Consider the following 176640-nt stretch of genomic DNA (forward strand, 5'->3'; position numbering starts at 1 on the left):
TTTTGAAGACCTTGATTTGACAGAAGGAGAAACACTAGACATTACCTTCACTATCGATGGTCACAAAGAAAGTACAAAAACAGCTCAAGAAGCAAAGGTTAGAAGTAAGAGTCCAACAGAAGAAGAGATGGACTTAAATGCTGACAGTAATCAATTAACGATTAAAGATGTCCCTGAGGGAACGATCATTATTGTATATGATGATCAAGGAGAAGAGGTTGCTAGAAAAACGAATACAAAAGATTCGGTATCGGATGTAACGATTACTTTCTATGATAAAAACATTAAAGAGGGACAAGAGCTAACTATTGTCTTTAAAGAAAAAGGAAAACTTGATAGCACAAAAACAAAAGTAGTCGCTAAAAACGATCTGGATGATTTGAAAGAAAGATATTTATCTTCTGATGGAGAAGAATCTGATACCGTTTATAAAGAAGTTGCAGAAGCGGAAGAAGATTTAAACGAGCTTATTAATAAAAAAGCATCTGAGGATGAAATTGAGAAGGCCATTGAGCGCTTAAAGGAGAAGAAGCAGAAATTAAGCGAAGAAACTGGAAAAAATGAGAAAAAACAAGCAATAGAAAAAGCAAAAGAAACCATTTTAGAGTCTGAAAAAGAACAAGAGCATTTTACAAATATAGGCGGTGAAAAAGAAACGCCAGAGTACCAAGAGTTAGGAGAAGCTAAAAAGCAGTTAAAGCAGCTTTTAGAAAAAGAAGATGCTACTGCTGAAGAACTTCTTGATGATACTTTTAAGTTAAAGGAAAAAATAGCTATTATAAAGGTGCTTATCGAAAATAAAGAATCAGAATTGGCCTTAAAAGACCTTCAAGAAGCAAAAGAAGCAGCAGAAAAGGCAGTAAAAGCAGCATTAGATAGCCAAAATGAATTCAAAGAAATAGGTGGAGATGTAAACGAGCCTATTCATCAAGATGTCGAAAAAGTGAAAGAAGAGCTAAAGCAGCTTTTAGAGAATGAAAATGTTACGGCAGATAAGATTAGAAAAAAGACGTTAGAACTAAAAGAAAAAACAGGTTTATTAGAAGTTGAAACGGAAAAGAGAAAAGCAGATTTAGCTCAGCAAGAGTTAGAGGAAGCTAAAAAAGCAGCCGAGGATTCAATAAAAAACGCTTTAGAGAAGCAGAATCGTTATCAACAATTAGGTGGAGATAAGAAGGATTCTTATCATTCTGAGGTTGAAAAAGCGAAACAGGCCTTAGAGGAAATACTTGAGGAAGATCCTTTGGATAAGGAAAAGCTTCAAGAAGCTACTTATGATTTAAAAGAGAAAACAAAGCTTTTAGAAGTAGCTATTAAGGATAAAGAGGAGCAAATTGAATCTGAAGTACTTAAAGCAATTGTTGAGGCAGCAGAGAAAGCAATAAAAGATGCTAATCAAACAAAGGATCGCTTTGTACAAATAGTAGGTGAAAAGGAAAATCCACTTTATTTAGAAACAGAAAGCTTAAGAAATAAGCTACAAAATTTATTAAAGAAACAGCCTTTAAATAAAGATGAAATTTTGAAAACAACTCTACAATTAGAGAAATCGACAGCGCTTCTTGAGATAGCCATCGAGAAAAAGCAGGCTCAACAAGAATTAGAAGAATTAAATAAAGCGAAGCAAGCTGCCGAAGAAGCGTTAACCAATGCAAAAAATACTCAAAAAAGCTATGAAAATGTAGGTGGCAGTAAACAAGAGGCTACTTACTCAAAAATAGAGGATTTAAAGAAAAAACTAGAAGCGTTATTAACAGAAGGTAATAAGACAGAAGAAATCCGTACAATAACAGAACAGCTAAAGAACCAAACAGCACAGCTAGAGAAAACAGTAAATTCTTTAAATAATGATAAGAAAACGGCTGAACTAAGTAATCAAATTGGAAAAGAAGACTCACCAGCTGCTCTGATTGAGATTAAAAAAGAAGTAGATGCCAGTCAATTTTCCGATAAGCAAAAAGAAACGCTTTACCAAAACATTAATACTCGCTTAAAAGAGATTTCATTTGTGGTGAATAATCCTGAATGGTTCGAGGAAATCATCGATGTCATTGGTAAAACCAATCAAAGTGCAGCAAATAAACAAAAAAATTATGTGAATTGGGTTGAAAAAGGTATAGATGACATGGCCCAAAGTGACAAACCAAGTGCTAATGATGTCAGGTTCACTAAAAAGGAAAATCAAGTTTTATGGGAGAGCATTCAGCTAATAACGAATAACAACGAAAAGCAGCGATTAGTTAATTCGTTAGATTTGACTATTGATTATCGAGCGTTAACGATGGCTACAGCATTTAAATTTGCCAAAGGTGATACTTGGGAAAGTATTACTTCAAACTTTTTAGTCTTAAACACAGGAGATTATGGAACAAAAGTATCATGGACTTCTAGTGACCAAAAAGTAATTAATATATCAGGCAATGAAGCTAGCATTGAACGCCAAGTAAGAGATCGTTCTATTCTTGTTACAGCTCTTTTGAAAAAAGGAGATATAGAGCTTGAAAAAACATTCTTACTAGTTGTAAAGAGTGAATTAATGGGCGATAAGGTTATTACGGATAGTAAACGACAAGTTGTAATTGAAGCTAATGGGTTTTCACAAAAACCTTTGGCTATACAAAGAATTCATTTACTCGACCGTGATAATAAAAAGGTTGTTAATAAAATTGATAAATTAATTATTGATAATGAAATGGTTCCAAATGATATTCTTGAGCCATTATCGATTTATTTACCAGATGATACAACAGATTTAGCTGATGAAATAGCGATTGAAATTCCTTTGTCTGTTTTGGAAAAAATTAAAAACTCTTTAACTATTAATACGGATCAAGGCTCTATCAAACTTTCGAAAGAAACGATTGAGCAAATGATTAAAGAAGGTAAAGATTTATTCCTTAGAATTGTTCCAATTCGAGAGGATCAAGAGAGACAAAATGTAAATGATCGATTAAAGAACCACCCACTAGTATTAGAGGAATTGAATGACAAGGAAACCGTTAAAATGATAGGAATTCCTAGGGAAATCGAAACGAACTATAAAGGGTTTGAAACAGAGGTTATTCTTCCTTTAGATGTTAGTGAAATTGATAACCTAGAGAATGTCCGAATTTTCATCGAGCATACTGATGGTGAAAGAAAAGTCATCAAAGGTGAATTCGTACGTGACGAAAATGGTCAAATTACAGGTATTAGTTTTGTTATTAATAAATTTAGTACCTTTACTATTTTTGAAATAACCGATGATACGTCGGAAAATGGTTCAGAACCAACACCAGAGCAGCCATCTGAAGAATCAGGGCAAGGAACTGACAATGAGGAGCAAAATAACGAAAACGAAAATAATCAAGATAATAAAGATCAAAAGACAGAGGATGATAAAGGTGGAGAATCATTACCTAGTACAGCAACATCTAATTATCAAACTCTCTTTATTGGTCTAAGCTTAACTTTATTAGCAGGGATGATTTTTATTCTCTCAAAAAGAAGAAAAGTACACCAACAGTAAATACTATAAAAAACAGCCCCTGACGGTAAAATGTCAGGGGCTGTTTCCTTAATACTTTTTTAACATATATGTTAAAGGAATAATGGATACGACCACGATCACTAGAGCGGCTGGGGCTGCCATATGATAAACAGCTTCACTAGCTTCTACCCATATACGAACAGCTAGTGTATCAAAGCCTGGTGGGCGCAAAAGTAAAGTGGCAGGCAATTCCTTAATACTGCTAACAAATACGAGCGCACCTCCTGCGAGTATGCCAGGGAATATAGATGGAATAATGACTTTAATCATAACCTTCCAAGGTGGGTGACCGAGACTACGTGCTGCTTCGTCAATTCGTGGTGAAAGTAAGCTAAGCGATGCATCTGTTGATTGCATGGCCTGTGGTAAAAAACGAATTACAAAAGCAAAAGCAATTAAATAGAACGTATTATAAAAGGACGGTAAATGATTATTAAATATAAAGATAACTCCTAGAGCCACAATGACACCTGGTAAAGCATAACCAGCATAGCTAATTTTTTCAATGAAATAAGAACTCTTTGAAGGGTATCTGGAGCGTAAATATACAACTGGTAATGCAATAATCATACAAATAATCGCAGCTAAACCTGAAACCTTTACACTATTCCAAGCATATTCAAAAAATCGACTATCTAAAGCTCCTGCCTGAACGCCTTGGATCGACCAATAGATGAGAACACTCAAGGGCAGTAAAACCGAGATAAAGAATATGATTAACACAAATAACATAGCCGGCCATTTCCACTTACCGAGTGATAAAATGTCGGGCTCTTTGTATGTATTACTTGATTGGACATAGGATTGTTTCCTTTTGGTTAATGATTCTAACCATAATATAATAAGAGTCAATCCAATCAAAACAACTGAAAGGACAGTCGCCCCTATATGATCATAGCTACCCATTTGGTAATAAATAGCTGCTGTGAAAGTTGTATAACGCATCATCGCAATTGCACCAAAGTCCGATAACACATATAAGGCGATTAATATAGCGCCAGCACCAATAGCAGGTCGTAGGAAAGGGAGGTTTACTTTCCAAAAGATTCCCGCTGTCGTTAACCCTTGTGAGCGAGCGACTTCTTCATAATTACGATTCATCTTTCGTAAAGAAGCGCTTGCTATTAGAAAAACATAAGGGTAGGTAAACAGTGTTAGGACGAATAAAACTCCAAAAAAAGAATAAATATCAAAGGAGAAATCTCCAAATAATCTCACTAACCAGTCATGCTTCTCCCATTCACGGGCTACCCAGCCACGAGGTCCTAATACGATAATGTAGGTGACCGCTCCAACATATGGTGGGATCACAAGTGGGAGAGCAAGTAACCACTGCCACAGCTTTCCCCCTGGTAGCTTCGTTCGGTTAACAATCCAAGCTAGTGCAACGCCTATGACAACAGCAGCAGCTGTGACAGCTACAGTCAGGCTAATAGTGTTCCAAAGCAACTGTGGGATGCGTGAATCGATTAAAGTCATCCACTTGTCGGATCCAGCAAACAATGACATCCAGACAACATAGAAGATAGGGACAGCCATCACCAAACCCGTCAAAGTAGCAAGAAGAAATAAAATCATTCCAGGCTGGCTCCCAACCTTTCGACCTTGTACAAAACGTCTAAAGAAACGACGAAAAGATGAAGACGGTTTGTCTTCATCTTGGCAAGGTGATGGATTGTTTTTTTGATTTTCTTGCTGTTCACTCATCGCTCACAACTCCTAATCGCCTCTTTAATCATTAAAGGTCTAAATCAAGCCCAGCTTCTTCAATCAAAGCTCGTGTATCTTCCCATACTTTACCTAAATCACGTAAAGGCATATCATGTGTTTTATAATCAGAAATAGTAGCTGCACCTTCAACCGCTTCAATATTTGGATTAATCGGAACTTCTAATGATTCAAATGAAAATTCACGCTGATTCTCTTCTTCTAAAATCCAATCTAAGAAAATATCGGCACTTGCACGGTTAGGACTGTCTTTGACTAAACCAACTCCAGCTGCATTGACGACAGCACCCATTTCATTTTCACCTTGGTCAGGGTAAATAACGCCAACATTATTATCCGTTGGTTCTTGCAACTGTTGGTGATAGTAATAGTTGTTGACTAAACCAAACTTAAACTCTCCTGATCCAACCGCACGACGAATATCACCATGACCCTGCATAATGGCTCCCGCGTTATCTTTAACGGATTCGATCCATTCTTTCGTTTGGTCATCGCCCCATTCATTACGGAGAGCAGAAACATGACCAATCATCGCCCCATTACCACCACGTGTAATCGCAAATTCACCTTCATATTCAGGGTTGATAAGCTCTTCAATCGTTTTAGGCATTTCTTCCTCTGTAATTAAGTCTTTATTATACATTAAAACACGCGTACGAGCAGATAATGCAAACCAAGAATTATCCTCTGCTCGATAGATTTCTTCAATAGATTCTATATTTTCAGGATCGGAACCTTCTAAAATGCCTTCTAAACGTAGGTTTTCGAGAGCACCAATATCATTTGAGATAAAAATATCAGCTTGTACATTATTAGCCTCTCCTTTTAGACGGCTAATGGCATTATCACCTGCATGTAAGGCTTGTACTTCAATGCCTGTTTCCTCAGTAAATTTGTCCAATAATGCATTGACGAAGTTCTCATTACGAGAAGAATATACAACAAGCTCTCCAGATTCATCAGTAGTGACCTCATCCGTTTCTTCTTCAGAGGGTTCGTTTTCTGCATCATCATTCGTATTGGTGTCAGCATCATTACTACCACACGCTGTTAGAACAAGAATAAAACTAAGTAACAAAATGATAAGAAAAGAAAGTTTATTTTTCATTTTTTATGTACCTCCAGTACGTCATAATTGATAATGATTATCATTATCACAAAGAGTTTGGTTATTGTCAATATTTTTCTGACTATTTTTCCACATGTAAAAGGAAGTTCCTGCTTTTATGAGAAACTTCCTAATGCCTTAAGCTTCAACTAATGCAACTGATTCAGGTTTTATATCAAAAGAAACTTTCGCTCCAACATGAACATCTTGCTCGACGGGGGCATAGACAAGCATCGTTTCACTTGTGCTATGATCATGACCAAGAATAACTTCGAGCTCTTGATATTCTCCACTATAGGTTACTTTCTGAACATGACCACTATAATGGCCATTGTCACCAATTAAGCACCCCTCAGGTCGAATAGAGAGTCGTACATTCTCAATTAATTCTGACGATTTAGATGATAAAGAAACCATTCCAATTCGAGTTTGAACATGAGCCATATCGGCACAGACTTTTCCTTCTAATAAATTAGTTTTGCCAACAAATTGTGCAACAAAGCAGTTTGCAGGACAGCGATACATTTCCTTAGGAGAAGCTATTTGTTGTATAATTCCATCCTTCATGACCACCACTTGATCGGATACGGCAAATGCATCCTTCTGATCGTGAGTGACAATGATAGCTGTTGTACCTGATTTTCTTAATATGGATGTAACGTCATGTCTCATTCGTTCACGTAATCCTGCATCAAGGTTACTAAAAGGCTCATCCATTAAAACAAGGTGAGGCTTGGGCGCTAAAGCACGAGCTAATGCGACTCGCTGCTGCTGACCTCCTGATAATTCACTAGGATAACGCTTTGAAAATTCAGATAATCCGACAAGTTCAAGTACTTCCTTTACTCGTTTTCTCTTATCAAGAAGTTTCCATCTATTTAAACCAAATGCTACATTTTTTTCTATTGTTAAATGAGGGAATAGGGCATAATCCTGGAAAACCATTCCAATACCACGTTTTTCAGGTGGTATGTTGACATGTTCTCCAAACACTTCCTTGCTGTCGATTCGCAAGCGACCACTTGTAGGCTGTTCAAACCCTGCAATCATTCGAAGGGTTGTTGTTTTTCCACACCCACTAGGACCTAAAAGTGTTATGATTTCACCTTGATTCACCTCAAGATTCACCGAATTTACAGCTGAATAATTAGACGGATTAAATTTTTTGCTAACATTTTCAAGGTGAATAAAGCTCATCATCTTATCCCCCCTTCTTATCGTTTAATAAGTGATAATGAAAATCATTCTAGGATATTGTAGCATGCATATGAAAAACAGGTCAATGACAACCACCATAAATAAAGGAACAGCCTAGATTTTTTTCTGAAAAGCGACGATTTTGCGTGCAAATAATTAGATGTGATGAAGAAAACAAATGAAAGTAAAATCCTGTCTAAAAAAGGAAAAGAAAATTAAGGAATCAACTTACTGAAAAAGGATTTAAAAGAGCTTTTATCTGATAAATAAAAGATGATTATTCCTGAGGAAAAGAAAATAGTAGGAATGATAAAATAAGTAAAATTAATAGGAGAAGCAACAACCTCACCGTTTCTAATAAAAGTAGTATCTGATAACACAGCAAAAAAGTGTAGTACTTGAATAACAAAAATTAATATCAGCCCTATTGCGAAACATTTAAACATTCTATCCATTACATATCCCACCTATAAATTCTAATTTAACCAATAGATTCATTTTATAGAATTCTAACAAAAATAGGAATCTTTAAATGGTAGAATCCATTTCATCTTTATCATTGCTTTATAAGTGAACGAAACCGAACATCTATGATAAAAATGTACTCATTGATTGAAACGGTAGGTAGTTGAATGTGCAATCGCTCTTTTTTCAAACCGTGGATGATGAAATAGCTTACATTACATTTGCTGGATAAATTAGATAGAAGCCCTAATAATCAAAAAAGGGATGGGACAGAAGTTGCTTCTAAAGAAAATCCTATTGCGAAACTTGAAATGATGTGTGTAATGTATGCAAACATCAAGAACGAACCATGAACCCTCTTCACTGTGAAAATGGAGGGTTTTTTTGAAAGAGTAGATGAAAGGCGCAAGCTAGCGGACACAAGACACGGAGACTCCAGTGGGAGGAAGTGGCCATGCCGAAATCCACTTTTAAAAAAAGTTAGTTCGGCGCCACCCACCGGACGCGAAGTGTCTTGGGGGAGCGAACAGGCGGGGACCTAAAATGGTCCAATCATTCATTCGTAGAGTTTAGTCCCGCCCTCTTTTCTATTAATATATATTCAAAAAATATGTTCCGTTGTGGCCCCTTACCTCAACGTTATACCTCACCTTATTTTTAAGAGAGTCAAATTGATAGCTTTCTCCTGGAATTATTGAAAAACTTTCTATTATTGTATCTGTTTGATATTCTCTGATTTGGACTTCTAAGGTTGAATGACTATTAGCTTCATTGATTATTTCTTTATCCCAAAACATCCCTTCGAACATTAAAAAATCATTTCCATTAAAATCAACAGTAATCCATTCACTTCCAGTAGACGGATTCTCCAAATGTATCGTTTCTTTTATATTTGGAGCAAGTGTGTTTTGAACAGTCGATACCTCCTGATAAAGTAAAAAAGCAGTCGTAAGAAGTGATAGAATAAAAAGTGGAATAATTATTTTTAATGCTAGCGATCTTTTTTTACTTTTCCTTTGGTCATAATGTATTTCATTTACCAATCCTGTATCCTCCTTTAATAAATCGTCTAAGGAGATTTCTAGAACATCGCTTAAGTGAATAACTGTTTGTAAGTCTGGATAATTCCGTTCATTTTCCCAATTAGAAATGGCTGATCTTGAAATATGTAATTGATTGGCTAATTCCTGTTGAGTTAACTTCTTTTCTTGTCTTGCTGATTTTATTTTTTCACCAATGGATGTCATAAGATTTCTCCCTTATTTATTAAGGTATAGGATAAAGTGCATTGCGTCTGTCACAGTCTATTACATTATCATTTTTTGCTGTGTTTTTGTCTCTATCATTAAAAGATTTGTTCTGACAGAAATGCTGACATGTTGATGCATTAACGTTTTTGTACTATTAAAAGTTTCTAATCCATTATCGATAGATTTATAAATCCGTATAAGTCACGCGCATTTAGGAGGGGATTATTTATGCATATAAAAACTAAGAGGTTAATGATAGGTCAATTTGAAAATAAGGATTGGAAAGCGGTTTATGAATATACTTCAGATAAGAATACGATGAAATATATTCCTGAGGGAGTTTTTACGGAAAGTGAATCTAAAGAATTTGTTGATAAAAATAGAGATGTTCATGCAGAAAAATTCCCCGTATTTTTAGTTGAAGAAAACCTTCTAATAGGACATATCGTTTTTTGTAAATATTTTGGTGACCATACATACGAAATCGGTTGGGTGTTTAACCGTAAATTTCAAAATAAAGGGTATGCTTCAGAGGCTGCAAAAGCTGTTATAGATTATGGTTTTAATCAAAAGGGGTTGCATAGAATTATAGCTACCTGTCAGCCCGAAAATACTCCATCCTATAAAGTAATGGAGAAGGTTGGTATGAGAAGAGAAGGATACTTTAAAAAATGTATTCCGAATGGTACTGAATGGTGGGATGAATATTATTATGCAATCTTACAGGAAGAGTGGAGAAGAAAAATCTAAAGACCCCTTGAGTTAACTCCTGTTTAAAAAATGACTAAGACTTACTTTCGAAAGGTGATTAATATGATACGGAATTATAGATTATCAGATAAAGATTACATCGTAAAATCTCATTATGAGCTTTATAATCAAGAGTTTGGATATGACTTATCTTTTCGAGACTTTGTAGAAAGCAAAGTAAACGGATTTATAAAAAGGTCAGACTCCAACGAAATGATATTTATTTTAGAGATAGACAAGAAAAATAGCGGATCTGTCAGTATAAATAAATTGAATGAAACAACGGCACAATTGGGCTTATTTCTTGTTGAACCTAATGCTAGAGGCACTGGATTCGGCCGGAAATTAATAGAAACCTCCATTAACTTTTGTAAGGAAAAAGGATATAAAAATATTTACCTCTGGACGAATAGTGAACTACAATCAGCACGGAGGATATATGAAAAATTTGGTTTTGTTTTAAAGGAATCAGAAACTAAAATTCTTTCAAATAAAGAAGTCACTGAAGAAAGATGGGAGTTAGACTTTAATGTCTAATGATTATGACGAGATTAAGAATCATTGTTAAATATTGAACTGTCTAAAGCCTTTAGTAAAAAATAAATGATTTTATAGGACTTTATAAGGGGAATTAAATCGTTATAAATAAAGTTGTCGTTTATTAACTCTATTGTTATGATTTAGTTAAAGGTTTTTTTTACCAATAGCATATCTGCTAATTAATAGAATGGAAGACTCAACATCAAGAAAAGGAGATGGGGAAATATGAAAATTAAGTTAGGAATTTTAATGGCATTATTTTTAATTCTTTCTGGTTGTCAGCTTCTCAGCAGCGATGTCGACCGCCAATTTCCAAGAGAAACCTATGACAAATGGTATGAAGAAGAACAATATGAAGTAGCTTTAGAAGATGTCAATGAGCGGTTAGAAAAATATCCAAATGATCCGATACTGCATAATGAGAAAGGACTTTTGCTATATTATGTCGGACAATATGAAGAATCCTTGCAATCGTTGGATAAAGGGATTGAATTAGATGATCAAATGGACGCGGCATACAATAACAAAGCCTTGACATTAAATGAATTAGGAGAGTATGAACAAGCCATTGTTGCTGCCCAAAAAGCGATTGATATGAGTGATCAGGAGCCAGAGCAATTTATTAATATGGGAAATGCTCATTACGGCCTTCAAAGATATGAAAATGCGCTTGAGTATTATAATCAAGCTTTAGAAATTGACGATAGTTCACCTTTTGCACTTTATGGAAAAGGAGTTTCCCTGTACTTTTTAATGGAGGATGAACAAGCTCTTCCCTATTTAGAGCAATACATACAAGTGTATCCTGAAGATACAGATGCCTTATTTTATCTGGTTAGCACACATGAGGAATTAGGTGAGTACAGTGAGGCGATACCTTATTTAGACAGAATTATTGAGCTCTCAACAGAGGATAAACTGTATGCTTTGGATTATAAAGGCTTACTGCTATTATATGAAGGAAATTATAATGAAGCAGTAGAAGCTTATGACGAGATGATAGTAGAATTTCCAAATGAAGCCATTGGATATTATGGAAAGGGTGTAGTACTTGTCCAACAAGGAGAGCTTGACCAAGGACTGGACCATTTAGCGCAATCAATAGAAATAGATGAATTCTTAAAGGATACCGCCTATAGTGACCCCATGCTCTCCTCTATCTATGATTATGAGCCATTTATTGAGTTAACAGAATATTAATGTGCAAAAAGTCGATTTCCGATAAAGGGAGGTCGGCTTTTTTAAGTACTCTTTTCACCATCACAACAAAAAGAGTTTCAGCCATAATGAATTTAAATAAATCGATTAATGTTATATTGAGAGAGTTGAACGAAGGATGTTTGATTATGGATTTTTTTACACTTGAGTGAATTTCATAATTGCTCTATAAGCGAATGAAACCGAACGTATCTTATAAAATATGTTTTAAATGTTTGTGAATTAACTTGTTGATTGTAACAATAGGTAGTGACTCCCAAAGGATGAGCTGAAGACAAGCCCTTGGGTAAGCATCTACCTAAAGTGAAAATCAAAAAATCGTCCGGTTTTCATTATAAGATATGAATGATGAAATGGATTCACTTATAAATTTTTATAAAAACTGTAGGGGAAACATAACATTACATCGTCTAATCATATAGACAGAGAGAAAGGGGGAGAGCTGCCTAAAATGGAGGATTTAATACAAAAGGCGAAGGAAGGCGATGAGCTTGCTTTTCGTCAGATTGTGCAAGAGCACAGAGCTTATGTTATAGCGGCCATTATGCCTATTATCAAAAATCCAAAGGACGCCGAAGAGTTGGCTCAAGATGTATTTGTCCGTGTGTTTTATGCTCTCCCCCAGTATGAAGCACGAGGATTTAAAACATGGATTACTAGGATAGCTGTAAATATGGCGATTGATGAAAGAAGAAAAAGAATGAGAAGAAAAGAAGAAGAGCTAGGTGATTGGGAAGGTTCCACCTCTTCTAGCGATATTGAAGAGCACTTAATGAAGAAAGAAACGAAACGCCTTGTCCATGAAAAAATAGGCACGGTTCCCATCAACTATCGAAAGGTACTTATTGCTTTTTACATAGAAGAAAAAAGCTATCAGGAAATTGCTAAAGAACAACAGGTAGAAGTGAAAACAATAGAAACCAAGCTTTATCGGGCAAGAAAATGGGTGAAGGAAAGATGGAAGGAGGAGGAGTTTCGATGAATAGCAACCATTATACAAAGGAAGATTGGACTCTTTATATAAACGGAACAGTTCAACAAAATCAGCAGCTGAAGATGGAGGAGCATTTATATACGTGTGATCAATGCTTGCAAGACTATATGGAATCATTAGCTCAGGTAAGCATAGAGCCTAGCAGAAACGAATCAGATGACTTTATTGATTCGGTTATGCAAAAAATTGAACCTGCTGCCAAAGCACGAAAGCCATTAAAGCAGGAAGATTCAATTAAGGTGTTAGATGGGAATGTCGGCTATGAAAATGGAAGGAATAAAGAAGGAGCACAAAAGAAAAAATCCTCTACTCAAAAAGGTAGGAAAAAACAAACCCTCCTCCATTACGTTATTGCAGCATCCTTAACTTTTATCCTCATGTCATCTGGTATTTTTGAGGAGATTGCTTTTGGGTCCAATGCAGAAGAAAATGACATGATGAATACTATTCATGAAAAAGAAGAAATATCGGTTTCAGAGCGTTTATTAGATAAAATTACGATAACGATTGAAGAGTGGACCAACTTAGAAAGGAGTGAGGGTGATGAACAGACCAAATAATATTATAGCTTTCTTTTTATCTCTAATACCAGGAGGAGGGTTCTTCTACCTGAGAAGGCCTATTGTGGCGTTTATGTATATTATTCCGATATTTTTCCTGATTGCCGCAGCTGTTTTTAGCTTGTTTGTACTTGCTCATTTGGAATTAGCTTTTATAGCTGTCGTAATCGGTATCTTTATTTGGTTCATTCAATTAATCCATTGTGTGATTAGCTTACTGCAAAATCCAACGATTTCTGTACAAAGTGGGGAAGAGCTGGAAGCATCACGACAGAAAAAGGAAGAAAGTGACCGATTATTTATTACCTTTATGTCACTAATACCAGGCTTAGGGCATATGCAATTAGGATTAATGAACCGTGGATTAACTTTAATGACTTTATTTTTTGGCTTAATTACAATGGTTATATTTACAGTCGCTGTTACAGGAAGAGGAATTTTTATTGCTTTTTTGGGACTTTTGCCTATCATATGGATATTTAATCTATTTGATGTGACTCAATTCTTAAACAAAAAAGGAAAGGGCGAAGAAATCATCGACCGTTCTATTTTAGATGATATTGAAGAAAATCGTATCGGCAGGAAGAGTAAGCCGATTGCTATGTTATTTGCCATTTTCCCTGGCGCTGGCCATCTTTACTTAGGTTTACAGCAAAGAGGGATTCAATTAATGGCTTTATTTTTAGTCGGATTATTTTTAATTGATTTATTACGTTTATCGATGTTTTTGTTCCTCATTCCGATTATTTGGTTTTTTAGCTTTTTTGATGCCTTACAAAAGGTCGGACAATACGACCAAAACCTCGAGGATGTTCCTGTTTTTACGGTCTTTCGTAACTATCAAAAGTGGCTAGGAATTGGAGCGATTCTTTTAGGAGTCTATTATTTGCTCGACCAAGTGTTAATTAATGCGTTTGGAGAAATGTTTTATCAGTACTTCCAGATGGATTTACATTATTGGTTTTATAACTATTTTCAGACATTTATTGTTTGCACATTATTAATTTGTGCTGGAATTTACTTATTAGCGGGGAAGAAAAAGTCAGCTTCCGCTAATAAAGGAGAGGTGTAAGTATGAGAACATGGAGAGTGGGTTCATTCTCAATGGGAATCACCTTAATTCTGTTAGGAATTGTTTTGGTGGCTTCTAATTGGTTCAATGTAAGCATGTATGATTTATTTATGTCATGGTGGCCATTTTTATTGATTATTGTGGGGGCAGAGATGCTCTTTTATTTAAAAAGAAAGGATGAAAAAGAAGCGAAAATCAAATATGATTTCTTGAGTATCTTTTTTGTGGGAATCATCGGAACCATTGCATTAAGCTTTATGTTTTTATCCGTATCAGGATTAATGGAGGAATTAAAATATACGATAGCCCATCAAACAGAGATTACCTATGATTTGCCAACCTATAGTGATGAATTAAACGAGGATTATGATCGTGTAGTTATAGAATTAAACGGACAGCACCTTAATGTTGAAGCCGTTGATGCTGAAGCAGTAGAGGTGTTCGGAACCTATCAAAATTTAGAAGAAGCACAGAAATTAACGAACGCTGAGGATTATTTACAAACACAAATAAAAGGAAATACCCTTTATATGTCTTTGAAATCACTTCCTTCAACAAAAGGGATTCGGTCCTATCAACCAATGGTTCAGTCTACCGTTCTCATCCCGCAGCAATTAGAATTAGAAGTAAGAAGCACAGATAACGGAGGCAGTATTTCCCTTCACCCACGAGATCTTACATCAGATTGGTATGTGAAGCATAATGGAAGTATAGAAGCGTATGTACAAGAAAGTGGTAACTTAAAATTAGAAGGCGATCAATTTATGATTAATCAGGAGGATGTAGCGGGTACGAGCTATCAAATAGGTGATGGCGATCACTCTATACACTTTTCTACTAATCATACGGTGATGGTCTACACCTCTCCTTAAGAAACAGCGCCTTTTAAAGGCATTAGGTTAGTAAAATAGCTAAAATTTGGAGTTTTCCCTTGTTATGATGTAGAATAGATGGTATCTAATAACTTTACAATATGTGGAATGGATCTGAAAAGCTTGGCCTCTGGTCAAGTCTTTTGTATGAGATGGTGGGACTTAACAAGTATAGTATCTACATAACGAAGTGTTTGAAATGTATTTGTATGGACCATTGCTTATCAGCTATTCTAAAAAACATAAAAATAAAGGTAATCCTAAAAATTTCAAACGGTAAAGGGAGTCATGCTTTCAGTAAGCCGTGGGGACTGTCAAAATAGGGGGATCTGTATGAAAAAAGCACGTCTGATTTATAATCCAACTTCAGGTCGTGAACAAATTCGGAAAAATTTAGCCTATGTATTAGAAAGGCTAGAAACAGCAGGATATGAAACATCCGCTCATGCAACAACAGGAGAAGGGTGTGCGAAAAGAGCGGCAGAGAAAGCGGCGAATAACGGTTATGATTTGGTCATTGCTGCTGGCGGTGATGGAACGATTTTTGAAGTCATTAATGGTCTTGCCGATCTTGAGAATCGACCGATGATCGGATTAATTCCTGCAGGGACAACCAATGATTTTGCTAGAGCTCTAGGTATTCCTAAGGATATTGAAAAAGCCTGTGACGTTTTATGTGGTGACCATGTTGAACCTATTGATATAGGAAAAGTGAATAACAAATACTTTATTAATATTGCAGCGGCTGGTACGTTAACGGAATTAACCTATGAGGTACCAAGTAAATTAAAAACAATGATTGGTCAATTAGCTTATTATATAAAAGGCTTTGAAAAGCTGCCTCAAATTAAACCAACCTCCGTCTCTATTGAGTATGATGGGAAGCTGTTCGAAGGCGATATTATGATGTTTTTAGTCTCGAACTCTAATTCGGTTGGTGGCTTTGAAAAGCTTGCACCTCATGCTTCCTTACAGGATGGACTTTTTGATTTGCTTATTGTACAAAAAGTAAGCTTTCCTGAATTTTTACACCTAGCAAGCTTAGCACTAAGAGGAGAGCACCTTAGCTCATCAAAGGTCATTTATGTTCAAGCGAATCGAATTAAGGTTCATGTTGAGGGTGAGGATATGCAATTAAATTTAGATGGTGAACACGGTGGTGCCCTACCATCAGAATTTGTGAATCTCTATCACCATTTTCAAATGCTCACACCAAAAGAACGCTCTGAAAAGAAAGAGAATCATTAAAAATTAAGAATCATACAAAAAGAGCTCTGTCATCTAACAAACGGTGACGAAGCTCTTTTTTTAGTCTTGAGACTATAGGGTCACATTCTATTATGCGACTCGCCAAAAAACTTCTTTGCGAGTGAGAGGTTCCAAATCTATTCAGAGCAAATGGAAATTTTCCATTTGTCCTTTGACGGAAGGGGAAGTTTCTTTTTACGTATTTTAGTGATGGCTTTCTTTTCGGGTGAAAAGAGTCAGTTTATTTACCTCTTAGCTGGTATTCTAGCTCTTTTAAGGTGAATAGAACCAGTTCTTTGACCTGTTACTCGGAGATTTAGCTCTAATGGGATGAATTGAGTTTATTCATTCCCACTTTTTTTCAGATGGATCAAGCTATTTTTTTATCAGCTACTTTTCCGCAGAAGGGCGTTGAACTAACCGGCAAGCCGAACCTGTCCTTTCCTCCTGAGGGAGTCGGCCTCCCATCACTATTAATTTTACCGACGAATTATATTCGTTATCAGCCACTTATGTCTTATGGAAATTCTTAAAAATGATAGTTAAATGAATAGAGTAGGACAAGAAATGTAAACGCTTTCTTAGTAAGATTAATAGAAGAAAGGAGGAACAAATCTTAAAAATAGTAAAATTCCTTTATTTAGTAGATTTTGTAAGCTTTCATCTTTTTAAAAGGATATTTTTACTAATATTTTTAGTCCGAACTTATTATTATCAGTCTAATTTTTTCCATATTCAATATTTCTTTTTTCTATATTCTGATCGTAACAGAAGTTAGAATCCACTTTAAATAAAGGATATCATCACTTATTTTAGGAGGTTTAAGATGGATAGAATTAGAAAGTATTTTGCTATATTTTTATCAATTATATTATTGACGACAACGATGAATAGTATTTCTATTGCAGAAGAAAGTTTGTCTGCAAATGAGACTGATCTCGATTATATAGTCAATGATGATTTTGAAGATATACCGTTACATACGGCTGTAGAAGAATTTCCATCAGATTATAACTACAGTGTAGTCGATCCTTGGAATAGAGAAGGCACAATTAAAAGTATTCCAAGAGTAGTAGAGGATCCGTTAAGTGAGAATGGGAATGTAGTGTTTATTGAAGATCTTGGAGATTCAGCTGTAGCGGTCGTAAAGGATATTCCAAGACAAGAAGAACCATTCACAGTGGAGCTTGATTTTATGGCAGAGACTTTTGGACATGCCACAAAGGTTTTACGGATTTTAGATGGTAGTACGGTTGCGGCTGAAATTGAATTAAGATCGATTGATGGGAAAAACATTCTCGGTTACTCCATACCAGGAGGGCATGAAATTCTAGTAGATGATTTTCAACTAGATACGTGGTATAACGTCAAAATGTTAGTTGATCCCGAAAATCAACAAGCAACACCGGTCATAAATGATGTTGTAAAGCCGACATATAATTGGCGATTTCTTAACGCCACGGGAGTGACTAGAGTCGTTACGATGGCCCCAGGTACTCCAGCTATATCAAGTTACATGGATAATTTAAAAGTATATGAAGGAATAGATGAGGAGCTAATTAATCCTGACAATCCACCAGAAAAAGTGGAAAATGTAGAAATAAGTACGGAGGATTTGTCTATATTTTTGAATTGGGAGCCTGTAAATTCTGCCCGCTCATATACCGTGAAAATGGCAACTGATCCGAATGGACCTTTTGAAGAAGTAGTAGGTGCAATAGATCTTGTAATCAATTACACAAAAATTGATGTTGTCAGAGATGGGACCTATTATTTTATTGTTGAAGCAAATAATGCAAAAGGTTCTACACCATCTGATGTATTCTCTATTCAAGTAGAAGAAATAGCAGGTAAAATGGCTGCTTTTCCAGGAGCAGAAGGCGGGGGGAAATATACAACGGGTGGAAGAGGACATGATGTCTATACGGTTACTACTTTAGAGGATTATAGTCCAGGAGAAACTCCAATAGAAGGCTCTTTGAGACATGCTTTAACTGAAAATAATAGAAATGTTGTTTTTGCTGTATCAGGGACGATTTATTTAAAAGACGATTTAAGTGTTCGATTAAAAAATGTCACAATTGCTGGACAGACTGCTCCAGGTGATGGAATTACATTAGCTAATTATGGACTATCTATAGGTGGTTCAGAAAATGTTATTATCAGGTATTTGAGAGTACGTCCTGGTGCTGCAAATGCTACATCTGAACCTGATGCAATTGATGGTGTGGATACAAAAGATATTATCATTGATCATGTATCAACAAGCTGGGCTACAGATGAAACCTTTTCAATCTATCGAAGTGAAAATATTACCGTTCAAAACAGCATCATTAGTGAAAGTTTAACAATGTCAGGACATGAAAAAGGAAAACATGGGTATGGGGGTATCTTTGGAGGGAAAAATGCAACCTATTTTAATAACATCATTGCAACGCATACGAATCGTAACCCTCGTATAGGCGGCTCTACACCTGGTCAAACAACGGTAGATTTGCAGAATAATCTTATTTATAACTGGTCGACGAACTCTATTTACGGTGGGAATTTCTCAGATGTAAATGTGGTTAATAACTATATGAAGCCAGGACCTGGTACAAGAGAAGATAAAAAACGTGTAATAGTGAATCCAGGAGTCTATGGTAGTCCTAGTTCATGGTATGTTTCCGGAAACTATATGGATGGCGAAGCGGATGTAACTGCCGATAATTCGAAGGGCATTTTTAATCCTGCTGATGATGCTACTATTCGAACAGAGCCCATACCGTTCCCGGAAAGCAGACTGAGAGAGCCTAAGCCTGCAACAGATATTTATAATGAAGTTTTATATAAAGCAGGTGCAACTCTCCCTAAAAGGGATGCTGTTGATGCGAGAATTGTACAAGACATCATCAATGGAACAGGTAGATTTATAAATACAGAAGAGGAAGTAGGGGGTTATCCAGAATTAAAAACCTTGCCTGCACTAATAGATAGTGATGGAGATGGTATTCCTGATGAATGGGAAATTGCCAATGGATTAGACCCACATAATCCTGAAGATGGAAAAATAATAACAGACAGTGGGTATTCGAATTTGGAGCTTTATTTAAATTCATTAGCCGATATGGAGCACTCGGCTGAAAATCCTGTTGCACAAATGACAAATCCTACTTTAAATTCTATCCATGAGGCTGGTAACAATATAGAGATTACAACGAATACTGAAAGTACTAATGAAATAGAAAAAGTTGAATTTTTTAATGGGTCAGAAAAGTTAGGAGAAGCAACCGCTGCTCCATTTAACTTTAATTGGGAGAATGCTTCTGATGGAACTCATTTTGTTAGTATTCGGGTTACCGATACTAAAGGAAACCAAACACAATCAACCTCAGCACCTATTCATGTTAATAGCCCTTTAAATAGTACTAGTTGGAGAGCAGTAGACATAGGGGATGTTGGAATTGAAGGCAATACGTCAATGGACGAGGAGGAAATGCTCACAGTAAAAGGCTCGGGAAGAATAACGGCGAGAAGTGATGCTTTCCATTTTGCCTATCAGGAACTTGAGGGTGATGGTGAATTTATAGCCCAAATTAATTCAATAACAGCTGTTGATAATAATGCAATTGCTGGGATTACGATTAGATCGAGTTTAGAAAGAGATGCAGCAACAGCGATTTTAAGCACATCTTATATTAAATCAGACCGAATTGAATCGAGAACACCATACACTATTAACCTCTCATCAAGGCTAGTAGATGGAGAAACAATTGATACGTTAAATAATCACAGCTACCCTGATCTTCATATACCAGGTTTATTATCTACCAACATTCCCTATTGGCTAAAGCTAGTTCGTAGCGGAAATGAAATAAGTGGATATGCTTCTCCTGACGGGGAAAACTGGACAGAGGTTGGAACAAAGAATATTGAATTAAATGATGTAGCTTATGTAGGATTTGCAGTAGAGTCCGCGAATGATTCAAGTGCAATAAATAATTACAACACTGCACAGTTTTCAAATATTAGTACGACGATGACTAGTCAAGAGGACACAGAAACTCCAGAAGAGCCAGGAGACACAGGAGATTCAGGAGACACAGGAGACACAGGAGACACAGGAGACACAGGAGACACAGGAGACACAGGAGATTCAGGAGACACAGGAGACTCGGGAGACACAGGAGACTCGGGAGACACAGGAGATTCGGGAGACACAGGAGACTCGGGAGACACAGGAGGTTCAGGAGGAGCAGGAAATTCAGGAGAGCGAGAAGGGCTAGCAGGAGTAGAGCTTCCTAATACGGCAACAAACGCATATCTTTGGGTTGTAATCGGTTTATTATCTATCGCTCTAGGTGGAACCGTCCTCATTGTCCGTTATTTAAGAAAAAAACAGATTATATTTAATTAGAAATTTATCATTTAAAACCTCTTTAAGCAGCTGAGAAAGTGCTTTAAGGGGTTATTTTATGTTTGATAATGTTGTCCATACTATGATTTTATCAGCATAGTAGGACGAAAAACTTGAAAGGTTTAGAAAATGAAATGAACCCCATATTTGTCACACCTGCCCTATATTCTTCTCAAAAAATGGATAATACTTCTTAATATCTAGTCTAAATAGACTCTTTTTTCATTAATTTAAAGGTTTTTTATAAATTTTATTTAAAGGTTTATATAAGGTATTCACTATTTTAGGGGGGATAAAGTGGAGCGTAAATTAAATGTATCTTTAAGGGAGAAATCTTTTTATATGAATTATAATAGTGAGAGTAGTCCAATGAATGAAATGAAACATTTTCATTTACATGATGATTATGAAATTTTTTACTTAATCGAGGGTGAGCGAACCTATTTAATAAATGATGATCACTATATTGTTCACGAAAACAGTCTCGTTTTTATTGATAAAAATACGGTACATAAAACACGTGTGAGCGATGCTCCAAATTTAAAACGGATTGTTTTAAACTTTCATGATTCCTTTTTAACAAAAAATGAAGAGATGTTATTAAAACTATTATTTTATAACGGTCCACATGTTCTCAGTATCCCTTCGAATAAAACGAATTCCTTTAGTTATATTTTTGGAAAACTTCTTGATGAATATCAGAGTAATCATGATGATTCGATCGCTTATATTCGACATTTATTGATCCAACTGCTTATTGAAAGTAATCGCCTATTAAAACAACATAATTCGCAACAAAACATCTATACAAAAGACCAATATTTTATTAAACATGAAGTCGCTGAAATGATTGGATATATTAATCAGTTCTATTATGAAGATATCTCACTCTCCCTGTTATCGGTGAGATTTAACCTAAATGAACAATATATAAGTCGAATATTTCGAAAAGTGATAGGGGTGACTTTCATTAATTATTTAAATACAGTTAGAGTTAATCAAGCTCAACGACTTCTATTAGAAACCGATATGAAAGTAGTAGATGTTTCAAAAAGAGTCGGGTATTCAAACAATGTTCATTTATGGAGAGTTTTTAAAAAACAGACTGGTTATTCTCCAAACGAATTTCGTGAATTAAATCAACTTATTTGAGGTAATTAGTAAAAAGGAGATTTTTACTATGGAGCAAACGATTTATATAAAAGACAATTTTTTCTCTACAGGAGTAACGGATATATATGACCAAAATCAAAATGTAGTCGGTTCACTTGATTTAAAATCAATTTTTTTGACAAAGGTTTCTGTTTTAAATGCAGAGGGAATTGAAATAATACAGGGAAGGTTTCAATCTGCTTTTTCGAATAAGTGGCTCGTTTTAAATGCTGAAGAAAAGCAGCTAGGACGACTGCAAACACCTTTTTTTACAATGAAGAAAAAGTACTCCTATCTTTCAGCAAATGGAAAAGAATATCGTATTCATTCTTTAGCCTTTTCAAAAGACTATCAAGTTACAGATATGGCGAGTGGGCAAGTAGTCGCTGATTTCAAAAGAGTAAGTTCTTACTTCTTAACAGCGGCATATGAATTACAAAACCATTCAAATAATATTTCTACAGAGGAATTGATTGGAGTGGTGATGGGTGTCAATGCCATTCAAAAAAGAAAGGCAGCTGCTTCGAATAGTGGTGGCGCCCATTAAAAATAGAGAGTGGAGGTGTAGATATGGAAGCTGAAGAGAAATCCTTTTACTTTCAAGTACCATCAGATCTGAAAAATGCTGTAGATATTATGGATGACCAAAATCAGCATTTCGCTACTTTAAGCTTTCACGGCTCCTCCTTACAAAAAGCAACGGTTATTGACAAGCAAGAAAAAAACGAGCTAAAGGGATATGTAAGAGGCTCAACCTCTAATTGGAATATAGCGGATTCAGAGGATAAGGAAATAGGCTTTCTCCAAAGAAAGGGAGTCATTGTTTCCAAAATCTTGTCTGAAACGTATCAATACAGTAAGCCACATAAAAGGATATACAAAATAGAAGCAAATGTGAGAGCCAAATCATATGAAATCATCACGCCAGATGGGAGTGTATTTGCTTTTTTTAATCGAGTTAAAAATGGAGGAGAAGGGGCTACGTTCCAATTAAGAATAAAGGAATTCCGGCTACCTTTATCAGAACTCATCTTAATAGTGGTTGGTGTACACAGCAATCGCCTGCGTAGTCAAAAATTTGAATAACGATGGGCGCTTTTCATCTTTTCGTAAAACTGTGCTACAATCATCTATAGCAAAAAGATAAAGGGCGGCTATAAAGATGAATCAAAAGAAATTACCAGTACAAAAAAATGATATCGTCACTGTGGAAATAGAGGATTTGACTCATGAGGGAGCAGGGGTAGCCAAAATTGAAGGCTACGCTTTATTCATCCCTAATACCATTCCTGGAGAAGTCATCGAGGCAAAGGTTTTAAAAACAAATAAAGGCTACGGCTTTGCTAAATTGCTAACGGTTAAAGAAGAGGTTCAAAGTAGAATTGAACCGCCTTGTCCGATTTTTCATGAGTGTGGAGGCTGTCAAATTCAGCATCTAAACTATGAGGCTCAATTGGATTTTAAACGAAATCAAGTCGTGAATGTTCTAGAGCGTTTAGGGGGAATTAAAGATGTTCCTGTCTATCCTACTTTAGGAATGGAAGAGCCGTGGAAATATCGTAACAAGTCACAGGTTCCATTCGGAGAAAGAGATGGTCAATTAATCGCAGGCTTTTATCAAAAAAGAAGTCATCGTATTATTGATATGGATCATTGTATCATCCAACAGGAAGAAAATGATATCGCTATCCAGGCGATTAAGGAAATTGCCGCTCGATATCAAATCAAGCCCTATGATGAGGAAAAGCATAGAGGAACACTGCGTCATGTGGTCGTTAGGTATGGAAAGAAAACAGGAGAGCTAATGGTGGTTCTTGTAACAAGAGGAAAGGAGCTTCCTCATAAACAAAATATCATTGATGATATTAAAGAGGCTCTACCTAAGGTGACCTCGATTGTGCAAAATATTAATGGAAACAAAACCAATGTCATTTTTGGAGAAAAAACGCTCCTTCTTTGGGGAGAGGAATATATTCACGATTATATTGGTGACATTCGTTTTGCGATTTCAGCACGCTCTTTCTATCAGGTCAATCCAGTACAAACGCAGGTACTATATGAAAAAGCATTAGAATATGCCGACTTAAAAGGACATGAAACCGTCATTGATGCCTACTGTGGAATAGGGACGATTTCCTTATTCCTCGCTCAAAAGGCTAAGAAAGTACTTGGTGTCGAAATCGTACCCGAAGCAATAAGTGATGCAAAGCATAACGCCAGAATCAATTCATTAGATAATGTTGATTTTGCCGTTGGCGAAGCTGAAAAGGTTATCCCTTGGTGGTACAGCCAAGGAGTTCGTCCCGAGGTGCTCGTTGTCGATCCACCGAGAAAAGGCTGTGACGAAAAGCTCTTAGAAACCATTATCCAAATGAAGGCAGAGAGAGTCGTCTATGTCTCCTGTAACCCCGCCACACTCGCCAGAGACCTAAAGGTACTAGAAGAAGGCGGCTACCAAACCAAGCAGGTCCAGCCAGTGGATATGTTTCCGCAGTCGACACATGTGGAGTCAGTAACGCAATTAACCTTGAAGCAATAGGGTTTTGCGTTACTGAATTTTGTTAATGCTCACATTTTGACCACACAATTAAAAATTTAAGATATTTTTTATGATATCTGCTGTTTTTTCTTGCATATCTAATGTGACATGAGAATAAACATCTAAGGTCATTTTAATTGAAGAGTGCCCTAAACGTTCCGATACGATTTTAGGGTTTACTCCTTCTCTTAAAAGCATGGTTGCGTGAGAGTGCCTTAAGTCGTGAATTCTTATTTTTTTTAAACCAGCTTTTTTGGCAACGTGATCAAAATGATGAGCTAATGAACGACCGTACATTGGACGACCATTTGTAGAACAACAAACTAAATTCCAACTATCATCATAGTCTGCCCCTAATAACATTTTCATTTCTAATTGGCGCTTCCTGTGCCTTTTCAATTCATTGGTTAAGTCATCATCTATAGATATTTGTCTATATGATGATTTTGTCTTGGGGGATACCATAATGAATTGTTTAGTTGGTTCATTAAACGTTAATGAATACTCTACTGTGATTTTTTTTCGTTCGAAATCAACCTTGTCCCACCTTAAACCAAGAACTTCCCCTCGTCTCATGCCTGTTCTAGCAGCAATCAATAAAGGAACCATATAATATGGGTTCTCTGTTTTAGAGAAAATCATGAATCTTTTAATTTCTTCGGCTGACCAAGTGGTTTTTTTAGTTTGTCTTGGTCTGGGTAACTCAAGATGTTCTAAAGGGTTTTTTTGTAGAATATCTGTTTTAACTGCAAAATTTAAAGAACCTCGAAATAAAGTGAATGTGTATTCGATATATCTTTCACTTTTTCCTTCTTCTAGAAATTCAGTTACTAGTTTTTGTCCATGATGTAATTTTAATTCAGTTAATTTTAATGTTCCGATATAAGGTCGTATACGTCTGTCCAAAGCTCTGGTATAATTTAGTAGTGTTCTTTCAGTTACTTTCCTTTTGGCAACGTGTTCAAGCCAATGATCAATAAATTGTCCGACAGTTACATTATGATTATCGAATGAATAACCTTTGTTTATTTTGTCGATGAGAGAAGCGCAAGCAGACTGTGCTTCTTTTTTTGTTTTAAACCCAGATTGAGTTTTCTGCTTCCTTTTACCTGTCTCAGGGTCTCGTCCAACATCAATCGTAAATGACCAACTGTTTCCTCGTTTTCGGAAGTAACCTTTCATTAATCATCCTCCTTTGTTCCAATGATTATCATATCATCAGTGATGATAAACCAGTCCTTCGGCATTTCGTCGATTTCAATTTTTACTCTACCTTTCATAGAATCCCCCCAAGATGTTTAGTAGAAAACAAGAACGCCTGTTCTCATTTTATCATATCATAGGTAGGAAAATGGTTGTATTGCACATTTCGGACAATTTCAGTCAAAATAGTGCATTAATCGACATCTCTTAGTTGTTTCGCTATTTGGACCCATTTTTCAACATCTTTAATGTCAATTCCTTGTTCCTTCATTTTCTGTCCAAATGAGAGATAGGCTTTTTCTTCATTGGATAAAAAAACAGCATCTTCCTCCGTTAGGAAATGCGTTAAGTCTACGTTGAAAATATCAGCTAATTGTTCTAGTAATTCAATACTAATTTTTCTTTTTCCCCTTTCTAAGTGGGAAACATAACTGACAGAAACACTTAATTGATCAGCTAACCAGTGTTGGTTTTTACCTCTTTTTTCTCGTGTTTCTTTTATCTTGTTACCTATTTTTTCATACGTGTCCAACGTAATCCCTCCTATATATATCAACAGACTAATAATAATCCTTTATATACCTATTTGTAAAATTATTTTTGCAATTGTATCCATAATCTAAAATTTAATGTTGACCTATTTGTATAATCATGTATAATAAAATTAAGAAAGGTAAACATAACGCAAACAAGTGAAAAGAGGTGATAACTTGAACAAGGTCAAGCACTATCGTCTTGAAAAAGGCTTGACGCAAGCAGACCTCGCTAAACTTGTCGGTGTTAGTGTTTACTACATTAGTCGCATCGAAAATAACAAGCGTACGCTGTCAACAACTTTGGCAGCTCGAATCGCTCCACATTTAGGGGTCTCTGCGAGTGACCTCCTATCTTATCGATACGATTATACAAATAGGTCAACAAGGAGGTGTAAATTATGGAATTTAAAAAGGTTGAAGATTATCCCATTTTTTTAAAGGCGAAACATATACAGGAAATATTAGGAGTTTCTCAACGTCACGCCTACGAGATTATGGAATTGAAAGACTTTCCTCTAATCAGAATGGGCAGAAATAAGCGAGTTAACAGAGATGAATTCTTCAGTTGGGTTAATAAGTACAAAGTTAGCTGATTTGTATTCAGAAGATTATGAATAAGGAGGGTATCAAATGACTGCAGTTACTCAAGAAAGACTTAAGAAAGAATACTACGTATATTATCAAGTCGAAAATAAGAAAGGTTATCGCGAGGAATATTACATGGTTTTTCATGCTCGTAGTAAATCACAGGCTCATACTGAGTGGTACTTATACACCGAGGAACATGAGATTAAACATTTAGTTCCACATAGTGCAAGGGCTGTTTTAATGCATGACCCAAATCAAATATAGAGGGGAGGTATTTTCTGGTGACTGAACAATTAGCTCGTATCATGGAAAAGGCTGAGATGTTACCACACGTTAAATTGGAACATTGCCAGATTAATAAATATGTAACCATCACATTTCTTTGTAACAAGAGCGGATTAACCCTTTTTGAGTACAAGGTAAGCTATGACGAACTGTTTAACTTAACGATGGGTTACGACATTCAACCTCAGTTAGATGCAATAGAGAGAGCGTTAGACCAATTGCAGGAGGGCGTGGCGTAATGACGATATCTAAAGTTATAAATGCACTTGCCAAACAGTTAGTTGCTGCTAATGGAATGAATGCACCTCATGACGAGACGGCGGCACAAGTTATATTCTCGTTAGCGGATGAATTAGGGATTTCTGAGGAAGTCGAGTCCTCTTATCTAAACTATGAAAGCTCGAATGTTGAATAACCAATAAAGGAGCCATAACCATGTTAAAAACACTAGCAACCCTATACACTGCCACATCTCTACTATCTCTTAATCTCAGCACATCCGATTGTACCATCGAATCATTTGATAAGTACGGATGGACTCAATCCTTTGAGAGTGAAGCCTTTTGTGAAGCGGAGGACGGCAACATTATCATGATTGACTTAGCTCACCACCAGTTAGGGGATGAAGTGACTATCGTATACCCCTCTCATTTAGATAGCGAGGATTTAATGTATAGCCATGACATCATAAAAATTTTAGGAAATAAGGAGCGATGACCATGAACGCTGTAGAGTTAGACCGCCATATAACAGGCTACTATCGTAATGAACCTGTCCCTATCGCTAAGTGTGGCGAATGCAACACCGACTTATACGCTTTAGATGAAGCCATTATAGACGAAGGAGCCGACGAGTACCTTTGTGATGAAGATTGTTGGAATGAACGTCTATCGAAGATTTACAAGCCGAAATACGTCAGATTAAGCGAGTCGATACTATGACAGTTATTGAGAATTTAGAATCTGAATTAAAAGAGTTGCGCAGCAAGAAAAACACCGCATACCGAACAATAAAAATGTGTGATGAAAGAATCGAAGCTTTAGAAGAAGCGATAGAGCATTTAAGGATTCTGCCACGTTATCAAAAGGAGGATGACAATGATTGAGGAACGGAAGTTGGTTAAGAAACTAGCTCGTGTAATGAAAGAAGTTAAGAGTATTCCTAAGAATGGGTTTAATAAATTCCATAAGTACAACTATGTTTTGGAATCGGACGTAGCTGAGAAAGTTCGTGAAATTTTAGCAGATGAAAATATCATGATGATACCTAATATGACTTATCAATCAGTTAGAGAACACAAGAATCATAAGGGTAACATCGAATATATCGCTACAGTTGTAATGGAATTTACTTTTTACGATGGCGATACAGGTGAGGAAATATGTTTTCAAGTACCAGGAGAAGGGCAAGACGCAGGAGATAAAGCGATATACAAAGCTATTACAGGTGCTCAAAAATACGCCATGATGAAAGCATTCATGATTCCTACCGGTGATGACCCCGAAACAGATACAGGCACAGATGAAAGAAACAATGGATATTCAAAAGGGAATTCGACTCCTGCTAGTGATAATCAACTAGATTTAGTAAAGAAGTTAACTGAAGAAGTGGCTAAAAAGACGAAAATAACCGTTGAAGAAGCTTATGCGACATTGAAGAAACGTTTAAACACGAACAATGAAATGGCTAATTTCACAAAAGATGAAGCAAGCAAAGCGATTAATTATTTGAATGGAGTTAAAAAAGGAGCCTAAGCATATACGAGTGCAGGCTCCCCATATAACCACTGGAGATGATTATATATGAGTAGTGTACCAAAAACGATTAAGCATGGCAATGAGGAACATGAGGTTATCGATATCAGCTGTGGAGAAATAAGTGTACGAATCCTTGCTATTTCTGAATATGCAATCTTAGTGATTGATTATTATAACTTTGAAATAACCGAAAGCTCAGAAGTGATTTTCGACCATGTGGCACTCTCCAATCGTGAATTGATATTGATATTAGAGGAGAGAGGTGACTCACGTGTTAAATATTAGGCACCAAGGCAAAGTGTATGAGGTAGTAGGATTTGAAACGGTCATTAGCGACCGTATTCGAGTAGAGACATGCTATGCCATTCACGGGAGTTCCATCTTACAAGAGGGATATGTCTACTACAAAAAGGATGATATCTTAATCCATCTAAGAGATGTAATAAACGCCACGAGTGACACGCTTAAGCTTATCTTATCTAAACGAGGGATAAAGGTATGACATTGAAGAGGATAGGCTTTTGTACCGTATGTGGCATATGGGTGATGTTAACGGTGTATGGCTTGTTTTTTATATAGGGTGCTCGGTGAGTGCCCTTTATCTATAAATAGTGAATAGTATGACCAAGTAAAGAACTACATCCAGAGAGATGATGAAACAAGGGAGTGAGATATTTGAAAGTTTGGATTACTTATTTTGTAGATAGTTATAGTGGAGAAACATTTATTGATAAGGTGTTCAATGATGAAGAAAAAGCAAAGAGACACATTGAATTTAAAGATGAGATGACAGGCCATATGTGGAGTTATTTTGATAAAGATGTTGAATAGTCTGACCAAATAATGTACTCGAAATGAATCATAGGCAATAAGCGCAAAATTGCGCTCATTAAGGAGGGGTTACATGGAGGTATATGTCGTATTATACGAACACTATTTACAAGACCATAGGATTGATGTTGTGGGTGTATTTGAAAATATATCAGATGCTGAGGAAGCTTGGAAAAAAGCAAGAGAAGATATGGATTTTCGTGATGAATGTTGGACAGTCACTAAAGATTTAAATCGAGATTACGGAAAGGAGCGATACTAATGAAAAGTGGATGGATTATTAATTTTAAAGACGGAGGACAACTGTTTTATTCGGAAGAAGGGTACCAAGATCACGTTAAAACTAGAAATGTAAACGACATAAAATCAGAAGAATATTGGTTTGATATAAATGATTTAATCAAAAAGCATCCTTGGGTAAGGAAAACACCATAAAACTATTAGAGGGGAGCCATCCCCTTTTTACATTAGGAGGTAAACAATGAGAGAGATTAAGTTCCGAGTGTATTCAAAATTAAAAAAACGTATGTTTCAGTGGGAAGAGATTCCGTCATTTGTAGGATTAAATGCTCTATCAGATAACGTTGAAAATGAAAAGTATAGTAGTTGGATGCAATATACAGGACTTAAAGATGATGTAAATGCGACAGAGATATTTGAAAGAGATATCGTAAATAGGCAGGTTTTTGATTATGGAGAAAAAAGAATCTTTGTAGGTGAAGTGAAAATGTTTGAGGGCGCTTGGTGGATAGATAATGGAAAAGCTGCCGTTCCGTTATGGAATGAAAATCATCTATTTGAAGTTATTGGTAACATATACGAGAACCCAGAACTACTTGAACAGGAGGTAAAGGGATGAGCGAAGACAATCAAAAATGGGGCGTATGCTATGAAACTGATGAGGGATGGAAGATTCAAGGTAATCGAGTTTATTCAGACCATGATTTCGCCTTACAAGAAGCTATGATGTGGACTTTTGAAACAGGTATGCAGCATGTAGTTAAGCCAGTGCACAAAAAGAATAATACTTAACCACAGGGGCGCTTGCCCCTTTCCATTACTCAAAAATAGATCTAATTTTCAGACAACTACACCCTAAAAAAGAACTGGTGTTCCTGTTTTTACCAAAATAAAAAGGAGTCGTTTTCTATGAAAAACCGATCCCCTCCCCCTTATTCATTTGTATGTATTATGTAAAAGCTTATTTATGAGTGAGCGAAGAACTAAAGGTTTTGATCTATCTGTTTGATCAAAAAATAAGCCTGGTAAGCATTATTCCCCTTTAGACTCTTCCTCTTTATCTGTATTCATTGCTTTTTTAAGAAGTTCTTGGATTGCTTGTGATCTGTTTTTGATACGGTTATCAAATTGATAATCTTCAACTAGTTTTAGTAATTCTTCATCAATAGTGATATTAATAATTGGTTTTGCGTTAGGTGATTTTTTGTGACCTGACATAATATGTTTCCCTCCATATTTTTATTACTACTAATTAATTGACAGTATAACATAATGTTGGTCTAGTAAACCACTAGTTTGTATAAAAATAAGTCTTTATACCTATATTATTTACCACTAAACCACTAGACCAACAAAGAAGGCTATGTTAAAATTACTTTATAGCCACTAGACCACTAGCGTTTGGAGGTGCAGAATATGGCTAAGAAATCAATAAATGTAACTATCGACAAGGATTTGCTTGAATTAATCGATGGCGATAGAAGAAAGAAATCAGTTGAAGACAACACTGACATTTCTCGCTCTTCTTACATTTCATCTTTATTAGTCAAAGGGATTAAAACAGCAAATTCCTAGTTCAAAAACCGCCTGCTCTAGGGTGGGCGGTCATTACAAAAAAAGAGAGGGTGAAACGAATGAATCAACTAGCAGTAATTGAAAGGGAAGGTCAAAGAGTATTAACTACGAGTCAGTTATCGGAATCATTTGGAGCAGATAGCAAATTGATTAACAGGAACTTTCAAAGGAACTCAAAACGATTTAAAGAGGGTAAGCACTTCTTTTCGCTAACAGGTTCCGAGTTAAGAGAATTTAAAGGGTCACGTCAAAATGACGACAGCCTAAAATTCACATCAGTTTTATATCTATGGACTGAAAAAGGCGCTTGGTTACATGCTAAGTCATTAAATACTGACGAAGCTTGGGATGCTTACGAAATGTTGGTTGATGATTATTACAATGTTAAGCAGACAGAACTTAATACTTCGGTATTATCACCAGAGCTTCAAATGTTTAAACACTTATTCGATACAGTCGCTCAAAAACAAATTGAGGATGCTGAAAGAGATAAGAAACTAAATAGACTTGAAACTCACGTAACAACGATTAAAGAGACATTCACTGAACATAAAGACGAAGATTGGCGTAAATCAATCAATAAAATGCTTCGAGAAGCTGCTAGACGAACAGACGGCGACCATCAAGGTGTTAGACGTATGAGTTATTTAAAGCTTGAAGAAAGAGCGAGATGCAATCTAGCAATTAGACTCACAAACTTAAAAGACAGATTAGAAGAGGCAGGAGCAACTAAGACGAGAGTTAAAGATGCAAACAAGCTTGATGTTATCGAATCTGATACACGATTAAAAGAAATCTACACAACGATTGTCAAAGAGTTAGCAATCGGAAGTCTAGTCTAAGGAGGTTCTTATGGTAACGAAATCGACAATTCTACATTTCGATGGTAGCCGCTCGACTTTTGAAATTTCTAATTTTAGCGGAGGGATTGATTTAAAAGTTGTTCAGCTTGATTCAGTTGAAAAGCCAGTAAGTGAAGTTGAATTCATGTTAGAGGACGAAGAAGCGGAAGAGTTAATCAAAGTTTTACAAAGCTTCCTAGAAAATGAAAAATAGCCACTGCTCGCAACAGTGACTTCATAACCGCTCTCTAATAAAATTGTTAAGTTAATTATACCAATAGAGAGCGGAAATATCAAGTATTTTCGTGAGGTGTAAAGGATGAATCGAGATTTTAAGGGGATTTGGATCCCAAGAGATATTTGGTTATCGAATGACCTAAGTACACAAGAAAAAGTCTTTATGGCTGAGATAGATAGTTTGGATAATGGACCTGGTTGCTTCGCTTCAAATAAACACTTTTCAGAGTTCTTTAATCTTTCAAAAGGAAGATGCTCACAAATCATAGCAACTTTAGAAGAAAAGGGTTTTATAAAAGTGAAAATGCAATATAGTTCAGATGGAAAAACAGTTGAAAAAAGATTCATTAAGGTAGTTAGTAAATTAACCACCCCTAGTAAGTATTCTAAAGGGGGGTATTTAGAAAATGATGAGGATAGAAATACATTATTAGATCTTAAAGAAAAAGAAGAAGAAACAGTTAACCCTTTTACTTTCTACCAACAAAACATAGGGATGCTATCACCTTATGAAACACAAACACTTACTAACTACTTAGATGTTGATGGAGTAAAAGAAGAAGTCTTAATACTAGCCATTCAACAAGCAGTCTTAAATGGGAAGAAAAACATGAGATATATAGCAGCTATCCTTAATGACTGGATAAAGAGCAACGTCACAACCGTTGAACAAGCACAAGCTAAGATAAATGAGTTTAGTAATAAGAGGAAGGCTCCTGCTAAACCTAAACAACGAAAGGTGGCTGACTTTTAATGCTAACTAAAAGTACCTTTCAAGATGGGATGAACAAACTATTAATCTTTTATCCTCACTGGAACATCAATTTAGAAGAGTCGGAAATCGCAATAGCTTGGTATCAGAAGTTTTTGAGATTTGATGATAGTTCTTTCCAGACAATGGTTGATAAATACATCGAATCAGAAACCTATGTACCAACTGTAGCAGGATTAAATAAATATAAACCTAATCCTCGTTTTGAAAAGAACGCTTCTTACTTGGATAAGGTAGTGGAAATGAGAGGTTTCTAATATGCAAGAAGGAGTGCTACTGGGTTGCATCTTACAAGATAATACAATCATCAAAGAAGTGACCTTAACAGTGGATCACTTCAACGATGTAAGAAACAAGCAAATCTATAAGGTCATGCTAGACCTTGAAAGAGAAGGAGTAGAGATTGATCCTATCACCATTATGGATAAGGTAGGTGTCACCTCTTACAACCAACTAGGGGGAGGGCATTATATACAGCAATTAATGAATAGCGTGCCTTCCTCCCACGCTTTCAAGACTTATGAAAATCTCATTATCAGAGACTGGAAAGAAAGAGAATCCAAGCGATTACTCCATCAATACAGCAATCAAGATTTAAAAGAGGGCGAAATACAAAAGTTGATTGCCGAATTGAACATCTTAGATGAATCCAATCATAACCACAGCTTCAATAAAAAATCCTTGTTGCTAGATATGTATGAGGAAGTGGACACCGAAACCCCGAAAGGAATGAGCGGTATTCCCACAGGGTTAACGGATTTAGATAAGTTCTTAGATGGCTTCCAAGAAGAAGAATCTATCATTATCGGAGCTAGGCCATCGATGGGTAAGACAGCGACTATCCTAAACATGGCGCTTGCAGCAGGTAAAAGCGGAGCAATACCTGTTATCTTTTCCCTTGAAATGAGCGAGAAACTATTATTAAAACGATTGATTTCTAGTATTGCTAATATAGATGGATTCAAGACAAAGAACCCTTTCCACTACATGAACGACAAGGAAAAAGAACGTTGGAAGGATGCAATAACCGTCCTTGAAAAGATAGAGTTCTACATCTACGACAAGAGCGGAATGAAAATAAACGAAATGAGAGCCAAGATAAGGCGAATACAGCGAGATAACCCAAATCAGAAGGTTATAGCATTCATTGATTATTTAACGCTTATACAGCCAAGAGAGAAGTATAACGGTAATTCTCACCAACAAATCACAGAGATAAGCGCAGACCTTAAGGCGATGGCAAAAGATTTTAAAATACCAGTTGTCACACTTGCTCAATTAAGTAGAGGGGTTGAACAACGTCAAGATAAGCGACCGATGATGTCAGACCTCAGAGAAAGCGGAAGTATCGAGCAGGATGCCGATGTGATTATGTTTTTATACCGTGATGATTACTACAACAAAGAGTCAGAGAATGCCAATATCCTAGAAATTATCATTGCTAAACAAAGAAATGGAGCGCTAGGAACAGTAGAAGCAGCTTACATCAAAGAGTTTAGTAAAGTGGTGAATTTAGATAGGAGGATGTCATGACCGTTCGTGAAGTCTATGTAGAAGCGATAAAAGAAGGTTTCAAAGAGCTTCAAAATGTCATATTGGTTTGTATTCATAAGCAAGTAGTCAACTGGACGGATCCTTGCGAAAACTTAAACAAATTCTTTGATACGAGATATACAAAGCGATTTTTAGAAGTCATGAAGGAAATCGGCATAGGAGGTAACAATGAGCAAACTATTGGAAGTCACAAATAAGATTGAAAGCATACTCGTTAAACATTGTAGAGAATGCAAGCTTGTACCAGTCGAACAGAAAGATAATAATTCAATCAAGTTTTGTAAACCTTGCCCTCATGCTCAAGCGTTGGAACGATGCGGAAAAGAGATGACCGCTATAACAAAGAGTAAAAAGAAAGTAGCGAAATCAGTAGCTAAGAAGGTAGTCGTACCCAAGGAGAAAAGAGGTCCATTGGATATAGACGAGGTAAGGGAAATCAAAAGGTATTTACAAACTAAAGAATTAAGCCAAAAGGAATTAGCTGTGAAATACAACGTATCAATATCGCTTATTTCTAAAATCAATAAAGGTAAAAGACATTCAGAAGTAACGATATAACAAGGAGGGTTTATTGATGACGGAGAAAGAAATCGAAATGTTAAAAGCAGATTTAAAAGCTGAAATCATCAAAGATCTAACAGGAAAAGACTTGCGAGTAGCACAAGATAAATCAAAGCCTTTAGCAGAAGTTTATAACAAATATAAGGATGAACTTCATAAGAAATACGGAAATGTCACATGGGGTAACGTTTGGGAATGTGTTAGAAAACTAGCGGTATATAGAGCGGGACATAGATATGTACGTGATTTATTGCCAAGTGAGGAAGTAGAAGCGGCTAAGTTTGCAGAACAAATTCTTGAAGAAATGCTCAATTAGGAGGTTGCCCATGAGACTTGACCTTGAACCGGTACGAAGTGTAGCCAAGCCTAATCATAAACGACAATCTAAACTGAGAGCACAAAGAGGGAAGTTTCCTAATGCAGTACGAGCGGAAATTAAGAAACACTTTCAAGATACCTGCCAAGAGTGCGGAGGTAAAGGAATTCATATACATCATGTGCAACCCAAGGGCAGCGGAGTAGGAAGAGGAGTATTCACGAACGGACTACTACTGTGTAACAAGTGTCATCGATGGATACACGATGAACCTAGCCAGAAAAGGTTGAAGTATTGGCAGGAGGTTTTCAGAAAGAAGCATGGACCTAATTATTACAAGGATTACGAAGATTTAAAGCGTGAAGCTTGGGAGAAATCCAATGCGTTGGGTAACTAGACACGATTCCATAGGTGCTGACAAAGAAGAATTAATGACAATCGTTGTGTATGAAGATGGAATGACCGAAAAAGAGGTAGTCGCAGAAAATAAGGGTCAACTTTATACACGTTACTGGATAGAAGGCAATAAGAATCCAAATATAGCATAGTTTAAAAATTTCAATCAATCAAGAGAGAAGGAGTGTTCGGCATATGAAGATGTTTTTATTTGAGGACTTAGATGAGGTATCACCAAACTATCATTGTAACGGTGGATTAGTCGTAGTTGCTAGGGATAAGGACCATGTAAAGGAACTAATCGCAGAGGAACGAGTTTAAATAGGGAGGGGAATCAAATGGCAACTTATAAACAAATAAACTATATAAAAACTATGGCAAGTGGAGCATCAAGAAGAACAAAAGAAGAATTAGAAGAAGTACTTTTGAACAAAGAGACACCAAAAGAAATAATTGAATATTGGATAAAAAGGCTTGAGAGAGAAGGTAATTAACTTCAAATGACTCATGTAGAAATATTGAAGATTGATGTTTCGGTGAGAGGTATGAGTTTAGGTAGAGGGAAGTGAGATTATGAAAGTTTTAGTAGCTTGTGAGTATAGTGGAACTGTGCGAGATGCTTTTATTGCAAGAGGTCATGATGCGATGAGTTGCGATTTACTAGATTCCGATTCATCAGGTCCTCACTATAAAGGTGACGTATTCGATATCATCAATGACGGTTGGGATTTAATGATTGCTCATCCACCTTGTACTTACCTTTCAAACAGTGGTGTTACCTGGTTATATAAACAAAAAGAGCGATGGAAGAAGATGATTGAAGGCGCTGTGTTTTTTAGAAAGCTGCGCGAATCAAACATATCTAAGATAGCGGTAGAAAATCCAATTATGCACAAGTACGCCAAACAGATTATAGGAGCGGAACAAACACAAGTTATTCAACCTTGGATGTTTGGCCATATGGAGCAAAAAGCAACGTGCTTATGGTTAAAAGGATTACCACCTTTGATACCTACAAATGACGTTAAAGAAGAAATGATGAAGCTACCTAAGGTTAAAAGAGAGCGAATTCATTACTTACCGCCTTCAAAGGATAGAGGGAAAATCAGGAGTAAAACTTATGAAGGTATAGCTCAGGCGATGGCAAGTCAATGGGGAACAAAATGAGTGAGTTAGAGTTTAATGAACAACGCATAGTGTTTCAAGCGGAGCTAAGTAAAGTTTTTGATTACGTTGATATGGTAGAGATTTACGAGGCTCGCTCTAGGGAAAGCCATGCAGGCTATATTATTGATGAAGATATGTGGATATTCATGAATTTCGCTTCTTACGCAGGGAGTTTAATGAGAATCTCTTATTACAAATACGTATATAAAAAGGGATTCGATGTTAGAGCTTTAGCTGACGCAAGCGTAATAGTCTATATGTTTCAAGGTGTTTATAAGTTTAATTTAGAGCCTTATATCAATAAAAAAGAAGTAAAGGCAGCCTTGAATAAAACAAGGTACCCTAAGTGGACGAGACTAGGTTTAATCGGTGGTAGCACAAAAGAATTAATTGATTTAGGGAAAGAATTTGGAGTATATATGGATGGTTTTCTCAACGGGTAGTTGAAACAATTAGAGACTTTAAGTGTGGCGGCTTAAAGTCTCACCTGAAAAAGTCAATAACACTCTAAATATACAGTATTCTAAAATTTTTAATCAATCAAGAGAGAAGGTGCGTTCGGTGTTACGAATAGACAACGGAAAAATCATGAAGAACGACATAGAGATAGTAGCCAACATGTACCCACATTTTAGCGGAGAAGGGTTTTACGTAAAGATGCTGAGTCACGGTAAGGATTTTACGGTAGCGAATAGAGAAGAAGCTCTATCGAGAGTAGAAGAGGTGTTGAAGTGAATACAGTAAATTTAATTGGTCGCTTAGGGAAAGATGCTGAACTTAGGTATTCGCCACAAGGTACGGCAATAGCTAACTTTTCATTAGCAGTAACGAGACAATACAACAGGGATGAAACGGACTGGATTAACGTTGTTTGCTTCAAAAAGACAGCGGAAAATACAGCGCAGTATACAAAGAAAGGCTCGCAAGTCGGTATTGTAGGTAGAATTCAAACGCGGAACTATGAAAATAACGAAGGTAAGAGAATTTACGTCACAGAGGTTGTAGCAGATAATATTCAGTTTTTAGATAATAAGAGCCAAGGTGACTCACAAAATACGAATACAAGTCAATCTCAGCAGAATGATGACCCATTCGGCGGTAGACCTGTTGACATTTCGGATTCTGATTTGCCGTTTTGAGGAGATAACTATGGACAAAATAAAATCAGCATACATTGTGTGTAGAGAAAACTATAAAACAAATTGCCATAACTGCCCTGTGCGTCCTGAATGTGTTGTAGAGATAGGAGCAGGGCAAGAAGCACATGAGAAGTGGGTAGCATCGGTTAACGGAGCGGCTGAACGTTATTTGAGTGAAAGAGAAAATATATCTTAGGAGGGCACTATGCTATCAAACCTATTCGACTTACAACGTAAATTAGATCAAAGAATCATAGATGATAAAAAGTTACATGACGAGGACTTACTACCAAAGAAAATCCTAGCTCTACAAGTGGAGTTAGGGGAGCTTGCGAATGAATGGAGAGGGTTTAAATTTTGGAGTGAGAATCAAGAGCCAAATACAAACGCATTGAGTATAGCAGGGAATAAAGCAAAAAAATACAATCCACTCTTAGAGGAATATGTCGACTGCTTACACTTCATTTTGAGCATTGGATTAGAACTTAGGCTAACTCAGTTTGAATATCTATCGCCAGAAGGTCTTGATATTACTGAATGTTTTATTGAATTAATGAGCGATGCTTGGGAAATTCAAAATGATTGGAAAAATAATAGAGTTGACGAAGAGGTATATTCGAGAATCGTTATCCAATTCTTGTATCTGGGTAAAAAGCTAGGTTTTACAGAGGAGCACGTAGAACAAGCATACATCGAAAAGAACAAAGAGAATCACAACCGCCAAGACAGGGGGTATTGAGATGAAGTATGAAACCATAGCAAAAAAAATCGGTCAACTGGTAGATAAGAAGAATGAGCAATATGGAGATGCGTTTTTAAAGGTAGGGGAATTCTTGAAAATACTCTATCCCAACGGAGTGCAACCTCACCAATATCAAGACATGCTAGTCATGGCAAGAATCTTTGATAAGCAAATGAGAGTAGCAAACGGAAATCAAGGAGACGAGAACGCCTTTACTGATATAGCAGGTTACGGAATTTTAATGAGTGGTAGAAAAGGTGTAGATAACACAAAAGAGTTAATGGAAAAAGCGATTAAAGCGTATAGGGAGAAAAGCGAAATTGCAACTATGAACTATGAGTGAATCCATATTCGAGCAAATCAAACGGATGAAAGCAAAGGACAATAAGCAGGAACAGCGGGCGCAAGAAACAAAGGTCGGTCGCTGTGGGTGTGGGTGTGGGAGATTTAAACATCAAATGAGAGACAGAAGCCTTATGAGGATATGCAAAGATTGTAATTCTGAAAGGGTGTTCTAATGATAATTACACTAGCAATAGTAGGATGGCTAATGTCGGTATGGTTCATAATTCGTTTTTTCCAAGTGACGACGAGAGGTGAACAATGACAACGATAGGATTTGTAATAGATGGAGAAGCGGTCGCACAAGGTAGACCGAGGTTTGGGAAGGGTAGAGCTTATGACCCTACTAAATCGAGAGACTATAAACAGTATGTGAGATTAGTAGCGAGTCAGCATAAGCCTGCAAAGCCTTTTGAGGGGCAAATAGCACTTAAGGTAAGGGTTTATAAGCCAATCCCTAAAAGTATGTCTAAGAAGCTAAGAGAAGAAGCAATAAAGGGAACGATACAGCCTGTTACTAGACCTGACGTTGATAATTACGTTAAAGGTATAAAGGACGGAATGAACAGCGTGATATGGAATGATGATAGCCAAGTAGTAGAGCTTACAGTGAGTAAGTGGTATAGCGAGAATCCTAGAGTTGAGGTAGAGGTAACGGAGAAAGGGTGATTTGATGAAATATCGTAAAAAGCCAGTAGAGGTAGAAGCGTTTCAATGGACAGGTGACATGTATCAAAAAGAAGATCCAGTGTGGATAGTTGAAGCTATTAAAAAGGGTGAAGTTAGATTTATAAACGAAGGAACAGAAGATGTAGCAATGTTTATCGATACTCTAGAAGGAACTATGTTAGCTGATAGAGGTGACTACATCATAAAAGGGATTAAAGGAGAATTATATCCTTGTAAACCAGATGTATTCGCAGCTACTTATGAGGTGGTGGAGGATGAATCGCCAATACGTTGAGTTAACTCAAATAACAAAAGAAATGTATGACATTACTAAGCGGATGGAGAAAGCAAGTAAAGAAATATTCCGTTTAGCTGAGAATAAAGCCAATACTGAATTAGAATACCGCAGGGAGCTAGGGAAGAGCATTGTCAGATTAAGGAGTGAGGGAGTGCAAGCAACCCTCATTCCGGATATGGCAAGAGCAGAAGTGGCGAATTTAAAACATGCTAGAGATATGGCGCTGGAGCTTCATAGGAGTGGATTAGCTTCACTAGATGTAATTCAGTCGCAAGGGAACATATTGCAAAGTATCAGTAAGTATCAGAGTGAAGTATAGGGGGAGTTACATGGCGATTAAAACAAGAAAACCGACATTTAAGCATATAGAAGCCGAATGGAGCAATTACCATGAGACGCTTAAAGAAATCGCTAATTTAAGACAAGAGATTATCAATCCTTTTGACGAGGAAATCAACGACCCTACGGTTATAGCAGGAACGAATAGTGTTAGATGTGTAGGTCATCCTACTGAACAAATAGCGGTGAGGTTATCAGCAAATAAACGATTAGACTACCTGGAGAGCATGGCGACAACGATAGAACAGGTCTATAATGCTCTACCAGATAATTATAAGGAGCTTATAAGGTTAAGGTACTGGAGAAAAGAAAAGTTGAAATGGGATGGAGTAGCGATGAAGCTATATATCAGCGAAAGACAAGCGAGAAGATGGAGAAATGACATTATGCAAGCTACTGCTGAACAACTAGGATGGAGATAAATATAGTATAATTAAATAAAAAAGAGAGGTGATGGAATGTATACGGATGAAAGGGAATTTTGGGAAAAGATTAAGAGAATTGCTGAATCATTAGATTACATTACAACTTTCAAAGGAAATGCAGAAGCTGAAATTGTAGAAGTGAATAATAACTCAATTGATATTAGGCTAAAGAAAGATAATAACCTCTTAGAAATCAATCGTAATGTATTTTTAAAGGCTTTAAGTATAGTCAATGAAAAAGGGAGAGTAAGGCAAGCTGATATAAAAGAACCTACTGTCGAGAGGTATGTATTAGGATTTATGTTGCTGCTTCCTAAGTTTGATAAATTAAAGGAAATACAAGGTTCAGACACTATAAGTTATTTAATTTATAAGTAAAGATGTCCGTTTTTGCACTTAATATGGTGTTATTATGATAGTATCAGCGAATTACCATAAAAGTCACCTACCTACAGGGTGTAAGTTGTAGGATATTGTTTCTATCTCCTATCGGTGAGTATGTGCGACTTACCGATTCGCACAGGGAGAAAATAGTCCACCTATAGAGTTAACTCTTTAAACGGGCATCGGGTTGAGCGTACGCCAACGATTCAGCGAAATGTAGCTGTCTTAGCCTGGTAGGTGGATTTAATTAAATAGCTAGTGATACGTAGACTAGTCTATATCGAGAAAGAGTCATTCCTAATGGGGTGGCTCTTTTATTATGGGGTGAAACAGATGGAAGATATAAAAGAGGTAATTCTGAACGATGAACAATTACAAGAGAAACTTACTTTCTGGCAGAAGAAACTTAGATTGCAAGATTGGATTATAGAAGTAAGGGTAGCAAGAGCATCTGAAATAGAGCGAAACAGAGCAGCGGAAGTGAGTTGGGTACTGCCTAAAAAGATGGCATCTATCTGTATATTAGACCAAGAAGATTACCCAAGAGGTCTTATGGGTGAAAGAGATATGGAAAATGACCTTGTTCATGAACTGTTGCATCTTCATTTTGCGCCAATACATGATTTTAATTCAGATAATGAGCATTATGAAATATACGAGGAACAAGCGATCGAGAGTATCACTTATGGGTTAATCGCATTAGAGAGAACATGAACAAGGAGAAGCAATTTCATAAATGTAAATCGTGTATTTGGGCAACTTGGGTGCATGATAAGAAAGTTATGTGTGGTTACGGTAGATGCGTGAAGGAGGTAAGGAAATGACTTACAAAAAAGAAGATTGTATAAAAGATACCAAGGAGCACATAGGGCAAGTGAGAGGATTTATGCTTATGTTCGCCCAAGAACTTATACAAAGAGCAATTGTGCACGACCAATCGAAGTTAGAAAGTCCAGAACTAGAGATATTCACTGAGTATACACCAAAACTAAAACACAGCACCTATGGTTCAGAAGAATACAAAAAGTTTTTAAATGAAATGCAGGTGGCTCTCAAACATCACTATGCCAATAACAGCCACCACCCAGAACATTATGAGAATGGAATTAAAGGGATGGATTTAGTAGATATCGTTGAAATGATATGTGATTGGAAAGCAGCGACTATGCGTCATGATGATGGTGATATTAAAAAAAGTATTAAGATAAACAAAGATAGATTTAATTATTCTAATGACTTGGCACATATTTTTAATAATACTGTTAAATTATTCGAGGGAAGTTTCCAATGAAATACATCCTACTATCTCTTATATTCTACTGTGGCTGTCTCATCACAGATGGGATAACGGAACCACCTGTGAGGTTGAGGGATTATACGTATATCGGATAGGAGGTCATCCTATGGAGTTCAACAAAGAAAGATTTAATTATATCAATGACAGAGTGAACGGTGTAGGTAAGCTCATGTTAGAAGAGATGAACATGCTTAAAGATATAGGAATTGACTTAACTCATTATGGTATATCGAGAGAAGATGTATCTTGCGGATTGATAGATAGTGAAAAGTATTTAGGGAAACTTGAATATATGCTTTATTTTGGATAAAAAGCAGGTAATTAGTCACCCTTTGCCGAAATGTAGGTGAAAGGAGATGATTTTATGATAAAGAATAAGTTATTTACAAAAGATGATGTATTAGATTTGTTAATGAAAGCAGATAATACAGTTTACAATGCATTGGCGGTTGATAAAGAAGGAAATTTGAAATTAATCTCTTTGGATGAGATGCAAAGTAATGAATACGGAGAAAGAATAGAGGGATTCGCCCCTCATAATAATTATGTGGGCAAAGATATGAATAGTAACCATGTGACGAATACATATAAAATGTTACTAGAATCGTGGTTAGATTATTTAAAGACTGGTCAAGAAGGTTATGAGGATATACACACATCTAGAAGTGAAGAAGAAATTTTAAATGACTTGAAACAGTATTACAAATAATAGTAGTCACTCTAATAGGGTGGCTTTTTTTATGTTCTGAATAGCAAGGAGTTGAGGGAAGTGAAATAACATGGCTAAAGGTAAATATCATGATTGGCTAACCGAAGAAGGATTGATAAAGATAGAGGGATGGGCGAGAGACGGACTAACGGATGAACAAATCGCTCATAACATAGGGATTACTAAGAGTACATTGTATGAATGGAAGAATAAATACGCGGAGTTTTCGGACGCCTTAAAAAATGGTAAAGAGGTAGTGGATAGGCAAGTAGAGAATGCTTTGCTTAAGAGAGCGTTAGGGTTTCACTATCAAGAAGAGGTTGCCTTGCCGTCCGGTGTGGAGAAAGTCACAAGGTATGAAAAGCCAGACGTAACAGCCGCTATCTTTTGGCTTAAGAATAGAAAGCCTGAGACTTGGCGAAATAAAGAGAATGTGGATATTGAGAAGATTAAGGCTGAGACTACTCTAACTAAAGCTAGAACTGAATTGATTAAAGGCGCTAAGAATGATACTAGCTTGATGGAAGCCCTTATTGATGTGGTGAAGAAAGATGATTAAGTTTTCACCTAAGCAACAGCAAATCATACAGGCTCCGTTTGATGTGACATTGGAAGTCAACGAGGGTACACCGAGAAGCTCAAAGACAACAGCGGGAGTATTTAGATACGCTCGTTATTTAATCATGTCTAAGGACGAGAATCACCTAATAGTCGCTTATAACCAAGAGCAAGCCTATCGTCTGTTCATGGAATGTGACGGCTTCGGACTCATTCATATATTCGGAAACAACGCTAAGATTAAGCATGATGAAAAAGGCGACCACTTGGAAGTACACACTCCTAACGGAGTCAAACGAGTGTACTATAAAGGTGGCGGTAAGTCAGATAGTGTAAAAGCTATTACTGGTATGTCATTGGGTTCTGTGGCATTTTGTGAGATTAACCTCTTGCATATGGATATGATACAAGAGTGCTTCCGTCGAACGTTTGCAGCTAAAGACAGGTATCACTTAGCGGACCTCAACCCACCTGCTCCTAATCATCCTGTAATTAAAGAAGTATTCGAGGTACAAAAGACTCGTTGGGTACACTGGACGATTGACGATAACCCAATAATCACAGAAGAGAGAAAACAGGAGATATATGAAACGCTCAAAAAGAATCCGTATCTATTACAGCGAGATTGGTTCGGTAAGAGAGTTATCCCTAGTGGTGTCATATACAGCATGTTTGATATGGATAAGAACATCATTCCTAAGCTCGAAGGAAAGAAGATGGAGTTATACTTTTCTGCTGATGGTGGTCAATCGGATGCGACGAGTTGTAGTTGTAACATTGTCACAAGGTACGGAGGGCGAAACTTTAAACTTAATCGTGTGGCTCATTACTATCACAGTGGCGCCGATACAGGGCAAGTGAAAGCTATGAGTATATATGCAAGAGAACTTAAGCGGTTTATAGAGTGGTGTGAGAAGCGCTTCGACATGAGACGGTCGGAGTTTTTTGTCGATCCTGCTTGTAAATCATTACGAGAAGAATTGCACCTATTAGGAATAAGTACAAGTCCAGCTAACAATAACAGCAAAGATATCAAGGGTTCATCAAAAGGAATCGAAGTAGGAATTGAGCGTAAACAAAACCTACTAACAAATGAACAATTTGTATTGGTTGAAACATCCGAATACGACCATTACCACTTTTTAAAAGAGATTGGTATGTATGCGCGAGATGACAAAGGAAAGCCGATAGACGCAAACAACCACAGCTTAGATGAATCCAGATACGCAACAAACTATTTTTACAGAAGGTATATCAAGTAAGGCGGTGAGGATATGTTTAAACGTCTCATAAACGCATTGAAAGGAGGTTTGATTCGATTGGGGTTAATAAAGGCGCTTGGTGATGTGACCGAACACAAGGATATAGAAGTCAACAAAGAGATGTTCGAAAAAATTGAGCTATGGAAAAACTTGTACAAGGGTTATCACAAACCGTGGCACAATATTGAGTACAACACGATTAAAGGTCCAGGCACAAGAGATATGGAAACTCTCAATGTGGCAAAAGTAGCAGCTGCTGAAATGGCTAGCTTAGTGTTCAACGAAAAATGCAGTATCAGCATAGGTGATACAGGAACAGAAGATTTTATAGTTGAGCAATTCAACCATAACAAATTCAATAAACGTTTCCAAGATTACTTAGAGTATTCCTTCGCTCATGGCGGTATGGCGATAAAGCCGTATATTGAGGATGGTCAGATAAAACTAACATTCGTCACTGCTGATTGTTGTATTCCTATATCGTGGAGTAATGACACCATCACAGAAATGGTATTCCCCAACACATTCACGAAAAAAGGGAAGAGTTACACTCATTTAGAGTGGCATTTACGTGAAAATGGTTCGAACATCATCCGTAATGAGGTATACGAGTCTACGAATGGTGATGATTTAGGCTATAAAGTCAGTTTAAGCGACCATTTCCCAGACTTAGAGGAAGAAGTAGTTATCCCTATCAAACGTACTCTCTTCACCTATTTCAAGCCGAATACAGCGAATAACATCGACACTCGTTCTCCATTGGGAATATCGCTGTTCGCTAATGCGCTCGATACAATGAAAGCTATCCATACAGCCTTTGACTCATTTCATCGTGAGTTTAGGCTAGGGAAAAAGCGTATTTATGTGCCTGCTCATATGGTTAAGACTGTTATCGATGAACAAGGTGTTCCTGTAAGGTACTTTGATGCTACAGATGAAGCTTATGAAGCATTTGGAGGTACCGAAGAGGGAGATAAGATACAAGAAAGTATCATCGAGCTAAGAGTAGAGGAACACATATCAGGTATTAACGCACTGTTGAACCTCTACGCTATGCAGACAGGCTTTTCTGGGGGAGCCTTTACATTTGATGGCAATAGCATGAAAACAGCTACTGAGGTCGTTTCTGAGCAATCTAAGACATTCAAGAGTAAGCAGTCACATGAAACTATCATCGAGTCGGGATTACAAGACCTCATATATACCATATTAGAGCTTGCTAATTGGGGCAGCATTTATAAAAACAGTGGCAATTTTGATATAACGGTAGGTTTTGATGATTCGATTGCAGAGGATAAAGGTTCTGAGATAAAACAACAGATTCAACTAGTGACTAGTAACCTGCAATCTAAAAAGAGAGCGATTATGAGAATACATGATGTCACAGAAAAAGAAGCTCTTGAAATATTAACCGAGATAAACGAAGAGAACAAGGTGAACTTACTTCCTCAAACCAATGAGGAATCTCTCTTATATGGAGCTATTGAGTAATGGCTAGTCCTAAGATTACACCTAATGAGATATTTAAGAGGTCGCAGAGTGTAAAACATATATATGCTTCTTTAGAGGATGAAATCTTTCAGCTTATAGCTAGGACTTTACGAACACCTCAGAATTATGATGATGTACTTCAATGGCAAGTAGAGAAGATGAATGATTTACACATGATTAATAGGCGTACGGTCACTGAACTATCGAAGGCGACAGGATTAGCAGAAAAGGAAATAGAAAAGGCGATACGAGATGTGGCTTACGGCTCTATAGAGGATATAGACAATCAACTAAAGTCGCACTATCAAACGTTACCGGTTCCTAGTCACGTTGACCAGATTATTGATACATTTGCAAACAGAGCTATGAGAGACTACCAAAACTTTGTTAATCAATCACTCATTACAACCTCATATGGAGTGGGAACAGCTACACAAACCTATCAAAGAATTATCGAGCAATCCACAGCTAAGGTATTAGGTGGAACGATGACCATTAACAAGGCAGTCACTCAAACTGTTATTGAGTGGGGAGAGAAAGGTCTTGATAGTGGGTTTAAAGATAAAGGTGGGCGTATATGGAATGTTCAAACATATGCAGAATCAGTTATAAGAACATCTGTAAACAACACCTATAACGACTTAAGAACATCACGAATGAGAGATTACGACATCGATTTAGTGTTAGTAAACAGCTATCCAGATGCAAGGGAAGCTTGTTCGCAAATACAAGGTAATGTCTGTTCTATGAGTAACCCTTCTAGTAACCCTAATTATCCAAGTATCTATGAGTTTGGCTATGGCACTCCTGGAGGAATAAGGGGTGTTAATTGTCGTCACATCCTCTACCCATTCATAGAAGGTGTGAATATTAACAATCAACCGCAATATAACGAACACCAAGCGCAAGAAAAAGCCGAGATTGTCAAAAAACAACGCTATTACGAACGTGAGATACGTAAGAATAAGCGTTCTTTGTCGTTGGCTGAGACAATGGGCGATGAAGATGAAATCTTAAAGTACAAGCATCGAGTGAGAACAAGACAGGCGCAGATAAGAGAGTTTATCAGCGAAAACAACTTACCTCGAAGATACGACAGAGAAAGAGCTTCGTAATATCTCGTCTTTTTACCATTTGCAGACGTTAAAGAATCAAAGGGGTGTCGTGGTCGTTACCACGTAAAAAAACGTAACCAATGGAGGGAATATAGATGAAACGAGAATTTTTAAAAGGTTTAGGGTTGGAAGATGAAGTAATTGACAAGGTAATGGCTGAACATGGCAGTACCGTTAACAAAACGAAAGATGATTTACAATCGGTGACGACTGAACGAGATAATCTTAAGGGGCAATTAACGGACCGTGACAAACAACTAGAAACCTTGAAATCAAAAGCAACAGGAAATGAAGAATTACTTCAACAAATTGACCAACTCAAACAGGACAACAAGGAAGCGGCTGATGATTGGAAAGCTCAATTAGATAAGCAATCCTTTGATTTTGCTCTTGATAAAGCTCTAACTAGCGCAAAGGTTCGCAATTCTAAGGCGGCTAAGGCTTTACTTGATGTAGAAAATATCAAACTTGATGGCGATAAGCTAACAGGATTAGATGACCAATTAACCGCACTGAAAGAGAGTGACGGTTATTTATTTGCAGAGGAAGGTGCGCCGGGTAAGTGGACAAACGGAAAGCATCATAGTGGTGGAGGAATAACAGTAGATGATTTTAAAAAGCTTAGTTATGCCGGCCGCATCAAATTAAAAAAGGATAACCCTACTAAGTACAATGAATTAGCAGGGAAATAGGAGGAAATACAAATGAAAAAGAAAAACTTTTTACCAATGAATTTGCAGCATTTTGCACAAACACGTTTAGAAAATATGGTAGACCCAGAAGTAATGGCAGATATGATTTCCGCAGAATTAGAGGATGCAATTCGTTTCGCTCCATTAGCGAATGTAGACCGCACTTTAGTGGGGCGTCCAGGTAGTACAGTTACTGTACCTCGTTTTCATTATATCGGTGATGCTGAAGATGTAGCAGAAGGCGCAGCAATTGATTTAGCGTTGCTTGAAACTTCTACAGAGGACTTTACTATTAAGAAAGCGGGTAAAGGGGTAGAACTTACAGATGAAGCTGTATTAAGCGGTTATGGCGACCCAATGGGAGAAGCGGCTCGTCAATTACGTATGGCCATTGCGAATAAAGTAGATAACGATGTATTAGAAGCTCTTGATACAACGACATTAATTTATAACTCAGCAGATGGGATTTCATTTGATGCTGTAGATGCAGCGCAAGGTATTTTTAATGATGAGGACCAATCAGCGATGGTATTACTAGTAAATCCTGCTGATGCAGCAGCTTTACGTAAATCAGCAGGCGATAACTGGACTCGTGCTTCTGACTTAGGGGATAGAGTGTTAGTATCTGGTGTGTTTGGAGAGGTATTAGGTGCTCAAATTATCCGTTCTCGTAAAGTAACGCAAGGTGAAGCTTACCTTGTTAAAGCGGGTGCATTGGCTATCTACTTAAAACGAGATATCGATGTAGAAGCAGACCGAGATATCGTTCATAAATCGACAGTTATGACAGCTGACCAACATTATGGAGCTCACCTCTATGACGAATCGAAAGCAGTTAAAATTACCACTACAAGCGGAGGGGGCGAGGGGTAATGATTCTCTCTCGTTACAAGCTTAAGCAGAACAAGAAAAAAGAGGTAGTTGCTAAACCGAAGCCTAAGCGGAAGAAGAAAAAGAAAAAAGAAGGTGAGTAAATGGCTTACCTAACCTATGAACAATATAAGGAAATGGGGTTTGTTGAATTAGAGCAAGATGAATTTAACTCTTTATTGCCGAGGGCGAGTGACGAGATAGATAATGTCACTCGTCTTTTTTATCATTATCATGACATCGAATCAGACCATCCCATTCGTAGAAATATGTTCCGAAAAGCGATAGGCGCTCAGATTGATTATTTTCACGAATTAGGCTCGACAACAACAGAGGGTATCAATACACCCGTTTCCGTTACAATCGGTCGTACAAGTCAATCTGAAGGCGCATATGCGACGAATAAGAGTAAGAACATCGTTTCTAGTGATGCATTGAGGTATTTATACAATGTCGGATTAGTTAACCGAGTGATTGGAGTGAGGGGATGAGAGTAAAACCTTTGCCTAAATCATGGTTAATACACTCTATGACGTATGAAGAATATGTAAAGCGTGATGACTGGGGGAATGAAGGTTATGGACCTCTAGTTATCATTAATCACGTTCGTTTCGATAACAAGACCGTATTCAGTCGTGATAATACTCAAAATAGGATTGTAGCCGAAGGAGTCATCTATGTGGATGCTCGTCACAGTACACCTCTACAAGAGTTTAAAGAGCGTTCAAGGATAAATGTCAACGGTAAGAGGTATGTGCTTCAAAAGGTCATTCCTTGCTACCATCCAGAAAAGAATGAGATACGTCACTATGAATTGGAAGTGATTTAATGTCTATTAGAATCAGAAAAGACATAAAACAAATCAAACCACGATTAGATGGAATGATTTCAAAAGGGCAATTCGCTCTTACGAATCAAGCTCATGCCGATATGAACCTGTATGTACCTATGAGAAGTAGCGATTTGCGTAATCAATCCTCTATCTCTCCCGATGGGAAGTCAGTCACATGGAACGCACCTTATTCCAAGAAGCAATATTATAATGTTGGTGCGAATTATACGACTCCTGGTACTGGTCCGAGATGGGATTTAAAAGCAACAGGTATTCATAGTAGGCAATGGCAAGAAGTATCAAAGAGGGCGATGAGATGAGTTTAGATTTCTTAGACATATTAAACAATAAGATTAATGAATTAAACCTCTATGCAAGGTCAACGATTGGTTTATTAGGCGAAGAGGATAGCATATCTATAATGGCTATGCCTGGTGGAGCTGAGGTTGTTTATTATAGCGGCGTAAGAGATAAAGACTATCAAATTCAAGTGAATGCGAAAAGTCAAAATCAATTAAACTGTTTCAACGCCCTGACCACTATCTATCAAACATTAGAGAGATTGAATGAATTACCGAGTTCAAACGGTAGTTATTCTTTTGATTCGATTAATATTACGTCTTTGCCGTCATTGGTTAATCAAAACGAGCAGGGGTATTACGAATTTGCGCTATCTATTAGTGCGAAAATTACAATTTACAAGGAGTGATTAGTTTGGATAGAGTAAAAAATGCGTTAACAAGTTATTTTGTGGCTCCTTTGCCGACATCTCCAGGAACTGAACCGGAGTATCTAGAGTTAGGGAATTGGATTACTAGTGTGACGGACGATACGGACGAAACATCAGAAGCTATTGGTTATTACAGTGGTGACGGTAATCCAGAAACGGATGTAACGTCTCGTTTAGAACAATATTCGTTTGAAGGTACATTCGATAAGAATGACCCTGCTATGGCTTTTGTAGACAGCCGAAAAAGAGAAATAGGTCAAGGGCGAAAAATAATGTTCAAGATTGTTGAGGATGATGGAACGGAAATTGAAGGTCCAGCAACATTGACTGTGCCAATTACAACTGGTGGAGAAGCAACGGAATTCAAAGCATTTAGCTGTACAATCGGTTTTAACCGTACACCTACCGTAACTGAGCCTACGCCCTAATGTACCCCCTGTAGATGGGGGAGACGAAGAAAATTAAGGAGGGTTCGCCCTCCTACTATTTTAAGGAGTGATGATATTGGCTATTAAAATTAATACACAGAAAACGGAAATTCCTGTGCAGTTAGGAGAATTAACATTTACGATTGATGCATCTGACGAGTCTATGAATAAATTAAACAAAACATATAAACAATTTAAAGAAGAAGCTCAATCTATGCAATCGAAAGAAAATTATGAGGAAGATTTAGAACAATCTAGAAAAATGCTTAAAGGTGCGTATGATGCATTATTAGGAAAAGGGTCATTCGAAGAAGTATATAATCAAACACCTTCTCTTTTACTATTAGCTGATTATTTTGTGCAAATATGTGAGAGTTTAGATGAAGAGTTTAAAAAGATGGGAATTAAAAAATCCCAAGCCGATAAAGCGAAGAAATATCTTAAAAACAACAAAAAGTAGGTGAGGTCTTTGCTTAACCTTGCTTACGAGTTAGAAAATACCATTGAGATAGATGGAGAATATTACGATATAGATATGAGCTACGACAATGTATTAAGGCTCTATGACCTTTTTAATGAAACAGATATAGATGATGCTGCACAAATAGAAATAGCCTTTCAAATGCTATTGAATGTTGAAATAGATATAAGCATTGAAGTTAAATCAGATATCGTGACGAAAATATTCGAAAACCTCATATCAGACAAAAAGAGTGCTGACAATGTTGATATAAAAGGGAATCCGATGCCGGAAAGCGCAAGCTCCAATGATAAGGTGATGTCCTTTAAACAAGATGCAGACTATATCTATGCTTCCTTTATGCAGGATTACAACATAGATTTATTTGAGCAACAAGGTAAATTAGATTGGCGTAAATTCTTAGCTTTATTAGATGGCCTTAAGAAAGACACAAGATTAAAAGAAGTTATTGAAATACGTACTATGGAGATGCCAACAGGTAAAGGATCTTCTAAACAAAGGGATAAAATCAAAAAAGCTAAAGATGCATACAAATTATATGAAGAATAATCTTCCAATAGAGTGAAACTTTCACTATACTAGGACGTATAGACTATTGGAGGTGGTTTGTATGGGAATTATGAAATGGTTTCAACCTAGAGGTATTGTTGTTACGGTAGTTAAGGGTAAAATAGGTCCTAAAAAAGACAGTTCATACTTATTAATGTTCACAGATGACAAAGGAATTGTAAAAGTAAATAAGAGAATGTATTACTTTTTAGGCGTGTCTGAGCAATCTATGTCAGAAATGAGTACAGCTAAAACTTTATCGGGCGCTGCTATAGGAACAATTTTTGCTCCTGGATTAGGAACTTTAATCGGTGGCGCAATCGGAGCGAAGAAGAAAAAGAAAACAAACTATACATTTGCTTTTATGGATGTAGAAACAAGTGAAAAATTCATGATTGAAGCTAATCTTTTTGCTACTAACCCGAAAGAATTAGAAAGGTTAGAAGCGCATCCGATTGCCAATGAACAGACTTTAAGTGGTGAAAAAGCTCAATCATCAACTGCTGATGAAATTAGAGAGTTCAAAAAGCTACTCGATGAAGGCGTCATATCTGAGGAAGAATTTAACGAGAAGAAAAAACAGTTATTATCTTAACTTTATAAATACATTAGTCACTCTTGTGAGTGGCTATTTTTTATGCCTATTAAGGCGGTGGAAGAATGAAAGAAATGAGATGCAAGAAATGTAATAAGTTATTAGCAAAGCTTAAGGGCAAGGCTGAGATTAAATGCCCTAAATGTGCAACGGTGAATACTGTAGATAACCGTTAGAGAGCCAGAGAGCCCCTGTACAATCAATTCTTTTGTATGGGGGTGATTATGTAAATGGCAGATGGAAAAATAATAATTGATGTCATGCTTGAAGATGGTCAAGTTGCTAAAGGTGTCGCTAATTTAGATAGAGATCTTGGCGGTTTAGAAAAGAGTGGAGAGCGCGGGTCACTTGGTATAGGGAAAATCGTAACAGCTCTTGGGCTTGTGGCAATCGGCGCCAAAGCAATCGGATTAGTGCGTGACTCTATCGACAGTGCATTTAAGCGTATCGATACGATGGAAGCTTTCGACCGTACCATGACGGCTATTACTGGGAGTAGCGAAGCGGCATCAAAAGCATTAGACCGAACGAGTGACGCGGTAACAGGCACTGCATACGGTCTTGATGTTGCGGCAGCGGCGGTTCAAAACTTTGTTACCCGCGGGACGGATATAAACAAAGCAACCGATTATATCGCTACTTGGGGCGATGCAGTCGCTTTCTATGGGGATGGAACAAACGACCAACTATCAAGTGTTTCAGATGCATTAGCAAAAATGTTAACGACGAATAAGGTGACGATGGACCAAGTAAATCGTTTATACGATGCAGGTATCGCGGGTCCAGAAATGTATGCAGATGCAACAGGTAAAAGTGTAGAGAAAGTTCAAAAAGAATTTCAAAGTGGCAAAATAACCGCTGAGGACTTTGTAGATGTAGTAACAGAAGCTATGAAAGAAGGAACTGACAGTTTTGTTGCGATAGAAGGCGCTGCAAAAGAATCAGGTAATTCATGGGGAAATGTTTTTGGTAATATGAGAGCCGCTGTTACTCGTGGTGTTATCTCTATAATACAATCTATCGATGAAATGTTAACAAGTAACGGGTTGCCAGAAATGCGGTCCATGATAGCTCAATTCGGTAAAACATTTGAAAATATATTAAAAAAAGCGGCGGAAGCTATCCCTCCTTTTATTCAAAAGATAATTGATGTATACAATTTTATGAAACCTATACTTCCCCTATTAGGGTATATTGCATTAGCTATCGGGATGGCCGTTGCCGCATTCGCTACTTTCAATTCGGCTGTATGGATAATTAATTTAGTCAGAAATGCTTTTACATTGTTAAATAATACACTATTAGCTAATCCAATATTCAAAGTAATAGCTGTCATTTCTGCTTTAGTGGCAATATTGATTTACCTTTACAACAACAATGAATTCGTAAGAGAAAAGATAGATGCTGCATGGCAAGCAATTCAAGTATATTTTGCAGTAGCGATGGAATTTATCCAGAACATTATTGGAACTGTCATGCCTTATATCATGGAGTTCATAGGGAATATATTAGATGGAATCCAAGAATTTTGGGCGAATAACGGGGAAATGATTATGTCCTATGTAGAATTAGCATGGGAGTTTATTAAGACCGTTATATCAACGATTGGAGATGTTATTTCTGCGATTGTCGAAACGGTAACTCAATTTATCGCCGAAGTTTGGGAAAAACATGGTGAAACCATTATGAGTGCACTTAAAATGGCGTGGGATTTCATCAAAACAGTAGTTGAAACGACCATTAATATAGTTTGGGGCATAATAAAGGCTATTTTAAACAATATACAAAGTTATTGGGAAGCGGGATGGCAAGTGATTAGTGCTGTAGCTTCTGTTGTGTGGGAAGTTATTAAAACAACAATCAATAATTTTATTGATTTAATTATGGGTATCATAAGTACCGTCATGGCTTTAATACAAGGAGACTGGGAAGGCGCTTGGGAATCCATAAAGCAAACAGTGGAAAATATATGGAATAATATAAAAAGCTTCTTTGAAAATGTCGATTTAGTCAAAACAGGAAAGGATATCATTAGTGGACTAATCAAGGGAATTGGCTCTATGGGGGATGCTGTTTGGGAGTCTGTAAAAGGGATTGGTTCAAGTATCAAAAATGGTTTTACAAGCTTCTTCTCGATTCATTCTCCATCACGTTGGATGCGTGACGAAATCGGAGTTAACCTCATTAAAGGGGTGGCAGTCGGTTTTGATAAAGAAGAGAACAGCATGAAGAGGAAAACAAAAGAAGCGACCGACTGGATGAAGCCAGATGTAAGTGAATTTGTAAATCCGTTACGAGGCGCTACGGTGCAACTTAGTAACTTAACAGGTATTGGCAATATGCAAGCAACAGAAGCTGTTAGACAGACCAGAAACGAGCCTTATAATGATGCAGAGGTTAAGGCTTTATTAAAGGATATTGCCGAAAATATCGGTGGTGACTTATATATCGGAGAGGAAAAATTTGGCTCTTATGTAGATAGGTCACAAGGTCAACTAACAGGGTTTAAAGCAAGGAGGTTGGCGACAGGTGAGTAGGTTTGGTATTACCTATGATAGAAAGCACAGTTATAGAGATATAGGGTTGACTGTAGCAAGTAAGAAAATAGGCAACCCTAAAAAGATTAAAAGAAAACAAAGGGTCCCTCATTCTAATAAGATATATGATTTTAGTTCAGTCTATGGAGGGCAAGAATATGAAGAACGCCTTATAACGTTAGTATTCAATGTAGCAGATTACAACAAAGTGAATTTAGCTATAGAAAAGATACAGGCTCTTAATTGGCTGATGCAATCAAATGAAAAGATAAGATTAGAAGATGACTATATACCAGGCTATTATTTCTTGGCAGAGGTGGAAGAAGCGCCAGACTTTGACGAATTGAAATATCACGGAACGTTAACCGTCACCTTTACTGCTTATCCTTTTAAGATTAGCATTTTAGAAGAAGGTCATGATATATGGGATGTGACTAATTTCCTGTTAGATATATTTCAAATCACTCAATATAATGTCACAGGCAGACGAGATATAACACTCTATAATAATGGTGCGTCGAATGTGCACCCTGTTATAAGAGCTACTGCCCCTATGCAGTTCGTGACTTCTACCGCTAATTACAATGTGCCGATAGGTGAATCAAGTTCATTAGACTTCTTTATTCCGCAGGGTGTTATCGATTTTACGATAGTTGGAAATGGAGAAGTTTCTTTTCATTGGCATAAGGAGTTGATTTAGTGTACAGAGTTTCATTGATAAATGATGGAGAAATCACCGAAATACAAAGCTCTCATTTTAACGGATTAAAATTGATTGACCCTATGATTAATCAAGGTATAAATGTAGCTAACACTTTCAAATTTACAATTTTACCAGACAATCCAGGATATGAATTGATACGGCCATACAAAACACTAGTAAGAGTCTTGAACACTCAGACAAACACACTAGATTTTGATGGTCGTATTTTGTCTCTTGTTGAGAATATGACTGAAGATGGTTCATACGGAAAGTCTTTTATTTGCGAGGATGAATTAGGGTTTCTAAACGATTCCTGTCAACGTCATGGAGAATATCACGATATTTCAGTTAGGGATTTTCTTCAAATCATGATTAATAATCACAATGCAGATATAGCTCATGACGAGATAGACAAAACCTTTGTATTAGGTGAGGTAACGGTAGATTCTTCAACAGGAACTTTATACAGATATCTTAATTACGAAAACACCTTAGATGCTATCTTTGACAAGTTAGTTGATAGGTTAGGTGGAGAATTAAGGGTTAGGAAAGTTGATGGTGTAAGGTACTTAGATTACATCGTACCTCAACAAATCATACAGACAACTGAAATACGGATAGCGAAAAATTTGCGATCTATTTCAAAAGAAACGGACCCGACAGACATCATCACAAGATTAATCCCTTTAGGCTCACGTATAGAATCAGAGGACGAAGGGGCAACGGATGCATCACAAGCAAGGGTGACAATTGCTGATGTAAATGGTGGTAGGGATTATATAGAGGATTTAGCTGCACAAGGTATATTCTCCGTCCTTACAAAGAATGTGGCTTGGGATGACGTAAATGAACCTGGTATTTTACTTAGTCGAGGTAGAGAGTATCTAAGAGAAAACAATCGAGTCAAAGTTAAATATGTCATATCGGCACTTGACCTATCCCTAATCAAATTAGCTCCACATAGTTTTGAGGTCGGCTATTATTACCCGGTCATTAATCCTGTAATGAACATTAATGAAAATCTAAGGGTAATAGGTAAGTCTATTAATCTAAACGAACCAGAGCAAAACAGCCTTGTTATAGGAGACCAATTTTTAACGGCATCGGATTATCAAAACAGAGCGAATCAAAGCGCTAGAAAAATCTTTGATTTAGAGGAAACAGTAGGTAGGCAATCACAAGTTATAACGAACATACGAAAAGAAGTAACTAATGTTGAATCCTCTTTAAATGACTTACAACAAGCTATAGAAAATGCTGATTTAGAAGGCTTAGAACAAGTTATTACTAATTTGACCTCAGCAGTAGATAGATTAGAAGATTTAGTGCCAGATATAGAAAAGATAGCCGACTTGCAACAAGCCGTTGAAGTCCTTACAAATATCGTACAGAATCACGAGCAAAGAATTAACGGCAATGAGCAAGGAATAGCAGTTACATCACAATTGCTATCAGCTTATGAAGCGAGTAATAACCTAGAAATACAACAAATTAAGGCTCGATTAGATGCCTTAGATGGAGGTAATGAATGACAGAAGTAAATCAGATTAAGCAAACGGATGTTAACAAAATTCTCCAATTGTTGCAATCTATAAATGAAACACAATACAGAGACCCTACCGAGATTAGTCCAAAACAACCAGAATACAATCCAAACGAAGTGCCATCTCTAGTTAAAAATTATACGACTCAAACAAGAGAAAAAATGTTTGGAAAAGACACAAGAGAAGCTATGGCGAGGGCGGCAGAAATCACAGCGATTATTGCAGATGGGGCAAAAGTTTCGGCTGATGTAGCTACCGAGATCACACAAAGTTTACTTGATGGCGCTTTTGACACGGCAGGAATCGAACAAAATTTCGAGCAAAGATTGAACGACGCTATCGCTAATCTGCAACCAGAATGGACTCAATTTAAAGAAGATACTAATGAACAGTTGACACATGTAGAGGAAAAACTAGAAGAACTAACATCTGATTATGATGTGACTGTAACGGTAGGTAGTGGCGGCGATTACGAGTCAATCAATGAAGCTATTGAATTTTTAAGTCGTAAAAGATTTAGATATAAATTAAATGGTCTGAAAGCTGAGATAAAGCTGCTAACAGGTTTTAATATGACGGAGCAAGTGTTAGTGAGAGGTATCGATTTAGGATTTATCACTATCACCGCAGAAGACGAAGAAGTAACGATTATTCGCTCTTTCTTAATAGAATCATTTTCCGTAACTGACAATACTGTTTATCCGGCATTCGGAGCAGCAGATAATGGAGTCTTGCCAATTATTGATGTTAAATTTGTCATGAGCTACTCTGGCGACGCATTAAACCGTCACGGTGTATTTGTTGCAGATGGAGCTAGATCTGTTATAAGACCAGAAGCTGGTGTTATTAATAGTGGCGGAGTTGGTTTGTATGCTTTTAATGGTGCTCACATCGTGGCTTTTGGGTCGGTATTTGACGGCGCTAATAGCGCTTGCCTTTTAGCATTTAGGGGATCATATATCAACTTTAGAAACGGGAGCGGGAAAAATTCTAATGGCAATGGTGTTTATTTAGGAAGTTCTTCAGTCGTTGAAGCTATGCACGCTGATTTTTCTGGGGCAAGAGGACATGCTGCTTGGGTTTATGCTGGAGGTCGCCTTAATATACGTCATGGTAATTTATCAGGAGCAGGGGAAAGAGCGATCCACGCTCATTTTAACAGTCAAGTAAGTGCGGCATCTTCAAACTTATCAGGAGCGCGGGGGAGAGGTGCTAGTGCGACTCAGGCATCTACAATTGATTTAGACAGTGCGATTATAGAGGATTGTGGGTCGCAAGGTATATACGCAGACGGAGCATCAACAGTTAATGCTGATGGAGTAACTGTAAAAAGGTGCGGAAATAATGCAGGAGTTTACGCTGCTACTGGCGCTACCGTAAATGTTAGTAATGGATTAATAACAGATAATATTTTACATGGAATTTATGCTAACCGCGGTGGAAGAATCAACGCAGATGATGCAGATTGTAGCGGGAACGGTCAAGCTCGTGACATTAGAATAGACAGAGGATCTATTATATCTGCTTATAATGCTTTAGGTAGTGTGGGAGCTCAATTAGAAAATGAAGTTACAAGTGCAGGAATCATATTTAGGTAGGTGATAAGCGTGTACAATACAGTTGTAAGGGCGAATGTATCGACAGGAATTAGATATAATCACGTATCTAAACAGATTAAAGAGCATCATGTAAAATTTGGAGAAAAAATTTTATTAATTGACCGAATCACAGAAGAAGGCGAAATAATAGAGGATGTCCATTTATTAGAAGAAGTCCAAACACAAGAAGAGAAAGTACAAGAAATGGAAGATGCAATAATTGAATTGTCTATGTTAGTAGGTGATTCACTTGTTTAACGAAAATAGTGGTTTGGTCAAAATTTGGGTTAGGCATATAGAATCGGGAGAGAGGACGATTGAGGAAATCCCTCCACTTAGCAACCTAAGAGAAGTGGTTATATCACTAATCGATAATAAGTAAGAAAGAAGGTGACAATTAATTGACGAATAAAGAAATTAAGAAAGAAATCATAAAGCAAAACAGCATCTTTTTGCTTGGATGCGGAGCCGTAATTTCCTTTACTATAGGGATGGCTTATGGACTCTATTTTCTGTAGTTGGTCAAGTTTATGTGAGAGTGACAGAGGATGTCCAACCGATGGATATTATTAAAGCGTATAATGAGGGTGTCCGTACAGTGTCGCAGGATCCAACCAATGTAAGAGTAATGCAAGTAACAACTCCTTATGATAGTGATAAGGGATATGGAGTCGCTTTTTGTTTGCTTAAATGATTCACACCGGATATACCTTTAGAATATTAATAAATCCCTTGCTTTTATTGAGTGAATTACTTATGTTGTTTATATCTAATATTTATTGGAGGTTAACATGCTTAATTTCACTCAAATAGAAGAATATAAGGAATTTACAAATTCCATTAGAGAAGATAAAAAATTGTCAAAATTTGAATATCGAGTAAGCGTATTTGACGATTACTCTTTTTTTCCCAAGTTACGTAAACCCATTAAAGAAATACGATTTGGGAATGAGGATCATGATAGAGGTGACAAAGTTATGATCAATATTTATAAAGATAAAATTGACTTACATTGTTTACCAGAAGGAGCACAACATCATGTTGTGACCTTAAATACAGACAATGATAAAACATTAGAAGATTGCTTATTTCTTATTTTTGACGAATGGAAGAATTATTATTTGAAGTAGTAGGATGATACTGCGCACTAAAGAGATACCATAACGGTGTCTCTCTTTTATGTAGTTCGGGGAGCGGTCACTCCCCTAGCTCTCATCCACGAGGATATGAGAGTTATATTTATTTATACAGATTAATCACGAGGGAGTAAAGGGGCTTAACTCCCATTTATAGAGATAGGAGGGGGATAACGATGCCTGAGGAGGACTTAACTATGCATCAAAGATTGGAGGACCATGAAGGACGGTTAATCGCTCTAGAATCCCAACGTAGAGAGCAAGAAAAAATGAATAGTGAGATACGCCAAAAGTTAACCGATACCGAAAATACGGTCTTAAAAGAGAGTGGTAGGCAAATAGATTTGTCACAACAACTATTGAATCATGTTTTAGGAAACGATGTTAATGACCGTAAGTTTGCTAGAGAAAGGCAGAAGTTTACACAACAACAAATATGGAAGATAGTAGGGGTCGTCGCAGGAAGTGGCGGTCTTATTTATTTACTCTTAGAAAATTTTCTAACTAGATAAGGAGTGTTTGAAATGGAAACAGTATTAATATTTGCTACGGTGATAAGTCCGATTATCTTAGCTTTAGTAGAGTTAATTAAGAAAACGGTGAATGTAAAAAAGAATTTCATCCCACTATTAGCACTTATCGTCGGTTTGGCGATAGGTGCTCTTTCTTATCCTTTTACGGATTTAGATTTAACCTTCCGTTTATGGGCAGGAGGATTTGCGGGTTTAGCAGCTACAGGATTATTTGAGATTGGAAATAAAAGAGAAGGTAATACGAAGGAGGATAATAATGACTAAAATACAAGACATACGTAATCGTACTCATGGCGGAACTTCAAAAAGGGTATTAACTCGTATAACCTCTATCGCTCGTCATCACTCAGCTACGGCTAGTGGTGACTATTTTGCTTTTTGGAATGGGCGCTGGCGTTCTTTAGGGTGGAAAACAGGGGGCTATCATGAAATTATTTTAAGAGACGGCACTGTACAATTATGCTATGACCCTGCTGTCATTACAAACGGTATATCAGGACACAACACGAATGCTTATCACATTTGTTTAGTGGGTAATGGCGAATTTACAGAAGCGCAGGAGCAGGCATGGAGAGAACGAGCGATCTTTAATATGGAACGCTTCAAGCTTGCTGTAAATGATGTTAAAGGTCATCGTGAGTATTCTGGAGCCAACACTCAATGTCCTGGTATCGATATGAATTTAGTGAGACAGCAGTTAACCACTGTTACTGTGAAGCCTACACCACCAAAAACAGGCGGTACGCAGGTTAATAACTCTACTCCTACTTTGCGTAAAGGTTCAAAAGGTGCAGTGGTTGGTCGTATGCAGAAACGTTTGATTGCTCATGGATTTCCTTTACCGCGATTTGGCGGCGATGATGATTTCGGAGACGAGACTCACAATGCAGTCTTAGCTTTTCAACGTGCAAAAGGGTTAACGCCAGATGGGATCGTTGGTCCTAAAACATGGACAGAGCTTAACAAACAGCCTGCAGCTAAACCTAAATATTCTCGCTTGCTACGCTTAACCTCACCAATGATGCGAGGTGACGACATCAAGGCTGTACAGCGTGCGTTAGGAATTACGGCAGATGGAATCTATGGGCCACAGACTCAACGTGCTGTACGCAGTTATCAAAGTAAGCATGGATTGCTAGTCGATGGGATTGTCGGTCAACAAACTTGGTCGCATATGTTCTAACAAAAAAAGAGCCCTCTTTATGAGGGCTTCTTTCCATTGTATATAAATCCATTAGCTATCCTCAATTCATTTTCCTTCTCTAGCTTCAATATCATTCTCTTTAACCGTTCCTCTTCAACGCCACTTAACCTTGATAGAGTTTGTATAGTAGTCTCTTTTCGTTCCCTTGACCTATTAGTGACAATCCTCAATATTTTCTGTTCCATGATCATATCCATAAAATCAAATCCTTTCGATGTGACTTAATTTATCAATATCAACCCATGTATATTCTTCTCCTACGCTTAATTTAAAACGTCCTCCTTGATGGTCAATATGTCCAACTATCCCCACAACATCCTTATAAAAGCCTTTATCCCAATAGGTAACTTTAACATCTAACGTGTGCTTAAGGCTGTCATGAGCGACTAATCCTAATTCATAAAGTTCCTGTTCATCAAGCATCGGTTGAGGTACTTTGCTTTCTTCCTTTTCTAAATCTCTCAATGCTTCTTTTTGTTCAGGTAGAATAAAATTAGCTTCCCATAACTTATTCCCACGTCTCAAATGAATAGCTTCACTCATACAATCATCTCCTTTCAATCATTATAGAAACATACGTTCGATAAATCAAGCAGGAAATCATATAACTCTCGTTGAATTAATTATCGAGGTGATTGCATGGAAACCGAATTAAAAGTTATCCTTGCCAGAAGAGATGACATGAACCAAAAGATATTAGCGGAACGAGTAGGACTCACAACAGCAGCTATAAATAAGATTGTAAATGGTAACGACCCTAAACTAAGTACAGCCTTAAAAATCGCAAAAGAGCTTGATATGAACGTACACGACATATGGAAATTATAGTGTAGAATAATTTATTTAACAGGACATGCATTTTTATCGAATCGTCTCATATAGTGTAGTAAAGGAGATGATGAACATGTTTGCAGTGATGCCATTTCATAAGAGGTTAGCGGAGTTAAGTTATATTGAGCAGTCGAGGGAATTGAACGAACAGGAGTATGACGACTTGGAGATTTGCTTGAAAGCTAATATGCACTTTGTCAGAAAGATAGTAAATCTATATGAGTTGAGTTATTTAGCGAGTGCTACGGATGATGTGGGGTGGCAGTTAGAAATTTGCGGTCAGATTGATGAATTGATTGAGGGGAAAGGATTGCAGAGTTGACCACATGACCACACATTGGTCACACAATCAACTCACACAATGCAATTATATCGTTGATATACAGTAAAGTAACAAACTAGAAAGGTGACGTATTTCTGTTTTTATAGCACGTAATGCAAATAGATAAAGTTAGATAAAAATTATACACATAAGTCAAAAAGCAAGTTAAGATACCCTTCTCAAAACGACACATGTGGAGTGCGTGGTATTGATGTCAAGAGTGGATAAATAGAATAACTGAATAAGCCTATAAAATAAGGGTTTCCTTACATTGAACTTTTCCCTCGGCTGTTTTGCTGGGGGAATTATAATAGGGAACCCTTTCTTTTTATTGTTTGTGGTAACCTGTCAATCGACCTGAAGGTGACAGGGTTGAGTTGACAGATTAGATAACACCTTTTTTTAGAGGGGTTGAGTTGATAGGATAGATGTATTCAAAATAACCAAATTCCAGATAAAGCGTGTGTTGATTGAAGTATTGAGAGTGAAGATGCTGATAGATAGATATTTTTATTAGGTTCATAAATTTTAGTAGGTTATTTAGCTATTATTTTAACCGTGGAAATTTTATTTAAATACTCCTTGGGAATAAATAATTATCATGATTTAATCTTGAAATTAACCAGTATTTAGTTTATATTGAAGACAATATTGGTTATCAAGGAGGAGGCTATGAAACTTAATTGTAGGTTATCAACTTTGATGGGACAACATCGACTTTCAATACAGGATGTACATGAGAGAACGAAACTTTCTAGAACTACGGTTTCTAATTTGTACAATGATAAGGCGACTAGGATAAATTATGAAACTATTGAGAAATTATGTGCGCTCTTTGATTGTGAGATAGCAGAATTGTTATATATAGATGATTGTAAAAAGGAGAAGAAATAAAATAATGGCTAATACTAGCATGACTATTGAATTGACAAAAGGTCAAATTATAACAAATATTAGAAAAAAACTCGATATCACTCGTAAGGAGTTTTCTGACGCCCTTGGTTTAAGTTTAGAAGAAGAAAAAGAGTTAAAGTTTTGGGAAATGGACAAGGAAGAAGTTCCAGAAAAGATTTATAAGAAAATATTGGCCTTTCCCACAGAGCCACCTTTTGTTGCACCAAGCATGGGAAATAGTAGATTTACTCAAATAGATTTGTTTGCTGGGATTGGAGGTATTAGACTGGGCTTTCAGCGCCATGGCGGCCGAACAGTATTTTCATCAGAATGGGATAAATTTTCTCAAAAAACATATAGGATAAATTATGGTGAAATACCAGCAGGAGATATTACTCAAGTTGATGAAAAAGACATCCCCGATCATGATATTTTGTTGGCAGGATTTCCGTGCCAGCCATTTTCTCAAGCAGGGTTAAAAAAAGGATTTGAAGATGCGCGTGGTACATTATTCTTTAGTATTGCAAAAATATTGAGGGAAAAACGACCGAAAGCATTTATGCTTGAAAATGTGAAACAGTTGCGTGGCCATGATGAAGGAAGAACCATAAAAGTAATTCTATCGATTCTCAATGAACTAAATTATTACGTTCCTGAACCAGAGATATTGAATGCTTATCACTTTGGTGTTCCTCAAAACAGAGAGCGTATTATTATTGTTGGATTCAATAAAGATTACTTACCAGCTGATTTTGTGAAGTTCAAGTATCCAAAGGGATGTGTGGATGACAGCATTAAGGTAGGGGCGATTGTAGAAAACGAAGTATCTGACAGATTTACAATATCCGATAAATTATATCAAGGTCACTTGGAAAGAAAGAAAGGACATGAAAAGAAAGGGAATGGCTTTGGCTTTTGTTTGTTTAATTCAAACAGCAAGTATACCAGCACTATTAGTGCAAGATATTATAAGGATGGAAGCGAAGCATTAATCGAGCAAAATGGAAAAAATCCGAGAATGTTAACACCACGAGAGTGTGCTAGATTACAAGGATTTCCTGAAGAATTTATCATTCCTGTTTCAAATTCGCAAGCATATAGGCAGTTTGGTAATTCAGTGTGTATAAACGTTATTGATGCTGTTGCTGAAAGTATGATTGATTATTTAGGGCAATATGGGATTTTATAAGAAAAACATCACTCGCACATGGTTGTATCCAATGCGGGTGATGCTTTTTTATTTAAGGTTGATATTTTTAGAGAAAACAAATTCCTCAAAAGTAATAGTGTCTTTGTGTAATAAATCATCAGACAGTTTGTTTTGTGCTGTTAATATATATCCACTAAATTCATCTACCAGAGTGGCTGCATCTCTTTTTCTAATATAGCACTTCTTTGGAACGCCGTTGTTTAAAAGACAAATATAAGCTATTTCAGGCTTCTCTGCAAAAATTGTAGACAAATCTTCTTCGGAAGAATTGTTTAACAATTTAACATTAGTGAATCTTTTTTTTGATACACCAACACAGCTTTTTTTAAGTTGGCAACTGTAACAAGAGATGGGATTAATACCTCTTAATTCTCCATTTCCAGTTGTTCCATAACGTTGACACCAAAGTATATTAAAGAAAGTTTTCATATTTGTCTTGTTTGATTGACTGGAAAGCCAAATAATACGTTCTAATTTTCCTAATTTTGAAAGCATATTGAAAAATTGGGCGTTAGAATCAATACCTAATGGAAATTCATAAAAGGTTTTTATCCAAGTATCTATTGGGATTACCTCAGGGTTAAGAAATCCTTGTTGTAGAAAACAAGCGATTACTTTTTCCGAATAGCCTTTTAACTTATTGCCATTTTCATAAAAGTTGATGAAAAATTGTTTTGTCCACATACTGTAGTCATTTTTTATATTCATATAAGCACTTATGAAATATGCCGCTCTCCACGCATGGCGATTAAAAGCATCAACTAATGTTTCAGCATAAAGTTTTTCTGACTCTGATAATATTCCCTCAGAAAACATAGGATCAGTAACGTTTAATATAAAGCTATCTTTATTTTGTTTCCACGCTCGCTCCATTACTTTAAATTCGATACCGTCAATTTTTACCTTTTTGACAAAATATTTATCAAATAATTTTCTCATTGCAGATTCAAGTGTTGAGAATTTAGGGAACTCAGAAAAATCGTTGTTTGATATATCATATAAATTAGGTATAGCGTAAAATTCTAAATGACTCCATTTTTCTGTCAATTCAATTTTTTCACCAAAAGCACTCATGAAATTATATAACATGCGCATTTCACTTTGTCTTCCAGTTTTAGGTTGCCATGCAGCGACAAAGCGAATAATCGAAAAAATCTCCTCGTAGAACTTACCATAGGGAACAAATTCCCCATATGAAGATTGAATGTAATCCCAAAGATCTGTGAATAAAGCTATATATTGCTCGTTTCCATTGCAACAATCAATAACATCTGATTTTGATATTTTCTTTGAATATCCAATACGCTCAGATAGCTCTGATTTAATTTTATCTTTATTTGTTTCACTTAGTTCTACATTAGTTAAAACAGTGAATATAGCATCGCAGGAATTCTCCCCTATTTGGTAACTGACAGCCACTGGACAAGCAAGTATTCGCTGTTTGTTAACATATGTATTGATATAAATCATAGGGAACTGTGGCAAGTCAGGGTAGTATAACTCAATTTTAGGGATCCAAGGCAATGGAATACTCTCAATGGTTATTATAACTTCGTTGCGCAGTCTAAACACTATCGTCCTCCTTATTTATCATTTTTCTACAATTTTGGTTTTAATAAGACATTTATCAGTTTGTCTGATAATTGAAGTAGAAAAGAAATCCATACCTAAAGTATTTAATTCTAATTGACGATTGCGCAATTAATTAAGAATGATACGGAATTCAGGAACACTCGTTCTTTAAATTTTAAGTTTTTTTCGGCTATGACAACACGAACGCTATATCTCATCGAAATACTTGATCTTAAAGTTTTCTGTTCGCGCTAATTGATGTACTAATTCGCTATCAAATTCATTTTTAAAAGGTTTATTTATGTAAATGAACTCAATTTGAGATAAGGGTGAACTTAATAACTCAATTAAGGCATTACTTTCAACTTGTCGATCAATAAATACGCCTTTAATTGTATGCGGTTCTTCTAATACTTGGATTAATTCATTGATTCGGTTAACCGAATCTTCACTGGTCTCTTGTTCACTTTTTTGATAATAAATCGCTATATTTACCACTTTTTCACCCTTTCTCGTAGGGCGTTTCACTTATTCATAACATTCAGTAATCAAACTATCCCAATACGAATTATTAGCTCTCCATTGTGAATATGGTCTTTTATTCCCCTGATACATTCCGCTATCAAAAAATACAATACCGGTTTCAACTAATTTCAACCAATTATCATAGGTCATAGGTTCCCCGAAACATATTTTTTGATATGTTCCATCTGGACCTTTTTTGCAAGTAAACCAACCTGCATCATTAAATTTATCTTCCAATTTGGTTTTAAGACATTTGTCAGTTTGTCTAGGTGTTGGTGAATATTCTCCAAACCATCTTGCTATTTCTAAATTTTCTTGTTGTAATTCTGCGGGTACAATTTGTGATTTGTTTATACGCATATCTTTACTATAAGAGTATAAAGCGACAATGTCTTTGTTATTATCAATGATAAGCACCTGTCCAAAATCATTATAACCACGAATTGTTGGGCACGGACTTCCAGACCAAGAGCATCTACCAGCTTTAAGCTGATTTGGTTTACCAAATATCCCGCAAAAACTATCTTGGCGCTCAGGAGCAGTGTTTCCATCGAAACTATTTACATATTCACCAGTTTTAAAAATATATCTGTTTGCAGACCAATCACCAAAAGTAGTTTTGCTTGTGGTTTCATTTTTTAATTCATATCCAAATAAATCTGCTTCGTTATTCCCGTTTGCATTTATGCCAAATTGACGTTCTAACCAATGACCCTGTCTGCCATCATGACGAATATTTGCCCCAGTTGTGTCTGGTCGTCTACCTTTTACATTAGCATAAAATAACTGAATGATTCGTTCCTTGTTAGTCATAACTTTTTCTCCTCGCTTTTTAAAAATAAATTTTTAAAGATTGCTTCTAAAACTGGAACTACAATGCTGTTTCCGGATTGTTTGTATAAACTTGTGTTACTTACAAATTTACTAGCCTTATTAAAATCAGCATCATCAACCCCCATAAATCGCCAAGTTTCTTTAGGGGTTAGTCGCCTTGCTGGATATTTACCATCATCCCGAACAGGACCTGAAACTAGTTGTCGTCTTTTTTTAATAAGAAAATCTTTTAAAAATGTGCCTTTCCAATAATTTGAATCTAGGCAATATATATAATCTTGACAAATAGGTTCCTCACTTACTTGATTATCTTTTAAATAAAAATTATGTGGGACGTCATCTTCTAACAGATCATTCATAAAAGTAGATAGTTCTCTAATTGGTGGAAATGTGAAATCTTCATGGCTATCAAGAATACTGATACAGAATACTCTTTCTCTACTTTGAGGGATTCCATAATCACGAGCATTTAATACATCCCAGAAGTTTTTATATCCTAAGCTTTCTAAGTAGAGTAAGAATTCTTCGAAGTTTTTAATGTGATTTTTACCGATTAGGTTTTTTACGTTTTCCATCATTAAGTATTTTGGTTTCTTCTTTTCGATAATTTTGCAGCATTCCCAAAGAAGTGAAGAACGAGTTCCTGAGCCTGAACCTAATCCATTCTGATAGCCCGCAATAGAAATATCTTGGCAAGGAAATGAATAAGTAAAGAAATCAAAGTCAGGTAATGTATCGGGATTAATCGTACGAATATCACCAAAGTTGTTACTAAGTTTATTAGCAAGATACATGTCTTTTAATTTTTGCCCCTTTAAATTCTTTGCTCTGTTTTCAAACGTTTTATAATTGAGTGGGACATTGATTTTTTCTAAAAAATTGCGCATTTGCTCATCTGAAATTGATAATTCTTTATTTCTTTCTTCTAATAAATTTTCATGGATTGCAGCATAGGAAAGAAGTACATCGCCATCGATTTCTGATATACCAACAATCTCATGAGGTATGTTGCCGTTTTTTAGAGCTAGACGTTGACTTCCATATCCAGCGAACGCTTCAAATACTTTTAACATTGTTTAATACCTCTTGCATACATGCTCTGGATAGGCGTTTGAAAAGTCATTTTCAATTTTTTCACCAACAAGAACAACGTTTCTTTCTATATATTCTGCGAGAAATTTGTTATTTTCTAATAGCAGATATGATTGAGGGGCAACAAATCCAGGGACATTTCTCCGCAAGTCGTCTAAAGTTATGGGGTGGATTTTTTGAAATCCCTTAATTTCCATGCCGTATCTATAATTCTCGAGATACTCATCAATTCTAGTAGAAATCTCCAAACTATTAGAGTATTTTTCTTTCCAATCTGAAAGCGTATGTTTATCTCCAAAATATACAATTCCACAAACTGCTTTTACGGGTTTACTAACATACATATATGCGAATTTGCAGTCTTTTGGAAAAGTCCTACGATATTCAATTAATTTAATTTGACCTGAAATCTTTTCGTAAACGCTTGGCCAAAAGCTCATTAGTGGCGTCATTTTTTCTGTTTTACCCCCATTATTCTGTTATACATCTGTTGTAATGTTATCTCCTCTATCAAGCTTTGCTAGAGATGCAGAGTTTATTCCAGTGGCATTCTTGTGCTATTACAATTGATCATTATCCTCTACGATTTCCATAATATCTGAAATGTCGCAGTTTAGAGCATTACATACTTTTACTAAAGTTTCGGTATTAACATTTTCGTTTTTACCGAGTTTAGCCATTGAAGCAGTACTAATACCAGCGGCTTCTCTTAAGTCCTTTTTTTTCATGTCTGTATCTATTAGAAGTTTCCAAAGCTTTTTATAACTTATGGACATTACGCCACCTCACTTTATTTACTCGTATTAGTTACAAATAAAAGTGTATCACAAATTTAGTTTTGGTACATTTAAAATTTACGAATGTAAATTAAATATTGGGGAAACTAAAATACATGCTATAATTTACCTATAATTTAATATTTGGAACTGGGGAATTTTTCTTAGATTATTATTTTCATATGGGTGGGGAGAGTATCATGGCAGGTAATCGTTCATTTACAAATTATGTTGCAGATAGATTTTATAATGAGATGTTTGCTACCATACAAAGTTACATCGAAGAAAACTATGATAGCTTAGATTTACGGTTATACAAAGTTCAAAACATTGGTGGCATTGAATTGTCAGATATCGAAGTAAAGTTCGTATCTGTTAATGACCTGCCAGATATGAAAATAAAGTTTGATGTTGTGATAGAAGCCGAATTAGGAGTGCGCGAATCAGATTATCATTATGATGAAACGGAAAATTGCAGGCAGTGGTTTATGCTGGAATGTTACGGAGATTTGGACTGCAATTTGGATGACTTTACAATCTCCAATGTAACTGAGTATTCCAGCAAAAATAAGCAGCCAAAACCTATGTCGGACTCTCTTGTTCCTGTCGTTAATAAGGAACAATTAGATTTTGTTGCAACGGACTTCCTACGCAGACATTATCCAGAAGTATTAAAAAAACCAATTGCAGTTGAACCGCAAGTATTGGCTAGGAAAATGGGTCTTTCAGTAGTAATCACAGAGATTACTAAGGATTTCTCTATTTTTGGACAGATATACTTTCATGACTGTGATTCAGAGTTTTACGATAAAGACAGTGATGATATGGTACAAACCCATGTGGATGCCCGTACTATCATTGTAGATCCAAAAGCATATTTCCTTCGAAATCTTGGATCAGTCAATAACACCATAGTACATGAGTGTGTTCATTGGGACCAACATAGAAAAGCATTTGAGCTAGAACGGTTATATAACAGCAGTGCTTCACATATTAAGTGTCAGGTTGTTGGTGGTATAAAAGACAATCACAGAGATGCGACTGATTGGATGGAATGGCAGGCAAATGCTCTTGCACCAAGAATTCAAATGCCGCTTGCCATGTTCAAAACAAAGGCCTTTGACTTTATCAAGCAGTATCGTAATGAAATGGGTACCGATGAGATAATAGACGTAATGGAGCCGGTCATTGATGCTTTAGCTGCATTCTTCGGTGTATCTCGTATTGCAGCTAAGATTCGGATGATAGATGTCGGTTACGAGGAGGCAATTGGTACTTTTACCTTCATAGATGGACGATATATTAAACCTCATAGCTTTAAAAAGGGTGTTCTTAAAAGAAATCAAACATTCGCAATTGGAGCTATAGATGCCGCGATTCAAAGTATGATTAACCCTGAACTAAATGCTCTTGTTAGTGATGGTAGTTATCAATATGTAGATGCACACTTTGTACTAAACCATCCAAAATATTTGGAGAAAGATATATTTGGAGAAACTAGATTAACAGACTATGCTCGGACACATATGGACGAGTGTTGTATCATTTTTGAACTGTCAATTAGTGCTGCGGTTAAAGAAAGATATCATAGTGAATGTTTTTTAAACAGGGATCAACTTTCCAACATCAGTTTTAATATAAAATATAGTGGTGGATATGAAAATTCCAATCAGGAAAAGAAAGTAAAACTACTTGCAGATGAAATAGCCGAAAACGCACGAATTTACAATGAGTTGCCTAACAGTTATACAAGCTCTCTTAAAATAGTACGCAAGTGGAGAAAAGTAACATTTGTTGAACTAGCGCAAAGAACAATGCTAAGTGAGCGAACTATCCGTCGAATTGTTAATGGTGAAGAGCAAGGTTCAATTAATTCATTAATTTTAATTTGCTTAGGGATGCATCTACCACCAGATATAAGCAAGCATATAATCAATAGTTCGCCGTTTTCATTGAATTTCGGTGATCCAAATCATCAATGGTACAATTTTGCCTTGACTCATCTCTATGGGCAGACTATGGATGAAATTAGAACGTTTTTACAGCAACATGGTGCAGAACCTTTATAAAAAATTTTTTGAGAAGCGGACACGAGATGTCCGTTTTTTTAGCTATATCTATATGAGCCATACATGAATCCTATCAAGGTTTTGTGTATGGCTCTTTTTTTTATTGCCTTTTTAGGTATTTTTGAACGAAAAGGGCGCTTTATTTCAAAAAAATAACGGGCATGAGGTGACCGCTAGGGTTGTCCATTTCTCACTTACAATAAAAACAGATGAGGGAAAGGTCTTTAATAGATTTCGAGATTCGATCGTTTCTCATCTAAAAAAATATCAAATGCCTGATTTGCAATAAGGGCAAAGGATACATATTGTTGCGCTACAGTCCACAGGAGGATTGTTGCGTTTCAATAGAAGTACCTTACCTTATTGCGCTCATTTTTAGGTTGAAAGGGTCTGTGTACTTCAAGCACAGGCCTATTTTTGTATCCTTTGCCGCCAATGCAATCCGGTGGAGAGGTGCAAAAACATGTCAAGAGCGTACAAAACAAGCAAAAAGAAGAGAACCAACTACATTTATTACACCGCTGAAGGAACAAAGATTGTTATAACCCCTAGTGAAGACGGAGTAACCGAAGCCGATATCGATCTTCTTCATTCCATGGATGATTTCGAAGTGGACGAGCAGCGCCGCTACGATTACCGAGTTACAGCCCATCTTGATGCTTATCATGATGGAGAAAATGATTCTGCCAATGATAGAAATAAGTACCTTTCTGATGAAAGTCTTAATCCTGAGAAGCATCTCCTTGAAATTGAAGATGAAGCTGAACACCAAGAATTACTGAAGCGACTGTCCGAGGCTATGGAACACCTGACACAGAAGGAAAAAGAACTATTTACGAAAAAATTCGTAGATAAACAGACAAACGTTGCCATAGCAGCTAAACTGGTTGTTTCAGAAACAACAATTCGGAAGCATCTAAAGAAACTTAAAGAAAAATTAGGAAAAATCTTAACATAAAATCTTCTTCAAAAAATTCTTTCCTAAAAAGGGGGTTCGAAAGAGCCCTCTTTTTCGCTTATCGGTGAGGGGAGATAAATCGCCCCTGGAAAGGAGACTGAATATGAGCCTGAAACACAAGGTCACAATCAATGTGGCAAAAACTGGGGGAGATAGAAGTCCTGTAATTCAAAGCAGCAGAAAAACGATCCGAAGTAGAATGCTAGATTTCTTATTTGGAAAGAAAGTAAGCTTGCTTGTCATTACTCCCGGTGACTCAGTCGAGACGGTAGAAATCAGGGAACTTAAGGAAGGAGGTGTCGGCCATGAGCAAAACCAAGCTTCTTCTTGATGTAGTCACTGATCTCATATCATTAGCAGACAGTCTTAAAACTGTTGCGGAAGCCTTAGCAAATAACGAGCCTGCCGAAAGGCCAAAGGAGGAACAACCTCAGCCTGAAGATCAGCCAGAGAAAAGGCAGGTTACTTTAGAAGAGGTAAGGGCTGTACTGGCTGAGAAGAGTCATGACGGATTTACAGCTAATGTGAGAGCTCTACTACAAAAGTATGGTGCATCTAAACTCAGCGAGATTGATCCAACCAAGTACTCTTCCCTGCTCTCTGATGCGGAGGGGTTAAAATGAGCAATCATGCCATCCTCTCTGCATCAGGGGCTCATCGCTGGATGAACTGTACACCATCGGCCAGGCTTGAGCTAGAGTTTGATGATAAAAGTGGTGAAGCGGCAGCCGAAGGAACCGCTGCCCATGCATTGAGTGAACACAAACTTCGAAAGGCACTGAGGATGCAATCAGACAAGCCTGTCTCGCAGTACGATTCTGATGAGATGGACAAGTTTACCGATGAATACGTGGAGTTCGTGCTTGAGATTATTGAGCAAGTCAAACAAGACTGTAATGATCCGCTCGTTTTAATTGAACAGCGTCTCGATTTTTCAACCTATGTTCCAGATAGTTTTGGGACCGGTGACTGTTTAATCATCGCTGACGGAACTCTTCACATAATCGATTTTAAGTACGGACAAGGTGTCTTGGTCAGTGCAGAGGAAAACCCACAAATGAAGCTCTATTCCCTTGGTGCACTAGAGTTATTTGATGGTATTTATGACATCGGTGAGGTTTCAATGACAATCTATCAACCTAGGCGAGAAAATGTTAGCACATCTACAGTTTCAAAAGAAAGTCTGTATCAATGGGCTGATGAAATTTTGAAACCTAAAGCAGAATTAGCTTTTACTGGTGACGGTAACTATTGTCCGGGTGAATGGTGCCAATTTTGTCGGGCAGCAGTGAAATGTAGAGCAAGAGCGGAAGAAAAAATGAAACTGGCAGTATTTGAATTTACTTTACCACCACTACTGTCAGATGAAGAAATCGCAGAGATTCTATCATCCCTAGGTGACCTTACTAACTGGGCAAACGACATCATGGCTTATGCAGCAAATGCAGCCATTAATCATGGGAAAGAGTGGCCGGGATTTAAGGTCGTTACAGGACGATCGAACCGCAAATACACAAATGAAAAAGCAGTAGCTGAAGCTGTGAAGAAGGCAGGCTATCAAGACATTTTCAGGCAAAGCCTCATCACGATTACCCAGATGGAAAAATTGCTAGGGAAGAAACGTTTTAATGAAATTTTAGGGGGGCTGGTCAAGAAGCCACCCGGAAAACCTGTGCTCGTACCTGTCTCAGATAAGCGTTCTGAAATAACAATTGGGACAGCAAAAAATGATTTTATGGAGGAATAAATAATGTCAAATAAAGTAAAAACAACAAACCCTACGAAAGTAATTACTGGAGTTGTAAGACTCTCTTATGCCAATGTGTGGGAACCAAAATCTATCAATGGTGGAGCTGAAAAATACAGTGTGAGTTTAATTATTCCTAAAAGTGATACAAAGACGCTCACAGCTATTAATGAGGCAATAAATGCTGCAATTGAAGAAGGTAAAGGGAAATTTGGCGGTAAGATCCCAAATAAAGCAGCCTTAAAGATTCCTCTTCGCGATGGAGATATTGATCGGCCTGATGATGAAGCCTATGCGAACAGTTACTTCGTCAATGCAAATAGCAATACACCTCCGCAAGTCGTAGATAAAGATATCAATCCAATTCTTGAGCGTTCGGAAATCTACTCAGGTGTCTACGCAAGAGTAAGTATTAACCTATATGCCTTCAACTCCAATGGAAACAAAGGTGTGGCGTGTGGCCTTGGTAATATTCAAAAGATCCGAGATGGAGAGCCTCTAGGTGGGCGAACAAATGCAGCTGAAGATTTTGCCACTGATGTGGATGATGACTTTCTATCATAAAGAAACAAATTAAAACTGAGGGGGGAGCTATAGCTGCTCCCTCTTCTGCTATTACTGAAAAGAAAGTTTGGAAGGGGATTTTTGGATATGAAGGTCAATATCAAGCTATTAGTTTCGGTAGGATTAGAAGACTTAAACCGAAAGTTTAGCGTAAAACCCTATGCGGTTTCCCAACAAACTAGCAGCATAAAGAGCGGGAGGACATTCAAATGACTAAAATAAAACAATTATCATGCGACATTGAAACCTTTTCATCAGTAGAACTTGGGAAATCAGGAGTTTATAAATATGCAGAAGCACCGGATTTTGAAATCTTACTTTTTGGCTACAGTGTAGATGGTGGACCAGTGAAAGTAGTTGATTTAATAAATGGTGAAAAAATTCCACAAGAAGTGCTGGATGCAATTTTAGATGACCATGTGATCAAATGGGCCTTTAATGCACAGTTTGAACGTATCTGTTTATCCCGTTACTATGGAGTGTGGTTAGAGCCTGATTCATGGCGCTGTACGATGGTGTGGTCCGCTTATCTTGGTCTTCCTCTTTCCTTAGAGGGAGCTGCAATTGTAACAGGGGCGGACAAGAAAAAACTGACGGAAGGTAAAGAGCTTATCCGGTATTTTTCGGTTCCTTGTAAGCCGACACAATCCAATGGTGGTCGTACACGAAATTTACCAGAACATGATCCGGATAGGTGGGATCGATATAAAACGTATAACATTCGCGATGTTGAAGCGGAGCTTTCAATTCAGTCAAAGCTCCAGAAGTTCCCTATGCCAGCTCAGGAATGGCAAAACTATATTTTAGATCAGCAAATCAACGATCGAGGTATTCAGCTAGATTTAGAATTAGTGCGTAACGCTATCCGATGTGATGAACAAACCAAAGAAGAACTTACAAGTCGATTAAAAGAACTTACGAAACTTGAAAACCCTAACTCTGTCGCACAGATGAAAAGCTGGCTTTCTGAGAATGGCTTGGAAACAGAGAGCCTTGATAAAGCATCCGTCAAAGCACTGCTAGAGACAGCACCTGCACATTTAAGAGAAGTATTAGAACTCCGTCAATTATTAGCCAAGTCCAGCGTGGAAAAATACACTGCCATGGAAAATGCAGTTTGTAGAGATGGAAGGGCTCGTGGTCTGTTGCAATTTTATGGTGCCAATCGAACTGGTAGATTTGCAGGAAGGCTTATTCAAGTGCAAAATCTTCCACAAAATCATCTGCTAGATTTGGAACAAGCACGAAAATTAGTAATAGGCGGTCACTTTGACGCACTGGATGTATTGTACGAATCTGCTCCTGGTGTCTTATCAGAATTAATACGTACTGCCTTTGTTCCAAAAGAAGGCCACAAGTTCATCGTTGCGGATTTCAGTGCTATTGAAGCAAGAGTCATTGCTTGGCTTTCAGGAGAAGCATGGAGAAATGAAGTGTTTGCTACCCATGGAAAAATATATGAAGCATCTGCTTCTCAAATGTTTAAAGTCCCCTTGGAGGAAGTCACAAAAGGAAGCCCGTTAAGACAAAAAGGTAAGATTGCTGAACTGGCCCTTGGATACGGCGGGTCGGTGGGTGCTTTAAAAGCAATGGGAGCTTTGGAGATGGGACTTACCGAAGGAGAACTGAAACCACTAGTCTACACTTGGCGTAATTCCAATCCTAATATTGTCAAGCTGTGGTGGGAAGTCGATCGGTCAGTAAAAGCAACGGTAAAAGAGAGAAGCAGGAAAGAAACACATCGGATCCGGTTTAGGTACCGTAGTGGAATGCTTTTGATTGAACTTCCATCTGGTAGACAGCTTACCTATGTAAAACCAAGGATGGACCTTAATAGTTTTGGCAACGAATCGGTGACTTATGAAGGTGTAGGAGCCACAAAAAAGTGGGAGCGTATTGATAGCTACGGTCCCAAATTTGTCGAAAACATTGTCCAAGCTATTTCAAGAGACCTTCTTTGTTTTGCCATGAGAAATTTAGATGAAGCAGGTTATAAGATTGTGATGCATGTTCATGACGAGGTAGTTTTGGGGGCTCCACACCAAGTTTCTGTTCAGGACGTTTGTGCTCTTATGTGCCAAACACCGACCTGGGCGCAAGGGCTCATCCTACCTGCCGACGGATTCGAATGTAATTTTTATAAAAAAGATTAGTTTGAGGGGGTTCGAGACCTCCTCTTTTTTCGCTTATAGCTGAGGACAACTTTTATCGTCCTATCACTATATGTGGGAGGTTCAATATGAAAGGACTAACGATTTTTAATTTCGAAGGCAGTGAAGTGCGTACTGTTCAGAAAAGCGGAGAAACTTGGTGGGTGGCAAAAGACGTGTGCGATGTGTTTGGAGAAACCAATCGAAATCGTGCTATGCAGTCCCTTGATGAAGATGAGAAGGGGTATACGCAAATGATTACCCCTGGCGGCGTGCAACAGGTAGCCATTGTAAATGAACCGGGACTTTATTCTTTATTATTCGCTATGCAGCCATCAAAAGCTAGAGGTGTTAGCGAAGATTACATTTCCAAAAGAGAGCGAAAGTTGAAGAAATTTAAACGTTGGGTAACTCACGAGGTTCTCCCTTCTATTCGCAAGCATGGGCTATATGCAGTAGATGAGTTGTTAGCAAATCCTGATCTTTGGATTAAGGCTTTACAAGAGCTCAAGGCAGAGCGTGAAAAGAATGCTGAGCTTACTACTACTATCGGTATTCAGGAACAACAGATTGCTGAAATGCAACCAAAAGCAAGTTATTACGATGTGGTGCTAAATTGCAAGGATGCGGTGGCTATTACGACTATTGCTAAAGATTATGGAAAGTCCGGTCGCTGGCTCAATGAATACCTTCACGATCTTGGGGTGCAGTTTCGTCAAGGTAAGATCTGGCTTTTGTATCAAAAATACGCCCAACATGGATATACGACAACAAAGACTCATACGTATCCTGGAAAAGATGGATCAATGCACTCCAAAGTTCACACATATTGGACGCAGAAAGGGCGACTGTTCATTTATGAGCTATTGAAAGATGATGGAATGCTGCCACTTATTGAACAAGAAACTGACAATGAGGTGGAGTAGTTATGGACAAGATTTCTTTTACTTTATATACGGCTGATTGCACAGGAAATCTATCAAACTGTATTTATCCTCAAAAGGCGGTCATTATGGGTAAGGCATCTTTTAAGGCAAGGTACAAAACCGAATAATGGTGTGTTAGACAGTTACTACATTAAAAACAACCATCCAGCAATAGTCTATGAAGAAGTATGGAACGCAGCCCAAAGAGAAATGCGATCTAGAGCAGAGGCAAAAGGGAATGTTGAAGGGGAAACAAATAAATACCAAACTAGATATAAACTAACCGGACTGCTTTATTGCAGCAAGTGTGGAGCAACATTAAAACGAAGGATTTGGAACAGTAAGCACCCTTGTAGAAAAGTAGTATGGCAGTGCAGCACTTACATTAAAAGCGGAAAAAATGCTTGTCCAGGAACTAGAATTGACGATGAGTTGATTGGCAAGCTCAACATAATAGAAGAAACCATTGTGGAGGAGGTTCTACAAGATGGCAAGAAACATTACCGTTATACCAGCAAAAGGGAACGGGCAGACCAATGCAATACAGTTAGAGCCGATGAAGAAAAAAATGGCAGCTTACTGCAGGGTATCAACAGACCAATTAGAGCAGTTATCAAGCTATGAAGCACAAGTTGAATATTATACAAACTACATTACTAACCATCCGGATTATGAGTTTGCAGGGATCTGCGCAGATGAGGGTATATCAGGAACGAACACGAAAAAGCGTGAACAATTCTTAAAAATGATTGAGGATTGTAAAGTTGGAAATATCGACATGATCATAACCAAATCAATATCAAGGTTTACTCGGAATACATTGGATTGTTTGAATTATGTAAGACAACTAAAGGACCTCGGAATTGGTGTAGTTTTTGAAAAGGAGAATATCAATACGTTAGATGGAAAAGGAGAGGTTTTGCTAAGTATCCTTTCAAGCTTGGCCCAAGATGAGAGTCGATCCATTTCGGAGAATTCAACCTGGGGAATCAGACGACGGTTTGAACAAGGGAAAGTATCAGTTAATCATACAAAGTTTCTCGGCTATGATAAAGATGACGATGGTAACCTTGTAATCAATGAAAAGCAGGCTAAAATTGTCAAACGAATTTATACAGACTATTTAAATGGCAAAGGTCCAAAAAGGATTGCTAGGGAACTTGAGACAGAAGGTATTCCGAACTGGAACGGGAAAGCTAAATGGTACGAAAGCAGCATCAGGAAAATGCTTAGTAATGAAAAATACAAAGGAGATGCCCTTCTACAAAAGACTTACACAGTAGACTTTTTATCAAAGAAAAGAGTTGAGAACACAGGGCAAGTTCCCAGGTATTATGTTGAAGAAAGCCATCCAGCTATTATTGATAAAGAGATGTGGGAAGCAGTTCAGCTAGAAATAGAAAGAAGGAAAGCATTTGCTGAAAAGCATGGGATAGTAAAAGTTGATTATGCTACGGTAGATAATCCTTTTGCAGGAAAAGTAATATGCGGACACTGTGGTAGCCCATTTGGGAGAAAGGTTTGGAATTCAACGGATGAGTATCTTAGAAGAGTTGTCTGGAGATGTAATGAGAAGTATAAGATCAAAGGCGAAGTAAAGTGTCAAAATAAACATATTGATGATAAGGCATTATATCAAGCGTTTATTAACACTTTTAATGGCATTCTAGAAAATAAAGATTACTTTATGCAGAAATGGCAGCAAAAGAATTCCAGCGGTAACTTCCTAGAAAAATATAGAGCGAAACAATTTTATAATCTTTTTTTTATCAGAGTTTGATATAGATTTGCACTTTAAACTTATTGAAAAAATGGTGGTGTTTGAAGGGAGAAAAATAATAGTAAGTTTGCTTGATGGGTTAGAGATTGAATGCCAAATTGAATAGGTCATTAATATGTCGGTTGGGGTGTATTCAACTTGGCCGGCTTTTTTTGTTTTTTAGTAAAAAATAATTCTATAGGGTGTTCACCCATAATAAGTATACATAGGTTCATTAGGGGAAATATTTCATAAAAAAGGTAAATAGGAGTGATCCCTAAGTGGAATTTATTTTAAACAAAACAACTATTTTTGATGAGAACATTGATGAAAAATTTAGTGAGGTACTGAAGTCTTCCAGAGATAGCCTTTCTGCAGGGAATGTCTATAAATTTACGGTGAGCTTTCATGTGAATTTATTAAATGATCCGAGGTTTGAGGAATTTATACTACCAGTTTCGAGAAAACGTAGTAATGATACCAGAAAAGATAAAATTTATGATGTGATGAGCTTTCAGTTGAAGAAGTTAGAAAAAGTATTAGAAGAAATAGATATTGAAGTCTATTCTACAACTATTCAAGGAGATCAATTAGCTGAAGAGAATATAGTGAAAATTGATATAGATAAAGATTTGACCTCTAACCAAAACACTTTAGGAAAAGGGAAAAATACGAAGAGAGGTAAAGTAAGTTCTGTTATTCCAAGTTTGCCATTTACGCAACAAAATATTACTAACATTGCTTCAGAAAGAATAAGTAAGTTATTTAATGAACTGATGAATATTATAAAAAATAAAAAAATAATGTCCGATATATTAGAAATTGATGAAACAGAGGATGAAAAAAAGTTGTTTAAGGCATTTGCAAAACGTTACGGTGGGTTGTGGCTTACTACTAGTGAAAAAGAAAAGGAATTATTAGATCAATTAAGAAACAGATGTGAATATGTTCTTAAGCAATATTCAGAAGAAAAGGAGAAAGATTAATAGGTGTAATAAGGACATTAGAAGTTTTCTTTGCCTTTTTACCAAATATTATAAATTATTGGTACAATGGTCTTAATGACGGCAAACCTTTATGCTCGCGAGGTGATAGAGTTGCTTACAATTGAAGAATATATTGCTAGAAGAAAAAAAGAAGACAAAATTGATGAATTTAACATAGATGAGAGAAATGAAAACATAAGGCTATGTGTCAATTATGTCTTTGAATATTTTAATAATTACTTAAACATTACTGAAGCTGAAGAAAAAACGGCCTTAAAAGATGAGAAGCTGGATAAATACAGAAAACAACTAAAAGATTACGAGCAGGAGATTATGGAGTGGCTGGTTGGTATTTACTTGGAGTATGGTAAGCAAATTAATAAAAATATAGGTAATATTTTAAAGGAAGACGAATTCTTTTTTCTGTACAGATCGGATAAGGAATTCAGATCGTTATCGTATGATTGCTATTCCAGATTAATCAAAAAGTTTCCTTTTTTAAAGGATCAAACGGAAATGTTATTTCTATTTATTAAGGACTATCACCGAGTTATGAGTCAAATTGAAATTACAAATGATAGCATTTTTATTTCTGATGAAATAAATGAGTGGATAAACAAAACATGGGTAAAGTACCAAATTAATTTACATGTATTCTCTTTCCAGTGGGTTAACTACTTTTGGGATAATGAGAATTTGTGGCCAGCTACTCATAGAAAAAAGAGTAATACCAACTATAGAAAATATGATTACGACATTAAACAAAAAAGTAAATTATTTAATCTGGATGCTCTTTATAGAAAAATGCCGAAGAAGCCGTATACCAAAGGAAGGAAGCAAGAATTCGAGATATTAATGATGTATTATTGGCTGCATGAACTACAAGGTGATGAAGGTTACTGGCAGGAATATCTAGAGAAAACATTGCCATTCCTACAATCAAAATAAATAGTGAATTTATTTAAGGGAGGTACATTAAATTATTCTCTTTAGTAATCTATTCTAATAAAAAGAGGGGAAGAGGAAAGTTGCTTAAATATTTTATAGAAAAAGAGTTGGCTAAAATTGAAAGGAGCTATTTAGATTCACCAGAAAAAATTGTATCGGAATACAATAATGAAATAAGGAATATTGAAGACTACCGAGGTAGACAATTACTGGAGCTTCTCCAAAATGCTGATGATGCATCAGTAACTGATAAAGAACGTAGTGTTCTTGTAAAGTTTGAAGGAAATAAACTAATTGTAGCAAACAATGGTGAACCATTTTCTAAAGAAGGTATTCTTTCATTAATGTATGCCAATTTAAGCCCTAAGTTTAGAGAACAGAATAAAATTGGAAATAAAGGGCTTGGGTTTAGATCCCTGCTTAGTTGGGCAAATTCTATTTACATAAAGAGTGAGGGTCTTTCAATAAAATTCTCTAAGGATAGTGCTAAGGACTTTCTGAGTAAAATATTAGAGAAAAAGAGTGACCATATACACAGATTAAAAGAATTGTCAGACGAAGAATTTCCAATAGCAACATTGTTAGCACCGAAATGGGTTGATGAAGTTCCGCAAGATTATATTGATTATGATACATATATTGTTATTGACTGTATCGACGAAGTTAAAGAGGATATTGAGAATCAATTAAAAGAAATAGATAAAGAAATTATGCTCTTTTTAAATAATGTTAATACTATAAAAATTCAGAGTGAGGTAAAGACCGAAAAATTTACACGAGAGTTTATAGATGAAAATCAAGTTAAAATTTATATATTTAAAGATGACGATCTAATAAATCAAAAGACTTGGTATTTAAATAGAGTAACAGATAAATTTCGTGGGAAGGATTATGAACTAATTGTAGCTTATAATGAGGATTTGAGCGATTCAAAAAATGTACTTTATAGCTATTTTAGAACTGATGTTGCTTTTCCTTTTCCCGCTATAGTTCACGGAACTTTTGATTTGAGTGGCAATAGGAACCAATTGATAAAGAATAAAGAAAATGATTTTTTGATTGAGAAATTAGTTGAACTATTAATAGACACAGCAATAAAGATTACAAATAGTACCGATGAAGTAGATTACGGCGCTTTAAAACTTTTAGCTTTTGAAGAACGATTCGATCCGATAATGAATGACTATTTTAAGTTTAAAGAAAAGTTAATTGAAAAAATTAAACAGAGCCCTGTATTCCCTACAATAGCAGGAACATATATAACACACCAAGAAAGACCGGTGTTTTATAGTTCTCCATATGCCGATATTCTACCTAGTAATACTTTTGGAAAATTACTTTTGTATACTGAAGATGAAAAAATAATAGACCTTTTGAAAAGGGTAGGGAATTTTACTTATAAGTACGATTATTTTATAAAATCTATAAATAAAGTTGTGAATAAACTTACTGTCACACAAAAGGTTTTGTGTATTAAATTCCTTTTAAATGATTATAAAAAAGAATTGAGCGATGAAAATAACATAAAACCATTACTCTTAATTGACAATGATGGTAATCCTATAAAAGAAGATATAGAGGTCTTTCTGCCGGCAGAAAATGAACTTTTTAATAATATGCCGGAATTTGTAAAATTAAAGTTTTTAAATAAAGAAATGTTTAATATTTTAAGGAGAGAATACGGAAATACAAATGCAAGAGGGATTGCTGATAAATTAAAGGATTTAAATGTTTTTGAATATAGCTTTGATCCGGTTCTCAGGAGGATTTCCAATCTCACATGGAAGCTATTTGAAGAACAGGGTAATCAGGAATCGTATATAATCGATTTTTTATCCTGGCTCTTTACCGTTTTTGTGACCAGTAAAGAAAAAGAAAATTTGCCACAAATTCAAACCACTCTAAATGTACCGGTGTTAAGTAGGGATGGTACTGTTGAGAAGGCTGATGAACTATATTTTGGAAATGAATATAAAAATATTATTTGTGAAAAAATTTTACAGAATATTAGTGGGGTTCACTTTATTTGTGATTACAAAAAAATTCAATTTGAAAGTAATGACCTTAATTTAATTATTGATTTCTTTAAGTGGCTAGGTGTTGCTACTTTCCCTAGAGATGCTGTTTTTCGATTAAAGACTAACGAGCAAAAAGAATATTGCGATTATGTGTTTAAAGACTTAAATCCTATTAAAATTCAAGATTATGATTTTAATAATATACAAGAGCTTAAAAACAAAATTTATTCAATCAATTCAGTTAATGTGCTGCAAATAAAATTACTGGATGAAATACTTGCTAAGGCTGACTTTGAAGATATTTTAGTTTGGCTAATTTATGATAGTAGAATGAAAAATATTATTGAATCAAATACGGAATTGTTAAACACGGCTAAAATAGAAATTCAGTTCAAACCTTCAAATAGTAATGTAAGGAAAATGTATTATCATCAAATGGGATCATATTTTTTATGGAAATTGAGAAAAACCCCTTGGATAAAGACTCATAGTGGAACCAAGGTAGTACCTAGTAAGTGTTGTTTAGCCAAAAATATCAGTAAAGAATTTTCTCCACTGATTGAAATTCCAGATATTGATTATTCTAAACCTATTTTCAAATCATACAAAATCAATCGTGAAGATGTAGAATATTGGTTAAGTAAAATAGGTGTTCCTAAGGACTTTAGTGATTTTAACACTTCAACTGTATACTCGATATTGCTTAAATTACCTTTGGTTGATAAGGATGGTAAAAACGCTAAAACATTATACAGACAAATTGTTCAAAATTCCTCTGAGGATAAGTGGGATAAGAATAATAGTTTTTATAAGCAGTACATGAATGAAGGAAAAGTTTATGCGAATCTTAATGGTACAAAAGATTATTTTCCAATAAAAGATGTTTATTATCTCGATAATAGAATGCTCTGCGAGGATGTTATCAAGCAATTTCCTATACTTGAATTAGAAAAGAGACAAAATATTAAAAACGTTAATGCAATATTAGGAGTTAGGCCCTTAAAAAATGTACATTTCAAAATTATAGAAGAGCCGACACTCCATGAATTAAATAAGAAATTTCAGTTAGATTTGCAAGTTTTTTTACCTTATGTCTATTGTTTTAGAATTGATAAAGATTCAAACCATCAAGAGAGAAATGCCTTGAAAGAAACAAAGATTTATTTATGCACAGATATAAAAGCAGTCTATAGAATAGACGGTATAGAAAATACATTTGAAGTAAATCCATATGAATATATTTATCTTGAAAATGATAAAAGTATATTTATAAAAGTAGAAGCAAACAACCACAAAGACTTAAACGATTTGAAAAGTGATTTTAAATTTTGTGAAGCAATTGCTGAGGTATTTGCAGGGATAATTAAGGTTGAAGAAAATCGTAAAGATTTTAGGGAGCTCTATGCGAAGAATATTTCAAAGAGAGATGCAACATTACGTAGTGATTTAGATGATGAAAAGCTTTTAAAACTTAATGAATCAAAAAAGTGGTTAGAAATAGTTACTGATAATAAAATTGATTTTTGGAGCACGATAGTTAGTATAGTCAGTCCAGGTGTTTCCTTACCAGAAGATGAAGATAAGTTAGTAGAGTTTTTAAAATTTAAACTTGCAATTAACTCACCACTAATCGACAGGCTGTTTTATGATTTCAATTATGATGATTTAGATGGAAAAGATAAAAATATTGAAATTTTAATAGCTCTTTTTAAAATGCTAAATTTAGACGTTTCGGTATTTAATAACTATAACGCCAGAGAAATTAATTTGATAGATTTTTATAAAAACAAGATAGAAAGTCTTAAAAGTAATTACATGAAGAAATACTATTGCTATCTATATAACGAGCTTTTTAGTAAAGAATTAGCGGAGAAAAAATTGTTTGAAAAAAGAAAATCTGAGTTCATTAATCTTCTTATTGAACCTGAAAATTCCGTGAAATACGAAGCTGAAAATGAATTTTTTATTAAATTGAATTTGAAGAAAAAAGAATTAAATAATATTCATTCATTGGATTTGAGTAAGCTCTTCTATGATAACAGATTAGAATTTCTTACAAAATTAAATTCAATAGGTGTAAATGAAAGTGACTTTGAAAGTTTTTGTGACGTCCCAGAAAATAAAAGTTTAATATATTTTAAGGAATATGATGAGTTAATTAAGAAATTCCAAAAAACAATGATAAATAATCCTAGCAATAATAGAGATGGAAAAGGTCATACTGAGAAGACAAAAGAAGAAACGCTAACTGATATATTATCAAATATTCTTACAGGTGCTGGTACAGAAATAGTTCCGGGAAATCCGAAAAAACCAAAAGTATTAAAAAAAGAAGATAGTACTGGGGGAGGACATTCTGGTGGGAATGGAAGATTATCTGAAAAACAAAAACAAAGAATCGGTTTTACTGGAGAGGGACATGTATACAAAAATTTAATTAAAAAGTATGGAAAAGAAAATGTTATTTGGTCTTCGGAGTACGGAAAAATAGCAAATAAAAATGAAGATGGTAAAGATGGACTAGGTTATGACTTTAAGTATATAGATGATAAAGGTAATCATAAATTTGTTGAAGTTAAATCAACAACAGGTAATGAAATAGTCTTTTATATAACTAAAGACGAGGTTAATTTCGCCGAAAAGCACAGGGATTCTTATGAATTATATATTGTAGTAAATGTGTTTGACGAAGAAACCAGAAAGATTATTAATCTCGATAATATCTTTACTTATTCAGACGAAGAGACGTTTACGAATAATGGTAAATTTATTGTAGAAAATAAAGATTATAAAATTAAAGCGGAGCTTTAATAAGATTTTATGCCCTCTGATAAAGAGCATTTTTATAGGGGGGGGACATCTTTACGCAAAAACAATTATTTGTGTTTTAGTATCATGATTACGCACACAACACATGTGGAGTAGCGTGGCTCAGTTAGAGTTGAAATAACTTGGTATTAATAGATTTAGTGGATTTAATTAAATAATGAAGTGTGTTTTATATTCCCTCAGACTATTAGTTTGAGGGTTTTCTTTTACCAACCTATTCTAAAAATTTAGTTTGTAAAATGATGATTGCCTCTTGAATTTCTTTTAGTTCGGACTCTGTCAAATTGTTAATTCGCTCATTGAATTTTAATTCAAGCTGTTGAAACACTTTATTCATTAGTTCTGTTCCATCTTCTGTAAGACGAATATCAAACTTGCGGCGATCATTCGGATCTATCATTTTTTCGCATAGTTGGCTCTGAATTAATTTTTTTAACTCGCGGCTAGAATTAGGTAAAGATAAGTGTAAGCATTCACTGATTTCACTGAGGGTTACTGGTTGGCTAACCGTAATGAACTCTAATATTTTATATTGAACGCTAGTTATGTTTTCAATCCTGATTTCTTTTGTCATATCGTTTGTCACTTGGTGTACAGATGCGGTAAATCGAACAAACTGTTGGAAAAGCTCCCCTCTGTCCATATAAATCACCTCATTTACAAATTATCAAATATATTATCAAAAAACAATTATCAATTGACAACTAAATTACGAGGATGTTATCCTTTAGTTATCAAATGATAACTAAAGGGCGTGCTTTTTTGAATGTATTAATTGTTTTTACCCATCCTGATCACCAAAGCTTAAGCTACTCATTTTTACAAGCTGTACTTCAAGGGTGTAAGGAAAATCATGTTATACAGAATGTTCAGGTTTTAGATTTATATCGTGAAAATTTCAATCCGGTCCTTTTTTTTGATGAGAAAAAGAAGAGACGTAATATGTATAAAGACCCAGAATTAGAAAAATATCGTAATCAACTATCATGGGCTGAAAAGATTATTTTTATTTACCCTATATGGTGGGGAAGGCCTCCTGCTATGTTAATGGGTTATATGGATAAAATGTTTGCTTCAGGGTTTGCCTACAAAGATAATGGTAAGTTGTTACCAGAGGGTTTGTTGATGGGGAAATCGGTTGTTTGTATTTCTGTAATGAAGGGTCCAACTTTTTATCCAATGTTTTGGTTAAATAATGCTCATAAAGTTTTACTGCGCAAAGCACTATTTAATTACGTAGGCATTAAAAAGGTAAAGTTTTTTGAGTTTGGTCATATGGAAAATTCTAAGGGGAAACATTTTGAAAAAATAAAAAAAGTATATCAATATTTTCAAAAGTTAAACATAGCTTAACACGATAAATTTAATCAATTGTTGGCGAGTGTGAGTTAGGAGGGCAAACCTTTACACAAATTCAATATTACGTATCAAAACAGAAGTCTAGTGAGTGGCACAGGTATTTGAAAGTGTATAATTAAATAATGTTATGAGTCAGGCTCCATTTTCGTGAAAAAATAAACATTTCTGATTTATCGTAATATGATATGTTGAGTAATTAGACAAGTATAGTGGGATTTTTTTGACTAGTTTTGTCGAAATAGTAAAATTTTCTTAGTTTGATGATACAATTTCCATGGCTGATATAAAAATATTGTTATATCTTTACCGCAAATCTGTTTAATGGGAGACAGCATCTATGGAAAAAGTCTTATTTTTATTAGTAGTTTTTGCACTATTTGTTATGCTAGGTTATTGGTTTTTAACAAAGCAATATAAAGGATTACACAATAAGCGATTATTATTCCTTCCTTTGATTTTATGTATAGGTTTTATTGCTGGGTGTGGAAGTGGACAAGAGTCAGTTTCTATTGAGGAGATGCAGGCAGAAAATAAAGATCTTCAGTTATCAGTAGCAGAAATAGAAGAGGAAGTTGAAGAGCTTCTTTCAAAAATAGAGGAGTACGAAGAACTTCTAGACGAGAGAAAAGAATTAATCGCAACACAAGAAAAAGAGATTGAATCCTTATCAAATGAAGCTAGCTTAGAAAAGTTGGAAGAAAAGGATGAGGAAATAGCACAATTAAAAAAAGAGATTAATTCGAATGAAGCAGATTTAGAAAATAATAATGTAACCATCCAATCATTAGAAAAACAAGTAAAAAAATTAACAGAAGCAGAAAGTACAGCTCAAGTTACGGAAACATCTAGTGAATTAGAAACGGAGAGTAGTTGTCCAGCTGGAACGATTAGCATTAATACAGCTTCTTTTCATGAACTACAAGGAATCCATCAAATTGGACCAGATAGGGCTCAACAAATTATTGATATGAGAAGCAGTCCTTTTTCAAGCTATAGCAGTCTTACTCGAATAAGTGGTATTGGCGATAAGAGAGTTGTAGAAATTGAACAGCAAGGGATTATTTGTTTTGATTAGAGAGAATTATTTCATTATTTGTGAAGGATGAAGCATTAGGAGTTATTAAGAGGCTATTAAATCCAGTGAGTGTATAAATATATTGTCATCCCGGTTTTCCTATTTAGAAATCCGGGATTTGTCCTTGCAAAATTGTAAAAATAAATGGTGATAATTTACATTTGGAAGATTAAGTTCCACTAAACTCATTCTGTATTAACCACTATTTTTTCAGTTTGGTTTTTTATTCTTTCTCATTCAGAGAACTCTAGGTTAGTATGTTTATTTTTGTAAACGAATAGAAAAAGTATGCCAGTTAAAGCTCCTATTAGATGCGGTATATGCCCTACCGAACTCATCCAGTCAAAAGCCAAAGCCAATAACGAAATGACGACAATAAACAGAGGTAATATGAAATTTGGGAGATTAAACAGTATCTCTTTTTTCCAAGGGAACGCTAAATGGTAATAAAATAAGATAGCAATACCAGCTACGCTGAAGCCAATTCCTCCAGTTTGAAATAAAATAAGAGTAATCCCTCCCGCCAAAATAGATATAGAAACTAATAAGATATATCTAATTTTACCTAGTAGCTGTTCAACCCACATTCCAATAAATAGCAGAAGTAGCATGTTAATTGAATAATGATACCATTCGATATGCAGAAAACCATGAGTAATAAGGGTGAACCAATTTTGTGGAAATTCATCAAAAGCTACCGCTAAAAATCGGAGGTTTTCAGGAGTAGTCAATTGCCCAATTAGAAAAATAAAAGTACAAAGCCCAAAGAAGATTAAAGTAACAATTGATTTTCTTAATACTAAAAAATCCATATTAATCCTCCTTATTTTGCAATAAATCTAGCGTTTCATCAGCCCACTCAATTTCTGCATGTATCGACTTAATCGCTCTTCTTATCGTTAATAACCAATAAAATAATGAGCTTTCCATTTTATTTTCCTCTGCATCTTTTTCTGCAAATGCTTTGATAGTCGTTAATACTTCAATCGATTTTTCTTGTTGTTTTATATATCTTTTAAGTTCAAAGCTTAACTCATATTTCTCGATAAATTCTCCAAAAAAGATTCTCATCATAAATTCATCGCGTATAGGAGCATTTAAATCTTGGGGGAATTTCTGCATCCAAAGTTCAAATTCTTCATTCCCTTTCTCAGTGATCGAATAGACTTTTCTATCAAACTTACTGTCTTGTTCAATTACTGTAGAGGTTACGTAATTTTTCTGTTCAAGCCCCTTCAACTCTCTGTAAATTTGGCTAGTCTTAGCATTCCACATGAATTGTAAAGAGGAATTAAAGGTTTTTTGCAAATCATATCCTGACATGTTTTCATATTTCAATAAACCTAATATCCCAAATTTTAAACTCATAATAATCACCTTTTTATATTGAACTTGTTATATATAATATATTCAAAATAAAAAATTATGTCAACCGAATGAGAAAAATGGTGTGGATATCTTTTTTAATCTCTTTAAAAAAACTGCAATTTATAAACAAATACTTTGTATCTTACCTTAATTTTCAAGTTGTTTTATGGTAATATATGACTAGTTTTATAGTAGGATAATAGTTAACCGGAGATAGAAGTGACATGGCATGAAGAGGAGAATATAGAATGTTTTTTAAGAAAAAAAAGCAAAGCGTTTTGTATGTAAATACTTATAACGATAAGGGTTTTGATAAGGACGGCAAGCATAGAAATGGAACCCTTCATGGTCCTGAAGGTTACGATATGTTCGGCTATGATAGAAGAGGGTTTGACAAGAGTGGTAAATACAAAAATGGAACAGCTTTTGATGATAAAGGCTATGATGTTGAAGGTCATGATAAGCACGGCTTTAATAAAGAAGGGATTCACTTTAATGGAACCCGATACAATAATGATGGTTTGTCAAAAGGACAGTTAATAAATGGAATGACAAAATCTAAGATAAATAAATCTAAAAATAAAAACCATACTCATTTAAATGCTATAAAAAATAAGAATACTAGAGATGATTCATTGATTTTTGAAAAATTGTTTAAAAAACATTTTCCACAAGGCTATCAAACCTATTCCGCAATCTTAACGAATACTTCGATAGAAAAATATACTTTATCTTTACTTTCTAATTATAATGGGACGTATGAATTAGAGGATGCTCTATTAGGCGCATTGATTATCCATGTTAAATTAGGAAACATAGCTGGATATAAGGTTGATGAGCTAATAATGAAACTAAATTGTTCAAAAGCCTTTGACGAGGATATAAAATCTATTAAATCTCCTATTGCAAAGATAAAGCTAGCTGCTGAAAATGGCTCAATTGAGGATCAAGTCTGCTTAGGCGAGATGCATTTTAAAGGCAATGGAGTAGAAGAGGATTATATAGAAGCACTAAAGTGGTTTAGTATGGCTGCAATAAATAAGAATGCCCATGCTCTGAATCGATTGGGTGAAATGTATCAATATGGTTATGGAGTGAAAAGTAACGATCAAGAAGCCGTTAATTGGTATAAGAAGGCTGTACGAAAAGGATTTTCAGATGCTGAATTTAGGTTAGGATGGATGTATGAAAAGGGTAGAGGTGGTTTAACAAAGGATCTCAATCAGGCTCTTGCTTATTATAGATCAGCAGCCAGTAAGGGTCATAAGACGGCTCAAGATTACGTTAATGTCTATGAGCAATTAAATCGCCGACTGTAGAGTTGATAGACTAATTTTTATTTAGAACGAAGAATTTGCAAAAGAATGCTGACTTATATAGAAAATGAACTGATTTAAAAAGGAGAATAATTAAGAGTAAGTTGATGGTTATCTTATCTTTTATCTATCTCAATTCGCTTCACTACTGTGGTAGTTTTTTGGTAAAAGGTAGTATTTGAGTGAATTTCATCAATGCGAATCAAACCGAACATTTAATATAAAATATGTTTTATGAATTCACTTATTGATTGAAACGGAATGTAGGGACTCCCGAAGGAAAAGCGCAGTGTGAAGATCCACTCTGACGACAAGCCCTTGGGAAAGCATCTACCTAAAGTGGAAATCAAAAACCAAATCGTTCGGTTCTCATTATAACTAGTTCAGCTACATATAGTATTATTTGAAGGAGATGGATTTTACTAACAGAGAAAGTGATTGATGAGAAGGCAAAATCATTTTCCATGGTGGGAATGAATGACAGAGCTGTAGGTTAATTTCGTTTAAAGAGAGAGTGTGGGATTATGCCATGTATACGTATGATTCATTTGAGCATTTAGGAACCTTCATTCTACTGCGGCCCGTTTTTATCACCGTTTTAGCTGCCATACTAATTATTTTTATGTCAATACTGATACCAAAATTTAGAGTAAAGTATAACAATGTAACTCCAATCGTTTTAGCTTCTATTCTCGGAACCATCTTAATTTCTCAACTCTTATTTTATGATAGCATCATTGTAGATGAATTAGGCTTAAATGGAGATTCAGTTACATTCTTTTTGCTTATTTTTACTTTTGTTTTTGCCGTGCTTAATCCTTGTTTATATCTTTGGATGAGAAGCCGTAATTAGGAGAGCAAAAAACATACGATGAGAGCCTCTTCGATTTGAAGTGGCTGCTTTAATTGCAAGTAACTATTTTACTGTTTGGGAAAGAGGTGGACAACATGTCTAATAAAATTACTTTTGATTATCAGTTTATTAGTGATAGAGGGATGATCTCAGATAAAAAGAGAAGAGATGTTCCAACTATTTTAGCGGTAGATGCAACATTTACAATCAGGATCAATAACGAATTATACTTTGAAGCAGACCTTGCTATACTCGAATTTTATAAAGCTATATATAGATGGAAGGAAAAGATTACGGAGAAGAATATTCCCGAATTTCATTATTATACGATAGAATATGATGATTATGAAGATGGTGCGATTCTATCTTTTATTCCATTTTCCAACATGGCAAGAGTTAAATCGATTTGGGCAGAACAAGAGTTATATAATGTTTTTGATTTAGATTATATAGTAGAAGAGTTTATTCAGCTAGAGAACCATTTAAGAGACGATATTGAAAGTTATTATGACATACATTTAAAGAGGTTTATTCAGCATATCCCTTTCCAAAGTAGCTATTAAAAACAAAAATATAGAAAGAGTTGATTGAAATGCTAGATATATTATTGGTTATTACGGTATTCATTGTCGCGATTTTAGTATCGTACACCATCTTCGGAAAAAAGAAGAGAGTCGAAATTACTAGATGATACGACAGATAGCTATCAAAGAAGTTTGAGAATGCAAGAAGAATCGATACAAAATCAAAGAGAAATGCTAAAAGTCCAAAAAGAAATATTAGAAGTACTAAAAGAAAAAAATAATAAGTAATCGAGAAATTGGTTAAATAAGAATACAAATTTTTTTAGTCGGCAAATATTAAACAAAAGTATATATTATCTAAAGATATATTTAAAAAACTCTACAATTTTTTATGATAAACTATATCTCATACATTATATTTTAATGGAGGTTCCTATTTGAAACAACATTCACATCATGTCTATATCACAGATTTTGGTCATGTAAGTCAACATTCCATTTTTTTGAAGATTGCAGGTTTTGACGCAGAAAAAGCACAGGAATTTACAGGTGAAGTAAGGATTTTGAACGGATATTTGTATGGTGATTTGATTCACAGAGAACGAACTGAGCTTTCAGAAAGTTGTCGAGCATTTATAGAGTGCAGATTATTAACTAAATATGAAAATGGTGATTTTCGTTAACCATTTTAAGGCCCACTTTTATAAAAAAAGTGGGTTTACTTAATGTGTCAGTGAACTCTAGTAAAGTTGTTTGAAATCGTCTTGAATCTTCTAATCACGATAATGAAGAACGAAGTTTATTTACATCACTTATTGGTGGCAGACCAAACATTCTAGCATACTCCCGGCTAAATTGAGAAGGGCTCTCATAACCAATTTGAAAAGCAACATCAGCTGCCTCTTTATTCTCGGCAAATAGTAAGCGGCGAGCCTCCTGTAGTCTAATCGATTTTTGATATTGTAAAGGACTCATAGCCGTCACTTTTTTAAATTGATTATGCAAGGCGGATACACTCATACTTACCTCTTTTGCTAATTTCTGAATTCGTAATGGCTTAGAAAAATCATCATGAATTAAATGAATGGCTTTGGCAATACGCTGTGCATGGCTGCCTAAAAGGGCAAACTGAATAATCCTCTCTCCTTCATCATCTTGTAAAATTCGGTAAAGAATTTCTCGAATGATTAAAGGTGAAAGAACTGTAATATCTTTTGGGGTTTCTAAAAGGCGGATGAGTCTTACTATAGCTTCATACAGTGGTAGGTTCGTTTTATTAACCAAAATTCCTCTTTTGGATTCTCTTCTACTAGCCCACATGTGGTCAGAATCTTTTATGATATCAAGGATTTGAGCAGCACTAAAGCTTATTTGAACGCATAAGTATGGCTTTTCCGGTAATGCTTCAACAATTTGACCAGAAACAGGTAAATGAACAGAAGCAGCCAAGTATGATGAAGAGTCATATCGATAGCATTCTTCAGAAAGCATCACTATTTTAGAGCCTTGTGCAATTAAACATAACGATGGTTCAAAAACAGAGTGCACAGGTTCGGATAAAGTTGAAGCACGTATGATCCTTAACGAAGGAATAGACGTATTGTGTGTTCCATCAGATTGGGCATGCTGTTTAAGCAGGTAAATCAATTCCTTTTGTAGTAATGGAAATGTATGATTCAAGCTTTTGGCTCCTCTTTAAGAGATTTTCTTTCTAAGTGGATTTATATTAAAATCGTATCACTTTTTGTAGGATCGGGCAATCGATGAAAATGAATAGGCTACCTTATATTGCTTGATTTCACCTATAATAATCATTAATTCATTCTTGATAGGAGGTAGGAATGGCTGAGAGATAGCTATTTTAAAGGTAGGAGAAAATGGTCATGAAGCAGATTGTTTCTTTATTAGTCATATCTTTGTTGTCTATTTTAGTCGGATGTCATATGGAGAATACAGTACAAAAAGACGAGAGTTTACCGAATGATGATATCAGTTCTACAAATATGGAAGGAGAAAGGCAAATGGAGCAAAACAATAATCAATCACATCCATATGTAGGGATGTGGGTTACAGAAGATGGGCATATTCGTCATGAGCTTTTAAAAAATGGGCGCTATGATGAAGCAAGAGGAGATAGACAAAGTGCTTATCAAGGGAGTTATACGATTACAGACGATTATATTGAATATTTAGATGATACCGGATTTACAGCGGATGGAGAGTTTGTTGATGGCGTTCTTTATCATGCTGGAATGGTTCTTTACCGTGAAGAATAGAGCTAGAAATAGAATAGAAGGGAGCAAGTGATGATGTCAAATATTAAAGATAAGGTTATTCTTATAACAGGTGCAAGTAGTGGGATAGGGGAAGCTACGGCAAGGTTTCTTGCAGAAAAAGGTGCTCATGTTGTGTTAGGTGCGAGAAGAACAGAACGATTAGAAGCTTTAGCTGAAGAAATACAGCAAAGTGGAGGAGTGGCTGAGTATCAATCATTGGATGTGACGAGGCTTGAGCAAATGCAGAGTATAGTTGATTTTACTTTAAGTAAATTTAAGCGTGTTGATGTTATTGTAAATAATGCTGGTGTGATGCCGTTATCCAAATTAGAATCTCTAAAAATTGATGAATGGAATCAAATGATCGATGTAAATATTAGAGGTGTTCTTCATGGAATAGCAGCAGTTTTGCCAGTCATGAAGGAACAAGGCTCTGGTCAAATCATTAATCTAGCATCGATTGGGGCATATTCAGTAACCCCTACAGCAGCGGTTTATTGCGCTACTAAATATGCTGTTCGTGCTATAACAGAAGGGTTAAGGCAAGAGGTAGGCAATGATATTCGTGTGAATTTACTATCACCAGGAGTAACAGAATCGGAATTAGCTGATCATATATCTGATGTTGAAGCAAAGCAATTTATGGTAGACTATCGTCGTAACGCCATTCCTGCCAAAACCATTGCAGGTGCCATTGCCTATGCTATCGATCAACCGGACTATGTTGATGTAAATGAAATGATTATAAGACCAACTACCAAGGTCTAGTAAAAAAATAATTTAAAAGATGTTTAATAGAAAGCTATAAATAGAAACGATGGAGGTAAGTTGCATGCAATTTTATAAAAAACCACTTAAAGCCTATTTATTTAACGATTTAAGTGCGGTTGATGACCACGACCATGAACTCATTTATTTTTTTGAAAAGGGATATGTGACCGTTCTTGGAGAATTTGAACATGAGAAATATGAAGGAGGTACAGCGTGTTTGATTTTTAATCAGGAAGACGTCATTTCTGTATCCAAAGGAATGCTGCGCTTTGTCGATACACCATAATTTGTTAAAAATTGTTCATTATTATAGTTAGTAACCTTAGTAATCACTAATACGGGACAGAACCAATTCTGAGATCATCTCATGTAAAGAAAATTTAAATGTTGTGTAATGAATGCTTGCACAGACAACAAACAGGCCCTTCCTTCTTTTATTAAGAAGGGGGCCTGTTGAATTGAAAGAATCTCTGGAAATTACGTAACTTAGTGGAAACAAGTCACGGAGACTCCGGTATGTGCCTAAAAAAATGAAACAACAGCGGAGCCTACTCATTTGACGTTTGTGATTATATCAATGAAGCAACCAGTGAGACGAGTATAAAGGTAGCATGGGTAGCCATATGTGCTATCATAGCTGCCTCAAGACCTTTGCGCCAATAAAGCCAGCCGTAGATAATACCGCCAATTCCATTTAATAAAATCATCCGAGCGAATAGGAGTGGAGTCATGTCTGTAATCATAATAGTTGCTCCATAATGTCCTAAACCAAAAAGGAATGCAGAGAGGATAATTCCACTCCAAACCACAACTGGAGTAGGAAGTGGTTGATTTCGTTGTGAAATTTTCCAGATGATAAAAACGATTAATGTCATCATACCAAAGCGGAGCATTAATTCTTCAGCAATTCCCCCATACAAGAAGCGTGTAGCGAGATCGAAGAAACCAAATGTTGCTGCTGCACTTGATGTGTACAAAACCTCTGGAAGAAATGGTTTAAATAAGTTATCGACCACTATAATGAACACACCACCGATTACTCCTAAAGAAACAGATACCTTTAAGATGGCTCTTAAACGACTTAATAAAGGCGGCTTTCCATATCGGTCTTTTTCATAAATGAAGGAATAAAATCCTGTTTTCTCGGCTAAGAAGTGGCCAATTGTTAAACCCACGATAATGAGGAAAAGCGGGTTAATTAGAGACAGGACGGCTACTAGTTCAACAGGAACTTCTAAGGGAATACCGTGTTCTTCTAGCTGCTGTGGTATAAGTTCTATGTTCATTGGAAGCAAGGTAAGGACTGCAAGAACTCCCATGAAAAGAAATAATAGAAACGAGCGCCAAGGCTTTCTAGATTGTTGCATATTTTCACCTCAAATTAATAGAATGATTTGTGCTTACTAGAGAATGTACTTTTAATTGAGTGAATTTCATAATTGCTCTATAAGTGAATGAAACCGAAGTAAAAAATATATCTTGTATGTTTGTGAAATTACTTCTTGATTAAAACGGTAGGTAGTGACCCCAAAGGATCAGCGCAGTCTGAAGATCCACTCTGACGACGCTCTACATAGTTAGAGTTAGCTGAAGACAAGCCCTTGGGAAAGCATCTACCTAAAGTGAAAATCAAACACCTAATTGTTCGGTTTTCATTATAAGATATGCCTGATGAAATTGATTCAATTACTATGACTAATATTAAGTACAATAAGGTGACCAAGATACTAAAATGACTGTTTATCTAATACATAAGAACGGCTGGTATACCTGCTGCGATTGCAATAACGGCGATTAATAACAACCAAGCTATCGGTCTTGCAAAATTAATCGTCCAGCCCACACCAAAGCGTTTTTCTAAAAATAAAGCGGGATCTTTTGGATTGAAATAAAATTGACCAAGCTTCCAATGGATATCTTCATCTCGACCAACGGAATCAACTTGCTCTGATCCACGAGCTTGAATACGGCTGCCACCCTGACCAGTTGAAAATGAAATAGCGAGAGCACCAACTAAAATAATTCCAGTGAATACTAAGCTCACAATCGTAACCATATGCTGAGTGTTAGGGTAAAAATGGCTCCATTGCATAAATGAAAACATCATGGTTAAAAGTGTTGAGGTGAAGATAAGAAAAAGAGACCATCTTCTCCGGAATAATGTGAGCTGTTGAAAGGATTTTTCAGGATTCTCTGCATTCAGCTGTTGTTTCGATTTAGCAATAATAGTATTAATTAAAATAAATAGCAGGATGAGATATGATTGCATAATTGGGAAAAGAAAGGCAGTACGATAGCTTTTTTCAACAGTCTGAGTTGCTTCTCCAGCAAAGTTTATTTGCATTGCCAGTATATTTGGGAGTCGATCATAAAACAATGCAGTAAGCAGAGTCGTTAGAACCGTAATTGTTAAAGGAATAGCAAACCAAAGATTAGAATAGTTAAGTTTATGTGTGCGGAAATCAGTGCGCACAATAACTTTTTGTGCTTTATCTTGTAACCAATTGGCTTCTTTTTTTATTTGCTTCATTTCGTTATGAAATTTCAAATAAATAACAAAAGAAAGAAGTATTAGTAGCAATATAATCGCTCCGAATAGCATACTTAATGTTTCTTCATTAGCTGTCATTGAACCAGCCCAAATGAAGCCGCCTACTAAAATAACAGTGAGAATTAGCATGGACCGAGCATAACGTTTTCTAAGGGTTTGTAAGGGTTTCATATCATAAACCTTCTCAGAAATCGATACCCCAAAGCTTTCCGTCCTTCTTGTTATATATGGAATAAAAGTTAAGAGAAGCGCAACAGGTAATAAGATTATAGATAAAATAACAATGAGTGTAATGTTCATTATTCATTCTCCTCTTCTTGAAATTCATTTAGTACTTCTTGATATAAAGCAGCAAGAGATTCATGTGATAGGTCTTTACAAAGACCTTCAGCAACAATCGGGCGTAGCGTTTGTTTTAGCGTTTCTTTATATTCATGATCAGCTTTCGGTACTCCCTCCGGATGAATAACCACACCCTTTTGCCGATGAATGAGAATATATCCTTCCTGTTTCAACTGCTGATAAGCTTTATTCACTGTATGAAGGTTGACGCCAATGTCTGCAGCTAACGAGCGAACAGAAGGTAGTGGGTCGTTAGGGTGTAGCTCTCTTTTAGCGATACCGATCATAACTTGTTTCACAATTTGCGAATAAATCGCATCCTTTGATTCAAAATCAAGTGAAATGAGCAAGTGAGTTAGCCTCCTCTCTATTCATTATAACTGTTATATTAAATGTATAACAGTTATAACAAGGAGTCAATATTTTCTTTTGGTGAAAGAGAAAATTTATGAGTTAAAGTCTAAAGATCATTTAAAGGAGAAGGAAGATTCACAACAGATGCTCTGGACGAACTCATCACTGCAAATCACTTTATAATGGGATTGGATGATTGTGGTAAAATGTTAATTATAAACAAATATATACAAATTGCAGATCATGAACTTAAAAATGAATGGGAGGAAAAAGAATGAGTGACTATATTTTTACTCAATTAAGGTTTGTTCGGGCTAATACACTTAGGGATGTTGTAGACATTAACAATAAAATGTCTGAGATCATACCGGTCGGTTTTAACAATAATATTAAGTGGAATTTAGGTCATATTTATTTCATCCAAGAGAGATTTGCCTTTCATTTTGCAAAGGAAACATTATGGTTGCCTGAACCATTCACTGAATTATTTCGTCCGGGAACAAAACCAGGAAGCGATGGTCAGATTGAAGTAGAATTATCTGAAATTATTCAGTTGCTTGAAGGCCAGATTGACCGTATTGAATCAACGTTCAAAAATAGGTTGAAAGAGAAAACAGAAGAATCCTATACGACATCAAAAGGTTTGCATTTATCTACTATTGAAGAGTTTCTAAGTTTTTGCTTATATCATGAAGGGATGCATTATGAGAAAATCAAGCTACTTAAAAAACTTATAACGTCATAACTTCACAGTAGATAAGACCTTTTGAAAGCGAGTGTGCAATGGTGTAATCACTTCGGCTAACGTTGGTTGCTCTCAAAAAAGAGTTTCAAACCGAATCTCATAAAAAAGCCTAATTTCATAGTATTACTCTAGAAATTAGGCTCTTTGTTGCTGCTTTAAACTCAGAAATTTTTTAAAAAATAATGAACGTCATTGTCGAAGAGGCTTTGTAACGTTACATATGATTGGCCCACGTAAAAAAATTAGTTAAAGATTTGACTACCGTTGTTACGAAACTCTTTGGCTTTTTCTTGGAGCCCATCGTCAATGATGTTTTCAAAGCTTTGGTCCTTCTCTTTTGCGAGGGTACGAATATCATGAGAAATACGCATACTACAGAATTTTGGCCCACACATAGAGCAGAAATGGGCGGTTTTTGCTCCTTCTGCAGGTAAAGTTTCATCATGGTATTCGAGAGCAAGCTCCGGGTCCAGTGAAAGATTAAACTGATCTCGCCAGCGAAATTCAAATCTTGCTTTTGATAGGGCATCATCTCGTTTTTGAGCACCGGGATGCCCTTTGGCAAGGTCGGCAGCGTGTGCAGCAATTTTGTAGGAGATGACACCCGCTCTAACGTCGTCTTTGTTTGGTAAACCGAGATGCTCTTTAGGCGTAACATAGCACAGCATGGCTGTTCCAAACCAACCTATCATCGCTGCACCAATGGCTGAAGTAATGTGATCGTATCCTGGTGCGATATCAGTGGTCAGTGGTCCAAGAGTATAAAAGGGTGCCTCATCACAGAGCTCCATTTGCTTATCGACATTTTCTTTAATCAGGTGCATAGGAACATGCCCTGGCCCTTCAACCATAACTTGGACATCATGTTTCCAAGCTAGCTTCGTTAGCTCGCCTAATGTTTCTAGTTCGGCGAATTGTGCTTCATCATTTGCATCCTTGATAGAGCCAGGACGAAGACCGTCTCCAAGAGAAAAGCAAATATCATAGGTTTTCATAATCTCGCAAATCTCTTCAAAGTGAGTATAGAGAAAATTTTCTGTATGATGAGCCAGGCACCACTGCGCCATGATGGAACCACCGCGTGAGACAATTCCTGTTTGTCGTTTGACCGTTAACGGGATATAACGCAAAAGAACACCTGCGTGAATGGTAAAGTAATCAACACCTTGTTCGGCCTGTTCAATTAACGTATCACGATAGACGTCCCAATTTAAATCCTCAGCAACTCCATTTACTTTTTCTAAAGCTTGATAGATAGGAACCGTTCCCACCGGCACAGGAGAATTTCGAATAATCCATTCGCGAGTTGTATGAATATCCTTTCCTGTGGAAAGATCCATAATGTTATCTGCTCCCCAACGTGTAGCCCAGGTCATCTTTTCCACCTCTTTTTCAATGGAGGACGAGACGGCTGAATTGCCAATATTAGCATTGATTTTCACATGGAAATTCCGACCGATAATCATAGGCTCACTTTCAGGGTGATTAATATTGGCAGGAATAATCGCACGTCCCTCAGCAACTTCCTTACGAACAAATTCGGGCTCTACCCCTTCGCGAATAGCAATAAATTCCATCTCGGGAGTGATGATTCCTTTTCTTGCATAGTGAAGTTGCGTTACATTTCTATGCTTTTTTGCACGGAGCGGTTTTAAATTTAGCTGAGGAAAAACTTCAACATTAGAATTAGAAGAGCTTGATCGGTAGCCATTATCCTCTGGTTTAATAGTACGACCTGCATATTCCTCTACATCTCCTCGTTCGATCATCCATTTAAATCGTAGTCGAGGAAGTCCCTTTTGAATATCAATCGTTGCATTTTTATCGGTATATAAACCACTTGAATCATAGACACGCAGTGGAGGATTGGTCTCTTCCCCAAAAGCACCTGTTGTTGAGCTTTGTTCAATCTCCCTCATAGGCACTAAGAGATCTGAGCGACTTCCCTCCACATAGACTTTTCTACTCCCAGAAAAACTTGACATCCATTCAACATTCACATCTTTCATAGAATATCTCTCCTTTTTTAATGTAATAAAAAGGACACATCTATCCCATGTTTAGCATGAAAAAGCCGAGTCTTTTAAAAGACCCGGCTAAGCTAGTATACATACATAAATAGACGGCATTCTTTTGCCATCACATTTTGCAGACGCTAACTTCCCCACGCTGGTATGAGCCAGATCAGGTCCTGAGGGTTAAGAAACGTCATCGTGTTTCTCTCTCAGCCCAACTCAATGGACACCCCTAGTTTCGTACTATTAAGTTTGTACAAAAATTATTGTAAACAAGTTGAAGAAGCTTGTAAAGAATTTTTTCCATAAAATAACTTTTTTATTTATAAATGGATTTATATGTTGCTATATTAAAGATAGAAAATATAAACATTTTCTATATTGATCGAATTCATCACTCATCTTCTATTGTAATCATTTGTGAAGAACTATAAATGTTTAATGGTGTACGATCTTTTATGGCAGAATGATACATAGCTTTTGCTACTACACTTGGTCTAATCCCCATTTTTGCTCGAATAGTAGAGGGGAATGCCCATGATGTGATTTGATAGAATTTAATAGCTAAACTCTCTCCTAATCTAAATTCTTCTCGGTCACCTACTAATAAGGATGGTCGAAAAATAGACACTTTCGGTATTTGTAATGAACGAATTTTGTCTTCAAGTTCTCCTTTTATGCGACTATAAAATAGTTTAGATTTAGCATCTGCTCCAACAGCGCTAACTAAGAGGAAGTGATTAAGTCCATTTTTTTGAGCTAATGAAGCTATTTTATAGGGATATTCTACATCAATTTTATACATGAGCTCTTTTGTTTTGGCTTTCTTTATAGTCGTTCCAAGACAACAGTACACATCATCTACTTTCACTGATGGAAACTCTTCATTCAATTGATCAAAATCAATAATCATAAATTGAATTTTATCATGCTTGATTGGAAGTGGTTTACGAGCTAGTACGATGATTTGGCTGTAAGTATCTTTTTTTAGAAGCAACTCAATGACATTCCTTCCCACTAAACCACTTGCTCCAACGACCAATGCTGTTTTATTGTCCATTTTACATCACATCCTTTTTTAGTTAGTCATTTGAAATAAGCCATTAAGTCTGCTCTCAGATCGAGAATTTTGCTCAATGATTGTTGAATGACCTAATCGATCATTATAGGAATTAACACAATGCAGTTAATCGTTACTTTCTTGTTTATTGCAAAAAATCTCACCTAAACTCAGTATAACGAAATATGAATTTTTTTCTATTCATATGAATCTAAGGATATTTTGTAGTGAGAGAAATAACAAAAGTGCACGCATTCGTTAACCTATTTTCCAATGGGGACAATTTAAGAAGTTTTCGGGAGTAGTTCTGAAGAAATTTTCCAGTTTTATCGATTGATTCTATTAGATAAATATGGTAAATTATTCATATTAGGAATGAAAGGGTGATTAAGAGCCGATGATCTATTAATCCTGTTCACATAATGAAAATCGATTTTATTTAGGTTTTCGTGATAGGATTAGTGCGGACTTTTAATCGTTAACATAAAGGGCAACTGCTTGATTTTTGAGCAGGCTAGCTTACATGTTTGCAGACGCGCCTCTTATCCGTTGACCGGACAAGGAGGTTTTTTTACGTTCTAAAAATCATGATAAAGAGAGAATGAGCATACGCTTTCTATATGCTTGAACGTAAAATCTTTTGAAGACCCAATAAAGTACCGGTATGAATTTTGTTGACGCATTGATTGTGGGTAAGTTTTTAGAATGAAAATGGACTGTTTAAGCGTGGACAATAATAAATAGTGTGGAAGTTTTAAGCTTATATAGGAGGTATTATATATGACAGAAGTGGTGTATCATATTGCCGTTACGGCGGATCTTTTTATTGCGGACAAAAATGGCGTTGCGGATGAATCTGTATTTTTATATGGAGATGACGGCGGTGATTTTTTCGAAAGTGTTCGGGGGTATCACGCTGTATTAATGGGAAGAAAAACCTATGAATATGGATTTCAGTATGGATTAAAACCAGGGGAACTTTCCGGAATTGCGCAAGCTGTCAACCCTGAATTGAAGCATTATATTTTCTCCAATCAACTTGATTTTGAGTCTAATGAACAAGTGGAATTAGTCAAGGAGGATGCGGTGTCATTTTGTAAAAGGCTGAAACAGGAAACTTCGGACCAGCCAAAAAAAATATGGTTATGCGGAGGTGGAGAGCTTGCCGGGAAACTCCTTGACCATCAATTAATCGATACATTAATTTTGAAGATTAACCCTATCATTCTTGGTGAAGGGATTCCGTTGTTTGGATATAGCAAGCAGAAAATCAACCTAAAATTAACGGACAGCAAGACCTATGAAAGTGGCATAATCGTGCCAACCTATCAGATTCTTTATAGTAAGGGATAAAATATTTCAGATGAACTTGAACTCGAGTGGGAATGCTTATAGCTTGTAGAGAAGAGTTCAATAGATATGGGCTACGATATTGAATCACTCTGATTAAACTGTGCTTGACCAATCAATAGGAAGTCATTTTTTTAGCGCATCATCTCTCCTAATTATACGAAATTTTTAAGTTTTAGCGAAATTTAAATGTGGTGTACTGATTCTTACACAGACAACTAACAGGCCGTTCCTTCTTTTAATAAGAAGGGGCCTTTTTGAATTAGAAGAACTCCTGGAAATTACGTAACTTAGCAGACACAAGATTTGCAGCCTCAGTGAGATGGGGTGGTAATTGTAAATCGACTTTTAAAAGTTAGTTTAGCAGTCTCCATTGGAATAGAAGCGATCGTATTATTCCAACCTCTTTTTTGGTTGACGATTTTATTGCCGTATAGTAATTCCATTTTTTCGGAATGACTACATAGAGAAAATAAAAAAACCTTTGCTAACCGTTTGGTCAGATAATAAAATGGTATTCATATTTTAGTTTATTTAAGTTTGGTGATATGATTTATCAAGCTTGGTATAATTACTATAGATTAAAAAGGAAACTAGCATTTTGAACGAGAGGATTGGAATGTAATATGAGTGAAAATTTTTGGCGTGATTTACCACGACCTTTTTTTATACTAGCACCTATGGAAGATGTAACAGACGTTGTTTTTCGCCATGTAGTAAGTGAAGCGGCAAGGCCCGATGTGTTTTTTACGGAGTTTACAAATAGTGAAAGCTATTGCCATCCGGACGGAATACAAAGTGTTCGAGGTCGTTTGGCATTTACGGAAGATGAACAGCCTATGGTCGCACACATTTGGGGTGATAAGCCAGAATACTTTAAGAAAATGAGTATAGGCATGAAAGAGCTAGGCTTTAAGGGAATTGACATTAATATGGGCTGTCCTGTTCCGAATGTTGCTCAGCATGGAAAGGGAAGTGGTCTGATTCGTCGCCCTGATGTTGCAGCGGAATTGATACAAGCTGCTAAAGCAGGAGGACTACCTGTTAGTGTGAAAACAAGGCTTGGTTTTAGTGAAATAGATGAATGGAAGGTATGGCTGAAGCATGTGTTGGAGCAAGATATTGTCAATCTTTCTGTTCATTTGCGTACGAGGGATGAGATGAGCAAGGTTGATGCGCATTGGGAGCTAATACCAGAGATTAAAAAGCTGCGTGATCAAGTAGCTCCTCATACATTATTAACGATTAACGGAGATATTCCTGACCGTCAAACTGGTATGAAGCTTGTTGAACAATACGGAGTAGATGGTGTGATGATCGGGCGTGGGATTTTCCATAACCCATTTGCATTTGAAAAAGAGCCGAAAGAGCATAGTAGCAAAGAATTATTACAGCTTTTAAAATTGCATCTCGATCTTCATGATCAATACTCTGGATTAGGGTTACGTTCGTTTAAGGCGCTTCATCGCTTCTTTAAGATTTATGTTAAAGGTTTTCGAGGAGCGAGTGGTTTAAGAAATCAATTAATGACAACACAGTCAACAGATGAAGTTCGGGAAATGATTGATGATTTTGTTCAGAATGATCTTGATTGACAGGTAGAGCTTATAACGTCTCTTTGAAAGGAGAATCCCTCTGTATATACCGAAGCATTTTAAAATCGATGATGAGGAAGTCATATTTGACTTTATTGAAAAGTATAGCTTTGCCACTTTATTTTCACAGCATGAAGGAGAGCCTTATGCCTCTCATCTTCCCCTACAGTTAAAAAAGTCAGAGAATGCTTTATATGGTCATTTTGCTCGTCCAAATGCACAGTGGAAGGATGCTGACAATCAACAGATTTTGGTTATTTTTCAAGGTCCACACTGCTATATTTCACCATCCTGGTACGAAACAAAGAAAGCAGTCCCTACCTGGAATTATGTGACGATACACGTATATGGAGTGCTGGAAATCGTTGAAGATAAAAGGATACTCCTGCATTCTTTAAATGACTTAGTGAATAAATATGAAAGCAGCGATAGTCCCTATGATTTAAGCGAAGTTGAAGAGAGCTTTATTGAGGGGATGAGTAAGGGGATTGTCGCATTTAAAATAAACATTACTAAGATAGAAGCAAAAGCTAAATTGAGTCAAAATCATTCAACAGAACGCCAGGAGCGTGTTATTAAAAATTTAGAAGAAAAAGCGGATGAGAATTCCTTACAAATAGCTGTTCTTATGAAAAAGAATCTCCTAAAACAAGAGGATAATCGTTCTTAAAAATATTAAATACGGGTTAATATGATAAAAAAACGAGTCCATGAATCGGTGAGACTCGTTTTTTCTGAGCTAATGTTAAAAGGTTACTTGGCTATTGATAAAGAGGTTAAGGTTTCCGTCTTCATCAAAGGAGTTGATGAAAATTTTGACTTCGCCTCCAGATCCCTTACCAAAATAACCAACAATCGTTTCACTGCTATCCTCATAAAGAAGTTGCATAGAGCCTTCATTAAAATGCTCATTAGCTGTTTCACGAAGGTTAATCTCATAGGACATACTTTCATTGGCTCTTAGAATAGGCAACTCGATATCATCCTCAATATCTGTATAAGTAATACTTAAAGATTCTAAATCAGCTTCTGTTTTGTTTTCAATGTTAAGAGTAATAAGATTGGGGCTTGGGAAAAATGTTGAATAAATCGAGTACATGACAACGAAAAATAACCCCATTGATAAAGTAACAAGAAGAGTAGCCCATAAAATTACTTTTTTCTTCATATCCGTCTCCTTTTTATTTTATAATTGAATCCATTTCATCCTTCATATCTTTTAATGAAAACGGAACGATTAGGTTTTTGATTTTCACTATAGGTAGATGCTTTCCAAGGGCTTGTCTTCAGCTAACTCTGACTATTCAGAGAGTCGTCAGAGTGGATCTTCAAACGGCGCTGGTCCTTTGGGAGTCACTACCTACCGTTACAATCAACAAGTGAATTCTGAAACACTCAGTACATTTTTATAATAAAGGTTGGTTTTATTCACTTATAGAGCAATGTTGAAATCCACTCCATTAGTTTTTAAAAAATCAACCTAGTGATAATCTTTTTGGATCTGTTATGCTTGTTTATAGGAGGTAAAGTACAATGACTCATAAAACTTTACTAAGATGGTTAGAAAGTAGCTCTTGAAATGAAGATGAAATTGATTTTCTTATTACATTTATTCCGATGATGTCAGCCATAAAAACTCAGCCTAATCAGGCAGCTGAAATTTGTCTGTTAATCAACCAACAGTTTCCAAAAGCTAATCTATCGCCAAAGGAGAATTATTTAGATGTTCATACATTTACTAGCGTGATAGAAAGATATACCTCTAATAAAGTGAAAACTGAAGATTTATTGAGACGAATGTCAGCACAAAACTTATGTAAGCCTCTTTGTGAATTCCTTTTGCATCAAGCTCATAATGCTAAATAATCATTATAAAAATTGTATCATAAAAAATAGTTATTTTTGAAATAAATAGTAATTGTATTCTAAAGATCTAATTTTCGAGATTTTTTTTACGATCTCTGAGATTAAGGTCTTTTTCTTATTCTGCCATTTCTAATGCTAATAGAGGTTTTAACGTATATTAAAAGTGACTAAAAATTTTTACTGTAGCAGGGCCAACTTCTGTTTTAAATATTGAAAGGAGTAAACGTATTGAAACCGGTTCGTCATACATCTAGCGATTTTCTCATCGAGGTCCCATACCCAATGTTTTTCAAAAAAGAAAAGCTGGATGGTTGTTGTAACGACGATTCTGAATATACTTAGTTCACTTTCTTCCAAGTTAATTGGTCAAAGTCTGTATTAAGCATTTTACGAGGAGGATTTATACTAATTGGTGTAAGCGATATCACTGGAAAGGGGAGTTTTTGATTGCTATTACAGGAAAATCAGATATTTTTAGATATAGAATTGAGCAATCGAGATGATGTCTTGGATTTAATTTCCTCAAAGGCACAGGAATTAGGTGTAATCCAAGATAAGGAGACTTTAGTTCAAGATTTAATTAGTAGAGAAAATAAATACTCTACGGCTTTTCAAGAAGGCATTGCCATTCCGCATGCTAAAAGCGAGACGGTTAACAAAGCCGCTTTATTTTTTATTAAAATGAATCAAAAAATTGATTGGAACTCTCCAGATCAATTTAAAGTACGGTTTATATTTGCAATTCTTGTCCTGACAGAGGAGGCAGGAACGAGACATCTTCAAATTTTATCAGCTTTGGCAGGTAACTTAATGGAAGAAGATTTTCAGGAAAGCTTGTCTACTATTGAGACAAAAGAAGATGTGATGAATTTATTAAAAAGTGTTGAAAAGGAGGTTGTTTAAAGATGAAATTTGTCGGAGTAACAGCTTGTATCGCTGGTTTAGCACATACACCAATGGCTGCTAAAGCGCTTGAAAAAGCAGGTGCAAAGCTTGGTCATACTGTAAAAATGGAGCAGCAGGGAGCTTTAGGTCTTGTAAATGAAGTAACAGAAGAAGATGTTCAAGACGCTGATGCTGTTATTATCGCTGCAGATAAGGCGATTGAAGGAGAAGAACGTTTTAAAGGTAAGCCAGTTGTAAGAGTAAAACTAGGTCAAGCAGTTTCTAATGGTGAAGCAGTAATTGAGAAAATTGTACAAGCCTTAGAAAAAAGAAAACAGTCCTAGGCTAATGGAGGAATGAAAAATGAAATCAAAAGTCGCAGAATTTAAAACACATTTAATGACAGGAATTTCCTATGTTCTTCCCGTTATTATTGCTGGGTCTTTGGTTGTTGCCGTATCCAAAATTATTGGTTTTCTTGCGGGATATACCGATTTAAATGAATTTGCAGATACAGGTGGTTTTCTACACTATGTTTATTTATTTGAACAAGTAGGTTGGACAGCGATTGGATTATTGAATCTAGTGCTTGCTGCCTTCATTGCTTTTTCGATTGCAGGTAGACCAGCGCTCGCAGCTGCTTTAGTTGGGGGAGCTCTAGCAACATCCACAAATGCTGGGTTTATTGGTGCCGTTGTGGCAGGTTTCTTTGCAGGCTGGGTTACAAATTGGGTGAAAAAGAAAATTGTTATTAATGGTTCTCTTGCCAATGCAGTGCCGCTTATTATCCTGCCTCTAATTACAGTGGGAGCAACTGGTATATTAATGGCACTTGTTCTAGGTGGACCATTAGGCTGGGTCAACACTTCGTTATTAGAATGGATTACAGCGATGACTCAAAGTAATGTAAATAACGTTGTATTAGCACTTGTTTTAGGAGCGATGATTGCTTTTGATATGGGTGGACCGGTTAATAAAGCAGCATGGATGGCAGGAAATGCCCTTTTAATGAGTGGAATTTATCTTCCAGCTATTATTGTAAACATTGCTATTTGTATCCCACCATTAGGGTATGGACTTGCGACTATGTTAAAAAAGAAAAATTACTCTCCAGAATTGAAGGAATCAGGAAAAGGCTCGTTTGTAATGGGGATTATAGGAATTACAGAAGGTGCGATTCCATTTACCTTAAAAAGCCCATTAAAGCTTATACCATTAAATGTTGTAGCCGGAGCCTCTGGTGCAGCGATCGCGATTCTTCTTGGTGCTCATGAAATTATGCCTCCTGTAGGCGGAGTTTATGGTTTCTTCACTGTAGGAAGCGGTTGGGCCTATCTAATAGGAATTCTTGCAGGAGCATTAATTATTGGTATCGGTGCAAATCTTCTCGTTGATTTTAGAAATGAAAAAAGTGAGAAAAAAGCTAAAAAAACAGAAGATAAAAAAGATGAGTTAGATGAACTCGAGATTGATTTTGATAATTAAATGATAAGGAAACCCTAAATAATAAACGTTTATCGTAGCGGATAGATTCCTGTCAACATCTATCCTGGCAGGAATTCATTTATTATAGATAACAAAACCAACTCAGAGAAAGAAAGGGAGTTAAAAGGTAATGAAAAAAACAAAGGTTCATGTTATTCCACATACTCACTGGGACAGAGAATGGTATTTTACATCATCACGTTCAACCGTGTATCTTGTTAAGCATTTGAGTGAGGTTTTAGACAAGCTGGAAAAAGACGAAGAATTCAAGTATTACTTAATGGATGCTCAAACCTCTTTAATCGAGGATTATTTAAAATATCGTCCAGAAGATAAAGAGAGAATTGAAAAATTAGTTTCAGCTAAACGATTATTGACGGGACCATGGTTTACGCAAACCGATCAGTTGGTCATTTCACAGGAATCAGTGACAAGAAACCTTTTATATGGAACTAAATATGCGAAACAATTGGGTCATTCTATGGAAATTGGTTATGTGCCAGATGCATTTGGACAAGGTGGAAACATGCCACAAATCTATAAAAATTTTGGGATTGATCGATTCTTATTTTGGCGTGGGGTAGCAGATAACCGTTTAAAGCAAACCGAATTTATATGGGAAGGCGATGACGGTACCCAAATGCTTGCCGAACAAATTCCATTTGGATATTACCATGGCGGAAACATCCCAGAAGACGATAAAGATGTACTTCCTTATGTGGAAGAGTTTATCGGGAAATTAGAAGCAAAAGCTTCAACAAAAAATGTTTATTTTCCTAATGGATTAGACCAGGCTCCAATGAGAGTAAACCTTCCTGAGATTATTAAAAGATTTAATCAACTTGATAGTAATCGAGAGTATGTGCTGCAGTCTCCAGAGAAGTTCTTTGATGAGCTCGAGAAAGACGTAGATAATCTCCCAGTTATTAAAGGAGAATTAACAGAGGGCAAGCATAGTCGACTGCACAAATCGATATTCTCAACAAGAGCGGATTTAAAGCAATCAAACAATGAAATTGAAAATTTCCTTGCAAATGTATTAGAGCCTATTCTTTCTATTAGCTATTCTTTAGGAAATCCTTACCCTCACAAGGAGCTTGAGGAAATCTGGAAGCTAATGTTTGAAAATGCCGCTCATGATAGTATTGGTGGTTGTAATAGTGATACAACGAACCTTGATGTGAAATTCCGTTATAAATTAGCAGACGAAAAAGCTAAAAATCTACTTGATATTCATATGCGATTAGTTTCAGAAAGAATTCCGTATCAACATGATTTAAACTTTACTTTATTTAACCCAATAGCTTATCGTCGTTCAGGAGTTGTAAAGATCGCTCTTTATATTCCAGAGGAAAACTTTACGATTAAAGATTATGATGGAAACACGATTCCTCATGCGATTTTAAATAAAGTAGAATTAACAGACTATGTTCTGAAGCAAACGATTCAATTGAATCCAAGTAAGAATATCTATATGCCGAAGAAGGTTTACTTGGCTGAAATTCTATTATATACAACAAATCTTAATGGCTTAGGTTACAGCAGCTATTATTTAGATTTAAATGATGAGGGTGCAAGTAAAACGATAGAGCAGTCTAATAAGCAGCATATTGAAAATGACTATTTTGACATTAAGCTTGCAGATAATAACACGTTAACGATTGTTGACAAAAACTCTTCAAAGGAATATACAAACCAAATGATTTTTGTTGAAAATGGAGATGATGGGGATTCTTATAATTATTCTCCACCAAGACAAGATTTAGTATCTTATTCAACAGAATCTGAAATAATAAATGTGAACTACTTTGCTTCTGAGGTAGAAGAGCACCTAGAATTCACGTTAAAAATGAAGGTTCCTTATAATTTAGAAGAGAGAGCTAATCAGGTTGCTGACCGTGATTTTGTGCTAAAAACAACGGTTTCACTAAGAAAGAATGAAGAGCTGATTCGTTTTGAAGTTGAGGCGGACAATCAAGTTTTAAGTCACCGTCTATGTGTTCAATTCAATACAGAAATCGCTAGTAAATTCTCGACTGCGGATCAACTGTTTGGAACGGTTACTAGACCTGTTTATTTGCCAGAGATGGAAGTCTGGGAGGAAGAAAAATGGGAAGAAGCACCGATTTCAATTGAACCAATGCAAAGCTTTGTTTCTTTACACGATGCTCAAAGTGTAGCTACCGTATTTACTGAAGGAGTTAGAGAGTATGAAATCGTGGGAAATGATTATGATACGATTCAATTAACTTTATTTAGAACCTTTAGTCATATGGGGAAAACAGACTTATTGTATCGTCCAGGTCGAGCCTCTGGAGAAACCATTGTCGAAACACCAGATGCGCAATTATTAGGAAAAGTGAAGTCAACCTTTGCTTATCGTATTCAAAATAATACAACCTTCGATGAAGCGGATATTGCAAAAACGGCAAAAGAATATTTGTCACCAGTTGCCTATTACCAGTTTTCTGATTTTTTAAACGGTCGAATGATTTATGTATATCGTGATGAAGAGAAAACAAATGATTTATCATACAATCTCTTCAATTATGAAAGCATGGATTCGATTATCAGTACGATTAAAAAGGCGGAAGAAAGTAATGAATTAATTGTACGTGTTTTCAATCCGTATGTAGATAAATTATCTACTATTGAAGAAGAATTAGTGAAAAAGGGTCAGTTTGTTATGCTTGATGAAGTAACAGAAGCAGACAGATTGGAAACCTTAAAGCCGTATCAATTTAGCACGATTTCTATTTCTTTATAAATTAAAATAACACAGGTTTCCACCTGCTATTAAAGTAGGTGGAAATTCTTTAAATACAACGCTTCTAAACTAGAGTTGAATCTATTTATTCTACTGCATAAAAGTTATAATATGACTATCTATCATGTCATTTATAAAACGTTGCAAGGCTTCATCTCTATATTATTATATTGAGGAACATTCCTTCATGGAGAGGAGAATTACAATGTTTACTGATATTCGGAAGAATAAAATATTTAACCTTCTGGAAGAAAATCAGTTTGAATGGAACGGAGACAAGCTAGGAGAACTTTTATCTATTTCTGATCGGACTGTTCGCAAAGAAATTAAGGAAATGAATGAAGTTTGCAAAAATCACGGCTTTCTTATTAAAAATATGCGTGGACAAGGATTATATTTTGATGTGTTTGACCAACAAAATTTTCTTCAGTTTAAGAGCAGTAATACTTCCTCTCCACTTTATTTTGATATTAATACAAAAGATGGACGCATGAAGCAATGTATCCTTACTTTGCTATATGAGCATCAATACATCACCTTAGAAGAATTAGCAGAAAAGATGTTTGTGAGCAGAACGACGATAAGCTCGGAGATTAATGGAATTCGAACGCTTTTGGATTCTCATCAGCTTGTTTTGCATTCAAAGGTAGGGAAAGGGATATTCATTGAAGGTTCAGAGTTTCAGAAACGTAACACCTTAGTATCGATCATTGATTATAGTATTGATTATTCTCAAATTGAAAAATATTTTGATTGGCAAGAACAAAGAGATGATGTAGAAACGTTACAAAAAAAACTACCTCTTTTATTTAGTCTGCATCATCTATATTTTACGGATGAAAACTTAAACCATTTCATCTATTACCTGGTTATTATGGCTGATAGGATTAAGCATCAATTTATTCTTGAGCAAGAAGCTAAACCAGAGCAGGTTGGTCCTTATGCTCCATTGATGGATTCGTTAATGAGTCTGTTATCCGACCTCTTTAAAATAAATATACCTCAATCGGAGAAGGACAATCTTTTTGTTCAAGTAAAAAGTAAAATGATTTATAAACCGGATCAAGACCCGCTTTATAATGAAATGCTTGAAGCTTATATTGAATCCTTTTTAGATAAAATCAATGAAAACTATTATTATGATTTGAGTAAGGATGAGCAATTGAGAAATGACTTGAGGAGTCATATTCATTCAATGCTTTATCGAGCAGAAAATAATATTAGAGTGAGAAATCCAATGGAGGAGCATATTAAAAAGTATTTTCCTCTAGCTTACGAGGTTACTTTATATGCTATTAAGTCTATAAAAGATGAGTTCCCTTATGAAATTAACCTTGGGGAAATTGCTTATTTAGCTCTTCATATTGGTGCCTCATTAGAACGGAATTATCAGGTTAAATATGAGCGTCATAACTCCTGTTTGATTGTTTGTGGTTCTGGGTTTGGAACGGCGCGAATGATTGAAACAACCATTAAGCAAGCGATTCCGAATTTGTTCATTACAAAAACGATATCCGCACAAAAGTATAGTGTGCTACCCTATATAGAGGAAGATGTTGTCATTACATCTGTTCAGATAGAAGAGAAAAACAAACCTGTTTTCAAAATAGAAACCCTTCCTTCCAAAAAAGAAATCATTGAGCTTGATAAGAAAATTACGAGGGAGCTAAGTCAAACAACCGATCTTTTATTAAAGTATTTTTCACCGACTTTCTTTTTTAAGAAATCTTTTAAAAATAAAGAAGAGGCGATCAAAATTTTAACGAAAGCGATGGCTGAAGAAAAAGTAATTGATGATGAAGCTGAATTTACAAAAGCGATTTTCAAGAGAGAGGAACTTGGCTCGACCGTCATTGGTGAAGGAGTTGCGATTCCTCATCCTTTAAATCTGCTATCAAAGCGAACACAAATTGGAATTGCGCTTGCCGAAGAGCCGATTGAATGGGCAAATGGTCAGCAAACACAATTAATTTTCTTATTAGCGATAAGTAAAGAAGATTATGAGGAAGCGATGGGGATTTACGATTTTATTGTTGAAATTATTAGAGAAAACCAAGCGGAAATCCTTAGCTCAGCAAGAAGTTTTAACGAATTTATTTTAAAAGCTAAATTAATATATGAATAAGGGTTTTGATTGCATTAAAATAGGACAACAGAATTGGGGGAAATGGAATGTTAGCTGCAATTGAAGCGGGTGGAACGAAGTTTGTTTGTGCAGTCGGTGATGAGACAGGTCGTATAGTCGATAGAATAAAAATTCCGACGACAATTCCAGAGGAAACAATGACTGAAGTCATAAAGTTCTTTAAAAAATATACGGTGAAATCCATTGGGATTGGATCATTTGGCCCCATCGATATTAACGAAGACAGCCCAGCCTATGGACATATTACTTCTACTCCTAAATTGGCTTGGAAAGACTATCCTATTGTTGAGACCATGAAGAAGGCCTTTGGAGTTCCCGTTGGCTTTAACACGGATGTCAATGCTGCTGCCTTGGGTGAAGCGACTTTTGGTGCTGCCAAGGGGCTAGATAGCTGCTTATACATCACAGTTGGAACAGGCATTGGAGCAGGAGCGATTGTACAAGGACAGCTACTTCAAGGGTTATCACACCCTGAGATGGGACATATCTTAGTCAGACGTCATCCAAATGATTCATATGAAGGGAATTGTCCGTATCATGGAGATTGTCTCGAGGGAATGGCAGCAGGTCCTGCAATTGAAAATAGATGGGGATTAAAAGGAGCAGAACTATCAGAAAGAGAGGAAGTATGGGACTTGGAGGGCTATTACTTAGCACAAGCCATTATGCAATATTCTCTAATTCTTTCTCCTAAAAAAATAATTCTTGGCGGAGGAGTTAGTAATCAAAAGCAGGTATTCGAAGCGATCCACAAATATTTACCTGAATTTATTCAGAATTACATCTCGCTTCCAGAGCTTTCGAGTTACATTGTAAAACCAGGACTAGGTGATGATTCTGGGATTTCAGGAGCATTAATGCTCGCTTCCAGAGCTTTAGAAAATAATTAAATCTCTAGATGTTGCACTATTATGGATGAAATATGAAAAAGTGAACGATTGGAGGCACATATGAGTGTAATGGAACCTATTTTTTTACAGCCTGTTTTTCAGGAGAGAATCTGGGGTGGCGAAAAATTAAATACGCAATTTGGTTATGAAATCCCATCTAAACTAACAGGGGAAGCATGGGTAATCTCTGCACACCCGAATGGACAAAGCAAGGTTGAAAACGGCAGGCTTGCTGGCAAAACCTTAAAAGAGGTTTGGGAAAACGAGGGCGAGCTTTTTAATAAAAGTAAAAATCAAGAAGAAGACTATCCTTTATTAGTCAAAATACTAGATGCTGCAGAAAACTTATCAGTACAAGTACATCCAGATGACCAATATGCTCGTGAAGTAGAGGGGGTTCCTTATGGAAAAACCGAATGCTGGTATGTCATTAGTGCAGAAGAAGATTCAGAGCTTATTATCGGACATCATGCAAAAAGTCATCAAGAACTGAAAGATATGGTGGACTCAGGACATTGGGACAAGCTACTTAGACGGGTTAAAGTACAGGCTGGTGATTTTGTCTATGTACCAAGTGGCACTATTCACGCAATTGGAAAAGGAATTGTGATTCTTGAAACACAGCAAAGCTCAGATATTACGTATCGAGTATATGATTATGATCGAACAGACTCCGAGGGTAATAAACGGGAATTACATTTAGAGCAATCTATTCAGGTCACAACGGTCCCACACGAGGATTATGCAGTGAGCAGTAGTGAAAAGGTCTATGGTGAATTATTAGAAAAGAAATTGGTTGAAGAGTATTATTTCAAGGTCTATCATTGGCAGCTTAACGGTGAGGCAGCCCTTCAATTAGAGAACGACTTTTTACAAGTGAGTGTATTAGAAGGAGAAGCCGTTCTGACTATTAATGGAACCGATTATCACATTAAAAAAGGAAAACATTTTATCTTACCAAACGGTATAAAGGAATACAGCCTAAAAGGAAAAGCTGAATTCATCGTATCTCATGTCTAAAATGACCTGATCGTATGGGGGAGTTCAGCATTAAAATTACTTCTAATATAAAAGGCCGATGACATTTAAAAAGTCATCGGCTTTGTGCTGTCTATAGTGATTAAATGAATCTTATTTCTGTTTGTAAAGGAGTGGAGCCTAATGATACTAATCAACATTAATCAAAGGAAGTCATGAATGCATGCTCACATCAGTAGCAAAACGATTCCTTTTATTTAACCATTATGGATGAATCTTTTATTGAGTAATGACATCCATTTTGGAATGAATGATTTCTCCTTGATCGGTTTTAATGGTTAAAGGTTCAACTATTTGATCAATACCAATACGAGAGTAAGGTATTCTACCTTCCTCACCTCCTGAATTGGTAATATGAATGATTATTTCCGTATTTCCTATTTTTCTAATCGTATTTATTTCTAATTGTGAACCTTCATAATCATTTCCTAATTGGATGTGAACTTGTTTCTTTCCTTCTGATATAGTTGATATCTGATAATAACTAGATGTTGTACTCTCACTCATTAGTAGATATCCTTCATCGATGGTCCAATAAGGATCACTTGAAACAAGCGTCCAAATAATAGTAGAAAATAATAGGAAAGGAATCATAATTAGTAAAGCTTGATCTAGCTTGTTGTATTTAGTGTTCTTCATTCTTTTTGTGAAAAATGGAAGAAATAAGACACCCAAAAAAGCTACAGTTGCTATGCTTACACCAAGAAATCCATAACCTAACCCTTCAAAACCACCTACCTTAAAAAAGCCATAAAGTATAATTAAAATTCCAATTATAAAAGTTATTAAAGGAGCTAAATACAACTTTTCTACTTTCTTTGAAATAATTAACGTAAATACGAAAATGAGTATACCGATAAATAACCCAAAGATATTAATTGCTGACAAAATAACCGCCTCCTATTATAAAAAAATCGGTATTATTCGGTCTAAAAATAAGACAATCATTAAGTCAAAAAGAATGAAATACCAGAGCCATTTTTTATTGAAAAATACAATGGATAATATATTTAAAAAAATCATAGTAGGAAAATAAAACATAAAAGTACCTGCTTTTATATAGTCCATAGCTGCTTGTGCAGATAATTCCAAATTGTAGAAGCTAAGTGCAGAAAAGACGATAAGAAAAATAATGATTATTCGAATAGAAATAAATAGCCATTTTAGTCCACGATTAAATTGCAGTAGTTTTTTAAAAGGTGCTATCTCTCTTGATTCCATTTGTTGATACTTCGGAAAAGGAGTCTCATCATTGATTATTTCATTATAAAGTCGCTGGCAATCACTGCACTCATTCATATGCTCTAAAACAATATCTTTTGCTTCCTTCTCTAATTCATCTAGAATGGGAATTAATTCATTAGATAGGATATGAATTTTTTCTTCCTCTTTCATGAAGTCACCTCTTTTTAGCTAGCTGTTTTCTTATTCGAAACACTTTAGATTTAATGGTTGATACAGGAATATTTAAAAGCTCACTAATTTCTTGATAATCATAACCATAATGAAATTTTGCTAATAATATTAATCTATCTGTTTTCGATACCATACTTAACACATGATCAATTTGTGAATTAAGTAGTGCCTGTGCTTCAGGTGTTTGATTATTGATTAATAAATTTTCTATAATATTTTCTTCCTTTAGTAAATCGGGCTTCTTCTTTTTGTAATAATCGAGTAGTGTATTTTTTGCCGCTTTAATTAACCAACTTTTTATGTGATGAACATCTTGAACCATAGATGGATTGGTTAAAATTTTAGAAAATAAATCTTGAATAATGTCATCTGCTATTGCCTCATTTTTGGTTAAATGAAATAAGAAATTCTTTAGATAGAGGTAATAATCTTTATATAGATTTTCAATAACCTTATATAGATTGTCTGTTGTCATTTTAATCCTCCATAAATATCCACAATAAAGAGACGATTATAAAACAAAAAAGTTGCATGAAATTTACTTGAATCGAAAAAAACTACAATTCCCATAAATTAGAAGCTATTTTTTGTTCATAGTTTTGATTTAAATAATTCACAAGCCCTTTAAAATATGTTTACTTAAAAGAGTGAATTTTATCATTATTCTATAAGTGATCGAAACCCAACATTCATTATAAAAATGTCTTGAATGTTTGCGAATTCACTTGTTGATTGTAACGATAGGTAGTGACTCCCAAAGGATGAGCGCAGTCTGAAGATCCACTCTGACGAAGCTCTGCCTAGTAAGAGTTAGCTGAAGACAAGCCCTTGGGAAAGCATCTACCTATAGTGAAAATCAAAAACCTAATTGGTCGTTTTTCATTAAAAGTTAGAAATGATGAAATGGATTCAAAGTTTTTTGAAAAATTTTTTTTAGATAAACTAGCCCTCCTTTTTATCATAAGAAGGGGGAGCCTATTTGTGTCTTCACCTATTAAGGTTAGAAGTTGTATTGACATTCACGCTGCGTAATCGTTTAGCCTTAAAATGTGAAGGTGAATGGTTTACTGGTGAATAAACGTGTAACCAATCACTGTACTCCATTATTAGAGGAAGAAGTGTGATAATATGAGCTTGAAATATAGAATTATAGACACATTTGAACAGTATCAAGAAATGCTAGCCGTTACCGATTTAGAAGAGAGAAAGAATTATTTTCGTTACACCATGATGCTACCATTTAAGGAGATGTGGAGTACTATTAATGTCCCGCTTAAAGCAAAACAGGAAAACGGGTATGATGTTCTCATGGCTTCAAAAATGTTAGGCTATGCAGATATTTTTAATGATAAGCAAATTATAGAAGGGTTATCTATTTTAAAAGAGAAGAATATAGATTTGCTAGTAGAACATACAGTTAAAGCATGTATGGATAGAGCAAATGAAGTGGGTTTGAAAATAAATGCTGAGGAAATAGTGTTTGCCATGTATGTCGCTGATCCAGATGAATTAAAACTTCAAAATGGCTATACAGGATTTGGAGGTATTCCTGGTTTTATTACGGTAAATATTTTTCCGAATGAGCAGAACGTAACTAAAATTCCTGCCATTATTGCTCATGAGTTTCATCATAATATTCGCTTTTCTTATTTCGAATGGGATCATGGAAATGTAACAGTTGGAGATTACCTTGTCATAGAAGGATTGGCTGATTCATTTGCAAAGGAAATGTATGGAGAGGAGCAACTAGGACCTTGGATTACAAAAATGGATAAAGATGATTTAGAGTACTCGATTCATGTAATTGGAGCGGCATTAAATATTAAAGGATTTGCAGAAGTAAGCAGTTATATGTTTGGAGATGAATAGCTAAAAAAGCAGGATACAATCCTGTTGGTCTATCCTTTTGTGCTGGTTATGCAGTTGGTTATGAAGTAGTTCAATCCTTCATGAAAAAACAAAATACAACCATTTATGAAACGACATTATTGTCTACTCATGAAATTATAAATGGCTCTGGCTTATTTGATTTCTTAGAAAATAATAAAAATGAATCCAATCAATTTAAATAGAGGATTCTACTGAAGAAGCAGGAAGACGATGAAGTTTTGAGGAAACAGGGATTTTCCATGTAGATAAGCATCCTAAACCATTAAATCCTTTAATAGAGAAGTTAATAAATCAATATGTAACTGCTTTTAAGTAAAGAAAGGAATTCCTGTAAATAATTTTACTTAAAATGAGTCTTATTGATAAGCATGAGGTGAGTTTGCTTTAACCTATTTAGAAAACTAAGAGGCAGCGACAAAACTTGTTTTAAAATCACCACATGAGAGAAAATTGAAATGATGTTTAATGGATGCAAACATTAAGAACGAACCATGAACCCTCCTTACAGTGTGAAAAAAGGAGTTTTTTTTAAAGGGTAGAAGGCGTAAGCTAGCGGACACAAGGCACGAAGACTTAGTGGGAGGAAGTGGCCATTCCGAAATCCACTTTTAAAAAAGTTAGTTCGGCAGCACCCCACCGGACGCGAAGTGCCTTGGGGAAGCGGAAAGCGGGGCACCGAAGTTGTGTGGAAACATTCGTTCATGAGTATTGTCCCGTCCTCCGTTTTTTGTGTTTACTATGTAGTACTTTTTATGAATCAATAATCAACCAAAGTACATTCGAAAACCTATTAATATTAAGACGAGAGAAAGCATTTGCATAATCACTTTGTTAGGTATCCACTTTGAAAATCGTACTCCTAGCTGTGAACCGATAATGACCCCTATGCCACCACAAAGTACAATCATCCAATCTATGCTGTTATAAGCAATCTGTAGGGAAACCCCAAATGTTGAATAGATACATAGTGTAAAGATAGAAGTAGCAGTTGCTTGTCTTATTGAATAACGACAAAGATAAACTAGTACCGGAACAATTAGCCAACCACCACCAATTCCTAAATAGCTAGACAAAATACCCATCATAAACCCAAAAGGAATGAGCCACTTTATAGGGAAGGTTTTAGCTGTTAAATTCTCTTCTTTATTGAGATTCATATTCGTTTTATGGCGACTTTCAAAATGAATATTTTTACTAAAGAGGAAAACCCCTAACCCTACTAAAAATGTAGCAAATACAATATAAAAATATTGAGATGTATACATTTGTAAAAGCCAAACTCCGATTAAAGAACCAGGAAGTGCACTGACTCCTATCATAAAGCCAACTTTGTATTGAATGTTTTGTTCATTTCTGTATCCTACTAGCGCTGACAGTGAATTAATGAGAACAATCGCTAATCCTGTTCCAGCTGCAATAGCAGGGTCGATTTGAAAGAGAAGTAATAATGCTGGAACAAAAATAAATCCACCACCAGAGCCTATAATTGATCCATAGCCTCCAGATAATAAGCCAATCAAAAATAATAAAAGTATCGTTGTCATGTCCATGTATGTAGTTGCCTCCTAAGCTCTCTAACACTATTATCTCAGAAGGAGTGTGGTATAGATAATCACGTTTTGTTATAGGGTATAACCAAATCGGTTTAGGAGGATTTATCGAAAAAAGCGTTACGTTTTTTGGTGACTAATGTAGTCAAAAAACATTTCGCTCATTTTGAAAATCGTAGTATTGGGAAAAAAGCTACTCAAGCTTTGAGGTGTAGAAAGTAGTGTAATGACAAATATTAGTGAACCAGCCGTAATAAACCTTCAATTCCTTTGAAGATCAGCAAGTTTAACTATTGCGTTCTTATAAATTCAGTAAATGCTGTTACACTTTTTTTGGTAAATTTCTTGGGTTTCCATACCATCCAAAGGTTGCGAGAAAGCACTACATCTTTTATTTTTATCTCCTTTAAAAATCCTTGTTCAATTTCACGCGAAACCGTAAGCTTTGAGACAATACTAATGCCTAATCCCGCTTCAACGGCACTTTTAATTGCCTGAGTACTGCCGAGTTCCATATAACTATCGATTTTATCTAAAATCCCCCATTGTTTTAAAAAATTTTCCGTAATCGTTCTTGTTCCTGATGAGGGCTCTCTCCAAATCATTCTTTCTTGTAAAATTTCATTCATTTCGATTTCATTTTTATCAGACCAAGGGTGGTTAGGAGGATGGATTAATACTAGCTCATCTTCTTTCATTTTTTCTACAGATAGCTTAGTTGTTTCTACTAGCCCTTCAACTAGAGCGAAATCAATGATATCATCAAGGAGAAGCTCTAATATTTTCGGCGTGTTCTCTACAAATAATGATAGATGATAATCAGGGTTTTGATGCTTAAAGCTTCCAAGTAAGCGAGGCAATAAATATTCACCTATTGTAAGGCTTGCCCCTATCTTTAATGCGTGCTCATAGCCCTTTATACTAGTTGCCACCGCTTCTTTTGACTGATTGAAATCTTGAACAATAGATTTAGCGAATGGGTAAAGAATTTGACCGCTATCTGACAAAGTTAATCTGCCATCATTTCTATTAAATAAAAGCGTTCCATATTCAACTTCAAGCTGATGTATATGCTTGGTAACAGCAGGCTGTGTTAAATAGAGTTGCTTGGCTGTTTGGTTAATACTTCCTGTTTCTACAACAAGACAAAAGGTTTTTAATAACTGAATATTCATAATAGATTCTCCGTTTTTTTATTCTTTCTACTATCATTATATCTTTGTAAAAAGACGATGTCATTTCAGGTTCGATTTTTATCGTATCTGATGAAAAACCATGTAAGAAGTAATAAACTAATACATGAAACCGCTTACTACGGGTGTCAATCAACTTAGGAATAAAGAGGCTGTGTTATAAAATCGAGGAGGATATTCAATGAATTTTATTTTAAGTAAAGAGATGTTGAAAAAGTCTGAGCAGTCAGTTGCTGCATTGTTTTATGAGGAGGATGAAGCGTTTAATGGAGTAAAAAAAGTCGCGAAAAAGGTTATGCAGGATATTGAGCTGGTTTTAGGTGTTTTACCTATGAAAACAACAGATAAAGAACAGCTCGGAAAGTACGTTATTATATTTGGAACGATAGGGAGGAGTACTATTTTAACTGAACTAGATGAGAAGAATTTAATTAACTTATCTGAGATAAAGGGGAAAAGAGAAGTTTTTCTTTGTCAATTAGTCGATCATCCAATAGGAGGAGTGGAAAAGGCATTTGTCATCGCAGGTAGTGATAAACGAGGAACTATTTATGGGCTTTTTCATCTTTCTGAACGATTAGGTGTATCACCACTTGTTAATTGGAACCGAGTATATCCACAGCAAAAAAAGACAGTATCTTTGGGAGAAAGTTATCATTATCTTTCAAAGGAGCCTTCCGTTAAATACCGTGGCTTTTTTATAAACGATGAATGGCCAGCTTTTGGAAATTGGACGAACAAACATTTTGATGGATTTAATGCTGACATGTATGAGCATGTTTTTGAACTACTGTTAAGGCTAAAAGGCAACTATTTGTGGCCTGCTATGTGGTCAGCTCGTTTTAATGATGACGGTCCAGGATTAGCTAATGCGGAATTGGCAAACGAATATGGTGTCATTATGGGGGCTTCTCATCACGAGCCATGTTTACGCTATGGGGAAGAATATAAATATTTACGAGGCGAGAATTCAATTTACGGAGATTCTTGGAACTTTATTAATAATAGAGAAGGAATTATAAAGTTTTGGCAAGATGGTTTAAAGAGAACTGGTCATTTTGAAAATGTCATAACGATGGGAATGAGAGGAGAAGCGGACACTTCTATTATGGGGAAAGAGTCAACATTGGCTGATAATATTCAATTACTTCGTGATGTATTGGAAACTCAAAACGACTTGATAGAGAATCACATTAATCCTAATCTATCAGAGGTCCCTAGAATGCTTGCTTTATATAAGGAGGTAGAACCATTTTTTTATGGTGATAAACAAACGGCTGGACTGAAAAATTCGGAGGAGCTAGAAAACGTTATACTCATGCTTTGTGATGATAATCATGGAAATCTTCGAACATTGCCTACTGAAGAAATGAGGAAGCATTCGGGTGGGTATGGAATGTATTATCATTTTGATTATCATGGAGGACCTATATCCTATGAATGGATAAACAGTTCATACCTTCCTAAGGTGTGGGAGCAAATGACGATGGCTTACGATTTTGGTGTTCGAGACCTCTGGATTGTCAATGTGGGAGATATTGCTACTCAAGAATTTCCATTATCCTACTTTTTAGATTTGGCCTATGACTTTGAAAAGTGGGGAACCAGTTCCATAAATAAAACAGATGCATATACACAGGAATGGGTAAGTCAACAGTTTTCTGGGGCTTTCGAACAAGAAGAATTACAAGATATCTTTCAGCTTTTAACGGGTTATACGAAGATCGCACATAAACGTCGACCAGAGACGATAAATGTAGGGGTTTATCATGCCGTCCATTACCAGGAAGCGGACATTACTTTGCAAGAAATCAATAGACTATTAACGATCGCCGAGAGACTCTTTGAAAGAGTGGATAAAAAGAATGCTTCTTCCTTCTTTTCATTAATCTATTATCCGGCTGTTGGGAATCTAAATCTACAAAAAATGTGGCTGTTAACTGAAAAAAATCATTATGATGCCAAGTTAGGAAAAATGGAGGCAAATAAGTTAGCGGATAGAATTAGAGAATGCCTAAAAAGAGATAAAGAGCTTGTAGAGGAATACCATTCGATCGATCATGAAAGATGGTTTGGAATGGGGCTCTCTGAGCATATCGGATTTCAGCATTGGAATGAGGAGGAGTGTCAAAATCCAATTACTATGCAGGTATGGCCTGCCAATAAACCGCGTTTAGTTGTTTCTGTAAATGGAGTAAATCAACATACAGAGGGACCGGCTTGGCACAATAATCAAGTGTTTTTAAATGATTTTTTACACTCTGATAGAGAAAGAGCCTCCTTTACCGTTTCTAGTCTCAGTGAGTTAAGAGCTGAATATGAAATTGTCTGTGAGGATGAATGGTTAAGCTGTTCTAAGAAAAAAGGGCTATTAGATGGGATAGAAAAAACCTTTGAGGAAATTGAAGTGAGGATTGACCGGCAAAAAATGGACGGCGAAACAGTAGGGGAAATAACTGTTAGTATGCCTTGTGGAACCTGTAAAATCATTGTTCATGCAACAGCAGAGGATTATAGTGAGCTACCCAATATGACTTTTATTGAACAGGATGATTATATTTCAATCGAAGCAGAGCATTATTTTTTAAATGAAGAAGGAGTTCACCGAGAAGAAGCTAGTAGATTTCAAGTCATACAGGGATATGGGAAGACATTATCAGCAGTAAAAGCTTTCCCAACTACAGCTTATTTCTCTGAAATTGAGGATGCGCCTTATCTCGAATATAATTTATTTGTGAAGAAAGCCGGTACTTATTCATTAGAATTATACACACAGCCTTCAAATCCCGAAACAACGAATCAACCCATATTTTGTGGAATTCAAATCGATGAAGGTAAAAAGAATGTGGAGAGTATTTTACCAAAAGGATTTCGTGTCGATGATCCTAATTGGGCTGCTGGCGTTTTAAATAATATTCATAGAAGCTATCATTCAATTCAATGCCAAGAAGGGTTAAATAAGCTTAAAATATTCGCAGTCAGTCCCGGATTTGTATTGGAAAAGCTAGTCATTTACCAAGAAGGAAAACAGCCAGCAGAGAGCTATTTAGGGCCGCCGGAAACCTACTATGTCGGAAGAAATAAGAAATAATAACAGAGAATCGATTTGTAATGTAAGAGGTTTGACCTTTAAAGGTTAAACCTCTTTTTAGATTAATTTCTATTTAGGAAAGATACCTCACTTGTTCTGAAGTGGACGAGCTCTTTTTGAGCGCCTTTTGCCGGTTAGGAGCTTGATAACAGAGGAAAGGCTCAAAAGAAAGAGCCCTATTCACTGGTAAGGAGCTGAAAAGAGAGGGAAGGTTCAAAAGGAAGGTCAACATCCGACGATTAGAAGCTCGATTCTTTAGGAGCATAACCGAGGTCTAGTCGAAAGAACCTTACTAAATTTAACGCCCCCTTGTAATAGAAAAAAACGAACTCCACTAGAAAGAGTTCGTTTTGTATCATTATACTGTTATTCACTTTCTTCTCCCGTTATATTGACGGTTCTAACCATGTAGTTATGGTTAGGGTCTTCCATTAAATAGCTTTTTCTTTCATGGTTGGCAATACTAGTGACATGCTCGGGTTCTCCATTTTCTTCTATCATATAAACCCGATAACCGATGACAAATTCATCTCGATTAGCGTGGAAGGTAAGGAGCTGTCCGTTTATTTCAATTTGACTTGGTGGTTCAGGTGTTTCTTCTGAGATAGAATCCTCTACTAATTTAGTAAAAACAACTAATCGGTCTTCGTGGGTTCCTTGTTCTCGATTAAATACCCCAGTACACGTGATAAGATTTAATCTTTTCTCATCAGAGGAACCGAATATTTCGGAGAGAGGAGCATCATCAAAAGGGAAGCTCTCCATTTTTTCTACTTCAAATAAAAGCTCTTCACCATTAGAGTCTTGAATGATAATCTCATCTCCCACCTCTAATTGATCCAATTCATAAAAAATGGCTGGTCCGGTTCTACTGTCTACATGACCTGCTAAAACAGCATTTCCCTTTTCTCCTGGAAGAGGACCTGGCTCATACCAACCTACATCAATATCATTATCTGGAACGCCCATACTCCCATCTTCAAGCTGGCCTACTTCAATAATATTTGTCGAGATGTCGAGCTTAGGAATCTGTAAAAATTCTGGGTGGATACTTTGAGTATCTTGATAAAGTTGCTGAAGAATCTCAAAGTCATCCTCACTTATTTTAAATTCTTCTGCTAAACTGAGCTCTTGAATTTCAGGTGTCGATTCAGAGGTTTCTACAGGTTTCATTCCTTCATCTTTGTTCGAAGGTTGGCTAGTTCTGTGCGTTTCATTTGTTTCGGTCCCGTAAAACCAGGCTCCTAGAACTCCGATGATAAAGAGAAAGAGAATAAGCCAAATTGATTTCTTCAAAATAAACGTCATCTCATAAACTCCTATCTCATAAGCATATCCGAAGTAACAAAGTTACTTCGGATTAGATTTTTTATGCGCGTTCTGATTTAAACTTTTTAAGACCAACAACTCCACCAGTTATAATAAGCATACCAGCTAATAGGTAAAGGGCTGTAGGGAAAAGGGAAGAGCTTTGACTCATACCTCCCATACCTGTTTTAGGCATTCCAGGCATATTATCTTCTTCAAACATCTCACTATGCTGAGTAGCGATAGCTGTTGATAATCCTTTTCCAATATCAAACATAAAAGCATATCCTTCTCTGAATTGGTCATAGGAAGCATCAAAATCTTCTGCTACATAAAGGTCAAACGTCATCATCACTTGCTCTTCATGCTTATTAACAAGCTCTGTTACTGTTTCCGCAGGTAAGTTATTTTCAGTGGCTTCACCGACAAATTCTCCAAATTCAATCGCAAAAGTGTTTAATTTATCAATGGCTTCCTGCTTAGCTTCTTCGTCTTCATTTTTAACCGCTGTTACATATTCACTTTGAGCGACAATATGATTTCCTTGCCAAATCATTTCAAATTGATTACCGCCTTCTTCTCCATAAATTGAAGAAATAGCTGCTTTTAAATCTGCTGTGTTTTCATCTTCAGCCCAGCTAACAAAGTCTAAATCAGGTGACTCAGAGAATTCCTTTATCATTCCAGTTGTTGCTAATAAGAAATGTTCAGCCGTTAAGCTGCTTAAATCCATTCTTAAGTCGGCTGCATCAGTATTTGATAATGATCCTTCAAAATCATCTGGAAATTGTGCGACAATCGCTTCTGTCAAAGCAGCACTAACGTCAAACATGTGCATATAGCCTTCTCTAAATGTCATATAAGCTGTTTCATAGTCTCCATCTACATAGGCATTAAAGGCATCTTCCACCTGTTGTTCATGAATTTCTAGTACTTCCATAGCTGCTTCCTTAGGTAAGTTACCTTCCGTTGCTTCACCTAAAAAGCTAGAGAAATCTTCAATAAACATATCGAGCATTTCTGTGGCTTCTTCTTGAGCTTCTTGATCTTCTTCTCGAACGGCAACAGCATAATCAGCTGTATATTTGTTATGGTCGGCGAAAATACGATCAAATTCTTCTGCCCCTTCATCTCCATATAATGAAGCAATGGCAGGCTTCATATCTGCTGCATTTTCTTCTAAAGCCATTTGAGCTTCATCGGCTCCGGGTGCTTGGTCATAATGCATCGTCATTGATTTAAAAGCTAAAACAAAATGTTCAGATAGTAAATGGGATAATGCACTTCGTAATTCAACGGCGGGTGTTTCTGTTGGATTATTTGAGTTTTCGGCAAAAGCAAATGTTGGCGTTAATAATAAAAAGGCAATTAAAGTTAAAATCGTTTTTCTGAATTTCATATTAAACACTCTCCTTTTTTGTTTGTTCACTAAGCTAACGTAGGAGATGTTCATTTGGATCACTTTTTTTGAAAAAGTTTTTTTAATTTTTGCTATTTCTAAATTAAATAGAGCGGGAATGAAATAAAAAAGCTGTTCTACCAGTCAATATGGACGGTGAACAGCTTGTAAAAAAAGTAGACTATTTTTTATTTAATAAATGACCTCGCTTAATATTATGTCTCCGAGTGGTGTTTCACTTGTTGGGTTTGGTTCAATGGTAATAGCTATCGTATCAAATGGAATGGAGGGGTCTTCTATAGTGAAGGTTGAAGCACCAGAACCATCCGAGTTCGGTGTAAACGTTCCTGCACGAAATGGCTCGCCGTCTTTTAAGAGCCATACTTGATAGACCTCTGCTTCATTTGTAGGTGCAAGATTTTCTGCTTGAACAACAAGCTCTCTCTCATTTTCTTTATTAACTAACAATGCGGTAGCCTGAAAGTTTAATTCTTCACTTGGCTGAAGATTTACCATTCTTTCAAGAGAATCGACTGATACAAATGTCTCTGGAACAGCGGGCGGCTCTTCTCCAATATTAGCTAATTGATTATAAGAGTATACATTCCCCACTAATGAGAGTATTAGAGCAGCAGCCATGGTTGGAATTAACCATTTGGTTTTTCGACTGCTTGGAATCGAAGCTTTTTCTAATGGTGTAACCTCTCTTTCAGTTGTATCAGACTGTGAATTTTCTTTATTTATAGTTCCAGGGTCAGCTGCCATGATAGTATTGTTCTTTTGGGGAGGCTCATGTTTAAAAACCTCATCTAATACTCTAGCCTTCATTTCTGTAGGAGGTTCTATTGGTTCGACATCGAAACCAAGGTCATCCATTAGTGAATGAATTTCTGCTAATTCTTCCTGACAATTAGAGCAGTTCTCTAAATGTTCTTCGAATTGTTTTCTTTCAGATTCTTTTAGATGCTCGTTATAATAATCCATTAAACGCTCACAACTATTGCTCATATGCTCCCCCCCTTTCCTTGCTCGCTCAATTGCATTTTTCCTTTCAAATGCTTTAGAGCTAATCGGAGCCTCCCTTTGACTGTGCCCAAAGGAATGCGACAATGATCAGCAATTTTTTGTTGAGACAAACCCTTGAAATAAAATAAATCGATCACAAGCTTTTGCTCTTCCTTTAGCTGATTAAGCGCTTCTTTAATATATTCTCTCTTTTCTTTCCATTCAATTTGATCTTCTACACTTTGCTCAGAATCCGGCTGTAGTTCACGAGCTGTCATATCTGAGACCAGCTCTTTTTTCTTTCTCATATAATCAATAATCGCGTGTCTAGTAATCGTTAATAGCCAACTAGAAAATTTTCCTTTTGTTTCGTCATAGGAGCTTTTTTGTGTCCAGATTTTCACAAAAATCTCTTGAACAATTTCCTCTGAAGTATGTTTGTCTTGTAGCATTTTATAACTAAAAGAATAGAGTAGCTTTACATATCGATCGTAAAGCTCTTCTAGAGCTTGTTTATCACCAAGCTTCATTTTTGCATATATTTTAGCATCTTGTTCTGGCATAGCCATCTCCTTTAGACATATAGAATTAAACAAGTGCGATTCATTCATCCTATCCCCCATCTTAGTTTAACGGTAATAGATAAAAAAAGCACATCATAACCCTTTATTAAAAGAACGAATAGGTATTGAAAAAAGATCACTTTTTTAAATATTTAATCCTTTGAGATAATATCTTGCTTTTAATTGATTGTATAAAAGAAGCAAAATGAGGGGATTTTAAGGGCAACTTATGAAGAGGCTGTGTAGAAGATGAGTGAAACCTATGATTTAGATAAATTAATAAATACCTTAAATGATCGAACCAGTGTTAATGCTGATTTGAATAAAGAAGAGATTTACATTCATTCTATTAATAAGCGGGGAGATTTGTACTATTTAGGGCAAGTAAATACAGATAAATATAAAGAATTTAACGCAGTTCTCCATTCCATTACAACAAAAGAAGAAGAATGTTTTAAAATTGAAGCTGTTTCTTCTTTTTTATATACGGATGCTAACTGGAATAACGCTATTACGCAATTATATGAGGGAAATGCATTGCTTTTAATGGAAGATACTCCTTATTATTATTTGTTTAATTTGAAAGAAGAAATGAAGAGAGCACTTGAAGATTCATCGAGTGAAAAGATTGTTCGTGGCCCAAAGTTAGCTTTTATTGAAAATCTATCCTTTAATGTCTCTTTAATAAGGCAATTAAATTTTGATACGAATATTCAGGTAGAAGAGTTTGTTATACAAAAGAAAACAAAAACGAAAAGGCTACAATATGTTTACCAAAAGGAAAAAACCGATCCTAAAATTATAAAAGAGTTGAAAAAAAAGCTTCAAGATATTAATACAAGTAACTTTGAAGATTCTGGAATGATAGAAGGGTTTTTAGAGGAAAGGCGTTTTTCGCCGTTTCCACAGGTACAAAATACGGAACGAGTTGATCGAGCTGTAGCCGCTTTGGATGAAGGGAGAGTGGTTATTTTAGTAGAAGGCTCACCATTTGCCTTAATTATACCAACAACCTTTGATATTTTACTACAATCTCCTGACGATTATTATGAAAGATGGATTGCAGGGTCTTTCATACGATTATTACGTTATATAGCTATCATTTTTACTTTGTTTTTATCCTCTATTTATATCTCGCTTGTTTCCTTTCATCCTGGTTTATTACCTGATGAACTGGCTCTTACCATAATGAATACAAGGATGGAGATTCCATTTCCGCCTATTATAGAAGCATTAATTATGGAGGCAACTATTGAATTTTTAAGAGAGGCAGGAATTCGACTGCCAACTCCTCTTGGCCAAACGATTGGGCTTGTTGGAGGAGTTATTATCGGACAAGCAGCGGTAGAAGCACATATCGTTAGCTCTGTGATGGTCATTATTATTTCTCTAACGGCTATTGCTTCATTTTGTGTTCCTCAATATAATTTTGGTTTATCCTTTCGGTTACTTCGATTCGGAACGATTATTTTGGCTGGTCTGTTTGGGTTATACGGAGTAATTTGTTTTTTAATATTAATCACCATACACTTGGCTAGCTTGCAAAATTTTGGCGTACATTATTTCTCTTTAAAATTGTCTTTAAGAAATCATGAATGGCGTGACTTGATTATAAGATTTCCAAAAAGCTTTATTATGAAAAAGGATCAATCTTCTGAAAAGGGGTGATGGTTTGGAACATCAAAAAAGTATCTCTACTTACCAAATGGTAAATGTACTAATTGGATTCATTGTCGGTGTTGGTGTTCTAACGTTACCACGAAATTTAACAAGAGAAGTAGATGGTCCTGATGGCTGGATTTCATTAATTATAGCCGCTGTAATTGTTCTTTTGGTTTTATTTTTTATCATTTATATGTTTAATAAGCATAACGTACAGGATTTTCTTGATTATTTATCGTATGCATATGGTAAATGGTTAGGGAAATTAATGGCCTTCCTATTATCAGTATATTTTGTCATACTAGCGGGCTGGCAGTCTATTACAATGAGCGAAATGGTTCGTTATTTTTTATTAGAAACAACACCATTTTGGATCATGATTTTACTTATCATTTTGCTTGCCTGTTATTTAGCCGTTTTCTCTATTCAAACAACCGTAAGGGTTATTTGCTTTTTTGTGCCCTTTAGTCTATTCATTATTTTTCTAATTCTAATGCTTGGCTTTTATGAAGCAGATTTTAAAAATATATTGCCGATTGGAAGAAGCGGTATAAAATCGATTTTATTTAATGTCAGTAATGCGATTTTACCATTTCAAGGGTTAGAAATTTTCTTTTTCTTTTTTCCTTATTTAATGAATCGAACGAAGTCAGCCTATAAGTCAGTTAGTATCACCATTTTTATCACAGCCTTTTTATATGTAACAACCTTTCTAATAGTTGTTTCTGTCTTAACGATGTACGAAACGAGAACCTTACTTTGGCCGACGATTACGTACACACACTCGGCAGAGAATTTAACCTTCGCGACACAACGTTTAGATTCACTCTTGTTAACGACATGGGTACTACAATTTTTTATTACGATTTCTGTTAGTGTAATCTGCTCTTCTTTTTGTCTAAAGAAAATAGCTCCCATTTTAAATCGTAAGCTAGCTGTTTTTATTATTGGAGCGATCGCTTTTGCAATCGGAATGAGCCTAGAATCGATCCAAGTCATTATAAAAGTGTCTGAGACCTTGCAATATACATTTTTAATCATCTTTTTTGTTTTACCCTTTATTACTTATCTTTTTGCAAGTATAAGAAGGAGGTTAAGCAGATGAGAAAGATAGGATTTCTGATGATGTGTGTTTTCTTCTTATTTGGCTGCTGGGATAGTAGGAATATTGAACAAATATCAATCGTAGTAGGAATGGGATTAGAGGTTAGTGAGGAGAATGATGAGGACATTAGGCTATTGGCTCAATATATTCTTCCTTCTGAAAGCTCTGAATTCGGGAATACAGAAAAAAAGCAAGTCACGATTTCAACAGAGGGCTACACGTTACATGAAGCATTAAGGAAGGTTTCTTTAATGGATAACCCCATTTTAACTGATCATATGCTTGTTTTGATTATTCATGAAGATACATTAGAAAAATGGAACTTAAACCAATTTATTAGCCAATTAATCAAAGATGACCATACGAGGAGAAGCGTTTTTGTTTTTTTATCTAAGCAACCAATCAAGGAGCTTTTTGAGATTGATACACCAAAAGGAATGATTCCTTCTCGTATTATTGAAGAGCTACTAAGAAATAAAGATAGAAGTGTTGAAATATTAGATAAAGTAACATTAGGAAAAGTTTCTGGGTCTTTACAAGCCAATCAATCCTTTGTTCTTCAAAGTATTAGTTCACGAGAGAACAGATTAGAATTAAGTGAAGCCAGAGTGATTGAAAAAGGTCAAATCAAAAATGGATCACTATCATTAGAGGAGATATCGGGCTTAAATTGGTTAATAGGGGATATCCAGGGTGGTGTCGAGGAAATAAATTTGAAAGGAGATCGTTATTCTCTTGAAATCTTTGATGCTAATCTGGAAAAAATGAGCATGAGTGAAAAAGAAGATAAAATTCATATAGATATTCGTGTATCAACCGAAGGGAGGCTTTCTGAGGATTGGAATATGAATGAGGATGCCTTTGATGAGTTGTACATAAAAGAAATCGAAAATGGTTTTAAAGAAGAAATTGAGAAAAAAGTTTTTCATATTATCGATAAGCTGCAAAATGATTACCAGACCGATCCAATTGGCTTTTTCAAATATGCAAGAATTAAGTTGCCGAGTTTTTGGGAGCAACATGAAGAAGAATGGAATCAATATTTTTCGGAAGCGGAAATTAATTTCTCAGCTGATGTCAAAATTACCGATTTTGGTTCAAAAGGACAAAGCTAGCTGGTTTTACAATAAGGTTTAAAAATAGTTCTTTTGGGGTAGTTCTTTTATATGGCGTTTTGGAGAAATGACTCTATACTATCTAATAGCCCTCACCTTTTTCTTGTAATCATAGAGTATTCAAAGTAGACCGTAAGAAATCGTAGAGGGTGTAATTTGAAGCATATATGTGGCTTATTTGGCAGTATTACTAGCTTTGAATGATAAAAAAGTGGGTATGAATAGAGGGTATAAGTATTTCTTTTAAAACTTATCTAACTAACCATATGAAATCTAAAAGGGGATTATTTCTTGAAAATTAATGATTATGTTTTACAGTCTATCAAGAACAACATGGCGTTCATTCATTTCAACACAAATAAAGAGGTTATAGATGTCAATTATTTATTTGCAGATACTCTAGGATATGATAAAAAAGAGCTCGAAGGTATACATCATCGTGAATTTTGTTTTCCTGAGTTTTCTGAGACTAAAGAATATGACTTATTTTGGGAGCAATTGCTAAAGGGGAACAGCTTTCAAAATAAAATTAAAAGAAGAGCAAAAGATGGTAGAGCCATTTGGCTGGAAGCGACCTATATGCCGATTTTTGCAGAAGATCATAAAACCATCCATAGTATTGCGAAAATTGCCTTTAATATATCAAAAAGACAGGAAGCTAATACGGAGGTCACAGGGCAATTACAAGAAATGTCAATGGAATTAAATCAACTATCTAAAGCAGGGATTACTCGAAGTGAGGAATTATTTAAGACTGTTAATCATATCGCAGCTCTTTATCAAGGTAATGCAGAAATGGTACATGGATTACAACAAAAAGCGGAGCAAATATCAAATGTATTACAAACCATCAGTAAATTTTCAAGGCAGACCAATATACTAGCATTAAATGCCGGAATTGAGGCTGCACGGGCAGGAAAGTATGGGAATGGATTTAATGTTGTAGCAAAGGAAGTTGGCAAGCTTTCAAAAAGTATTAATGAATCTCTTGAAGAAATAAAATTGGCCATTGATTCTATTAATGAAGAAACACTTAAAGTAGGAAAAGGATATAAAGAATTACAGCATGATATCCACCAAGGTCAGCAACAGATGAAGGACACATCAAGTGCATTTATTAGCATTTCACAATCTGCTAATCAATTAGATAAGCAAGCCGAGAGAGTAAAGGAAATTGTTTAGAATAAGTACTAAAAGAATAGTGAAGCAATAATAAAAAAGTGGAATGGAGCTTGCTCTGTACCACTTTTTTCTATTTAAAGTTCATTTTATAAAGTATCTTGAAGCTAAGTAGAGGCTAGGCTCTCTTCTGTACGCAAAGTAATTTATGTCTTGTTTGATAGTAAATATACCCAATTATAAACACTTATAAAATGACAGTATTTTCAATACAAACTTTAAATAATCTCTGTTTTTTTTTAAATGATTATTAGTTCATGGGCCTAAAAGGTAAATTCTAAATGGAAGAGATTATATAATAACAAATTATTATTAAAAAATAACATTTTTAAAATGAAAGTACTTGCTTAGTTATTTAGAAGTTAATTATTTTTGAATAATAAATATATTTCTGTCACTTTACTGGAACACATATTTATTAAGTGATGAATTCATTTTTTTTAAAGCATAAGAAGGAAAATCATTTTATGAAATAATGATAAAACCATCGAGAAGTTAAGGGAATTAGAGTTACTTGTTCATTTAATAATACAAGTACTATATTTTAGTTAAATAAAGTTATGTGCTAAATGTCCTGTATAATATCAATAAATTTACATTATTTATTACTTATCCGACAATATATCTGGATTGTATTTGACAGATTATGTAACGATGCTATTATTTGATGTAAATATATGGACTAATATATCGTTATATGTAAGATAATAACGAATAATAGCCTATATTTACTAATACAATTATAGGAGGGTTATATGAGGGTACAGAGAGATCGAATAAGAAAAGTTTTTATATTTATACTTATTTTCCTGATTTTAATTACCCCTTATGGTCAAGTTTATGTAAGTGAGGCCACAGCAAAAGAACTTCAAAAAGAGATTATACTTTCTGTAGAGGGGACACCTAGTCAAGAGCAAGTAATTTTAATTGTAGAGTCTGAATATTCTGAATTAGAGTATTTAGAAATTAAATTAAATCAAAAAATTCAATATGATGAAAATAAGACAAAAGAGTTAGATCATTTGAATGGTATAAGCTATAATTTTGATGATAATATTCTAAAAATTCTTAAAAATAAGGACGAATTTTTATCTGAGAAAGTGTTCTTAACGAATTTAGATTCTGGGGAGAATGTTATTCAAGTTATTGGTTATCTTTCCGATGGAGAAACAGAAATGATAGACTACGTTATTAATATAGAATCTACTGAAGAACCTTCAAAAGAGGGGGAAGATGACGAGTTAGTTAATAATGGTAAATTTGAAGTAGCCAAAGAGAGTGATGAAGAAGACAAGTTTTTAAAAAAAGAAGAAGATAGCTTGCCTCACAAAGAAGCCAGCTCTTTACTTCAAAAAGAAACAAATCAGCATGAAGAAAGCAATGAAAATGAAGATGAGCTTATCTTTACCCCGATGGTAGGAGATTTAAATGTAGATATTGATATCTCTCCATTAAATGCTAATGTGCTAGCTGGAAACGATGCAGCTTATAAATTAGTGTTCAAAACGACGGGGGCTATTACTGAGTACAATAATGCAATAATTACAGTGGATTTACCAATTTCAAATGAAGTAGGATTTGAGCAATCGTTGTCAGAACTTAGAATAGCTGGTGTCGAACCAACGTTTGATGTAGAAACGAATCAGTTAGTGTATCAATTTGACACACTACAAGCAGGACAAACCTATGAAAATATTATTAAATTAACGACTACGAACGGTTTAATAGCGAATGGCACAGGGCTTGAGGTGCAAGCCTCATTTGAAGCAGATCAATTCGATGAAGTGCAGGATACGGCAACCGTCGTTGTGGATGCTTCAACCACAATCTCTGCGTCTAAGCGATATACCGAAGCTAGAGGTAATGATCGTAATATACCTATTCCTAACGCCCAAACGATTTGGGTTATGAATGTCGACATTCCGAAGAATAGTACTGGGCAAAACTATCTGGAGCCGGGTTCTCAGATTACTGTAGTGGATACGCTTCCAAATGGATTGTCATATCATTCTATGGTTGACGGACCAGAACCGGAGCGAAACGGTAATGTATTAACTTGGACATTTGAAGCACCAAGTATTGAAGATCAAGAAGCAGCAGAAGAGACATTGTTTAACACGGAGTTAGAGATTGTATTAAGAGTAGGTAATAATACAGTGGATCAAACGTTGACAAACAATGTTGATGTAACCGCCCAGTTTATTGGTGATGATAATGAGAACAGTGTTAATGCAAATCATAGTGTAACGATTGCTGATTCTGATCGGGCGACTGGAGAAATACGAGGAAGCGTGTTTATCCCTGGCCATATTGGTCCAATTGATGATAGAGGAAATATTGGTTCAAATACAAATAGAGATCCAAATCCTCTTGTTTATGACGATGCACTCTTAGCTTTTTATCATAATATTTCTCCCTTACATGAAAGTAATGAAGGAGATTTTAGAGCGTATACAACTGTTATGAAGATTGATGAGAATTTAGTTTTTAAAGAAATAAGAACAGGGGGAACGGCGGCTAGATTTATATATAGACCAACGAATCAATTTCCAGAAGGTGTTCCATTTGTAGATCCCCCTCGCTTTAATATTGAGGCGGATGTGAATGGAGAACGACTAGTCTTAATTGAAAATGCTGATATTGGAAGAATTTACAGTAGAAGTGACCTAGGAATTGAAGCAGATGCAAGAGTCGGTGCGATATATTTGGATTTTACCCATGCTCCTAGTGGCATGGGTGGGGCTCATCCAACATACTATTTTGAGGTTGAACCAGGCTATGTTGGAAGTGTAACAAACGAATTTGATGTATTTGGTATCGGGGGAGCAGGCACTCGTTTTGGCGAAGGTACTGGTGGCAGGCATTACGGTTCAAATACAATTGCCATTCCACGCTCTGCACAAATTGCTCCACGACCAACGAATCAACCGCCCATTGCTACGGTGGATGTAGAATTAACAAATCATCAAGGATCCTATGTTGATTTTGGTGATAACCGTATGCGAGTGAACTTTACTACGGAAAATAGTTCTACATTAGCGATGAGTGAGCCATTAGAGGCTATGGTGTTATTACCACCTGGTGTCACCCTATCTGATGATCCAGAAGCTGAATTTATCAATGCGGATGGAAGAGCTTCAGGTGGATCACATGATATTGTAAGTGATAATTACAATGATACAGGGCGACAGCTTGTTAAGTTTAGTTGGACAGATCGTCTCCTTAGACCAGGTAATAATATAGCCTCTGAGATTAATATCCAGATCAATGAAGGGACAGCGAATGTCCTTACCTTTGATGTTTATGGTTTCTCAGGAGATGAGACATTAACGGTCCCATCTGTTGATAATCCTGGACAAACAGATACCGTTTTACAAACGGATTCAGAGGATTTAAATGAGAATGGAAACACTGACCAACCTCGTTTGAAATCAGGCAACGAATATTATATGAGTGGTCAGTATAATATCCAGACAGAGAAGCTTGTCAGAGGAGAATTAGATGAGTCGTTTACGACGTTTGGAAGAACGGTTCCTGGAGGGGCCATTGATTATCAATTAACCCTAACGAATACAACCGGAAGTACGATCTCTACGATGACATTGATGGATGTATTACCATCTATTGGTGACTTAGGGATTACGGATAATATTGACCGTGGTAGTCAATTCACACCGCAGCTGACAGAAGCGATTCAGCTTCCGTCACAATGGACAGAGCGAGTGGATGTTTATTATAGTACAGCACTCACGCCAGAACGAGATGACTTAATTAGACATACCAACTACCCTGACACAACAGAGCAACTATCTAATCCTGAAGGGGCACAGGCACCGAATTGGGTTCTGGCATCTGAGGTAGATGATTGGTCTTCCATTCATTCCTTTAAGATTGAGCTTAGTGAGGGAGTAGAATGGATTGATGGAGAAGATATCGCTATTGCTTTCTCGATGATAGCTCCGGAAGCAGCGGACGTTGACTCTAGTGTATTGGATAAAACAGTAAATCCTACGCAAAGAGCCGTATGGAACTCTTTTGCGATCGCGACAGATCAAGGACAACCTGTCGAACCAGCAAGAGTTGGCGTGTACATGGATTTAGATAACTCTGTTCAACTAACAAAACAGAGTGAGGATGGAGAACTCCTCGAGGGAGCCGTGTTTACGCTATTTAATGAAGCTGGTGATGAGGTAGCTACCGGCTTAACAACCGATGAAAATGGAATTCTTTTCATTGAGGATCTTTTGCCTGGAAACTACGAATTAGTTGAAACACAGGCGCCAACGGGTTATGTGTTAGATGCTACACCTATTCCTTTTACCATTGAATTGGCGGTTCAAGAATTAATTGAACTGACGAAAGAGAATAGCCCCATGCCAGGTTCTGTAGAACTTAGTAAAGTCGGAGAGAATGGCGAAACGCTTGAAGGAGCTGTTTTCAGCCTATTCGATTCCGATGACAATGAACTCCAGACAGGTCTAACCACAAATGAAGAAGGTCAAATAGTCGTTGAAGACTTAGTGCCAGGCAGCTACTATTTTGTAGAGACTGAAGCACCGTTTGGTTATGTGCTAGACGATTCACCATTACCATTTGAAATCGTCTTTAACCAAGAAGCGCAGGTAGAAGTAACGAAAGAAAACACATTAATACCAGGTGCGGTTGAACTAACGAAGGAAGATGAGGATGGAACGATTCTTGAAGGCGTGGAGTTTGAACTTCAAGATCGTGATGGCAATACAATACGAGAAGGTTTGCTTACGGATGAAGAAGGTAAACTGTTCATTGACGATTTAACACCGGGAAGCTATCAATTGGTGGAAACAGCAACACTTCCAGGCTATGAGTTGGATCCAACACCGATCCTATTTGAGATTGGCTTAGGTCAAACAACCGTAACGGAAGTAAGCTTTGTGAATCAGTTTACACCAGGGTCTGTCGGTTTAACGAAAGTCGGAGAAAGTGGAGATACACTTGAAGGTGCAGCCTTTAGCTTGTTTGATGCAGAAGACAATGAACTCCAAACAGGTTTAACAACAAACGAGGATGGTCGACTAGTAGTAGAAGAGCTAGCACCAGGAAGCTACTACTTTGTAGAGACGGAAGCACCGTTTGGTTATGTGCTAGACGACACACCATTAGCATTTGAAATTGACTTTAATCAAGAGGCGCAACTGGAATTAACAAGAGAAAATCTCTTGATTCCTGGAGCGGTTGAATTAACGAAGGTCGATGAAGAAGGAGTCCTTCTTGAAGGTGTAGAGTTTGAGCTTCAAGATCGAGATGGCAATGTGCTACGCGAAGACTTATTCACAGATGAAGAAGGTAAACTCTTTATTGATGATTTACCACCAGGAAGCTATCAGCTTGTCGAAACAGCCACGCTCCCAGGATATGAACTGAATCCAACGCCAATTCCTTTCGAAATTGGTTTAGGGGAGACGACAGTAGGAGAACTTAGCTTCATTAATGAGTTTACGCCAGGGTCTGTTAGCTTAACAAAAGTTGGGCAAGACGAGGTATTGCTTGAAGGAGCGGCCTTCAGCTTGTTTGATGCAGAAGACAATGAATTACAAACAGGTTTAACAACAAACGAAGACGGACAGTTAGTTGTAGAAGATTTGGCGCCGGGTACCTACTATTTTGTAGAAACAGAAGCGCCGTTCGGCTATGAGTTGGACGATACACCGTTACAGTTTGAGATCATTTTTAATCAAGATTCGCAGTTGGAATTGACGAAAGAAAACACGGTGATTCCAGGCTCTGTTGAATTGACAAAAGAAGATGAAGAAGGAACTCTTTTAGAAGGTGTAGAGTTTGCCCTCCAGGATAGTGAAGGAAACGTGTTACAAGAAGGGTTGCTAACGGATGAAGATGGAAAGCTATTGATTGATGAACTGGTACCAGGAAGCTACCAGCTAGTCGAAACAGCCACACTTCCAGGATATGAGCTAAATCCAACACCAATTCCATTTGAGATTACACTTGGTCAAACAGAAACCGTAGAACGAAGCTTTGTAAATGAGTTTAGCCCAGGATCTGTCGGCTTAACAAAGGTTGGCGAGACTGATGAAACGCTTGAAGGAGCTGTTTTCAGCCTGTTTGATGCAGAAGACAACGAACTTCAAACGGGACTAACTACGGATGAAGATGGAAGAATTGTGGTGGAAAATCTTGAACCAGGTAGTTACTACTTTGTAGAGACGGAAGCGCCATTCGGCTATGAGCTGGATGACACGCCGTTAGAGTTTGAAATTGTCTTTAATCAAGAGGAGCAATTGGAATTAACGAAGGAAAACACCTTGATTCCAGGAGCGGTTGAGCTAACGAAAGAAGACGAAGATGGAACCGTTCTTGAAGGCGTAGAATTTGAACTTCAAGACAGCGAAGGAAACACACTGCGTGAAGGATTGCTTACAAATGAAGAAGGCAAGCTGTTGATTGATGATTTAGCACCAGGAAATTATCAACTCATTGAAACAGCAACCCTTCCTGGGTATGAGCTAGATCCAACACCGATTGTGTTTGAAATTGGCTTAGGAGAAACAACGGTAGGAGAACTTAGGGTTGTTAATGAATTCACGCCAGGCTCTATCGGACTGACTAAGGTCGATCAAGAAGGAGAAACGCTTGAAGGAGCGGTCTTCAGCCTATTCGATGCAGAAGACAATGAACAGGAAACAGGACTAACAACAGGTGAAGATGGTCGCTTAGTCGTAGAGGGCTTAGCACCAGGAAACTACTACTTTGTAGAAACTGAAGCACCGTTTGGATATGAGCTGGACTCTATACCACTCGAGTTTGAAATTGTATTCAATCAAGAAGCGCAGCTAGAGGTAACAAAAGAAAATATATTGATCTTAGGTTCCGTAGCGTTAACAAAAGTGAACGAAAATGGAACGGGTCTTGAAGGGGTAGAATTTGAACTTCAGGACACTGAAGGAAATACACTGCGTGAAGGGCTGCTCACAGACGAGAATGGTGTGCTGTTGTTAGAAGATTTAGCACCAGGCAGCTATCAGCTAGTCGAAACAGCAACGATTGCTGGATATGTATTGGATCCAACACCAATTCCATTTGACATTACACTAGGTCAAACAGAAATCGTAGAACGAAGCTTTGTAAATGAGTTTAGCCCAGGATCTGTCGGCTTAACAAAGGTTGGCGAGACTGGAGAAACGCTTGAAGGAGCTGTTTTCAGCCTATTTGATGCAGAAGACAACGAACTTCAAACGGAACTAACCACGGATGAAGATGGAAGAATCGTCGTTGAAAATCTTGAACCAGGAATTTACTACTTTGTCGAGACAGAAGCACCGTTTGGGTACGAGCTGGACTCTACACCACTCGAGTTTGAGGTTGTCTTTAATCAAGAAGCACAGCTGGAATTAACAAAGGAAAATACTTTAATCCCAGGAGCTATTGAACTAACGAAAGAGGACGAAGACGGTACAGTGATCGAAGGAGTTGAATTTGAGCTTCAAGACAGCGAAGGAAATACGTTGCGTGAGGGACTGCTTACAAACGAAGAAGGAAAGCTGTTGATTGATGATTTAGCACCAGGAAGCTATCAACTAGTGGAAACAGCGACACTCCCTGGCTATCAGCTGGATCCAACACCGATTCCGTTTGAAATAGGTTTAGGAGAAACAACGATAGGAGAACTTAGTTTTGTTAATGAATTCACGCCAGGCACTGTCGAACTGACTAAGGTCGATGAAGAAGGAGAAGCGCTTGAGGGAGCGGTCTTCACGTTATATGATGCAGAAGACAATGAACTTCAAACCGGTCTAACGACAGATGAAGAGGGTCGATTAGTCCTAGAAGAATTAGCATTAGGAAGCTACTATTTTGTAGAAACGGAAGCTCCGGTAGGGTATGAACTTGATAACACCCCGCTTGAATTCGAGATTGTCTTTAACCAAGAATCTCAGTTGGAGGTTATCAAGGAAAACTCTGCAAGCCCAGGCGCCGTTGAATTGACAAAAGTTAATGAAAACGGTGATACACTTGAGGGAGCGATCTTCACGTTATATGATTCTGAAGGTACCGAACTCCAAACCGGTCTAGCAACAGACGAGGAAGGCAAACTGGTGGTCAATAATTTAGCACCAGGAAGCTACTACTTTGTAGAAACGGAAGCACCATTTGGCTACAAGCTTGATCAGACTCCAATCACATTCGAGATAGAGTTTAATCAACAGGAAGTTGTAATGATTGAGGCAGTCAATGACTTGATTCTAGGTCATGTCACCATCATTAAAGTGGATTCGGAAACCGATGTTACCTTACAGGGTGCGGAATTTGAAATCCGAGATGGAAATAATCAAGTAGTTGAGACGGTGACGACAAATGATCTTGGCTTAGCAGATGTCCAAGATTTAACGCCAGGTGACTATCAATTATTTGAAACGAAAGCGCCTGAAGGGTATCAACAGTTAGTTGAAGTAATTGAGTTTACGGTGCAGGTTGGAATGGAGGAAACTCTAGAGCTATTCGTGCAAAATACGAAACTGCCACCTGGAGAATCAACTCCACCACCAACTGAAACACCAGATCCACCGACTACACCAGCACCACCAGAATCATCTGATACGCCGCCAACAAGTGGATCATCAGATGATGTTCCTAAAACATTACCTCAAACAGGGGAAGAATGGTTTAGATACCTACTGATTGCAGGTTCATTATTAATCATCGTTGGAAGCTTACTCATTGTATTTAATCGAAGAAAAGTGACCATGGCTTAAACAAGAGGAGGTGAGTTCAATGAGAAAGGCAAAAGTAATAGCAGGAATGGCCTCCATACTCATTGGACTCATTCTTGTCTCTATTCCAATTTATCATGAATGGCAGACAGGAAAAGAGATCGACCAATTAACACAGGCTGTAAATCTTATCTCGAATGATGCAAGTGCTGCAGAGGTAGATGAGGAATTTGAGTATGCGAAGGATGTAATCTGGTTGGAGATTCCTGATATCGAACTTAATCAAATGATCTTACCGGAAACCACGGAAGAAACCTTGAATCTAGGGTTGACTCAGATTAAACCTAATCAAGTTCCGGGTGAGGGGAATTTTACCGTTGCAGGTCATAGAGGCTTTAGAGGAGATCGTTTTTTTCGCAATCTACCAGATGTACCTATTGGGGCTATGGTAAACCTAATCGTAGAAGACAAAACCTTCACTTATGAAATTATCTCTTCTGAAATTATTCAACCTACCCAAACAGATATCTTGCTTGATAAAGAGGGGAAAAAAGAGATTACATTGATTACTTGTACATTGGATGGAAAGCAACGAATAGCTTTAAAAGGTATATTAGTTAGTGAGAGTATACTTTAATAAATATTAGTAGCCATATCGTAAAAACGATGTGGCTGTTTGCTTTATGTTAAGACTATTTGTTATTGCTAGTCAAAGTTTATTTAACTATTAGACTTTATTACTAGCCGTGATCACTCATGCCTATACTGTTTGAATATGATTTTGAATCGTGGTCTGAAAGAAATCTGAACAGAGCTAAACCATTCCTGATCATTTAATATCATTAAAACTTGTACGGATTCTTTTGAGTCTTTTACTATTTCTATTTTTGAAAGAGTTGTAAATTGATAATGAGCTAATAAGCTTTTGGTTGATTGTTCGGTTACCTGTAAGCTGAACTCATTATAACTTGGTGAGATAGTTATTTTGAAGGTTTCATAGCTGTTTTCAAACAGAAAGGTTGAAGAAAGGTTGATTGATTATAAAAAAAGCTGAGCTCTTCATCAAGCTTCTGAGGTTCTGTACAAAAAAGAGAGATAAAATCAGTTTCTTCAGGATAAGCAGACAAATACATTACCTCCTCATTAGCAAGGTTGTTGGATTATGCAAGTGGAATTTAAGTGCAGAAAAACTACATAGGAATATTTGGCTTGCGAACTGCATGGGAAATGAGAGAAAGAAATACAACAATGATCTGAAAAAAATGTTCTTGATTATAAGAGACAAGTCCTTTATAATTCAATTGATAATGATAATCAATTTCAACAAGATGAAAATAAAAGGAGCTAATAACATGCTACATAAAAAGTTAATTATACCAATTTTTCTGATTTTTACAATGATTTTATTGGTTGGTTGTCAAACGGCAACCGAAGATAGTGAAGAAATAGAAAAAACCGAAGCAGAAAATACAGAAGAAACGGAGCAAGCCGAAAATTCTGAAGGAAATATTAGAAGTGTTGAAAATGCTTTAGGTGTAACAGATATTGAAGGAGAACCACAAAGAATTGTTACTCTTTATCAAGGTGCAACGGATACAGCAGTAGCGATGGGGATTAAACCAGTTGGTATGGTGGAATCGTGGTTAGAAAAGCCAGTTTATCAGTATTTAAGAGATGATTTGGAGGATGTTTCATTAGTAGGAGAAGAAACTCAACCGAACCTAGAAGAAATTGCAAAATTGAATCCCGATTTAATCATTGCTTCAAAAATAAGACATGAAGAGATTTTTGAGCAGCTATCGCAAATCGCTCCAACAGTAGCGGATGAATCACTTTATAATTTTAAAGAGACAACTCTACTAATGGGAGAGGCTTTGAACCAACAGGATGTTGCTGCTCAATTAATTGAAGATTGGGATAATCGAGTCGTTGACTTTCAAAATAAGGCAGAGGAACAAATTGAAAACTGGCCTATGCATGTTTCTGTTTTAAACTTTAGAGCTGACCATGCAAGAATTTATGTCACCGGTTTTGCAGGTTCTATTTTAACTGAATTAGGATTTAATGGACCAAAAAATTTAGAAGGTTCAGATGAAGAAATAATGTTATTGACCGATCAAGAGTCTATTCCCCAAATGAACGCTGATGTGTTTTATATTTTCATGAATGAAGACGAAGCGGTTAAAGAAACATATGAGGATTGGATTTCACATCCTTTATGGGGAAATCTTGATGCTGTGCAAGCAAATCAAAGCTATATAGTGGATGAAGTCATTTGGAATATGGGTGGAGGAATATTAGCCGCAAATCTCATGTTAGATGATATCTACGATAGGCTAGAGCTTACAGAATAAAAATGGAGCGCTTGATACAATATACTTCTTATAAAGTTGGAGGATTGCTTCTTAGTTTTATATTGTTAGTGTTTGCTATGCTACTCAGTATGTCGCTTGGGCAAACGACGATTCCTTTTTCGACAACAATAGAAGCATTGTTATTTTATGATTCTTCTGTAACCGAGCATGTCATTGTCATGACCTCTAGATTAACGAGAACATTAATTGCTATGACGGTCGGAGCTAGTTTAGCAATAGCTGGTACTTTAATGCAGGCGCTAACGAGAAATCCGTTAGCTTCGCCTGACTTATTAGGAGTAAATGCAGGGGCCTTGTTTTTTATCGTACTATCTCTCACATACCTCTCAATGAACTCTTTGCAGCAATATATGTGGATGGGATTTTTAGGCGCAGCAATCGCAGGGGTTTTCGTATTCTTGTTAGGAAGTATAGGGAGAGATGGGTTAAGTCCATTACGTATCATTTTAGCAGGTGCCGCTATTTCAGCATTATTTGCTTCAGGTACACAAGGACTTCTTGTTATAGATGAGCAATCGATTCAAAGTATATTATTTTGGATGGCGGGCTCTGTTTCAGGGCGAAATTTAGAAATGCTTTTTTCAGTTCTTCCTTATATAGGAGCTGTTAGTATCATAGCTCTCTTTTTAGGAAGACCGATTAACATACTACTGTCTGGTGAAGATGTAGCAAAAGGCCTTGGTCAGAGAACCTGGTTAATTAAAATAATCATTGGAATAGTTGTCATTGTTTTAGCGGGTGGAGCAGTAGCGGTCGCAGGGGCTATTGGATTTATTGGATTAATCGTTCCTCATATCGTTAAAGGGTTAATTGGAACCGACCACAGGTGGGTCATTCCTTTTAGTGCTATAACGGGAGCAACCTTACTATTGTTTGCAGATGTTGTCGCACGTTTAGTCATTATGCCACAGGAAGTTCCAATTGGTGTAATGACGGCAATAATAGGTGCGCCGTTCTTTGTGTATATAGCGAGAAAGGGATTGAAAAGGGATGAATAAATATTATCAGCTACGATCAAAAAACGATTACTTTTCTTTCCAAGTACATGGAAAAACGGTTATAATCATCCTTCTTCTTCTTTTAACAAACATTCTCTTCTTTTTATTTAGTCTCACTATGGGTAGTGATTGGATTCACCCTTTTGAAGTGATTAAATATTTAGTTGGGGTAGGAGATTCGTCTCTTGATTTTGTGATACATACATGGAGGCTTCCGCGCACGATATTAGCTTTCTTAGTAGGGGCAGCCTTAGCCATTTCAGGGTTAATTCTTCAAGGTGTGGTTCGCAATCCGCTTGCTTCTCCAGATATTATTGGTATAACGAGTGGAGCTTCAGTAGGTGCAATCGTATTTATAGCCTTTTTTATGGGAACCATAGGTGCTCAATGGCTTCCATTAGCTGCCATAACGGGAGCTGGAGTTGTTTCTTTTTTTATCTATGTATTTTCTTGGAAAAAAGGGGTAACCCCTATTCGTTTAGTTTTAATGGGAATTGGGATCTCGGCGATTATGAATGCTATTGTAACATTTCTGATTGTCATGAGTGATACGGTCATAACGACCAAATCTTATTTGTGGATTACGGGTAGCCTCTATGGAGCTAGCTGGAACGAGATATATACCTTTATTCCGATCATTATTGCTTGTACAGCAATCTTAATGATATTATCTAGGTCAATGAGTGTAAAAGAACTGGGCGATGGGGTTGCAACTAGTCTTGGTGTGGAAGTTCAAAAGTATCGTGTAGGTTTTCTTATTCTTAGTGTCATTCTTGCAGGATCAGCGGTTGCCTTTGCAGGAGGAATAGGATTTGTAGGCCTGATGGCACCTCATATTGCACGAATGATGATCGGACGCTCTTTTATTGGAAATATTCCTACTGCTGCTTTAATCGGCGGGCTTCTCGTTATGATCGCTGATTTAATTGGTAGAACAGTCTTTTTGCCATCAGATATTCCAGCAGGTGTTTTCACAGCGAGTATCGGTGCTCCATTTTTTATTTATTTGCTGTACCGTAATCGAAATATTTAGGAGGTTTTTATATGATTGAAGTACGCTCTTTAACCTTAAATTATGGTGATAAAAATATCATTGAAGATCTTCAGTTAGAGATTCCGGCGGGTGAGATTACAGTATTAGTTGGAGCTAATGGATGTGGAAAATCTACTTTATTAAGAGCACTTGCTCGTTTAATTAAACCTTCTAAAGGAAGTGTATTTTTAGATAACGAGGAGATAAAAAAGTTATCGACAAAAGAAGTGGCTAAAAAATTAGCGATACTTCCACAAGGTCCAATTGCTCCAGAGGGTTTGACGGTCTACCAGCTTACAAAGCAAGGGAGATATCCGTATCAAAGCTGGCGAAAACAATGGTCCAAAGAGGACGAGCTTATGGTTAATAAAGCATTAGAAGTAACGGGCATGACTGAGTTCAAGAATAAAAGATTAGAGCAGCTATCTGGAGGTCAGAGACAGAGAGCATGGATTTCTATGACGCTTGCTCAAAAAACAGAGACCATCTTGTTAGACGAGCCGACTACTTACCTAGATATGACACATCAAATTGAGATTCTTGATTTGCTCTACGATTTAAATCAATTAGAAAAACGAACCGTTGTCATGGTTTTACATGATTTGAACTTAGCCTGTCGTTATGCAAGCAATATTATAGCTGTACGTGATAAGGGAGTATACGTTCAAGGAAAGCCAGAGGATATTATAAATGAGCAAATGGTGCAGGATGTATTTCAATTAAAATGTGATATTGTTGAGGATCCGATTTTTGGCACTCCTTATTGTATTCCTCATGGCAAAGGAAGAAAGATCGAACCTTTATCCAAGGCAAAAAAGAAGCTGTTGCAGGTTTAATCATGTATCTAATGTTTTATTATTGTGGTAGCTATAAATTTAGATGAAGAGGGCGTAAAAAGCTCTCTTTTTTGTTGTTTGAGAACAGATTTACAAGTAGCAGGTTTTGAACAATAGTAGGGTATTATTTGTGACTTTGTATGATTATAGATATACTTTAGCTAATCAATCATTCAATTAAGCCATGACCGTATCGATGTTCCGAATAGAGCACTAGCAAAAACGGTCAGATGTTAATAGCAATTTAAGTGGAGGGTAAAGAATGACCAAAATAGTAGTGGGTATATCGGGAGCAAGCGGAGCGATTTATGGTATTAGAATACTAGAGGTGTTGAAATCTATTGGAGTAGAAAGTCACGCGATTATTAGTAAGGCAGCAGAGAAGACGATTTCTTATGAGACGAGCTATCATTTAGATGAAGTGATCAATTTAGCTGATTTTACGTACGAACAAAAAGATATTGGAGCGTCTATTTCGAGTGGTTCATTTAAAGTAGATGGGATGATAGTTGCGCCTTGTTCTATAAAATCTTTGTCTGCTATTGCTCATAGTTATAACGATGAATTAATTACGAGAGCAGCAGATGTTCAGCTTAAGGAAAGAAGAAAGCTGGTTCTTATTGTAAGAGAGACTCCATTTAACCTAAGTCATTTACAAAGTATGACCTTAGTTACGCAAATGGGGGGAGTGATTCTTCCGCCAGTCCCATCTTTTTACCACAAGCCTCAAACCATTGAGGATATTGTTAATCAAACCGTTGGAAAGGCACTTGATCAATTTAATATTGATGCTCAGTTATTTAATCGCTGGAGTGGTGAAGTTTAAAAAGCCTTGCTGATAAAAAATTCATAAAAGGGGCTCGAACCATAAACCTGGATGAATAAATCGACACATGATAGGTGCTCGGCATGGACACTTCATTCAACCACTAGCTTACGTCCTTCAAAGAGAATCTAGAAATTTAAAAGGACCTTTCTTCTTTTGGTAAGAAGTAAGGTCCTTTTTGTGTACAGAGTATTTCAAGTTTTGCTACAGGCTATTTTAAATCAGCTTTTGTACTAGTCTCATAACTATTCAAATGAAGTTTTTTTATTTGGTGTATTCTAGCCTTTTTGCTTTAAGATCAAAACGATCGGCATTCATAACTTTTACCCAAGCGCTAATGAAATCTTGTACGAACTTCCCTTTATTATCATCTTGAGCATACACCTCTGAAATAGAGCGAAGGATAGAATTCGAACCAAATACTAAATCAACACGTGTTGCGGTTTGAACAATCTTCCCTGTTTTACGGTCCAATCCTTGATAAGTTAAGCCATCAACAGGCTTCCATTCAATACCTATATCTAATAGATTGGTGAAGAAATCATTTGTTAAAGCATTGCTGCTTTCAGTAAAAACTCCATGTTTGGAATTTTTGTGATTTGCACCTAATACTCGAAGTCCCCCTACTAGAACAGTCATCTCTGGTGCAGTTAATCCTAGTAATTGAGCTTTATCAACAAGTAATTCTTCTGATGTTACAGAGTATTCCTTCTTTTGGAAGTTGCGGAATCCATCTGCTACAGGCTCTAAATATTCAAAGCTTTCAGCATCTGTTTGTTCAACTGTTGCATCACCGCGACCTGCTTCAAATGGAACCGTCACACTAAATCCAGCATTGTTTGCTGCTGCTTCGATAGCCGCACTTCCACCAAGTACAATTAAATCGGCGATACTAACTTTTTTATCTAGAGAGCTTTGTAGTTTTTCATAAGTCGTTAATACCTTATCAAGTTGCTCCGGCTCATTGGCTTCCCAGTTCTTTTGAGGTTCTAAGCGAATTCTTGCCCCGTTCGCTCCGCCTCGATTATCTGAACCACGGAAAGTACTTGCAGAAGCCCATGCTGTTTTTACTAACTCACTAATGGAAAGACCTGAATCAAGAATTTTCTGTTTCAATACTTCTATTTCCTCGTCCGATAATTCGTAGTCAACAGATGGAACTGGATCTTGCCATATCAAATCTTCTTTTGGAACCTCAGGTCCTAAATAACGTGCTTTTGGCCCCATATCGCGGTGCAATAATTTAAACCAAGCTACTGCGAATGTATCGGCAAACTCTTGAGGGTTTTCATAAAAACGTCGAGAAATTTTTTCATAGTCAGGGTCCAGACGTAATGCTAAATCTGCTGTTGTCATCATCGTAGGAACCTTTTTAGAATCATCCTCAGCATCAGGTGCTAAATCTTTGTCCTGAACGTTTTTGGCATACCATTGATAAGCACCAGCAGGGCTTTTGCTTAGTTCCCATTCATATCCAAATAATAACTCGAAAAATCCATTATCCCATTTGGTAGGGTTAGCCGTCCAAGCACCTTCAATACCACTTGTAATCGTATCTCTACCCTTCCCACTACCGTATGAACTAATCCAACCAAGTCCTTGTGCTTCTAAAGGAGCCGCTTCAGGCTCAGGTCCTACTTGCTCTGCATCTCCTGCCCCGTGAGCTTTCCCGAATGTATGCCCACCTGCTACAAGAGCTACGGTCTCTTCATCATTCATTCCCATGCGCGAAAATGTTTCACGGATATCTCTAGCGCTAGCTATTGGATCAGGCTTACCATTAGGACCTTCTGGATTGACATAGATTAAGCCCATTTGAACAGCCGCAAGAGGATTTTCTAGCTCACGGTCGCCACTGTAACGGTTATCACCAAGCATTTCCTTTTCATTACCCCAGTAAATATCCTCTTCAGGGTGCCATATATCAGCTCGACCACCACCGAAACCAAAGGTTTTTCCTCCCATTGATTCTATCGCAACATTACCAGTAAGAAGGAATAGGTCTGCCCATGAAATTTTGTTACCGTATTTTTGCTTAATTGGCCATAATAAACGACGAGCTTTATCAACATTGGCGTTATCAGCCCAGCTATTTAATGGTGCAAATCGTTGGTTTCCTGTGTTACCACCACCGCGTCCATCACCAGAACGATATGTACCAGCGGCATGCCAAGCCATACGAATAAACATAGGTCCATAATGACCATAATCGGCTGGCCACCAATCTTGACTATCCGTCATTAGAGCGTGAAGATCCTTTTTTAAAGAATCGTAATCTAACGTCTTAAATTCCTCTGAGTAATCAAAATCCTCTGCCATAGGGTTTGATTTTTTATCATGCTGATGTAAAATATTCAAATTTAATTGATTAGGCCACCAATCTTTATTTGTGGTACCACTAGATTTTTGACTAGTCGTACTCCCATGGGAAAATGGACATTTCCCACCAGAATTTTCATTGTCATTTGCTTCTGAAATGATATTATTTTCGCTCATAACGACTCTCCTTTTCTATTAAAAAATTAGTAGAAAATAATTATATACTGAAAAACGAATATCAGATAATAATTATTATTATATAATCATTATATTAAATTATTAACGATATTGAAAGAGAAATGACTCAAGAATCTTAAAATGTTATTTTTTTGTAAAGAGAAGGTTTAATTTATTTTAGATGGGTGAATTTCATCATTGCTCTATAAGTGAATGAAATCGAACTATTATTATAAAATATGACTTAAATGTTTGTGAATTCACTTGTTGATTGAACGGTAGGTAGTGACTCCCAAAGGATCAGCTCAGTATAAAGATCCACTCTGACGAAGCTCTGAATAGTCAGAGTTAGCTGAAGACAAGCCCTTGGGAAAGCATCTACCTAAAGTGAAAATCAAAACCTAATCGTTCGGTTTTCATTATAAGATATGAATGATGAAATGGATTCAGATAAAGGGCGTTATGAATAAACTTATATATTTCCTTCTATAATTATTAAACAGAAAAACGATTATAAATAAGTAATTTTTACCTACCTACTAAAAAGAAATAATTTCTCATATATACTAGTTCACTGAGAAAATTAAAGATTCAGAATTTTATAATTGACTAGAAACTAGTAGTGTATCTAAGGATTGTTTTTGAGGTCTGATAATCGAAAAATAAGTATGAAGTAGAGGAGTTCAAATTTTAATATTAACTATTTAGTTATTTATTCGATATATATATTAAACAAATAAATAACCAACAACTATGGGTGAGGAAGTGCAGAAGTGAAATCTATACGATTTAAATTATTGAGCGTTTTTGGAGTGATGGTAGGCTTATTTTTAGCTTTATCTATCTATATCATTTTTACTTTAACGCAATCAAATGAAAACATGAACACAATGAAAGATCAGAATTTTCAGATGCTTTTAATGAAAGAAGACATGTCTTATCATGTTACGAATCGTTTAGCACTAGTCAGGGCGTATATGTTAGTGGGGGAGGAGCAAACACTTGAACGATTAGAGCAAGCTAATGAAGCGATTGCCAATATCTCTGAAAGATTACTAGCGATGTCAGAGGATCAGGATCTCCAAACCGCGATTGATAAAGCGGATCAATGGATGGATATTGTGTATAACGAAGTGTTCCCTCTTTATCGTAATGGTGATACAGAGTTAGCGATCTCTGTACTATCACAAACAGCAACGCCTCTAGCACGTGAAATTAGAACTGAATTTCAAATTTTATCTGAGAATGAAAGATCTGATATGGTATCAACCCTCGATATGAATTACCAAGTCATAGACCAGCTTCAGACGATAGTAATTATTGCGGTTATATTAACTACTATTATCCTTATAATTCTCATTTTGCTTCTTTCTGCCGCTATAACAAAACCGTTAAAGCAATTAGTAAAAGAAGCTGATTTAATTTCTAATAGTGATTTATCGAGCGATGATATAACGATAAAAACAAAAGATGAGTTAGCTATACTGGGCAAATCGTTTAATAAAATGAAGCATTCTTTGCGAGGGTTAATAGGACAAACTATGAATGTCTCAGAAAATGTAGCCTCTTCTTCACAGCAATTATCTGCTAGTTCTGAGGAAACCTCTGCGGCGACTAATCAAATTGCAGAAATTGTTCAATCATTATCTCTAAATGCTGAGCAAAGCTCTACGCTGTCTAATCAAAGTTTAGAATCTTCGAAAGAAATGGTTTTAAGTGTCCAACATATTACGACAGCTACTCATTCGGTAGAAAGCTCTTCACATGAAATGGAAAATCGTTCCGCTCAAGGCCGTGAAATTATAGCTAAGGCAATCAAGCAGATGAATCATATTGACCAAACAGTTGGGATTACTTCTGAATCTATGAAGGAGCTTGAGCAACAAGCAAGTAAAATAGGTTCTATTCTAGAAATTATTACATCTATTTCTGAGCAAACGAACCTTCTGTCGTTAAATGCTGCCATTGAAGCAGCTCGTGCTGGGGAAAGTGGGAAAGGCTTTGCGGTAGTAGCAAATGAAGTAAGACACTTGGCTGAGCAATCTCAGCAATCTGTCACAGATATTGATCAACTGCTTTCTAGTATTCAAGAAAAGACAAAAAAAGCAGCGATTGAAATGCAAAGTGGACAAGAGGAAGTAACAAAAGGAACCTATATGATTCAAGAAGTGGATCAGTCATTTAGAGATATTTCTTCTTCTATTACTCAGGTTAATCAAGAAATTCAAACCGTCACGACTTCGGCAGATAAAATCGCTACTCAAACGGAAACTCTTCAGGAACAGTTAGCTATGCTTGAACAATCTGCAAAATCTACACTAGAAGAAACAGAAACAGCTGTTGCTAACACGCAAGAGCAATTATCAGCGATGGAAGAGGTTGCTGCTTCTGCGCAAGTATTATCAGAACTAGCTGTAGATTTAAATGAAGAAATCTCTCAATTTACACTTACAAAAAAGTAGAATAATATAGATGCGAATGCGCCAATTTAGCTCATGAGCGTAATGGATGCATATACAAATAAAAAATAGGGCCTTCCTTCTTTTCATAAGAAGCGAGGTCCTATTGAATTTGTAGATTCTCTAAGTGGAATGAAGTAATCATGCAGAAATTCACTTGAAAAAAGGGCTTAAAGTAAAATGGTAATGAGTTTTTAAAGAATGGACTCTACTAATCAGTAGGTTTCTTATTAAAAATCAGGTTACCGACATTAGGAAGCAAGGGATGAGGAGTAGAGGAGCTAATCTACTAGATCATTCTTATCTTTGTTATAATAAAAACAGTAATATAAATTGTAGATTCTATATTTAAAGGAGTAGCATGATGGTGGATAAAAAGAAAATAGTGATTTTGTTTACAAGTGACGTTCATGGGAAAATTTCCCCTTACAATGATCAAGATAAAAGCTACGATGGTAAAGGGTATTCAAAGGTTTCCTCTGTCATTAAGGATGTTCGAAATCAAGAAGAACATGTCATCGTGATAGATAATGGGGATATGCTACAAGGTACACCTTTGTCTCACTTTGTTTTTACTGAGAAAAATCCAACTGAAATGGTTCATCCTGTTATCTCTACTTGCAATCGTATTGGTTATGATGCTGCTGTTATTGGAAACCATGAGTTTAATTATGGTCGTGAGACATTAGAGAAGGCTGTAAATGATTCTTCATTTCCTTGGCTATCAGCTAATGTAGTAAAAAAGGGAACGGAGGAACCATACTTTGGTACTCCTTATCTTATAAAAGAATATAGTGGAGTGAAAGTTGGAATTTTAGGCTTAACAACGGCTAAAATTCCTGATTGGGAACCAGATAGACACATTGATCAATTTGATTTCTTAGACCCAGTAGTAACAGCTAAAAAATGGGTGAGTTTTTTGAAAAACGATTTATCTGCTGATGTCATCATTATTTCCTATCATGGAGGAATTGAAAAAGACCCTATAACAGGAGAGAGACTCTCAGCTAGTAACGGAGAGAATCAAGGGAATGAAATGTTGGCTGCTATACCAGAAATAGATGTTTTAATTACTGGACACCAGCATTTAGTTTATCAAGGTATAACGGATAACCAAACGGCTGTCATCCAATCCGGAACAAAGGGCGAATTCGTTGGACGTGTTGATTTAATAGTTGAAACTGATAAGACTCATTTTAAAATGATTAATAAAGAGACGAATCTACTGTCAACGAGCAAATGGGAGGCAGATGAAGCGATAACACAGTCTCTTGTTGAACTGGAAGAAGAAGTGAATGCTTGGTTAGACGAGGAATTAACGACTATATCGAACCTAGATGCTATGCATATCAATGAGCCAATGCATGATATTTGGTTGAAAGAGCATCCGCTTGTTGAATGGGTGAACAAAGCAGTGATGAAAAGAACTGGAGCTGAAATATCGTCAACAGCCTATTTCCTTCCACATGGAATTACGTTTGGACAAAGCATGACGAGAAGAGAGGTTCATACTTTTTATCCATTTGCCAACACGCTTGTTATTATGGAGGTAAGCGGAGAGGATATCAGAAAAGCACTAGAGTTTAGTGCCACATTTCTTACTCTAGATCAAAAGGGTGAGGTCATTATAAATGAAAGATGGAAAAAACCGAGACTGCTTAGCTATAACTATGATATGTGGGAAGGTATAGAGTACGAAATTGATTTGAATAAGCCGGAAGGAGAGCGAATTTCGGGATTGTCTTTCAAAGGTGAACCTGTTTCTTCTAGTAAAACGTATCAAATTGCAACAAGCAGCTATCGCGCAAGTGGAACAGGTGGATACGATATGTTTGGTGAAGAAAAAATCATAAGAGAATTTCCATTTGGAATAGCAGAGTTACTCATAGAAGAGCTAGAGAAGTTAGAAACGTTTATTCCTGAGGTTAATCAAAATTGGAAGTTTATCAACCTTTCTTCTAATTGAAAAAATATAGAAATAAAACAAATTTTCAAGAGCATTATATAAAAATATGAATTTAATTTTTCTATTACATGTAGTGAGCGATGAGACAAGCTTATTTTATAATTGTCGCTCACTCCTTTATTTTGACTCAACAGCTCAGTATACATAAGCTCATGATCATTTAAGTTTGTTAAAATCACTTAAAAAAGTAATAAAATTTTATTGAAAACGTTGTCAAAGTATAAGATTTGTGAAAAAATAAGATAGATTAAGAGAATGATTATAGATTAATCATTCTCTATGGTTTATTGAAAGTTTAAATAAGATATATGGAGTGATTATTTTGACTAAAAAACTATATCATGGAGCTGCCTATTATCCTGAGCTTTGGGATGAAAAAGTGATAGAAGAAGATATCAAGCTAATGAAGGAAGCTGGAATTAACGTTGCTCGCATAGGTGAATTTGCTTGGCATACGATGGAGCCAGAAGAAGGAAAAATTGATATTAGTTTTTTTGTGAATATCATTAATAAGTTATATGAAAATGGGATAGAAACCGTAATGTGTACCCCAACCCCAACCCCTCCAATTTGGTTTACTCATAATCATCCTGAGAGAATGTATGTTAATCAAAATGGTGAAACGATGGGGCATGGTTCACGCCAACATGCTTGTACGAATCATCCTTATTTTAGACAAAAAGCAAATGAAATCACTGAGCATATTGCCAAAGCGATTGGTCATTTACCTGGATTAATTGGCTGGCAAATTGATAACGAATTTAAATGTCATGTAAGTGAATGTATGTGTAAGACTTGCCAAGGTTTATGGCACGAGTGGTTAGAAAATCGTTATGAGACGGTTGAAAACTTAAATGAGGCTTGGGGAACAAAAATTTGGAGTGAGTATTATCACTCGTTTGAGCAGGTGCCACAACCTCACCCTGCGCCATTTCTTCATAACTCTTCACTCAGCACAAAATATCGCCAATTTTCAATGGAGAAAATTGCTGAATTTTCCGATAGTCAAGCAGAGATTATCCGTAAATATTCAAGCGAGCCAATTACTCATAATAGCAATATCCCTTTTGCTGTAGATAATGAGAGATTATTTGAGAATCTTGATTTTGCTTCCTTTGATACGTACGCTACACAAGAAAACAAAGCTTCGTATCTTATGAATTGTGATTTATGGCGTAATTTCAAAAAGGGTAAAGATTTTTGGATTATGGAAACGAGTACATCCTATGCCGCATCACTTGAAAGCTATGCGAGTCCACATGCAAACGGATACTTAAAAGCAGAGGCGGTTGCTGCCTATGCTTTAGGGGCTGAGGCATTTTGTTATTGGTTATGGAGACAGCAGCGCGCGGGCTGTGAACAGCCACACGGTTCGGTTATAAGCGCTTGGGGAGAACCAACAGTTGGTTTCCAAGGAGTCTTAGAAGTAGAAGAAATGAGAAAGAAAATAGAGCCTATTATGATCTCGACTAGACCTCTTCAAGCAGAGGTTGCACTTACTTATTCAGATCAAGCAAAGGCCTATTTCCAAACAGAGCCTCATCAGCAAATGGACTTTAGAGGACTAGTAACCAATTTCTATCATCACTTTGTTTCATTAGGGATTCATCGCGATGTTTTACCAGAATCGGCTCATTTAGAGGGGTATAAAGTGTTATTCACTCCATTTCTCCCACATATTTCAGATGAATATCGAGAAAGAGCCGTTGAATTTGTGAAAAATGGAGGGACATGGATTGTTGGTCCGATAAGTGGCGGTAGAACAGGAGAGCATACGATTCATACAGATGCAGCACTCGGTAAGCTTGAAGAAGTATCTGGAGTGAAAGCGTTATATACGTATCCCCTCGATGGAACGGGTTCGAAAGGTACTGCCTTTGGAGAAAGTGCACCACTAGGGTTGTGGAGTACTGTCTTTGAAAATGACGAGACAACAGTAGGGACAATAAAAGGTGGAAATAGTGAAGGAAAAGCATTTTTAACAGAATCAAAGCTTGGAAATGGTAAAATCGTTCATCTTGGATCTTTGCCTATCGGTGAAGAAGGGGATATCTTATTAAAGAAAATCATAGACCATTATGTGACAAGTGCAGATGTTACGGTAAGAACAAATGTAAGTAATGGCACTATTGTAGCACCAAGAGTGGGAGAGAACTCTACTCAAACTTGGGTTATTGTGAACATGGACGGTCAAGGTGGACAAGTTGATTTACCGGCTGAAGCTATCGATGAATTTTCAAGAGAGTCAGTAAGCGCTGGGAAATTTGAGGTTGGTCCTTACGAATATCGAGTAATAACATTTAAATAAAGACGATTAGAGAGGATGAAGGTAATGAATAAAGAGCAAGTAATTAACCAAATTGATTTATTAATGACAAATTTAACGACGATTCAGGATGATACTGGTGAGTTTTTATTAAATTTTGACGGCCTTATTGTTGATGATAAAAGCTGGAGTGTCTGGAATTGGCCACAAGGTGTAGGTTTATATGGCATTTATAAATATTGGCGTTCTACAAAAGACGAAAAGGCTCTAAAAATCGTTACAGATTGGTTTAAACAGGGCTTTGAAGAAGGTGTACCTCCTAAAAATGTAAATACAATGGCTCCTTTATTAACACTAGCCTTTTTATATGAAGATACAGGAGATAAAGAATTAGTTCCGCATTTAGAAGAGTGGGCTGAGTGGGTTATGAATGAAATGCCAAGAACAAAAGAAGATGGCTTACAGCACATGACCTATGGTCCGGAAAATAAAAACCAATTATGGGACGATACTTTGATGATGACGGTTCTACCTTTAGCCAAAATAGGTATGCTGTTTAATCGACAAGATTATATTGAAGAAGCTAAGAAACAATTTATGATTCATATCAAATATTTAAGTGACCGTAAAACTGGTCTATGGTTCCATGGTTGGACATTTGAAGAAAATCATCACTATGCGGAGGCGCTATGGGCAAGAGGGAATTGCTGGATTACAATTGCTATTCCTGAAATCATTGAAATTTTAGAGTTAAAAGAAGGTGACGGATTTAGAGCCTTTCTTATTGACACACTAAATCGACAAGTGGAAACCTTAGCACAATATCAAGATGATAGTGGCTTATGGCACACGTTAATTAATGACCGCAGCTCTTATTTAGAAGCATCTGCTACGGCTGGCTTTGCATATGGAATTTTAAAATCGGTTCATAAAGGCTATGTAGATTCTAAATACAAGGAAGTTGGCGAAAAAGCGGTACAAGGAATTAACTCAGAAATTAGTTCGGAAGGTGCTCTTCAAAAGGTTTCAGTAGGAACAGGGATGGGAGATACTCTCGATTTTTATAAAGAAATTAAAATCACACCAATGCCGTATGGTCAATCCTTAGCGGTATTAGCTTTAGCTGAGTATTTACTAGACTATATTTAATAGAAAAAGCGGTCAGGACAATACTTAGGAATAAAGAATTCCACACATTCTAGTTTCCCTCCTGCTCGCTTCTCCAAGACAAGACACTATGCGTCCGGTGGGGTGCTGCCGAACTAATTTTTCTAAAAAAGTAGATTTCGGCATGGCCACTTCGTCCCACTGGAGTCTCCGTGACTTGTGTCCGCTAGCTTAAGTTAAGAACCCTCCTTACAAGTGGAGGGTTCTTTATTCGTTATTAGTTTATGTATCCATTACAACTCATTTCAAGTTTTGCTATATAAGATGATTTTAAAACGGGTTATATCTAAGCTTCATGCGGATTAAATTCTATCCAATACTATTTTAGCCGTGATGATAGAAGCAGGTACAAGGAAGAAAAGCAATAGGAAGATACTAATGAGATCGGTAGCTATATTCCAAGGAACAAGTGTTGTGTACAAATATCTAAAAATTTGAAAATAAATAACACAAAAAACGGCTGTCAAGAAGTACTTTAAAAAATTTCTCACACTTATTCCCCCCAATAGTTGAATTATTATAGTTTAACAAAAATACCCATTAATTAATTTTTTTATTTTCAAAATTCAGAAAAATTTTGATAAATGACAGAATAACTTTAACCCATTTATCTAAAGAGACTACAAACTCCATAATCATTCCTCTTTTCACATGACAAAGGTAGGTCTTCACTTATTCTTTCCGATTCTAATTTTCCCTCTACACGAGCTCCATGGTCCCAACATATACTTGATTCAGTAATGAAAGTGAAGAAGCTCGGTTTTTTATACGGATTCTAATCCCTAAGGCTTTGGTCAAGCTTTCTCTCATTTCTCACTTTACCCACTAATCTTAGTATTTTTTTTCTGTATGCTTTTCAAGATGCCTGTTTGTTTCATTTATTTAAAGTTGTTGGTGTATTGGGAAGTAAGTTGAACTGAAGCAAAAGTTAGAGTGCTACATAAAAGAGGTAGAGGAAGTGGGGAGCTAGAAAAATATAAACTCTGGTTAGCTACCCAAGTTGTTCCATTTGATGGACGTGTTCTTCGAAAAATGGGTTTGAAACAAATAGAGCGCACCATTTACTATGTTTGAGCTTACATTTCTCTCACCCTATTATTTTAAATGTTAACAGTTTGATTGATAGGTCTATCTCCCTCTCATAAATTATAGTTTGAATTCGAAATCCGTCTGTTAAACCAAGAAAGAATGAAATGTATTTATTATATTTCTGAGTTTTGCAAATATGAAAACCTAAGCTTGTCTTTCAGGACTGAAAATTAACTGAAAGCAGTCTTTATCATAATAGGTATTAACTGACATTCGATAGACAGGCTCAATAATATCAGGAACAAGTACATCTTTTGTTGAGCCGGAACTAACAACTTTTCCTTCATTAAGGAGCACAACTTCATCGCAGTATCGTGCTGCTAAATTTAAGTCGTGCAGAACAATGATGGTTGTAACACCAAGAGACTGGACCAGTTGTAGAATTTCATGTTGGTAATGAATATCTAGATGATTTGTTGGTTCATCTAACAATAAATGATTCGCCTCTTGAGCAAGTGCTCGTGCTATTAATGCCCGTTGTTTCTCGCCTCCAGACAGATCCGAAAAATTCCGTTCTGCTAAATGTCGAATACCAACACGCTGTAAAACATTGGTGACAATTTGGTAATCCTCCTTTGAGTACGACTGTAAAGAAGAACGATGAGGAGACCTGCCCAAAAGTACCATTTCCACAACTGAAATTGGAAGTACGGGAGTATCTTCCTGTGCTACAACGGAAAGGTGCAAAGGTAAGTCTCTACTAGAAATTTTAGAAATTGCGACTTCATCAATGAAGACAGTTCCAGATTGAGATTCTAGTGTGGCATAAAGAATACGTAGGAACGTAGATTTACCACTACCATTTGGGCCGATAAGACCTACAATATTTCCAGCAGCTGCTTCTATATTAATATTTGATAGTACTTGGTTTTTATCATAAGAGAATGATATGTTTTTTCCGTTTATCATCTTAAATTACCTCTCTATATTATTTAAACGCTTATCTCCTTTTTGATATCTTGGATCAGAAAGGCGAAGGGCACCTGGAACAAGGAGAATAATGAGAGCGGATGCAATGGTTAGTAGTCCACATATTAATAAAACGTTATTTTGTCCGAATGTTGTAATAAAATAGGGTAGAAAAACTAATCCTAGTGGTGCGATGCCATATGAAATGGTAAAATCCAACGAAAATATTCGCCCCATCTTATCTTGTGGCATTTCTCTTTGAATTGCACTGAACCACGGGATATTAAATGCTTCGATTCCAAGTCCACCTAAAAAGAATGCGAGTAAAACAAATAACGCCCCCAAATGATGTGATACATCTAAAACAACTAGTGCCAAAGGAACCAATCCATACATACTTAATCCGATAAAAGCAATTAAGCCTGGTAAGCGTGGCTTGCTTTTTGCTAACCATAGTGCGGCAATTAATGCCCCTAACGAATAGCTGCCAAGCGCGAACCCTATAAAAGTGTCATTACCAAATACATCCCTCGTTATGACAGGAAGGGTTAATTGCTGGATAGCATATCCTAGCGTTAGCCAAACAACTAATCCAGTGAGGCCCCCAATAAACCAACGATGTCGAGATACTTCAACGAAAACCTCGCCGAAGCTTTTAAAAGGAACACGTGTTTTTGATTTAATTGATACCTTCGCTTCTCTTTTTGGGAGGGTATTAGCCAATACCATTGAGAATAACCAGAGTAGGCCAATAACCAGTAACGATAGGGAGCCACCTATCCATGCGTAGACAATTGTTGCCATAGCAGGGGATACTACCAATAAGAAACGATTACTAAAGGTAGACAATGCATTCGCTTGCTGTAGTTGGGATTCTTCAATAACTTCTGCAATTAGAGATTGATAAGCGCCGCGGAAAATTCCTTCTCCCATTCCAGCAAAAAAAACAGTTATGCAAATAGCTAAAATAGAATGATCAAATATAATAATTGCTGTAATTATTGCAATTCCTCTTACTAAACTTGCAATAATCATAGTTCTTCTTCTTGGGAGATCATCAATCATCCCAAAACCAAGAATTGCTCCTCCTACAAAACCTAAAGTGCGTGTACCTAATACGAGTCCGAGCGCACCGATTCCTCCATAACTGTCTAAAAGAAATAGAGTTAAAATAATCGGGGTAATTGATGTTGCTGCACTCGAAGTCGTATAGCTTAACCAAGCCATTCGAAATGAAGTATTCCTTAAGATACTAAACATATGATACTCCCGTTATTATAGAAGTAATCTTTTTTGGTGAAGCGAACAAATCTATTCTCTCCTTTACATGTTCAAGTACTTCTATGATTTCATTCGGCGTACAAGAAAAAATAAGAATGGTGCACCAATGATTGCCGTGACAATTCCAAGGGGTAACTCCCGCGGCGCAAAGATCATTCTTGCTAGTAAGTCGCTCCATATAAGAAATGAAGCGCCAAGCAAACCAGCTACTGGTAGTAATCTTCTATGTACGTTCCCAACGATTAATCGGGCAACATGTGGAATAATTAATCCAACAAAACCAATTCCTCCAGAAACTGACACCGCCGCTCCGACACATAGTGCAATGACGCATAATGCCTTTGCTCTGATGATGTTAGGTTTACTTCCTAAGGCAGAAGCTGTATCATCACCCAAATTAAGTGCATCAAGCTTTCTTGCCCATAGAAAAAGCATAATAAATCCAATTATGATAAGTGGCGTAGCAATAGCTAGTGATTGCCACGTTGCTCGGGTTAATGAGCCAAGTAACCAAAAGAGGACATTTCGAGCACCTTCTGGCGCATCAGATGCAAATATTAAAAAGCTTGTAGTTGCATTTAAAACATAACCAATCGCTACTCCAGCAAGAAGTAACCGTACCGATGTAAATCTCCCTCCAGAGTATGCTAGTGCAAAGACCATCGCAGTTGCACTTAATGCGCCAATAAAAGCGCTACCAGTGAGTGCGCTCCCACCCATAAATGCCCCTGCGCCAAATAGAAGAGAGAGTGCAGCGCCTGTAGAAGCTCCAGCACTAACACCTAGTAAATAAGGCTCTGCTAGTACGTTTCGTACAAGTGCTTGTAAAGCAACCCCTGTAATTGCTAATGCAGCACCTACTACTGCAGCCAAGAGCACGCGGGGGGTACGTACCATCCATATGATACTGTTATCAGATTGTGACCATGATACTTCAGTACCATTAAATACATTAAAAAATAGAATCTTTGTAACAGTAGTAGGATGGATAAATACGGGTCCCAGTCCGATTGCTATTGGTATACTCACTATCAAAAGAAACAAAAAACCAATGATCCAAAACTTAGTTTTTAAGCTGCGTTTTTCATAATGTAAATCATCTTGATTAATTGGCGAATTTTGCTGATTCTGTATCATTACATGCATACCCTTTCTAACTATTAAACATTGAATAAATTAGTTTTTACTCTAATTCGCTTTCAGCCTGTATTAATTCCATTAAGATTTCTAGTCCATCAATTGCTAAAGTTCCATGCCCTGAATAAAAGAAATCAAGAACTATAATATTCTCAGAAACAATAGCTGGTACATCTGTAATATCTTTTCGATTGGTTAGGGAAGCAATAACGTCTTCTTCTGTGATATCTCCAGGTTCAAAGAGGGCAATAATTCGTTCAGGTTCTTCATTTATAAAGGATTCAATACTAGGTTCAAAATAGCGTTCATTTGTGTCTTCAAAAATATTTGATAACCCTAAGTATTCCATCTGTTGATGCAGCATGCTTCGATTTCCGTATGCGCCAATTCCAGTATCTGTTCCGGAAACGAATAAGGCTGCTGTAGAAATCGTTGAAGTAGAAGATTCTGAGGCTAGTATATTAACAGCTTCGACTCGATCACGAAAATCTTCCACAGCTGATTCAGCAACGTCTTGCGTTGAAAATATTTCTCCTAATGCATTTATATCTTCAAAGATGCCTTCTATTGGATTTTCAATGGTTGATTGACCTGCTCCGAATCCACCGCAATAACCATTAATGATATAAGTAGGTATGCCAACAGATTCTAAATCCTCTGGATCAAATCCAGATACACCGAATGTTACAAGCAAATCTGCATCAGACCCTATGATCATTTCTCGGGACATATCCGTTGCTGTTTGGATAGGATTAAGGTTTGCAGATTTAAGTGCATCCTCGGCGTCTCCAAGAGGTTCATCAATAAGTGGAGAAAAAGTACCCACCAAATCCGAACCACCAGCAGCGTGAACGATTGTTCCAGCTTCTCCGCCAATTACATAAATGTTTTCTGGTGGCTTCTCAATAGTTATCATTCTTGAACAATTCTCAATTGTTAAAGGATAGCCATTAGCACTCTCAGTAGTTTGTAATTCATTAGCACAGGCACTGCTTAACGTTAAAATGGCAATTACTAATAAAAGTGATGATTTTTTTAGAGAATTTCTAACAAAGTTCATAGATTGAATCCTTTCTATATTTAATTTTTTAAATCGTAATTATTACTATTAATTAAGACGTAATGATTACGATTTGTCAACATTAAAAAAGGGTATTTTCTGGCTATCTCCAAGAAAAGTATTATCTGTTATAACCCTAAGTTTTTCTAAACACAAAAAAACCCCTAATGTAAACAGATTTTGTTTATTTCATCTGTCTATCTTTAGGGGAGCATATCACAGTTTAATAAGGGTTTTTTATGTTTTCTTCGGTTAAGAGAGGCTTCTAGTCACAGAATAAACAAAATGCTTCTTTAGGGAACGTTAAATCCATATGAGCGCAATTATAATGGGCATACTCGACTTGGAAGTAGTGAGTATAAGTAAAGCTGCTACTTATTAAGTCCCTGAAGCATCATCCTCCTGCAGAGGAAATCGTAGTTTGAAATCCACTTGTGTGCAGGCTATTTTAACGACATTTCTGTGTAAAGTGTATACCTATTCAAGAGCCATTTCGTGACAAACATAAATTGAATCACTAATGATTTCTGCTTAATATAGTTTACCGTGTCGATACAGTAAATCGGTTAACCTTCTCAGTGAGACCGTAAAACAGGTGAATCTTAACGTATCTTCATTTGTTGAGAAATAATGATTGTAAACATTTGATAAGGTAGGAATCATTTGCTCGGACATTTCACGGTGAATGTCTTCTTTAGAATATCTTTCAGTCGTCAAGCTTTGCTTCCATTCTAAATAAGAAACAATAACTCCTCCTGCATTAGCAAGAATGTCGGGTATGACGATTTTGCCTTGTCTTTCGAAATATTGATCTGCCTCTAAAGAAATCGGTGCATTGGCTCCTTCTACTAATATCTTAGCAGATACATCCTCCATGTTGTCTTTAATAATTTGATCCTCTACTGCCGCTAAAAAAAGAACATCCGTCTCAATAGTTAAAACAGCCTTAGCAGGTAAAATTTCAGCTTCTATTCCTAATGTTTTGAGCTGCTCTGAGCTATTCGGTAAATCATGGTGAACTTCTGTATACTCAATTAGCCTCTCGATATTTAGACCATTAGGATGATATAGAGTTGTCGCACGGTCTGAAATGGCAATTACAGGATGCTTCCTTTTCGTATATTGATAGGCTTGTAGAGCAATAATGCTGCCTACATTACCGAACCCTTGTATCGCTACAGAGATTTGTTGATCAGAATGGTTATAAAGGTTTTGTAAAGTTTCCCACTGATTCAAACGTTTAGGCTGTTCTTTATGCTCTTGATTTAACCAAGTATCTATTAATCGTGTATAGCTTAAGAAGGTTCCTATTCCAGTGGCTTCTCTTCTACCTAATGCCCCGCCATTTTCTATACTTTTCCCAGTAAAGGAGCCGTGATATGACTTCCCTGGATGAATTGTCTTATACTCACCAACCATCCAATCCATGGTGCGTTCATTTGTACCAAGATCTGGTGCAGGAATGTCATGATTCGGGCCAAGATCACGCGCAAAGCGCTGAACATACTTTCTGCTAATCTGATTCAATTCCTTTTCAGAAAAAGCTCTTGGATTTATATGTACACCACCTTTTGCTCCTCCAAAAGGTAAACGGTAAAGGGAGTTTTTCAAAGTCATGAGTATCGCTAAATTTTCTACTTCTTCTTCATTTACGTACTCACTATAACGAATTCCGCCCTTATAAAAGCCACTTATATTATTGTGTTGAACACGATAAGCAGGTATTCGAAGAATTCCATCTCTTTCAGTGGATACTCTAATATAACTTTTTATAATTTTATCTGTCGTTTTTAAAATTTCTTTAGCCGATGAACAAATTTCTTGGTGAGTTTCTTCATTATTAGTTCCAAAAATGCCTGTTTGCTGAGCTAATTCATTCATTGCCTCTTCAATAAGCTGTCGCGTTTCATAACTCTCCATAAAAATCCTCCTTCAGATGCCAAAAAAAGTTTGTTTAAGAATTATCAGAAAAAATGGACTATGTAAATGTTAACATAGTCCGACAATATCTTTAAAACATTTAGCTTATTTATTTAAACTGAATTAAGTGAGCATTGCCCTTTGATTAGAAGAATTTAGGACTAACAGTATTCTTATAAAGAAGATTCACTTTTTATTGATCTAAATCATTGTCCAGGAAGCTTTTATTCTGGTTTGAATCTCACTTAAATTTTCAAAAAGACAAACAATAAAGGTGTTTCAAGGCATAGTGAGCATGAACAAAATGTAGTGCCTAATTATACAAGTCTATCATTTATAACTGTTTTACGTTCTTGCGAATTAACTTCATGATTGAAACGGTAGGTAGTGACTCCCAAAGGATTAAAGCAGTCTGAAGATCCACTCTGACGAAGCTTTACATAGTCAGAGTTAGCTGAAGACAAGCCCTTGGGAAAGCATCTACCTAAAGTGAAAATCAAAAACCTAACCGTTCGTTTTTCATTAAAGATAGAAATGATGAAGTGGGTTTAAGTGAATAAAATAGAACATTTATTATGAAAATGTTTTGAAAGTTTTTGAATTCACTTGATGATTGAAACGGTAGGTAGTGACTCCCAAAGGATCAGCGCAGTCTGAAGATCCACTCTGACGAAGCTTTGCGTAGTCAGAGTTAGCTGAAGACAAGCCCTTGGGAAAGCATCTACCTAAAGTGAAAATCAAAACCTAACTGCTTGGTTTTCGTTATAAGGTATGAATGATGAAATGGATTCACTTGGATAAAATAGGATATTTTTTCTCATATATTTATGATTTAGTGGGAAAACATACTATTCAGGTAGGTATCTAATGGGGGATCGAGAATTGTAACTTGCTTTTAAGGTGTTGGTTCTGTATACTTTTCTTAAACTATAACGTGATACTTTGAGCGGTTTATACTAAATAAGATCTGCTCAAAAAATTCTATGATTTAATTAGATAAGTTATAGTTTAGTTGAATATATATAGTAAAAAATAACTTATTCTGGGGGGATGGACATTGGGAAGGCGATATTGCATTTTGGCCAAATGGTTAAACTAATACAACGTACGAATTGGATTAGTCTTTTTTACGTACTTTTTGTTAAAAGTTTAAACATTCATTATTGGTCAAAAAATTCCTAAAGTAAATCTCTTAACCTATAGATAATCCTTTTGAAAAAATCAAAATTGTTTAACTTTTAATAGATGTACAAAAAAAGCATGATTCAATTATAAGCTTCTTATGATGGGAATTTAAAAAGAATGAATGAATAATTCTGGAGGTGAGTCCCTCGTTTTTGAGGGAGTTAATTGGACATATTTACCGTCATCAATCTTATCATGCTTGTAATATTGCTTGCTTTGACCGCGTTTTTTGTAGGATCTGAATTTGCTGTTGTTAAGATTCGTAGTTCGAGGATTGAACAGCTAATTGCAGAGGGAAATAAAAAAGCGATAGTGGCAAAAAAGGTTACTTCTAACCTTGATTATTATTTATCAGCCTGTCAATTAGGAATTACCGTTACCGCTTTAGGGCTTGGTGCATTAGGAAAGCCTGCTGTTAGTAGTATTATGTATCCCGTTTTTAATTATTTAGATTTGTCCGATACTGTAGCGTCCATGAGTTCTTATGCGATTGCTTTTATACTAGTAACCTATCTACATGTTGTGGTAGGTGAAATGGCACCTAAAACATTAGCTATTCAATTTGCAGAAAGAATGACATTGCTTTTATCTGGACCACTATATTGGTTTGGTAAGGTAATGTATCCTTTTATTTGGACTTTGAATGGCACCTCTCGTATTTTACTTCGTACTTTTGGTGTGAAAATGGATGGTCATGATCAGGCCTACACAGAAGAGGAATTAAAAATCATTATGACTCAAAGCTATCAAGGCGGAGAAATTGATAAAAATGAGTTAGAATATATGGAAAATGTCTTTTCATTCGATGAGAGAATGGCTAAAGATATTATGGTCCCAAGGACGGAAATGATTACGATTGACATTGAAATGTCTAGTGATGAAATAGTCAAGCTATTGGATACTTATAATTACACGAGATATCCAGTGGTTGAAGAAGGCAACAAAGATAAAATACTAGGTGTCGTTAATGCGAAAAAAATGCTGAAATCAATAGTAACAGGCAGAACGATAAATTTAAGTGAGTACATGAGAGATTTACCATTTATCTTAGAAGCTACTTCTATACAAGATGTATTGTTAAAAATGCAGCAAGAGAAGGTTCATATGGCTGTTATTATGGATGAATATGGAGGAACTTCAGGCATTTTGACCATGGAGGATGTATTAGAGGAGTTAGTTGGGGAAATTCGTGATGAATTTGATTCAGACGAAGTGGCGGATATCCAAACAATAAACGAAAATGAATATATCATTAATGGTAGAGTTTTGTTGGATGAACTGAAAGAACGCTTCGGTATAAGCTTTGATGAAAGTGATGATATTGATACAATCGGTGGTTGGATTCAATACAAATCGCAAAATATCGACAGCATTGAAGTGGGAACAGAAATTAAAATGGACCACTTTTCATGGTCAGTTCTGGAAATAGACAACTTTCAAATTAAACAAGTGCTATTTAAACAAAATGTCAATGAGACCCCTGTATTAGAAGGAAATCTATAATACTACTACTTAATCATCTTGGAGGTGAATCCCTCATAAAAAGAGGGAAATAATTGGACAGTATATTATTTGTCAATTTATTCTTCGTAGCTCTATTTATTATTCTGACAGCTTTATTTGTAGGTGGCGAATTTGCCATTCTAAAAGTGAGAATGTCTAGAATCGATCAACTGATATCTGAAGGAAATAAAAAAGCAACTTTAGCAAAAAAAGTCGCTCATGAACTAGATTATTATTTATCAGCCTGTCAATTAGGAATCACCATTACAGCTCTTATTCTTGGAGCATTAGGTGAGCCTACTGTTCAAAGGCTATTACAGCCAGTATTTGAATACTTTAATGTCCCAGATGCTTTGGCAACCGTCTTTTCATATGGTATTGCTTTAGCTGTCGTAACGTTTTTACATGTTGTTTTTGGAGAATTAGCTCCCAAAACACTTGCTATTCAATTTCCTGAGAAAATGACTTTGCTATTAGCTCCTCCTTTATATTGGTTCGGAGTGGTTATGAACCCTTTTATTCGAATTTTAAATGGTTCTGCCTTCCGTTTACTACGTATATTTGGAGTAGAGCCAGCAGGGCATGAAACGGTGTATTCAGAGGAAGAATTGAAGCTTATTGTATCTGATAGCTTTAAGGGCGGGGAAATTAACCGAACAGAGTTACTTTATTTAGAGAATATTTTTGCTTTTGATGGGCGAACTTTAAATGAGATTATGATTCCTAAGGAAAAAATTGTAACCTTGAAGGCTAATCAATCTTTTGAGGAATGGATGGATGTATTAGATTACTATGACTATACAAGATATCCAGTGTTAAATGATAAAGATTTAAATGAGTTTATAGGTTTTATTAATACGAAGGAAATGTTAACGAATATCGCGGCAGGAAGAAAAGGTGGAATACGCGAATTTTTGCATGATATTCCTCATTATAATGAAAGTAGCTCGATTCAAGAAATATTTATACAAATGCAGCAGTCTCGTACTCATATCGCTATTGTTACGAATGAAAATGGCCAAACGGTTGGGTTAGTGACAATGGAAGATATTTTAACAGAGATAGTAGGCGAAATGCACGATGAATACGATGTAGATGGAGAATTGGCAACAAATTAACAAAACGAAAAGCACCCTTTTTAATAGTAAAATTCCTTTTTGGAATGAACTATTCGAAGGGTGTTTTTTGTTTTAACCATAACCGTTTTTAAGATGATAACAAACAAGTGTTAATCGTTTATAGGTCTTGTTTTTCCTTATGGTTATGCTATTATGTTAACTGAATAAAAATTGGGTTAGCGTTTGGTTGGGATGTTAAGGTATGATAAAGGTAGTGCAATAAGGCAATTATATAGAGTAAACGCATATTATGAACCAATGAATATAATAAACTACGTTCAAAGATTCAAATAGTGATGTAAGGACGAACAAACGAGATAAGGGGATTGAGATATGGGGTATATCCTTATTATTGGAGTGATGAGCTACCTTTTTGGTTGTATTCATGGCTCGCAGATTGTCGGAAAAATAAAGGACATTGATATTAAAAATTCAGGAGTGAAAAATGCTGGTGCCTCTAATACTACTCTATTATTAGGATGGAAATTTGGTATTATAGTAGCTTTTGTCGACATTATGAAAGCGGTTATCCCTATTGTAGTTGTATCTTTAATGGGGCAGCATTATTTAGTAGCAGGTGAAGTTATTCACTTGTTAATGTTTGTGGCCGGCTTTTTTGTAGTAATTGGACATATTTTCCCAATCACGATGAATTTTAGTGGCGGTAAGGGGACCGCTTCTATGATAGGAATGCTTTTAGCTCTTGATTGGAAAATTACCGTTATTTGTCTGTTGGCCTTGATTATTTTTACTTTATTAAGTGACTATTTAGTAATTGGTGTATTTTTTATGTATCTTGCATTTACACTAACAACCCTTTTGTTCGGATTTGGTTTGTACCCAACATTAATGGGGTTAATCTTAATGGCAATTAGCTCATATAAGCATATAGAAAATTATTATAGAATTTCTAAAAAAACAGAAGTATCCATATCAAGCATGTTTAAAAAGAAAAGTACGGCATAAATGTTTGAGCTAAGATTTAGTATTCCAAGTAGGAATGCTTTTTTTTTTTAGAAATTAATTAGCTTTAGAATTTTGAACGCTTATTTCTTTACACTTTTATTCATTATCGAAATAATAGAGAAGGAGGTGGATTGAGAGAAATGATTAGAAAGATTAGTATTATTCTTATATATATAGCAGTGGCTATTCTTATTTTTTTATATGGAGAAAATCTCTTAATTTGGCTACAAGAAGGTGGTACGCAGTTTCTTTTATTAACAGCACTTTTAGCTACTATATTTGCATTGTTTCCAATTATTCCATATCCATTAATTGGAGCTGTTTTAGGTGCAGCCTACGGTGGTTTATTAGGAAGTACGATTACATGGATAGGTTCTTCTTTAGCTTCTATTATTATGTTCATTTTTGTGCGTTATGGATATCAAGATTGGGGGCATCAGCTATTAAACCGTTATCGCTCTCTTGCTAAAGTGACCATTCTGTTTGAACAAAATGCGTTTATGACTATCTTTATTACTAGATTGATACCAGTTATCCCCTCTATCATTGTGAATATTTATTCTGCATTAAGCCGAGTGCGTTTTTTATCTTATGCAATAGCTTCTTCTTTAGGGAAAATACCTGCTATGATACTATTTGCAACGGTTGGTAATTCATTTGTTAACAATCCAACTCAGCTACTATTTATCGGGGGAGCTTATCTTGTTTTTTTAGTATTGGTTTATGGTTTGTATCGTTTATGGCAAAAGCTCGCTTCAAAGAAAGAAGAGCTTCCAAAGCTTTAGGAGCATGGTCATTTTATTAGAAATTTGTTTTTTAAGCATACAGTAAGTAATTGGTAAATGACATACAATCCAAGATAGCTACTAGCTATTAGAAAAAAAGGATTCAAGAAAAGGGAATGAATGGTCGTCATAAAAACCTCTCCTGTCCGCAAAATTTCCCATACATAATAGGCAGCAAGAGAACTAAAAAGAATAAAAAACAAATAAGCTAAAGCATCGAAAGTAAATGAAAGCACGTTATTTCGAGAAAATAGTATCATGATAATAGGAAATAATATGGTTACCATTAAAATAACGATAAATGTTAGCATGGACTCACCTCAGTAAAAATAGCTTGCCCATTAGAATGAAAGAATACTATTAGATTCATGTAAGAAAGCTGTATAACCAATGATGGTTAAACAGCTTTTGTTTAAAGCGCCTGCTTGCTTTTAATATGACCGGCTAAAGCGTATAAGATAATCGTTGAGGCTAAATGGGCTGAAAATTGATTAGGATCTTGCTGAGGATATACTTCTACAAAATCCATCCCAACCACTCCAAGCTTTGTTATTTCATGTACCATCGTTAAAAGCTCATAGGAGGTTAACCCGTTACCATCAACAGGTCCACCTGGATTAAACGCATAATCAAGAACATCACTACAAATACTTAAGTAAACCAGATCCACATTCGCAGCAGCTTGTTTATGAATGTCTTGAGCAAGTTTTTTTAAATTGTTGGCTTCACGAATATCATTTATGGTTAGTGTTACTGCACCAGCCTCCTTAGCATTCCGACCACTTTCAGGTTTGTTTCTTGGACCATGTATACCGGTGTGAATAATACTTTCATTACGAACACCCTCCAATTCATATAGTCGTTTGAACGGAGTAGACCTTGCGTACAAATCCCCGTTATGTGAAGGCATATTATCATAATGAGCATCTAAGTGAATAATGCCAACTTTTTTATTAGAGCTCTCCACTAAAGATTTTACTATAGGATAGGTAATCCCATGATCCCCACCTAAGCCAATTAAGAATTTGTTACTTTCCCAAAGTGGTTTAGTAAATTCTTCAATTTTTGTCATCGTTTTTTCCACATCTGCAGGTACAACATCAACATCACCGTAGTCTCCAAGCTTTAAAAACTCAAACACATCGATATGGTCAAGCTCAGGTAAATAACCACTATAACGACCCGAACTAAGTCGCATCACTTTTGGCCCTAATTCACAGCCAGTATAATCTCCCCAAGTGACAGCGCCCTCCCAAGGCACTCCGTATATGATTGCGTCTACATGATCGAAGCTTTGACTTCCAGATATATTAGCTGCCCCTAAAAAGCACGGGGTATTTCCATAAATATAGTTGCTCATAAGTTAAATTCCTCTCTTAAAGATTATTTCGTATAACCCTCTTTATATAATCAAATATTCCCTAGCCTCCTTGAACGTTAAACGTCAAGTTTCACTTATTACATCTGAAAGGGGAGAGCTGTATTGGACGTAAAAAGCGATGAAGCCGGAAAAAGGAGCAGAGGTAAGATCTCTATTCACCCAAAAAAGCTGGAGAGCCAGGAAAAGGGTCAAAAGAAAGAGTTCTATTCACCCGAAAAAGCTGCTGAGCCAAGAAAAGGGTCAAAAAAAAGAGCTCTATTCACCCGAAAAAGCTGGAGAGCGATTAAGTCCATATAATTGTGTAAAAAGAAAAGGCCATTATCATGTCCGTGTTACAATGAGTTCGACGAAAAACCATCACACACGGAGGATATGATAA

At 36.2% G+C, this 176640-nt stretch carries 185 protein-coding genes, 1 pseudogene and 1 riboswitch (1 of these 187 cut by a window edge); of the genes and pseudogenes, 142 read left to right on the top strand and 44 right to left on the bottom strand.

What is annotated here, in order from left to right:
- A protein-coding gene (locus AZF04_RS15670; RefSeq protein WP_327020398.1) for an immunoglobulin-like domain-containing protein crosses the window boundary here: on the top strand, positions 1-3508 show its 3' portion. It extends 1577 nt beyond the left edge of the window; 3508 of the gene's 5085 nt are visible here — the last part of the coding sequence; its start codon lies beyond the left edge, outside the window; it ends in the stop codon at positions 3506-3508.
- A 48-nt stretch (positions 3509-3556) separates the two neighbouring features.
- Here the strand turns inward: AZF04_RS15670 and AZF04_RS15675 are convergent, their stop codons facing one another.
- The 5 genes from AZF04_RS15675 to AZF04_RS15695 form a co-directional block, all read right to left on the bottom strand.
- Positions 3557-5236: an ABC transporter permease gene (locus AZF04_RS15675; RefSeq protein WP_061949539.1), complete on the bottom strand. Its 1680-nt coding sequence runs from the start codon at positions 5234-5236 to the stop codon at positions 3557-3559.
- A 31-nt stretch (positions 5237-5267) separates the two neighbouring features.
- Entirely contained in the window at positions 5268-6365 is a 1098-nt protein-coding gene (locus tag AZF04_RS15680) for an extracellular solute-binding protein (protein WP_061949540.1), read from the bottom strand.
- 138 nt (positions 6366-6503) lie between these two features.
- Positions 6504-7562, bottom strand: a complete 1059-nt coding sequence (locus tag AZF04_RS15685) for an ABC transporter ATP-binding protein (protein ID WP_061949705.1) — start codon at positions 7560-7562, stop codon at positions 6504-6506.
- A gap of 215 nt (positions 7563-7777) precedes the next feature.
- On the bottom strand, positions 7778-8017 hold the full coding sequence (locus tag AZF04_RS15690) for a hypothetical protein (protein ID WP_061949541.1): 240 nt from the start codon (positions 8015-8017) through the stop codon (positions 7778-7780).
- 600 nt (positions 8018-8617) lie between these two features.
- A complete protein-coding gene (locus AZF04_RS15695; protein ID WP_061949542.1) occupies positions 8618-9274 on the bottom strand; it encodes a helix-turn-helix domain-containing protein in 657 nt (218 codons plus the stop codon).
- 231 nt (positions 9275-9505) lie between these two features.
- Between AZF04_RS15695 and AZF04_RS15700 the strand changes: the two genes are divergently transcribed.
- The 13 genes from AZF04_RS15700 (at position 9506) to rlmD (ending at position 24618) form a co-directional block, all read left to right on the top strand.
- The gene (locus tag AZF04_RS15700; protein ID WP_061949543.1) at positions 9506-10027 is read left to right on the top strand and encodes a GNAT family N-acetyltransferase; all 522 of its coding nucleotides are present in this window, start codon (positions 9506-9508) and stop codon (positions 10025-10027) included.
- Between the two features lie 63 nt (positions 10028-10090).
- Positions 10091-10564, top strand: a complete 474-nt coding sequence (locus AZF04_RS15705; protein WP_061949544.1) for a GNAT family N-acetyltransferase — start codon at positions 10091-10093, stop codon at positions 10562-10564.
- 228 nt (positions 10565-10792) lie between these two features.
- Entirely contained in the window at positions 10793-11767 is a 975-nt protein-coding gene (locus tag AZF04_RS15710) for a tetratricopeptide repeat protein (protein WP_061949545.1), read from the top strand.
- Between the two features lie 469 nt (positions 11768-12236).
- Entirely contained in the window at positions 12237-12767 is a 531-nt protein-coding gene (locus tag AZF04_RS15715) for an RNA polymerase sigma factor (protein ID WP_061949546.1), read from the top strand.
- Positions 12764-13339 (top strand): anti-sigma factor family protein, encoded by a 576-nt coding sequence (locus AZF04_RS15720; RefSeq protein ID WP_061949547.1) that lies wholly within the window; start codon positions 12764-12766, stop codon positions 13337-13339. Before AZF04_RS15715 ends, AZF04_RS15720 begins: the two co-directional genes overlap by 4 nt.
- Positions 13323-14411 carry a hypothetical protein gene (locus AZF04_RS15725; RefSeq protein ID WP_061949548.1) on the top strand — a complete coding sequence of 363 codons (1089 nt, stop codon included), beginning with the start codon at positions 13323-13325 and terminating at the stop codon, positions 14409-14411. The genes AZF04_RS15720 and AZF04_RS15725 overlap by 17 nt, the downstream gene beginning before the upstream one ends.
- Positions 14412-14413: 2 nt before the next feature.
- Positions 14414-15283 carry a LiaI-LiaF-like domain-containing protein gene (locus AZF04_RS15730; RefSeq protein ID WP_061949549.1) on the top strand — a complete coding sequence of 290 codons (870 nt, stop codon included), beginning with the start codon at positions 14414-14416 and terminating at the stop codon, positions 15281-15283.
- 333 nt (positions 15284-15616) lie between these two features.
- Positions 15617-16531 (top strand): diacylglycerol kinase, encoded by a 915-nt coding sequence (locus AZF04_RS15735; protein WP_045484776.1) that lies wholly within the window; start codon positions 15617-15619, stop codon positions 16529-16531.
- 826 nt (positions 16532-17357) lie between these two features.
- The gene (locus AZF04_RS21255; RefSeq protein ID WP_061949550.1) at positions 17358-20927 is read left to right on the top strand and encodes an Ig-like domain-containing protein; all 3570 of its coding nucleotides are present in this window, start codon (positions 17358-17360) and stop codon (positions 20925-20927) included.
- Between the two features lie 297 nt (positions 20928-21224).
- Positions 21225-22079: an AraC family transcriptional regulator gene (locus tag AZF04_RS15745; protein ID WP_061949551.1), complete on the top strand. Its 855-nt coding sequence runs from the start codon at positions 21225-21227 to the stop codon at positions 22077-22079.
- A gap of 28 nt (positions 22080-22107) precedes the next feature.
- Positions 22108-22626, top strand: coding sequence for an LURP-one-related/scramblase family protein (locus AZF04_RS15750; protein ID WP_061949552.1), 519 nt, complete (start codon positions 22108-22110; stop codon positions 22624-22626).
- 23 nt (positions 22627-22649) lie between these two features.
- Positions 22650-23165, top strand: a complete 516-nt coding sequence (locus AZF04_RS15755) for a hypothetical protein (protein WP_061949553.1) — start codon at positions 22650-22652, stop codon at positions 23163-23165.
- Between the two features lie 76 nt (positions 23166-23241).
- The gene (rlmD, locus tag AZF04_RS15760) at positions 23242-24618 is read left to right on the top strand and encodes a 23S rRNA (uracil(1939)-C(5))-methyltransferase RlmD (protein ID WP_061949554.1); all 1377 of its coding nucleotides are present in this window, start codon (positions 23242-23244) and stop codon (positions 24616-24618) included.
- Between the two features lie 48 nt (positions 24619-24666).
- On the opposite strand, the gene AZF04_RS15765 is transcribed toward rlmD, so the two are convergent.
- Together AZF04_RS15765 and AZF04_RS15770 are read right to left on the bottom strand one after the other, a co-directional pair.
- Positions 24667-25800, bottom strand: coding sequence for a site-specific integrase (locus AZF04_RS15765; protein ID WP_061949555.1), 1134 nt, complete (start codon positions 25798-25800; stop codon positions 24667-24669).
- A 214-nt stretch (positions 25801-26014) separates the two neighbouring features.
- On the bottom strand, positions 26015-26353 hold the full coding sequence (locus AZF04_RS15770; RefSeq protein WP_061949556.1) for a helix-turn-helix domain-containing protein: 339 nt from the start codon (positions 26351-26353) through the stop codon (positions 26015-26017).
- Positions 26354-26513: 160 nt separating this feature from the next.
- On the opposite strand from AZF04_RS15770, the gene AZF04_RS20770 reads away from it, so the two are divergent.
- The 15 genes from AZF04_RS20770 (at position 26514) to AZF04_RS21280 (ending at position 30850) form a co-directional block, all read left to right on the top strand.
- Positions 26514-26795: a helix-turn-helix transcriptional regulator gene (locus AZF04_RS20770; protein WP_082795328.1), complete on the top strand. Its 282-nt coding sequence runs from the start codon at positions 26514-26516 to the stop codon at positions 26793-26795.
- The gene (locus AZF04_RS15775) at positions 26756-26950 is read left to right on the top strand and encodes a MerR family transcriptional regulator (RefSeq protein ID WP_061949557.1); all 195 of its coding nucleotides are present in this window, start codon (positions 26756-26758) and stop codon (positions 26948-26950) included. The genes AZF04_RS20770 and AZF04_RS15775 overlap by 40 nt, the downstream gene beginning before the upstream one ends.
- A gap of 37 nt (positions 26951-26987) precedes the next feature.
- Entirely contained in the window at positions 26988-27209 is a 222-nt protein-coding gene (locus AZF04_RS15780; protein ID WP_061949558.1) for a hypothetical protein, read from the top strand.
- A 17-nt stretch (positions 27210-27226) separates the two neighbouring features.
- Positions 27227-27469, top strand: coding sequence for a hypothetical protein (locus tag AZF04_RS15785; protein WP_061949559.1), 243 nt, complete (start codon positions 27227-27229; stop codon positions 27467-27469).
- A complete protein-coding gene (locus AZF04_RS21260) occupies positions 27469-27645 on the top strand; it encodes a hypothetical protein (RefSeq protein ID WP_156479522.1) in 177 nt (58 codons plus the stop codon). Before AZF04_RS15785 ends, AZF04_RS21260 begins: the two co-directional genes overlap by 1 nt.
- 20 nt (positions 27646-27665) lie before the next feature.
- Positions 27666-27947, top strand: coding sequence for a hypothetical protein (locus AZF04_RS15790; RefSeq protein ID WP_061949560.1), 282 nt, complete (start codon positions 27666-27668; stop codon positions 27945-27947).
- A 220-nt stretch (positions 27948-28167) separates the two neighbouring features.
- Positions 28168-28335 (top strand): hypothetical protein, encoded by a 168-nt coding sequence (locus tag AZF04_RS21265; RefSeq protein WP_156479523.1) that lies wholly within the window; start codon positions 28168-28170, stop codon positions 28333-28335.
- The gene (locus AZF04_RS15800; RefSeq protein WP_061949562.1) at positions 28328-28984 is read left to right on the top strand and encodes an ERF family protein; all 657 of its coding nucleotides are present in this window, start codon (positions 28328-28330) and stop codon (positions 28982-28984) included. Before AZF04_RS21265 ends, AZF04_RS15800 begins: the two co-directional genes overlap by 8 nt.
- 48 nt (positions 28985-29032) lie before the next feature.
- On the top strand, positions 29033-29272 hold the full coding sequence (locus AZF04_RS15805) for a hypothetical protein (protein WP_061949563.1): 240 nt from the start codon (positions 29033-29035) through the stop codon (positions 29270-29272).
- Positions 29259-29489, top strand: a complete 231-nt coding sequence (locus AZF04_RS15810) for a hypothetical protein (RefSeq protein ID WP_061949564.1) — start codon at positions 29259-29261, stop codon at positions 29487-29489. The genes AZF04_RS15805 and AZF04_RS15810 overlap by 14 nt, the downstream gene beginning before the upstream one ends.
- Before the next feature lie 173 nt (positions 29490-29662).
- Positions 29663-29818: a hypothetical protein gene (locus tag AZF04_RS21270; RefSeq protein ID WP_156479524.1), complete on the top strand. Its 156-nt coding sequence runs from the start codon at positions 29663-29665 to the stop codon at positions 29816-29818.
- 73 nt (positions 29819-29891) lie between these two features.
- The gene (locus tag AZF04_RS15815) at positions 29892-30080 is read left to right on the top strand and encodes a hypothetical protein (RefSeq protein ID WP_061949565.1); all 189 of its coding nucleotides are present in this window, start codon (positions 29892-29894) and stop codon (positions 30078-30080) included.
- Positions 30080-30253 carry a hypothetical protein gene (locus tag AZF04_RS21275; RefSeq protein ID WP_156479525.1) on the top strand — a complete coding sequence of 58 codons (174 nt, stop codon included), beginning with the start codon at positions 30080-30082 and terminating at the stop codon, positions 30251-30253. The genes AZF04_RS15815 and AZF04_RS21275 overlap by 1 nt, the downstream gene beginning before the upstream one ends.
- Positions 30254-30299: 46 nt before the next feature.
- Positions 30300-30677: a YopX family protein gene (locus AZF04_RS15820; protein ID WP_061949566.1), complete on the top strand. Its 378-nt coding sequence runs from the start codon at positions 30300-30302 to the stop codon at positions 30675-30677.
- Positions 30674-30850 carry a hypothetical protein gene (locus tag AZF04_RS21280; protein ID WP_156479526.1) on the top strand — a complete coding sequence of 59 codons (177 nt, stop codon included), beginning with the start codon at positions 30674-30676 and terminating at the stop codon, positions 30848-30850. The genes AZF04_RS15820 and AZF04_RS21280 overlap by 4 nt, the downstream gene beginning before the upstream one ends.
- A gap of 240 nt (positions 30851-31090) precedes the next feature.
- Here AZF04_RS21280 and AZF04_RS15825 read toward each other — a convergent pair whose 3' ends face one another.
- Entirely contained in the window at positions 31091-31276 is a 186-nt protein-coding gene (locus AZF04_RS15825) for a hypothetical protein (protein WP_061949567.1), read from the bottom strand.
- Positions 31277-31474: 198 nt separating this feature from the next.
- On the opposite strand from AZF04_RS15825, the gene AZF04_RS21285 reads away from it, so the two are divergent.
- The 54 genes from AZF04_RS21285 (at position 31475) to AZF04_RS16070 (ending at position 62659) form a co-directional block, all read left to right on the top strand.
- Entirely contained in the window at positions 31475-31633 is a 159-nt protein-coding gene (locus tag AZF04_RS21285; RefSeq protein ID WP_156479527.1) for a hypothetical protein, read from the top strand.
- 59 nt (positions 31634-31692) lie between these two features.
- Positions 31693-32475, top strand: coding sequence for an ORF6N domain-containing protein (locus AZF04_RS15830; RefSeq protein WP_061949568.1), 783 nt, complete (start codon positions 31693-31695; stop codon positions 32473-32475).
- 10 nt (positions 32476-32485) lie between these two features.
- The gene (locus tag AZF04_RS15835; protein WP_061949569.1) at positions 32486-32689 is read left to right on the top strand and encodes a hypothetical protein; all 204 of its coding nucleotides are present in this window, start codon (positions 32486-32488) and stop codon (positions 32687-32689) included.
- A 105-nt stretch (positions 32690-32794) separates the two neighbouring features.
- A complete protein-coding gene (locus AZF04_RS15840; RefSeq protein ID WP_061949570.1) occupies positions 32795-33466 on the top strand; it encodes a DnaD domain protein in 672 nt (223 codons plus the stop codon).
- Positions 33466-33741, top strand: a complete 276-nt coding sequence (locus AZF04_RS15845) for a hypothetical protein (protein ID WP_061949571.1) — start codon at positions 33466-33468, stop codon at positions 33739-33741. Before AZF04_RS15840 ends, AZF04_RS15845 begins: the two co-directional genes overlap by 1 nt.
- A 1-nt stretch (position 33742) precedes the next feature.
- Entirely contained in the window at positions 33743-35017 is a 1275-nt protein-coding gene (locus AZF04_RS15850) for a replicative DNA helicase (protein WP_061949572.1), read from the top strand.
- Positions 35014-35235 (top strand): hypothetical protein, encoded by a 222-nt coding sequence (locus tag AZF04_RS15855; RefSeq protein ID WP_061949573.1) that lies wholly within the window; start codon positions 35014-35016, stop codon positions 35233-35235. The genes AZF04_RS15850 and AZF04_RS15855 overlap by 4 nt, the downstream gene beginning before the upstream one ends.
- Entirely contained in the window at positions 35207-35596 is a 390-nt protein-coding gene (locus AZF04_RS15860; protein WP_061949574.1) for a helix-turn-helix domain-containing protein, read from the top strand. Before AZF04_RS15855 ends, AZF04_RS15860 begins: the two co-directional genes overlap by 29 nt.
- 16 nt (positions 35597-35612) lie before the next feature.
- Positions 35613-35915 (top strand): hypothetical protein, encoded by a 303-nt coding sequence (locus AZF04_RS15865; RefSeq protein WP_061949575.1) that lies wholly within the window; start codon positions 35613-35615, stop codon positions 35913-35915.
- A 10-nt stretch (positions 35916-35925) separates the two neighbouring features.
- Positions 35926-36312 carry an HNH endonuclease gene (locus AZF04_RS15870; RefSeq protein ID WP_061949576.1) on the top strand — a complete coding sequence of 129 codons (387 nt, stop codon included), beginning with the start codon at positions 35926-35928 and terminating at the stop codon, positions 36310-36312.
- Positions 36296-36463 (top strand): hypothetical protein, encoded by a 168-nt coding sequence (locus AZF04_RS21290; protein WP_156479528.1) that lies wholly within the window; start codon positions 36296-36298, stop codon positions 36461-36463. The genes AZF04_RS15870 and AZF04_RS21290 overlap by 17 nt, the downstream gene beginning before the upstream one ends.
- A gap of 43 nt (positions 36464-36506) precedes the next feature.
- The gene (locus tag AZF04_RS21840) at positions 36507-36632 is read left to right on the top strand and encodes a hypothetical protein (protein ID WP_268753430.1); all 126 of its coding nucleotides are present in this window, start codon (positions 36507-36509) and stop codon (positions 36630-36632) included.
- Between the two features lie 17 nt (positions 36633-36649).
- Positions 36650-36805 carry a hypothetical protein gene (locus AZF04_RS21295; RefSeq protein ID WP_156479529.1) on the top strand — a complete coding sequence of 52 codons (156 nt, stop codon included), beginning with the start codon at positions 36650-36652 and terminating at the stop codon, positions 36803-36805.
- Positions 36806-36884: 79 nt separating this feature from the next.
- Positions 36885-37478, top strand: a complete 594-nt coding sequence (locus tag AZF04_RS15875; RefSeq protein WP_061949577.1) for a hypothetical protein — start codon at positions 36885-36887, stop codon at positions 37476-37478.
- A complete protein-coding gene (locus AZF04_RS15880) occupies positions 37475-37921 on the top strand; it encodes a hypothetical protein (RefSeq protein WP_061949578.1) in 447 nt (148 codons plus the stop codon). Before AZF04_RS15875 ends, AZF04_RS15880 begins: the two co-directional genes overlap by 4 nt.
- 118 nt (positions 37922-38039) lie before the next feature.
- On the top strand, positions 38040-38213 hold the full coding sequence (locus AZF04_RS21300) for a hypothetical protein (RefSeq protein ID WP_156479530.1): 174 nt from the start codon (positions 38040-38042) through the stop codon (positions 38211-38213).
- The gene (locus tag AZF04_RS15890; RefSeq protein WP_061949580.1) at positions 38210-38617 is read left to right on the top strand and encodes a single-stranded DNA-binding protein; all 408 of its coding nucleotides are present in this window, start codon (positions 38210-38212) and stop codon (positions 38615-38617) included. The genes AZF04_RS21300 and AZF04_RS15890 overlap by 4 nt, the downstream gene beginning before the upstream one ends.
- Before the next feature lie 10 nt (positions 38618-38627).
- Entirely contained in the window at positions 38628-38813 is a 186-nt protein-coding gene (locus AZF04_RS15895; RefSeq protein WP_061949581.1) for a hypothetical protein, read from the top strand.
- 9 nt (positions 38814-38822) lie between these two features.
- Entirely contained in the window at positions 38823-39356 is a 534-nt protein-coding gene (locus tag AZF04_RS15900; protein ID WP_061949582.1) for a dUTP diphosphatase, read from the top strand.
- A 1-nt stretch (position 39357) separates the two neighbouring features.
- A complete protein-coding gene (locus AZF04_RS15905; RefSeq protein ID WP_061949583.1) occupies positions 39358-39702 on the top strand; it encodes a hypothetical protein in 345 nt (114 codons plus the stop codon).
- 260 nt (positions 39703-39962) lie between these two features.
- Positions 39963-40370: a RusA family crossover junction endodeoxyribonuclease gene (locus AZF04_RS15915; RefSeq protein WP_061949585.1), complete on the top strand. Its 408-nt coding sequence runs from the start codon at positions 39963-39965 to the stop codon at positions 40368-40370.
- Between the two features lie 4 nt (positions 40371-40374).
- Positions 40375-40665 carry a hypothetical protein gene (locus tag AZF04_RS15920; RefSeq protein WP_061949706.1) on the top strand — a complete coding sequence of 97 codons (291 nt, stop codon included), beginning with the start codon at positions 40375-40377 and terminating at the stop codon, positions 40663-40665.
- Positions 40646-40987: a hypothetical protein gene (locus tag AZF04_RS15925; RefSeq protein ID WP_061949586.1), complete on the top strand. Its 342-nt coding sequence runs from the start codon at positions 40646-40648 to the stop codon at positions 40985-40987. The genes AZF04_RS15920 and AZF04_RS15925 overlap by 20 nt, the downstream gene beginning before the upstream one ends.
- A gap of 10 nt (positions 40988-40997) precedes the next feature.
- Positions 40998-41429 carry a DUF722 domain-containing protein gene (locus AZF04_RS15930; protein ID WP_061949587.1) on the top strand — a complete coding sequence of 144 codons (432 nt, stop codon included), beginning with the start codon at positions 40998-41000 and terminating at the stop codon, positions 41427-41429.
- Positions 41430-41465: 36 nt separating this feature from the next.
- Positions 41466-41810, top strand: a complete 345-nt coding sequence (locus AZF04_RS15935) for a hypothetical protein (RefSeq protein ID WP_061949588.1) — start codon at positions 41466-41468, stop codon at positions 41808-41810.
- A 339-nt stretch (positions 41811-42149) separates the two neighbouring features.
- The gene (locus tag AZF04_RS15940; protein ID WP_153017279.1) at positions 42150-42530 is read left to right on the top strand and encodes a hypothetical protein; all 381 of its coding nucleotides are present in this window, start codon (positions 42150-42152) and stop codon (positions 42528-42530) included.
- Positions 42531-42636: 106 nt separating this feature from the next.
- Positions 42637-43107, top strand: coding sequence for a DUF5662 family protein (locus AZF04_RS15945; protein WP_061949590.1), 471 nt, complete (start codon positions 42637-42639; stop codon positions 43105-43107).
- Between the two features lie 112 nt (positions 43108-43219).
- Positions 43220-43423, top strand: coding sequence for a hypothetical protein (locus AZF04_RS15950; protein WP_061949591.1), 204 nt, complete (start codon positions 43220-43222; stop codon positions 43421-43423).
- Positions 43424-43477: 54 nt separating this feature from the next.
- Positions 43478-43822, top strand: a complete 345-nt coding sequence (locus AZF04_RS15955) for a hypothetical protein (RefSeq protein ID WP_061949592.1) — start codon at positions 43478-43480, stop codon at positions 43820-43822.
- A 70-nt stretch (positions 43823-43892) separates the two neighbouring features.
- A complete protein-coding gene (locus AZF04_RS15960; RefSeq protein WP_061949593.1) occupies positions 43893-44381 on the top strand; it encodes a helix-turn-helix domain-containing protein in 489 nt (162 codons plus the stop codon).
- Positions 44374-45642, top strand: a complete 1269-nt coding sequence (locus AZF04_RS15965; protein ID WP_061949594.1) for a PBSX family phage terminase large subunit — start codon at positions 44374-44376, stop codon at positions 45640-45642. The genes AZF04_RS15960 and AZF04_RS15965 overlap by 8 nt, the downstream gene beginning before the upstream one ends.
- Positions 45643-45699: 57 nt before the next feature.
- Entirely contained in the window at positions 45700-47133 is a 1434-nt protein-coding gene (locus AZF04_RS15970; RefSeq protein WP_235600009.1) for a phage portal protein, read from the top strand.
- The gene (locus AZF04_RS15975) at positions 47133-48248 is read left to right on the top strand and encodes a phage minor capsid protein (protein ID WP_061949596.1); all 1116 of its coding nucleotides are present in this window, start codon (positions 47133-47135) and stop codon (positions 48246-48248) included. Before AZF04_RS15970 ends, AZF04_RS15975 begins: the two co-directional genes overlap by 1 nt.
- 95 nt (positions 48249-48343) lie before the next feature.
- The gene (locus AZF04_RS15980; protein WP_061949597.1) at positions 48344-48940 is read left to right on the top strand and encodes a phage scaffolding protein; all 597 of its coding nucleotides are present in this window, start codon (positions 48344-48346) and stop codon (positions 48938-48940) included.
- A 12-nt stretch (positions 48941-48952) separates the two neighbouring features.
- On the top strand, positions 48953-49813 hold the full coding sequence (locus AZF04_RS15985) for a N4-gp56 family major capsid protein (RefSeq protein ID WP_235600010.1): 861 nt from the start codon (positions 48953-48955) through the stop codon (positions 49811-49813).
- Positions 49814-49914: 101 nt separating this feature from the next.
- A complete protein-coding gene (locus AZF04_RS15990; protein ID WP_061949598.1) occupies positions 49915-50301 on the top strand; it encodes a head-tail connector protein in 387 nt (128 codons plus the stop codon).
- Positions 50298-50639, top strand: coding sequence for a putative minor capsid protein (locus AZF04_RS15995; protein ID WP_061949599.1), 342 nt, complete (start codon positions 50298-50300; stop codon positions 50637-50639). The genes AZF04_RS15990 and AZF04_RS15995 overlap by 4 nt, the downstream gene beginning before the upstream one ends.
- Complete coding sequence (locus tag AZF04_RS16000) at positions 50639-50962, top strand: minor capsid protein (RefSeq protein WP_061949600.1); 324 nt, start codon at positions 50639-50641, stop codon at positions 50960-50962. Before AZF04_RS15995 ends, AZF04_RS16000 begins: the two co-directional genes overlap by 1 nt.
- A complete protein-coding gene (locus tag AZF04_RS16005; RefSeq protein ID WP_061949601.1) occupies positions 50959-51351 on the top strand; it encodes a phage tail terminator protein in 393 nt (130 codons plus the stop codon). The genes AZF04_RS16000 and AZF04_RS16005 overlap by 4 nt, the downstream gene beginning before the upstream one ends.
- 5 nt (positions 51352-51356) lie before the next feature.
- Positions 51357-51800: a phage tail tube protein gene (locus tag AZF04_RS16010; RefSeq protein ID WP_061949602.1), complete on the top strand. Its 444-nt coding sequence runs from the start codon at positions 51357-51359 to the stop codon at positions 51798-51800.
- A gap of 76 nt (positions 51801-51876) precedes the next feature.
- A complete protein-coding gene (locus tag AZF04_RS16015) occupies positions 51877-52260 on the top strand; it encodes a DUF6673 family protein (protein ID WP_061949603.1) in 384 nt (127 codons plus the stop codon).
- Positions 52261-52830, top strand: coding sequence for a Gp15 family bacteriophage protein (locus AZF04_RS16020; RefSeq protein WP_235600011.1), 570 nt, complete (start codon positions 52261-52263; stop codon positions 52828-52830).
- Positions 52831-52891: 61 nt separating this feature from the next.
- Positions 52892-53425: an SHOCT domain-containing protein gene (locus AZF04_RS21665; RefSeq protein WP_061949605.1), complete on the top strand. Its 534-nt coding sequence runs from the start codon at positions 52892-52894 to the stop codon at positions 53423-53425.
- A gap of 74 nt (positions 53426-53499) precedes the next feature.
- Positions 53500-53601 (top strand): zinc finger domain-containing protein, encoded by a 102-nt coding sequence (locus tag AZF04_RS22105; RefSeq protein ID WP_369691770.1) that lies wholly within the window; start codon positions 53500-53502, stop codon positions 53599-53601.
- A gap of 54 nt (positions 53602-53655) precedes the next feature.
- Complete coding sequence (locus AZF04_RS16030) at positions 53656-55962, top strand: phage tail protein (RefSeq protein ID WP_061949606.1); 2307 nt, start codon at positions 53656-53658, stop codon at positions 55960-55962.
- Complete coding sequence (locus tag AZF04_RS16035; protein ID WP_061949607.1) at positions 55955-56662, top strand: phage tail family protein; 708 nt, start codon at positions 55955-55957, stop codon at positions 56660-56662. Before AZF04_RS16030 ends, AZF04_RS16035 begins: the two co-directional genes overlap by 8 nt.
- On the top strand, positions 56662-58197 hold the full coding sequence (locus tag AZF04_RS16040) for a phage tail spike protein (RefSeq protein WP_061949608.1): 1536 nt from the start codon (positions 56662-56664) through the stop codon (positions 58195-58197). The genes AZF04_RS16035 and AZF04_RS16040 overlap by 1 nt, the downstream gene beginning before the upstream one ends.
- Positions 58194-59807, top strand: a complete 1614-nt coding sequence (locus tag AZF04_RS16045) for a right-handed parallel beta-helix repeat-containing protein (RefSeq protein WP_061949609.1) — start codon at positions 58194-58196, stop codon at positions 59805-59807. The genes AZF04_RS16040 and AZF04_RS16045 overlap by 4 nt, the downstream gene beginning before the upstream one ends.
- A gap of 9 nt (positions 59808-59816) precedes the next feature.
- Positions 59817-60065: a hypothetical protein gene (locus tag AZF04_RS16050; protein WP_061949610.1), complete on the top strand. Its 249-nt coding sequence runs from the start codon at positions 59817-59819 to the stop codon at positions 60063-60065.
- A gap of 202 nt (positions 60066-60267) precedes the next feature.
- The gene (locus AZF04_RS20780) at positions 60268-60501 is read left to right on the top strand and encodes a peptidase G2 autoproteolytic cleavage domain-containing protein (RefSeq protein ID WP_082795332.1); all 234 of its coding nucleotides are present in this window, start codon (positions 60268-60270) and stop codon (positions 60499-60501) included.
- 97 nt (positions 60502-60598) lie between these two features.
- Positions 60599-60937 carry a hypothetical protein gene (locus tag AZF04_RS16055; RefSeq protein WP_061949611.1) on the top strand — a complete coding sequence of 113 codons (339 nt, stop codon included), beginning with the start codon at positions 60599-60601 and terminating at the stop codon, positions 60935-60937.
- 203 nt (positions 60938-61140) lie between these two features.
- Positions 61141-61455 carry a hypothetical protein gene (locus AZF04_RS16060; RefSeq protein ID WP_201030536.1) on the top strand — a complete coding sequence of 105 codons (315 nt, stop codon included), beginning with the start codon at positions 61141-61143 and terminating at the stop codon, positions 61453-61455.
- A gap of 12 nt (positions 61456-61467) precedes the next feature.
- On the top strand, positions 61468-61740 hold the full coding sequence (locus AZF04_RS16065) for a holin (RefSeq protein ID WP_061949613.1): 273 nt from the start codon (positions 61468-61470) through the stop codon (positions 61738-61740).
- On the top strand, positions 61733-62659 hold the full coding sequence (locus tag AZF04_RS16070) for a peptidoglycan recognition protein family protein (RefSeq protein ID WP_061949614.1): 927 nt from the start codon (positions 61733-61735) through the stop codon (positions 62657-62659). Before AZF04_RS16065 ends, AZF04_RS16070 begins: the two co-directional genes overlap by 8 nt.
- Before the next feature lie 17 nt (positions 62660-62676).
- Here the strand turns inward: AZF04_RS16070 and AZF04_RS16075 are convergent, their stop codons facing one another.
- Together AZF04_RS16075 and AZF04_RS16080 are read right to left on the bottom strand one after the other, a co-directional pair.
- Positions 62677-62877 (bottom strand): hypothetical protein, encoded by a 201-nt coding sequence (locus tag AZF04_RS16075; RefSeq protein ID WP_061949615.1) that lies wholly within the window; start codon positions 62875-62877, stop codon positions 62677-62679.
- Positions 62878-62881: 4 nt separating this feature from the next.
- Positions 62882-63223, bottom strand: a complete 342-nt coding sequence (locus AZF04_RS16080) for a YolD-like family protein (RefSeq protein ID WP_061949616.1) — start codon at positions 63221-63223, stop codon at positions 62882-62884.
- Positions 63224-63319: 96 nt separating this feature from the next.
- Here AZF04_RS16080 and AZF04_RS16085 point away from each other — a divergent pair, with 96 nt between their 5' ends.
- The 4 genes from AZF04_RS16085 to dcm all read left to right on the top strand — a co-directional run bounded on the left by AZF04_RS16085 (position 63320) and on the right by dcm (position 65916).
- Complete coding sequence (locus AZF04_RS16085; RefSeq protein ID WP_061949617.1) at positions 63320-63508, top strand: helix-turn-helix transcriptional regulator; 189 nt, start codon at positions 63320-63322, stop codon at positions 63506-63508.
- 76 nt (positions 63509-63584) lie between these two features.
- A complete protein-coding gene (locus AZF04_RS16090; protein WP_235600012.1) occupies positions 63585-63833 on the top strand; it encodes a DUF7667 family protein in 249 nt (82 codons plus the stop codon).
- Between the two features lie 672 nt (positions 63834-64505).
- Positions 64506-64727: a helix-turn-helix domain-containing protein gene (locus AZF04_RS16095; protein WP_061949618.1), complete on the top strand. Its 222-nt coding sequence runs from the start codon at positions 64506-64508 to the stop codon at positions 64725-64727.
- Positions 64728-64731: 4 nt separating this feature from the next.
- Positions 64732-65916, top strand: coding sequence for a DNA cytosine methyltransferase (gene dcm, locus AZF04_RS16100; RefSeq protein WP_153017280.1), 1185 nt, complete (start codon positions 64732-64734; stop codon positions 65914-65916).
- Positions 65917-65964: 48 nt separating this feature from the next.
- On the opposite strand, the gene AZF04_RS16105 is transcribed toward dcm, so the two are convergent.
- The 6 genes from AZF04_RS16105 to AZF04_RS16130 all read right to left on the bottom strand — a co-directional run bounded on the left by AZF04_RS16105 (position 65965) and on the right by AZF04_RS16130 (position 70736).
- Positions 65965-67509, bottom strand: a complete 1545-nt coding sequence (locus AZF04_RS16105) for a hypothetical protein (protein WP_061949619.1) — start codon at positions 67507-67509, stop codon at positions 65965-65967.
- A gap of 207 nt (positions 67510-67716) precedes the next feature.
- Entirely contained in the window at positions 67717-68037 is a 321-nt protein-coding gene (locus AZF04_RS16110) for a hypothetical protein (protein WP_061949620.1), read from the bottom strand.
- On the bottom strand, positions 68038-68847 hold the full coding sequence (locus AZF04_RS16115; RefSeq protein WP_061949621.1) for an LlaMI family restriction endonuclease: 810 nt from the start codon (positions 68845-68847) through the stop codon (positions 68038-68040).
- Positions 68844-69941 (bottom strand): DNA cytosine methyltransferase, encoded by a 1098-nt coding sequence (locus AZF04_RS16120; RefSeq protein ID WP_061949622.1) that lies wholly within the window; start codon positions 69939-69941, stop codon positions 68844-68846. The genes AZF04_RS16115 and AZF04_RS16120 overlap by 4 nt, the downstream gene beginning before the upstream one ends.
- A gap of 3 nt (positions 69942-69944) precedes the next feature.
- Positions 69945-70412: a hypothetical protein gene (locus AZF04_RS16125; protein WP_061949623.1), complete on the bottom strand. Its 468-nt coding sequence runs from the start codon at positions 70410-70412 to the stop codon at positions 69945-69947.
- A 108-nt stretch (positions 70413-70520) separates the two neighbouring features.
- Positions 70521-70736, bottom strand: coding sequence for a helix-turn-helix domain-containing protein (locus AZF04_RS16130; RefSeq protein WP_061949624.1), 216 nt, complete (start codon positions 70734-70736; stop codon positions 70521-70523).
- 200 nt (positions 70737-70936) lie between these two features.
- On the opposite strand from AZF04_RS16130, the gene AZF04_RS16135 reads away from it, so the two are divergent.
- From AZF04_RS16135 to AZF04_RS16190, 14 genes are all read left to right on the top strand, one after another.
- The gene (locus AZF04_RS16135) at positions 70937-72805 is read left to right on the top strand and encodes an XRE family transcriptional regulator (RefSeq protein ID WP_061949625.1); all 1869 of its coding nucleotides are present in this window, start codon (positions 70937-70939) and stop codon (positions 72803-72805) included.
- Between the two features lie 463 nt (positions 72806-73268).
- Positions 73269-73763: a sigma-70 family RNA polymerase sigma factor gene (locus AZF04_RS16140; protein WP_061949626.1), complete on the top strand. Its 495-nt coding sequence runs from the start codon at positions 73269-73271 to the stop codon at positions 73761-73763.
- Positions 73764-73866: 103 nt separating this feature from the next.
- Complete coding sequence (locus AZF04_RS16145; protein ID WP_061949627.1) at positions 73867-74094, top strand: hypothetical protein; 228 nt, start codon at positions 73867-73869, stop codon at positions 74092-74094.
- Positions 74069-74386 carry a hypothetical protein gene (locus AZF04_RS16150; protein WP_061949628.1) on the top strand — a complete coding sequence of 106 codons (318 nt, stop codon included), beginning with the start codon at positions 74069-74071 and terminating at the stop codon, positions 74384-74386. The genes AZF04_RS16145 and AZF04_RS16150 overlap by 26 nt, the downstream gene beginning before the upstream one ends.
- The gene (locus AZF04_RS16155; RefSeq protein ID WP_061949629.1) at positions 74383-75510 is read left to right on the top strand and encodes a DUF2800 domain-containing protein; all 1128 of its coding nucleotides are present in this window, start codon (positions 74383-74385) and stop codon (positions 75508-75510) included. The genes AZF04_RS16150 and AZF04_RS16155 overlap by 4 nt, the downstream gene beginning before the upstream one ends.
- Before the next feature lie 3 nt (positions 75511-75513).
- A complete protein-coding gene (locus AZF04_RS16160; protein ID WP_061949630.1) occupies positions 75514-76074 on the top strand; it encodes a DUF2815 family protein in 561 nt (186 codons plus the stop codon).
- A gap of 218 nt (positions 76075-76292) precedes the next feature.
- Positions 76293-78227 (top strand): DNA polymerase, encoded by a 1935-nt coding sequence (locus AZF04_RS16165; protein WP_153017285.1) that lies wholly within the window; start codon positions 76293-76295, stop codon positions 78225-78227.
- A gap of 86 nt (positions 78228-78313) precedes the next feature.
- Positions 78314-79150, top strand: coding sequence for a phage antirepressor (locus tag AZF04_RS16170; RefSeq protein ID WP_061949632.1), 837 nt, complete (start codon positions 78314-78316; stop codon positions 79148-79150).
- A 2-nt stretch (positions 79151-79152) separates the two neighbouring features.
- Positions 79153-79278, top strand: coding sequence for a hypothetical protein (locus AZF04_RS21845; protein ID WP_268753432.1), 126 nt, complete (start codon positions 79153-79155; stop codon positions 79276-79278).
- Between the two features lie 82 nt (positions 79279-79360).
- The gene (locus AZF04_RS22110) at positions 79361-79774 is read left to right on the top strand and encodes a recombinase zinc ribbon domain-containing protein (RefSeq protein WP_082795355.1); all 414 of its coding nucleotides are present in this window, start codon (positions 79361-79363) and stop codon (positions 79772-79774) included.
- A complete protein-coding gene (locus AZF04_RS16175; RefSeq protein WP_369691771.1) occupies positions 79692-80930 on the top strand; it encodes a recombinase family protein in 1239 nt (412 codons plus the stop codon). The genes AZF04_RS22110 and AZF04_RS16175 overlap by 83 nt, the downstream gene beginning before the upstream one ends.
- Positions 80931-81190: 260 nt before the next feature.
- On the top strand, positions 81191-81895 hold the full coding sequence (locus AZF04_RS16180) for a hypothetical protein (protein WP_061949633.1): 705 nt from the start codon (positions 81191-81193) through the stop codon (positions 81893-81895).
- A gap of 102 nt (positions 81896-81997) precedes the next feature.
- A complete protein-coding gene (locus tag AZF04_RS16185) occupies positions 81998-82843 on the top strand; it encodes a hypothetical protein (RefSeq protein WP_439950965.1) in 846 nt (281 codons plus the stop codon).
- Between the two features lie 80 nt (positions 82844-82923).
- Entirely contained in the window at positions 82924-87672 is a 4749-nt protein-coding gene (locus tag AZF04_RS16190; protein WP_061949635.1) for a protein NO VEIN domain-containing protein, read from the top strand.
- Between the two features lie 232 nt (positions 87673-87904).
- Here AZF04_RS16190 and AZF04_RS16195 read toward each other — a convergent pair whose 3' ends face one another.
- Positions 87905-88333: a MarR family winged helix-turn-helix transcriptional regulator gene (locus tag AZF04_RS16195; protein WP_061949636.1), complete on the bottom strand. Its 429-nt coding sequence runs from the start codon at positions 88331-88333 to the stop codon at positions 87905-87907.
- A gap of 119 nt (positions 88334-88452) precedes the next feature.
- On the opposite strand from AZF04_RS16195, the gene AZF04_RS16200 reads away from it, so the two are divergent.
- A complete protein-coding gene (locus AZF04_RS16200) occupies positions 88453-89043 on the top strand; it encodes an NAD(P)H-dependent oxidoreductase (protein ID WP_061949710.1) in 591 nt (196 codons plus the stop codon).
- A gap of 343 nt (positions 89044-89386) precedes the next feature.
- A complete protein-coding gene (locus AZF04_RS16205; protein ID WP_061949637.1) occupies positions 89387-90124 on the top strand; it encodes a ComEA family DNA-binding protein in 738 nt (245 codons plus the stop codon).
- A gap of 233 nt (positions 90125-90357) precedes the next feature.
- Here AZF04_RS16205 and AZF04_RS16210 read toward each other — a convergent pair whose 3' ends face one another.
- Together AZF04_RS16210 and AZF04_RS16215 are read right to left on the bottom strand one after the other, a co-directional pair.
- Positions 90358-90936 (bottom strand): rhomboid family intramembrane serine protease, encoded by a 579-nt coding sequence (locus tag AZF04_RS16210; RefSeq protein ID WP_061949638.1) that lies wholly within the window; start codon positions 90934-90936, stop codon positions 90358-90360.
- 1 nt (position 90937) lies between these two features.
- Positions 90938-91492 carry a PadR family transcriptional regulator gene (locus tag AZF04_RS16215; RefSeq protein ID WP_061949639.1) on the bottom strand — a complete coding sequence of 185 codons (555 nt, stop codon included), beginning with the start codon at positions 91490-91492 and terminating at the stop codon, positions 90938-90940.
- 248 nt (positions 91493-91740) lie between these two features.
- Between AZF04_RS16215 and AZF04_RS16220 the strand changes: the two genes are divergently transcribed.
- From AZF04_RS16220 to AZF04_RS16235, 4 genes are all read left to right on the top strand, one after another.
- Positions 91741-92811, top strand: a complete 1071-nt coding sequence (locus AZF04_RS16220; protein WP_061949640.1) for a tetratricopeptide repeat protein — start codon at positions 91741-91743, stop codon at positions 92809-92811.
- 526 nt (positions 92812-93337) lie between these two features.
- The gene (locus AZF04_RS16225) at positions 93338-93661 is read left to right on the top strand and encodes a hypothetical protein (RefSeq protein ID WP_061949641.1); all 324 of its coding nucleotides are present in this window, start codon (positions 93338-93340) and stop codon (positions 93659-93661) included.
- Between the two features lie 95 nt (positions 93662-93756).
- Positions 93757-94224 (top strand): DUF7878 domain-containing protein, encoded by a 468-nt coding sequence (locus tag AZF04_RS16230; protein WP_061949642.1) that lies wholly within the window; start codon positions 93757-93759, stop codon positions 94222-94224.
- Between the two features lie 398 nt (positions 94225-94622).
- A complete protein-coding gene (locus AZF04_RS16235; RefSeq protein WP_061949643.1) occupies positions 94623-94868 on the top strand; it encodes a hypothetical protein in 246 nt (81 codons plus the stop codon).
- Between the two features lie 94 nt (positions 94869-94962).
- Here AZF04_RS16235 and AZF04_RS16240 read toward each other — a convergent pair whose 3' ends face one another.
- The gene (locus AZF04_RS16240; protein ID WP_061949644.1) at positions 94963-95865 is read right to left on the bottom strand and encodes an AraC family transcriptional regulator; all 903 of its coding nucleotides are present in this window, start codon (positions 95863-95865) and stop codon (positions 94963-94965) included.
- A 323-nt stretch (positions 95866-96188) separates the two neighbouring features.
- Between AZF04_RS16240 and AZF04_RS16245 the strand changes: the two genes are divergently transcribed.
- The 3 genes from AZF04_RS16245 to AZF04_RS16255 all read left to right on the top strand — a co-directional run bounded on the left by AZF04_RS16245 (position 96189) and on the right by AZF04_RS16255 (position 97518).
- Entirely contained in the window at positions 96189-96461 is a 273-nt protein-coding gene (locus AZF04_RS16245; RefSeq protein ID WP_201030539.1) for an Atu4866 domain-containing protein, read from the top strand.
- Positions 96462-96494: 33 nt separating this feature from the next.
- Entirely contained in the window at positions 96495-97229 is a 735-nt protein-coding gene (locus AZF04_RS16250) for an SDR family oxidoreductase (protein ID WP_061949645.1), read from the top strand.
- 64 nt (positions 97230-97293) lie between these two features.
- Positions 97294-97518 carry a hypothetical protein gene (locus AZF04_RS16255; RefSeq protein ID WP_061949646.1) on the top strand — a complete coding sequence of 75 codons (225 nt, stop codon included), beginning with the start codon at positions 97294-97296 and terminating at the stop codon, positions 97516-97518.
- A 283-nt stretch (positions 97519-97801) separates the two neighbouring features.
- Here AZF04_RS16255 and AZF04_RS16260 read toward each other — a convergent pair whose 3' ends face one another.
- The 3 genes from AZF04_RS16260 to AZF04_RS16270 form a co-directional block, all read right to left on the bottom strand.
- Positions 97802-98599 carry a CPBP family intramembrane glutamic endopeptidase gene (locus AZF04_RS16260; protein ID WP_061949647.1) on the bottom strand — a complete coding sequence of 266 codons (798 nt, stop codon included), beginning with the start codon at positions 98597-98599 and terminating at the stop codon, positions 97802-97804.
- Between the two features lie 377 nt (positions 98600-98976).
- Positions 98977-100083 carry a DUF1648 domain-containing protein gene (locus AZF04_RS16265; RefSeq protein WP_061949648.1) on the bottom strand — a complete coding sequence of 369 codons (1107 nt, stop codon included), beginning with the start codon at positions 100081-100083 and terminating at the stop codon, positions 98977-98979.
- Positions 100083-100475, bottom strand: a complete 393-nt coding sequence (locus tag AZF04_RS16270) for a GntR family transcriptional regulator (protein WP_061949649.1) — start codon at positions 100473-100475, stop codon at positions 100083-100085. Before AZF04_RS16270 ends, AZF04_RS16265 begins: the two co-directional genes overlap by 1 nt.
- A 278-nt stretch (positions 100476-100753) precedes the next feature.
- Here AZF04_RS16270 and AZF04_RS16275 point away from each other — a divergent pair, with 278 nt between their 5' ends.
- Complete coding sequence (locus tag AZF04_RS16275) at positions 100754-101224, top strand: DinB family protein (protein ID WP_061949650.1); 471 nt, start codon at positions 100754-100756, stop codon at positions 101222-101224.
- Positions 101225-101466: 242 nt separating this feature from the next.
- Here the strand turns inward: AZF04_RS16275 and thiC are convergent, their stop codons facing one another.
- Together thiC and AZF04_RS16285 are read right to left on the bottom strand one after the other, a co-directional pair.
- Positions 101467-103233: a phosphomethylpyrimidine synthase ThiC gene (gene thiC, locus AZF04_RS16280; protein ID WP_061949651.1), complete on the bottom strand. Its 1767-nt coding sequence runs from the start codon at positions 103231-103233 to the stop codon at positions 101467-101469.
- 135 nt (positions 103234-103368) lie between these two features.
- Positions 103369-103483, bottom strand: a riboswitch (TPP riboswitch).
- A 150-nt stretch (positions 103484-103633) separates the two neighbouring features.
- Positions 103634-104299 (bottom strand): NAD-dependent epimerase/dehydratase family protein, encoded by a 666-nt coding sequence (locus tag AZF04_RS16285; RefSeq protein ID WP_061949652.1) that lies wholly within the window; start codon positions 104297-104299, stop codon positions 103634-103636.
- Between the two features lie 780 nt (positions 104300-105079).
- Between AZF04_RS16285 and AZF04_RS16290 the strand changes: the two genes are divergently transcribed.
- The 3 genes from AZF04_RS16290 (at position 105080) to AZF04_RS16300 (ending at position 107914) form a co-directional block, all read left to right on the top strand.
- Entirely contained in the window at positions 105080-105652 is a 573-nt protein-coding gene (locus AZF04_RS16290; RefSeq protein WP_061949653.1) for a dihydrofolate reductase family protein, read from the top strand.
- Positions 105653-106275: 623 nt separating this feature from the next.
- Positions 106276-107244 carry a tRNA dihydrouridine synthase gene (locus AZF04_RS16295; protein WP_061949654.1) on the top strand — a complete coding sequence of 323 codons (969 nt, stop codon included), beginning with the start codon at positions 106276-106278 and terminating at the stop codon, positions 107242-107244.
- Between the two features lie 40 nt (positions 107245-107284).
- Complete coding sequence (locus AZF04_RS16300) at positions 107285-107914, top strand: FMN-binding negative transcriptional regulator (RefSeq protein ID WP_061949655.1); 630 nt, start codon at positions 107285-107287, stop codon at positions 107912-107914.
- 75 nt (positions 107915-107989) lie between these two features.
- Here AZF04_RS16300 and AZF04_RS16305 read toward each other — a convergent pair whose 3' ends face one another.
- Positions 107990-108412, bottom strand: coding sequence for a hypothetical protein (locus AZF04_RS16305; protein WP_061949656.1), 423 nt, complete (start codon positions 108410-108412; stop codon positions 107990-107992).
- A 1145-nt stretch (positions 108413-109557) separates the two neighbouring features.
- Here AZF04_RS16305 and AZF04_RS16310 point away from each other — a divergent pair.
- The 7 genes from AZF04_RS16310 to manA all read left to right on the top strand — a co-directional run bounded on the left by AZF04_RS16310 (position 109558) and on the right by manA (position 118303).
- Complete coding sequence (locus AZF04_RS16310; protein WP_061949657.1) at positions 109558-110013, top strand: PTS sugar transporter subunit IIA; 456 nt, start codon at positions 109558-109560, stop codon at positions 110011-110013.
- Positions 110014-110015: 2 nt separating this feature from the next.
- Positions 110016-110339 (top strand): PTS fructose transporter subunit IIB, encoded by a 324-nt coding sequence (locus AZF04_RS16315; protein ID WP_061949658.1) that lies wholly within the window; start codon positions 110016-110018, stop codon positions 110337-110339.
- Between the two features lie 19 nt (positions 110340-110358).
- Complete coding sequence (locus AZF04_RS16320; protein ID WP_061949659.1) at positions 110359-111480, top strand: PTS fructose transporter subunit IIC; 1122 nt, start codon at positions 110359-110361, stop codon at positions 111478-111480.
- Between the two features lie 130 nt (positions 111481-111610).
- Positions 111611-114247: a mannosylglycerate hydrolase gene (gene mngB, locus AZF04_RS16325; RefSeq protein WP_061949660.1), complete on the top strand. Its 2637-nt coding sequence runs from the start codon at positions 111611-111613 to the stop codon at positions 114245-114247.
- Between the two features lie 205 nt (positions 114248-114452).
- The gene (locus AZF04_RS16330; RefSeq protein ID WP_061949661.1) at positions 114453-116372 is read left to right on the top strand and encodes a BglG family transcription antiterminator; all 1920 of its coding nucleotides are present in this window, start codon (positions 114453-114455) and stop codon (positions 116370-116372) included.
- 47 nt (positions 116373-116419) lie between these two features.
- Positions 116420-117283 (top strand): ROK family protein, encoded by an 864-nt coding sequence (locus AZF04_RS16335; RefSeq protein ID WP_061949662.1) that lies wholly within the window; start codon positions 116420-116422, stop codon positions 117281-117283.
- Positions 117284-117343: 60 nt separating this feature from the next.
- Entirely contained in the window at positions 117344-118303 is a 960-nt protein-coding gene (manA, locus tag AZF04_RS16340; RefSeq protein ID WP_174522644.1) for a mannose-6-phosphate isomerase, class I, read from the top strand.
- A gap of 237 nt (positions 118304-118540) precedes the next feature.
- Here the strand turns inward: manA and AZF04_RS16345 are convergent, their stop codons facing one another.
- Genes AZF04_RS16345 through AZF04_RS16355 form a run of 3 tightly spaced genes read right to left on the bottom strand, consistent with a single transcriptional unit; the run spans position 118541 to position 120212 of the window.
- The gene (locus AZF04_RS16345; RefSeq protein ID WP_061949663.1) at positions 118541-119209 is read right to left on the bottom strand and encodes a YesK family protein; all 669 of its coding nucleotides are present in this window, start codon (positions 119207-119209) and stop codon (positions 118541-118543) included.
- Positions 119210-119224: 15 nt separating this feature from the next.
- Positions 119225-119716, bottom strand: coding sequence for a hypothetical protein (locus AZF04_RS16350; protein WP_061949664.1), 492 nt, complete (start codon positions 119714-119716; stop codon positions 119225-119227).
- 4 nt (positions 119717-119720) lie between these two features.
- Positions 119721-120212: an RNA polymerase sigma factor gene (locus tag AZF04_RS16355; protein ID WP_061949665.1), complete on the bottom strand. Its 492-nt coding sequence runs from the start codon at positions 120210-120212 to the stop codon at positions 119721-119723.
- 653 nt (positions 120213-120865) lie between these two features.
- Here AZF04_RS16355 and AZF04_RS16365 point away from each other — a divergent pair.
- Positions 120866-121809 (top strand): annotated as a pseudogene (locus AZF04_RS16365) (DUF2268 domain-containing putative Zn-dependent protease).
- A gap of 582 nt (positions 121810-122391) precedes the next feature.
- Here AZF04_RS16365 and AZF04_RS16370 read toward each other — a convergent pair.
- Complete coding sequence (locus AZF04_RS16370; protein WP_061949667.1) at positions 122392-123177, bottom strand: sulfite exporter TauE/SafE family protein; 786 nt, start codon at positions 123175-123177, stop codon at positions 122392-122394.
- Positions 123178-123467: 290 nt separating this feature from the next.
- Positions 123468-124352: a selenium metabolism-associated LysR family transcriptional regulator gene (locus AZF04_RS16375; RefSeq protein ID WP_061949668.1), complete on the bottom strand. Its 885-nt coding sequence runs from the start codon at positions 124350-124352 to the stop codon at positions 123468-123470.
- A 199-nt stretch (positions 124353-124551) separates the two neighbouring features.
- On the opposite strand from AZF04_RS16375, the gene AZF04_RS16380 reads away from it, so the two are divergent.
- On the top strand, positions 124552-127461 hold the full coding sequence (locus tag AZF04_RS16380; protein WP_061949669.1) for a glycosyl hydrolase 115 family protein: 2910 nt from the start codon (positions 124552-124554) through the stop codon (positions 127459-127461).
- A 366-nt stretch (positions 127462-127827) separates the two neighbouring features.
- On the opposite strand, the gene AZF04_RS16385 is transcribed toward AZF04_RS16380, so the two are convergent.
- From AZF04_RS16385 to AZF04_RS16400, 4 genes are all read right to left on the bottom strand, one after another.
- Positions 127828-128769 carry a class F sortase gene (locus AZF04_RS16385; protein ID WP_061949670.1) on the bottom strand — a complete coding sequence of 314 codons (942 nt, stop codon included), beginning with the start codon at positions 128767-128769 and terminating at the stop codon, positions 127828-127830.
- Between the two features lie 61 nt (positions 128770-128830).
- Positions 128831-130168 (bottom strand): hypothetical protein, encoded by a 1338-nt coding sequence (locus tag AZF04_RS16390; protein WP_061949671.1) that lies wholly within the window; start codon positions 130166-130168, stop codon positions 128831-128833.
- A 192-nt stretch (positions 130169-130360) separates the two neighbouring features.
- Complete coding sequence (locus AZF04_RS16395) at positions 130361-131176, bottom strand: anti-sigma factor (protein WP_061949672.1); 816 nt, start codon at positions 131174-131176, stop codon at positions 130361-130363.
- Complete coding sequence (locus AZF04_RS16400; RefSeq protein WP_061949673.1) at positions 131173-131736, bottom strand: RNA polymerase sigma factor; 564 nt, start codon at positions 131734-131736, stop codon at positions 131173-131175. The genes AZF04_RS16395 and AZF04_RS16400 overlap by 4 nt, the downstream gene beginning before the upstream one ends.
- A 249-nt stretch (positions 131737-131985) precedes the next feature.
- On the opposite strand from AZF04_RS16400, the gene AZF04_RS16405 reads away from it, so the two are divergent.
- The 6 genes from AZF04_RS16405 to AZF04_RS16430 all read left to right on the top strand — a co-directional run bounded on the left by AZF04_RS16405 (position 131986) and on the right by AZF04_RS16430 (position 146142).
- Positions 131986-133404, top strand: coding sequence for a spore germination protein (locus tag AZF04_RS16405; RefSeq protein ID WP_061949674.1), 1419 nt, complete (start codon positions 131986-131988; stop codon positions 133402-133404).
- 4 nt (positions 133405-133408) lie between these two features.
- Positions 133409-134503: a GerAB/ArcD/ProY family transporter gene (locus AZF04_RS16410; protein WP_061949675.1), complete on the top strand. Its 1095-nt coding sequence runs from the start codon at positions 133409-133411 to the stop codon at positions 134501-134503.
- Positions 134500-135618, top strand: coding sequence for a Ger(x)C family spore germination protein (locus AZF04_RS16415; protein ID WP_061949676.1), 1119 nt, complete (start codon positions 134500-134502; stop codon positions 135616-135618). Before AZF04_RS16410 ends, AZF04_RS16415 begins: the two co-directional genes overlap by 4 nt.
- 291 nt (positions 135619-135909) lie before the next feature.
- Positions 135910-136800, top strand: a complete 891-nt coding sequence (locus tag AZF04_RS16420; RefSeq protein WP_061949677.1) for a methyl-accepting chemotaxis protein — start codon at positions 135910-135912, stop codon at positions 136798-136800.
- A 752-nt stretch (positions 136801-137552) separates the two neighbouring features.
- Positions 137553-145547, top strand: a complete 7995-nt coding sequence (locus AZF04_RS16425; protein ID WP_061949678.1) for a SpaA isopeptide-forming pilin-related protein — start codon at positions 137553-137555, stop codon at positions 145545-145547.
- Between the two features lie 19 nt (positions 145548-145566).
- Entirely contained in the window at positions 145567-146142 is a 576-nt protein-coding gene (locus tag AZF04_RS16430; RefSeq protein WP_061949679.1) for a class D sortase, read from the top strand.
- A gap of 343 nt (positions 146143-146485) precedes the next feature.
- Here AZF04_RS16430 and AZF04_RS21305 read toward each other — a convergent pair whose 3' ends face one another.
- Positions 146486-146632 (bottom strand): hypothetical protein, encoded by a 147-nt coding sequence (locus tag AZF04_RS21305; RefSeq protein ID WP_156479503.1) that lies wholly within the window; start codon positions 146630-146632, stop codon positions 146486-146488.
- A gap of 225 nt (positions 146633-146857) precedes the next feature.
- On the opposite strand from AZF04_RS21305, the gene AZF04_RS16435 reads away from it, so the two are divergent.
- From AZF04_RS16435 to AZF04_RS16455, 5 genes are all read left to right on the top strand, one after another.
- Complete coding sequence (locus tag AZF04_RS16435; protein ID WP_061949680.1) at positions 146858-147859, top strand: ABC transporter substrate-binding protein; 1002 nt, start codon at positions 146858-146860, stop codon at positions 147857-147859.
- A gap of 2 nt (positions 147860-147861) precedes the next feature.
- A complete protein-coding gene (locus AZF04_RS16440) occupies positions 147862-148878 on the top strand; it encodes a FecCD family ABC transporter permease (RefSeq protein WP_061949681.1) in 1017 nt (338 codons plus the stop codon).
- The gene (locus AZF04_RS16445) at positions 148871-149911 is read left to right on the top strand and encodes a FecCD family ABC transporter permease (RefSeq protein WP_061949682.1); all 1041 of its coding nucleotides are present in this window, start codon (positions 148871-148873) and stop codon (positions 149909-149911) included. Before AZF04_RS16440 ends, AZF04_RS16445 begins: the two co-directional genes overlap by 8 nt.
- Positions 149912-149922: 11 nt before the next feature.
- Complete coding sequence (locus tag AZF04_RS16450) at positions 149923-150747, top strand: ABC transporter ATP-binding protein (RefSeq protein ID WP_061949683.1); 825 nt, start codon at positions 149923-149925, stop codon at positions 150745-150747.
- A gap of 262 nt (positions 150748-151009) precedes the next feature.
- Positions 151010-151573, top strand: a complete 564-nt coding sequence (locus AZF04_RS16455; protein ID WP_061949684.1) for a UbiX family flavin prenyltransferase — start codon at positions 151010-151012, stop codon at positions 151571-151573.
- 264 nt (positions 151574-151837) lie between these two features.
- On the opposite strand, the gene katG is transcribed toward AZF04_RS16455, so the two are convergent.
- The gene (katG, locus tag AZF04_RS16460) at positions 151838-154069 is read right to left on the bottom strand and encodes a catalase/peroxidase HPI (RefSeq protein WP_061949685.1); all 2232 of its coding nucleotides are present in this window, start codon (positions 154067-154069) and stop codon (positions 151838-151840) included.
- A gap of 773 nt (positions 154070-154842) precedes the next feature.
- On the opposite strand from katG, the gene AZF04_RS16465 reads away from it, so the two are divergent.
- The 4 genes from AZF04_RS16465 (at position 154843) to bglB (ending at position 161909) form a co-directional block, all read left to right on the top strand.
- Positions 154843-156531: a methyl-accepting chemotaxis protein gene (locus AZF04_RS16465; RefSeq protein WP_061949686.1), complete on the top strand. Its 1689-nt coding sequence runs from the start codon at positions 154843-154845 to the stop codon at positions 156529-156531.
- Between the two features lie 364 nt (positions 156532-156895).
- Positions 156896-158494 carry a bifunctional metallophosphatase/5'-nucleotidase gene (locus AZF04_RS16470; protein WP_161485273.1) on the top strand — a complete coding sequence of 533 codons (1599 nt, stop codon included), beginning with the start codon at positions 156896-156898 and terminating at the stop codon, positions 158492-158494.
- Between the two features lie 322 nt (positions 158495-158816).
- Positions 158817-160802 carry a beta-galactosidase gene (locus tag AZF04_RS16475; protein WP_061949688.1) on the top strand — a complete coding sequence of 662 codons (1986 nt, stop codon included), beginning with the start codon at positions 158817-158819 and terminating at the stop codon, positions 160800-160802.
- Between the two features lie 24 nt (positions 160803-160826).
- A complete protein-coding gene (gene bglB, locus AZF04_RS16480) occupies positions 160827-161909 on the top strand; it encodes a beta-galactosidase BglB (protein WP_235600013.1) in 1083 nt (360 codons plus the stop codon).
- 1251 nt (positions 161910-163160) lie between these two features.
- Here bglB and AZF04_RS16485 read toward each other — a convergent pair.
- The 5 genes from AZF04_RS16485 to AZF04_RS16505 all read right to left on the bottom strand — a co-directional run bounded on the left by AZF04_RS16485 (position 163161) and on the right by AZF04_RS16505 (position 169323).
- Complete coding sequence (locus tag AZF04_RS16485; RefSeq protein ID WP_061949690.1) at positions 163161-163925, bottom strand: ABC transporter ATP-binding protein; 765 nt, start codon at positions 163923-163925, stop codon at positions 163161-163163.
- Positions 163926-163931: 6 nt separating this feature from the next.
- Positions 163932-165185 carry an MFS transporter gene (locus tag AZF04_RS16490; protein WP_061949691.1) on the bottom strand — a complete coding sequence of 418 codons (1254 nt, stop codon included), beginning with the start codon at positions 165183-165185 and terminating at the stop codon, positions 163932-163934.
- Positions 165186-165266: 81 nt separating this feature from the next.
- Positions 165267-166343 (bottom strand): FecCD family ABC transporter permease, encoded by a 1077-nt coding sequence (locus AZF04_RS16495; protein ID WP_153017282.1) that lies wholly within the window; start codon positions 166341-166343, stop codon positions 165267-165269.
- A gap of 46 nt (positions 166344-166389) precedes the next feature.
- Positions 166390-167403, bottom strand: a complete 1014-nt coding sequence (locus AZF04_RS16500; RefSeq protein ID WP_061949693.1) for an ABC transporter substrate-binding protein — start codon at positions 167401-167403, stop codon at positions 166390-166392.
- A gap of 531 nt (positions 167404-167934) precedes the next feature.
- Positions 167935-169323, bottom strand: a complete 1389-nt coding sequence (locus tag AZF04_RS16505; RefSeq protein WP_061949694.1) for a Glu/Leu/Phe/Val family dehydrogenase — start codon at positions 169321-169323, stop codon at positions 167935-167937.
- 1350 nt (positions 169324-170673) lie between these two features.
- Between AZF04_RS16505 and AZF04_RS16510 the strand changes: the two genes are divergently transcribed.
- The 4 genes from AZF04_RS16510 to AZF04_RS16525 all read left to right on the top strand — a co-directional run bounded on the left by AZF04_RS16510 (position 170674) and on the right by AZF04_RS16525 (position 174880).
- A complete protein-coding gene (locus AZF04_RS16510; protein WP_061949695.1) occupies positions 170674-172011 on the top strand; it encodes a hemolysin family protein in 1338 nt (445 codons plus the stop codon).
- A 53-nt stretch (positions 172012-172064) separates the two neighbouring features.
- On the top strand, positions 172065-173129 hold the full coding sequence (locus AZF04_RS16515) for a hemolysin family protein (RefSeq protein WP_061949696.1): 1065 nt from the start codon (positions 172065-172067) through the stop codon (positions 173127-173129).
- Between the two features lie 333 nt (positions 173130-173462).
- Positions 173463-174095, top strand: a complete 633-nt coding sequence (locus tag AZF04_RS16520; protein WP_061949697.1) for a glycerol-3-phosphate acyltransferase — start codon at positions 173463-173465, stop codon at positions 174093-174095.
- Between the two features lie 140 nt (positions 174096-174235).
- Entirely contained in the window at positions 174236-174880 is a 645-nt protein-coding gene (locus AZF04_RS16525) for a TVP38/TMEM64 family protein (protein WP_061949712.1), read from the top strand.
- Between the two features lie 8 nt (positions 174881-174888).
- Here AZF04_RS16525 and AZF04_RS16530 read toward each other — a convergent pair whose 3' ends face one another.
- Together AZF04_RS16530 and AZF04_RS16535 are read right to left on the bottom strand one after the other, a co-directional pair.
- Positions 174889-175191 carry a hypothetical protein gene (locus AZF04_RS16530; protein WP_061949698.1) on the bottom strand — a complete coding sequence of 101 codons (303 nt, stop codon included), beginning with the start codon at positions 175189-175191 and terminating at the stop codon, positions 174889-174891.
- 101 nt (positions 175192-175292) lie between these two features.
- Positions 175293-176240: an agmatinase family protein gene (locus AZF04_RS16535; RefSeq protein WP_061949699.1), complete on the bottom strand. Its 948-nt coding sequence runs from the start codon at positions 176238-176240 to the stop codon at positions 175293-175295.
- Between the last annotated feature and the right edge of the window lie 400 nt (positions 176241-176640).

Source organism: Alkalihalobacillus trypoxylicola (assembly GCF_001590785.1).
Classification (GTDB): Bacteria; Bacillota; Bacilli; order Bacillales; family Bacillaceae_D; genus Alkalihalobacillus; species Alkalihalobacillus trypoxylicola.

Bases quoted from the DNA above. Each gene is read 5' to 3' on its own strand.
- AZF04_RS16290 (WP_061949653.1), top strand. From the start codon at position 105,080: ATGACAGAAGTGGTGTATCATATTGCCGTTACGGCGGATCTTTTTATT.
- AZF04_RS16305 (WP_061949656.1), bottom strand. From the start codon at position 108,412: ATGAAGAAAAAAGTAATTTTATGGGCTACTCTTCTTGTTACTTTATCA.
- AZF04_RS16295 (WP_061949654.1), top strand. From the start codon at position 106,276: ATGAGTGAAAATTTTTGGCGTGATTTACCACGACCTTTTTTTATACTA.
- AZF04_RS15775 (WP_061949557.1), top strand. From the start codon at position 26,756: ATGGAATTTAAAAAGGTTGAAGATTATCCCATTTTTTTAAAGGCGAAA.
- AZF04_RS16330 (WP_061949661.1), top strand. From the start codon at position 114,453: ATGTTTACTGATATTCGGAAGAATAAAATATTTAACCTTCTGGAAGAA.
- AZF04_RS16315 (WP_061949658.1), top strand. From the start codon at position 110,016: ATGAAATTTGTCGGAGTAACAGCTTGTATCGCTGGTTTAGCACATACA.
- AZF04_RS15930 (WP_061949587.1), top strand. From the start codon at position 40,998: ATGGCGATTAAAACAAGAAAACCGACATTTAAGCATATAGAAGCCGAA.
- AZF04_RS16415 (WP_061949676.1), top strand. From the start codon at position 134,500: ATGAGAAAGATAGGATTTCTGATGATGTGTGTTTTCTTCTTATTTGGC.
- AZF04_RS16430 (WP_061949679.1), top strand. From the start codon at position 145,567: ATGAGAAAGGCAAAAGTAATAGCAGGAATGGCCTCCATACTCATTGGA.
- AZF04_RS16005 (WP_061949601.1), top strand. From the start codon at position 50,959: ATGAGTTTAGATTTCTTAGACATATTAAACAATAAGATTAATGAATTA.
- AZF04_RS15940 (WP_153017279.1), top strand. From the start codon at position 42,150: ATGGAAGATATAAAAGAGGTAATTCTGAACGATGAACAATTACAAGAG.
- AZF04_RS21840 (WP_268753430.1), top strand. From the start codon at position 36,507: ATGAAGATGTTTTTATTTGAGGACTTAGATGAGGTATCACCAAACTAT.
- AZF04_RS16115 (WP_061949621.1), bottom strand. From the start codon at position 68,847: ATGACTAACAAGGAACGAATCATTCAGTTATTTTATGCTAATGTAAAA.
- AZF04_RS15820 (WP_061949566.1), top strand. From the start codon at position 30,300: ATGAGAGAGATTAAGTTCCGAGTGTATTCAAAATTAAAAAAACGTATG.
- AZF04_RS15800 (WP_061949562.1), top strand. From the start codon at position 28,328: ATGATTGAGGAACGGAAGTTGGTTAAGAAACTAGCTCGTGTAATGAAA.
- AZF04_RS15865 (WP_061949575.1), top strand. From the start codon at position 35,613: ATGACGGAGAAAGAAATCGAAATGTTAAAAGCAGATTTAAAAGCTGAA.
- AZF04_RS16260 (WP_061949647.1), bottom strand. From the start codon at position 98,599: ATGCAACAATCTAGAAAGCCTTGGCGCTCGTTTCTATTATTTCTTTTC.
- AZF04_RS15715 (WP_061949546.1), top strand. From the start codon at position 12,237: ATGGAGGATTTAATACAAAAGGCGAAGGAAGGCGATGAGCTTGCTTTT.
- AZF04_RS16520 (WP_061949697.1), top strand. From the start codon at position 173,463: ATGGGGTATATCCTTATTATTGGAGTGATGAGCTACCTTTTTGGTTGT.
- AZF04_RS16320 (WP_061949659.1), top strand. From the start codon at position 110,359: ATGAAATCAAAAGTCGCAGAATTTAAAACACATTTAATGACAGGAATT.
- AZF04_RS16160 (WP_061949630.1), top strand. From the start codon at position 75,514: ATGTCAAATAAAGTAAAAACAACAAACCCTACGAAAGTAATTACTGGA.
- AZF04_RS16090 (WP_235600012.1), top strand. From the start codon at position 63,585: ATGTTTGCAGTGATGCCATTTCATAAGAGGTTAGCGGAGTTAAGTTAT.
- AZF04_RS15780 (WP_061949558.1), top strand. From the start codon at position 26,988: ATGACTGCAGTTACTCAAGAAAGACTTAAGAAAGAATACTACGTATAT.
- AZF04_RS16030 (WP_061949606.1), top strand. From the start codon at position 53,656: ATGGCAGATGGAAAAATAATAATTGATGTCATGCTTGAAGATGGTCAA.
- AZF04_RS15935 (WP_061949588.1), top strand. From the start codon at position 41,466: ATGTATACGGATGAAAGGGAATTTTGGGAAAAGATTAAGAGAATTGCT.
- AZF04_RS15990 (WP_061949598.1), top strand. From the start codon at position 49,915: ATGGCTTACCTAACCTATGAACAATATAAGGAAATGGGGTTTGTTGAA.
- thiC (WP_061949651.1), bottom strand. From the start codon at position 103,233: ATGAAAGATGTGAATGTTGAATGGATGTCAAGTTTTTCTGGGAGTAGA.
- AZF04_RS16055 (WP_061949611.1), top strand. From the start codon at position 60,599: ATGCTTAATTTCACTCAAATAGAAGAATATAAGGAATTTACAAATTCC.
- AZF04_RS21265 (WP_156479523.1), top strand. From the start codon at position 28,168: ATGACAGTTATTGAGAATTTAGAATCTGAATTAAAAGAGTTGCGCAGC.
- AZF04_RS15850 (WP_061949572.1), top strand. From the start codon at position 33,743: ATGCAAGAAGGAGTGCTACTGGGTTGCATCTTACAAGATAATACAATC.
- AZF04_RS16355 (WP_061949665.1), bottom strand. From the start codon at position 120,212: ATGACAACAGACAATCTATATAAGGTTATTGAAAATCTATATAAAGAT.
- AZF04_RS15675 (WP_061949539.1), bottom strand. From the start codon at position 5,236: ATGAGTGAACAGCAAGAAAATCAAAAAAACAATCCATCACCTTGCCAA.
- AZF04_RS16070 (WP_061949614.1), top strand. From the start codon at position 61,733: ATGACTAAAATACAAGACATACGTAATCGTACTCATGGCGGAACTTCA.
- AZF04_RS15995 (WP_061949599.1), top strand. From the start codon at position 50,298: ATGAGAGTAAAACCTTTGCCTAAATCATGGTTAATACACTCTATGACG.
- AZF04_RS16125 (WP_061949623.1), bottom strand. From the start codon at position 70,412: ATGACGCCACTAATGAGCTTTTGGCCAAGCGTTTACGAAAAGATTTCA.
- AZF04_RS15720 (WP_061949547.1), top strand. From the start codon at position 12,764: ATGAATAGCAACCATTATACAAAGGAAGATTGGACTCTTTATATAAAC.
- AZF04_RS16490 (WP_061949691.1), bottom strand. From the start codon at position 165,185: ATGTTTAGTATCTTAAGGAATACTTCATTTCGAATGGCTTGGTTAAGC.
- AZF04_RS16440 (WP_061949681.1), top strand. From the start codon at position 147,862: ATGGAGCGCTTGATACAATATACTTCTTATAAAGTTGGAGGATTGCTT.
- AZF04_RS16335 (WP_061949662.1), top strand. From the start codon at position 116,420: ATGTTAGCTGCAATTGAAGCGGGTGGAACGAAGTTTGTTTGTGCAGTC.
- AZF04_RS15955 (WP_061949592.1), top strand. From the start codon at position 43,478: ATGATAAAGAATAAGTTATTTACAAAAGATGATGTATTAGATTTGTTA.
- dcm (WP_153017280.1), top strand. From the start codon at position 64,732: ATGGCTAATACTAGCATGACTATTGAATTGACAAAAGGTCAAATTATA.
- AZF04_RS16435 (WP_061949680.1), top strand. From the start codon at position 146,858: ATGCTACATAAAAAGTTAATTATACCAATTTTTCTGATTTTTACAATG.
- AZF04_RS16370 (WP_061949667.1), bottom strand. From the start codon at position 123,177: ATGGACATGACAACGATACTTTTATTATTTTTGATTGGCTTATTATCT.
- AZF04_RS21290 (WP_156479528.1), top strand. From the start codon at position 36,296: ATGCGTTGGGTAACTAGACACGATTCCATAGGTGCTGACAAAGAAGAA.
- AZF04_RS22105 (WP_369691770.1), top strand. From the start codon at position 53,500: ATGAGATGCAAGAAATGTAATAAGTTATTAGCAAAGCTTAAGGGCAAG.
- AZF04_RS16085 (WP_061949617.1), top strand. From the start codon at position 63,320: ATGGAAACCGAATTAAAAGTTATCCTTGCCAGAAGAGATGACATGAAC.
- AZF04_RS15735 (WP_045484776.1), top strand. From the start codon at position 15,617: ATGAAAAAAGCACGTCTGATTTATAATCCAACTTCAGGTCGTGAACAA.
- AZF04_RS15725 (WP_061949548.1), top strand. From the start codon at position 13,323: ATGAACAGACCAAATAATATTATAGCTTTCTTTTTATCTCTAATACCA.
- AZF04_RS16485 (WP_061949690.1), bottom strand. From the start codon at position 163,925: ATGATAAACGGAAAAAACATATCATTCTCTTATGATAAAAACCAAGTA.
- rlmD (WP_061949554.1), top strand. From the start codon at position 23,242: ATGAATCAAAAGAAATTACCAGTACAAAAAAATGATATCGTCACTGTG.
- AZF04_RS15845 (WP_061949571.1), top strand. From the start codon at position 33,466: ATGCTAACTAAAAGTACCTTTCAAGATGGGATGAACAAACTATTAATC.
- AZF04_RS16265 (WP_061949648.1), bottom strand. From the start codon at position 100,083: ATGAACATTACACTCATTGTTATTTTATCTATAATCTTATTACCTGTT.
- AZF04_RS15960 (WP_061949593.1), top strand. From the start codon at position 43,893: ATGGCTAAAGGTAAATATCATGATTGGCTAACCGAAGAAGGATTGATA.
- AZF04_RS16400 (WP_061949673.1), bottom strand. From the start codon at position 131,736: ATGCCAGAACAAGATGCTAAAATATATGCAAAAATGAAGCTTGGTGAT.
- AZF04_RS20780 (WP_082795332.1), top strand. From the start codon at position 60,268: ATGCGGAGCCGTAATTTCCTTTACTATAGGGATGGCTTATGGACTCTA.
- AZF04_RS15950 (WP_061949591.1), top strand. From the start codon at position 43,220: ATGGAGTTCAACAAAGAAAGATTTAATTATATCAATGACAGAGTGAAC.
- AZF04_RS16120 (WP_061949622.1), bottom strand. From the start codon at position 69,941: ATGTTAAAAGTATTTGAAGCGTTCGCTGGATATGGAAGTCAACGTCTA.
- AZF04_RS16215 (WP_061949639.1), bottom strand. From the start codon at position 91,492: ATGAGTTTAAAATTTGGGATATTAGGTTTATTGAAATATGAAAACATG.
- AZF04_RS15790 (WP_061949560.1), top strand. From the start codon at position 27,666: ATGTTAAAAACACTAGCAACCCTATACACTGCCACATCTCTACTATCT.
- AZF04_RS16350 (WP_061949664.1), bottom strand. From the start codon at position 119,716: ATGAAAGAGGAAGAAAAAATTCATATCCTATCTAATGAATTAATTCCC.
- AZF04_RS15700 (WP_061949543.1), top strand. From the start codon at position 9,506: ATGCATATAAAAACTAAGAGGTTAATGATAGGTCAATTTGAAAATAAG.
- bglB (WP_235600013.1), top strand. From the start codon at position 160,827: ATGAATAAAGAGCAAGTAATTAACCAAATTGATTTATTAATGACAAAT.
- AZF04_RS15895 (WP_061949581.1), top strand. From the start codon at position 38,628: ATGGACAAAATAAAATCAGCATACATTGTGTGTAGAGAAAACTATAAA.
- AZF04_RS16285 (WP_061949652.1), bottom strand. From the start codon at position 104,299: ATGGACAATAAAACAGCATTGGTCGTTGGAGCAAGTGGTTTAGTGGGA.
- AZF04_RS16145 (WP_061949627.1), top strand. From the start codon at position 73,867: ATGAGCCTGAAACACAAGGTCACAATCAATGTGGCAAAAACTGGGGGA.
- AZF04_RS16095 (WP_061949618.1), top strand. From the start codon at position 64,506: ATGAAACTTAATTGTAGGTTATCAACTTTGATGGGACAACATCGACTT.
- AZF04_RS16135 (WP_061949625.1), top strand. From the start codon at position 70,937: ATGGCAGGTAATCGTTCATTTACAAATTATGTTGCAGATAGATTTTAT.
- AZF04_RS16205 (WP_061949637.1), top strand. From the start codon at position 89,387: ATGGAAAAAGTCTTATTTTTATTAGTAGTTTTTGCACTATTTGTTATG.
- AZF04_RS16450 (WP_061949683.1), top strand. From the start codon at position 149,923: ATGATTGAAGTACGCTCTTTAACCTTAAATTATGGTGATAAAAATATC.
- AZF04_RS15920 (WP_061949706.1), top strand. From the start codon at position 40,375: ATGAAATATCGTAAAAAGCCAGTAGAGGTAGAAGCGTTTCAATGGACA.
- AZF04_RS15825 (WP_061949567.1), bottom strand. From the start codon at position 31,276: ATGTCAGGTCACAAAAAATCACCTAACGCAAAACCAATTATTAATATC.
- AZF04_RS15840 (WP_061949570.1), top strand. From the start codon at position 32,795: ATGAATCGAGATTTTAAGGGGATTTGGATCCCAAGAGATATTTGGTTA.
- AZF04_RS16255 (WP_061949646.1), top strand. From the start codon at position 97,294: ATGCAATTTTATAAAAAACCACTTAAAGCCTATTTATTTAACGATTTA.
- AZF04_RS16375 (WP_061949668.1), bottom strand. From the start codon at position 124,352: ATGAATATTCAGTTATTAAAAACCTTTTGTCTTGTTGTAGAAACAGGA.
- AZF04_RS15915 (WP_061949585.1), top strand. From the start codon at position 39,963: ATGACAACGATAGGATTTGTAATAGATGGAGAAGCGGTCGCACAAGGT.
- AZF04_RS16230 (WP_061949642.1), top strand. From the start codon at position 93,757: ATGTCTAATAAAATTACTTTTGATTATCAGTTTATTAGTGATAGAGGG.
- AZF04_RS15695 (WP_061949542.1), bottom strand. From the start codon at position 9,274: ATGACATCCATTGGTGAAAAAATAAAATCAGCAAGACAAGAAAAGAAG.
- AZF04_RS21285 (WP_156479527.1), top strand. From the start codon at position 31,475: ATGGCTAAGAAATCAATAAATGTAACTATCGACAAGGATTTGCTTGAA.
- AZF04_RS21295 (WP_156479529.1), top strand. From the start codon at position 36,650: ATGGCAACTTATAAACAAATAAACTATATAAAAACTATGGCAAGTGGA.
- AZF04_RS15880 (WP_061949578.1), top strand. From the start codon at position 37,475: ATGAGTGAGTTAGAGTTTAATGAACAACGCATAGTGTTTCAAGCGGAG.
- AZF04_RS16155 (WP_061949629.1), top strand. From the start codon at position 74,383: ATGAGCAATCATGCCATCCTCTCTGCATCAGGGGCTCATCGCTGGATG.
- AZF04_RS16220 (WP_061949640.1), top strand. From the start codon at position 91,741: ATGTTTTTTAAGAAAAAAAAGCAAAGCGTTTTGTATGTAAATACTTAT.
- AZF04_RS16395 (WP_061949672.1), bottom strand. From the start codon at position 131,176: ATGAGCAATAGTTGTGAGCGTTTAATGGATTATTATAACGAGCATCTA.
- AZF04_RS21665 (WP_061949605.1), top strand. From the start codon at position 52,892: ATGGGAATTATGAAATGGTTTCAACCTAGAGGTATTGTTGTTACGGTA.
- AZF04_RS15965 (WP_061949594.1), top strand. From the start codon at position 44,374: ATGATTAAGTTTTCACCTAAGCAACAGCAAATCATACAGGCTCCGTTT.
- AZF04_RS21260 (WP_156479522.1), top strand. From the start codon at position 27,469: ATGACGATATCTAAAGTTATAAATGCACTTGCCAAACAGTTAGTTGCT.
- AZF04_RS16170 (WP_061949632.1), top strand. From the start codon at position 78,314: ATGAAAGGACTAACGATTTTTAATTTCGAAGGCAGTGAAGTGCGTACT.
- AZF04_RS15815 (WP_061949565.1), top strand. From the start codon at position 29,892: ATGGAGGTATATGTCGTATTATACGAACACTATTTACAAGACCATAGG.
- AZF04_RS16045 (WP_061949609.1), top strand. From the start codon at position 58,194: ATGACAGAAGTAAATCAGATTAAGCAAACGGATGTTAACAAAATTCTC.
- AZF04_RS16000 (WP_061949600.1), top strand. From the start codon at position 50,639: ATGTCTATTAGAATCAGAAAAGACATAAAACAAATCAAACCACGATTA.
- AZF04_RS15710 (WP_061949545.1), top strand. From the start codon at position 10,793: ATGAAAATTAAGTTAGGAATTTTAATGGCATTATTTTTAATTCTTTCT.
- AZF04_RS21845 (WP_268753432.1), top strand. From the start codon at position 79,153: ATGGACAAGATTTCTTTTACTTTATATACGGCTGATTGCACAGGAAAT.
- AZF04_RS15705 (WP_061949544.1), top strand. From the start codon at position 10,091: ATGATACGGAATTATAGATTATCAGATAAAGATTACATCGTAAAATCT.
- AZF04_RS15830 (WP_061949568.1), top strand. From the start codon at position 31,693: ATGAATCAACTAGCAGTAATTGAAAGGGAAGGTCAAAGAGTATTAACT.
- AZF04_RS16425 (WP_061949678.1), top strand. From the start codon at position 137,553: ATGAGGGTACAGAGAGATCGAATAAGAAAAGTTTTTATATTTATACTT.
- AZF04_RS16080 (WP_061949616.1), bottom strand. From the start codon at position 63,223: ATGAGTGAAGCTATTCATTTGAGACGTGGGAATAAGTTATGGGAAGCT.
- AZF04_RS15860 (WP_061949574.1), top strand. From the start codon at position 35,207: ATGAGCAAACTATTGGAAGTCACAAATAAGATTGAAAGCATACTCGTT.
- AZF04_RS16275 (WP_061949650.1), top strand. From the start codon at position 100,754: ATGAGTGACTATATTTTTACTCAATTAAGGTTTGTTCGGGCTAATACA.
- AZF04_RS15835 (WP_061949569.1), top strand. From the start codon at position 32,486: ATGGTAACGAAATCGACAATTCTACATTTCGATGGTAGCCGCTCGACT.
- AZF04_RS15985 (WP_235600010.1), top strand. From the start codon at position 48,953: ATGAAAAAGAAAAACTTTTTACCAATGAATTTGCAGCATTTTGCACAA.
- AZF04_RS16130 (WP_061949624.1), bottom strand. From the start codon at position 70,736: ATGTCCATAAGTTATAAAAAGCTTTGGAAACTTCTAATAGATACAGAC.
- AZF04_RS15805 (WP_061949563.1), top strand. From the start codon at position 29,033: ATGAGTAGTGTACCAAAAACGATTAAGCATGGCAATGAGGAACATGAG.
- AZF04_RS16530 (WP_061949698.1), bottom strand. From the start codon at position 175,191: ATGCTAACATTTATCGTTATTTTAATGGTAACCATATTATTTCCTATT.
- AZF04_RS16210 (WP_061949638.1), bottom strand. From the start codon at position 90,936: ATGGATTTTTTAGTATTAAGAAAATCAATTGTTACTTTAATCTTCTTT.
- katG (WP_061949685.1), bottom strand. From the start codon at position 154,069: ATGAGCGAAAATAATATCATTTCAGAAGCAAATGACAATGAAAATTCT.
- AZF04_RS16505 (WP_061949694.1), bottom strand. From the start codon at position 169,323: ATGGAGAGTTATGAAACGCGACAGCTTATTGAAGAGGCAATGAATGAA.
- AZF04_RS15765 (WP_061949555.1), bottom strand. From the start codon at position 25,800: ATGAAAGGTTACTTCCGAAAACGAGGAAACAGTTGGTCATTTACGATT.
- manA (WP_174522644.1), top strand. From the start codon at position 117,344: ATGAGTGTAATGGAACCTATTTTTTTACAGCCTGTTTTTCAGGAGAGA.
- AZF04_RS15875 (WP_061949577.1), top strand. From the start codon at position 36,885: ATGAAAGTTTTAGTAGCTTGTGAGTATAGTGGAACTGTGCGAGATGCT.
- mngB (WP_061949660.1), top strand. From the start codon at position 111,611: ATGAAAAAAACAAAGGTTCATGTTATTCCACATACTCACTGGGACAGA.
- AZF04_RS15750 (WP_061949552.1), top strand. From the start codon at position 22,108: ATGGAGCAAACGATTTATATAAAAGACAATTTTTTCTCTACAGGAGTA.
- AZF04_RS22110 (WP_082795355.1), top strand. From the start codon at position 79,361: ATGCGATCTAGAGCAGAGGCAAAAGGGAATGTTGAAGGGGAAACAAAT.
- AZF04_RS21275 (WP_156479525.1), top strand. From the start codon at position 30,080: ATGAAAAGTGGATGGATTATTAATTTTAAAGACGGAGGACAACTGTTT.
- AZF04_RS16500 (WP_061949693.1), bottom strand. From the start codon at position 167,403: ATGAACTTTGTTAGAAATTCTCTAAAAAAATCATCACTTTTATTAGTA.
- AZF04_RS15980 (WP_061949597.1), top strand. From the start codon at position 48,344: ATGAAACGAGAATTTTTAAAAGGTTTAGGGTTGGAAGATGAAGTAATT.
- AZF04_RS16385 (WP_061949670.1), bottom strand. From the start codon at position 128,769: ATGACGTTTATTTTGAAGAAATCAATTTGGCTTATTCTCTTTCTCTTT.
- AZF04_RS16525 (WP_061949712.1), top strand. From the start codon at position 174,236: ATGATTAGAAAGATTAGTATTATTCTTATATATATAGCAGTGGCTATT.
- AZF04_RS16495 (WP_153017282.1), bottom strand. From the start codon at position 166,343: ATGATACAGAATCAGCAAAATTCGCCAATTAATCAAGATGATTTACAT.
- AZF04_RS16455 (WP_061949684.1), top strand. From the start codon at position 151,010: ATGACCAAAATAGTAGTGGGTATATCGGGAGCAAGCGGAGCGATTTAT.
- AZF04_RS15975 (WP_061949596.1), top strand. From the start codon at position 47,133: ATGGCTAGTCCTAAGATTACACCTAATGAGATATTTAAGAGGTCGCAG.
- AZF04_RS15685 (WP_061949705.1), bottom strand. From the start codon at position 7,562: ATGAGCTTTATTCACCTTGAAAATGTTAGCAAAAAATTTAATCCGTCT.
- AZF04_RS16075 (WP_061949615.1), bottom strand. From the start codon at position 62,877: ATGGATATGATCATGGAACAGAAAATATTGAGGATTGTCACTAATAGG.
- AZF04_RS21280 (WP_156479526.1), top strand. From the start codon at position 30,674: ATGAGCGAAGACAATCAAAAATGGGGCGTATGCTATGAAACTGATGAG.
- AZF04_RS16140 (WP_061949626.1), top strand. From the start codon at position 73,269: ATGTCAAGAGCGTACAAAACAAGCAAAAAGAAGAGAACCAACTACATT.
- AZF04_RS16380 (WP_061949669.1), top strand. From the start codon at position 124,552: ATGAATTTTATTTTAAGTAAAGAGATGTTGAAAAAGTCTGAGCAGTCA.
- AZF04_RS21255 (WP_061949550.1), top strand. From the start codon at position 17,358: ATGGATAGAATTAGAAAGTATTTTGCTATATTTTTATCAATTATATTA.
- AZF04_RS15690 (WP_061949541.1), bottom strand. From the start codon at position 8,017: ATGGATAGAATGTTTAAATGTTTCGCAATAGGGCTGATATTAATTTTT.
- AZF04_RS16245 (WP_201030539.1), top strand. From the start codon at position 96,189: ATGGAAGGAGAAAGGCAAATGGAGCAAAACAATAATCAATCACATCCA.
- AZF04_RS15945 (WP_061949590.1), top strand. From the start codon at position 42,637: ATGACTTACAAAAAAGAAGATTGTATAAAAGATACCAAGGAGCACATA.
- AZF04_RS16065 (WP_061949613.1), top strand. From the start codon at position 61,468: ATGGAAACAGTATTAATATTTGCTACGGTGATAAGTCCGATTATCTTA.
- AZF04_RS16195 (WP_061949636.1), bottom strand. From the start codon at position 88,333: ATGGACAGAGGGGAGCTTTTCCAACAGTTTGTTCGATTTACCGCATCT.
- AZF04_RS15900 (WP_061949582.1), top strand. From the start codon at position 38,823: ATGCTATCAAACCTATTCGACTTACAACGTAAATTAGATCAAAGAATC.
- AZF04_RS16405 (WP_061949674.1), top strand. From the start codon at position 131,986: ATGAGTGAAACCTATGATTTAGATAAATTAATAAATACCTTAAATGAT.
- AZF04_RS16150 (WP_061949628.1), top strand. From the start codon at position 74,069: ATGAGCAAAACCAAGCTTCTTCTTGATGTAGTCACTGATCTCATATCA.
- AZF04_RS15870 (WP_061949576.1), top strand. From the start codon at position 35,926: ATGAGACTTGACCTTGAACCGGTACGAAGTGTAGCCAAGCCTAATCAT.
- AZF04_RS15755 (WP_061949553.1), top strand. From the start codon at position 22,650: ATGGAAGCTGAAGAGAAATCCTTTTACTTTCAAGTACCATCAGATCTG.
- AZF04_RS16445 (WP_061949682.1), top strand. From the start codon at position 148,871: ATGAATAAATATTATCAGCTACGATCAAAAAACGATTACTTTTCTTTC.
- AZF04_RS15680 (WP_061949540.1), bottom strand. From the start codon at position 6,365: ATGAAAAATAAACTTTCTTTTCTTATCATTTTGTTACTTAGTTTTATT.
- AZF04_RS16250 (WP_061949645.1), top strand. From the start codon at position 96,495: ATGTCAAATATTAAAGATAAGGTTATTCTTATAACAGGTGCAAGTAGT.
- AZF04_RS15855 (WP_061949573.1), top strand. From the start codon at position 35,014: ATGACCGTTCGTGAAGTCTATGTAGAAGCGATAAAAGAAGGTTTCAAA.
- AZF04_RS15925 (WP_061949586.1), top strand. From the start codon at position 40,646: ATGAATCGCCAATACGTTGAGTTAACTCAAATAACAAAAGAAATGTAT.
- AZF04_RS15730 (WP_061949549.1), top strand. From the start codon at position 14,414: ATGAGAACATGGAGAGTGGGTTCATTCTCAATGGGAATCACCTTAATT.
- AZF04_RS15905 (WP_061949583.1), top strand. From the start codon at position 39,358: ATGAAGTATGAAACCATAGCAAAAAAAATCGGTCAACTGGTAGATAAG.
- AZF04_RS16535 (WP_061949699.1), bottom strand. From the start codon at position 176,240: ATGAGCAACTATATTTATGGAAATACCCCGTGCTTTTTAGGGGCAGCT.
- AZF04_RS16060 (WP_201030536.1), top strand. From the start codon at position 61,141: ATGCATCAAAGATTGGAGGACCATGAAGGACGGTTAATCGCTCTAGAA.
- AZF04_RS16225 (WP_061949641.1), top strand. From the start codon at position 93,338: ATGTATACGTATGATTCATTTGAGCATTTAGGAACCTTCATTCTACTG.
- AZF04_RS16390 (WP_061949671.1), bottom strand. From the start codon at position 130,168: ATGAAATTCAGAAAAACGATTTTAACTTTAATTGCCTTTTTATTATTA.